The sequence below is a fragment of the Bacillus sp. PK6-16 genome (assembly GCF_056530295.1).
Genome location: NZ_CP096511.1, coordinates 4577501 through 4782500 on the forward strand (window position 1 = coordinate 4577501; position 205000 = coordinate 4782500).

174 protein-coding genes, 16 tRNA genes, 2 rRNA genes and 6 pseudogenes (2 of these 198 cut by a window edge) are annotated in these 205000 nt (G+C 35.1%); 50 read left to right on the forward strand and 148 right to left on the reverse strand.

Annotated elements, in window-relative coordinates:
- Nucleotides 1–2034, forward strand: the 3' portion of a protein-coding gene (locus M1D66_RS23610; RefSeq protein WP_242554865.1) for an efflux RND transporter permease subunit. The gene continues 1011 nt to the left of window position 1, outside the view; 2034 of the gene's 3045 nt are visible here — the last part of the coding sequence; its start codon lies beyond the left edge, outside the window; it ends in the stop codon at nt 2032–2034.
- A gap of 44 nt (nt 2035–2078) precedes the next feature.
- On the opposite strand, the pseudogene M1D66_RS23615 reads toward M1D66_RS23610, so the two are convergent.
- The 4 genes and pseudogenes from M1D66_RS23615 to M1D66_RS23630 form a co-directional block, all read right to left on the reverse strand.
- A pseudogene (locus M1D66_RS23615) lies at nt 2079–2144 on the reverse strand (AAA family ATPase); the annotation flags it as partial.
- A 121-nt stretch (nt 2145–2265) separates the two neighbouring features.
- Nucleotides 2266–3186 (reverse strand): phosphate ABC transporter permease PstA, encoded by a 921-nt coding sequence (gene pstA, locus M1D66_RS23620; protein ID WP_000994141.1) that lies wholly within the window; start codon nt 3184–3186, stop codon nt 2266–2268.
- A 2-nt stretch (nt 3187–3188) separates the two neighbouring features.
- Nucleotides 3189–4079, reverse strand: coding sequence for a phosphate ABC transporter permease subunit PstC (pstC, locus tag M1D66_RS23625; RefSeq protein ID WP_000676676.1), 891 nt, complete (start codon nt 4077–4079; stop codon nt 3189–3191).
- Between the two features lie 71 nt (nt 4080–4150).
- Entirely contained in the window at nt 4151–5053 is a 903-nt protein-coding gene (locus tag M1D66_RS23630) for a phosphate ABC transporter substrate-binding protein PstS family protein (RefSeq protein WP_000245108.1), read from the reverse strand.
- A gap of 509 nt (nt 5054–5562) precedes the next feature.
- On the opposite strand from M1D66_RS23630, the gene M1D66_RS23635 reads away from it, so the two are divergent.
- From M1D66_RS23635 to M1D66_RS23645, 3 genes are read left to right on the forward strand one after another with little or no spacing between them, the layout of a single operon-like run.
- Entirely contained in the window at nt 5563–5820 is a 258-nt protein-coding gene (locus M1D66_RS23635) for a FeoA family protein (protein ID WP_000252982.1), read from the forward strand.
- Entirely contained in the window at nt 5817–6539 is a 723-nt protein-coding gene (locus tag M1D66_RS23640; RefSeq protein WP_065223112.1) for a FeoB small GTPase domain-containing protein, read from the forward strand. Before M1D66_RS23635 ends, M1D66_RS23640 begins: the two co-directional genes overlap by 4 nt.
- The gene (locus M1D66_RS23645; protein WP_049107273.1) at nt 6517–7917 is read left to right on the forward strand and encodes a nucleoside recognition domain-containing protein; all 1401 of its coding nucleotides are present in this window, start codon (nt 6517–6519) and stop codon (nt 7915–7917) included. The genes M1D66_RS23640 and M1D66_RS23645 overlap by 23 nt, the downstream gene beginning before the upstream one ends.
- Before the next feature lie 61 nt (nt 7918–7978).
- On the opposite strand, the gene M1D66_RS23650 is transcribed toward M1D66_RS23645, so the two are convergent.
- The 9 genes from M1D66_RS23650 to M1D66_RS23690 form a co-directional block, all read right to left on the reverse strand.
- Nucleotides 7979–8116: a hypothetical protein gene (locus tag M1D66_RS23650; protein ID WP_000493997.1), complete on the reverse strand. Its 138-nt coding sequence runs from the start codon at nt 8114–8116 to the stop codon at nt 7979–7981.
- An 11-nt stretch (nt 8117–8127) separates the two neighbouring features.
- A complete protein-coding gene (gene gerLC, locus M1D66_RS23655) occupies nt 8128–9294 on the reverse strand; it encodes a spore germination protein GerLC (RefSeq protein WP_049107274.1) in 1167 nt (388 codons plus the stop codon).
- Nucleotides 9278–10402 (reverse strand): spore germination protein GerLB, encoded by a 1125-nt coding sequence (gerLB, locus tag M1D66_RS23660; RefSeq protein WP_000802009.1) that lies wholly within the window; start codon nt 10400–10402, stop codon nt 9278–9280. The genes gerLC and gerLB overlap by 17 nt, the downstream gene beginning before the upstream one ends.
- The gene (gene gerLA / locus M1D66_RS23665) at nt 10403–11881 is read right to left on the reverse strand and encodes a spore germination protein GerLA (RefSeq protein WP_002023287.1); all 1479 of its coding nucleotides are present in this window, start codon (nt 11879–11881) and stop codon (nt 10403–10405) included.
- Nucleotides 11882–12103: 222 nt separating this feature from the next.
- A complete protein-coding gene (locus tag M1D66_RS23670; protein ID WP_086384882.1) occupies nt 12104–13576 on the reverse strand; it encodes a sodium:solute symporter family protein in 1473 nt (490 codons plus the stop codon).
- Nucleotides 13573–13770 carry a DUF3311 domain-containing protein gene (locus M1D66_RS23675; protein WP_086384881.1) on the reverse strand — a complete coding sequence of 66 codons (198 nt, stop codon included), beginning with the start codon at nt 13768–13770 and terminating at the stop codon, nt 13573–13575. Before M1D66_RS23675 ends, M1D66_RS23670 begins: the two co-directional genes overlap by 4 nt.
- Before the next feature lies 1 nt (nt 13771).
- The gene (locus M1D66_RS23680; RefSeq protein ID WP_086384880.1) at nt 13772–14947 is read right to left on the reverse strand and encodes an amidohydrolase; all 1176 of its coding nucleotides are present in this window, start codon (nt 14945–14947) and stop codon (nt 13772–13774) included.
- 148 nt (nt 14948–15095) lie between these two features.
- Nucleotides 15096–16456, reverse strand: a protein-coding gene (locus M1D66_RS23685) for an IS3 family transposase (RefSeq protein WP_242554866.1) whose coding sequence is annotated in 2 segments (ribosomal slippage) — nt 15096–16000 and nt 16000–16456 — 1362 coding nt in all. Because the reading frame shifts where the segments join, the coding sequence is not laid out codon by codon here.
- A 72-nt stretch (nt 16457–16528) separates the two neighbouring features.
- Nucleotides 16529–17239: a C39 family peptidase gene (locus M1D66_RS23690; RefSeq protein ID WP_000734488.1), complete on the reverse strand. Its 711-nt coding sequence runs from the start codon at nt 17237–17239 to the stop codon at nt 16529–16531.
- 376 nt (nt 17240–17615) lie between these two features.
- Here M1D66_RS23690 and M1D66_RS23695 point away from each other — a divergent pair, with 376 nt between their 5' ends.
- The 8 genes from M1D66_RS23695 (at nt 17616) to M1D66_RS23730 (ending at nt 25919) form a co-directional block, all read left to right on the forward strand.
- Nucleotides 17616–19031 carry an amino acid permease gene (locus tag M1D66_RS23695; RefSeq protein WP_086384879.1) on the forward strand — a complete coding sequence of 472 codons (1416 nt, stop codon included), beginning with the start codon at nt 17616–17618 and terminating at the stop codon, nt 19029–19031.
- A 282-nt stretch (nt 19032–19313) separates the two neighbouring features.
- A complete protein-coding gene (locus tag M1D66_RS23700; protein ID WP_001176165.1) occupies nt 19314–20189 on the forward strand; it encodes a cytochrome aa3 quinol oxidase subunit II in 876 nt (291 codons plus the stop codon).
- A 33-nt stretch (nt 20190–20222) separates the two neighbouring features.
- A complete protein-coding gene (gene qoxB / locus M1D66_RS23705; protein ID WP_000762366.1) occupies nt 20223–22157 on the forward strand; it encodes a cytochrome aa3 quinol oxidase subunit I in 1935 nt (644 codons plus the stop codon).
- Between the two features lie 13 nt (nt 22158–22170).
- A complete protein-coding gene (gene qoxC / locus M1D66_RS23710; RefSeq protein ID WP_000729317.1) occupies nt 22171–22773 on the forward strand; it encodes a cytochrome aa3 quinol oxidase subunit III in 603 nt (200 codons plus the stop codon).
- A complete protein-coding gene (qoxD, locus tag M1D66_RS23715; RefSeq protein WP_000068425.1) occupies nt 22774–23085 on the forward strand; it encodes a cytochrome aa3 quinol oxidase subunit IV in 312 nt (103 codons plus the stop codon).
- A 241-nt stretch (nt 23086–23326) separates the two neighbouring features.
- Nucleotides 23327–25156 (forward strand): monovalent cation:proton antiporter family protein, encoded by a 1830-nt coding sequence (locus M1D66_RS23720; RefSeq protein WP_242554867.1) that lies wholly within the window; start codon nt 23327–23329, stop codon nt 25154–25156.
- 53 nt (nt 25157–25209) lie between these two features.
- The gene (locus tag M1D66_RS23725; protein ID WP_050571800.1) at nt 25210–25467 is read left to right on the forward strand and encodes a DUF4022 family protein; all 258 of its coding nucleotides are present in this window, start codon (nt 25210–25212) and stop codon (nt 25465–25467) included.
- A 14-nt stretch (nt 25468–25481) separates the two neighbouring features.
- On the forward strand, nt 25482–25919 hold the full coding sequence (locus M1D66_RS23730) for a GNAT family N-acetyltransferase (protein ID WP_000633767.1): 438 nt from the start codon (nt 25482–25484) through the stop codon (nt 25917–25919).
- Between the two features lie 39 nt (nt 25920–25958).
- On the opposite strand, the gene M1D66_RS23735 is transcribed toward M1D66_RS23730, so the two are convergent.
- From M1D66_RS23735 to M1D66_RS23755, 5 genes and pseudogenes are all read right to left on the reverse strand, one after another.
- Complete coding sequence (locus M1D66_RS23735) at nt 25959–26387, reverse strand: hypothetical protein (protein WP_000706629.1); 429 nt, start codon at nt 26385–26387, stop codon at nt 25959–25961.
- A gap of 1 nt (nt 26388) precedes the next feature.
- On the reverse strand, nt 26389–26592 hold the full coding sequence (locus tag M1D66_RS23740) for a helix-turn-helix transcriptional regulator (protein WP_000301183.1): 204 nt from the start codon (nt 26590–26592) through the stop codon (nt 26389–26391).
- A gap of 157 nt (nt 26593–26749) precedes the next feature.
- A pseudogene (locus M1D66_RS23745) lies at nt 26750–27906 on the reverse strand (RNA-guided endonuclease InsQ/TnpB family protein).
- On the reverse strand, nt 27903–28166 hold the full coding sequence (locus M1D66_RS23750; RefSeq protein ID WP_088345288.1) for a MerR family transcriptional regulator: 264 nt from the start codon (nt 28164–28166) through the stop codon (nt 27903–27905). The pseudogene M1D66_RS23745 and the gene M1D66_RS23750 overlap by 4 nt, the downstream one beginning before the upstream one ends.
- Before the next feature lie 178 nt (nt 28167–28344).
- On the reverse strand, nt 28345–29637 hold the full coding sequence (locus tag M1D66_RS23755; RefSeq protein ID WP_000487192.1) for an NCS2 family permease: 1293 nt from the start codon (nt 29635–29637) through the stop codon (nt 28345–28347).
- Between the two features lie 281 nt (nt 29638–29918).
- Between M1D66_RS23755 and M1D66_RS23760 the strand changes: the two genes are divergently transcribed.
- Nucleotides 29919–31310 (forward strand): amino acid permease, encoded by a 1392-nt coding sequence (locus M1D66_RS23760; RefSeq protein WP_242554868.1) that lies wholly within the window; start codon nt 29919–29921, stop codon nt 31308–31310.
- A 181-nt stretch (nt 31311–31491) separates the two neighbouring features.
- Nucleotides 31492–33039 carry a DUF2194 domain-containing protein gene (locus M1D66_RS23765; protein ID WP_242554869.1) on the forward strand — a complete coding sequence of 516 codons (1548 nt, stop codon included), beginning with the start codon at nt 31492–31494 and terminating at the stop codon, nt 33037–33039.
- Between the two features lie 35 nt (nt 33040–33074).
- On the opposite strand, the gene M1D66_RS23770 is transcribed toward M1D66_RS23765, so the two are convergent.
- The gene (locus tag M1D66_RS23770; protein WP_086384876.1) at nt 33075–34796 is read right to left on the reverse strand and encodes a DUF2339 domain-containing protein; all 1722 of its coding nucleotides are present in this window, start codon (nt 34794–34796) and stop codon (nt 33075–33077) included.
- 140 nt (nt 34797–34936) lie between these two features.
- Complete coding sequence (gene brnQ1, locus M1D66_RS23775) at nt 34937–36238, reverse strand: branched-chain amino acid transport system II carrier protein BrnQ1 (RefSeq protein ID WP_000771695.1); 1302 nt, start codon at nt 36236–36238, stop codon at nt 34937–34939.
- A 252-nt stretch (nt 36239–36490) separates the two neighbouring features.
- Here brnQ1 and M1D66_RS23780 point away from each other — a divergent pair, with 252 nt between their 5' ends.
- Nucleotides 36491–37876 carry a peptide MFS transporter gene (locus M1D66_RS23780; RefSeq protein ID WP_000443143.1) on the forward strand — a complete coding sequence of 462 codons (1386 nt, stop codon included), beginning with the start codon at nt 36491–36493 and terminating at the stop codon, nt 37874–37876.
- A 31-nt stretch (nt 37877–37907) separates the two neighbouring features.
- On the opposite strand, the gene M1D66_RS23785 is transcribed toward M1D66_RS23780, so the two are convergent.
- The 5 genes from M1D66_RS23785 to M1D66_RS23805 all read right to left on the reverse strand — a co-directional run bounded on the left by M1D66_RS23785 (nt 37908) and on the right by M1D66_RS23805 (nt 41946).
- The gene (locus M1D66_RS23785; protein ID WP_242554870.1) at nt 37908–38987 is read right to left on the reverse strand and encodes a YHYH domain-containing protein; all 1080 of its coding nucleotides are present in this window, start codon (nt 38985–38987) and stop codon (nt 37908–37910) included.
- A 140-nt stretch (nt 38988–39127) separates the two neighbouring features.
- The gene (locus M1D66_RS23790; RefSeq protein WP_001041724.1) at nt 39128–39760 is read right to left on the reverse strand and encodes a class A sortase; all 633 of its coding nucleotides are present in this window, start codon (nt 39758–39760) and stop codon (nt 39128–39130) included.
- Between the two features lie 117 nt (nt 39761–39877).
- Entirely contained in the window at nt 39878–40351 is a 474-nt protein-coding gene (locus M1D66_RS23795) for a DUF2178 domain-containing protein (RefSeq protein WP_001080037.1), read from the reverse strand.
- Nucleotides 40344–40562 (reverse strand): helix-turn-helix transcriptional regulator, encoded by a 219-nt coding sequence (locus M1D66_RS23800; RefSeq protein ID WP_000154019.1) that lies wholly within the window; start codon nt 40560–40562, stop codon nt 40344–40346. Before M1D66_RS23800 ends, M1D66_RS23795 begins: the two co-directional genes overlap by 8 nt.
- Before the next feature lie 112 nt (nt 40563–40674).
- Nucleotides 40675–41946 (reverse strand): 3D domain-containing protein, encoded by a 1272-nt coding sequence (locus M1D66_RS23805; protein WP_001105778.1) that lies wholly within the window; start codon nt 41944–41946, stop codon nt 40675–40677.
- Between the two features lie 484 nt (nt 41947–42430).
- Here M1D66_RS23805 and M1D66_RS23810 point away from each other — a divergent pair, with 484 nt between their 5' ends.
- The 3 genes from M1D66_RS23810 (at nt 42431) to M1D66_RS23820 (ending at nt 44524) form a co-directional block, all read left to right on the forward strand.
- On the forward strand, nt 42431–43108 hold the full coding sequence (locus tag M1D66_RS23810; RefSeq protein ID WP_000939456.1) for a methyl-accepting chemotaxis protein: 678 nt from the start codon (nt 42431–42433) through the stop codon (nt 43106–43108).
- Between the two features lie 136 nt (nt 43109–43244).
- Nucleotides 43245–44057 carry an undecaprenyl-diphosphate phosphatase gene (locus M1D66_RS23815; RefSeq protein ID WP_242554871.1) on the forward strand — a complete coding sequence of 271 codons (813 nt, stop codon included), beginning with the start codon at nt 43245–43247 and terminating at the stop codon, nt 44055–44057.
- A gap of 179 nt (nt 44058–44236) precedes the next feature.
- Nucleotides 44237–44524 carry a hypothetical protein gene (locus M1D66_RS23820; RefSeq protein WP_000471249.1) on the forward strand — a complete coding sequence of 96 codons (288 nt, stop codon included), beginning with the start codon at nt 44237–44239 and terminating at the stop codon, nt 44522–44524.
- 130 nt (nt 44525–44654) lie between these two features.
- Here the strand turns inward: M1D66_RS23820 and M1D66_RS23825 are convergent, their stop codons facing one another.
- Nucleotides 44655–44858 carry a hypothetical protein gene (locus M1D66_RS23825; RefSeq protein WP_001268332.1) on the reverse strand — a complete coding sequence of 68 codons (204 nt, stop codon included), beginning with the start codon at nt 44856–44858 and terminating at the stop codon, nt 44655–44657.
- A gap of 171 nt (nt 44859–45029) precedes the next feature.
- Between M1D66_RS23825 and M1D66_RS23830 the strand changes: the two genes are divergently transcribed.
- Nucleotides 45030–46181 carry a VanZ family protein gene (locus M1D66_RS23830; protein WP_086384873.1) on the forward strand — a complete coding sequence of 384 codons (1152 nt, stop codon included), beginning with the start codon at nt 45030–45032 and terminating at the stop codon, nt 46179–46181.
- Between the two features lie 53 nt (nt 46182–46234).
- Here M1D66_RS23830 and M1D66_RS23835 read toward each other — a convergent pair whose 3' ends face one another.
- The 6 genes from M1D66_RS23835 to bdhA all read right to left on the reverse strand — a co-directional run bounded on the left by M1D66_RS23835 (nt 46235) and on the right by bdhA (nt 52518).
- The gene (locus tag M1D66_RS23835; RefSeq protein ID WP_025710080.1) at nt 46235–47551 is read right to left on the reverse strand and encodes a D-arabinono-1,4-lactone oxidase; all 1317 of its coding nucleotides are present in this window, start codon (nt 47549–47551) and stop codon (nt 46235–46237) included.
- Nucleotides 47539–48711 (reverse strand): amino acid deaminase/aldolase, encoded by a 1173-nt coding sequence (locus M1D66_RS23840; RefSeq protein ID WP_000373736.1) that lies wholly within the window; start codon nt 48709–48711, stop codon nt 47539–47541. Before M1D66_RS23840 ends, M1D66_RS23835 begins: the two co-directional genes overlap by 13 nt.
- Before the next feature lie 107 nt (nt 48712–48818).
- A complete protein-coding gene (gene sph, locus M1D66_RS23845) occupies nt 48819–49820 on the reverse strand; it encodes a sphingomyelinase C (RefSeq protein WP_000649835.1) in 1002 nt (333 codons plus the stop codon).
- A gap of 76 nt (nt 49821–49896) precedes the next feature.
- Complete coding sequence (gene cerA / locus M1D66_RS23850; RefSeq protein WP_000730995.1) at nt 49897–50748, reverse strand: phospholipase CerA; 852 nt, start codon at nt 50746–50748, stop codon at nt 49897–49899.
- 253 nt (nt 50749–51001) lie between these two features.
- Nucleotides 51002–51346, reverse strand: a complete 345-nt coding sequence (locus tag M1D66_RS23855) for a potassium channel family protein (protein WP_000948210.1) — start codon at nt 51344–51346, stop codon at nt 51002–51004.
- Between the two features lie 119 nt (nt 51347–51465).
- Nucleotides 51466–52518, reverse strand: a complete 1053-nt coding sequence (bdhA, locus tag M1D66_RS23860; RefSeq protein WP_000645827.1) for a (R,R)-butanediol dehydrogenase — start codon at nt 52516–52518, stop codon at nt 51466–51468.
- A 225-nt stretch (nt 52519–52743) separates the two neighbouring features.
- Here bdhA and M1D66_RS23865 point away from each other — a divergent pair, with 225 nt between their 5' ends.
- Entirely contained in the window at nt 52744–53898 is a 1155-nt protein-coding gene (locus tag M1D66_RS23865; protein ID WP_000873272.1) for an MFS transporter, read from the forward strand.
- Here the strand turns inward: M1D66_RS23865 and M1D66_RS23870 are convergent.
- The 11 genes and pseudogenes from M1D66_RS23870 to M1D66_RS23920 all read right to left on the reverse strand — a co-directional run.
- A pseudogene (locus tag M1D66_RS23870) lies at nt 53819–54127 on the reverse strand (hypothetical protein); the annotation flags it as partial. The gene M1D66_RS23865 and the pseudogene M1D66_RS23870 sit on opposite strands and share 80 nt — an antisense overlap.
- Nucleotides 54128–54556: 429 nt before the next feature.
- Entirely contained in the window at nt 54557–56956 is a 2400-nt protein-coding gene (gene inhA2, locus M1D66_RS23875) for a M6 family metalloprotease immune inhibitor InhA2 (RefSeq protein ID WP_001252991.1), read from the reverse strand.
- A gap of 381 nt (nt 56957–57337) precedes the next feature.
- Nucleotides 57338–57985, reverse strand: a complete 648-nt coding sequence (fsa, locus tag M1D66_RS23880) for a fructose-6-phosphate aldolase (RefSeq protein WP_000667661.1) — start codon at nt 57983–57985, stop codon at nt 57338–57340.
- A gap of 34 nt (nt 57986–58019) precedes the next feature.
- The gene (gene rbsB, locus M1D66_RS23885; RefSeq protein WP_000758994.1) at nt 58020–58946 is read right to left on the reverse strand and encodes a ribose ABC transporter substrate-binding protein RbsB; all 927 of its coding nucleotides are present in this window, start codon (nt 58944–58946) and stop codon (nt 58020–58022) included.
- 14 nt (nt 58947–58960) lie between these two features.
- Complete coding sequence (locus tag M1D66_RS23890; RefSeq protein ID WP_001074641.1) at nt 58961–59896, reverse strand: ABC transporter permease subunit; 936 nt, start codon at nt 59894–59896, stop codon at nt 58961–58963.
- A 2-nt stretch (nt 59897–59898) separates the two neighbouring features.
- Nucleotides 59899–61383: a ribose ABC transporter ATP-binding protein RbsA gene (gene rbsA, locus M1D66_RS23895; protein WP_002163845.1), complete on the reverse strand. Its 1485-nt coding sequence runs from the start codon at nt 61381–61383 to the stop codon at nt 59899–59901.
- 18 nt (nt 61384–61401) lie between these two features.
- Nucleotides 61402–61797, reverse strand: coding sequence for a D-ribose pyranase (gene rbsD, locus M1D66_RS23900; RefSeq protein WP_000716136.1), 396 nt, complete (start codon nt 61795–61797; stop codon nt 61402–61404).
- A complete protein-coding gene (rbsK, locus tag M1D66_RS23905; RefSeq protein ID WP_001132860.1) occupies nt 61794–62690 on the reverse strand; it encodes a ribokinase in 897 nt (298 codons plus the stop codon). The genes rbsD and rbsK overlap by 4 nt, the downstream gene beginning before the upstream one ends.
- 13 nt (nt 62691–62703) lie before the next feature.
- Entirely contained in the window at nt 62704–63675 is a 972-nt protein-coding gene (gene rbsR / locus M1D66_RS23910) for a ribose operon transcriptional repressor RbsR (protein ID WP_000104020.1), read from the reverse strand.
- 137 nt (nt 63676–63812) lie between these two features.
- Nucleotides 63813–65426, reverse strand: coding sequence for an MDR family MFS transporter (locus M1D66_RS23915; RefSeq protein WP_000437639.1), 1614 nt, complete (start codon nt 65424–65426; stop codon nt 63813–63815).
- A 19-nt stretch (nt 65427–65445) separates the two neighbouring features.
- Nucleotides 65446–65904, reverse strand: a complete 459-nt coding sequence (locus M1D66_RS23920; protein WP_001132365.1) for a MarR family winged helix-turn-helix transcriptional regulator — start codon at nt 65902–65904, stop codon at nt 65446–65448.
- Between the two features lie 269 nt (nt 65905–66173).
- On the opposite strand from M1D66_RS23920, the gene glpT reads away from it, so the two are divergent.
- Entirely contained in the window at nt 66174–67523 is a 1350-nt protein-coding gene (glpT, locus tag M1D66_RS23925) for a glycerol-3-phosphate transporter (protein ID WP_000466385.1), read from the forward strand.
- Nucleotides 67524–67641: 118 nt separating this feature from the next.
- Here glpT and M1D66_RS23930 read toward each other — a convergent pair whose 3' ends face one another.
- The 4 genes from M1D66_RS23930 to M1D66_RS23945 all read right to left on the reverse strand — a co-directional run bounded on the left by M1D66_RS23930 (nt 67642) and on the right by M1D66_RS23945 (nt 71305).
- Nucleotides 67642–67758: a DUF4027 family protein gene (locus M1D66_RS23930; RefSeq protein ID WP_000834733.1), complete on the reverse strand. Its 117-nt coding sequence runs from the start codon at nt 67756–67758 to the stop codon at nt 67642–67644.
- Nucleotides 67759–67961: 203 nt separating this feature from the next.
- Nucleotides 67962–68384, reverse strand: a complete 423-nt coding sequence (locus tag M1D66_RS23935; protein WP_000277999.1) for a universal stress protein — start codon at nt 68382–68384, stop codon at nt 67962–67964.
- A 65-nt stretch (nt 68385–68449) separates the two neighbouring features.
- Complete coding sequence (locus M1D66_RS23940) at nt 68450–69901, reverse strand: SulP family inorganic anion transporter (RefSeq protein ID WP_086384871.1); 1452 nt, start codon at nt 69899–69901, stop codon at nt 68450–68452.
- 156 nt (nt 69902–70057) lie between these two features.
- The gene (locus M1D66_RS23945; RefSeq protein WP_086384870.1) at nt 70058–71305 is read right to left on the reverse strand and encodes an ArsR family transcriptional regulator; all 1248 of its coding nucleotides are present in this window, start codon (nt 71303–71305) and stop codon (nt 70058–70060) included.
- Nucleotides 71306–71480: 175 nt separating this feature from the next.
- On the opposite strand from M1D66_RS23945, the gene M1D66_RS23950 reads away from it, so the two are divergent.
- Both M1D66_RS23950 and M1D66_RS23955 read left to right on the forward strand, forming a co-directional pair.
- Nucleotides 71481–72158, forward strand: coding sequence for a response regulator transcription factor (locus M1D66_RS23950; RefSeq protein ID WP_000565485.1), 678 nt, complete (start codon nt 71481–71483; stop codon nt 72156–72158).
- A gap of 11 nt (nt 72159–72169) precedes the next feature.
- Nucleotides 72170–73561, forward strand: a complete 1392-nt coding sequence (locus tag M1D66_RS23955) for a sensor histidine kinase (protein ID WP_000822526.1) — start codon at nt 72170–72172, stop codon at nt 73559–73561.
- 13 nt (nt 73562–73574) lie between these two features.
- Here M1D66_RS23955 and M1D66_RS23960 read toward each other — a convergent pair whose 3' ends face one another.
- Nucleotides 73575–74096, reverse strand: coding sequence for a dihydrofolate reductase family protein (locus M1D66_RS23960; protein ID WP_242554872.1), 522 nt, complete (start codon nt 74094–74096; stop codon nt 73575–73577).
- A gap of 64 nt (nt 74097–74160) precedes the next feature.
- Between M1D66_RS23960 and M1D66_RS23965 the strand changes: the two genes are divergently transcribed.
- A complete protein-coding gene (locus tag M1D66_RS23965) occupies nt 74161–75156 on the forward strand; it encodes a helix-turn-helix transcriptional regulator (RefSeq protein ID WP_186327235.1) in 996 nt (331 codons plus the stop codon).
- A gap of 29 nt (nt 75157–75185) precedes the next feature.
- Here the strand turns inward: M1D66_RS23965 and M1D66_RS23970 are convergent, their stop codons facing one another.
- From M1D66_RS23970 to M1D66_RS24020, 11 genes are all read right to left on the reverse strand, one after another.
- A complete protein-coding gene (locus tag M1D66_RS23970; protein WP_000185121.1) occupies nt 75186–76604 on the reverse strand; it encodes a hypothetical protein in 1419 nt (472 codons plus the stop codon).
- Nucleotides 76570–77127, reverse strand: coding sequence for an RNA polymerase sigma factor (locus M1D66_RS23975; protein ID WP_000869271.1), 558 nt, complete (start codon nt 77125–77127; stop codon nt 76570–76572). Before M1D66_RS23975 ends, M1D66_RS23970 begins: the two co-directional genes overlap by 35 nt.
- A 159-nt stretch (nt 77128–77286) precedes the next feature.
- On the reverse strand, nt 77287–77748 hold the full coding sequence (locus M1D66_RS23980; protein ID WP_002023251.1) for an HIT family protein: 462 nt from the start codon (nt 77746–77748) through the stop codon (nt 77287–77289).
- Between the two features lie 36 nt (nt 77749–77784).
- The gene (locus M1D66_RS23985) at nt 77785–78162 is read right to left on the reverse strand and encodes an OsmC family protein (RefSeq protein WP_006918002.1); all 378 of its coding nucleotides are present in this window, start codon (nt 78160–78162) and stop codon (nt 77785–77787) included.
- Nucleotides 78137–79564 (reverse strand): amino acid permease, encoded by a 1428-nt coding sequence (locus M1D66_RS23990; protein WP_001187097.1) that lies wholly within the window; start codon nt 79562–79564, stop codon nt 78137–78139. The genes M1D66_RS23985 and M1D66_RS23990 overlap by 26 nt, the downstream gene beginning before the upstream one ends.
- A gap of 203 nt (nt 79565–79767) precedes the next feature.
- Nucleotides 79768–80412, reverse strand: coding sequence for an amino acid ABC transporter permease (locus M1D66_RS23995; RefSeq protein ID WP_000345978.1), 645 nt, complete (start codon nt 80410–80412; stop codon nt 79768–79770).
- Nucleotides 80413–81069, reverse strand: a complete 657-nt coding sequence (locus M1D66_RS24000; RefSeq protein WP_086384866.1) for an amino acid ABC transporter permease — start codon at nt 81067–81069, stop codon at nt 80413–80415. It lies immediately after the preceding gene.
- 62 nt (nt 81070–81131) lie between these two features.
- Nucleotides 81132–81962 carry a glutamine ABC transporter substrate-binding protein GlnH gene (gene glnH, locus M1D66_RS24005; protein WP_000916491.1) on the reverse strand — a complete coding sequence of 277 codons (831 nt, stop codon included), beginning with the start codon at nt 81960–81962 and terminating at the stop codon, nt 81132–81134.
- A gap of 12 nt (nt 81963–81974) precedes the next feature.
- The gene (locus tag M1D66_RS24010; protein ID WP_006917993.1) at nt 81975–82706 is read right to left on the reverse strand and encodes an amino acid ABC transporter ATP-binding protein; all 732 of its coding nucleotides are present in this window, start codon (nt 82704–82706) and stop codon (nt 81975–81977) included.
- 132 nt (nt 82707–82838) lie between these two features.
- On the reverse strand, nt 82839–84299 hold the full coding sequence (locus tag M1D66_RS24015) for an alanine/glycine:cation symporter family protein (protein ID WP_033693388.1): 1461 nt from the start codon (nt 84297–84299) through the stop codon (nt 82839–82841).
- Between the two features lie 159 nt (nt 84300–84458).
- Nucleotides 84459–85430 (reverse strand): phosphotransferase enzyme family protein, encoded by a 972-nt coding sequence (locus tag M1D66_RS24020; protein ID WP_000401644.1) that lies wholly within the window; start codon nt 85428–85430, stop codon nt 84459–84461.
- A 188-nt stretch (nt 85431–85618) separates the two neighbouring features.
- Between M1D66_RS24020 and gerKA the strand changes: the two genes are divergently transcribed.
- The 3 genes from gerKA to gerKC are packed head-to-tail and all read left to right on the forward strand — an operon-like array spanning nt 85619 to nt 89313.
- Nucleotides 85619–87121 carry a spore germination protein GerKA gene (gene gerKA, locus M1D66_RS24025; protein WP_000136667.1) on the forward strand — a complete coding sequence of 501 codons (1503 nt, stop codon included), beginning with the start codon at nt 85619–85621 and terminating at the stop codon, nt 87119–87121.
- Nucleotides 87102–88208 carry a GerAB/ArcD/ProY family transporter gene (locus tag M1D66_RS24030; RefSeq protein WP_048568066.1) on the forward strand — a complete coding sequence of 369 codons (1107 nt, stop codon included), beginning with the start codon at nt 87102–87104 and terminating at the stop codon, nt 88206–88208. Before gerKA ends, M1D66_RS24030 begins: the two co-directional genes overlap by 20 nt.
- Nucleotides 88189–89313, forward strand: coding sequence for a spore germination protein GerKC (gene gerKC, locus M1D66_RS24035; protein WP_000486849.1), 1125 nt, complete (start codon nt 88189–88191; stop codon nt 89311–89313). Before M1D66_RS24030 ends, gerKC begins: the two co-directional genes overlap by 20 nt.
- A gap of 32 nt (nt 89314–89345) precedes the next feature.
- Here the strand turns inward: gerKC and treC are convergent, their stop codons facing one another.
- The 3 genes from treC to treR all read right to left on the reverse strand — a co-directional run bounded on the left by treC (nt 89346) and on the right by treR (nt 93300).
- On the reverse strand, nt 89346–91007 hold the full coding sequence (gene treC / locus M1D66_RS24040) for an alpha,alpha-phosphotrehalase (protein ID WP_242554873.1): 1662 nt from the start codon (nt 91005–91007) through the stop codon (nt 89346–89348).
- 13 nt (nt 91008–91020) lie between these two features.
- Nucleotides 91021–92448, reverse strand: a complete 1428-nt coding sequence (treP, locus tag M1D66_RS24045) for a PTS system trehalose-specific EIIBC component (protein WP_000513942.1) — start codon at nt 92446–92448, stop codon at nt 91021–91023.
- 141 nt (nt 92449–92589) lie between these two features.
- Entirely contained in the window at nt 92590–93300 is a 711-nt protein-coding gene (treR, locus tag M1D66_RS24050; protein ID WP_000987240.1) for a trehalose operon repressor, read from the reverse strand.
- Between the two features lie 452 nt (nt 93301–93752).
- On the opposite strand from treR, the gene M1D66_RS24055 reads away from it, so the two are divergent.
- Nucleotides 93753–95150 carry an amino acid permease gene (locus M1D66_RS24055; RefSeq protein ID WP_000448447.1) on the forward strand — a complete coding sequence of 466 codons (1398 nt, stop codon included), beginning with the start codon at nt 93753–93755 and terminating at the stop codon, nt 95148–95150.
- A gap of 31 nt (nt 95151–95181) precedes the next feature.
- Here M1D66_RS24055 and M1D66_RS24060 read toward each other — a convergent pair whose 3' ends face one another.
- Nucleotides 95182–96885 carry a putative bifunctional diguanylate cyclase/phosphodiesterase gene (locus M1D66_RS24060; RefSeq protein ID WP_000893354.1) on the reverse strand — a complete coding sequence of 568 codons (1704 nt, stop codon included), beginning with the start codon at nt 96883–96885 and terminating at the stop codon, nt 95182–95184.
- 480 nt (nt 96886–97365) lie between these two features.
- Nucleotides 97366–97719, reverse strand: a complete 354-nt coding sequence (locus M1D66_RS24065; RefSeq protein WP_001106380.1) for a hypothetical protein — start codon at nt 97717–97719, stop codon at nt 97366–97368.
- Nucleotides 97720–97933: 214 nt separating this feature from the next.
- Here M1D66_RS24065 and M1D66_RS24070 point away from each other — a divergent pair, with 214 nt between their 5' ends.
- The 3 genes from M1D66_RS24070 (at nt 97934) to M1D66_RS24080 (ending at nt 102371) form a co-directional block, all read left to right on the forward strand.
- The gene (locus M1D66_RS24070; protein ID WP_000743034.1) at nt 97934–99463 is read left to right on the forward strand and encodes a cardiolipin synthase; all 1530 of its coding nucleotides are present in this window, start codon (nt 97934–97936) and stop codon (nt 99461–99463) included.
- A gap of 127 nt (nt 99464–99590) precedes the next feature.
- Nucleotides 99591–100484 (forward strand): ATP-binding protein, encoded by an 894-nt coding sequence (locus M1D66_RS24075; protein WP_000892973.1) that lies wholly within the window; start codon nt 99591–99593, stop codon nt 100482–100484.
- A gap of 3 nt (nt 100485–100487) precedes the next feature.
- A complete protein-coding gene (locus M1D66_RS24080; RefSeq protein WP_001248851.1) occupies nt 100488–102371 on the forward strand; it encodes a vWA domain-containing protein in 1884 nt (627 codons plus the stop codon).
- Between the two features lie 37 nt (nt 102372–102408).
- Here the strand turns inward: M1D66_RS24080 and M1D66_RS24085 are convergent, their stop codons facing one another.
- Genes M1D66_RS24085 through M1D66_RS24095 form a run of 3 tightly spaced genes read right to left on the reverse strand, consistent with a single transcriptional unit; the run spans nt 102409 to nt 105091 of the window.
- Entirely contained in the window at nt 102409–102831 is a 423-nt protein-coding gene (locus M1D66_RS24085; protein ID WP_001189940.1) for an NUDIX hydrolase, read from the reverse strand.
- 59 nt (nt 102832–102890) lie between these two features.
- The gene (locus M1D66_RS24090) at nt 102891–103856 is read right to left on the reverse strand and encodes an L-threonine 3-dehydrogenase (protein WP_000723125.1); all 966 of its coding nucleotides are present in this window, start codon (nt 103854–103856) and stop codon (nt 102891–102893) included.
- Nucleotides 103857–103900: 44 nt separating this feature from the next.
- On the reverse strand, nt 103901–105091 hold the full coding sequence (locus M1D66_RS24095; RefSeq protein ID WP_000095905.1) for a glycine C-acetyltransferase: 1191 nt from the start codon (nt 105089–105091) through the stop codon (nt 103901–103903).
- Between the two features lie 213 nt (nt 105092–105304).
- Here M1D66_RS24095 and M1D66_RS24100 point away from each other — a divergent pair, with 213 nt between their 5' ends.
- Entirely contained in the window at nt 105305–106036 is a 732-nt protein-coding gene (locus M1D66_RS24100; RefSeq protein WP_000885979.1) for a class I SAM-dependent DNA methyltransferase, read from the forward strand.
- 28 nt (nt 106037–106064) lie between these two features.
- On the opposite strand, the gene M1D66_RS24105 is transcribed toward M1D66_RS24100, so the two are convergent.
- Genes M1D66_RS24105 through M1D66_RS24115 form a run of 3 tightly spaced genes read right to left on the reverse strand, consistent with a single transcriptional unit; the run spans nt 106065 to nt 108958 of the window.
- The gene (locus tag M1D66_RS24105) at nt 106065–106886 is read right to left on the reverse strand and encodes an ABC transporter ATP-binding protein (RefSeq protein WP_001167963.1); all 822 of its coding nucleotides are present in this window, start codon (nt 106884–106886) and stop codon (nt 106065–106067) included.
- Between the two features lie 12 nt (nt 106887–106898).
- Nucleotides 106899–107957: a FecCD family ABC transporter permease gene (locus M1D66_RS24110; protein ID WP_000760054.1), complete on the reverse strand. Its 1059-nt coding sequence runs from the start codon at nt 107955–107957 to the stop codon at nt 106899–106901.
- On the reverse strand, nt 107954–108958 hold the full coding sequence (locus tag M1D66_RS24115) for a FecCD family ABC transporter permease (protein ID WP_000925232.1): 1005 nt from the start codon (nt 108956–108958) through the stop codon (nt 107954–107956). Before M1D66_RS24115 ends, M1D66_RS24110 begins: the two co-directional genes overlap by 4 nt.
- A 172-nt stretch (nt 108959–109130) precedes the next feature.
- Here M1D66_RS24115 and M1D66_RS24120 point away from each other — a divergent pair, with 172 nt between their 5' ends.
- Nucleotides 109131–110099, forward strand: a complete 969-nt coding sequence (locus M1D66_RS24120) for an ABC transporter substrate-binding protein (protein ID WP_001010271.1) — start codon at nt 109131–109133, stop codon at nt 110097–110099.
- Nucleotides 110100–110479: 380 nt separating this feature from the next.
- Nucleotides 110480–111865, forward strand: coding sequence for a peptide MFS transporter (locus M1D66_RS24125; RefSeq protein ID WP_000338319.1), 1386 nt, complete (start codon nt 110480–110482; stop codon nt 111863–111865).
- A gap of 41 nt (nt 111866–111906) precedes the next feature.
- On the opposite strand, the gene M1D66_RS24130 is transcribed toward M1D66_RS24125, so the two are convergent.
- On the reverse strand, nt 111907–112086 hold the full coding sequence (locus tag M1D66_RS24130) for an acid-soluble spore protein H (RefSeq protein ID WP_000382679.1): 180 nt from the start codon (nt 112084–112086) through the stop codon (nt 111907–111909).
- A gap of 191 nt (nt 112087–112277) precedes the next feature.
- Complete coding sequence (locus M1D66_RS24135; protein ID WP_000081428.1) at nt 112278–112565, reverse strand: ArsR/SmtB family transcription factor; 288 nt, start codon at nt 112563–112565, stop codon at nt 112278–112280.
- A gap of 816 nt (nt 112566–113381) precedes the next feature.
- Here M1D66_RS24135 and M1D66_RS24140 point away from each other — a divergent pair.
- Nucleotides 113382–115001, forward strand: coding sequence for an L-lactate permease (locus tag M1D66_RS24140; protein ID WP_000109101.1), 1620 nt, complete (start codon nt 113382–113384; stop codon nt 114999–115001).
- A 39-nt stretch (nt 115002–115040) separates the two neighbouring features.
- On the opposite strand, the gene aspA is transcribed toward M1D66_RS24140, so the two are convergent.
- The 3 genes from aspA to gloA2 all read right to left on the reverse strand — a co-directional run bounded on the left by aspA (nt 115041) and on the right by gloA2 (nt 118441).
- Nucleotides 115041–116474, reverse strand: coding sequence for an aspartate ammonia-lyase (aspA, locus tag M1D66_RS24145; protein ID WP_025710096.1), 1434 nt, complete (start codon nt 116472–116474; stop codon nt 115041–115043).
- A gap of 173 nt (nt 116475–116647) precedes the next feature.
- On the reverse strand, nt 116648–117946 hold the full coding sequence (locus tag M1D66_RS24150) for a hemolysin family protein (protein ID WP_086384860.1): 1299 nt from the start codon (nt 117944–117946) through the stop codon (nt 116648–116650).
- A gap of 108 nt (nt 117947–118054) precedes the next feature.
- A complete protein-coding gene (gene gloA2, locus M1D66_RS24155) occupies nt 118055–118441 on the reverse strand; it encodes an SMU1112c/YaeR family gloxylase I-like metalloprotein (RefSeq protein ID WP_001017675.1) in 387 nt (128 codons plus the stop codon).
- 91 nt (nt 118442–118532) lie between these two features.
- Here gloA2 and M1D66_RS24160 point away from each other — a divergent pair, with 91 nt between their 5' ends.
- From M1D66_RS24160 to M1D66_RS24170, 3 genes are all read left to right on the forward strand, one after another.
- The gene (locus tag M1D66_RS24160; RefSeq protein WP_006925013.1) at nt 118533–119711 is read left to right on the forward strand and encodes a NupC/NupG family nucleoside CNT transporter; all 1179 of its coding nucleotides are present in this window, start codon (nt 118533–118535) and stop codon (nt 119709–119711) included.
- Nucleotides 119712–119897: 186 nt separating this feature from the next.
- Entirely contained in the window at nt 119898–120914 is a 1017-nt protein-coding gene (locus tag M1D66_RS24165) for an LCP family protein (RefSeq protein WP_002163841.1), read from the forward strand.
- Nucleotides 120915–121148: 234 nt separating this feature from the next.
- Nucleotides 121149–122411: a VanW family protein gene (locus M1D66_RS24170; RefSeq protein ID WP_000777355.1), complete on the forward strand. Its 1263-nt coding sequence runs from the start codon at nt 121149–121151 to the stop codon at nt 122409–122411.
- Nucleotides 122412–122453: 42 nt separating this feature from the next.
- Here M1D66_RS24170 and M1D66_RS24175 read toward each other — a convergent pair whose 3' ends face one another.
- Both M1D66_RS24175 and M1D66_RS24180 read right to left on the reverse strand, forming a co-directional pair.
- Nucleotides 122454–122726, reverse strand: coding sequence for a hypothetical protein (locus tag M1D66_RS24175; protein ID WP_000288803.1), 273 nt, complete (start codon nt 122724–122726; stop codon nt 122454–122456).
- 16 nt (nt 122727–122742) lie between these two features.
- The gene (locus M1D66_RS24180; RefSeq protein WP_000822694.1) at nt 122743–123261 is read right to left on the reverse strand and encodes an RNase A-like domain-containing lipoprotein; all 519 of its coding nucleotides are present in this window, start codon (nt 123259–123261) and stop codon (nt 122743–122745) included.
- A gap of 397 nt (nt 123262–123658) precedes the next feature.
- Between M1D66_RS24180 and M1D66_RS24185 the strand changes: the two genes are divergently transcribed.
- A complete protein-coding gene (locus tag M1D66_RS24185) occupies nt 123659–124222 on the forward strand; it encodes a TVP38/TMEM64 family protein (RefSeq protein WP_000852225.1) in 564 nt (187 codons plus the stop codon).
- Between the two features lie 51 nt (nt 124223–124273).
- Here M1D66_RS24185 and M1D66_RS24190 read toward each other — a convergent pair whose 3' ends face one another.
- The 3 genes from M1D66_RS24190 to M1D66_RS24200 all read right to left on the reverse strand — a co-directional run bounded on the left by M1D66_RS24190 (nt 124274) and on the right by M1D66_RS24200 (nt 127540).
- Nucleotides 124274–125974, reverse strand: coding sequence for a M4 family metallopeptidase (locus M1D66_RS24190; protein WP_000730383.1), 1701 nt, complete (start codon nt 125972–125974; stop codon nt 124274–124276).
- Between the two features lie 167 nt (nt 125975–126141).
- Nucleotides 126142–126267, reverse strand: coding sequence for an NprX family peptide pheromone (locus M1D66_RS24195; RefSeq protein WP_000720172.1), 126 nt, complete (start codon nt 126265–126267; stop codon nt 126142–126144).
- Nucleotide 126268: 1 nt separating this feature from the next.
- Complete coding sequence (locus tag M1D66_RS24200) at nt 126269–127540, reverse strand: helix-turn-helix domain-containing protein (protein ID WP_001187937.1); 1272 nt, start codon at nt 127538–127540, stop codon at nt 126269–126271.
- A gap of 199 nt (nt 127541–127739) precedes the next feature.
- On the opposite strand from M1D66_RS24200, the gene M1D66_RS24205 reads away from it, so the two are divergent.
- Nucleotides 127740–129203, forward strand: a complete 1464-nt coding sequence (locus M1D66_RS24205) for a nicotinate phosphoribosyltransferase (RefSeq protein ID WP_000150184.1) — start codon at nt 127740–127742, stop codon at nt 129201–129203.
- 202 nt (nt 129204–129405) lie between these two features.
- On the opposite strand, the gene M1D66_RS24210 is transcribed toward M1D66_RS24205, so the two are convergent.
- From M1D66_RS24210 to fdhF, 8 genes are all read right to left on the reverse strand, one after another.
- Nucleotides 129406–131772: a heavy metal translocating P-type ATPase gene (locus M1D66_RS24210; protein WP_000796569.1), complete on the reverse strand. Its 2367-nt coding sequence runs from the start codon at nt 131770–131772 to the stop codon at nt 129406–129408.
- 22 nt (nt 131773–131794) lie between these two features.
- Nucleotides 131795–132172 carry an ArsR/SmtB family transcription factor gene (locus tag M1D66_RS24215; protein WP_000918378.1) on the reverse strand — a complete coding sequence of 126 codons (378 nt, stop codon included), beginning with the start codon at nt 132170–132172 and terminating at the stop codon, nt 131795–131797.
- 203 nt (nt 132173–132375) lie between these two features.
- Nucleotides 132376–132933 (reverse strand): class I SAM-dependent methyltransferase, encoded by a 558-nt coding sequence (locus M1D66_RS24220; protein WP_000393177.1) that lies wholly within the window; start codon nt 132931–132933, stop codon nt 132376–132378.
- A 143-nt stretch (nt 132934–133076) separates the two neighbouring features.
- Nucleotides 133077–134492, reverse strand: a complete 1416-nt coding sequence (locus M1D66_RS24225) for an amino acid permease (protein ID WP_001284893.1) — start codon at nt 134490–134492, stop codon at nt 133077–133079.
- Between the two features lie 103 nt (nt 134493–134595).
- Nucleotides 134596–135729 (reverse strand): alanine dehydrogenase, encoded by a 1134-nt coding sequence (gene ald, locus M1D66_RS24230; RefSeq protein ID WP_001219742.1) that lies wholly within the window; start codon nt 135727–135729, stop codon nt 134596–134598.
- Nucleotides 135730–136098: 369 nt separating this feature from the next.
- Entirely contained in the window at nt 136099–137970 is a 1872-nt protein-coding gene (locus tag M1D66_RS24235) for a glycerophosphodiester phosphodiesterase (RefSeq protein ID WP_086384853.1), read from the reverse strand.
- 155 nt (nt 137971–138125) lie between these two features.
- Nucleotides 138126–138608: a helical membrane plugin domain-containing protein gene (locus M1D66_RS24240; RefSeq protein WP_242554874.1), complete on the reverse strand. Its 483-nt coding sequence runs from the start codon at nt 138606–138608 to the stop codon at nt 138126–138128.
- Between the two features lie 12 nt (nt 138609–138620).
- Nucleotides 138621–141557: a formate dehydrogenase subunit alpha gene (fdhF, locus tag M1D66_RS24245; protein ID WP_000840666.1), complete on the reverse strand. Its 2937-nt coding sequence runs from the start codon at nt 141555–141557 to the stop codon at nt 138621–138623.
- A gap of 300 nt (nt 141558–141857) precedes the next feature.
- Here fdhF and fdhD point away from each other — a divergent pair, with 300 nt between their 5' ends.
- On the forward strand, nt 141858–142664 hold the full coding sequence (fdhD, locus tag M1D66_RS24250; RefSeq protein ID WP_000529241.1) for a formate dehydrogenase accessory sulfurtransferase FdhD: 807 nt from the start codon (nt 141858–141860) through the stop codon (nt 142662–142664).
- A gap of 232 nt (nt 142665–142896) precedes the next feature.
- Entirely contained in the window at nt 142897–143403 is a 507-nt protein-coding gene (locus tag M1D66_RS24255) for a GNAT family N-acetyltransferase (RefSeq protein WP_000405875.1), read from the forward strand.
- Between the two features lie 381 nt (nt 143404–143784).
- On the opposite strand, the gene M1D66_RS24260 is transcribed toward M1D66_RS24255, so the two are convergent.
- Nucleotides 143785–143907 carry a hypothetical protein gene (locus tag M1D66_RS24260; RefSeq protein WP_001085006.1) on the reverse strand — a complete coding sequence of 41 codons (123 nt, stop codon included), beginning with the start codon at nt 143905–143907 and terminating at the stop codon, nt 143785–143787.
- Between the two features lie 330 nt (nt 143908–144237).
- On the opposite strand from M1D66_RS24260, the gene M1D66_RS24265 reads away from it, so the two are divergent.
- The 3 genes from M1D66_RS24265 to M1D66_RS24275 all read left to right on the forward strand — a co-directional run bounded on the left by M1D66_RS24265 (nt 144238) and on the right by M1D66_RS24275 (nt 147087).
- A complete protein-coding gene (locus tag M1D66_RS24265; protein ID WP_000238957.1) occupies nt 144238–144909 on the forward strand; it encodes a response regulator transcription factor in 672 nt (223 codons plus the stop codon).
- Between the two features lie 65 nt (nt 144910–144974).
- The gene (locus M1D66_RS24270) at nt 144975–146429 is read left to right on the forward strand and encodes a HAMP domain-containing sensor histidine kinase (protein ID WP_000041024.1); all 1455 of its coding nucleotides are present in this window, start codon (nt 144975–144977) and stop codon (nt 146427–146429) included.
- Between the two features lie 145 nt (nt 146430–146574).
- On the forward strand, nt 146575–147087 hold the full coding sequence (locus M1D66_RS24275; protein ID WP_000351212.1) for a GNAT family N-acetyltransferase: 513 nt from the start codon (nt 146575–146577) through the stop codon (nt 147085–147087).
- 32 nt (nt 147088–147119) lie between these two features.
- On the opposite strand, the gene pdxR is transcribed toward M1D66_RS24275, so the two are convergent.
- Nucleotides 147120–148520, reverse strand: coding sequence for a MocR-like pyridoxine biosynthesis transcription factor PdxR (gene pdxR, locus M1D66_RS24280; protein WP_025710215.1), 1401 nt, complete (start codon nt 148518–148520; stop codon nt 147120–147122).
- Between the two features lie 120 nt (nt 148521–148640).
- Here pdxR and M1D66_RS24285 point away from each other — a divergent pair, with 120 nt between their 5' ends.
- Together M1D66_RS24285 and M1D66_RS24290 are read left to right on the forward strand one after the other, a co-directional pair.
- A complete protein-coding gene (locus M1D66_RS24285) occupies nt 148641–149567 on the forward strand; it encodes a DMT family transporter (RefSeq protein WP_001059054.1) in 927 nt (308 codons plus the stop codon).
- Between the two features lie 187 nt (nt 149568–149754).
- The gene (locus M1D66_RS24290; protein WP_006925045.1) at nt 149755–150279 is read left to right on the forward strand and encodes a DUF4871 domain-containing protein; all 525 of its coding nucleotides are present in this window, start codon (nt 149755–149757) and stop codon (nt 150277–150279) included.
- A gap of 292 nt (nt 150280–150571) precedes the next feature.
- Here M1D66_RS24290 and M1D66_RS24295 read toward each other — a convergent pair whose 3' ends face one another.
- From M1D66_RS24295 to M1D66_RS24390, 20 genes and pseudogenes are all read right to left on the reverse strand, one after another.
- Complete coding sequence (locus tag M1D66_RS24295) at nt 150572–151771, reverse strand: NAD(P)-dependent malic enzyme (protein ID WP_000880780.1); 1200 nt, start codon at nt 151769–151771, stop codon at nt 150572–150574.
- Nucleotides 151772–151830: 59 nt separating this feature from the next.
- Nucleotides 151831–153177 carry a 2-hydroxycarboxylate transporter family protein gene (locus M1D66_RS24300; protein WP_000512722.1) on the reverse strand — a complete coding sequence of 449 codons (1347 nt, stop codon included), beginning with the start codon at nt 153175–153177 and terminating at the stop codon, nt 151831–151833.
- Between the two features lie 122 nt (nt 153178–153299).
- Nucleotides 153300–154007: a response regulator gene (locus M1D66_RS24305; RefSeq protein ID WP_000598666.1), complete on the reverse strand. Its 708-nt coding sequence runs from the start codon at nt 154005–154007 to the stop codon at nt 153300–153302.
- Nucleotides 154004–155608 (reverse strand): sensor histidine kinase, encoded by a 1605-nt coding sequence (locus M1D66_RS24310; RefSeq protein ID WP_000747345.1) that lies wholly within the window; start codon nt 155606–155608, stop codon nt 154004–154006. Before M1D66_RS24310 ends, M1D66_RS24305 begins: the two co-directional genes overlap by 4 nt.
- Before the next feature lie 78 nt (nt 155609–155686).
- Complete coding sequence (locus M1D66_RS24315) at nt 155687–156634, reverse strand: methyl-accepting chemotaxis protein (protein ID WP_433846465.1); 948 nt, start codon at nt 156632–156634, stop codon at nt 155687–155689.
- Nucleotides 156635–156673: 39 nt separating this feature from the next.
- Nucleotides 156674–157669: pseudogene (locus M1D66_RS24320) on the reverse strand (cache domain-containing sensor histidine kinase); the annotation flags it as partial.
- A 281-nt stretch (nt 157670–157950) separates the two neighbouring features.
- Nucleotides 157951–158706, reverse strand: coding sequence for a C39 family peptidase (locus tag M1D66_RS24325; protein WP_086384851.1), 756 nt, complete (start codon nt 158704–158706; stop codon nt 157951–157953).
- 7 nt (nt 158707–158713) lie between these two features.
- Nucleotides 158714–159535: a hypothetical protein gene (locus M1D66_RS24330; RefSeq protein WP_000728587.1), complete on the reverse strand. Its 822-nt coding sequence runs from the start codon at nt 159533–159535 to the stop codon at nt 158714–158716.
- 231 nt (nt 159536–159766) lie between these two features.
- Nucleotides 159767–161017, reverse strand: coding sequence for a sensor histidine kinase (locus tag M1D66_RS24335; RefSeq protein WP_006925058.1), 1251 nt, complete (start codon nt 161015–161017; stop codon nt 159767–159769).
- Nucleotides 161014–161685, reverse strand: coding sequence for a response regulator transcription factor (locus M1D66_RS24340; RefSeq protein WP_242554875.1), 672 nt, complete (start codon nt 161683–161685; stop codon nt 161014–161016). The genes M1D66_RS24335 and M1D66_RS24340 overlap by 4 nt, the downstream gene beginning before the upstream one ends.
- Nucleotides 161686–161880: 195 nt before the next feature.
- Entirely contained in the window at nt 161881–162585 is a 705-nt protein-coding gene (locus M1D66_RS24345) for a metallophosphoesterase family protein (protein WP_000821975.1), read from the reverse strand.
- A 438-nt stretch (nt 162586–163023) separates the two neighbouring features.
- Nucleotides 163024–164400 (reverse strand): ABC transporter substrate-binding protein, encoded by a 1377-nt coding sequence (locus M1D66_RS24350; RefSeq protein ID WP_000060602.1) that lies wholly within the window; start codon nt 164398–164400, stop codon nt 163024–163026.
- A gap of 21 nt (nt 164401–164421) precedes the next feature.
- The gene (locus M1D66_RS24355; protein WP_086384849.1) at nt 164422–165243 is read right to left on the reverse strand and encodes a carbohydrate ABC transporter permease; all 822 of its coding nucleotides are present in this window, start codon (nt 165241–165243) and stop codon (nt 164422–164424) included.
- Entirely contained in the window at nt 165240–166172 is a 933-nt protein-coding gene (locus tag M1D66_RS24360; RefSeq protein WP_000573797.1) for a carbohydrate ABC transporter permease, read from the reverse strand. Before M1D66_RS24360 ends, M1D66_RS24355 begins: the two co-directional genes overlap by 4 nt.
- Entirely contained in the window at nt 166172–167269 is a 1098-nt protein-coding gene (locus M1D66_RS24365; protein WP_000571390.1) for an ABC transporter ATP-binding protein, read from the reverse strand. Before M1D66_RS24365 ends, M1D66_RS24360 begins: the two co-directional genes overlap by 1 nt.
- Nucleotides 167266–167832, reverse strand: coding sequence for a glycerol-3-phosphate responsive antiterminator (locus M1D66_RS24370; RefSeq protein ID WP_000472003.1), 567 nt, complete (start codon nt 167830–167832; stop codon nt 167266–167268). Before M1D66_RS24370 ends, M1D66_RS24365 begins: the two co-directional genes overlap by 4 nt.
- A 312-nt stretch (nt 167833–168144) precedes the next feature.
- Nucleotides 168145–168407: pseudogene (locus M1D66_RS24375) on the reverse strand (GNAT family N-acetyltransferase); the annotation flags it as partial.
- A 142-nt stretch (nt 168408–168549) separates the two neighbouring features.
- A complete protein-coding gene (locus M1D66_RS24380) occupies nt 168550–169419 on the reverse strand; it encodes an ankyrin repeat domain-containing protein (RefSeq protein ID WP_000287336.1) in 870 nt (289 codons plus the stop codon).
- A gap of 441 nt (nt 169420–169860) precedes the next feature.
- Nucleotides 169861–170364, reverse strand: a complete 504-nt coding sequence (locus tag M1D66_RS24385; protein WP_000865665.1) for a nitrous oxide reductase accessory protein NosL — start codon at nt 170362–170364, stop codon at nt 169861–169863.
- A gap of 135 nt (nt 170365–170499) precedes the next feature.
- A complete protein-coding gene (locus M1D66_RS24390; protein ID WP_086384846.1) occupies nt 170500–170754 on the reverse strand; it encodes a hypothetical protein in 255 nt (84 codons plus the stop codon).
- A 253-nt stretch (nt 170755–171007) separates the two neighbouring features.
- Between M1D66_RS24390 and M1D66_RS24395 the strand changes: the two genes are divergently transcribed.
- A complete protein-coding gene (locus tag M1D66_RS24395) occupies nt 171008–172312 on the forward strand; it encodes a CitMHS family transporter (RefSeq protein WP_242554876.1) in 1305 nt (434 codons plus the stop codon).
- 47 nt (nt 172313–172359) lie between these two features.
- On the opposite strand, the gene M1D66_RS24400 is transcribed toward M1D66_RS24395, so the two are convergent.
- The 7 genes and pseudogenes from M1D66_RS24400 to colA all read right to left on the reverse strand — a co-directional run bounded on the left by M1D66_RS24400 (nt 172360) and on the right by colA (nt 182320).
- Nucleotides 172360–173052, reverse strand: a complete 693-nt coding sequence (locus M1D66_RS24400; RefSeq protein ID WP_086384844.1) for a response regulator — start codon at nt 173050–173052, stop codon at nt 172360–172362.
- A 2-nt stretch (nt 173053–173054) separates the two neighbouring features.
- Nucleotides 173055–174662 carry an ATP-binding protein gene (locus M1D66_RS24405; protein ID WP_144596991.1) on the reverse strand — a complete coding sequence of 536 codons (1608 nt, stop codon included), beginning with the start codon at nt 174660–174662 and terminating at the stop codon, nt 173055–173057.
- Between the two features lie 151 nt (nt 174663–174813).
- A complete protein-coding gene (locus tag M1D66_RS24410; RefSeq protein WP_370445030.1) occupies nt 174814–175761 on the reverse strand; it encodes a methyl-accepting chemotaxis protein in 948 nt (315 codons plus the stop codon).
- A gap of 42 nt (nt 175762–175803) precedes the next feature.
- Nucleotides 175804–176790, reverse strand: a pseudogene (locus tag M1D66_RS24415) (cache domain-containing protein); the annotation flags it as partial.
- A 249-nt stretch (nt 176791–177039) separates the two neighbouring features.
- Nucleotides 177040–178614: a flotillin family protein gene (locus tag M1D66_RS24420; protein ID WP_000155019.1), complete on the reverse strand. Its 1575-nt coding sequence runs from the start codon at nt 178612–178614 to the stop codon at nt 177040–177042.
- Nucleotides 178615–178626: 12 nt separating this feature from the next.
- On the reverse strand, nt 178627–179175 hold the full coding sequence (locus tag M1D66_RS24425; RefSeq protein ID WP_000242441.1) for an NfeD family protein: 549 nt from the start codon (nt 179173–179175) through the stop codon (nt 178627–178629).
- A gap of 247 nt (nt 179176–179422) precedes the next feature.
- Nucleotides 179423–182320, reverse strand: coding sequence for a collagenase ColA (gene colA, locus M1D66_RS24430; RefSeq protein ID WP_242554877.1), 2898 nt, complete (start codon nt 182318–182320; stop codon nt 179423–179425).
- Nucleotides 182321–182566: 246 nt separating this feature from the next.
- Between colA and opuD the strand changes: the two genes are divergently transcribed.
- Nucleotides 182567–184117: a glycine betaine transporter OpuD gene (gene opuD, locus M1D66_RS24435; protein ID WP_000591573.1), complete on the forward strand. Its 1551-nt coding sequence runs from the start codon at nt 182567–182569 to the stop codon at nt 184115–184117.
- A 129-nt stretch (nt 184118–184246) separates the two neighbouring features.
- On the opposite strand, the gene M1D66_RS24440 is transcribed toward opuD, so the two are convergent.
- The 14 genes from M1D66_RS24440 to M1D66_RS24505 form a co-directional block, all read right to left on the reverse strand.
- Nucleotides 184247–185113: a GNAT family N-acetyltransferase gene (locus M1D66_RS24440; RefSeq protein WP_144596995.1), complete on the reverse strand. Its 867-nt coding sequence runs from the start codon at nt 185111–185113 to the stop codon at nt 184247–184249.
- A gap of 156 nt (nt 185114–185269) precedes the next feature.
- Complete coding sequence (locus tag M1D66_RS24445; protein ID WP_242554878.1) at nt 185270–188014, reverse strand: NEAT domain-containing protein; 2745 nt, start codon at nt 188012–188014, stop codon at nt 185270–185272.
- Between the two features lie 171 nt (nt 188015–188185).
- Entirely contained in the window at nt 188186–189397 is a 1212-nt protein-coding gene (locus tag M1D66_RS24450; RefSeq protein WP_242554879.1) for an IS110 family RNA-guided transposase, read from the reverse strand.
- Nucleotides 189398–189778: 381 nt separating this feature from the next.
- On the reverse strand, nt 189779–190954 hold the full coding sequence (gene yhbH / locus M1D66_RS24455) for a sporulation protein YhbH (RefSeq protein ID WP_000503519.1): 1176 nt from the start codon (nt 190952–190954) through the stop codon (nt 189779–189781).
- A 453-nt stretch (nt 190955–191407) separates the two neighbouring features.
- Nucleotides 191408–193303, reverse strand: a complete 1896-nt coding sequence (locus tag M1D66_RS24460) for a PrkA family serine protein kinase (protein WP_000353273.1) — start codon at nt 193301–193303, stop codon at nt 191408–191410.
- A 385-nt stretch (nt 193304–193688) separates the two neighbouring features.
- Entirely contained in the window at nt 193689–195758 is a 2070-nt protein-coding gene (locus tag M1D66_RS24465; RefSeq protein WP_016121804.1) for a sensor domain-containing protein, read from the reverse strand.
- Between the two features lie 127 nt (nt 195759–195885).
- Nucleotides 195886–196374, reverse strand: a complete 489-nt coding sequence (gene trmL / locus M1D66_RS24470) for a tRNA (uridine(34)/cytosine(34)/5-carboxymethylaminomethyluridine(34)-2'-O)-methyltransferase TrmL (RefSeq protein ID WP_000538147.1) — start codon at nt 196372–196374, stop codon at nt 195886–195888.
- A 58-nt stretch (nt 196375–196432) separates the two neighbouring features.
- On the reverse strand, nt 196433–197320 hold the full coding sequence (locus tag M1D66_RS24475) for an amidase domain-containing protein (RefSeq protein ID WP_000260591.1): 888 nt from the start codon (nt 197318–197320) through the stop codon (nt 196433–196435).
- A gap of 44 nt (nt 197321–197364) precedes the next feature.
- Nucleotides 197365–198507: a tRNA epoxyqueuosine(34) reductase QueG gene (gene queG / locus M1D66_RS24480; RefSeq protein WP_070179127.1), complete on the reverse strand. Its 1143-nt coding sequence runs from the start codon at nt 198505–198507 to the stop codon at nt 197365–197367.
- A gap of 199 nt (nt 198508–198706) precedes the next feature.
- A tRNA-Gly gene (locus tag M1D66_RS24485) sits at nt 198707–198780 on the reverse strand.
- Nucleotides 198781–198895: 115 nt separating this feature from the next.
- The gene (locus tag M1D66_RS24490) at nt 198896–199546 is read right to left on the reverse strand and encodes a DsbA family protein (RefSeq protein ID WP_000841309.1); all 651 of its coding nucleotides are present in this window, start codon (nt 199544–199546) and stop codon (nt 198896–198898) included.
- 187 nt (nt 199547–199733) lie between these two features.
- The gene (locus M1D66_RS24495) at nt 199734–200510 is read right to left on the reverse strand and encodes a transglycosylase domain-containing protein (RefSeq protein ID WP_006915721.1); all 777 of its coding nucleotides are present in this window, start codon (nt 200508–200510) and stop codon (nt 199734–199736) included.
- Nucleotides 200511–201003: 493 nt separating this feature from the next.
- Nucleotides 201004–201465: an NUDIX hydrolase gene (locus M1D66_RS24500; RefSeq protein ID WP_000400455.1), complete on the reverse strand. Its 462-nt coding sequence runs from the start codon at nt 201463–201465 to the stop codon at nt 201004–201006.
- Nucleotides 201466–201611: 146 nt separating this feature from the next.
- On the reverse strand, nt 201612–202331 hold the full coding sequence (locus M1D66_RS24505; protein WP_000532952.1) for a YebC/PmpR family DNA-binding transcriptional regulator: 720 nt from the start codon (nt 202329–202331) through the stop codon (nt 201612–201614).
- Between the two features lie 351 nt (nt 202332–202682).
- Between M1D66_RS24505 and M1D66_RS24510 the strand changes: the two genes are divergently transcribed.
- Nucleotides 202683–203003: a DUF3884 family protein gene (locus tag M1D66_RS24510; protein ID WP_000149746.1), complete on the forward strand. Its 321-nt coding sequence runs from the start codon at nt 202683–202685 to the stop codon at nt 203001–203003.
- 212 nt (nt 203004–203215) lie between these two features.
- Here M1D66_RS24510 and M1D66_RS24515 read toward each other — a convergent pair.
- The 17 genes from M1D66_RS24515 to M1D66_RS24595 form a co-directional block, all read right to left on the reverse strand.
- Nucleotides 203216–203297, reverse strand: a tRNA-Leu gene (locus M1D66_RS24515).
- A 10-nt stretch (nt 203298–203307) separates the two neighbouring features.
- Nucleotides 203308–203378 (reverse strand) — tRNA-Cys (locus M1D66_RS24520).
- Nucleotides 203379–203392: 14 nt separating this feature from the next.
- Nucleotides 203393–203467: transfer RNA gene (locus tag M1D66_RS24525), tRNA-Gly, on the reverse strand.
- A gap of 5 nt (nt 203468–203472) precedes the next feature.
- Nucleotides 203473–203547: transfer RNA gene (locus tag M1D66_RS24530), tRNA-Gln, on the reverse strand.
- Nucleotides 203548–203610: 63 nt separating this feature from the next.
- Nucleotides 203611–203686, reverse strand: a tRNA-His gene (locus M1D66_RS24535).
- 19 nt (nt 203687–203705) lie between these two features.
- Nucleotides 203706–203779 (reverse strand) — tRNA-Trp (locus M1D66_RS24540).
- A gap of 7 nt (nt 203780–203786) precedes the next feature.
- Nucleotides 203787–203870 (reverse strand) — tRNA-Tyr (locus tag M1D66_RS24545).
- Nucleotides 203871–203880: 10 nt separating this feature from the next.
- Nucleotides 203881–203956: transfer RNA gene (locus M1D66_RS24550), tRNA-Thr, on the reverse strand.
- 18 nt (nt 203957–203974) lie between these two features.
- A tRNA-Phe gene (locus M1D66_RS24555) sits at nt 203975–204050 on the reverse strand.
- A 9-nt stretch (nt 204051–204059) separates the two neighbouring features.
- A tRNA-Asp gene (locus M1D66_RS24560) sits at nt 204060–204135 on the reverse strand.
- A 3-nt stretch (nt 204136–204138) separates the two neighbouring features.
- Nucleotides 204139–204215 (reverse strand) — tRNA-Met (locus tag M1D66_RS24565).
- A 26-nt stretch (nt 204216–204241) separates the two neighbouring features.
- Nucleotides 204242–204317: transfer RNA gene (locus M1D66_RS24570), tRNA-Val, on the reverse strand.
- Between the two features lie 4 nt (nt 204318–204321).
- Nucleotides 204322–204396, reverse strand: a tRNA-Glu gene (locus tag M1D66_RS24575).
- Between the two features lie 17 nt (nt 204397–204413).
- A tRNA-Ser gene (locus tag M1D66_RS24580) sits at nt 204414–204505 on the reverse strand.
- A gap of 2 nt (nt 204506–204507) precedes the next feature.
- Nucleotides 204508–204582, reverse strand: a tRNA-Asn gene (locus tag M1D66_RS24585).
- 8 nt (nt 204583–204590) lie between these two features.
- A 5S ribosomal RNA gene (rrf, locus tag M1D66_RS24590) occupies nt 204591–204706 on the reverse strand.
- 100 nt (nt 204707–204806) lie between these two features.
- A 23S ribosomal RNA gene (locus M1D66_RS24595) occupies nt 204807–205000 on the reverse strand (it continues 2728 nt past the right edge of the window).

Consider the following 205000-nt stretch of genomic DNA (forward strand, 5'->3'; position numbering starts at 1 on the left):
GCAACTCTAATTATCTTAATCTTTTTACGTAACTTCCGAACAACACTCATCGCTGTTGTCAGTATTCCATTATCCATTTTATTAACACTCTTTTTACTACATCAATCTAACATTACACTTAACATTTTAACCCTCGGTGGTTTAGCTGTTGCGGTTGGACGTCTCGTCGATGATAGTATCGTTGTCATCGAGAATATTTTCCGCCGTTTACAAAAAGATTCTTTCTCTAAAGATATCATTCTCGATGCAACGAAAGAAGTCGCAGTCGCAATTACTTCTTCTACTTTAACAACGGTCGCTGTTTTTTTACCTATCGGCCTCGTATCAGGAGCAATCGGAAAATTAATGTTACCTATGGTATTAGCAGTTGTATATTCTATATTATCATCCTTAATCGTTGCACTAACAGTTGTTCCACTTATGGCTTTTTTACTACTCAAAAAAACAAAGCATCGAAAGCCAAGTTCTTCATCACGATATGTCGCTACATTAAAGTGGGCTCTTTCTCATAAATTCATTATTCTACTTACTGCATTTTTATTATTTGTAGGATCAATTGCAGCTTATATATTACTACCGAAAGCAAACATAAAATCTGAAGACGACACAATGTTATCTATTAACATGACATTTCCAGCCGATTATAATGCTGAATCTCAAAAACAAAAAGCATTTGATTTTGAAAAGAAATTACTTTCTAATTCAGATATAACAGACGTTATTTTACGAATGGGATCTAGCGCAGAAGATGCACAATGGGGGCAAACAACTAAAAATAACCTCGCTAGTATATTCGTAGTCTTTAAAAAAGGTTCTGATATTGATCAATATATTAAAGAGTTAAAAAAGGAACATAAAACTTTTGAGCCTGCTGAACTTGATTATATAAAAACAAGTTATTCAAGCTCTGGCGGCGGTAATAACTTACAATTTAACGTAACAGCTACTAACGAAGCGGATTTAAAAGAGGCGGCTACTATCGTTGAAACAAAACTAAAAAGCATGAATGATCTTTCTAAAGTAAAAACAAATTTAGAAGACTCTAAGAAAGAATGGCAAATTCATATTGATCAAACAAAGGCTGAACAACTAGGTTTAACACCAGAAATAGCTGCGCAACAAGTGGCATTCCTTATGAAGAAATCACCTATTGGCGAAATTACAATTAATAATGAAAAAGCTACTATTATGATAGAACACAAAAAAGAAAACATTAATAAACAAGAAGATATTTTAAATACAAACATACTATCACCTATTAATGGACCAATACCTTTAAAAGACATCGCAACTATTTCAGAAAAACAAACACAAACAGAAATTTTCCATAAAGACGGAAAAGAAACAATCCAAATTACAGCCGAAGCTTCAAATGAAGATTTGAGTAAAGTAAACACAGCAGTAAATAAAGCGATGACTGACTTAGATTTACCTGGTGGTGCAAAAGTAAATATCGCAGGAGCTACTGAATCTATGCAAGAGAATTTTACAGATTTATTCAAAATTATGGGGATTGCAATCGGGATTGTATATTTAATTATGGTTATCACCTTCGGGCAAGCACGTGCTCCTTTTGCAATCCTATTCTCCTTACCATTAGCTGCTGTCGGTGGTATTTTAGGATTAATCATTTCACGAACACCTGTTGATGTAAATTCCTTGATCGGCGCATTAATGTTAATTGGGATTGTTGTTACAAACGCTATTGTATTAATAGAAAGAGTCCAACAAAATCGGGAACATGGAATGGAAACTAGAGAAGCCTTACTTGAAGCAGGTTCTACTAGACTACGCCCAATTATTATGACAGCTATTACAACAATCGTTGCTATGCTCCCACTCCTATTTGGCCAATCCCAAGCAGGAAGTATGGTATCAAAAAGTTTAGCCGTCGTTGTCATCGGCGGTTTGGCAGTCTCAACTGCTCTTACATTAGTAGTCGTTCCAGTTATGTATGAACTATTAGATAAAATCGGGAGAAAAAGACGCTCCCGTAGGAAAATAAGCACTTCTACAGAAACACCTGATATTTAAAAACAAAAGGCGTTATCTTCACAAATGAAGATAACGCCTTCTCTCTATTTAGTCATATAATCCATCATTTTTTCCACATATTGCTCTATAGGTTTACTAGAATCCACAATCTAAATTACATCTGTTCTTCTTTATAATTAATCACAAATTCAACAATCATTACATCCATTCCTTCTATATTAAAATACAAAAGAACCCCCTACTTATAAATAGAGAGTTCCTCTTTATAATTTATGCCGCTTTTACCTTTTTCGTTGTTTTACTTTTTCTTTTCGTTCCTGTAAAGCGCTTGTGTAATATAGATGCTATCAAGCGTGAAATAACATTGAATAGTAATACCATAATAATTAATACAGCTGCAGATTTTGTCGCAATCAACTTCGCATCTGGAATAACTCCTTCAGAATTTAATTTCCAAATGTGAACCGCTAATGTTTCAGCTGGTCTAAACGGATTTAAAGGATGCGCAGGACTTGAGAAATCCGCTGCTGAATTTAAAATCGGGGATGTTAAACCCGCTGTGTAAATTAATGCTGCCGCTTCCCCAAATATACGACCCGCCGCTAAAATAATCCCTGTAATAATTTGTGGTAATGACGATGGGATAATAATACGAGCGATTGTTTGCCACTTCGTTGCACCTAATCCAAGACTTGCCTCTTTTACATTCTGAGGAACTTCTGAAATCGCATTTTCACAAACACGCGTTAAACCCGGTAAATTTAAAATAGTTAAAGCAAGAGCACCACCCATTACTGTGTATCCCCAACCTGTCATTGTAACGAACACTAACAAACCAAATAAACCAACAACAATAGAAGGTAAAGACGCCATCGTCTCTATACATAGACGAACAAAATTTAAAAAACGTCCTTGTTTTGCGTACTCTGCTAAATATATTCCAGCACCTAATCCAAGAGGAATAGATATAATAAGCGTTATAACAAGCATGTAGAATGAATTGAATAACTGCGGACCAATCCCACCACCAGCTCTTGTATTGCTTGGTTCTCCAAACAAGAAATTAGGATCCCAAAATCCCCATCCCTTTTGTAAAATCTCAAATACTAAGAACACTAGCAAAGCTACAACTAAAGCCGCAACCGCATAAAAGATACCTGTCCAAACTTTATTTACCGTTCTTGCATTCATTATTATCGCTCACCTCTTTGCCCAATCGCTCGAATTACTAAAATAAACAGGAATGAAATAACAAGTAAAATCATCGCTAAAGTCCATAGCGCATTGTTCCAAGCAGTTCCGTTCAATGTATTCGTCATGTCCATTGTTAAAATACCAGTTAACGTCGCTGTCGGACTATATATTCCTTCTGGTAATTTAATCGTATTCCCGATTACCATTTGAACCGCTAACGCTTCACCGAAAGCACGCGCTAAGCCTAAAACAACACCTGTTAAAATCCCTTTTTTCGCAGCAGGAACAATCACTCGGCTAATCGCTTGCCATTTCGTTGATCCTAGACCATAAGAAGCTTCTAAATAATCAAATGGAACAGAACGTATTGCATCAGAAGCGATACTAGCAATAGTAGGTAAAATCATAATACTTAATACAACAATACCTGCAATTAAACTAAAGCCTACTCCCCCAAACGAATCACGTAATAGCGGTACTAAAATCGTAACCCCTAATAATCCGTATACAACCGAAGGAATACCAACTAACAATTCTAGAACAGGCTTCAATACTTTATTTCCAAACTTTGGCGAAATTAAATTCATGAATATAGCAAGAGCTATAGCAATTGGTGCACTAATAATAACCGCACCTAACGAAACCACCGTTGAACCTACAATGAAAATTAAAGCCCCGAAGGATCCTTGATCAGCATTTGGATTCCATTTTGTCGATGTTAACATCTCAGTAAATGAGATACCACTTTGTGTAAAAGATTGAATACCTTTCCCACAAATAAACGCAATAATAGCTAATGTAATTAAAACTATAAAAATACCACAAAACGTAACAAGTGATCTTCCTATATATTCACTTTTCACGTAATTAATTTGTTTTTTCCCCTTCATCACAGGACAGACCCCACTTCACAGATTGAAATGAACAGGACTGGCCTTGCAGCCAGCCCCATAAAATTTTATTACTTATTTAATTTAGACATTGGAATGTAGCCCATATCTTCTACTTGCTTTTCAAAATCTTTACCTTTTACATAATCGATGTAAGCTTTCGTCGCTTCCTTCGCTTCACCTTTTGTTACCATATATTCGTAAGACCAGAATGGATATTTACCAGACGCGATGTTTTCAACTTTCGGTTCAGCACCATCAATTTTCACTGTTTGTAGTGCGCCTTTTTTCTCGCCCACCATGTAAGACATTGCTAAATAGCTCACCGAACCAGGAGTAGAGTTAATCGCTTGCTCTACTGCACCGTTAGAATCTTGTGTTGTACCAGTTCCATCATTAATTTTCGCGTCTTTCATAATCGTTTTTTCAAATGTAGCACGTGTACCAGATGAAGCTGGACGATTAATTACATTGATTTTTTCATCTTTTCCGCCAACTTCTTTCCAATTTGTTACTTTTCCAGTGAAGATATCTTGTACTTGTTGCATTGTTAAGTTATCAACTTTTACATCTTTATTTACGACAAGAGCGAATGCAATACCCGCTACCTTGTTATCTACTAATTCTTTCGCCTTTTCAGCATCTTTTATTTTATCTCCGGATGGAACATCTGAATTACCAATTTGTACTGCACCAGATGCTACTTGGTTAATCCCAGTTCCACTACCGCCACCTTGAACTTGAATAGAAACTTTTGAATTTTTCTCCATGAATTTCTTTCCAGCTTCCTCCGCAAGAGGTAGAAGAGCTGTAGAACCAGCCGCTGCAATCGTACCTGATAATTCTTGTTTTGTATTATCGCTTCCTTTAGCAGTGTCTTTACTAGTTGTATCTTCTGCTTTCCCACAACCAACTAATGCTCCTGCTACCACTAAAGCTGCTAAAGAAAATTTAATACCTTTTTTCATAACCATGTCTTGTACCCCCATTTGGATTATCACTTTTCGAATTCATTTTCTTTCGAACACAAATTCATTGTAGGACAACAATATTATGTGAGTGTTAAGCAATTTTTAATTTTAAGTAAATGACGATAATAATCTTTAAAAGCTAGAAATCCCAACATTTATAGTTAAATAATCCAACAAAAACCACACTAACTACGCCGCAATGTAAATATATTCTTAACAATGTAAATTCAATGTAAATGTTTTTCTCTCTTTTTCCCTTTTCGTTAAAGTTACATTTACAATTCCGCTGTATTTTGTAATTTTTATACACCTAATTTATGCACATTAAAAATAATTTCAGTAATATTTTTTAGTACAACTAAATAAATTGGAACAATTCTAAAAATAAATGAATATTTTTAAAGTACTAATTGACAACATAATCCAATGTAGTCTACTATATTACTAACAAAAAGTTTACCTTAGGAAACTTTTTAAACTCAAACTAAAAATATAGAGATGAGGTAACTTTTATGGTATCGGCTAATATAAAACCACTTTCCGAATTTAAAATAGGAGAGTTTGTACAAATTGAGAAGATACAATTAGAAGGAACTATGAAACGACGTTTATTAGATTTGGGATTTATCCCAGGGGCGACGATTAAAGTATTGCAACGCAGTCCACTTGGAGATCCGGTCGCTTATCAAGTGAGCAACACAACTATTGCACTGCGCAAAGAAGAAAGCTCCCTTATTTTCGGGGTATTAATAGGAGATGATTTCAGATGAGCAAACATCGTATCGCTTTAGCTGGTAACCCGAATACAGGGAAAAGTACATTATTTAATACTTTAACAGGCTTAAAACAACATACTGGAAACTGGACGGGAAAAACTGTTTTAAAAGCTGAAGGAGAATATGAACATAACGGAAGTAATTATACATTAATAGATTTACCGGGAACTTACTCACTATACTCAAATTCCGCAGACGAAGAAGTAGCGAGGGATTATATTATATTTGAAAAACCAGAAGTAACTGTAGTTGTTATAGACGCAACTGCTATGGAAAGAAATTTAAATTTAGCACTCCAGGTGATGGAGATGACAAATAATGTAGTCATTTGCATTAACTTAATTGATGAAGCCGAGAAAAAAGGGATTGTTATCGATGAAAAGAAATTAGCAAAATCACTTGGTGTACCTGTCGTTAAAATTTCAGCACGTAACCGAGTAGGTATTGGTCATTTGCTAAATGTTATTGCAAAAGTAGCAAATAAAAAACTAATTCCAGCACCAATTAAAATTACTTACAGCGAAAAAATCGAAAATATGATTCAGGAATTAGAACCACAAATTTATAAAGTGTTCGGTGATACGTATCCAGCACGTTGGATTGCGTTACGTATATTAGATGGAGATAAAAATTTCTTAACTACACTTCAAAAACACCATAATGAACCACTTGTAAGGGAGGTCGTAATTAATGGAATCTCACTCAGCCAGTAAAGCTCTTCCATTAGACTATATTATTCAACATGCACAAACACTTTCAAAAGAAGATATACGAGATGATATAGTCGGAGATATTTACCGAACATCTGCAAGCATATGTAAAGAATCAGTCCAATATACAAATACTGATAAATTATATCGTTCCGAAAAACTAGATAAAATTTTCACATCTCCAATCTGGGGATTCCCAATTATGCTCGGTATTTTATCTATTATTTTTTATCTTACAATTGCAGGCGCTAACGTACCATCTGATATGATTGCCGAATTCTTCGGATGGGCCGAAGGATATTTAACATCTTGGTTCCAAGCTGCGCATGCACCTGAATGGTTACATGGCATTTTAATACTTGGTTTGTTCCGTGGTATCGGTGCTGTTATTAGCGTTATGTTACCACCTATGGCAATCTTTTTCCCTATGTTCGCGCTATTAGAAAACTACGGATACTTACCACGTGTCGCGTTTAATATGGACCGCTTATTCAAACGATCCGGCGCACACGGGAAACAATCTTTAACAATGGCAATGGGATTTGGTTGTAATGCAGCAGCCATTATGTCAACACGTATCATTGAATCACCACGTGAACGTATGCTAGCAATTTTAACGAATAACTTCGTTCCTTGTAACGGTCGCTGGCCTATGTTAATTTTAATGGCTTCACTATTTATGGCTGCTGGTTATACAGGCAGTATGCAAACATTGATTACTGCTGGCGTTGTAGTCGGAATGGTTGTAATTGGTGTTATTATGACATTAACTGTTTCTTGGGTACTATCAAAAACAGCCTTAAAAGGGGTTCCAACTCACTACACACTTGAGTTACCTCCGTACCGCAAGCCAAAAGTTTGGAATACAATTGTTCGCGCAACACTCGATAAATCAATCTATGTTTTAAAACGAGCTATAGTTGTTGCTGCCCCTGCAGCTGCATTAACTTGGTTACTTGCTAACATTTTTATCGGTGACACAAGCTTACTTATGTATTTTGTAAATTTCCTAGATCCATTTGCTAAAATGTTAGGACTTGACGGGTTTATTCTAGCTGCATTCATTCTTGGACTACCTGCTAATGAAATTGTAATCCCAATTTTATTAATGTCTTACTTATCAACTGGGGCTTTAACTGAAATAGATGATTTTAATCAAATTAAAAATCTATTCCTAGAAAATGGTTGGACTTGGTTAACAGCGTTAAACACAATGTTGTTCTCACTTCTTCATTTCCCGTGCGGAACAACACTAGTTAACATATACAAAGAAACAAAAAGTGCAAAATGGACATTCTTATCGTTTGCAATCCCTACCGTTATCGCCATTGTTGTTACATTCCTCTCTACACAATTGGTACATTGGTTAGGGCTTGTATAAAGCAAAGCATACATAGAAGGTATCCCCCTTCACATATGCTTTGCACGAAAGAAACCTGAAATTATTCAGGTTTCTTTTTTTGCACATCAGTATTCCACGGCTGTGCTCCATACGTTGTGAGTTTTTTATGAATAAAATATATAGTTCCTGGAAGAACTGCCATTAATATCGTGCAACTAATTCCTAATCCAGTAAACAACTTTCATCACCTTATTTCACTCTTTTCGGTAAAGCTGAACCTGAATGTTCAATTGTTGGATGAACATGAACAGTAATTTCAGCATTACTAAAGTAATTTTCGCCTTGATCCCAATTCTTACTTATTTTTGTCCATTCTTTATAATTATGTCGCTTATACACTTCCCCTAACTCTAATACATCTACCTTATATTTTTTTTGAACAAGCTTAATCGATTTTTGAATACGCTCCTCCATTTCTTCCGATATATCCTTCTCTAAACGCTTTTCATTCAAAACCTTTTTATGATCACTAAAGTGCAACTCAGCTATTGTACCTTCCAGAAATAAATGAATATTAAATTTCGGTTTTGTAGCATTCGTTGTGGATACTTTAATTTTTCGACGTAACTTATGAATTTCATATGTAATAAGTTGATTCTTTTTACGGATGGTAAAAAAACCTCCAATTTTTTTACCTATTATATAATTCATCCCTACTGTTTCTTCCCCACTCAAATTGCCTACACACTTATTATCCTTTCCACGAAACAATGCTGCACCGTTCATTTGTACTCCTTGTTTTGTTAGTTCCAGAATAGGTAATACAAAACTTCGGTTAGAGATCATCTTTTCCTGCACCTCACCAATTCTTGCAGCCTCAATCATTTGGGCATTTTTCGGAGGGTGTTCAGCTAACATATCAATATACTGCGCCGGTAAATTTTCAGGCTTGGCACTTTGTTTTAAAATAGCTTCGGCATTTTTATTAGAAACGAACAAACGAATATTTCTTCTCATCTCATGATCGCGAATATATACATCTAACGTATTTTGTAAAATGTATGGATGTGAAAGTAATTCTTCAGAGAAAATAATCACCTGTATATGAGGGAAAAATAATGTACGACTAATTTTTTTGGCGATTATTCTTATTTGTTCAAATACACTATCTGCTTTTGCACTAACATTAATATAATTTTCGCTATCCCCACCCCCTTGTCCACCCTGTTGAGACAATTTACTGGGGAGTACCATCTGATAGGTCCCTTTCATAATTGGATTCGCTTTCTTCTCCTTCACAATATCGTAAGCCGCTCCTACTACAAATCCTCTTTCTTCTATCTCTTCTAACTCAGAACACCCACTCATAAATCCAGTTAAAGCCATAACCATTATAATTTTAAGAAGGTGTTTCATTTCCACCATTCCTTCTTTTTATTTTATATACAATCAAAACGAGCAAAGGAGCTAACAAAACAAACCCCATATCTATCCAAGCTAAATAAGTCCCATAACTTGATAAAGTATTCAAACTACTAGGTATCATATTCACCATAAAAATAATAGGGGCACTTACGAAAATAAAAATTTGTTTCTTCACTTTCGGAAACATAGCACAAAACAATAAAGATGCGACGTCATAATACATTGCTGTAGTGTTATAAATAGTAATAATCCAAGTCGTAAAAAAAATCGCATCAAACCTTTCTAAAAATCCTCCACCAATTTCAATTTCTTTCCCTAATTCAATTGTTGGATATGTCAATCCACGTGTTGTCATATAAGTAAAAACACTAATACAAGTTACATAAATTAAAATGTATGACAGCACGTTTACCATCACCGCTTTCGCGACTGCCATTGGCGCTTTTTTCGCTGTCTTATCATTCAGCAAAACCGCATAAAATAACGCTACTTCAAATCCAATAAACGTAAAAATAGAATTTTTAACTCCAACAGCATATTGACTTACTTTCGTTTGAAAAGCTGGTAGTAAATTATTTATTTCCATTAAATTTATATTCAATAAAGAAAGAAGTACTATCGCAATTAAAACAATAGGTAAGAATAAAACATTTAACCTTAATAAGGCTGCTCTTGATCCTGCTATTCCATAAATAACAACTAATAAGAAGAAGAAAGACAGTAGTTGTATTGGTGTATCACTAAATAAATACGTTTGAGAAATAACTGAAATCATTCGCGATTCATATGCTGTCAAAGCAGCAAACGTTAATACTAAAATACTACTAATTGTGTATGCAACAGGCTTCGTCAAATGCGCACTCGTATATTGAACAAAATTTTGTTTTGGAAATAAGATAGCCACTCTCGTCACAAACCAGCCTAAAACTGCGCAGATCAATCCACCCAAAAGCAAGATAATCCAACCGTCCGAAAATAAAGTTTGGTTAGCGATATCTCTTGGCATAGACAATGCCCCTATACCAATAATGGTCGATGATACCGCAAACCCAATTTCACGAGATCCAATCTCTTCATCGCCATACTCAAATGGTTTCACTTATTTTCGCTCCTTTGGACGTATTGTAGAATCTTTTGTTTGTAAGTACTCTGGTCTATCTTTCAACATCGATTTTGGCATGCGAATAAATTCTTCTTTCCAATCTTTATAAAATGCAGGAGCAATTGGAGTTGTATACGGTATACCAACACTTGTTAAATTTGTAATATGAATAGCAAGTGCGATCAGAGCTAGAATGATCCCATACAGCCCAAAAGCCGTTGCAGCTAATACAAAGACGAAAAGTAAAATTCGGAACGTAATCGTAATACTATATACAGGAAGCGAAAACGTAGCAATCGCAGTAACTGCAATAATAATAACTAAAAACGGATTTACAATCCCTGCATTTACCGCAGCTTCTCCAATTACAAGACCTCCTACAATCCCTATCGTTTGTCCCATCGGTTTCGGCAATCGGATTCCAGCTTCTCGTATTAATTCCATAGTCAAGGCCATCATTAACGTTTCAATATATGCAGGAAACGGAACACCTTCCCTCGCACCTGCAATTGAATAAGCCAGTTTAGAAGGAATAAGTCCTTGATGATAAGATACAAGTGCTACATACATAGCTGGTAACAAAACCGCAATTATGCCTGAACCCATACGTAAAAATCTTAATAACGTTCCAATCACCCAGCGCTCGTAATGATCTTCTACAGATTGAAAAATATCAACAAACACAAGTGGTGCAATAAGAGCAAACGGGGATCCGTCTACTAAAATGGCCGCCTTCCCTTTCGCTAATGAGGCTATAATATTATCAGGCCTCTCTGTATTCAAAAACTGTGGAAATGGGGATAAATTATTATCCTGAATTAATTGTTCAATCGTACCTGTTTCCAAAACGACATCTGTCACTATTGATTGAAGACGGCGATCTAACTCTTTTACAATGTGAGGATTAATAATATCTTCTATATATACTAGGGTTACTTCTTTCTGCGATCGCTTCCCCATAATATAAGATTGGAACCTCAACTTTGGATCGCGTAAACTGCGTCGGATTAACATTTTATTTACATTAATATCTTCATTTAATCCAACTCTCGGTCCGCGTATTAAATCTTCTGTCACTGGTGGTTCTAAACTTCGCTTCTCCCAGGCCCTACTATTAATAACGATAGCGGTTTGAATATTATCAATTAATATAACTGTATCTCCCGCTAATATCGCATTCATAATATCTGGAAACTTCGTCTTTACACCCACTTCTGCGATAGAAATAAAACGATCCAATAACGTTTGAACAACAGCTTCCTCATTTATAATTTCTTCGTATTGCAGTGTGCGAATGACATATTTATAAACATTATCCTTATCTGTCAATCCACATAAAAACACAACCGCACAACGTGTAAAACTCCCAGCAAGAGCAACTTCTCTAATTGTTAAATCATTAGGTGAACCTAACTCATCCCTAATTTCTTTCATAACTTCAAATAAGTTACCTTCAAGCTCTAACAATTTCCCCACCTAGCTTCCTTTTCAACAAGTTTTTAGTTAGATTCCGCTAATAGAAGGAAATATATACAAAAAAAGAGCTATCTCTTTTCAAAGATAGCTCTAATAAAGTAAAACTTTAATCAACCCTCACCAATCGGGCTTTTACGGACAGTTTAATCCCCACCTAACTTCTTTGCTTCCGCTGAATTTTGAGGTGGGGGTCTTACTGCCCGTTAATGCAGGATAAACGAATTACTTTTCTACTATTATAGTGTTTTTCTTTATAAATACACCTTTTGTAAATCCACTAACTACAAACATCACAATCATATTAATTAACAATGCGACTATGCCCACATTCAAATCTTTTATATACTGCGGAAAACTCGGAAACATCGTAGCTATAGTTGAGCCAGATAAGGTAATATATGCGACCACTAACAGCCCAACTCCCATTCCTGCAATCGCCCCTTGCTTCGTAATAATTTGACGTGGAAACAAGCTACATACAAGTGCAGGGAAAAGTTGTGTAACGATACTGTATCCCATTAATAGAAGTGCTCCTATTGTTTCTCCTCCTTTAAATGTAAATAAAACTGCCACGAGCGTTACTACAGGCACAAATAATTTTGCCATCTTAGCAACTTGTCTATCTGAAGCAGACGGGACTATCGTTCGGTAAATATTTTTTGCTAACAGTGTAGAAGCCGCCATAACAAGCATAGACCCTGGAACTAATGCCGTTAATACTCCCGCACTACCAATAATTCCAATAAACCAAGGATCAAAAGTTTGTAAAGCAAGACGGAATAACGAAAGATCTACATCCGCTCCCTTTAACCCAGGAACTTGCAATATAGCAGCAAATCCTGCAAAAAATACGAAAAGTAAAACTAAAGAATACAATGGCATAATTGCTGCATTTTTACGAAATACTTTTTCATTTTTTGCAGAAAAAGCAGAAGCAAATGTATGAGGCCACATATAAAAACCGAGGGCCGTTAATATAATAGTAGAAACAAACCAAGAAATACTCATTCCTTCTTCAGGTAAAGATAAAAATCCCGGTTTCGCTGCCTCTACAGCCTCAAACATCGGCTGAAATCCTCCATAATAATGATACGGCAAATATATACCTAAAAACATAACGATAAACAGTATCATAATATCCTTCAAAGCAGCCGTCCAAGCCGAACCATGTATACCTGAAACCATTACATATATAGTTATAACAATAGCACCAATCCATACTGCAACAACAGGTGACACCCTTCCGTAAGAAGCTTCTGAAACGATAATTCCCAGTCCTTTTAACTGTAAAACAAGATATGGGATGATGGAAACAACACCAACAATCGAAACAATAAGTCCAAGCGCTTTACTTCTATATTTCTTCGCAAAAAAATCCGACTGTGAAACAAGGTTATGCTCTTTCGCATACTTCCAAATGGGTGGCAATAAAAAATACGATAAAAGATAAGCTAAAGCACCATATCCCAAAATATAAAAGGTAGGTGCTCCTTTACTATACGCCCAGCCGCTTCCCCCTAAAAATGTAAACGTCGTATAAATTTCACCTGCCATAAGGAGAAAAACAAAAATAGTGCCAAATCCTCTTCCTCCAACTGACCATTGTTCTAAATTCATATCTTTTCCATGTTGTGCCCGAATCCCTAAAAATAGTGCGAGAAACAAAAATAAAATAATGATAAGTAATGCAGTCATTTTACATCCTCCTTATTAGCAGGATCAAACACGTACACAAGCCACATACAAAAAGATGTAATAAACACTGATAATAATACCCAAAATAATAAAAATGGCATCCCTAATACGTAAGGAGTAACTGAATCCGCAAATATTGGCCCAACTACTAAACAAAGAACTGGGATAAGCGCTAGAATGTGTATTTTCTTCATCTCATTCTCCTTTACTTATAAAGTTCATAATGGCTGATACAAAGACTTCCACTCCAATCGGTAATGCATCTTCGTCAATCGTAAAACGAGGGTGATGGTGAGGATATATAATACCTTTCTCTTTATTTCCCGCTCCGATAAAAAAGAATGTCCCCGGTGCCTTTTGTAAAAACGCTGAAAAATCTTCTCCAGCCATCGTTGGCTGTAAACGAACAACGCTATCCCTTCCATAAAGTTGTAATGCCGTTTGTTCAATAAGCTCTGTAGCTTCATAATCATTTACAACTGGTCGATATCCATATTCATATGAAAATGTATATTTCGCTCCGTAAGATTCCGTAATATGCTTCACAATCCGCTCAATCTTCTTCTCTGTTTCACCTCGTAATTCATGTCTTAAACTTCTTACTGTCCCTTCAATCTCTGCTTGCTCTGGTATTACATTATGAGTTGTCCCAGCATGAAATTGCGTAACAGATATTACGAGAGAATCTAATGGATTCGTGAGGCGAGATACAATTTGCTGAAGTTGCGAAACGACTTGTGTTCCGATTGCAATACTATCCACCGTTTCATGAGGGATTCCAGCATGTCCACCTTTTCCCTCTATCTTAATTTTAAAAACATCCGGTGCAGCCATTGCAGGACCATAAATAACACCTATTTTCCCAACCTCTAACGACGCCCAAAGGTGAGCACCAATAATATAATCCACACCTTCCATTACACCTGCAGCAACCATCTCCTCTGCACCACCAGGAAAATTCTCTTCAGCATGTTGGAATAGAAAACGAATCTCCCCTTTAATCTTCTCTCTTTCTTCTACCAACTTATGTACAACCCCAAGTAATATCGCTATATGTCCATCGTGACCACATGCATGCATTACACCTTTATATGTAGAAATAAAATCAAACTCATTTTCTTCATGAATAGGAAGAGCATCCATATCGGCTCGAATCGCAACTGTTTTGCCCGGATGTTTACCTACTAGCTTTGCCATCACACTATATTTAGTCGGCCGTGACACTTCTAAATATGGGAATTTCCGAAGTATATCGAACACAAACTGCGATGTTTTCTCTTCTTGAAAAGATAACTCTGGATACTTATGAAAATGCCTTCTCCACTCAACTAACTGATTTTTTGACAAAACAAGTTCCTTTGCAACATCCATTTCTCTTCTCCCCTTCTTCACCAAGTTAAATGTTATTATAACGTGAATCGTTAACTTTTAAAAGAATCTTCTGAATTTTCAGTGTTAATAAACCAAAAAGAAAAAGCCGTCCCAAAGTGAACTGAACCCAAAAAGTTAGACTGAAAAATTAAGCAGCTGTTTGAATATGAGTCCGGTATTGTACCGGGCTCATTCCTTTTAACTTCGCTTTAATTCTTTTGTGATTATAATAATGAATATAATTATCTAATTCTATCTTAAAATGTTCCATACTTTCGAATTCTTCAAGATACAATAATTCAGACTTTAATAAGCCAAAGAAGTTTTCTATAACTGCGTTATCTAAACAATTCCCCTTACGGGACATACTTTGAACAACCCCATGCTCTTTTAATGATTGTTGGTATCGCTTCATTTGATAGTGCCACCCTTGGTCTGAATGAAGGATAGGGGTTTCACCAGCGCTTAAACATTTAAAGGCCTTATCTATCATTCTAGAAACAAGAGAATATGCAGGCTTATCTTCTATATTGTAAGCTATAATTTCTCCGTTATATAAGTCTAAAACAGGCGATAAATACAACCTTTTACCATGCAAATGAAATTCAGTCACATCTGTTACCCATTTTTCATTAGGTTTTTCTGCGTGAAATTGACGTTTTAAAATATTAGGAGCGAATTTCCCTACATTTCCCCGGTACGAACGGTATTTCTTCATCCGTACAAGACATTTCAATCCAATTGAATTCATTAAGCGACGGACTGTTTTATGATTTAGTAAATATCCTCTATTTTGTAATTCTAACGTAATACGACGATAGCCATATCTACCGTGATGTTCATCAAAGATATCTTTTATCAGTTCTTTAATTTTCTCATATTTGTCTGGACGATTCATTTGTTTGATCCAATAATAGTATGTACTCCGAGCGATACCAGCGATTTTCACAAGATCGATGATCTTGTACTTGTGCCTTAATTCATAAATTACTTTCGCTTTGTCTTGTTCTGTAATTTCGTCTTTTTCTGAATTAAGGCATTTAACTTTTTTAAATAATCATTTTCCAGACGTAACCGTTTATTTTCTTCTTGTAATGCCTCTATAGAACCTTCGACGACCGTATGATTTAATTTTGGTCTTATATTTTTGTTAGCCATAGCTGGACGTCCCCTTTTCTTTGTAAGCAGGGAATCCACGCCATTTAAATCATATGCTTCTTTCCACCGACGAACTGTTTCATAAGATGGAATATTAAAAATAGCTGCTGTTTCTCTAATAGATGTCCCTTGTTTATCCATATAATTAAGTACATCCAGTTTATACTGAAGGGAATAGCTTGTATAGCGTTTTTCAAAAGCTTTTTCACCCACTGCTTTATATCGCTTAACCCACTGTTGAATTACACTTGGATGAACTTTTATAGATCTCGCAAGTCTTTTCACTCCATCACTGCCATCTAAATACTTTCTTACCACATTTACTTTTTCTTCCGGTGAAAATTTAACCATAAAAAAGCACACCTCCAATTGTCTTTTGTGTCTAACAATTGGGGTGCACATCAAAAGATGACTTTTTCATTATTATAAAATAGTAATTGCTTGTTTTCCCATTTGCTCCCAAGCTTTCTCAAATTCTGCTCGCGGAACAGCCAAACGTGGATTATTTTTAAGAGGATCATTTACATATACAAAGTTTTGATCATATCCAATTACTACTGCACTATGCTCATAATATGTAATTTTCACTTCGCCTGAACTCGTATTCCATGTTTCAAAACTACTTTCAGCTAGCGGCTTAAACGTCGTATTAATAATGACCCATACCGGAGAGCCAGAACTAATTACTTTATATATATCTTGCATGTCTCTACCTGTTAAATTAATTACTTTTTCAGGAACATATTTTTCTGCTAAATCAAAGATTGGTTTATTGTATACACCATACCCAGGCTCTGCCTTTGTATAAATATTTCCCACAAATCCCTCGTAAGGATTTCCACGCAAACCATTTTGTTCAAATGGAACACGATGAATTTCGCTAGCAAGTTGCATCTTATCTACTTGTACACCTTTATATTGCAGCAACATAGCTAAACTTGTCACTTCACACCCTCTGGGTAATTCTGGTAATTGTTTAATAAACGGAACATCCTCAATCATAGCTGCTTCTTTCATTTCAGATAGAAACTCTAAGCGTAGAACTTGCGCCTTTTGCATGATTTTATCTTTTCCTATAAAAAATGCAGCAGCAAGTATAATCCCAAAAACAAAAAGATATTTTAACTTTTTCATTATAAACAAAACTCCATTAATTATTATTTTACAGATACACCTCTTATCATTGTACCCTTCTTCTTACTAGTTTGCTAGAAAGATCATGTGAATTATCGATCATAGAATTAATTATAAAAATTCTAATTATTTTTAATAAAAAGAAAAATGAATATACATTTACAGAATATTTTGCTAAAATCAAAATTGTTAACATAGTGAAGATATCACCATGTTAACAAACATTCTTAGAGTATTTAGTCATAGTTCGTTTTTTTACATACTCCATTCATTTCATAGCAAATAAACCGAGTGTGTGTTGCATCCCCCACTAATGATTAAAAACTCAGAATAAAACGAAGTTCACATATTCAAGAAAATACGGGGTGAGGGGCATATGAATCAACAAATTGAACAAACAGATTTAAAACGAACAATGAAAAGTAGACACCTATTTATGATTGCACTCGGCGGTGTTATCGGAACCGGGTTATTTATGGGATCTGGTCAAATTGTCCATAATGCCGGACCTGGTGGTGCTATTCTTGCATTTTTAGTCGGTGGATTTGTTATGTATTTAACGATGTTATGTCTTGGTGAATTATCCGTCGCTATGCCAGAAGCAGGTTCATTCCAAAGTTATGCAAGCAAATTCATTTCACCTGGTTTTGGATTTGTTGTCGGTTGGATGTATTGGTTAAATTGGGCTGTTACAGTTGGCGTAGAGTTAACAACTGTAAGTATTTTAATGAAACGCTGGTTTCCAGACGTTTCTTCCTGGATTTGGTGCGTTACATTTGCAGCAGCACTCTTCCTCGTAAACGCTTTATCAGCAAAAGCATATGCAGAAGCAGAGTTTTGGTTCGCAAGTGTAAAAGTCGCAACAATTGTTATTTTCATCGTACTTGGCGGCGCTGTTATGTTCGGTCTACTAGACTTTAATGGAAAGCCAGCTCCAATGCTTCATAATTTCACTGAAAATGGCGGGCTATTTCCAAATGGTGCATTAGCTGTTCTTCTTACGATGATTACAGTAAATTACTCCTTCCAAGGAACAGAATTAATCGGAATCGCTTCAGGCGAAAGTGAAAATCCTGAAAAAACAATTCCAAAAGCAATTAAAAACACAATTTGGCGAACTCTCTTCTTCTTCGTCTTAGCGATATCAGTTGTTGTAGGTTTACTCCCATGGCAAGAGGCTAATCTAGTCGAAAGTCCCTTTGTACTTGTATTTGATGTAGCCGGTGTCCCATATGCAGCAGACATTATGAACTTTGTTATTATTACAGCTGTATTATCCGTTGCTAACTCTGGTCTCTACGCAAATTCTCGTATGCTGTGGGCGATGGCAAAACAAGGAATGGCAAGTCCAGCATTTACGAAATTAACTAAAAAAGGTGTACCGCTAAATGCATTAATTTTCAGCCTAATTTTCGCTAGCCTATCCTTACTAACAAGTGTATTTGCGGCAGATACTGTCTTTCTAGTTTTAACATCTATTGCAGCAATGGCTGCCGTTGTCGTTTGGATGTCAATCGCCGCTTCACAGTTTTTCTTCCGTAGAAATTTCGTGAAAAATGGTGGCAACATAAATGATTTAAAATATCGTACACCGCTCTATCCACTAGTTCCAATCGTAGCGTTTTCGCTGAATTTCATTACATTTGTTAGTTTGGCTTTCATTCCAGATCAAAGAATTGCTCTTTATTGTGGCATTCCATTTATGATTATTTGTTACATTTTATATCAAGTTAAATATAAAAAAATTGTCGTACTTGAACAGCCACGAACTGTCACACAAGAAATAAACTAAATATACAAAATATTCAGCTATCTTCCTTATGATAAGATAGCTTTTTTCTATTTCTTGGATATCCTGGTATAACTTTATTTATCTTAAAATTTTCACAATCACGTTTTTCTCTGGAAAATAGTTTACAATGTAATCAAGTTACAAATGATATTCACCTTAAAAAGTGTGCATTTGTGTCTATTTTTTAACAATATATCAAAAACTATTGCCTTCTATAAATTAATAGGTTTATATTGTTTTATTGGCATAGTTTCAATCCAAGGAGAAAGGAGATTTTCAATCGTGCAACTAAAGAAAGCGTTTTGGAAGTTGGCTTCGCTTCTTCCGTTATCATTACTTCTGTTCCTCGGTGGCTGTGATAAAAAACTCGCAGTATTAAATCCGCAAGGACCTGTTGCAAAAGCACAGTATGATTTAATTGTTTGGTCATTCTTGCTTATGTCATTAATTATCGCAATTGTATTCATTCTGTTTACAGTCATCTTGATTCGTTATCGTGAAAAACCAGAGAATATGGACTATGAGCCACCTGAACAACACGGTAACACATTACTAGAAATTATTTGGACGCTTGTTCCTGTTATTATCGTTATCGCATTATCGATTCCAACAGTAAAAGCAACTTATGCTTCGGAAGAGGTTCCGAAAGAGTCCAAACATATTAAACCAGTTGAAATTTATGTTACATCTGCAAACTGGAAATGGTTATTCAGTTACCCAGAGGAAAAAATTGAAACCGTTAACTATTTAAACATCCCAGCTGGTGTACCAATTCAATTCAAACTGACTTCTGTCGGCCCAATGAATGCTTTCTGGGTACCAGAACTTGGTGGTATGAAGTACACAATGGATGGCATGATTATGGATCTTTATTTACAAGCTGATAAGCCAGGTTCTTACCTAGGCCGTAGTGCGAACTTCTCTGGTGAAGGATTCACACACATGGAGTTCGAAGTTGAAGCAAAAACTAAAGAGAAATATGACAAGTGGGTTAAAGAAGTACAAGAAACTGCTCCTAAACTAACAGAAGCTAAGTACAACGAAATTGTTAAACCTGGTGTAGTTGGTCGTATGACATTCTCTAGTCACCACTTAAGTTATGTAGATCCAAAATCACTTGAATATTGTGATTACAACTACTACAAAAACAAAAAATAATAGCTATTATTCCAACAGATTGGAGTGAACACAGTGAAGCTTGATGAATTCTTTGTCACAGGTGACCCGATTATTTACGGTGCAGACGCTTCTATCGTTCTTGTGACATTAGCAATCATTTTCGTACTAACAAAGTATAAAAAATGGAAATGGCTTTGGGACGAATGGTTAACAACTGTTGACCATAAAAAAATCGGAGCTATGTATATTATTTCTGCGGTTATCATGTTATTCCGTGGTGGTATGGATGGTTTAATGATCCGTGCACAGTTAACATTCCCAGAAACAACTTATTTAAACGCTGAACACTATAACGGGATCTTTACAACACATGGTACAGTAATGATTCTTTTCATGGCAATGCCATTCGTTATGGGATTAATGAACCTTGTAGTACCATTACAAATTGGTGCTCGTGACGTTGCATATCCGTTCTTAAATGCTTTAAGTTTCTGGTTATTCTTTGTCGGAGCAATGTTATTCAACATCGCTTTCGTAATCGGTGGTTCTCCAGACGCTGGGTGGACTTCTTACTTCCCAATGGCAGGTACAGAGTTTACTTCAGGCGTAGGAAATAACTACTACGCAATTGCATTACAGATTTCAGGTCTCGGTACGCTAATGACCGGTATTAACTTCCTTGTTACTATCTTAAAAATGCGTACACCTGGTATGACTTTAATGAGAATGCCAATGTTTACTTGGTCAATCTTAATTACAACAATTATCATTATTTTCGCTTTCCCAGTATTAACAGTTGCTCTTGCATTAATGACATTTGACCGTCTATTCGATGCTCACTTCTTTACGATGGCGAGCGGCGGTATGCCGATGTTATGGGCCAACCTGTTCTGGGTATGGGGTCACCCTGAAGTATATATCGTTATTTTACCGGCATTCGGTATTTTCTCTGAAATCATTAGTACATTCTCACGTAAACGTCTATTCGGTTACAGTGCGATGGTATACTCAATGGTTGCAATTTCTTTACTAAGTTTCGTCGTATGGCTTCACCACTTCTTCACGATGGGTGCAGGTCCAGCGGTTAACTCATTCTTCTCGATTTCGACAATGGCGATTTCGATTCCAACCGGGGTTAAGATCTTTAACTGGTTGTTTACACTGTATAAAGGACGTATTCGTTTTACAGTTCCAATGCTTTGGTCATTGGCATTTATTCCAAACTTCGTAGTCGGTGGGGTTACAGGGGTTATGCTTGGAATGGCAGCAGCTGATTATCAATACCATAACAGCTACTTCCTAATCGCTCACTTCCACTACGTATTAATCGCAGGTACAGTATTCGCTATGCTTGCTGGATTCACATTCTGGTATCCAAAAATGACTGGTCATATGTTAAATGAGCGCCTAGGTAAATGGACATTCTGGATCTTTATGAGCGGATTCAACATCTGTTTCTTCCCAATGTACTTCTTAGGTTTAGACGGTATGACTCGTCGTATGTACACTTACTCTGAAAGTCTTGGATGGGGATGGCTAAACCAAATCGCATCTGTTGGTGCGGTAATGATGGGTATCGGCTTCCTACTTCTTTGCTACAACGTAATTTGGAGTGCACGTCATGGTGAACGTGACACAACTGGAGATCCATGGGATGGTCGTACACTTGAATGGGCAACTCACTCTCCTGTACAACATTACAACTTCGCGAAGCTTCCTGAAATTAAAGAAGCTGATGCTTTCTGGTACATGAAAAAACGCGGAGAAACAGTTACACCAGCAGCAGAAGATATCAAACCAATTCACATGCCAAGTAACTCTGGTGTGCCTATTATTGCGTCTGGATTCTTCGGTCTTGCAGGTTTCGCATTAGTATTTAGCTGGTTCTGGCTTGCAGCAATCGGTGGTATTGGTATTTTAGCTTGCTTAATCTATCGTTCATTCGATTATGATGAAGGTTACTATATCAGTGTTGATGAAATTAAAAAAACAGAACATATAGCATGAGAGGTGAAATGATATGGCGGCTTTAGATAAAAGCTTACCTTTGGAATATCAATCCGAACAAAGCAGATTGAATATCCTAGGATTCTGGATTTTTCTTGGGGCTGAAATTATGCTGTTCGCAACACTTTTCGCCTCTTATCTAGTCCTTGCTGGTCGTACGGCAGATGGCCCAACACCAGCGCAACTGTTTGAACTTAAAACGCTTTTAATTCAAACATTACTACTTTTAACAAGTAGTTTCACATGTGGTATCGTAATTCACGAAATGCGTAAGCACAACCAAAAAGCGATGCTTGGATGGTTCGTCCTTACATTACTTTTAGGTGCAGGTTTCCTATTCTTCGAGATTGAAGAGTTCATTATGTATATTGGTGAAGGCGCAACAATTCAAACAAGTGCTTTCTTATCTGGATTCTTCGTTCTTCTTGGAACGCATGGAGCCCACGTAACAGGCGGTATCATTTGGGCAATTTGTGTTATTATCCAAATTTTAAAACGAGGTTTAACACCAGTTACAGCTCGTAAAGTATTTATTATCAGCTTATACTGGCATTTCCTTGATCTTGTTTGGGTCTTTATTTACACACTAGTTTACTTGAACGGGATGGTGGCGTAAATGGCTCAAAACAACAATCAAGCAAACGGACATGCGCATAGCGGATTCCCTTGGTCACACGTTTTCGGATTTATTTTATCGCTTGCATTAACGTTTCTAGCGTTATACGTGGCACTTTACACAACATTGCCACTTTCAACAGTCTTAACAACTATTATCATAATGGCTGTTGCGCAAGCATTGTTACAATTAATTATGTTCATGCATTTAAAAGAAGGAGAAGGAAGAGTTCAAATTCTTACAATGATATACAGTTTCTTCGTTGCAACTGCAACAGTTGGTTTAACTGTATGGATCTTCTTCTCAATGTAATGTACATGAAAAAGACTGCTGAGGAATCAGCAGTCTTTTTTTATTCCGCATTAACGAGCAGTAAGATTCCCTCCCCTATTACATCCACATTACGGAATTAACAGCATAATCATGAAAAATATACTTATTATGACAAATGTTAAGAAAAGTCTTTCTTTATGAAATCGAATCCATATGCGTTGCTTTTCTACCTATTATATGGCTAAATAGGTACTATATTTATTTGAAGGGAGAGAACGCAATGGAACATCATACTTCTGTTCTATCACTTATGGTTGTCGTTGCAATCGCGTTTTTCGTTCCCCTTTTGTTACAACGCTTTAAATTAAAAGCACTTCCTGTGGTCGTTGCAGAAATTATTGCAGGAATCTTTGTAGGTAAAAGTGGGTTTAATATTATTGAGCCAGATATATGGCTTCAAGTTTTATCAACATTAGGATTTATCTTCCTCATGTTCTTAAGCGGTTTAGAAATTGATTTTTCTATCTTTAAACAAAAAGGGAAAAAAAATACGACAAACGAACCAAATACATTTCAGGCAGCAAGCATTATCTTCTTATTTATTTTCATCTTATCTTATGCCCTATCATTACTATTCGTATGGCTAGGATTCGTAGATAATGCAATGTTCATGACTTTAATTATTTCAACTATTTCTTTAGGTGTTGTTGTACCAACATTAAAAGAGAATAACTTAGGAAAAACAGCAATTGGGCAAATCATTTTATTAGTCGCTGTTATTGCGGATTTAGTTACAATGATTTTACTCGCTGTATTCGTCGGATTAAATTCCGAAAGCGGCCAAAGCATGTGGCTTCTTCTTCTTCTATTCGGCGCTGGTATTGTTATTTACTTCGTTGCAAAACGTTTTAAAAACATTCCATACTTAGATAGTTTAAAAGCTGGTAGTGTACAAATTGATACACGAGCTGTTTTTGCACTCATTTTAATCTTAGTTGGGTTATCGGAATCTGTTGGAGCAGAAAATATTTTAGGCGCCTTCTTAGCAGGTGTACTTGTATCGTTATTATCACCAAATGAAGATATGGTGGAAAAACTTGATTCTATCGGCTACGGTTTCTTCATCCCTATTTTCTTCGTAATGGTTGGTGTAAATCTAGAGGTGTGGTCTATTTTCAAAGAACCTTCTAGCATGCTAATGATCCCAATCTTAATTGTAGGACTCTTTATTTCAAAACTCTTACCATCACTCGTCTTAAGAAAATGGTATCCACGTAATATCGTACTTGGAAGTGCAATTTTATTAACATCGACACTTTCTTTAGTTATTGCGGCTGCACAAATTGGTGAAAAACTGGAGATCATCAGTCCAAGTTTATCTGCCTCTCTTATTTTAAGCGCAGTTATTACTTGTATTTTTGCACCTATATTGTTTAAAAAAATGTTCCCAAAAGTAGAAACACCAAAACCAAAAGTAGCTATTATTGGCGCGAGCAGAATTACCCTTCCGTTATCACTAGATTTAAAACGAGAAGATTATGACGTAACGCTATATATGATGCATCAAAACAAAATAAATGATGAAGAAGCGAAATCGCACGACTTCCCTATCGTGAAATTGGATGACATCACAATCGCATCATTAACTGAACAAACAGCATTTGATGCAGATCGCGTCGTTGTTGCAACAAGTGATGATGAACAAAACTTATTATTGGCAGAACATGCAAAAGAGCTAGGTGTTGAACATGTTATTGCAAGTGTAGAAGATCCACTTCTACAAGAAAAAGCAACGCAAGAACATATCGCTGTATTCTCAACAATTAACTCTACACGTATTCTATTACGTGCGCTTATTGATAAACCTAGTCTCGTTCGCTTAATTACAACAGCAAACGAAACAGTCCGTGAAGTTGAACTACGGAGCAATAAATATAACGGCGTTGCACTTCGTCGCCTTCCGTTTTTAGGTGATGTACTAGTCATTCAAATTTATCGTGGAAATAAAGCATTAATCCCACATGGGGATACAAGACTACAACACGGTGATACATTACTTGTAACAGGCTCAAAAGAACATATCGATACACTAAAAAACATATTAGAATAAAAAAATGCCCCTCACATAATTGAGGGGCATTTTTTTCCATTTCATATGGTAAAATGTTACTATCACATATTATGGGGATGGATTACATTATGTCTATTATAACTTTAGCTCTCTTATTATTAGCCGAAATACTCGTTGCCATTATTCTCATCGGTATTAGTATTGAGATTTGTAGTTACGGATGGAAAAAATCGAATGGAATAAAATATTCTTGCCTCCTACTTTCACTCCTTCTCGGAACTGCTAGCATACTCGGACTTCTCGCCGCACCTGCCTATTTCTTTATACAATTAACAGAAAAAGCGTTATAAGAAAGGATGTTAATATGATTACCGTGAAAAATATTGAGGGATCTGAAACTTACGTATTACGTCAAAAAATTTTACGCCCCAATCAAACATTAGCAGATTGTAAATACCCTTCCGATTATGAAACAGACACCTTCCACTTAGGCGCATTTATAAACGATGAACTAATTAGTATCGCTTCCTTCTCAAAAGAAATATATCCCGACTTACCAACGGGTATTCATTATCGTCTACGAGGAATGGCAACATTACCTGCATTTCGAAACAACCGTGCTGGAAGCTCCTTAATTCAGAAGGCGGAACAAATCTTGCAAGAACGCCAAGCAAATATATTATGGTGTAATGGCCGAATTACTGTAGCTGACTATTACAAACACTTAGGCTTTCAGGAATATGGTGAAATCTTTGAAATTGAACCGATTGGCCTTCATAAAGTACTATATAAAAGAATATGAGAAAAGCTTTCCTCAATACAGGAAAGCCTTTCTTATATTTCAATCTTCTCTTTTTATTTTTTTCATATATATGTATATAAACAAACTAGGGACTAAAAAACAAGCAAACATAATAAGTCCTGTCATACTAATTTCCTTTATCGAAATATCTGGTGTTACAACGATACAAATAGCTAAAATCCCAATAATAATACCCACTGGAATGAATAATAACTTCATAAAATAACGACGCGACACTCCGCCCGTATGCTCATACACTTCCACTGAATTTTTCAGATTTAAAAAGTTAATAATTATTATCCCGCCCATAAATACCATTAATAAATCTGAAACACTTTCATATCCTGCCCCTTGCAAGACATAGCGGTAAAAGACGATAGCTAGTATGACGATATTTTGTAAGATGAAAGCTAATCTAATATGTTTTAACCCTTCAATCATTAAACGTTCATCTTTCACGATTTTCATCCTACCACTCCTTTTCCTCCCAAAACAAATCATTCAACGTTTTATCTACTGCATAACAAATTTTTAAACATAAATCTAAAGATGGATTGTATTTCCCCTTCTCAATTAAACTAATCGTTTGCCTTGTAACGCCTACTTTTTCTGCTAATTGTTGCTGTGTTAAATCTAATTGAACACGCGCGACTTTTATTTTACTTACAGCCATTCATGTTCCTGCTACTAAAAATATAGACAAATGTATATTCTTAGAGTATTCCTGCTTCTACGTGCCCTGCCTCGCTAATCACTTGCTACTACAGTTTGCTGTGACACTTCACAGGCGTAAATTCCGATGTAGCCCACCGTACATATATACAATCTATTTACGTTAGTATTGTATATTTTTTTGCTTGTAAAAGGTTGATTGACGCATTTAAATCTCTATCTATTACATTGCCACATTCACATGTATATACTCGGTCAGACAGCTTTAAATCCGACTTTTTTTGACCGCAACATGAACACATTTTAGAAGATGGATAGAATCTGTCCACTTGCCGTAGTTCAATTCCATATTCCCTACATTTCGTTAATAACCATGTTTTAAAAGCATAAAAACATTGTTGCGCTACAGCTTTAGATAGATGTTTGTTCTTCATCATACCTTTCACATTCAAATCTTCTACTACAATAAACGTTGGCTTGGTTTTCACCACATCATTTACAATAGACTTTACATACGCTAATCGAATATTTGCTAGCCTAGCATGTAGTTGTTGCACCCTAAGAATATTTTTGTTTATATTCGCTCTTTTATTAGTAACAGGTTGTTCACCTCTCTTTCTTATATTTTCAAATTTGCGTGATAAAGAGCGTTGTTCACGTTTTAACCGTTTTTCTATCTTTTTTACTTGTACTGTTTTATTTATATTTTTGTGAGTTTTTCCATCGCTACGTACAGCGAAGTCTTTAATTCCCAAATCAATTCCTAGACCTACTGTATTGAGAGTTGCATTTGGTTTTACCTCTTTCACTTCACAGAGTATAGACACATAGTATCTTCCTGCTCTTTGATATACTGTACCACTTTTTACAGTTATATTTTTTGAAATATATCCATACTCTTTTAACCTTATCCAACCAATTGTAGGGACTTTTACTCTATGTCTTTCTACTGTCCAATCTGTTTTGTTGTTTTTCGGAAAGTAGCACTTCACATCTTGCTTCTTCTTTTTTTATATCGTGGAAACTTAGATAAACCTTTAAAAAACCGCTTAAAAGCTTTATCTCCATTCATAATCGCTTGTTTTACCGCTTTGCTCGACACTTCTTTAATCCACTGGTCACACTCTTTTGTATGAATATTGTTTAACCATTTGGAAAAGTCATAACCACTAAGAAATTTCCCCTCCGACTCATATACCTCTTTATTTTTAGAGATATACAGGTTATATACATATCGACACACCCCAATAGTTTGACGGATTTTACTAATTTGTTCAGTTGTCGGTTTGATTTCTATTAAATATGCTCTTTTCATAAGTCTTCATCCTCCGACATTTTCTTTTTGTATTTTCTCAACCCATATATTCTACAGCTAAATACATGAATGATAGATATTAAATCCTGAACAAGTTCTTCTTGAATACCCATATATTTCTTATACTGTTCTTCTGTATAATATCTTCTTCCTTTTGGGTTTCGGTAAGCAGGTAAAACACCTTGATTGTCCCACCTTTGCAATGTCTTAACAGAGACATTAAGCATTTCTGAAAATTCTTTCGCTTTATATTGTTTCATAATTACTTTTCACTATATATGCCTACTTTTGTCTATGTTTTTGTTTACTGTTTCTTTCTCCTCCACCCTTATTATAATATATATTCCAATAAGTAATTTATATTTTACATTACTAATTTAAGTTTCACTTTATTATACACAAAAAAGGAGCCCCTCATAAGAAGCCCCCTCTCCTATATTATAAGAATAAATGACATCCAAATAAAATTGTAAATAAGTATAGTAACGGATGCACTTCCATCCCTTTACCCTTCACAATTTTCAAGACTGGATATACTAAAAATCCAATTGCGATTCCATTTGCAATACTAGATGTTAACGGAATACCTATAAAAATTAAAAATGCTGGTAACGCATCTTCAAATTCATTCCAATTAATATCTCGAATGCTTTGTGCCATTAAACTACCTACTATAATTAATGAAGGAGCTGTAATAGCGGCTACACTTGATAAAGAAGCAATAACAGGACTAAAAAATGCCGTTATAATTGTTAGACCAACAACTACAATCCCTGTTAATCCAGTTTTACCACCTGCAGCAATACCTGCTGACGATTCAATCGTCGCTGCTGTTGGGCTTGTTCCAAAGATAGAACCTGTAGTCCCGCCAATTGCATCTGCAATAAACGCTTTACCAAAACGCTTCTCTGTATTGTCTGTAATTAAACCTGCTTGTTTAATTAAACCAAGTAATGCACCTGTTGTATCGAATAAAAGTACAAGTAAAAATGAAAATACAACGCCGTATAATCCGTATTCAATTACATCTGAAAAGGCATTGATTGGGTTTGAAACGATGATACCCTCTGGTAAATGAGGCATCGCCACAATTTTATCAGCAAACTTCAATTGCCCTGTAAAGAAGGCAATAATTCCTGTCACAATCATACTAATAAATAATGCACCGCTCACACGCAATGTCATTAATACCGCCGCTAATATTAAACCAATTAAAGTTAAAATAACAGCTGGAGAATGAAAATCACCAATCGTAACTAAATTAGACGGATGATCCACGATAATTCCAGAAAGGCGCAATCCAATAAAAGCAATAAATAGTCCAATTCCACCTGCAATTGCATGCTTTAAACTATCAGGAATTGCTAAAATTAACTTTTGCCTAAACGAAGTAAAAGATAATAAAAGAAAAATAATCCCCGTTACAAATACAGCTGAAAAGGCAACTACATATGTAATCCCTTCTGCCTTCTGTACAACAGAATAAGCAAAATATGCATTCATTCCCATAGCTGGAGCAATAACAATCGGGTAATTCGCGAAAATCGCCATACCTACTGTTCCAACAACGGTTGCAATAATTGTTGCTGTAAACGCTTGGTCAAATGGTACACCTGCATCAGATAATATTTTTGGATTGATGACAAGAATATACGCAAATGTAAAAAAAGTTGTGATGCCAGCTAAAAACTCTTGCTTCACAGAAGTGTTATATTTTTGTAATTGAAACATGCTTATGTACCCTTCCTACACCTGAATTATTATCACACATTCTTTTTCTTACTAGTATGTGAGAAAATATAATACTTAATCTTAACAATCAATAAAAAGAAGAGTCAATATATTCCCTAATAGTTAGAATTTTGAGTTTAAGTCTGACAAGTACAGATGTAGTACAGTTCATTATGATTATTTTTGTAGCATAACAGATAGAAATGTTTTATAATTTGAAATAGTTAAATATTTAGTAAACGCATTCAAATATCGTTCACTCTACAAGGGGGATTCTTCTTATGCAGCACACAAACAAATCTGGAACTTTAAATCGTGGTTTAAAAGAACGACATATTACTTTAATGTCACTGGGCTCAGCTATTGGCGTTGGGCTATTTTTAGGATCCGCTTCCGCCATTAAACTAGCAGGTCCTTCTATTTTGCTAGGCTATATGATTGCCGGTCTCGTTATTTTTTTCATTATGCGAGCGCTTGGGGAAATGGCAATTGAACAACCTGTTGCTGGTTCTTTTAGTAAATATGCATATGATTATATTGGACCACTCGCTGGTTATATTACTGGTTGGAATTACTGGTTCTTATGGGTTGTTACTTGTATGGCTGAGATTACAGCAGCTGGTATTTACATGCAGTACTGGTTCCCAGATATCCCGCGCTGGACTTGGGCATTACTTGCTCTATTATTAATGAGCGCTTTTAACTTCTTATCGGTAAAAGTATTTGGAGAACTTGAGTTTTGGTTTGCTCTCATTAAAATTGTCACAATTATCTGTATGATAGTAGTCGGAGCTGTTATTATTTTATTCGGATTCGGAAACGGTGGTATCGCTACTGGTATTTCAAATCTTTGGTCACATGGTGGCTGGTTCCCAAATGGATTTTCTGGGTTACTACTCTCCATGCAGATGGTACTATTCGCTTATTTAGGCGTTGAATTAATCGGTGTTACAGCTGGTGAGGCTCAAAATCCGAAGAAAACACTCGCAAAGGCAATCGATAACGTATTTTGGAGAATTCTACTCTTTTACGTTGGGGCATTATTCGTTATGATGGCAATTTATCCATGGAACGAACTTGGTGAGAAAGGCAGTCCATTCGTATTAACATTCCAACAAATTGGTATCGCAAAAGCAGCAGGTATTATTAACTTTGTCGTATTAACAGCAGCTCTTTCTTCTTGTAACGGTGGTTTATTTAGTACAGGCCGTATGCTATATACATTAGCTCAGCAGAAAAAAGCTCCTGAAAGATTTGGTCGTTTAAATAAAAATGGCATTCCAAGCCAAGGAATTGTAGCAACTGCTATCGTTTTACTAATTGGTGTTATATTAAACTATCTCGTACCTGCAAAGGTATTTACATGGCTTACTAGCATTTCAACTTTCGGTGCAATTTGGACTTGGGGAATTATATTAGTCGCTCAAATTAAATTCCGTAAAAGCTTGCCTACTCAAAATAAACAAAAGTTATCGTATAAAATGCCTTTATACCCATTAAGCTCATATTTCTCACTCGTTTTCCTTGTATTAGTATTAGGTATAATGGCGTATTCAGAAGATACACGAATTGCATTGATTGTCGGCCCAATTTGGCTTATCGGCTTAGCAATCGTATATTACATGAAAGGGTTTCATAAGATTGATGAAACACCTAACTCAAAAATTAGTTAAGCAAAACATCCCTTCCTTATTACTTGGAAGGGATGTTTTTATATCTATATAAATATTTCTCAACAAAATTCACGGTATTTTTACAATTTTTTAATATTTTTTATGTTTTCCGTCTTTATTTTTACAGAAAAATAAATTACATTATTAAAGCACATATATTTATTATTAGGGGGATTCTTCTATGAAGAATAAAAAATGGATTACATTTTCTTTAGCAACAGCAATTACACTAAGTATAGGGACCTCGTTCATACCGTCTACTTATGCCGAAAGCTCTGTAGACCCAGCTCCTGAAATTGCTGCAAAAGTTGTAAATCAAAACAATGGGAAGAAAGTATTATTCGATAATACACACGGTCAAACTGCTGGGACAGCTGACTGGGTTATTGACGGCGGCTTTTCTGACTTCGGAAACGGCATTGCAAAAAACGGATATCACGTAAAGGAACTTCGTAAATCAACACCTATTACGTACGAAGACTTAAAAGATTACAATGTATTTATCGTTCCAGAAGCTAATATTCCTTACAAAAAATCTGAGCAGGACGCTATGTTACAATATGTAAAAAATGGTGGTAGTATCTTCTTTATTGCTGATCATTACAATGCAGATCGTAATAAAAATCGCTGGGACTCTTCTGAAGTATTTAATGGATATAGACGCGGTGCTTGGGATAATCCAGCAAAAGGAATGTCTAATGAAGAAGCAAATTCACAAGCTATGCAAGGAGTAGAAAGCTCTGATTGGCTCTCTGACAACTTCGGTATTCGCTTCCGCTACAATGCACTTGGTGATGTTTCAGCGAAAACAATTGTATCGCCTGAACAATCTTTCGGAATTACAAAAGGTGTTTCGTCTGTAGCAATGCATGCTGGTTCTACTCTAGCAATTACAAACCCAAAACTAGCAAAAGGACTTGTTTACCTTCCAGAAAATCCATCAAAATGGAATAACGCTGTTGATAGTGGCGTTTATAATGGCGGTGGTATTGCAGAAGGCCCATATGCTGCTATCGCAAAAGTAGGACTTGGAAAAGCTGCCTTTATTGGTGACTCTTCTCCTGTTGAAGATGCTACGCCAAAATACGTTCGTGAAGATTCTGGTCAAACAAAGAAAACTTACGATGGTTATAAAGAAGAAAACGATGCGATTTTATTAGAAAACATCGTAAATTGGTTATCAAATAAAGAGACATTTACAAGTTTAGATCAAGTAAATGGTTTACAACTTGATTCACCTACAGCTCTACAAACATTTGAACAGCCAAACTTATCAACAGAACCACAACCTGAACCTTGGAGTGCACCAAATGCAGGTTATCAATGGTTTAATACAAATACTTTTAAACCAGGTTCATACGGTTATAACGGTGCGGTAACAACAAGCGACTACGTCGTTACACACCCTAGCATTCTACCAAACAATGAAATTTTCCAAATGAAGATTCAAGTAAATAACTTACTACCTAATACAACGTATAACAACTATTCTTTAGGTATCTTCACTACTGGTGGAACACAAGTGGCTAAAGTACAAAATGCAAACGGCACTTGGCCATCTACTTTCGGATATAGTAGTGCATTTTCTTTCACAACAAACAGCTTAGGCTCTGCTGAGAAAGTTGTAAATATACAGATTGATTCAAATACAACTGGACAAGCAACGCTTCGTCTACGCCAAAATACAACAACGAAATATAATGAAACTGTAACGATTAATAAGAAATAATAAAAAAGGCAATCCATACATGGATTGCCTTCTTCTCACTTCTCTTCCTTCGAGAAAAACATTCTTGAAATAACGATACCTATACTACCGACGATTAGGAATAACACTGCCCTAATCATCATCGATACCTCTGGTAAGTCAAGTAAGAATAACTTCCCTACCGTTACGACTAAAACGACTAAACCAGCATATAATATTTCATTCATATTTCTATTTCTTCCAAACCAAACCGCAAATAATGCATATACCATCCATAATAACGATACTGATACACTAATTACGCTTCCATCTGTAGATAAAACTTCACCGATTCTCGTAATTGTAATAAATACAATTATCATAAACCAATAGAGCACTATAGAATACATATATTTGCCGAAGCTCGCTAATACTTCTTTCGCTTCTCTCATGCAATAATAGAACGTTCCTATTAAAATAAGATGAGCAACAAAGCCTGCCGAAATAAATTGATCAAACGGGCTAAAAATAGTCTGTATCATTCCAATTGCGTAAACCGTCGCACTAACATACAATTTTATCTGTTGTTTTACTTTAATAGAAGTGACCATGCCGAGGAAACCTTGTAACAATAGTACAATCGCTGCATTCACTAAACTATACTCATATAAAATTGCTAAACTAAATGCTCCCATTGCGAAACCAAATAAGAGATTTGTAAATGTAGAATGTCTATTTTTCCTATATTCACATACGAACATAGCGGCATGTACGAATGCACTAATAATCAATCCCCATGTTGTAAAATCAGGTATTTTTGAAATAGCTAGTATAAAGAACACTGCATTCGCACTAAATATCGCCAAACGTGGCTCTAGTATAAAACTTCTCTCCGTAAACATATGCCAAAATAATAGTAAATGAATCAAACCATATACAATCGTTAACTGTATTTGCAAGTTCTCTACTAACATTGACATAACAGCAAAGAAAACGAAAAGGACAATGGCAGCAACAGCGTAAGAAATCATATATAAGTATTTATAACGATTTTTCAACGCATACCATAATAAACTAAGTGTTAATACTGTCTCATATCCAAAGAAAATATAAGGATTCGGAGTCGTACTATTTAACAAGAATGGTACGAAGAACGCACCGACCGCTACGAAAATAGTGAGATATTCCGATTGATATCTTTTCGCTAAATAAATACCTAAAATAACCCATGCAATATTACAGAGAAACGCGACGCTTGCCGGAATAAATGCATACAAATAATGTGCTGCAAACGTCGTTAGAACAATCCCGGTAATACTTCCTCCAGCTAATACTAATCCTAACGCTTGCCGCTCTCTTTTAATTTGAATATCTCCTATATAATACAACCCGATAGATAATGCGATACCAAACACAATTCGTATCGCTGGTGTTAATAAACCAGCATCTACCCCTGCTTTAAATAACCAGATCACTCCAAGCAACATAATACCGACAAATACACGAGGTAACCACGTTTGACAAAACTTAATAATATTAAATGGCTCTGGTTTAAAAGCAGATATATCTACTTGTTTTACCTCACGTTCTTGCACAGGCTCTTTTATCGTAACTATTTCTTCTTTTGGCTTTTCCTCCATTACCGTTTCAATATATTCCTTCTTTTCCTTACTAACATGTTGCTGAGCGTTTTCTACTTCTATTTCCCTTTGCTTCACCTTTAATTCAGCAAGTGCTTCTTGAATCGTTTCAATTGCCGTTTCGAGTGCTTCTATTTTCTTATCCAAATCCTTCTTCATATGCTACCCCCTTATTCGTAACTCTCATTAAACCTATATATTACCAATTATCTTTATCATACTCTTAGTCTATTCATTTTCAATAGTATTTTTCCAAAAAAAGAAAGGTGTCTTCCCAAAATAGGAAAACACCTTTTTACTCATTTATTCTTATTTAAAGCAATACTAACGATGAAACCAAGACACATGCCTATAATAGCTGGAACAATCCACCCAACACCTTCTGTATAAAACGGAATGTATTTTAATACTGACGTCCACTGATTCATCATTACATTTTTATTTAAAATATCAATTGCACTAAATATTGCTACAATCCAAACAGTTACTGCATATACGTATGCATACTTCCCAATATACTTATGGAATAACCCTAGAATAATAAGCGTTAATGCAATTGGATAAATAAATCCAAGAATTGGTACTGATACTTTTAAAATTTGCGTTAATCCTAAATTAGCTAAGATCATACTAACAACGCTTACTATAAATGCCCACACTTTATAAGATACTTTCGGAAATGCACTCGCAAAAAATTGACTACAAGACGTAACAAGTCCAATTGAAACACATAAACACGCGATAGTAAAAATAAGACCTAATAAAACGACTCCGCCCTGTCCAAATAATGTAATCATAACTTGTGCTAACACTTTCGCACCGTTATCAAATGTTCCTAATGAGCCACTAATTGCCCCCACATATCCAAGGATGACATAAATAATAGATAATAATAGTCCTGCCCCAATTCCAGCAATACTCATATATTTCGCTAAACCTTTATCATCTTCAATACCCTTTGCACGTAATGCATTTGCAATAACAATTCCAAAGATTAAAGCAGCTAACGCATCCATTGTTAAATATCCATCTAAAAACCCTTGAAACATAGGAGCTTGTCCATAGTTCCCTATTGGTTCTTTCATATCTCCTACCGTTGTAAACATACTCTTTATAAAAATGAGTGCAATCATACATAATAATAACGGCGTCAAGACTTTTCCAAACAACCCCATTAATTTAGATGGGGATAAACTTAACCAGTAAACAATACTAAAGAAAATAACTGTGTAAAACAATAATAATCCGTTTCCTGCTTCAGGGAATAACTGACCTGGCCCCATTTCAAAAGCTAAACTTCCCGCACGTGGTATACCAAGCCCAGGTCCAATAAATACATACACGATACATGGAAAAATAATTGCAAATGAAGAATGAACCCTACCCGCTAACGTTTGAAAACTTCCTGCTTTTGCAATAGAGATAACACCTAATATAGGAAGACCTGTTGCTGATATAATAAACCCTACTAATGAAATCCAAACATGTTCTCCTGCTTCATACCCAAGGAAAGGTGGAAATATAAGATTCCCTGCTCCAAAGAACATAGAGAATAACATAAGGCTAATAAGTAAAATTTCTTTTTTCTGTAACAATTTCATTTCTTTCTCCTTCTTTAATTTCATCTTTTATGAAATCAATTTCACATATAAAAAAGTACAATAACCCGCTTCCTTACAAAGAAAACATAGTCCATAGTCTATCACAAAAGAAACACCCATTCTATAGCTATTCCTCTTTTCCAATTTCTTCTGAAAAATCAACCTTTATTGACTTATAATAGTTAATAAGGTAAAATATTAAATGTACAAAATTATTAACTTTGTTTTTGTTTGTGTCAGGAGGAAAATAACATGGAATCAGCGATACAACTAGAAAGAGAACAACAAAGAAAAAAGAAACATCCTCCAGGTTTATACTTACTCTTCTTTACAGAAATGTGGGAAAGATTTAGTTACTATGGATTACGAGGATTATTAACATTATATTTAACGACAGCTTTAGTAAGCGGTGGTCTTGGGTTTAGTCCCGCATGGGCACTCTCTATTTACGGATTTTACACTGGAGCCTGTTATTTCACACCAATGATTGGTGGATACTTAACAGACCGTTTTCTAGGTAGACGAAAAGCAATCACAATTGGTGGTATAACAATGGCAATCGGTAACCTTACACTATTTGCCTTGCAAAACCAATTAGGCCTATACCTCGGATTAGCGCTTATTATTATCGGTAACGGATTCTTCAAACCGAACATCTCTACACTGGTTGGGGAATTATACGAAGAGAACGATCCAAAACGTGATAGTGCATTTACCATTTTCTATATGGGTATTAACGTCGGGTCATTTTTAGCTCCACTCGTTTGCGGATTTTTATCAGAAAATTTATTCAAAACAACAGTTGATGGCGTTGTACATTACGGATTCCGTTACGGTTTCTTAGCCGCTTCAATCGGAATGATTATTGGACAAATTTTATTTACAACACTATCAAATCGCTTCCTTGGTAATATCGGTAAAAAACCAACTCGCGATTTACAAACAGCTGCTGGACAACCATCAGTAGGAGATACACCATTAACAAAAAAAGAAAAACAACGTACCGCAGTTATCGTCATTTTAACATGCTTCGTTGTCTTCTTCTGGGCTGGCTTTGAACAAGCTGGTAGCTCATTAACATTATATACAAACAAATTTGTAGACCGCTCTGTGTTCGGATGGGAAGTTCCAACATCTTGGTTCCAATCGGTCAATCCATTATTTATTATTTTGCTTGCTCCAGTCATTTCTGCATTATGGGCAAAACTTGCAACTCGCAAGCAGGGTGATTTAAAAATCCCAACTAAAATGGGACTTGGTATGATCTTGCTCGGTATCGGTTATATCATTCTCGTTATCGCTACATTAAAAACAGGTAGTGATGAACATAACATTACAGAAAAAGCAAACTTACTATTTATCGTCTTTACGTATCTTTTCCATACGTTAGGTGAGCTATTCTTATCACCTGTCGGACTATCAATGGTTAGTGCGCTTGCTCCGGTAAAATTAGCATCTTTACTAATGGGTGTATGGCTAGCAAGTTCAGGTATCGCCAACATTTTAGGCGGACAACTTGCAAGCTTCACAACTTCACTTGGATACGCTGAAGTATTCACAGTTATTGGCGCTGTGGCAATTGTACTAGGTTGTGTTTTATTATTAATTTCTAAGAAATTAGTGAAATGGATGGATTAAAAAAAGATGAGGAATTTCTCCTCATCTTTTTTTATGCTGTTTTACCTTGTTCTATTGCTTGTTCGTACAGCTCTTTATGTTCTTTATATTCACTTGGTACGAAACTCTTATAGAAGAATGAGAACCAGCTGTCTCCCTTTTTATACCCTTCTTCTCGAATTTCCGCTGCTTTTTTATTCGATTTAAATCCTTCAGTAAACCATTTCTTTAACAATTCATTTCTTTCATACTTAGCAGGAACTTTTAAATCATAGTTTTCAAATGCATACTTATAGCCAGCTTTTTCTACTGCCTTTTTTGTAGATTTATAGCCTTTTTCATACGCTGTTTCATATGCCTTCACGTATACTTCTTTCTCTCTATTTCCAGGATTCTTTTCAGCTAATTCTTTCCCTGTCTTTTCCCCTAACTCAGCTTGCTCTTTTTCAATTTTTTCTGTTCTTTCTTTATTCCCTACTTTAAATCCGTCTGCAAAGTTTACCTTAAACTCTGAAGCAACTTGACTATCGTCCATCGTCTCTTGTGCTAAACCTTGTTCTTTTCCTTTTTCAAAATGCGTTTTCTTCTGCTCTTCTAAAGACCATGCGGCTGCATAAGTCGCTTTAAACGCTTGTTTATATGCATCAGATTTTCCAGCTACATGCACTTCTACATCATTTTTTCCTGCTTTAAAATCAGTTTCTCCATTCTTTTGACCTTCAAGTTGACCTTTTTCCATATCAGCTTGGTGCTGCGCTTCCTCTTGTTTACGTGCCTCTTCAGCTTTTCTTTGTTCCTCGGCTACACGTTGTCTCTCTTCTTCAGCTTTACGCTGTGCTTCTGCAGCACGTTGTTTTTCAGCCTCAGTATTGCGCTGTGCTTCTGCTTGTCTCTCAGCTTCTACAGCACTATTATTATTCTGGCTAGGAGCTGGGCTCGTTGCACCACTACTAGAAGCTGGTTTATTGTGATAATGATATTCCCCGTACTGTAATCCCCATTTCTCACAATTTGTACGACACGTATGTCCTCCATTAGCATCTGTACGCCCTGGATGCGCATAAGCTGAAATTGGAGCTACCAATAACGCTATACTCGTTGTGAAAAGAAGTTTCTTCACCTGTTGTCTCACTCTTGTTCCTCCCCAAAATAGAATTCTAACTTTATTATACATAAATAGAAGAATGTTTAAATACAAACCAAAATATTCTATTATTTCTCAACATTAGTAAAAAAAGAAGGTGAACTCTTTAAAGAGTTCACCTTCTTTTTTTACTTCTTCGCCTTCGTTCCTACTAAATCACCAGCAACAACATAACGCTTAGAATTATCCTTTACAGATACACATGTAATAAGCGTTATCTCATCTTTCCCATGATCCTCTACAACTTCCCACTTATCAGGAGTCACTTCAGATACACCAGTAACCGCATACTCATATTCATTTTCATTGTCATACAAATAAATTTTATCGCCTTTTTTCAAAGAAGCTATATCACTAAATAAAACACCTTTTTTAGACATGTTATGTCCTGCTAATGCGTAATTTCCTTTTCCCATAACTTGATTCTCTTTTACTGTCGCTGCACCTGATAATAAGTTTTTTTCAGTAGAAGCTTTTAAAACAGGCAGTTCTACTGAAACACTTGGAATCGAAATACGACCAATTACTTGTTTCTTATCTAATGATGCATTCGCTACTTCCGCCAAGTCTGGTTGATTAATTTTGGAAGCATCTACAAATTCCGTCTCATGCTTTTCATAATCCATCTTTTGAACAGCCTGCACATTTTCAGTCTGTTTCTTTTCGGCCTGATATCCATCATAAAATGGCTTTCCAATTAACACGCCACCTACAACAAATAGCAGAATTGCTACTATACTATAAATTCTTTGCTTATTCATACACAGTTCCTTTCCCTTACAAAATCTTACTCTATATAAAATGATAAAATAATATCGCTATATGTACAAGTATTAGCTTGAAAAGAAACCTTCTTGCCGGTGCAAGAAGGTTTCTTTTCAAGCTAATTTATTTCTGTATAGTGATACGTGAAATACTGTCATTTGAATAAAGAAAATAGAAAATAGAGTATATAATGGGTATCCAGGAAGATATTCATTAATAATAGGCGAAAAAGTTAAAAATCCAACTGCACAAGGTAACACAAACCATAACGATACAAATGTTGTTCGACAAGCTTTATCCGTAATCGCTTTTTCACGTTCATCTTCTAGCGGAAATAATAATGGATACATCCAAAAAGATAAATTCTTATATTTTTTCTTTTGAATTCTATAAAAAATTGTAACTATAATAGCTCCAATAAATAATAAAATAAATGGTACTCCATTAACCGCTACTTCAAACGGGAATTTCTCGTTTTTAAATATATCTGCTAACTCTGTAATAACACTATAAAATTCAACAAATGTCCAGCATGCTAAAGCAGTATAAAGCACGTTTATGATATAAGAAAAAACAATTCTATTCATCCTCTTCCCCCTCCTTATTTAAAACAAACACATCTTCCATCTTTAACTGAAACACATCACAAATCGTAAGTGCTAATAACAACGAAGGAACGTAATCCCCTTTTTCAATTGCAGCAATTGTTTGTCTCGTTACTCCAACCTTTTCTGCTAATACACTTTGCGTAAAGTTAAAACGAGCTCTTAATTCTTTTACTCTGTTTAAAATGGTCAAATTTACCACCTCTCACCATTATTGTATGCTATCCTTAACAAAATGTAAACTCAACTTAACATTAATTTTATAAAAAAATCCAACTCTACGTATTGTAAAGTTGGATTACTTGTTAGTTTAAAATTGTAACTTTAACTGTTCTTCTGCCCCAGCTACTTGATGAACCTTTATCTGGCATTAAAACATCAATTCTATGCCCCTTAATAGCTCCACCAGTATCGGCTGCAATTGCTACTCCATAACCTTCAACATTTACAGTCTTACCTAATGGAATAACACTTGGATCTACAGCAATTAATTTCATTCCTGGGTTTGCAGTTAAGTTATAGTGTCCCCATGCAGAAAATACTTGTTGACCTGGTGCATAACCATTTTCCGCTGGATCAGCTGTATAAGCTGTAGCTTCTACATAAATTTCTTTCCCACCAGCAGTTGGCTTAGAAGATGGTTCAGGTTGTGCAGGTTCTACCTTCGAATTATTATTAGCAACTGGTTCAGCCGGTTTACTAGCTTTTTCTTGCTTTTGCTTTTCAGCAATTTCCGCTTGCGCTTTCGCTAAAGCTTCTTGTTCTGCTTTTGCAGCCGCTTCTGCTTTTGCACGCTCTTCTGCCGCAATTCTTGCTGCTTCTTGTTCACGAGCAATTGTTTCTTGTACTGCCTTCATATTTGATTCAATTTTAGCTTTCTCTTCCGCTGCTAAATTAAGTTGGCTTGCAACTTCATTATATTTAGCTTGAACTGTTTGCAAGTTATCTTGACGTTTTTTCAAGTTATCTTGCAGTTCAGCTTGCGCTTTTGCTAATTTTTGTTTGTCTACTACTAAAGATGCTTCTTTTTCGTCAATTGTTTTCTTGTCCTCTTCAATTTGACGAAGATCTTGTTCTTGTAGACGTAAAATTTCTTTATCAGCTTCTAGAATAGTAGAAACTGCGTTCATACGTTGTAAGAAGTCTGCAAAGTTTTTTGACTCTACTACAACTTCTACTACTAAACTTGTATTTGAACTGTTTTGAACAGAAACCATACGTTTTCTCATAATATCTTTACGAGCAAGGACTTTATCCTCTAAAACGATAATTTCTTCCTTTTTTTGTTCAATCTGCTTATGTGTTTCATCAATTTTACGTTGAATAGCAGCTTGATCCTCTTTATTTTTTGCAATTGTATTATTTAAATTATGTAGTTCGTTTTCGATACCTTTAATTTCTTTACTAACAGCTTGCTTTTCTTGCTCTTTCTTTTGCATTTCTGCATCGTTTTGTTGCAATTGCTGTTGCATGTTGTTAAGTTTCTCGTCGTTTGACTCTGCTTTAACAGCGACTGTACTAGAAAGACCGATAATTCCTGCTAATACTAGACAGCTGATTCGCTTAAAATAGTTCATAATCCGACTCCCTTCTTATACAGTTATACATGATTTATTTTACAGTTTGTTTACAAAACGATTAAATACAGTTTATTTTTCGTGACGAAAAAAAGAGAATTATGAATAAAATGTAATAGATTCTTAAATATTTAACAATTCCTATATTTAAAAAATACAAAAGATGCTAAAATCCAAATATAGAGAAAATATAACTTTCGAAGGCGGTTGAAATAAATACATGTTTACTCAAAAAAAATCACTCCAACATACAATTGCTCAATTAGAAGAGCGTATACAAGAATTAGAATTAGAATTAAAACAAAAAGATATTGAAAAGCAAGAGACTATTTCTACTATCCACGATCGTGTACAAAGCGTTGTCCAAGAGCATCAACTTGTAAATAACCAACACAATACACTTCAAAATTTAGTTCAACAATTAAGTTCATGTTTCGAAAATGTTTCAACACGTACGACACATTCCAATGAGTTAAATAATGAAATGTTACAAAAGGAACAAAGCCTAATTCAGTCTATTGCAGAAATTATTGACTGCTCTAATGAAGGAAAAGAATCCGTTCACCGTTTACTTATTGTAATTAATAAATTAGGTGAACAATCTCAACGCACGTCTAATAGTATGAATCATCTAAGCGAACGCTCAAAGGAAATCGAGCAAATTGTAGAAGTCATTCAAAACATTGCAGCACAAACAAATTTACTTGCATTAAATGCGAGTATTGAAGCCGCACGTGCTGGGGAGCACGGTAAAGGATTCGCTGTCGTTGCCAATGAGGTAAGAAAGCTAGCGGAAAGTACAGCAGAAAGTACAAAAAACATCGGCAACTTAACCAAAAAAATTCAAGAAGAAATTGAAAAAGCATATGATAACACAAAAGATAATTTACATTTAGTCGATGAAGGTGTAGAAATGAGCGCCGATACAAATGCTAGAATTGAAAATATTTTAGTTATGATTCAAACGTTACAAAATGGTGCTACAAATGTTATTAAGGCTATCGAAAACCAAAAGTCTTGTAATGATGACATATTACGAGAATTTGCTAACACACAACAAATGTTCCAAAAATTAAATACTACTATTATGAATCATATTCATGATGCTGAAAAAGTCGATGTTCAATTGTCTAAAAGTCTTCAAGAAACAGTAACTTCTTAATTAAAAATAAAAATCCCTTATACTGCTATAAGGGATTTTTATTTTATTTTGAATATTTATTTCTTTTCAATATTCATCCATATCTTTGTTATAATGGAAAAGTTGTTTCTTTCAACTAATAAACAAGGAGGTTATTATGGAACAATTTTACTACGTTTTAAAATATTTAATTCTCGGTCTGTTCCAAGGACTAACAGAACCAATTCCGATTTCTTCAAGTGGTCATCTCGTTTTAGCACAACATTTGCTAGGACTAAAAATAGAAGGATTTAGCTTCGAACTACTTGTTAATTCAGCTTCATTATTAGCTGTATTACTTATTTATAAAAATGATTTAATTCGTCTAACGAAGAATGGTCTCTCTTATATATTTACAAGAGCAGAAGACGCAAAATCAGATTTCTTCTTTATTATTTATCTTGTTATTGCAACCATTCCAGCAGGTGTTATTGGTGTTTTATTTAAAGATTACATCGATCAGTACTTAAAAGGTGTGAAGATGGTTGGGATTTCCCTTCTTATTACTGCTGTCGGCCTTTGGATTATTAGAAATTTACGCGGTCGTAAAAATGATGGCGACCTTTCTATGAAAGATGCAATCATCGTCGGATTAGCACAAGCTTGCGCACTGATTCCCGGAATAAGCCGATCTGGTGCCACAATCGTAGCAGCAATGTTACTTGGTATGAAGCAAGAAACAGCTCTTCGCTTCTCATTCTTACTATACATTCCTGTTAGCTTAGGTGGCTTGTTGTTAAGCATTACAGACATTGCAAATGATCCAAATCTAGACACATTATTCGTACCATATGTCGTTGCATTCATCGCAACATTTATCATGACGTATATTTCACTAAAATGGTTTATGAACATTATGGCAAAAGGAAATTTAAAATATTTCTCTTTCTATTGTATTATCGTAGGTGTACTTACTCTTATTTTCTTATAAAGTAAAACTTACAAATTGAAAGCGAGTCATCTAGTGTAATAGAATGACTCGCTTTTTTATACCTTTATTAAGTTAAAACCTATCATTTACTTTGAATTTTCTGAATAGTATAATATTATTCAAGTTCACTATTACAGTAATTCTATCTTTCCTACTATTATCGTAAAAGAGGTGTTTATATGTTTATAGTTACTAAACTCATTCACATTAAGTACGGATATGAAAATGAGCTATTTTATGGGCTTAAACAATATTATCCTTCCCCTGGAACGAACGGTTGTATTAACATAGAGTTTTCACATGTTCATCGTACAAATGATAAGGCAGAATATATGATTCGTATGTTATGGAAAACACAACAAGATTACCATACATGGCTTTCTCAAAAAGAAGGCAATGAAACTTTGAAGCACAAAATACAAGGCTATATCCTTTCTTCCAAATCAAATGCTACCTATGTGCATTAACCCTTCTCTTTTTATTCCTTACGAGGGACAAAATGATAAAGTGAAACTTTAATCAGCCCTCATCAATTGGGCTGTTCACAAATAACGAGGTAAGGACCCTCTTACTTTTCATACTGTAAGAGGGCTTCTCTTATGCATACACTTTCTTCTCTTGACAATACAAACGAATAACATGTTTATTTTGTTGAAATACATCATGCGTCAGCCGAATAATAATAAAGTTTCGTTTTGTTTGATCATCATGAACAAAAATCTGTTCTCCCTCCTGAAAACGCCATGCACTTTCAAAAGTCGTAATATGATCCCCACTTACAGAAAAAAGTTCATATCGCATCTCTTGTACCCTCTCTCAACTTATATAATCATAATATCCTTATATTAAATTTATTATAACTTAATTCCTATAAAATTAGTAATTATTTCTATTTCGAAAGATTTTAACTTTGTATTTAAATATTTTTAGCGCTATAATGATAAACGAATTTTTATTGAAAGGAGTTTTACTTTGACTGCATATTTATTTCCAGTGAAAACAGCATTTATTTTATTTCCCTTTTTAGCAATGTTTCTTTTAATTCCTTTTTTAATATTTAATTATCGAAAATACGGTTATTTAAATAAATGGCGCTCATTTATTTTATACTCATTATTACTTTACTTATTAAATGCCTATTTTCTTGTTATTTTGCCGTTGCCACAAACGTTTGATACTTGTAGCCTACAACCGGCTAATACACAACACATGCAACTCTCACCATTTTATTTCATACAAGAGATTAGTAGTCATACATCGGCAGTTTTAACGAAACCAACTACTTATTTCTACTTATTAAAAGAGTCTGCGTTTTTACAAGTTGCCTTTAATGTTCTATTAACTGTTCCATTCGGCATTTACTTACGTTATTATTTCCGACGTAGTTTCTTACAAACAATTTGCATTTCCTTTTTCCTTTCACTATTTTTTGAGCTAACACAAGTGACTGGATTATACGGTATATACAATTGTGCATACCGATTATTTGATATCGATGATTTGTTTTTAAATACATTAGGTGGCGTAATTGGTTTTATCATTGCACCAATATTTACGTACTTCCTTCCGAAGACAAACGAGTTAGATAGTCATATTAATTTGGAAACGAAACCAGTCGGATTCATTCGTCGCCTTATCGCAATGCAAATTGATTGGATTTTCTTATCTATCGTCGTACCTGTCGTTAAAAACAAAGGAAATTCTTTCTTCGTTTCTAATATGCAATCTTACACGAATATGTATGAACTCATTTTCATTACGTGTTCAATCCTTATTTACTTTATTATTATTCCATACTTTACGAATGGAAAAACAATTGGGAAAGCATTGCTTCGCATTCACCTGAAAGGAAAATCAGATCGTATTACATTAAAAGAACTATTTATTCGCTACGGTATATTTTATTTTGCGTTAGGCGGAATCAATTACATTCTTTCTAGTAGCTCTATTTTAAATCACACAGAACCTTTAGTATTACTCGTTACATTGTTATTCCTATTTATCATTAACGGCCTATTTATTATTCATGTTTTACTGCATGTATTTAGCCGTGATAAACTACTATTTTATGAACATATTAGTCATACAAGAAATGCAATTACGCTAAAAAAAGCTGACAAATAATTATTTGTCAGCTTTTTCATATACATAATGTGAAACCTTAATCAGCGGGGGTCTTACTGCCCGGCAAATAGCGGGATAAATAATTTTTCTGCATAAGGATTAAAAAACATTCCAAGTTCATCTAGAGATTTCCTCACCTGTAAAAACGAATGAAACTCTGGATATATATCTTGTAATTGCTCATATGATAATGTATGCATTTTCCCCCAATGCGGACGCCCTTCATACTTCAGAAAAATTTTTTCCACTTCGCCAAAGTAAGCAGCATATTTCATACCTTTATACATATGAACAGCGATATACGCTGAATCTCTTCCATAGGCTGGACTAAGCCATATATCATCCCCTTTTACATAGCGGCATTCGATCGGAAAGTGCACCTTATACTTTTTCTTTTCAATAAGATTTGAGATTTCTTCTACAACCGTCCTCATATACTTTGAAGGAATGCTATACTCCATTTCATAAAATGGTACCGTACGTGATGTAGCAAATACTTCATAGCTCGGGCCAATTATTTTTGTGTTTGGTACAGCTTTAGCTGATAATCGACTCACTCCTTTACTTATAGAAGGAAACCATTTACACCCTTTAGATAGTAAAGAGAACATCCTATTTTCAAGTAACTCCACCTTTAGTTTATGCCATTTCAAATCACTGCCTTGATTCGTTGTTTCGTTCGTAAGTTTTACTTGTACTTCATCAGAATAAGGAAAAACGAAAAATTCAAAATGACGATGCTTCTTATATTCTTCTAGTTTGTTCATTACAGTGGATAATGACTGTTTTTCACTTTCATAAACGAGTGAATACGCTGGAATAACCTTCAATTTTATCTTTACAATGATACCTAACATTCCAAGTGACAACTGAAACGCTCTCCAATATTCTACGTTCTCAGCTTCCGAACAAACTATACTCTCACCATTAGATAGAACTGCCGTAATCTCTATAACTTGTGTTGATAAGCTCCCAAAGGTAATACCCGTTCCATGAGTCCCCGTACTAATCGCTCCTGCAATAGATTGCGAATCAATATCCCCTAAATTTTCTTGCGCATACCCTTTTTCCTCAAGTAACTTCCCTAAATCATATAACTTTGTTCCTGCCCATACTTCAGCAACCATCTTCTCTGCATCAATATTCACAATACCCTTCAATTCATCTAAAGAAACTAAAACTTCTTCCGTTTGCACAAGGGGTGTAAACGAATGTCCTGAACCGACAACACGAATTTTCTTCCCCTTTTTTCGCGCAAGTCCCACAACTTCTACTACATCTTGTATACTTTCTGGATACATCGTATAATGCGGCGTTCCTTCTACATTCCCTGTCCAATTTCTCCACTTTTGTCCCTTTATAGAAAGCATTGGCCATCCCCCCGATATGTTGAATACTCCCCAACAATCTCTCCTTTTTTAACACGATACAAAAAGGGAAAACGCTCACATAACTCACCAGCTTTACTATGGCGAAACAAAATGGACTCTCCTATATCCACTCGTTCCTCACCTTTATAAAAAATTGGCGTTTGTACCTCGCCAGCACCTTCTAAAGCTAATAGTTTTGCACCCTTCGGTCTCCAAACTTCAGGCTCTTTATCTTTTCCAACTGCTCCTGAAGCAATATATCCACCACCTAGGCAAGTGTAAATAAACGGGACTGGTTTACGCACAACTGGTAAGGCAAATCCGACCGCTGGATAAAATTTCACCTCTTTATAATAATCAAACAGCTTCGGAGAATAAAAAGCAGAACCTATTGTAATCTCTGAAACTGAATTATCTTTCTCGGTTGTTTTTATACTTCCTGTTCCGCCTCCATTTACAAACCTTAGCTCAATACCAAGGTTTTGTATTGCTTTTACAATATGTTCTCTTCTTTCTTTCACTTCTAGCACTGATTTCTGCTTTAAATATGAAATTATTTTACTTTTCAACCATTGATTCGGTATATGATCTCCCACCCCAGCAATTTGAGCTTCATAACCCATTACACCATCTAACATTAAATATGATGACCTTCTCACCTTTTCTACTACTTTCAACGCATCCTGCACATTTTTTACTGGGGACCTTTGTACACCAAAATGAAATTGAAAGAAACGACTACTCATATCAATATCCAAACAAACACGAAAACATCCTTTAGATTTCTCAGCAATGCTTTCTAAATACACAATATGCTCTTCACAATCCACCATACAAGTTATAATGAAACCTTTCTTTGTTAACAAACTAATTTCATACAGAGCTCTTTCATCGTAAGCAGGATATCCAAGCAATAAATCATTAAATCCTTGTTCTATTAAAAATAAAATCTCTCTAGGTGAAAAGCACATAATACCTTGAAATCGATCATTTGCAGCTAAAATCTTTTGCATAATCGGAACAGAGCGTAACGATTTACTCGCTATACGAATCTTCTTATTTCCACTTAACTCTATAATCGATTGAATATTTCTATCTAAAGCCATTTCATCCAAAAATGCACACGGTAATGGAACTTCTTTAAAAATTCCTCGATCCACATTTTTCTCTCCTCTTCTCAATATGTCTTATACATATTGGAAAGAAAGTGTGATTTTCCTGTTTGCAAATAAAAAAAGTTTCTTCTTTACGAAGAAACTTTTTGAAACTACTTCATAGAAATAGTCGCCTCTACTGGATAATGATCAGAGTAATCATTATACGTATATTTTTGGAACCACGATGTAACAGTCCATTGTGGAGATTTCGGCTGTAACACCTTATTCTCTATATATGATGGGTTCGCATGGTCTTTACTTGCAATAATATAATCTAAATACTCAGCAGGACTATCAGGGAAATTATATTTTGCAATACTGTTTGTCGTTGCGTCCCAAGTCGCTGTATGTCCAGTATAAGATGGTACAGAAGCGTTCAATGTTTTAAACATAGATGCATACTCTGAATCATTCTTGTTCTCTGCATTAATTTTATTTACGTTCATATCACCGCCAATTAACACATACTCATTATTTGGTATATTTTTATTTTTAATAAAGTCTTGAATTTCTTTTAATTGGTCTGTACGTACAGATGCAGGTGAAGTTTTTCCGCACATACTATCTTCCGCTTGCAAATGCGTACCAATCACGTGAACGAAGCGATCATTTTTCTTAATTTTCGTGTATACAAATCCTTTATTCGATAAATTATCTGGCCCGCATCCTTTTGCAAATACATATTGAATCTTTTCAGCGATTGGCCATTTGCTCACAATCGCAACGCCACCATCTTCAGGAGTTGAAGATGAATAGTTTCCTAACGTTTTATCCCATTCACTTCCACTACTACGACCTAATACTGCTGTTTGATTTGGATATTCTTTCTTCAAATTCCCTAATAAACGATCTGAAGCGCTATTATCAAACACTTCATTTAATATAACTACATCTTGATTCTTTATATAATCTGCCGCCCCGATTAAATCAGCACGCTCAGTTTGTCCCCAGTTCGGATATAAGTTTGTTGATAGCATATATACATTATGCGTCATCACTTTTAATGTATCATTTTGATTTGTAGACACTTCTGCTTGAGCTGACGTTCCGCTATATAAAGCTCCTAAACCAACACCTAAGCTAAGTACACCTTTTAGCAATTTACATTTCACGTTTCATACCCCCATGTATTGTATAGTGATAAAAAGGCCAAATACTCTATTCTGAGATTTGACCTTTTTTAAATACTTAACGATTTCCGTACGTATCAAACCAAAGCTGAATATATCCAGCAGTAACACGTTGTGCATCCATTAAACGCTTACCTGTCATTGGTGTAACTTCAGCGCGCCATTTATCTGCATATTCTTGTGATACAGCAGCTCTCACGAACCAATCTTTCGTATTATCATTTACAATGCCAGCGTAATCTTGTTTCGCAACTACTGCTGCTCCATGAATCCAATCTTCTGGATTCGTACCTTTCCAGTTCCAATATCCATTTCCATCCGTTACTTTATAATTATCTTTTATCGTATCTACAAAGTTTTCATATTTAGAATGGAATCCTTGTGGATACGATAGATTCGTAAAGTTTGCCGCATGCATCGGTTGGTTTACATCCCCTAAATAATGAAGAGATAATCCTAAATAGAAGAACGCTTGTTTCATATCTTTATTTTTATAAGACTCACCAGCTAATTTAAAATATTTAGCTCCTGTTTCCTTTGCTTGCTTTGCATACGGAATATAAGTTTTCCCATTGTCAGGGTCATAGAAATGTGAAGCAAATGTGCTATTATCATAATAAGGATTTTCATAGTCAGCAGCATAAATACCGTTCTCTAACTCCGTACGCCATTCATTTAATAGTGCAACTCGATCTTGTTTTACAAGTGTTGTATTACGAGACATAATATCAATTGCACGGTTTACAATCCATAAATGAGAATTCACGCCTTCTTTATGTTTATCTTCAGCAGACCAGCGCGGAATAACTCCAAATCTCTGTGCCCCATCATTTTCATGAGCAAATGCAACACTTTGTAATGGAGCAACTAATGTAATAGCTGCTGCTAAAGCAAGTACTTTCTTTTTCATATAAAATCCTCCATTTTATAATTGAATTATTGTAAACATTTTGTTAGGATCCTATGATGTCGTCCGGTTAACCTATGACTAGAATATCCCACCTTTCACGAAATTTCTATCACTAAATTAAAATATGCAAATGTTCATATCATTATAACTTTATACACAGTGAATATAATGAATGAATACACTTTCATTTTAATAAACTATTATTAAGGCTTGTCTAAACTAATGTAAAAAAAAAGTAAAGCATCTGAATGCTTTACTCTTTTTTTCTATTCGATAATATACTTGGCAATTGTACATTAACTGCTAACTTATGAATAAATCCAAACACTAGTCCAATCCCAATAAATATGTATAAGATTGTAAATATCTTTCCGAAATCAGTTTGCGGACTAAAATTCCCATCACCGACAGTCGTCAACGTGACCACACTAAAATATAAAGCGTCAATAGGACGTAATCCTTCAACTGTACTATAAAAAATCGTACCCGATATTAAAGTCAGAATTGTTAATACAAATAATACTTGAAATTCTTTATCTTTCCACGCTCGTAAACAGGCTCTTAACATTCGCTTTAAAGTTAACAAAAATGAAAGCATTAGATTCTCCCTTCCAAACAAAAATACATTGAGTCAAAGGAAAGTCTATCACCTTTCAGTATAGAAAAAAAGTAGCCCTCTTCTATTTCTAGAAAAGAGCTACTTTATTCGATTCTATCTTATTTAGGTGAAACAAGAATTTTCACTTGTGTTTTATCTTTTACAAGTGCTTCAAATCCTTCTTCAACAACTTGATCGACTGTAATTTTTTTCGTAATTAATTTCTCTGCTTGAATTTGACCAGAGCTAATTAATTTAATAACGGCTGGGAAGATGTGACGGTATCCTAAAATACCAATAACTTCTTTTTCTTTTAATACTAAATTATTTGGAGTAATTGTTGCGTCTTTTTCCCATACACTAACAATTACAGTTTGTCCTTCAAAGCTTGTACTTTCAATCGCTTGACGTAGTACAACTTCAACACCTGTTACTTCAAAGCTAACATTTACCCCTAAACCATTTGTTAAGTTACGAATTTCAGCTAACACATCTTGAGTTGCTGGATTTAATACATAATCCGCACCTGCTAATTTCGCTAACTCTTGACGTTCTTTAGAAAGTTCAACTGCAATAACAGGAGTTGCTCCTGCTGCTTTAGCTGCTTGGATAACAAGAAGTCCAATTGGACCGCAACCAAATACCGCTACAGCTTCCCCTTCTTTTAATTTACTTTGACGTACTGCATGAACTGCTACTGCTGCTGGTTCTACAAGCGCACCTTGTTCATACGTCATTTCATCTGGAATGTGATGAACCATATCTTCTGGTACTACTGTATATTCAGAGAAACCGCCGCCTTCTCCGCCAAGACCGTGGAAAACAAGTTGTTCACAAACATTGTAATGTCCATGTTTACAAGCTTCACATTTACCACAAGAATAAATTGGCTCTACAACAACGCGGTCTCCCACTTTATGAGATGTAACTCCTTCACCAATCTCTATTACCTCACCACTAAACTCATGACCTAAAATAACAGGTGCTTTCACATGTGTTAATGGATGTTCTTCTGTTGGAATAAAAATAGGCCCTGCTAAATATTCATGCAAGTCTGTCCCACAAATACCACACCATTTAACTTTGATTTTCACTGTTCCTGGTTTTACTGTTGGTTCTGGTACTTCTTCTACTCGTACATCACGTTGATTATGCCAAAGTAGTGCTTTCATTTTATACATCCCTCTCTATGTATATACTTAACCTGGTGAAGTTTACAATTCTATTATAATACTTCTATCCATATATTTCAAAAAAACAATCACATTCCCACTAATTTTTTACAAATAACGTTCAATATTTTGTCACTTTGTACTTTTTTCCACATCTGTTAATTCAATTTCATTGCAGGTGAAATTAGCATTGTGCCATAATAGCATAGGAGAGGTGAATATCGCTTGAAATATTTTATTTACTTTATCGTTATCGTGGCATTTTTAGATACATTTTCACAATTACCTATTATGAGTACTTTCGCTCAAAGCCTTGGAGGAACTCCTCTTATTATCGGGCTAGTTGTCGGTATGTACTCATTCGCTAATATGATCGGTAATATTATTGCTGGAGCCGCTGTCGATAAATTTGGTGCAAAAAAAATCCTTTATATAAGCATGGGAATTACGAGTTTCATAGTCTTGTTATACACCGTTGTTCAAAGTGGTGAACAACTATTAGTTGTGCGCTTTATGCATGGATTTAGTGATGGCTTTTTAATTCCTGCTGCCTTTACATTTTTATCAAAACAAACAAATGCAAAAAGACAAGGAAAAGCAATGGCTCTATCTGGTGCTGCTGTTGGAACAGCCGCAATCGTAGGACCTGCTTTCAGCGGTATTATGAAAGCAACAGCTGGCGTAGAATGGGTCTTCATTACTATTTCTATTTTAATGGCTCTTGGTACGATCGTATCTCTATTCTTCTTACCAAATAACGTATCAAGAAAAGATACATCAAGAACACAAATGATGAACAAAGAAGATATGGTTGAACTTTTAAAATCAGAACCGTTATTACAAGCATATATTGGTGCTTTCACATTAATGTTTTCACAAGGAATTGTCACTTACATGTTACCAGTAAAAGTTGAGGCATTAGCGCTTAAAGCATCCACAACAGGCATGATGTTAAGTGTATTTGGTATAACCGCTATCCTCTTCTTCTTACTTCCAACAAATCGTATTTATGATCGATTTAATCGTTCGAAACTAATGCTAATCGGAATTGCAGTTATGGCATTCGCATTATCTTTACTCGGATTATTTGCTACAAAAGGTATGCTCTTTATCGTAATGATGATTTATGGAATTGGATTCGCAATCCTCTTTCCATCTATTAACGCTTTACTCGTTGAAAATACTACAGACGATAATCGCGGAAAGGCATTCGGATTATTTTATGCCTTCTTCTCATTAGGAGTTGTTGCTGGCTCCTTTACAGTCGGCGCAATCGGAGCATCACCTAGCGTCAGCTTCATTATCGGGACAGCATTTTTATTAACATTTGCTGGGATGATTTATGTAAGAAGCAAAGTAAAAAAGACAATGATGGGATAATCCATCGTTGTCTTTTTTTTAATGCATATTGATATAACTCGTAATATAATGGAAGCGTTGGAATAATGCCAATTAATTTAAATATAAAAGGTAACCGCTCATCTCCTTCTTCATATAAACGAAAAACAAAAACTGTAGTTAAAGTCCAAATGACGCTAAACAAGAAGATACATTTCCAAACAATTGAGGTTAATATTTGTATATCAAATACAAAACCAAAGAGCCCTATCGAATAGAACTCTTTTTGCCCAATATATTACTTTTGTGTATAACCAAATAACAATGTAAATAAATTGAGCCGCAGAGGCAATAATACATCTCTTCTTTTAAACAGAAAGTTTATAAATACTGACGATACTTCGACAATTTCCTCGGAAATATTTCCTTTCCCCACATAATTTGATACAGTACACATGAATAAACACTTGTATTACATAAAGTGAAACTTTAATCAGTGGGGGTTTGGTTCCTCCCCACTGATTATTAGTTGAACCAATCGGGCTTTTACGGGCAGTTGATCTCCCAACTAACTTCTTTACTTCCACTGAATTTTGAGGTGGGGATCTTACTGACCGTTAATGCGGGATAAACTAAAATAATAACTTACTGTACAAATCAAAAAGCACACTCTTCATATGAAGAATGTGCTTTTATGTTATTAACGTTTAATCCAAACAGCGCCTGCCGATTTATCTTCTGCCTGTCCAACAACTTGGAATTTAAGTCCAAGGTTTGGAACTTTTCTTCCTGCGTCTGCAATTTGCTTGTTACTATATACTTTTGAATCATCAAAAGTTGTAACACCTTGTAATCCAGAATAGTTAAACTGACCACGTGTTAATGAATTTACACTCCATGCTGGTGTTTTATCAAATGAAAATGCAGCATCTGCAATTTGCATGCCCGTATTACCGTATGCTGGTTTTCCGTTTAAATTACCAACTAGCGCTTCTGGATGAGAATCTACAACACCCAGGAATCCTTCACCTGGATGCATCCCAACCCAGTTATCTTTGAAACTATCATCTGCATACCAAACGACAAGGCCTGTATTATACACTGGACCTTTTCCTGCTTTTAAACCATTATCTGATCCCGCATAGTTTCTCCACTCTAAGTAGTAATAATGAGCTTTCTTCTCTGTCCCATCAGAAACAACAAAACCATTTAAATTCATTTTAGACTGTCCTTCTACATCATCAGAAAATACAACTTGTCCATCAACAGTTACATTTACATTATCCATCGCAAAACCTTTATATGTTACAGCCGGATCTGTAATATAGTCGAATTGTAGTTTCACTTTTTTTCCTTTAAATTGACTTAAATCATATGATTTATCAATCCATTTCCCATCTGTTGTATCTTTATCTCCTTGGACTACTTTTTCCCCAAGTCTATCAATTAATGTTTTCGTTCCATCTTCTGTTACTGCATGTACTTCGACGAAATCGCACTCTGCTTCTAACTCATAATTTGCTTTATAATCGAATTTTGCATTTGTTCCTTTCGTTAAATCAAAGAATGGTGTCTCTAACGTTGTATGCATATCATCGCCTCTTGTACTATAATATGCATGCTTTCCAAACTCCGGTTTAATCGTTTCAACACTTTTACCTGGTAAGTTAACACGTACAACTCCTGGACGATTTGATTTCGTAACACTTTGATCAATATAGGTAGGAACTCCCACACCACTCTTAATTTTATCGTAATCTACTTCTAATATTTTTGCCCAGTTGCCACCCATATTCTTTTGTAAGAAATCTTTATTTTGTGGTGAAAAACTAGTCGGCTCTGTTCCTGCGATTTTCCCTGTCCAACTACCTCCACTCATTAATGACCAAGCTTCGACTGGTGAACCATTTCCAGTATATTTCGTGTCATATTCATCTGGTAATCCAAGATCATGTCCAAATTCATGTGCAAACACACCTACAGCTCCATCTTCTGGTTCAATTGTGTAATCATGTGCTGCTACTTTACCACCAAAGTAATCTACCTTTGATTTCGTACCTTCAATCGCTACTGGATCTACTGATAATTTTGAACGATGTGACCAGATTGCATCATCACCTAATTTACCGCCACCAGCTTCTTGACCAACACCAGCATGGATTACCATTAAATGATCAATTACACCGTCAGGTTCATTTTGATTCCCGTCCCCGTTTGTATCATATCTATCAAATTGATCAAACTGGGATAAATCTAGTCCTTTCTCAGCAGCTGCATGCAAAGCTTCTTTCACTAAATCACGTGCACCCTTTGGACCTTTATTATCGTGACCACTGCTACCATCAGCCCCATAATCAGATGCTTTTCCTGGAACAGTTAGCCACTCCGTTACATATCCATCTGTCGTATAACTACCACCAGACTGCTCTTCATAGTATTGTTTAAACGTTTTTACTTTTGAACCATCAAATAAAGTATACGGCTCATTACCGAACAACATCTTTTGATAATGTTCTCTACTAAAGTCTTTCGAATACATATAACCTGGTGTTTGATCAATATTATTATGTTTATAATCACTAAATTCAACGAGTAACACTAATACTTTATCCGATCGAACAGATCCCTTATATGGAGCTTGCTTTGCTTTTGAAGTTGGAACTTGCCCATTCAATTGCTTTTTATTTGGTTCTGGCTTTTGCTCAAGGCTAACATTTTTTTCAGCCTTTTTTACATTTTCCTTTTCTTCCATCTTTTTCTCTTTTACTTTTTTTGTGAAATCAGACGTTTCTTGTGAGTGAGCATCTGGAAGAATTTCTTTATTCGCCTGATCTCCTTGTTTCTTTTCAATATATTGCTCAACAGCTTTTTTCGTCTCTTCTTTAGAAGATGCTGGATTAATTGTTCCTCTTTCTTTCAGTGCTTCCGCTAAACGATCTTCTTGAATTAAATTGTAATCAATTGGTGTTGTAGATACATTATCTTTCTCTTTTGCTGGCGTTTCTGCGTATGTTAATGGAGCACTCATTACAGATGTGCATCCGATAATTGCCGCAATTGCTAATGACGATAACACTTTAAATGGCGCTTTTCTTCTCATTCCATTTCTCTCCTTTTATAAAACTTAAAATTCAGATAAATAAGTACATTTTTGTCGAAATCCCCGTTTACTACCCTCCCTATATAAAAAGGCATAATTCTATAAACGTTAAGCTTTCTGTTATAGAATCATGCCCTCCAGTTTTCTGGTCAGACCCTCTATCTTTTTATCCCTTGGTTCAATTAATAATCAGTGTGGGGATGAACAAAGCCCCACTGATTAAAGTTTCACTTTATATCGAAATATGAAAAATAAAGAGTTATGTGATATATATTAAATATCTTATATAATAAATTTAAAAGACAATATGCAAAATTGCATGAAAATTCTTTTAAATAAAAAAGAATCCTAGTCAATTAAACTAGGATTCTTGCTTTTCTATTATTTCTCTTGTGTTTTTTCCCAATCAGCTAAGAATTTCTCAATTCCTTGATCTGTTAATGGGTGCTTCACTAATGAAGCAATTACGTTTGCTGGGATTGTTGCAATATGTGCACCGTTTAATGCTGCGTCAGTTACGTGAACACTGTGACGTACAGATGCTGCAATGATTTCTGTTTCGATGCCATGAATCGCAAAGATTTCTGCGATTTGACGAATTAAGTCCATACCGTTATGACCGATATCGTCTAAGCGACCTAAGAATGGTGAAACGTATGTTGCACCAGCACGAGCTGCAAGTAACGCTTGAACTGCTGAGAATACTAATGTAACGTTTGTACGAATTCCTAAGTCAGAGAATGCTTTTACTGCTTTTAAACCTTCTGTTGTCATTGGAACTTTTACAACAACGTTTGGAGCAATTTTCGCTAATTCTTTTCCTTCTTCGATCATTTTATCAGCTTCTAAGCTAATTACTTCTGCACTTACAGGTCCTTCTACAACGTTGCAAATTTCACGAATGCGTTCGTGGAAATCTACGCCTTCTTTTGCTACAAGTGATGGATTTGTCGTTACTCCAGCTAATACGCCTAATGCATTTGCCTCTTTAATTTCGTTAATGTTTGCTGTATCAATAAAGAATTTCATTTGTTATTCTTCCTTCCTAATTTTCATTTTATATTTATTTATTTTTCTTAATAAGCTCTAATTCAATCGGAATAGATTTGTCCACTTTTTTACCTTGTGTTATCTCTTTTGCTGTTTGCATCGCCTTCTCTCCGATTAATTCTGGTTTTTGAGCGACTGTTGCAGCCATACGCCCATCGTTAACCGCTTTCACAGCATCTTCTGTTGCATCAAATCCAACAACTACTACATCTGTTTTTCCAGCAGACTTCAACGCTTCAAGTGCACCTAATGCCATCTCGTCGTTATGAGCAAACACGGCTTTAATATCGCTATTTGCTTGCAAAATGTTTTCCATAACAGATAATCCTTTCGCCCTATCAAAATCAGCCGCTTGTTTGGCAACTACTTTTAAAGACTTATCGGCTACGTTATGGAATCCTTTCCCACGTTCACGAGCAGCAGACGATCCAGGGATTCCTTCTAACTCAGCAACGTTTGCTCCTTCGCCGACTAATTCACGAATGTAATCACTAGCCATTTGACCACCTTCAATATTATTAGATGCAATGTGAGAAACAACCTTACCTGAATTCGCAACGCGGTCTACTGTAATAACAGGAACATTTGCTGCATTTGCCGCACTTACTGCTGAAGCAACAGCATCTGAATCGGTCGGATTAATAACAACTACATCGACACCCTTTTGAATTAAATCTTCAACATCGTTCGTTTGCTTTGCTGCATCATTTTGCGCATCAACAGCAATCAATTCGATGCCACTATCTTTCGCTTTCTTTTCTGCCCCCTTTTTCAAAGTTACAAAGAAGGGATTATTTAAAGTTGAAACAGAAAATCCAACTTTAATAGTTTTATTTCGACCTTTATCGCTAGAATCCTTTGCCCATTCTGGTGGTTCCATTGAACAACCAGCAGTAACGACCATAATACATGCAACGAGTATAAGTAACCATTTCTTCATGAACTGTCCCTCCATTACGCTTCTTTTCTGCGATCAATTAATACAGCTAGTAAGATTACAAGTCCTTTTACAACTTGTTGGAAGAAAGAAGATACACCTAATAAATTTAAACCGTTATTTAGTACACCAATAATAAGTACACCGATGAATGTACCAACAATCCATCCTCTTCCCCCAGAAAGACTTGTTCCACCTAATACAACTGCTGCAATTGCATCTAATTCGTAAGAAGTACCTGCAGTCGGCTGTGCAGAATCTAATCGTGATGTTAAGACAATACCTGCAAGCGCTGCCAAAATTCCGGAAAGACCGTAAATCATTACTTTAATTCTCGTAACATTAATACCTGATAGTGCTGCTGCTTCTTCATTTCCACCAATTGCAAATGTACGGCGACCAAATGTCGTTTTCTTCAAAATGAAGTACAGTACTGCGAAAGCGATCATCATTGTAACAGCTGGTACCGGAATACCAAGAAAATAACCGCGGCCAAACATTTGGAACATTAAATGATCACCAAGACCAGTGATCGGACGTCCGTCCATATAAACAAGCGTCAACCCACGAAAAATAGTCATTGTTGCTAAAGTTGCAATAAATGGAGCTACTTTTCCTTTCGCAATGATGATACCGTTTACAATTCCCATTACAAGACCTGCTAATAGTCCAACTGCCATTGCAAGGAACGGATCCATGCCACTTGCCATCATTCCAGCAACAAGTGCACTTGATAATGCTAAAATAGAACCTACCGATAAGTCAATACCCCCTGTTAAAATTACGAAGGTCATTCCGAATGCAATAAGCGCATTAATCGATACTTGACGCAGTATATTAAATAAATTTGGAATTTCAATAAACGCTGGATTTAAAGCTGTAATTACGACGATAATTAATACTAAACCAATTAAAGAACCAAGTTGTTGTAATACATTCCCCTTCTTAGCCATCCTTACTCTCCCCCTGTAGCTAGTGCCATAATAGACTCTTGTGATGCCTCATCTTTCCCTAAAATTCCGCCGACTTTTCCTTCATGAATAACAAGAACTCGATCACTCATCCCTAAAACTTCCGGAAGCTCAGATGATACCATAATAACGGCATCGCCTTGCTCTGTAAGCTTATTCATAATAGAGTAAATTTCTTTTTTCGCTCCAACATCAACACCCCTTGTTGGCTCATCTAAAATGAGTAATTGCGGATGAATGCCTAGCCATTTTGCGATTACAATCTTTTGCTGATTTCCACCAGAAAGAGATTTCACTGCCTGCTCTCCGCTAGATGCTTTCACATTAAGAAGCTTCATCATATCCTCTGTAAACTGTTGTTCTAGCTCGTTGCTTAGAACACTTCCCTTTGAAAGACTTTCTAAATTCGGTAAAGCTAAATTTTCTCGAATTGAAAAATCTAACACTAATCCTTCAGACTTTCTATCTTCTGTAATGAAAGCAATTCTTTGTCTAATTGCATCTATTGGACTATCAATCTTTACTTCTTGTCCATTTATAAAAATTTGTCCAGAGTCTAAAGGTTCATAACCAAATATCGCTTTCATAATATCAGTGCGACCAGCCCCCATCAAACCAGCTACACCAAGGATTTCACCTTTCCTCACTTGAAACGAAACATTTTCAAATTTCCCTTTCTTCGTTCCGTTACGCATTTCAAAAATGACATCACCAATTTGACTATTTCGCTCTGGGTAACGTTCACCAATGCTGCGCCCCACCATCATACTCACTACTTCATCAAATGATGTTTCTGGAATTAATCTCTTTCCCACGTATTCTCCATCACGCAAAATCGTAATAGCATCACATATTGAGAAAATCTCTTCCATACGATGCGAAATGTACACGAATGAAACACCTTCTTTACGTAACTTATTGATTACTGTAAAGAGCGTTTCGATTTCACGATCCGTCAGTGCCGCAGTAGGTTCATCCATAATAATAACGCTCGCGTTTGTCATTAATGCTTTCGCAATTTCGATAATTTGCTGTTGTCCAACCGATAATTCCTCTGCTAACATAGCGCCTCTTACATGCAACCCTAACTCCGCTAGTTGCTGCTGCGCAATCGCATTCATTTGTCGAGTGCGTAAAATACCTGTTTTCCCGTACATTAACTCTTTACCGAGAAACATATTTTCAGCTACTGTTAAATTCGGCAATATGTTTAGTTCTTGATGTATAAATGCGATGCCGTACTCTTCAGCTTCTTTCGCATTTTTAAAGGTGCGCTCTTGCCCATCAATCGTGATTGTCCCACCATCTTTTTTGTATACACCTGTTAAAATCTTCATGAGCGTTGATTTACCCGCTCCATTTTCCCCCATCAATGCATGGACTTCTCCTGTTTCAATCATAAACTGTGCATTCTTCAAAACAGGATTTCCATTGAACGCCTTTGAAATGTTTTTCATTTCAATATGCATTCCCATCACTTCCCTTTATTAAAAAATCACGCCTGCATGTAAAATTACATTTGCATAAGGCGTAGCCTCGCCTGTACGAATAATCGCCTTCGCTTTCTTTGTATGCGCTTTAAATTGCTCATGAGATACATACTCAAATGCTGGCTCTATTAATTTCTGCTCTATTTCTTTATTTACTTCCGCATTATTTATAATGACTTCTTCTGCTAACGTCACTTTTTCGATTGCCATATCATCAGCTACCACTTGCAATACATCTAAAAAGCTAGGTTTTCCAATCTCAACAGCTAAATCAATTCGTTTTACTCCATCCGGAATCGGTAACCCGCAATCAGCAATTACAATCGTATCTGTATGCCCAAGTGAAGCAAGGACTGCTGCGATTTCACTATTTAATACACCATGCTTTTTCATCCAACAATCACCTGCACTTCACGTACTCGATCTCTCGTTGGCATACCGCCCTGTGCTCCAAGTTTCGTTACAGAAAGACCACCGGCAATATTCGCGAAACGAATTGCTTTTTGAAGTGTCTCTCCTTCAGAAAGTGCAACTGCTAACGCACCATTAAATGTATCACCAGCTCCAGTTGTATCCACTACATCAACAGCAATGCTAGGAACATGTACAATCTCCGTGCCATTATGGAAACGAACACCGTTAGAACCTTCTGTCATCAATAATTTATTGGGATACTTCGCCAATAAATCTTCAATTGGTGATGTAAAATCATCTAATACGATGCGGCACTCATGTTCATTTGGCGTAATATAAGTTGCCTTTTCTAAAATGTCTTCTGATAAAACTTGTGCTGGCGCTGGATTTAACATAACAGGAATATTATGTTCCTCACAAATAGCCAATACATATTTTACTGTTTCAAGTGGAATTTCTAGTTGAAGAACAACCATATCCGCTTTTACAAGAAGGTCTTTGGAGCGATCTACAACTGACTTATTTACAAGAGCATTTGCCCCTTGTACGACAACAATACTGTTATCTTCTTCTGCTAAAACGATATGAGCAATTCCTGTCGTTCCATCTGTAACCGGTACCACATAATCGATAAAAATGCGTTCGTTCTCTAGATTTTTTCTAACTACTGTTCCATAATCATCATTTCCTACCGCTCCAACCATTGCTACATTTGCTCCTAATCTAGCTGCAGCAACTGCTTGGTTTGCCCCTTTCCCTCCTGGGATTGTATGAAACGCTTCACCAATTACTGTTTCTCCTGCTTTCGGGCGTTTTTTTGAAACAGCCACTAAGTCCATTGAAATGCTTCCTACTACTGCAATATTTGGCATCTGTTTCATCTCCTTACTTCGTTGTATTTCGTTCTATAATTTCAATCGGCAAACGATAATGTTTCTCTTCTAATGTATTTCCTTCCATTTGCTCTAACAACAACTCTGTTGCAATTTTCCCCATTTCATATATCGGTTGTGCAACTGTCGTAATAGAGGGATACATCATTTCCGTTAAAGAAATGCCATCAAATCCGATAATTTGTAAATCATCTGGAATGGCAATCCCCTTTTGAAGTGCCGCCTTTACAATACCGATCGCAATTAAATCATTCCCAGCAACAATACCATCAATATGCGGGTATTCTTCTAATAATTCCATCGCTACACGCTCACTATTTGCTGGATCAAACGTACTCTCTGCAATCATATACGAAAGATTATTTTGCGTAATAACGTCTACAAAACCTTCAAAGCGTTCATTTGCAGTACTCACATCACGTGGACCGCGAATATGTGCAATATGTTTACATCCTTTATCTAGTAACAACTTTGTCGCAGCCTGACTTCCTGCATAGTTATCTGCATATACAGTAGGAATACGCTCATTAAACATACGGTCAATCGCAACAACCGGAACAGATAAATTCATGTAATTAACACTATTTTGTGGATTTGTTGCTACAATAAATCCATCTACATTATTTTGTCTAAGTACATCAATATATTGTTTCTCTTTTTCTAAACTTTCATCAGAGTTACAAAGGACAACTGTGTAACCTTGTTTATGTGCTACATCTTCTACGGCACGTGCAACTTCCGGAAAGAATGGATTCACGATATTTGGAACAACTAAGCCAATTAAACGAGACTTTTTATTATACAGTGAACGCGCTACTGTACTAGGCTTATAATCTAACATCTCAATTGCACGTTCTACCTTTTTTAATGTATCTTCGTGAACATATCCATTTTTATTTAGAACCCTGGAAACGGTCGCAACAGATACTTCCGCTAATTTTGCAACGTCTTTAATCGTACTCATTCTCTTTTCTCCTCATTTCATGTAACCGTTTACAGAAAATAATATAACGTATTTCTAAAAATACGTCAATCATTTCTCACTAAAAAGCTTTTAAGGTTATACTCAAAAAAGCACCGCCATAAGACGATGCTCCTTCATTACGAGTATGATACAGTTTTTTCTTTTTCTTCTAAAGCAGGCTCTTCAGCATCTTTTTTACGATCTGATAGTTTAATTTTTTGTAGGAAAATCGTAAAGATGGCACCTACTACGATAAATACTAATCCTGTTAAGAATACAGTATGAAGCGAGTCTACTAAAGAGTTTTTCAAAATAGGTACAATGCTGTTAGCGAACGCTTCTGGCATTTGTTTTAATGCCTCTGGGCTAAATAGCATTGAATATAAACCTTGTGGATCTGTGTGAATCATATCTTTAAATTTCGTTACCATTTGTCCCGCTTCTTTCGGGAATGTATCTAATACAGGTACTAAATTTTTTGTTAATGTCGTACCTGAAGTGTTATTCATAATTGACCCTAAAATTGTAATACCAAATGTACCACCGATTTGTCGGAAGAATTGACTTGATGACGTTACGACACCAAGGTCTTTTTTCGGGAAGCTTTCTTGTAACGCTAATGTTAATGTAGGCATTACAAGACCCATTCCTAAACCGATAACCATCATATAAGAAGTAGCTGTAAGCTTCGTTGTGTGCATATCCATCGTTGTTAATAACCAGAAACCACCGGCCATAATAAGCATACCTGCGATAATTTGTGGTTTTACACCAACTTTTAATACAAGTTGCCCACCGATAATACTCATCACAATCATTGTAATCATCATTGGAGTCATAATTGTTCCTGATTCAGCAGCACTTACTCCTACAATCCCTTGCATGAAGAATGGTACGAACATAATCGCACCGAACATTCCAATACTCATAAAGAATCCAATCGCATTCAGTATTGTAAATGTGCGATTTTTAAAGAAGTGCATTGGTAAAATTGGCTCTTCAGCTTTCGTTTCAACGATAACAAAGCTAACGATACCAATTACAGCTAGTGCAAATAAACCGATAATTTGCCAAGAATCCCATGCATAATCTTTTCCGCCAAACGTTAGCGCAAGTAATAAACTTACAACACCGAGAATCATCGTAAAGATTCCAGCGATATCAATTTTAATTGGTCCTGTTTGTTTATGTGATTTTAATCCCATTGCAATAAAGATTGTTGCTAAAATACCAACCGGTAAGTTAATGTAGAATACCCATCTCCAGTTCACTGCATCTACAATCCAACCACCAACTTGTGGTCCAATTACAGAAGCAAGGCCGTATAACGCCCCAAAAATACCTTGCCATTTCGCACGTTCTTTTCCCGTGAACATATCTCCAATAATAATCATAGCCATTGGCATCATAATACCGCCACCAAGACCTTGAATACCACGGAAAATAATTAATTCTGTCATACCATTTGCCATACCACATAACGCCGAACCAATCATGAAAATAACTAGCCCTGTTATATATACGTTACGACGACCAAGTAAATCAGCTAATTTACCTGCAATTGGTACAACTGTCGTTGATGTTAACATATAAGCTGTTGTTAACCATGTCATTAAGCTTAATCCACCTAGGTCACCGACGATACGTGGCATTGCTGTACCGACAATTGTTCCATCTAATGCAGCAAATAGCATCGCGATAATTAAACCGATTAACAACAACTTTCTATTTTGATTTTCTTGTTGCTCCATGTAATCTCCTCAATTCCTCTTAGTTATTCTCTTTTTTCTCTTGTGTCCCGCAAATAATGGTTTCTAACTTCTCAAAGAGACGTAATAAATCTTCTCTTTCTTGCAACTCTAAATGTGAAAAGTATTTTGCAATATGCTCGTTACGAGCTGTCATTGCCTCTTCTACTCTAGCTTTCCCCTTTTTCGTTAACTCGATGATGACAACGCGACGGTCATCTTTGTCGTGATAGCGTTCTACAAGTTCTTGATCGATTAGACGATCAATCATCACTGTAATCGCGCTAGGCTTCACATACATCTTTTTCGCTAATGTTGTCGCTCTTGAAGCCCCATAATGATCTAGAATCTTTAAAATATAAAACTGCGGTGGTGTAAGTCCTGTCGCTTGCATTTGTTCTAATAACTCCGTTTGCATTTTCTTTCCAATCGAAAAGGCAAGAGCTTGAATTTTATCGATATGCGTCATATCATTTGGCATGTTATCCACCTCTTATTTAAACAATAAAATATTTAATGTATTTAAATATTAATCCCACGAATAAAATCCGTCAATACTTTTATTCATAAAAACGTTTACATTTTTGTCACAAAGTTGTATAATTTTCGACGAAGTTAATATTGACAGTCACGGAGAAACGGAGTACACGGCTATGAATCATAAAAAAGGAAACTTTTTTATATTTCATGGCCTTTTTATGTTCTCTGTCTTAAAACGCTTCGAATTAATTAGGGGAGGATTTTCATTTTATGTTTTTCACACAATTATTTAAACCTGCGCCCCACGCGGAACGCTTACCAGCTGATCGCGTTGATAGCGAATACCGTAAATTACGTTTACAAGTATTCTTAGGTATCTTCATCGGTTATGCAGGTTACTACTTTGTTCGAAAAAACTTTTCACTAGCAATGCCATACTTAATCGAGCAAGGCTTTAGTAAAGGGGAACTTGGGGTTATCCTTTCAGCAGTTTCTATTGCTTACGGATTAAGTAAATTTCTTATGGGTATCGTATCCGATCGTTGTAATCCTCGCTACTTTTTAGCAGCTGGGCTATTTTTATCAGGTATCATTAATATTATTTTCGGCTCATTTTCTTTCATTACAACGAGCATTATACTTATGTTTGTACTTCAGTTTTTAAATGGATGGGTACAAGGTATGGGATGGCCTCCTTGTGGTCGTACGATGGTTCACTGGTTCTCTATTAGCGAACGTGGTACAAAAATGTCCATTTGGAACGTCGCTCATAATGTTGGCGGAGCGCTTATGCCTTCCCTTGTAACATTAGGCTTATACTTCTTCGCAGATGACTGGAAAAGTATTTTTTACTTCCCAGGTATTCTTTCAATTTTAGTTGGTATTTATGTATTAATTACGATGAAAGATACGCCTCAATCTTGCGGACTACCTTCTATTGAAGAACATACTGGGGAATATCCACCAGATGAAAAAGTAAAAGATCGCGAACGCGAGCTTTCAGTAAAGGAAATTTTATTTAAATACGTATTAAACAATAAGTTTTTATGGTACATCGCTATTGCGAACGTTTTCGTATATTTCGTACGTTACGGCGTTGTAGACTGGGCTCCTACTTATTTAGTAGAAGAAAAAAGCTTTACTCATAGTAGCTCACGTACTGCTTACGCTCTATATGAATGGGCTGGTATTCCAGGTACACTTCTTTGCGGATGGATGAGTGATAAACTATTTAAAGGACGTCGTGCACCTGCTGGTATTTTATTTATGGTTGGTGTATTTATCGCAGTTCTTGTTTACTGGTTAAACCCTCCTGGTAATCCAATGGTTGATAGTATCGCACTTGTCGCAATTGGATTTTTAATTTACGGACCGGTTATGTTAATTGGTCTACACGCTCTAGATTTAGCACCAAAGAAAGCTGCTGGAACTGCAGCAGGCTTAACTGGATTCTTCGGTTACTTAGGCGGAGCAGCTTTCGCTAGTGCAGCTATGGGCTTTATCGTAGATGCATTCGGATGGGATGGCGGATTCATCTTATTACTTGCATCTTGCGTACTTGCAATGTTCTTCCTTGCTCTTACTTTAAATACAGGGTCAGTAAAATCAAAACAAGCTTAAATAACATATAACAAGCATAAAAATAGCTCTTAGCATTTACATACATGCTAAGAGCTATTTTTTATTTTCATTGCTGTTCCTACTAATGATAACAACCAATTCCTTCCCTACTATAAAATTAAAAGATTTGATGAAACACCTTTATTAAAACAGCTAACGTAACAGATGCAGCAAATCCCCCTAAACAAATAAGACTGACACCTTGGCTATATGACAAATTTTGAAATGATTTCATTGCTTCCATCCTCCCTATCTCCCCTTTGATACTTTTATTTTACCAATGGGAAAAATTTCATAACATCGATTTCTCTAACAACTAACTTACAAATTTGTAAGTTAACATCTTTTCAACTTATATATCTAGTATTTCCACAAATAAGAGTCATTTATACATAAAAAAAGACCTCAGTTATACTAAGATCTTCGTTACATTCTATTTCATTTTACAATCATCACTGGACATTTCACACGCTTTGCTATTTTATGACTTACACTTCCCAGCACCATTTCTTGCAATGTATTTAACCCTCTACTCCCAGCAATAACAAGATCTATATCTCCTGTATTTACGTATTGAACAATTGTATCTCCAGGATCACCATGTAATATCGTAATTGTATAAGAAATGTTCTCTTTCTTTAATAAACCTTCAATCTCTTTTAATTTATCTTTTCGACTAGCTGATATTGTTTCTAAATCTGTTTGACCTTGTATAATATCTGATTTTGCCGTTCTATTATCTACTACGTACACAACTTCAACATTTGTTTCTTCGCTACATTTTGCAATATATGTTGCATGTTCCGCTGCTCGAAGTGCATGTTCAGAACCGTCACATGCTAATATAATTTGTTTGTACATATGCTGAATCCCCTTTTCGTTATCCTACTCGTATTATATAATAAAGCCCCCTAAAAAGGAGGCTTTTAACTAGCAATTCTTTTATTATAAGTAGCTAAATTTGCAACAAGTTTTGAGCTACGTTCATTTAATCCTGTTATACTTACTTTCACACCACTTTGTTCATACTTCATGATAACTTTATCAATTGATGCCACTGCTGAATCATCCCATACGTGTGCGTGAGTAAAATTCAACTCAATTTCTTTTACATCTTTCTCAAATGAAAAGTGATTTATAAGGTCCGCTGTAGATGCAAAGAAAAGTTGACCATGAATTTCGTATATTTTCTTATTTTCAATATATAAATGTTTCACGTGAATCTTTGCCATATTGAATGCAAATAAAACCGCACTAATTACTGTTCCGATAATTACACCTAATGCTAAATTATGTGTAATTAGGACAATCACAACTGTTACGATCATAACAAATGAGTTTCCTTTTGGTACTTTATGAATTGTTGTTACAGAGTTCCAATCAAACGTTCCAATTGAAACCATAATCATAACTGCAACTAAAGCTGCCATCGGAATATGAACGACATAATCTCCTAAAACGAATAGTAATACGATTAAAAATCCGCCCGCTACAAATGTTGATAGGCGACCTCGTCCACCTGATTTAATATTAATAACAGATTGACCGATCATTGCACAACCTGCCATTCCTCCGAAGAAACCAGCAACAATGTTTGCGATCCCTTGTCCGCGTGCCTCTTTATGCTTATTACTTTCCGTATGCGTCATATCATCTAAAACTGAAGCTGTTAATAATGATTCTAGTAAACCGATAATTGCAAGCATAACTGCATACGGTAAAATAATCCCTAATGTCTCAAGTGTAAAAGGCACGTCAGGAATACTAAAGAACGGTAATTCTTTCGGCAAGCTTCCCATATCTCCTACTGTTTTCAACTGTAATCCGCTCATAAGTGCAATACTCGTCACAATAATAATTGAAATAAGCGTAGAAGGTACAACCGTTGTAATACGTGGAAATAAATATATAATTGCAAGTCCTAATACAACGAGTGCATACATTTGCCAAGTTGCATTTTTAAAATGTGGCAATTGCGCTGTAAAAACTAAAATTCCAAGTGAATTTAAAAAACCACTCATAACAGATTTCGGAACAAACTTCATAAATGAGCTCAGTTTGAACACGCCAAAAATAATTTGGACAATACCTGTTAATATTGTTGTAACAAATAAATATTGCAAACCATAATCTTTAACAAGCGTTACCATTAATAATGCCATTGCACCTGTTGCAGCTGAAATCATTCCAGTTCTCCCGCCAACAAATGAAATGGTAACTGCAATACAAAAGGCTGCGTATAGTCCAACTGTCGGATCCACGCCTGCAATAACAGAGAAGGCTATCGCTTCAGGGATTAATGCTAAAGCAACGACAATTCCTGATAACACGTCCCCTCTCACATTAGAAAACCAGTCATTTTTTATCGTTTGAAACAAAATACCACTCCTCTACTCCTTTATAATTTGATTTTCTCCATAAGAAAATCTAGCCGACTGCACGAAAGCTATTATATAACGAGTAGAAGATTTTTTGCTATGTAAAAGTTCCCTAAAGAAAAAGACACTACCTTAGTAGCATCTTTGCTCATTTCATTAATGTCCACCGTGTCCTTGACCACTTTCCTGAGCAATTTCTAACCTCTCATCTAGTATTCCTTGTGTTTCAAATGAAATATCACTCGTACTTCCTAATAAGAAACTGTGATTATATGGTCCAAGTGTTGGATCATCTTTGAACTTCGGCTGAATGCTTGCAAGGAAGTCATACACTGGTTGTGAAGCTTTACCTTCTTCTAATAATACAACAGGTGCATGTTTACCCATATGTGAAAAAGGTGCCCCAGCAACTGCTAAATCTGGTGTTTTACTTGAAACAAATGATAAACCGTGACCAGGTTTTGTGAATCCCCAGCCAAATTTTGTTTTTTCATCTTTAAATTTAGCGAACGCAATCGAGTTTTCTGTAGGGGTCTCTCCACTAATACGCGTTACTTTCCCGTATTTGCTTAGCTCTTTTTCTACTTCTTTTGAAACAATTTTTTCTGGCCCTAATACATATATATTTGCTTTATCTTTTCTCATTTTTAGTGCCTCTATTGTCGCTTCTGGCACTTTATTCTTTTCTGTATAGAGTAGTGGTTCCGGCATATGAGAAATCCAATTTACAGCGGGGGTTGTATATAAACGTCCTTCTTCTGCAGACGAACCGATAATAACACTATTTGGGTAGCTTCCTGTTATATCGGCATACTCCTTATCAACATCCTTCGCAAATATAGCTGGGTCCGTTTCTTTTATTTGTTTTACTTTATAACCTTTTAATTGTTCAAGCGCGCTAGTACCCACATCTCCCATCACCATAATTTGTGTTCCATCTTTCGTTCCGATTGGATTTAATCGTTTTATTTCTTTTAACGTCATTTCCGGTATCTTTTCTTTTTCTATAAATAAAATGGGCCCGTTATTCGGATGATGAATAAGATCTGCACTCGCAATACCTAATTGCCACTCGCTTGCTGGTACTAAAATAACAGCACCTGGCTGGTTCTCCTTATGAGTTGCTGGCCATATCGTTTGCGAAGTTAATACTGCCATTTGCGAAGGATCATTTGTGTTTAATCTCGTTACATTTTTTAAACTTGTCGTTAATAAATCATTAGATGCACCTTGGTTCATTTCTTTTGGCGCCGTTACCTCCTGATTCATTTTCATTTCCTTTTGCTCTGTTTTCTTCTCTTTTGTAGATTCATGGTTTTTATGGTCTGTATTCGTTTGTCCGCATGCAGCAAGACCAACTGCTGTAATTATTGTTATCCCAAAAATTCGGGTCATTTTTTTCACTATACCGCCTCCGTATTAATCATTTTTGAGCCAATATGATTACCTAAAATGTAATTTCAACTCCACAATAACAAGCAATTCTGAAGAAATTATGCAGACACATCATAATCTGCACCATTTCTTCATGATTTTGCATTACACTTTAAGTAACGATTATAAATATGGAGGGCTCTCTATGATTGATATACTGCTCGTAGACGATGAACCGAGAATGCTTGAATTATTAACGCTTTATCTTACACCAATTGGATATAACTGCGTATGTGCGACTTCAGGAGAAGAAGCTATTTTACATATAGAAAATCGAAACTTTAAATTTGTTTTACTCGATATTATGATGCCAAAGATGGACGGATGGGAAACGTGCAAAAAAATCCGATCTTTTAGTAACCTTCCTATTATTATGGTTACAGCTCGTGATCAAACAGTAGATGTCGTTCAAGGATTAAAACTTGGAGCCGATGATTACGTAACGAAACCTTTCCATGAAGAAGAACTTTTCGCAAGAATTGAAGCCGTTTTAAGACGTACAAATGAACATAAACAAATCCAATATCACGGTATTGTATGGGATGAAACAAAACACTTCGTTTCTGTCCATAATGAAGAACTCCTTCTCACACCAATTGAATTTTCTTTACTCGGATTATTTTTACGCCATGTGAACTACGTATTAAACCGTGATCAGCTCATCGAACGAATTTGGGGATTAAACACAAATACAGAAGATCGCACAGTCGATTCACATATTCGTAATTTACGTGATAAATTGCGAAAAGCAAATTTTCCTATTGATCATCATTTAAAAACCGTGTATGGAATAGGTTATCGATGGATTGATACTGAACAGTAAGGGGCAAAACGATGAAACGAATTTCAATTCAATTCGGATTTTATTTTTTAATTGTTACACTTTTAATTGAAAGTGTTCTCTTTATTTTGCTCTATTATAGTCTTGTAAACACTAGAGTAAATGAAGAAATGACAGCTTTATTAAAGCGAGGAAATAGTCATCGAGATGTACTTGAAAAATATTACGATGAGCAAACCATCTCTCACGTAGCATTAATGGAATCTGAAGCTGAAACAACTGTCGTTATTACAAATGCAAATAAAGAAATACTAGCTAAATCTAACGAAATAAACACGACTATAAACGATCATATTAGTAAAATGCAAACTCGAACAGACCATAATGGAGCGATTATAGAAAATCATTGGAAAACATCTAATTATATATGTACAGTTAGCCCCATTGTAGTAGATGGAAAACATGAAGGCTATGTGTACATGTTTCTTGGAACAGAATCAATTGAAAAGTTAGTTAATGGATTAACGAAACAATTCATTATTGCTGGTGCCATCACATTTCTACTCACAGTCATCACAATTTTCCTATTATCACGTTTATTAACAAAACCATTGTTACACATGAAACATGCAACTGAAAAAATGAGTAAAGGCGATTTGTCCGTTTCGTTAACGACTACTCGTAATGATGAAATTGGTGAACTGGCATCATCTATTCAAACGCTCGCAAATGATTTGCATTATATGAAAACAGAGCGAAGTGAATTTCTAGCAAGTGTTGCTCACGAATTACGAACACCGTTAACATACGTAAGAGGTTATGCTGACATTGCTTTAAAAGAAAGCACCCCTTCTGAACAACGTTTGCGATATTTATCAATTATAAAAGATGAGTCTGATTACATTACAAACTTAGTTCAAGATTTATTTTCACTTGCACAAATGGAACAACATAACTTTTCTATTCAAGTAAAGGAAGTGCATTTACACACCTTCCTTACGCGTATATGTGAAAAAGTAAACGCCATGTATAAAGAAAGGTACATTAAAGTTTCTTTCTCTTGTCCTCCTACACTGCTAGTAAACTTAGATGAACAACGATTCGAACAAGTTGTGGTGAATATTTTAAATAACGCTTATAGACATTCAAAAGAGCATTCTCATATAAACATTTCTGTTACAGAAGAACATAAACATATTTCCATTGCAATTGAAGATGAAGGCGAAGGTATTCCGCTTGAAGACCTCCCTCACATTTTTGACCGCTTTTATCGAGTTGATAAAGCAAGATCACGAGCTACAGGTGGAACTGGTTTAGGACTATCTATCGTGAAAGAAATTGTAGAGTTACACGGCGGGACGATTACTGTCACGAGTGAAGTTGATCATGGATCTTGTTTTATCATTTCATTACCATCTGTAAAGAAACACGACTACCATCAGTAGTCGTGTTTCTTTATCATTTTACTTTATAATATAAATTTACAAATTGCCCAAAACGTTTCGTATCCGTCAAAGTTAAATTAATTTCTGGGTTCTTGTCTTGAAATAACGGAACTCCAGAACCTAATATATGCGGTGTAATCGTAACAATATATTCATCAATTAGATTATTCTTAAAGAATTCTCTCAGTAGCTCTCCTCCACCAACCATCCATATTTTAGATCCTTCTTTTGCTTTTAACCTTTTTGTAAACTCCACTACATCTTCATTTACAAACTCTACGTTTCCGTCTGAACCTTTTTCTGAACGAGAAAAAATATAACATGATTTATCTAAGTACGGGAATGTTTCCGTATGCTCTACTACATAGTCGTACGTTTTCTTTCCCATAATTATTGTATCAATTGTTTCATACATTTCTGTATAACCGTTATCTCCCTCTCCTTCTGTTTCCATTAACCACTCTAAATCATCACTTTCTTTCGCAATATATCCATCTAAGCTCGCCGCAATAAATAAAACTATTTCACGTGACATATCTTTTCCTCCTTGCATCTCACCTTGATAACATATGATGTAAACAATATACTAACAATAAAACATGACAATTTATGTCATGTTAAAAAGAAAAAAGGTGATACATTTGTCAAAAGCTAAACGCTTATTAGATATTCTTATATTTGCTTCTGCCAAAAAGACATTTACAGCGCAAGAAATAGCTGATGAATTTAATATCTCCGTTCGTACTGTCCATAGATACATTTTAGATTTAAGTGATATGGGGTTGCCCATTTACGCAGAACAAGGTCGTAACGGCGGCTATAAAGTATTAACGAATAGAGTAATTCCGCCTATTTTATTTACGGAAGAAGAAGCAGTCTCTATCTTTTTTGCTTTTCAATCTTTAAGTTACTATCGCGACTTACCTTTTAACACAGAAATCAATTCCGTTACACATAAACTGTATAGCTCCCTACAACATGATGCAAAAACGAAAGTTGATAAAATACGTTCTTACATCGCTTTTTGGAATCCGAAGCGCACAATTGATACACCTCTTTTAAACGAAGTGTTAACCGCGGCTATTGAAAATAAAAATTTACACTTTCAATACGAATCTAAATCGGGGTTAAAAACAAAACACGTTCATCCTATCGGTGTATATGCTCATGACGGGCTATGGTATTTACCGTCCTATGACTTCAGTAGAAAAAAAGTATTACTGTATCGCGTTGATCGTATTCTTTCTATATTATCAACAGAAGAAAGTGAAAGTACGTTCATGAATTTAGAAGAATGGTTTGACTCTAGCTCTAACGTCATAAACATTCCTATCCAGTTACATGTTTTATTAACGACAGAAGGTGTGCGCCAATGTAAAAGCGTGCCTTACCTTGAAGAATTCGTTGTAGTAAATGAGGACGGGACAGGATATATACATTCAACAATTGATAAAGGTGAAATTAATTTTATTACCCCTTTATTTTATAGGCTTGGAAAAGATGTACAAGTGTTAGAACCGAAAGAATTAATAGATGGTTTACGTATACGTGCGAAAGAAATTTTACATATGTATGAAGACGAAAAAAGCTGCTAGATGTAAGCAGCTTTTTAGTCTCTTTGTTACTATTGACGAATATCAATCCACCAACGATATGATGCATTCATATTTTCAGTACTTCCATTCCCTCTGTAATGGAAAGCATCAAGGAAGATTGAATCTAGTTTATCCTCATCTACAAAATAACCTAAGTTAACTTTCACCGTTTGTCCTGGTGTGATACTGCCAATATTGTAAAAGCTTTTCCCGTCTCCATGAGGCTCTAAATAATCAACTTCGCCCGTCATAATATTTTTTTCTGCGATTCCATCTTTCCCAGCATACTGCCATGCATTTCCTTTATCTTCAAGAACTTTTATAGATGGAGTCATATAGATTTCTTCTGTCGCCTGTTTACCTATATTTTTCACTGTTGTTGTCAGGTAGACAAATTTAGGATGAATTAATTTTGATTCTACTAATTGATCAATTGAATCTTTACCATTTCCAATTTTATATTTATCCCTTCTATATGGTATCAATTTTCCAGCTTGATCCAAAGCTTGATTCCTGCTTAGTATTCCTAAGCCCATTTCATTAAAGTTCTCTTGTTTAAAATCTTTGATTGAATCAAAGGCTTCAACTTTTTCTATCACATATTCAATTTGACTGTTATCCATAGATATCGTTACTGGAACCTTTTGCCCTATATGAAATAGTCGTTTGCTATCCTTCTTCAAAGGAATTACCTTAGTTGTTTTACTTTCTTGGCTAAAATACTTTTTATCATAATCGCTTATATATGATGACTTTTCTTTTGACGTGGGCTCAAGTGAAATGCTCCCTAGCACATCTATCATTTGTTCTTCGTTTATATCATTTCCAATATAACTTTGTAACATAATTCCTTCTTCCTCAAAATAGAGAAAAATTACTCTATTAAACATTAAATCTTTATTACCATTTTCTCTATAAACAATTACTGCCTTCTTACCATTTATCTCTTTTTCTTCATAATTTTTCGAGTACAGAGTTGGAAAATCTGAATTCCCTCCTACTCTCCAAAGAACGAATGAAAATCCACCCATTGCGTAGTTATCTTTAAAGGAATATTTCATAGCAGAGTCATCAATTGCTTCCATATTTTCTGGCAATTTACCAATCTTCAACTTATACCACTGATCACTCTTTTTCGAATCCTTATTTGTTAAGGAAACATTTACTTCGTAATTTTGTTTCTGAACAATCATATTATAGACTTTTACTGCACCAAAAACGGTTGTCGGCATACCAATCAATAAGCAAGCAGCAGCGATTAACATACGATGTTTTTTACGCTTTTTCTGTGGTTGTCCATTTTTCAGCTTCATTTCCTCCATAAACAACTTCTTTTTGCGCGTATATGTATGTGAAAATTCATGTTGTTCTTTGAGTTTATCAAAATCATCTAAAGCAATTTTTTCAGCAAGTTCATATATTTCTTTGGAGTTCTTTGAATTCGTCATGTTTTATACCTCCTATCATATTTTGGACTCGTTTTCGAGCACGCTCAAACTGCTTGCGGACATTGGCCTCGTTTATCCCCATGACACTTGAAATTTCTTGATACGTTAAGTTATAGAAGACTTTGTACTTAAACACCTGTCTATTAGACTCATTTAACTCTTTTAACAATGCATCAATTTGAACCTCGGACATTACACGTTTTTCCCACTCTTCAATATTTTCATCTACTGCTTCTGTTGATTCTCTTTCGTATTCTTCTAAAAATGTTTCATGTCGTTTGTTTTTCCGGTAACTATCAATCGCCTTGTTTTTCGCGACCCTCAAAATGTAGCGTTTAAGCTCTTGAGTAGCCAAGCTATGGAGCTTTTCCAAGTTCTTATAAAGAGTAATAAACGTCTCTTGAACCGCATCTTCAGCCTGTTGAATATTATTTAAAATAGAATACGCTACATAATAAATCTTTTGTTCATACAACTCATATAGCTCTTCCATCTTTTCATAATCGTTGTTTGTAACTTTCATATAATTCCTCCTCTCACTCTATATAACGAATAAGCGCTATACTTTGTGACACTGCAAAATCTTTTTATGTATAAAATTTAATAATAGAATAAACAAAAGCCCAATTTCTCTATTTTAACTGAGAAATTGGGCTTTTTAATATTAGAATTTTCCTGACCGCTACGCCTTTTCAGTAAGCAGCATATGCTCTATCGCTTCTTTTAACAAATTCTTTGTCTCTTCCAAGTTATGATTCTGCTTTTCTGCTGGCTGTACCATATAAAACTCAGCAAACGAACGCTCTTTATATCTTGGTACGACATGCATATGATAATGTGTTAACTCGTTAAATACTCCACCATTTTGACAAACTGTAATTCCGTCAGGTTTATATAATACCTTAATCGCTTTTGCAATCAGCTTAGAAGCATCCATAATGGATTTTGCTACAACATCATCTAATTCGTCTACTTCTACAACATGTTGCTTTGGCACAATTAAAGTATGTCCTGTATAGAAAGGTTCATGATCTAAAAAACATGTTACATAGTCATCTTCATATATTTTATATATTTTTTCCTCTTCATTTGCTAATTTACAACCTAAACATTCCATCATACTTTCTCCCTTTATTAAAAACATAAAAACGTGAGAGCCGTATTCTCACGTTTTTATGTTTCATTTTATTAGTTCAATTGTTTCCGTAACCTTTATACTATCTTTTACAGATTGAACAATCGTACAATTTTTCACTGCAAGTTGCAGCGCCTTGTCCAGCTGCTCTTCTGTAATGTTTTGCGCTTTAATTTTATAGTGCAAATGAACACTTTCAACTGGCTTCGATAAAGCTTCACTTCTACCAATTTCAGTTTCGATTGTAAACGTATCATATGTAATACGTTTCTTTTCTAAAATTGTTCGAAAGACAATTGCACTACATCCTGCGATAGAAGAAATGAGTAATTGTAACGGTGAATACCCGTTTTCTTTTCCAATCGCTAATTGACCATACGATAAATCTGCTTCTATATCATCGTGTTTGATTGTTAGTTTCATTTGTTTTTTCCATCTCCACTTTCATCGGTTTCTGCCGTTTCTTACTAATATAATAATATATATAGCAGAAAATGATAAATGGAATACCACAGTATAACGCCATTCTTTGTTCAGGAATAAACGCTAAACTAATAACAACAATGCTATTTGTAATTAAGGCTAAAATCGGGACAATTGGGTATAGTGGTGTTCTATACTTTAAGTCCTCTAACTTTCCTCCGCCTTTTATATACTGACTTCTAAAGCGAAGTTGCGATAGAGCAATAATGATCCAACTTGAAACAGCCGATAAACCAGCTATCGATAATAAATACATGTATACTGTATCTTCTGCAAGGAAACTTGTGAATAGAGATAATCCAGCTACCGCAATCGTTACGACTAGCGCTGTAATTGGAATACCACGCTTATTTACTTTCTGGAAGGAAGTTGGTGCCATTCCCTCATTTGCAAGTGACCATAGTATACGCGTCGCTGCATATAATCCAGAGTTCGCTACAGATAATAACGCAGTAATAATAACGAAGTTCATAATATCAGCTGCGTATGGAATACCAATTTTATCAAATACGACTACGAATGGACTTTCAATTACGCCTGCTTCTTTCCAAGAAATTAATCCTACTAAAATCGTCATTGTTAAAATGAAGAATAACATAATGCGCCATACCGTATTACGGATCGCACGTGGAATTGTTTTTTCTGGATTTTCACTTTCTCCCGCTGCAATCCCGATTAACTCTGTTCCCTGGAACGAGAAGTTAACTGTAATCATTGTAAGTAATACGGCAGCTAGTCCATTCGGGAATAATCCACCATCGCTTACAAAGTTAGAGAAAAGAGGTGCTGCTTCTTTTCCGTCATATGATATAAACCCTAATAATGCACTACCACCAAGAACAACAAATGCAAGAATTGTAATTACTTTAATACTAGAGAACCAAAATTCTAATTCAGCATAACTTTTCGCCGAAATTGCGTTTGAAGCATATAAAATAACGCCGAATACAAGGCACCATACCCAAACATCAACATTTGGAAACCATCTTTTCATCATTAAACCGATTGACGTTAATTCTAGTCCTACTGTTACTGCCCAGCCAAGCCAATATAGCCAGCCGATCATAAAACCCGTTCCTGGTCCAATAAACTTCGTCGCATACTTTTGGAAAGATCCTGAAACTGGCATTGCTACCGTTAACTCTCCAAGACAAAGCATTGTTAAATACATAATAAATCCGCCTACTAAATATGAAAGGATGGCTCCCCCTGGTCCAGCCTGATTAATGGTGTAACCTGAACCTAAGAAAAAACCAGTCCCGATTACACCACCAAGTGCGATCATAAATAAATGTCTACTCTTCATCGTACGATGTAATTTCTCATTCGTTGGTTGCTGCATCTAAATCCTCCCCCTACCATACCCCTATATCCTGTTAAAATTTTCTGATAATAAAAATATACACGAAAGCGATTACATTTTCTATATAAAATTAAAACTTTTCTGATAAAACAATATAAAAATCGAATTATCGCAAGATTTAGATTCTATTTAGAGGAAAATAAGGAGAAACAAGGAAAAAACCCTTACATATATTGTAAGAGTCAACGGAGTTCTAATCTTCTCGATAAAATTGATAAACTATAATTTACTATAAAGTACATACAAGCTACTACTATAAACGTCGGAATCATGTAATTCACATTTTGCCCGCTAATAATTTGAGCATTATGAATAAGCTCTGGTAGTGATATAACGACTGCTAGCGCTGTATCTTTCAGCAATGAAATAAACTGACTGACAAGTGGCGGGACCATTCTTCTTAATGCTTGTGGCAAAATAATATGCCACAGCGCTTGAACATACGTTAATCCGGAAGACCTCGCTGCTTCGATTTGCCCTTTTTCGATAGATAATAGACCACTTCGAACAATTTCAGATATCATTGCAGCTTCAAATATTGTTAAAGCAACAATTGTAGCTGTTATAATTTCTAATTTCAAGCCTGCTTCTGGAAGTGCAAAATACGTGAAAAATATAATTAACAGTAGTGGTAAGTTTCGAATCACTTCAACGATAATTCCTAATATTTGTGAGACGACAGGTATTTTCGTGTAGCGCAATATTCCTATTACACTACCGATAATAAAGCTAAGTACAATTGCTACGAGCGCTACCTCTAACGTTATAAGTAATCCTTTTAATAAAAATAGAATATGATCCCCTGTAATTGCTCCCTTAAAATCCATTTACACCGCCTCCTTTGCTAAGCGTTTTTCTAAATAACGCACTAGCATACTGAGCGGAATTGTTAATATTAAATAAAACATCCCGACAAATATATAAACATCAAACGTAACAAACGTCTTCGTTGAAATTAAATCTCCTTGATACATTAAATCAGCACCAGCAATAATTCCAAGTATTGAAGAGTTTTTAACTAAATTGAGAAACTGGTTTCCTAAAGGAGGAATTACAATTTTCATTGCTTGGGGTAAGACAACATAATACATCGCCTGCACATACGTTAGCCCTGAAGAGCGAGCAGCTTCCATCTGCCCTTTCGCAACTGATAAAATACCGGCGCGAATTACTTCTGCAATAAAAGCTGCCGTATATACCGTAAGCGTAACTGTTCCTGCTACAAAACCATTTAAAGTAATTCCTATTACAGGTAAAGCAAAATAGAATATAAATGCAATTAATACAAGTGGAATATTTCTTACAAACTCCACAAAAGCTGATCCTATCCAATTTAAAATGCGAATAGGTGCAATACGCATTACTGCCAAAATTACTCCTAAAATAAAACTACCTATCAATGCAATTACACTAGACATAACTGTATATTTAAACCCTTCTAAATACATATCAATGTTATTCGTTAATATAGAAAAATCAGGCACATATTCTCCCCTCTTTCTTTACAAGAAGAGGATGAGTACTCTCATCCTCTCACTTTTACTATCTACTTTTCTGGTTTTTGTCCAATCCACTTCTCATATAATTTGTCATACTCCCCGCTTGCTTTCATGTCTTTAATTAAAGTATTAATCTCTTTCGTTAAATCATCTGCCCCTTTTTGCACTGCAATTCCATACGGTTCATCTGTGAAAATTTTTCCTACTACTTCATAATTAGAATCTTGTTTTGCCATTCCGTAAAGGATCGCATTATCTGTCGTTAACACATCACCTTTACCTGCCTTTAACGCTGTAAATGCCTCACTATAATTTTCAAACTCTAATACAGTCGCTTCTGGTGACTTTTGACGAATGTTATTTGTAGATGTTGATCCTTTTACAGCTAATACTTTAACGCCTTGTTTTATATCATCGACGCTCTTAATATTGCTTCCTTTTTTCACAAGTAACGATTGTCCTGCTTTAAAATATACATCTGAAAAATCCACTTCTTTTTTGCGTTCTTCCGTAATTGTCATTGTTGCAATAATTGCATCAATATCACCATTTTTCAGCATTGGAATACGTGTTTTAGACGTTACTTCTTTCAGCTCTAGCTTCTTTTCATCTCCAAGAATCTTTTTCGCCAGTGCCTTCGCGACATCAACATCGAATCCTTCTACCTGCCCTGTTGAAGGATTTTTTAATCCAAATAAATTCGTATCATTCTTCACCCCAACTACTAATTTCCCTCGTTTCTTAATTTGCTCAACAGCCCCGCCTTGCTTCGTATTTGTTTCCTTTGCCTCATCTTTCTTACTTCCGCATCCAGCAACAACAAGCACGAATAAACATGAAAATACGATTAAAGTAAATAACTTTTTCATTTTAAGCATGAAATTCCTCCTCTAATGATTTAGCACCCGACTTAAAAATAAACGAGCTCTTTCTTGTTCAGGGTTTGCAAAAAAGTTCGCCGGTGTTGTATCTTCAATAATTTGACCATCATCCATAAATAAGATCCTATCTGCTACCTCTCTAGCAAATCCCATTTCATGCGTGACAACGACCATTGTCATCCCTTCTTTAGCCAGTGCTTTCATAACATCAAGTACCTCTCCAATCATCTCTGGATCAAGAGCAGACGTAGGCTCATCGAATAGCATAATTTCCGGCTGCATTGCAAGTCCTCTAGCAATTGCGACCCGTTGCTGTTGTCCTCCGGATAATTGATGCGGATATACGTTAGCCTTCTCCGGGATTCCTACTTTCTCTAAATAAAACATCGCTGTTTTCTCTGCTTCTTCTTTGGAAACTTTATTTACTTTAATCGGTGCTAATGTAATATTTTGCAGAACTGTTTTATGTGGGTATAAATAAAAATGTTGAAAGACCATGCCAATATTTCGCCGCAATTCATTCATGTCCGTTTTTTTATTGTGTACCTCTGTATTTTGTACAATTAATTCTCCATCTGTAATTGCCTCTAATTGATTTATACATCGAAGCAATGTACTTTTTCCTGATCCTGAAGGCCCGACAACTACTACCACTTCGCCTTTTTTCACTTGCACATTAATATTTTTCAAAACTTGAAAGTTACCATAATATTTATTTACATTACGAAATTCTATCAACATACTCCCCCTTCCCCTAACAATGCATGTACATTCTTTTTATATTCAAAAATAGTCCCAAAAATAACTTTTAGCTTCAATTTGTCCATAAAAAAAAGCAAAGGGTTTCTCCTTTGCTTCTTCATTTTTATTCGATTAAGATACTTCTTCTTTCTTATCTTTCCCGTATTCATGCTCCCAAAAATCAGCATTTTTAATTCCTAATGGCCCTGGATCGAATACTGGATCTTTTCCTTCTTTTTTCTGTTTTTCATAATCCTTTAATGCGACTAATGCAGGTTTTTGTAACAATAAAATCGCAATGATATTTACCCATGCCATAATTCCTACCCCAATGTCGCCTAAAGCCCAAGCCGTTGCTGCTGTTTTTATACATCCATAGAATACAGCTCCTAAAAATACAAACTTTAGTACCATAGACATCCAAGGACGGTCTTTATCGCGATTTAAGTACGCAATATTCGTTTCTGCAATGTAGTAATACGCCATAATTGTTGTAAACGCGAAGAATAATAACGAGATTGCAACGAAACCATTTCCAAATCCAGGGAAAACAGATTCTACCGCCGCCTGTGTATATCCTGGTCCTGGCTGAGCGCCGTTTAGTTTATTAACGATAAAGTTTTTTCCGCTTGCATCAAATACGTTATACATGCCTGTAATAATCATCATAAATGCTGTTGCTGAACAAACAAATAATGTATCAATGTAAACGGAAAATGCTTGTACTAAACCTTGCTTAGCTGGATGTGATACTTCGGCTGCAGCTGCTGCGTGTGGTCCAGTCCCTTGTCCTGCTTCATTGGAATAAATACCACGTTTTACCCCCCAAGAGATTGCTAAACCGATAATACCACCGAAAGCAGCTTCTAATGCAAATGCACTTCTTATAATTAACATAAATGCTTCTGGCAATTTTTCAATATTCATAGCAACAATGACGCAAGCTACTAAAATATAGCCTATTGCCATAAACGGTACGACAACTTGCGCTACGTTAACAATTCGCTTTACTCCACCGAAAATGATAAGAGCTAATACGACAACTAATATAGCCCCTGATGCGGTAGTATTAATACCAAAAGCAGTTTCTAAACTTACAGCAATACTATTTGCTTGCACACCTGGTAGTAAAAGCCCCGTTGCAAGAATTGTCGCTGCAACGAATACTAAAGCATACCATTTCACACCTAAACCTTTTTCAATGTAATAAGCAGGTCCACCACGAAACTGTCCTTGATGTTTCGTCTTATATATTTGCGCGAGTGTTGATTCTACATAAGCTGATCCTGCTCCTAAAAAGGCTACTGCCCACATCCAAAATACAGCTCCTGGTCCACCGAATGCAACGGCTGTTGCTACCCCAGCGATATTTCCTGTTCCAACACGTCCTGATAACGAAAGTGCTAACGCTTGGAATGAAGAAACACCAGCTTCTGATTTTTCTCCTTGAAATGTCAGCTTCACCATTTCTCCTACATGTCTTACTTGTAAAAACTTCGTTCGAATAGAAAAATATAAACCTACTCCTAAACATAAATAAACAAGTGCTGGACTCCAAACAATATTATTTAACCAATTTACGAAAGCTTCCAACATTCCCCCTCCTCTTTTATAAAGAATATTCAGAATATATATAAAATTATAAGTGTATACCGAATCTAGGACAATATTATTTTAATAAAGTAAACATATTTTTGTATAAAAAAACAAAGTATATATTTGTTTTATATACTTTGTTTTGAACTAAATGTATTATATATTCACAATTGCTTCTCTTTTAATAATTCTTTCGTATAGCTCTTCTGATAATTTCAAGAAGTTATCAGGCATATCTTTCCCTTTAAACTTCTTTTGAAGCGTTCCATATAAACCTATATCACGTAAACGTAAAAATAGTGGTAACGATTCATACCAACTATCCGCCAGCCTGTGCTCATACTCATATCCTTTTCGTAACACTTGTAACTGTTTACGAGCAAAATCTGTCTTCTCTTCTGCTGTCCACGGTGTAAATAGAACAGAGTAGTATAAAACCATCGCTAAATCATGTATAAAGTAATTATAAGCAGCATCATCAAAATCAAAGATTGTTAGCTCTTTACCATCATAATGAAAATTACCTTGATGAATATCACCGTGCATAAGACCGAACGTTTCTCTTTCAACTGGAAGAGCCTTAATTTCATCCATTAATACCGCTGCAATCTCTTTCACTTGACCATCTTCTAATTCATTAACAATTCCACTTTCGTCTTCTTCCCACGTATCACGGTAGTCTGTTTTAGGATAATCCATTGTAAGGCGATGCAGTTGCCCAATCGCTTTTCCCCAAGCTTCAAAATAAGCATCTCCCCAATAAGGCGATTCTGCTCCTTTTACTTGCTCACCTTTTGCATATATAAATAAAGAAGCGAAAAAGAAAGTCCCATCCTCTGCTACGATTTCTTCTACAAGATTTCGAGACGTTGAATAAAGAGGTCCTGCTACCTTTGCCCCATTCTCCGCAACATATCGTAAAAAATCTAGTTCAGCCTCTACCTCTTGTTTAGAACGATGAGAAGAATGTGTTAAACGTAATACATAATCTTCATCATTATCACCCTTCGCCTTAAAAATATAATTCTCAAAATCTCCAAGTGGCTTTTCTTCTACTGTTACATGAAACAAATTCGCTGCTCTTTTTAAAATCTCTTTCGTAAAAACACGTTCTACAGCTATTTCCATATATATCCCTCCTATATATCTTCTTAATTCGACACAAATGTTAGAAGTACTGCTATGAAATTGAATAATGCACAAAAGACAATGTAACGTAACCTTCAACCCTCTTTTAAAAAAATAATTCAAGCATAAATTTCTCACAAACGACAAAAATTAACAGAAACAATTGCACTTTAAAAGAGGTGGAAATTATGACAGAGAAAAAAGAACAACAAGAGAGTAAAAAACAAAAGCATATGTTTCCATCACTTCCGGAGAACATTAGTTACATTGAAAATAAACTTTCTCATTCTGATGATATAAAAAAATTAGATCTCCCTTTTCAAAACGGAAAAGGAATAATCTTATATATCGAATCTTTAGCAGATCCAAATCTAATTCATCAGTTAGCTCTTGAGCCTTTATTGACACGGTCAGACTTAGCTATAGATAAAGCTTTTTCTACATTAAATATGAAAAAAGAAACGAATTTAAATTATGGTGTGCAGCTTTTATTACAAGGTAAATCCTTATATTTTCATGAACACGTCGACAGTTTTTGTATTTTCGAAACAGCTCTATCCTTAAAGAGAGATATAGCAGAACCTGATAATGAAGGAATTGTCCGTGGACCGCATACTGGTTTTGTAGAAGACTTAGCAACCAATTTAGCTTCCATTCGCAAACTCATAAAAAGTCCACATGTCGTCATTAAATATTTCACACTTGGTGAAGAAATGCATACGAAAGTGGCAATTGCTTATATGCAAAACATAGCGAATGACGATTTAGTTACAGAAGTAAAAAGAAGGTTAGAAACGATTAAGACAGATGCACTTATGCCTCCAGGATATATACAAGAATTTATAGAGGATACGTCTTTCTCACCATTTCCGCAGCAATTAAATACAGAGCGTCCAGATAGAGTCGCAGCAAATTTAATGGAAGGACGAGTTGCTATTTTATCTGATGGAGATCCAACAGCTCTTATCGTTCCTGTTACATTATTTGCTTTTTACCAATCACCAGATGACTATAATAACCGCTGGATTGTTGGTTCTTTCGTCCGAATGATTCGCCTAGTAAGCTTCTTGATTGCCTTTCTCTTACCAGCTATATATATCGCAACCGTAGCCTTCCATCCTGATGTATTGCCGCTCGAACTTGTGTATACAATTAAAGCTTCATTAGAGAAAGTACCACTTCCTCCTATTTTTGAAGCGCTCTTAATGGAATTAATCTTTGAATTATTACGGGAAGCTGGTATTCGCTTACCAAGCCGAGTTGGACAAACAATCGGTATTGTAGGTGGTTTAGTAATTGGTGATGCGATTGTAAAAGCCGGACTCGTTTCTTACACAATGATTATCGTTGTAGCTTTAACTGCAATCTCATCTTTTCTCGTTCCATCAAACGATATGAGTTCAGCAGTTCGAATTCTTCGTTTTCCATTAATGATTCTTGCTGCTATATTCGGATACGTCGGAATATCATTCGGTCTCATTATAACTTTCGTTCATTTATGTCAATTACATTCATTTCATACGCCATATCTTTCTCCTGTTGCCCCGATGCGGATAAAAGATATGAAAGATTCTTTTGTAAGACTTCCAATTTGGTCGTTTTGGGAACGACCACATGATCCAAAACCGAAAAAAATGCAACGACAACATGTAACGAGAGAGGATGAGGACGGTGACAAACACGCAAAGTAAAATTTCGCTCGTTCAATTTACCTTTTTCGTTATTCAATGCCAAATCGGAGTTGGTATCCTTTCTCTACCTAACCGTCTTCACCCGATAGCAAAAGGTGGCGGATGGATTTCTGCTCTCATCGCCGGGCTTGCAATTCAGCTTATTATTTTACTTATGTGGCTTTTTTTAAAACGATTTCCTGATGCAGATATGTATGAAAGTGTTTGTATGCTATTTGGTAATAAGTTTGGAAAACTATTAGGTTTTGCTTATGTTTTTTATTTTACGCTTATTGGTATGACGGTTATGTTGAATGCTTGTAATGTCATTAAAGTTTGGATATTACAAGCCACTCCTTGGTCTGCCATTCTCATCCTATTTACAATAGCTTGTTGCTATGTAGCCTATAATACATTTAAAGTAATTGTACGATTTTATGTCATGGCTTCTATTCTTATTTTCCCAATGGCACTTTTAATTGGACTTGGGCTCTCACGGGCTGATTTTTCTTATATTTTTCCAATTACAGAAGCTGGATGGTGGAATATTATTCAAGCATCCAAAGAAACAATTACAGCTATGTATGGTTTTGAAATCATTCTTATCGCTTTCCCAAAAGTAAACGGGAGTTCTGTGGCAAAACTGAAGGCAATTTCTATCGCTAACGGATTTGTAACTCTTTTTTATACTTTTACTGTTTGGATTTGCTATATCGTATTTAGCCCAAAACAAATCGAGCTTATTCCAGAACCAGTTGCTTACTTATTACGCTCCTTACATATCGGGATTATAGACCGGACTGATTTACTATTTATACCAATATGGATGATAACAGTTGTGGCTTCTATTGCTAGTTATTATTGCGCTGCTTCAATCGGAGTTGGGCATATATTCAATCTTGCTAATCATAAAAAAGCTGTTCCAATCGTCGGTATTATTGCTTTTAGTGTAGCCTTATTTATAGATACACCTGAAGAATTAAAAGTAATTTCAACTTTCACTGATAAGTTCACGTATATTTTCATCGTTGTCCTCCCTCTTTTATTTCTACTTTATTCAGTAATAAGAAATAAGAAAGGAGAACAGTATGTTCCAAAAAAGAGTTAAATTACTTTTTATATTATGTACTAGTTCCCTCCTTTCTGGCTGTTGGGATCAAGAGCCATTAAGAGAAGCCAGATTAGCTTATAGCATTGGTTATGATATTACGGAAGAGAATAAACTTCAGCAAACGCTTGAACTCGTAAAAAGTTCAAGCGGCGAGCAATCTTCATTCGAAAATGAAATACATTCAGCAAACGGGCATAACATAAGGGATACAAGCGATGCCCTAAAAAAAAATGTGACTGGGAATATTCGCTATTTTAAATATGGCGTTCAATTACTCGGAACCAAAATCCTAAAAAAAGGTATATTACCTTATTTAGATGTCAGCTTTCGGGACCCAACAAACCCAACTGCTTTAGTAAAACTTATTGCAGTAGATGGTGAAACATCCGAGATACTAGAAAAAAAGAAAGTAGGAAATTTACTAATTGGAGATTTTCTAAAGAAAAAAGTGAAAAGTTTAGAAGATATGAGTGTGTTTCCAAAAGAAACTTTAGAAACAGCTTCTACAAAAATGTTAGATCCCGGTAAAGACTTTACCCTCCCTTCTATAAAAATAAAAGGAAAAGAAGTGATTACAAACGGTCTAGCTTTATTTAATAATGATAAATTAACTGGGCATTTACCTTTGAAACAATCTGTTTTATTCGTATTATTAACTGGAAAAATGGGAACAAGTGCCCGTATAACCCAAAAGCTTACTAGCGATGAATCAGAGAAAACATCTGATTATTTAACAATGGAAATTAGCAATCGAAAGTTAAAACGCGACTTAAAAATAACAACAGATAAAAAAGGAAATGTTTATGCTCACATTAAGCTCCAACTAAAAGTTATAGCGCTTGAAGCTCCGAGAGATAATCTTTACAAAATGGATGAAAGAAAAAAACTAAATAAAGAATTGTCTACACAACTTACGAAAGAAGCTAAAAAGATAACGAAAAAGTTACAAAAAGCAAACTGTGATGCTTTCGGTATCGGCAGACACCTTATCGCCTATCACCCTGACTTATGGAAGAAGAAAAATTGGAATAAAGATTATGCAAAAGTAAAATTCAAACCTGAGGTAGAGGTAAACATTTTGTACAGTGGTGTCCTAAAATAAAAGGTTGTATGCCGCATGGGCATACAACCTTTTTATTTCGTATATCGATACACAATTGATTCATATGGTCTTAAGTTAAGTTTTGCAATATCCTTGCTGGCATCTTTATAATTCGACAGTAGTACTTCTTGTTTCATTCCATCTAATTGAACGTGCGCTGGTACAGAGTACGTTATTTCTTCTCCATAGAAGTTATTTATAACAAGTAGTACTTCACTTTCTGTAGTACGAGTATATGCCCAAATTTTAGGGTCATTTTTATCCAAAATAGCATATTCTCCTTCTGTAATTACATCATATGTTTTTCTAAGTTCTATTAACTTTTTATAATGATAAAATACGGACTCTTTATCTTCTAATGCCTTCTCTACGTTTATTTCTTTAAAGTTTTCAGCCGCTGAAATCCAAGGTGTACTTGTTGTAAAACCACTGTTCATCTCTTCATTCCACTGCATCGGAGTGCGAGAGTTGTCACGAGATTTTTGCTTTAAAATCCCGATAATCTCTTCTTTTGATAGCCCTTCTTTTAGCTTTATATCGTATATATTTAACGATTCCACATCACGATATTGCTCGATGGACTCAAATTTAGGATTCGTCATACCGATTTCTTCCCCTTGATAAATATAAGGCGTTCCTTGCAGCATGTGCATGGCTGTCGCTAACATTTTTGCAGATTCGTTTCGGTACTTTCCATCATCACCAAAGCGTGACACGATGCGAGGCTGATCATGATTACACCAAAATAACGCATTCCATCCTCCGCCCTTTTGCATTTCAATTTGCCAGCTAGACATAATCTCTTTTAATTTAATAAAATCAAACTCTGCTTTCGTCCACTTATCACCATTTGGATAGTCTACTTTTAAATGATGGAAACTAAACGTCATGCTTAATTCATTACGCTCAGGATTAGAATATTTAATACAATTATCAATTGTCGTAGATGACATTTCTCCAACTGTAATGACATCTTTTCCTGCAAAAACATTTCGGTTCATCTCTTGTAAATATTCATGAACACGCGGACCATCTGTATAATACTTGCGTCCATCACTTGTCGCAGTACTACCTTCATCGTTTAAGAAACATTGGTCTTTTGAAATTAAGTTAATGACATCTAGTCGGAATCCTGTTACTCCTTTATCCAGCCAAAAACGCATCATATCATATACTTCTTCACGAAGTTTTTCATTTTCCCAATTTAAATCAGCTTGTGTTTCATCAAATAAATGTAAATAATATTGCTCCGTCTTCTCATCATATTTCCAAGCAGATCCACCAAACTTAGACTGCCAATTATTTTTTTCATCACGCCAAATATAGTAATTACGATATGGACTATTTTTATCTTCCTTCGCTTCTTTAAACCACTTATGTTCAGTCGAACTATGATTTACAACAATATCAAGCATAATCTCAATGTTACGTACTTTCGCTTCTGCTAAAAGTTCTTCAAACTCTTCCATCGTTCCGTAAGATGGATCAATGATGTAGTAATCACTTACATCATATCCATTATCATTTTGTGGTGATTGGTATATCGGTGTTAACCATATATAATCCACTCCGAGTTCTTTTAAATAATCTAGTTTCTCTGTAACACCTTTTATATCCCCGGTTTCTCTATTGTAATAACTATTAAAGCTCTTCGGATAAATTTGATAGACTACACTTTTATGCCAATCCTTCATGTTTAACTTCCTCCTACTTCTGTTTGACTCTTTTTGCAAATAACCATGTTAAAGTAAACGGGATTACAACTGCAATAATCATTCCTACAATAAACATTGGAATCGATTTCGGAATGATAGAAATAAATGCTGGCAATCCGCCAATTCCGATAGCAGGCGCTAATACACCATTTAATGTAATGAATATCGCTGCCACAGCAGACCCTATAATCGCTGCATAGAACGGGAACTTATTTCGTAAATTCACCCCAAACATCGCTGGTTCTGTAATACCGAAGTATGCTGAAATGGCTGATGTTGATGCCATACTTTTATCATTTTGATTTTTAGAAATCCAGAACATCGCAAGTGCCGCACTACCTTGCGCAATGTTAGAAAGAGCGATCATCGGCCAAATAAATGTCCCGCCATGTTGTGCAATCAATTGTAAATCAATTGCAATAAACATATGATGCATACCTGTAATTACAAGCGGTGCATATAACGCTCCAAATAATACTGCTCCAACTACTGGTACTGTTTCATATACACCTACTAATCCTACTGTTAATAAATCTCCAATATGACGTGTAACCGGACCGATAATTCCTAGTGCTAACACACCTGTCACAACGATTGTTGTAATTGGTACAACTAATAATTGAATTGCATTTGGTACATGTTTCTTTAAGAAAATTTCCACTTTACTTAATACAAATGCTGCTACTAAAACAGGTAAAATTTGTCCTTGATATCCTACCTTCTCAATTTGGAATAGTCCTAAAATATTGAAGTACTCAATCTTTTGACCCTCTAAACCAGTCGCTGCTTTTCCATAGTCCCAAGCGTTTAATAAGGCCGGGTGCACAAGCATTAATCCCATAACAATCCCTAGTATTGGACTACCACCAAAACGCTTCGTTGCTGACCAACCGACAAGTGCTGGTAAGAATACGAATGCTGTATTGGCCATCATATTAATTAAATCCCAAAGCCCGCCTAAGTTCGGATAAACATCTAATAAATTTTTCCCATCAAAAAATAAGTCCTTTGCGCCTAATAGATTGTTAATACCCATTAGTAAACCAGCTGTTACGATCGCTGGTAATATCGGCATAAATACATCCGAAAATATTTTCACAAACTTTTGAGCTGGATTTAACTTCTGATTTCCAGAGTCTTTTACGTCCGCTACAGTCGATTCTTTCATACCTGCAAGCGTTATCAATTCAGCGTAAACACGATCTACATCCCCTGGACCAATTACAACTTGAAATATACCAGCGTTATGAAACGCTCCTTTCACTAATGAAACAGACTGTAATTTATCATTATCTATTTTACTTTCATCTTTTAAAGCGATACGGAGCCTCGTCACACAATGTGCAGCTTGTTCAATATTGTCTTTCCCACCAATATACTGCAACACTTCCTCTGCTGTTTTACGATAGTCTTTCCCCATATTCCCGTCCCTCTTTTCTTTTTTTGATACCGTTTACAATTACATATTAACTCGTATATATAAGTTAGTCAACACTCGTATATACGAGTTTGTGTTTTTTTTATAAAAAAAAGAGATGAAACAATATTTTGTTCCACCTCTTTACTTCCTGCGTGCCACATCCGAAAAGTGAAAAATATCTAAACGGTGGCGTGATTCTGTATATTCAAACTGACTTCCATCATACAAATGTGTAAAGTTTTTCACAACGACAACATAGTCTGTTCCATTTAAATCTAAATACTTTCTGTCATCCTCTGTACATGGCTGTACTTCTATTACCCTCTGCGAATAACTAATATGTAGCCCAAGCTCTTTCTCGATGTATTTATAAATCGATGCAGTTGCAATTTCTTTCGTTAATCCTGGAATAAACTCAGATACAAAATGATTTATATCTAAAATTACTTTTTCTCCATCAATATTTCGTACACGTTTAATATGGTCAATCTCTGTTTTTTCTTTTACATTTAATAATTTCGCAATGTCTTTTGTGGCTTTTTCTTTGTCCATTTCCACAACTTCCGTAATACAATGACGTCCTAAACGTTCATTTTCTTCTTGGAAACTTACAATACCGCCAAAATTAAATTCAATATTTTTTCGCTTTAAAACAAAAACACCTTTCCCATGAATTTTTTGCACATATCCACGCTCTTGCAGTAAATCTACAGCTTTTCTTACCGTGCCTCGGCTTGCCTCATACTGCTTCATTAATTCTGTTTCTGATGGGATTTTGCATCCCTCTTTTAATTGTTTATTATCAATAGATTTACTGATTTCTGTATAAATTTGTTCATACTTACTCATCATCTACAATAGCCCCTTGTCACCTTCTAATTCTATATGTATTATAACATGCTTCACTCTTCTGCCAATCTCTCACTTATTTTCCAGTACAAGAAAAATATAGGTAAATATTTAATCTTTAAAACGTATTTTTATAAAAATTTTTATATTTTTCTTTTCATTCAAAAAAACATGTAGTATACTAACTTCAAAATCAGAGGAGAAAGGGAGCAAAGAACTATGCTTACTTATACAACAACTGTAGTTACATTTGCACAAAAACATCATCATCATACGTAACCCTTGAAACCTAGCGGAAAAATTACGCGTAGGTACAAGGGTTATTCCCGTTGTACCTACGCTTTGGCGAAAGAGCCATGTAGGTATTTTTTTATCTACATGGCTCTTTTTTTATTGTCAAAAAGCTAGTAAAAAATGATGTTTAAGCAAAACTTACTACAAAGGAGTTAACAAAAATGGAAACGAAAAAATGGGGATTATGGGTTTTAACAGCATTTGTTATCGGGAATATGGTTGGCGGTGGCGTATTTATGCTTCCAGCAAATTTAGCACAAGTATCAGGGCCAATGGGTTCTACACTCGCATGGAGTATTACAGGCCTTGGCGTATTTATGATTGCACTTGTATTTGGAAATTTAGCGATTCGGAAACCAGAATTAAAAGCTGGACCACAAAGCTATGCTCAAGCGATGTTTCCTTCAAAAAAAGCTGGTAAAGTTGCAGGATATAGTATGGCATGGGGATATTGGGCTGCTAACTGGGCTGCAACAGCATCTGTTATTATTTCCTTTGCTGGATATTTATCAACATTCTTTCCAGTTTTACAAAGTAAGCAAATTCTTTTTTCAATAAATGGATTTTCACTGGAACTCGGAAAAGGATTAACTTTCCTCGTATGTAGCCTTATGCTGTGGGGAATTCAATATATTCTTTCTCAAAATATTGATCGAGCTGGAAACATGAATCTACTTGCTACCATTGCAAAAATTATCGGATTTACAATGTTTATTGTAATTACATTATTCATTTTCAACGCCTCTAATTTCGGAGACGGTCAAACCTTTATGAATGAAGCAGGACAATCAATCTCATTAGGTGGACAAATCAATTCAGCTGCTATTGCAACACTCTGGGCATTTATCGGTATTGAATCAGCAGTTATGCTTTCTAATCGTGCAAAATCACAGCGCGATGTAAAAAAAGCTACGATTTTCGGATTAATTATCGCTCTTCTTATTTACATGTCAATTACTTTACTTACAATGGGAGCTCTTCCGCAAGATGCTTTAAAAGAGTCTCAAAAACCATTAGTAGACGCATTAAATTTAGCAATTGGAAATAAAGGTGCATATATAATGGCTTTACTCGCTCTTATATCTTTATTTGGATCTACAGTTGGCTGGATTGTTGTTAGTTCAGAAGTACCTTACCAGGCAGCAAAAAATGGACTTTTCCCTAAGTTTTTCGGGAAAACAAATAAAAAAGGTAGTCCTTCAAAATCACTATTGATTACAAATGTAATGACGCAAATTTTCTTATTTTCAACGATTTCTGGTACTGTTTCAGAAGCGTATAGTTTCGCTATCGTCGTAGCAACATTAGCCTATTTAATTCCATACCTTGTTTCTACCTTGTACCAATTAAAATTAGTTATTACAGGAGAAACGTATGATATACTGCCAGGATCTCGAGTAAAAGATGGAATCATTACGACATTAGCGTTGATATACTCCATTTGGGTTATCAAAACGGGAACTGCTGATTTAAAAACATTCTTCTTAGGAATTGGATTGTTCGTATTAGGTCTTATTCTTTATCCAGTACTAATGAAAGACTCACAAAAAACGGATTAAATAAAGAGAAGCTGCTGGCTTCTCTTTTTTATTAAAAATCTGTAATTAACTTTTCTTTTAGCTCTCCTACAGATAAAGGTTTCGCATAATAAAATCCCTGTACATAATCACAGCTCATTGATTGTAACAAACTCTCTTGCTCTACTGTTTCTACTCCTTCAGCAACTACTGCTAAATTTAAACTATGAGCAATTTCAATAACGGATTTTACAATCGTTCGTTCTGGTTGTGCGTGATCATAATGAAATTCACGAATAAAATTACGATCAATTTTTACAATATCCAGTGGTAGTTGTTTTAAATAATATAAGGAAGAATAGCCAGTCCCGAAATCATCCAAAGCAATTAAAACACCCATATTTCTTAATTCTTGTAATGTAGCAATAATATAATCAAAATGACGGACTGCAATGCTTTCCGTTATTTCTAATATTAAACGGTTCGGAGGAAAGCCAGTTCTCTTTAAAATGCTACGTACTGATAAAATAAAACGTTTCTGCATTAATTGTTGTATAGATAAATTCACAGATAACTTTAGTCCTTCTTGATAATTCGGCAATGTTTTAAACAAGCGACATGATTTTTCTAATACCCAGTCTCCTAGTTTTATAATAAGTCCAGACTCTTCAGCTACAGGGATAAATTCGCTTGGTGAAATAGGTCCGTCTTCTGTCATACAACGTACTAGAGCTTCTATACCAGAATATCTCTTCGTTTTCAAATCAATAATAGGCTGCAATGCTACATCTAACTCTTCATCACGAATTGCCTTTTGCAAAGCAAACTCAACTTTCATTCTACGATTTATTTTCGCACGTAGCTCATCTGTAAAGAAACACGCAGCGTTTCTCCCCTGTTCTTTTGCACTATACATAGCTAAGTCAGAGTTTTTCAATAAAGTTTCCACATCTTGTCCGTCTTGTGGATAAGAACAAAGTCCTAGACTAGCTGAAATGTATACTTCATGGCCTTCCAGCATAAATGGTGCCTGAAAACATGACAACACAGATGTCGCTAACTGACTCATATCATCTTGTCTATGATTTTTTGTTAACAGCACAAATTCGTCGCCACCTAGCCTAGCCAGAACATCTTTCTCTCCTAGTACATAATGCAACCTTGAAGCAACTTCGCTTAAAAGTAAATCCCCTATCATATGACCTAATGTATCATTTACTAATTTAAAACGGTCCAAATCAAAGTAAATCATACCAAATTCTTTTTTATCTGCAATCAATTCGTTAACGGTCGTTATTAATTGTAAACGGTTAGGCAAACTCGTTAAAGCATCATGATAGGCAAGTTCCCTATAACGACTTTCACTTAGCCGTAATCTATGTTCCGCTTCTTTTCTACTACTAATATCATTTCGAATTGCGATAAACTGGTATGGCTCTCCTTTTTCATTTAAAAATGGAACAATTGTTGTTTTGACCCAATAATATGTACCATCTTTTGCTCGATTCCGAATCTCACCTGTCCATACTTTCCCATTCAAAATACGTTTCCATAAGTCTTGAAAAAAGGTTTTTGGATGATGTCCTGAATTTAAAATACGGTGATCTTTTCCAATTAATTCTTTTCTTTTGTATTTAGAGATTTCACAAAATTTATCATTTACATATGTAATAAGACCTTTTCGATCTGTAATTGCAACAATTGAAGACTCATCTAATGCTAACTTTAAATCTCGCAATGAAGAGTCATATAATGCATGACCTCTCTGTTCTAGCATGCGCATCTCTCCTTGCTTCTATCTGACTAAAACACAACCTGTTTCTCTTCATAGAAATAGAGATATTTCATTTTCTAATACTAGCCCATTACATAAATTATCTTTTTGAATAGACCGATTAAAATAACATAATATTATTTGTAATAAAAAGCAATATTATACCGTTCTAATTATAAATAGTAGCTTCTCATCTCCCTAATTATTTCGCGCCTTATTATACTGCAATCCCTTTAAGTGTCTCTATGCAAGCCTTGTTTCCAACTAATACCACTCATATCTGATCTCTTTGTTTTTAATAACGAAATAGAAATTAGAGCATACTACATAACTATTCACGAATAATAATATAAAACTCTACATCAATGTATATGTTTTTGAATTACAATAACAAAATATTAACATATTTTCACCTTAATTTTGGAAGTATTTTATAAATAAATACCGTATTAAACTAAAAAAGAGGATAGCCTCTTTTTTAGTTTAATACGAATATGGTATTTGCTGATAACTTGGGTATGGCATTGGATACGTTACAGGGTATGGTGATGGATAAGCTACTGGATATGGAGCGGGATAATACCCTCCACTTGTTGCACCTGTTAATGCACCAGCTGTCAGTCCGCCTAACACTCCTCCTGCAAAGCTTCCAGGGAAAAATCCGCCTCCCCATGAACTACCACCACCCCAGCCCCATCCGCCTCCGTGATGATGATGGTGATCATAGTGATTGTGTCCTCCATGGTGATGATGTCCACCGTTATGATTGTGCCCACCATGATTGTGTCCTCCATGATGATTTCGATAATACAATCCATTATTTTCTATATAATTCATGTTTCTCCGCTCCTTTTCGATTTTTTCATTTTCATATGCGTTAAGAGTGGGATAAAAAATGGGATAGTACACTGTATGTAGGACAAATGCGGAAAGTATAGGTGAAATGTCTATATTTTGTAAAAAAAGCAAAACACCTTATAATAAAGATGTCATATTACATCTTCTATTTAAGAAGTCTATATTGAAAAAAGATTAGGGGAATTATATAGAAATGAAGAAGCCTATCGTTCAATTACTATTAATATTTACAATTGTATCTATCGTTCTGTTCCTATTAAATACATCTTATATCTCGTTATATACATTTGTCGGTGCTCTATGGTCCATCACAATCGTAGGAATTTCATTCGTTATTTTTATAGAAAATAGATCTCCACAAAGTACATTAGCATGGTTTTTAGTATTAGCACTTCTTCCTATTATAGGTGTGCTTTTATACGCTATTTTCGGACGCAGCCGCTGGAGAAGAAAAAAACATCTCCATCGTTCAGAAGAACAAAGAAAATTATTCCGTGAAATATTAGAAGGAAGAAGACTAGAGTTATTACTCACAGTCCCACTAAATGAACGTTCCATACATTTAACAGAAGTCATACAAAAATTTGGAGGCGGTCCTGCCGCAGATAGAACAACTACAAAACTTTTAACAAACGGAGATCAAACATTTTCAGAAATTTTGCGAGCTATAGAGCAAGCAAAACATCATATACATATTCAATACTACATTTATAAATCTGATGAAATTGGTACAAAAGTTCGAGATGCTTTAATACAAAAAGCAAAAGATGGTGTTATTGTACGATTCCTTTATGATGGCCTTGGAAGTAATACGTTAAGAAGACGATTTTTACAACCTATGAAAGAAGCTGGGATTGAAATTGTAGAATTTGACCCTATTTTTTCAGCTTGGTTACTTGAAACTGTCAATTATCGTAACCATCGAAAAATTGTTATTGTAGATGGCGAAATTGGTTTTACCGGAGGACTCAATGTCGGTGATGAATATCTTGGCCGTTCAAAGAAATTTCCTGTTTGGCGTGATAGTCATTTAAAAATAGAAGGAAAAGCATTATATAAATTACAAGCAATCTTTCTAGAAGACTGGCTCTATGCCTCTAGTGGTTTAAATACTTATTCCTGGGATCAATTCATGAATAGACAATACTTCCCAGGTAAAGAGATTTCAAATGCAGAAGGTGCTGTTCAAATCGTAGCAAGCGGACCAAGCTCCGATGATAAAAGTATTCGTAATACATTATTAGCTGTTATGGGCTCTGCAAAAAAATCCATTTGGATTGCTACACCCTACTTTATTCCAGATCAAGAAACTTTAACATTATTACGCTTAAGTGCAATTGCCGGAATAGATGTACGGATTTTATATCCAGGTAAAAGTGATAGCATCATTAGTGATCAAGCATCTCAATCCTATTTCACTCCGCTTTTAAAAGCTGGTGCTTCTATTTACAGTTATAAAGATGGTTTTATGCATGCAAAAATTGTACTCGTTGATGATACAATTGCAACTATTGGAACAGCGAACATGGATGTACGTAGCTTTGAATTGAATTACGAAATTATTAGCGTACTTTATGAATCAAAAACAGTTCACGATATTAAACGTGATTTTGAAGAAGATTTTAAACATTCGACTGAAATTAAATGGAACTCTTTCCAAAAAAGAAGTATAAAAAAACGCATATTGGAGTCTTTCATGAGGCTCATTTCTCCTTTACTGTAGGCAATCAACTTCATCTTGATTGCTTTTTCTTTTCCCTTTATCCTCCTTCCTTTTCTTTGCATACCATATTAAAACAAGTTATCATAAGATGTATTACTTTATGAAAATAATGTTAGGTGGGAAATACATGTTAGAACAATTTCATATACATGCTGATTTAAAACAACAGCTTTCTACGATTCATGAAAAGAATAAGCAAGAAGCTGGTGAAAATGCACATTTAATCGGAACGAAAATATATAAAGCGTCTGATAATAGCATTATTGAAGATGCAATTACAGCACTTCTTCTTGGCAAGAACATTCTATTAAAAGGACCGACTGGTAGTGGTAAAACAGTACTAGCGGAAACTCTTTCTTCTTTATTCCAAAAACCAATGCATAGCATTAACTGCTCTGTCGACTTAGATGTAGAGGGTATTTTAGGATACAACACACTACAAACGAAAGATGGTGCATCTGAAGTTTCATTCGTTAACGGTCCTCTTATGAAAGCAATGAAGAACGGTCACTTCCTATATATTGACGAAATCAATATGGCAAAACCTGAAACTTTACCGCTACTTCACGGCGCATTAGATTACCGTAAAATGATCACAAACCCATTTACACAAGAGGTCGTATACGGTGATGACGAATACCGTGTAATTGCTGCGATTAACGAAGGTTACGTTGGAACAAGTGAACTAAATGAAGCGTTAAAAAACCGTTTCGTTATTATTGAAGTTCCTTACATTCAAGGTGACACATTAAAAGAACTATTATTAGCAGAATCAAAATTAAATGATGTTGCAACAATTGAAAAGTTTGTTGCCTTTGCAAGCGACCTTATGCCTTTAGCTCGCGATGGACGTGTAAGTGAAGAAGCAGCAAGTATTCGTGGCATTATCGACGCATGTGATTTAGGTGTATATATTCCTGTTATGCGAGCGATTGAACGAAGCATAATTGCAAAACTTAATGATGAAACAGAACAAATGACTGTCCGTGAATTAGCAGAAAGTTATTTCTTTGAGGGATAATTTATGAGACAAATTTTTAGTGACAAAAAAATTGATGCGTCGCTGTTTCTACAAATGGAAAACTTAATGTATGCCCTTCTAAAAGAAGACGATGCCTATCTTGAATATGGCTATAAAGCATACTACGACGAAATTGAAAAGAAAGTTGTCATTAGTCACTTTTGGGATGATCGAAAAGAAGAAGATACAGTAATCGGATTAAAAAGCGAAGTGTTCTTAAAAGCACTTGGTAATAAACATTACTCGGACATGACTTTAATTCGTTCTTATGCGATTGAATTGCAAGAATCGCCCCTAAAAAAGTTTTTAACACAATTATTTGTTCTATTAGAAGATTTACGCGTTGAGGAAATCGTAAAGAACTTACGTCCTGGCACGAAGCATGTTTTTAAACGTCGAAAAGAAATGTACCGCAACTATTTCGGCTCTCAAAATGAAATAAACCGCGTTCGTAATTATCACGGCGATCGTCTATTTTGCCTATGCTATCTTTCATTAACGAGTGATAAATATGAAATGTTTAATAATGAATATTTTGAGCAAATTGAAGCGATTTTACATGAAACATTCCAAGCACGTAATACAGAAGATATTATGTATATCGTTGAGAAAATTCGCTATCGCTTAGAGGCACTTCTTGAAAGTGATATGCTTAACAACTATTTCGGACATGCTCCACTTTACTTATCTGTCCTTGCAGACGAAAAGAACTGTCGCGTCGAAGATTTAGCAAATGATGATACGCAGCTTATAGATGACGATGAAAATAAAAACAAAATGGATGAAAGTTTCTCCACATGGCATCGTGAAAATAAAAATAACGAAAACGAGAACTTTTTACGCTTTGAATTAGAAAGCGGAACAAAAACTAATATGATGGGTGATACTGCCCGTGAATCAGAAGATGGCGACCAAGCACTTGGTTCTGTACAAGGTACTTCACAAAAAAGTACACAATCCAACTTTGATGGCGCTGATACAGAAGAAGCAAGGGCTTCACACGCTTCTAGCCAGCACGACGGTGCATACGGTAAGTATAATGTAGGTGCTTCTCATACATTTAAAGAAGCTCGCAAACCAAACTCAGATGAGAAAAAAGATTACCAAGCTATCAAATCAGTCGTCAATAAAGATGTAAAAGAATTAAAGAAAATTATCGAAAAAACAATTGAAAATAAAACGAATGCGAATAGTGATAAATATTACGGAAGACTTCGTAAGAAATTCCTTCGTATTTATACCGAAAAACAACCGCGTATGTTTTATAAAAAAGGACAAGAGTCACAAGAACTCGATGTTGCATTCCAACTATTAGTTGACTGTTCTGGTTCTATGTATAACAAAATGGAAGAAACGAAGAAGAGTGTTGTACTATTCCATGAAGCTTTAAAGTCTTTAAAAATCCCGCACGCTATTAGCGGATTTTGGGAAGATGCCTCTAGCGCTAAACCTGAAGATAAGCCGAACGTTATCCATGAAGTTGTAAATTATAAAAACTCAACGTTACCAAACGTTGGTCCAGAAATTATGCAACTTCGTGAAGAAGAAGATAATCGCGACGGATATATTATTCGTATCGTTTCTGAAAAACTTGCCAAAAGACCTGAGAAACATAAATTCTTACTAGTCTTCACAGACGGTGAGCCTTCTGCGCTAGACTATCAACAAGACGGAATTTTAGATACGCATGAAGCTGTTAAACTCGCGCGTAAAAGTGGTATGGAAGTAATCGGTATCTTCATCGAAGAAGGCGAAGCGAAAGAAGCAACTTATCAATTGATGAAAAACATTTATAACCATCACTTCTTAGTTGCAAATCATGCTGAAGATTTACGATTGAAGATTAAACCATTGCTGAAAAAACTATTACTGAAGACGATTGAATAGAAAATAGGAGCCTTGTGGCTCCTGTTTTTTCGTTCAATTACTTTGTTTCTGGTTGAAACTTGTATGGAATGGCTACTTCTAATAAAGATTCAAATCCTCCGTCATAGTATGGGAAACGCTCATTCGCAATTGTTCGATCTACCCACTCTATTGCAGAAATTTCACCTTCATCTTCCGCAATAAGTTCCCCTTTTACTACATTCGCTCGGAATGTAAAAAATAGTGCATGATTCCCTGATTCTTCAAAGAATTTTTCATTGATCGCAACAAGCCCCCCAGCCAAGGCGGTTAAACCTGTCTCTTCTTTCACTTCTCTTATTAGTGCTTCCTCTAATATTTCACCTTTTTCCACAGCCCCACCTGGCAATGACCAAACGTTTTGTTCTACATTATGTACCATTAATATTTTATCTGTTTCTTCGTCATGTATTAGTGCGTATACGACATCAACTCTTTGCATAAGACTTCTCTCCTCCCAAAAATAATGAAGAGCCGATTCCTAAGAATCGACTCTTCCTATTAATTCATCACTAACTCAGCTGTGAGCTTTTTTTTTAACTTAGCCAGCATGTCAGTTGTCATTTTGTCTAAATCGTATTCTGCTTTAAAGCCCCACTCTTTCATTGCTGCTGTTGCGTCAATAGAGTTCGGCCAGCTATCAGCAATTGTTTGACGAGCTGGATCTACTGCATAATCCATTGTAAACGTCGGAATGTGTTTACGAATTGACGCTGCAATTTGCTCTGGCTCGAAGCTCATTGCTGTAATGTTAAATGCATTTCTATGCACTAGCTTACTTGGATCAGCTTCCATTAATGAAATGATCGCTTGTAAAGCATCAGGCATATACATCATGTCCATATATGTTCCTTCAGCAATGTATGAGGTGTATGCACCTTTTTTAATCGCCTCATAATAAATTTCAACTGCATAATCAGTCGTTCCGCCTCCTGGAGGCGCTACGTAAGAAATTAAACCTGGGAAACGGACACCGCGCGTATCTACGCCAAATTTTTGATGATAATAATCACACAGTAATTCTCCTGCCACTTTGTTTACCCCATACATCGTAGTAGGACGCTGAATTGTATCTTGCGGTGTATTATCTTTTGGCGTTGATGGACCAAATGCACCGATAGAACTTGGCGTGAAGAACTTACAGTTTAATTCACGAGCTGCTTCTAGAGCATTTACAAGTCCACCCATATTTAAATTCCATGCAAATAACGGATTTTTTTCTGCTGTTGCTGAAAGTAAAGCTGCTAAATGAATAATTGTATCTACTTCATTACGCTTTGCGATATCATGTAGTTTTTGTCCATCTGTTACATCTAACGTTTCAAATGGACCAGACGTTACTACTTCACTATCTGTTTCACGAATATCTGTTGCAATAACATTTGATGCGCCGTATACATCACGAAGTTTCATTACTAGTTCAGAACCAATTTGCCCTAAAGAACCGGTTACTAGAATTTTTTTCATTTTCCCCACTCCTCATTTGCAAGCTATTCAAAAGATGTCGTTACTTAAATGATGCCCATTTCTTTTCCTACTTTTTCATACTTAAGAATTGCTTCATCTAACATTTCTTTCGTATGAGCTGCTGTAGGCATATTACGAACGCGCCCTGTTCCTTTTGCTACAGTTGGGAACACGATAGATTTTGCGTATACCCCTTCTTCATTTAGACGTTTACTAAATTCTTGTGTTAATACTTCGTCCCCAATGATACAAGGTGTAATTGGCGTTTCACTTTCTCCAATGTTAAAGCCAAGTTCTTTTAATCCTTGTTTCAAGTAGCGGCCATTTTCCCATAAGCGATCGTGTAACTCTGTGCTTTCCATTAAGATTTCAATTGATCTCATGCAAGCTGCTGCATCAGCTGGTGTTAATGCTGTAGAGAATAAGAATGGACGTGAACGAACTTTTAACCAGTCAATTAAGTTTTGTTTCCCTGCTACATATCCACCAATTACCCCAATTGCTTTTGATAATGTACCAATTTGGAAATCAACTTTATCAGAAAGACCGAAGTGCTTTACAGTTCCTGCACCTTTTCCAAGTACACCTGAACCGTGTGCATCATCTACGTATGTCATTAAATCTAACTCTTCTGCAATCTCAACAATTTCTGGTAGTTTTGCAACATCTCCATCCATTGAAAAGACACCGTCTGTAATTACCATTAATTTATTGTAAAGACCTGATTCTTTCGCCGCAATTGCTTTTTGGCGTAAATCTTCCATATCCGAATGTTTATAAACAATAATTTTTGCTTTTGATAGACGACTACCATCAATAATAGAAGCATGGTTTAATTCGTCTGAAAGAATTGCATCATTTTTATCCATAACAGCTGAAATCGCTGCCATATTACAGTTAAATCCTGATTGATAAGCAATTGCTGCTTCTGTATGTTTAAACTTTGCAATTGTTTCTTCTAACTTAATATGCAAATCTAAAGTACCGTTAATTGTACGAACAGCCCCTGCTCCAACACCGTACTTATGAATAGCACCAATTGCTGCTTCTTGCAAACGGCTATCTGTTGCTAATCCAAGATAGTTGTTTGAAGATAAGTTAATATATTCTTTTCCGCCAATTGTAATGATTGGTCCATTTGAACTCTCAAGCGGATCAATTACGTTATAAAGCCCCTTTGATTTTAAATCCTCTAAATTTTCTTCTAAAAATTTCGCAAGTGTTTTACTAGACATCGTGAAGCCTCCCATCGTTCATGTAAGCGGATTATTGTCTTAATAGTTCTAATAATCCCTCTACTAGCTTAACACGTTTTCAGAATTTATTATAGAAAAATAGCTTAAAGTAACCGCTTACAATTTTAGATTATATATGATTCATTACAATAAATCTATCATTTACTTTTCATATTTGATAGAATTAAAAAAATATTTCGGGAGGTTTCAAACATGGCATTTACAGAATCTGATGTATACAATAACACAGCCTTTTTCGAACAATATATGAAACGAAGATACCGAGAAAATAGCCCAAATGAATCCATTGAAAAACCAGTATTCTTTCAGCTCATTGGTCATGTACGAGGAAAACAAATTCTCGATTTAGGCTGTGGTGATGCTAGGTTTGGCGCGGAATTATTAGAAAAGGGTTGCTACTCTTACACCGGCATTGAAGGCTCCGAACTTATGTATGAAAAAGCTAAAAAACAACTAGAAAATAAAAATGGATCTGTTCATTTTTTAAACCTCAAAGATTATACCTACCCCTCTTCCACTTTTGATTTAGTAACATCTAGACTCGCCTTACATTATATTGAACATCTTGATGCCATTTTTCAAAATGTGTTTCAAACTTTAAAAACAAATGGCACCTTTACCTTTAGCGTTCAACATCCCGTTATTACTTCTTCGTTTGAAAGCTTACAAACAAGTGGTAAAAGAACGAGTTGGCTCGTCGATGATTACTTTAAACTAGGCAAACGGGTTGAACCATGGATTGACCAAGAAGTTATTAAATATCATCGTACAACGGAAGATTATTTCACATTATTACAGCAAGCCGGATTTACCATTACATCATTAAAAGAAGCTACACCAAATCCAACCTATTTTCAAAATGAAGAAGAGTATAAACGTCGCTTACGTATTCCTCTCTTCCTCTTATTTTCTTGTACCAAATAAAAAAAACGATGAATCACTCATCGTTTTTTTATCTCATTACCTGAGCAACTTCTTTAACTACACGTCTTCCTCTTCCGTGAGGTATACAAAGCGGTGTTCCAAACAACGGATCCGTACTAATTTGACACTCCATTCGGAATACATCACGTACTAGTTTCTCATCTACCACTTCTTCAGGTTTACCTTGTGCATATATTTGTTTATCTTGAATGGCTACAATGTTATCTGCATAGCGACATGCTAAATTTAAATCGTGTAATACCATAACAATTGTTCTTTGTTCTGTTTCATTTAATTCGAATAATAAATCTAGCACTTCAATTTGGTGAGTCATATCTAAATATGTAGTAGGCTCATCCAGTAAAATAATATCTGTATCTTGTGCAAGCGTCATTGCAATCCAAGCACGTTGTCGTTGTCCACCTGAAAGAGCATGCACATCACGCTCAGCAAATTCTGTCATACCTGTTGCTGCAAGTGCCTTCTGTACCATTTCCTCATCTTTTTCTGACCACTGTTTCAGCCATGTTTGATATGGATAGCGTCCTTGTTTTACAAGTTGCAATACTGTAAGCCCTTCAGGTGCTTGCGGTCCTTGCGGTAAAATTGCCATTTGACGAGCAATTTGCTTCGTTTGCATACTTTGAATAGCTTGATTATCTAACAAAATGTCACCAGTTGTTGGCTTTAATAATCTAGCTAGTGAACGTAATAAAGTTGATTTCCCGCAACCGTTGGAACCGATAAAGATTGTAATTTCACCTTTTGGAATTTCTAAATTCAACTCATCGATAATAATTGTTTCACCATAAGACAACGTCAAACGTTTCGTCTCCAATGCTTTTTGCATATTCATCTCCCTTTATGAATTCCGACTTTTATAAAGTAAATAAATAAAATAAGGTGCACCAATTGCTGATGTAAATACCCCTGCTGGAATTTCAAGTGGTGTGAAAACTGTACGCCCAATTAAATCTGCAGCAAGTACTAGAATTGCACCAACAATAGCTGCAACTGGGAGTAATGCACCGTATAAAGAACCAACTAGCCTTCGTGAAATATGAGGTGCCATTAAACCGACAAATCCAATTCCTCCGGCGAAGGCAACTGCTCCCCCAATTAAAGCCGTACTAAGTAATAACATGAATACGCGTGACTTCGTTAAAGGAACACCAAGTCCTACCGCAATATCATCCCCTAGCTCTTGCGCATTTAAATGTCTAGCAGCTATAAATGATATTACCGTTAAAATGAGAACCCACGGTGCAAGCACCATAACGTTTTGCCATGAAGAACCATAAACAGTACCTGTAATCCATACATTCGCTTGACTCGCTTGATAAATTGGTGCTAACAACATAAACAAAGTCGTTGCCGCTTTCGTTAATGCCCAAAACCCCACACCAATTAAAACAAGACTAATAGGCGATAACCCGTCATTTCTCCATGCAAATAAATATACAAAAAGCGCCACAATCGTTGCCCCAACAAAGGCTGCTAACGGCATATAATGAATACTTACAGTTAGCGCATTATTTTTATCACTAAATATAGCTAAAAACAATACAACTGCAACACTTGCCCCGCCCGTAATCCCGATGATATCCGGAGAAGCAAGTGGATTTCGAACGAGACCTTGTAAAATACATCCTGCTACAGCAAGCGCAATTCCTACGAGGATAGCAATTAAAATACGTGGCATACGAAACTTATTCACAACCATATTTGACATCGCATCGCCATTTCCAGTAATTGCTTGCCATACGTCATAAGGAGCAATTTTCATGTCTCCCATACCTGCGCTCGCAAAGAATAATCCTATTAAAACAACTAGTAAACTTAACAAGACGAGACAAGCTCGTTTATACATTAAAAACGAGAGCTCACCTTTTCCTATACGAAACGGAATATATTTCTTCATTTGCTAAGCCCTCTCTTACGTGCAATATAAATAAAGAATGGAGCTCCAATAAATGCTGTCATAACTCCTACTGGTACTTCTTGTGGCATAATGACATATCTTGCTGCTATATCAGCCAATATTAGTAGTATTGCACCTAACAATCCGCTATAAGGCACTCTCCATCTGTGGTCAACTCCAACAAGAAATCTCGCAAAATGCGGAGTAATAATTCCAATAAATCCAATTGGGCCAGCAACCGCAACCGAACCACCAGACAACAGTACAATAATAAGTAACACGAATGATTTCATTAAAATTGTTCGTTGTCCAAGTCCTTTCGCGACGTCTTCTCCCATCATCAATGTATTTACTTTCCCTGCCATCATAAGAGATGCAATCCATCCTATTAATAAATATGGGAATACAGATTGTAAAATTTCTAACTTTCTCCCTTGCACAGATCCAGCAAGCCAAAATAATACCTCTTCAAGTGCTTTTTCATTTAACACAAGTAATCCTTGTGTTAATGATGAAAATAACGCACTAATTGCGACCCCTGCTAACGTTAACTTAAGAGGAGTAGTTCCTTCTTTTCCTAAAGAACTAGAAGCAAATACAAGTACAGCTGCAACCGCCGCTCCTAAAAAGGCAATCCATGTGAAAGCTGATAATGATGTTACTGAAAAGATTACAATTGCTACAACTATGAAGAACGCAGCACCTGAATTTAATCCAATAAAATCTGGAGAAGCAAGTGGATTCTTAGTTAAAGTTTGCATAAGACAACCAGCAATGGCTAAACTAGCACCAACACTAGCTGCAATTAACGCCCTAGGCAGACGTACATTTTGAATAATAATATGTTCATTGGAACCGTTAAAATGGAAAAAAGCATCCAATGCTAGTTTCCAACTCGTATTTGTATACCCGAAAATAATACTTCCCCAAATACAAATAACGACTGCAATGATTCCAACAAATAATCCAATCCATTTTGCTCGATTTGTTTTTAATAACATGCAGCGTTTCCCCTTCAATGTATAATGATACGTTGTTAGTGTATTTCAACTTAATTCTCATTGTCAACGGAAATGAGAATTATTTTCACCCATATGTATTGACAATCAAAAGATAAAGGCTTAATATCATGCTTGCTATTGAAAAATATTCTCAACATGTAGGGGGTACATAATGAATTTCATGCGGAAGAAATCGTTTACAGTATTTGTATTTTTACTAGCATTTTCAATGCTTTTAAGCGCTTGTGGAAAATCAAATAACAAAGAAGAATCTACAAAAGAAGATAATAAAAAAGAAGTGGTTACTGTAGAACATGCAATGGGTAAAACAGAAGTTCCTGCTAATCCAAAACGTGTAGTTATCTTAACAAATGAAGGAACTGAAGCTTTACTTGAGTTAGGTGTGAAACCAGTTGGTGCTGTAAAGTCTTGGACTGGTGACCCATGGTATCCACATATTAAGGATAAAATGAAAGATGTAAAAGTTGTTGGTGATGAAGGACAAGTTAACGTTGAAACAATTGCTTCTTTAAAACCAGACTTAATTATCGGTAATAAAATGCGCCACGAAAAAGTGTACGAACAACTAAAAGCAATTGCACCTACTGTGTTCTCAGATACATTACGTGGTGAATGGAAAGATAACTTCAAATTTTATGCAAAAGCATTAAATAAAGAAAAAGAAGGTCAAAAAGTTGTAGCTGATTACGAATCACGTATAAAAGATTTAAAAGGCAAACTTGGCGATAAAGTAAACCAAGAAATCTCTATGGTTCGTTTCATGCCTGGTGATGTTCGTATTTATCATGGCGATACATTCTCTGGTGTTATTTTAAAAGAACTTGGATTTAAACGTCCTGGAGATCAAAATAAAGATGATTTTGCAGAGCGTAACGTATCTAAAGAGCGTATTTCTGCTATGGATGGTGACGTATTATTCTACTTCACATTCGATAAAGGAAATGAGAAAAAAGGATCTGAACTAGAAAAAGAGTATATAAACGATCCTCTATTTAAAAATTTAAATGCAGTAAAAAATGGTAAAGCATACAAAGTTGATGACGTTATTTGGAATACAGCTGGTGGCGTAATGGCCGCTAACCTACTATTAGATGACATCGAAAAACGCTTTGTTAAATAATATTTCCTTAACCAGCTCCCTTCTGTGGAGCTGGTTATTTTTCAATTCACTTAAATGTCACATTATTTCGTTTTGTATTTTTATTCCCAATATGTTATATTGAGAAAGTAAATAGAATATATTTTCTTTATATCAGAATAAATGTTTTAATCTAAATTTTCTGATTAATCACTATTTTATTTTCTTTTAGAATTCAATTATTACATTTGAAAACGCTTATCATCTCGTTTTCAGGGCAAAATACAGTAACGGTCGAAGAAAAATAGAACTTTTTTAGAAATTTTCTTTCTATTTCCATATAATTCTATTGACTTCTAAATATTTTGTAAATTAAAATGATTACATAAATATCCGTTATACAGGATTAGGGGGAAACAAAAATGGATGCAGCTTTAAAATTAGACAAAGCTGGAGAGCAACAATCACCAAAAAAACATCCACCAGGGTTGTACTTGTTGTTCTTAACAGAAATGTGGGAAAGATTTAGTTATTATGGAATGCGCGGCCTTTTAGTTCTTTATTTAACGACTGCTGCGGTTAGTGGCGGGTTAGGATTTGATAAGGCGTTTGCAGTGCAATTATATGGTACTTTTACAGCGGCAGTATATTTCATGCCAATTATAGGTGGATGGCTAACAGATCATTATATTACAAGACGTCATGCCATTACTCTCGGCGGAATTATTATGGCAATCGGCAACTTTGTACTATTCTCAATGAATACAAAAACAGGACTATTTCTAGGATTAATACTATTAGTTATTGGTAATGGGTTCTTTAAACCAAATATTTCTACACTGTTAGGTGAATTGTATGGTGAAAATGATTCGCGTCGTGACAGTGCATTTACTATCTTCTATATGGGTATTAACGTAGGTGCTTTCTTCGCTCCACTTATTTGTGGATTTTTAGCAGAAGATTTCTTTAAAACAAGCGTTGATGGCGTTATGGTTATGGGATATAAATACGGATTCTTAGCAGCTTGTATCGGTATGATTATTGGACAAATTGTTTTCAACTTATTAGCTCCTCGCTACCTTGGTACAGCAGGAACAACAATTGTTGGTAAAAAAACAAAAAATCAACCTGCAATCGAAAAGAAACCTTTAACAAAACAAGAAAAAAATCGCACTTGGGCAATTGTAATTTTAACTTGTTTCGTAGTATTCTTCTGGGCAGGCTTTGAACAAGCTGGTAGTTCTTTAACACTTTATACAGATAAATTTGTTGATCGTACAATTTTTGGATGGGAAGTTCCAACATCTTGGTTCCAATCCGTTAATCCAGCGTTCATCGTACTCCTTGCACCATTCGTATCTATGCTATGGTTAAAACTTTCTAAATCAAAGCGTGGCGATTTAAAAATACCAACAAAAATGGCATTTGGTATGATTTTACTAGGTATAGGTTACCTGGTTTTAACATTAGCGGTTCTAAAAACCGGAAGTAGTGAAGCTGATATAACTGTTAAAGCAAACTTATTATTCATCGTTATCACTTATATGTTCCATACAATTGGAGAACTATTCTTATCACCAATCGGTCTATCAATGGTAAGTGCAATTGCACCTGTTAAATTAGCATCATTATTAATGGGTGTATGGTTAGCTGGTTCAGGTATGGCTAACTGGTTAGCTGGTAAACTTGCTTCCTTTACACAATCATTAGGATACCTTGAAGTATTTGCAAGTATTGGCATTATCGTTATCGTCTTAGGACTTGTACTCCTTCTCTTCTCTAAAAAAGTTGCGAGTATGATGGAATAATACAAAAACAGACGCTTCTAAAATCAGAAGCGTCTTTTCTATTACTTCTCCTCTAAAGCTGTCACGTCCACATGAACGCTCTCACCAGGATTAGATACATCATACACTTGAGCACTCCCCTTCTGCTCATCACAGCTCTCAATCCATACTGGTACGCCCTCATATGTAACGTCAATTCTACTTGAAGAAGATAAAATTTGTTTCACACGTTTCACATCCATACTACTATCCCTCCTTTTGCTTACTACACTCCTTTCTATTTTTTCTTTTCCTTTTAGAATATATTCCGTAAGGCAGCATGTTGATTGATAGTCATTTCTTCCTCACATGCTAATATTTACTCTCTCGCTACCTTTCTGACAAATAAAAAAAGACGTATATTCCATACGTCTTTTTCCATAATATTCAAATTTTAAGAAAATAATGTTTTTACTACCGCACTTACTTTATCATTATGGATTTGATAATACACTTCTAATCCTCGTCTTTCAAAGCGCACTACTTTATTTTGCTTTAACTTTGTTAAATGTTGTGAAACCGTTGATTGCGGAATTTCTAATACTTCCTGTAGTTGTGTTACATTACATGTTCCTCTTTGCATAAGTTCCATTACTAGACGTAGACGAAGTGGGTGAGCTAACGCTCTTAACATTTGTACATCTTCTTCTGAAATACGACATTCGAATTGATTTTGGCTCATAAAGTTCCCCTCATTTTCGTTTTTATTTGCGTTTTTATGTTCTTTTTATTTATTTATATATCTGTTCTTATATTTCCTGTTACGACATAACTTTATCAACCTATAAAGCCGAAAAAATTTTCCATCTTTATCAGCAAAAATTCAGGAAAAAATCCTTGCTGATTTTGAATATTATACTATATGATATAACGAAAAAGCAAAATAATGGCCTACGAATACTTTGCTTGCAAACGTTGTTTTATCAGGCTTTTTGTTATATTTTCACCTCATTGAAATGCACAGTAACGGTATTGTAAAATACCGTCTATAATTGATAACCTATCGTAATGTAGTTGAACTATAATTAACCTCTTTGTTACGCTAAAAGGAATTTTCAGTAAAAAGAGATGATGTGATATTAAAAATTTGTTTCTTATTTTTTATTCGTATTGCAAGCGGTTGGATTGTTGTGCAAAACTTCCTATTAAATCCACTCACCGTTCCCCCACTAGATCAAACAGGACAGATAATTGCATATATCAAACTTTATATTTAATATAAAAGACTTCATCTAATATACGCCTATAAGGAACATGCCATCTGAATAAGCAAAATAATATGCACATAGTTTATACAGCACACTTAAATTCATTTGAGTGTGTTTTTTGTCTACTTTATGAACAAAGCTTTTCTTTTAACACTATTATGGAATAATTATACTTTTTTACGTTGACAATAGTGTTGAAGGAGAATATACTAAGCATGTAAGTTGATTGTGAATAGTTTCACAAATAATGTGAATTTCTTCACATATAATAGATAGGAGTTGTCATTATTATGAGTACTTGGACACAAATTTATGACCCATTAAACAATATTTGGTTATCTGCACTAATCGCAGCACTTCCAATCTTTTGTTTCATCATTTGTTTAATGGGATTCAAAATGAAAAGTTACATGGCTGGTCTTTATAGTGTGATTGTCGCTATTATCCTTGCAATATTTGTTTATAAAATGCCAGCAACAGTAGCTGTAGCATCTGCCGGATTCGGTGTTTTATCTGGATTTTATCCAATTTGTACTATCGTTATCGCCGCAATTTTCCTTTACAAATTAACTGTTAAAACAGAGCAATTCAATATTATTCGCGATAGTATTTCAAGCATTACAAATGATCAACGTTTACAAGTATTATTAATCGCTTATTCTTTCGGTGCTTTCTTAGAAGGCGCAGCTGGTCTAGGAGTTCCAGTTGCTATTACAGCTGCACTACTTGTAGGTATGGGCTTTAATCCATTAAAAGCAGCAGGTATTTGTTTAGTAGCTAATATTGCTGGTGGTGCTATGGGTGCTATGGGTATTCCAGTTACAGTACCAGCACAATTAACTCAACTTGACGCATTAACTATTGGTCGTCAAACTGTTCTTATTTTACCTTTCATTAGTGTTATCTTACCTTTCTTACTTGTTTCAATGGTCGATGGAATTAAAGGTATTAAAGAAACTTGGCAAGGTATTCTTGTAAGTGGTGTTTCTTTCGCTATTACTCAATTCGCTGTAACTTACTTCTTAGGCGCAGAACTTACTAATATTTTCGCAGCCGTTGTAAGTATGATTGCTCTTGCATTATTCTTACGTGTTTGGCAACCAAAATCTTCTACTAAAGAAGAAAAACAAGAAACTAAAGTATCACATACATTCAATCAAATTTTATATGCTTGGTCTCCATTCGTATTCTTAACTGCATTTGTAACAATCTTTAACTTAAAACCGATTAAAGCTTTATTTGCTCCAGATGGTGCGTTAGCAAACTTAGTATTTAACATTCAGTTCCCTGGTCTTCATAATGCTGTTATGAAAACTACACCAATTACAAAAGCTGATACACCTTTCGCAGCTGTTTTCAAATTTGATGTATTCTCTTCTACAACTACTGCGATTGTACTAGCAATTATCGTTTCACTTATCGTTTACCGCGTAAAAGGTAAAATGGTTAAAGAATTAATGATTGAAACAATGAAAGAATTAAAAGCTCCAGTATATACAATTTGTAGCGTTATCGCTTTAGCTTACGTAGAAAACTACTCTGGTATGTCATCTACACTTGGACTTGCATTCTCTTCTACTGGTAATGCATTCCCAGTTCTTTCTCCAATCTTAGGATGGATTGGCGTATTCATTACAGGTTCAGTAGTTTCAAGTGGTTCTTTATTCGCACCACTTCAAGCAGTAACAGCAGACCAGTTAAACATCGTTCCTTCTACACTCGTTGCCTTAAACGTAGTAGGTGGTACAATGGCAAAAATGGTTTCACCACAATCTGTAGCAGTTGCTTGTGCCGCAGTTGGACTAGTTGGTAAAGAATCTGCCCTATTTAAAACAGCAATGAAATATAGTTTAATCTTCTTAGCTGTTATTAGCTTACTTCAATTAAACGCTGTATTTAATATCTTTTAAAAATAAAACACCGATCCAAGTGGATCGGTGTTTTTCACATTACATTTTTTTATTTTTTAATAAAGAAGCTCCAGCAATTTCAGGGTGAGTCATTTCGAATGGATCTAAAATAATATCCAATTCCTCTTCTGTCAGTACACCATGTTCTAAACATAACTCCCTAACAGATTTCCCTGTTTCAATTGCTTCACGTGCAATACGAGATGCTACTTCATAACCAATATGAGGATTAACTGCTGTAATAATTCCAACACTTTTCTCAACATATTGCTTCAGCAATTCTTCATTTGCCGTAATTCCTTCAATACAATATTCACGGAATACACGGAATCCATTATTCATAATACTAATAGATTGAATTAAATTAAATACAAGCACAGGCTCCATTACGTTTAACTCTAATTGTCCTGCTTCTGATGCTAAGCAAATTGTATGATCGTTTCCGATTACTTGGAATGCGACTTGGTTAATCACTTCTGCCATAACTGGATTTACTTTTCCTGGCATAATCGATGAACCTGGCTGACGTGCTGGCAATTGAATTTCAGCTAACCCAACACGTGGACCAGACGCCATAATACGAAGATCGTTTGCAATTTTAGACATGTTCATCATACATACTTTAAGTGCTGCAGATACCTCTGTGTATGCATCTGTATTTTGCGTTGCATCAACTAAATGCTCTGCACCAACAAGTGGGAATCCACTAAACGTTCTTAAATGTTTTACCACTTGTTCAATATACGTAGGATTTGCATTTAATCCTGTACCAACAGCTGTCGCGCCCATATTCACTTCATATAAATGTTGACGAGACTGTTTAATTCTTTTTATATCACGCGCAAGCACTCGGCTATACGCTTCAAATTCTTGTCCAAGGCGAATTGGAACTGCATCTTGTAAATGTGTGCGTCCCATTTTAATAACATGATCAAACTCTTTTGCTTTTTTACGAAAAGCAGAATGAAGTTCTTCCATTGTAATAAGAAGCTTTTCTAACATCATAAGAGTTGCAATATGAATCCCTGTTGGAAACGCATCGTTCGTTGATTGGGCCATGTTCACATGAGTGTTTGGGCTAATTTTCCCATACGCCCCTTTTTCATATCCCATACGTTCTAACGCTCTATTCGCAATTACTTCATTTGTATTCATATTAATAGAAGTTCCGGCTCCACCTTGAATAGGATCCACGATAAATTGATCATGAAACTTTCCATCAACAATTTCTTGCGCTGCTTCTGCAATTTCATGTCCAATGTCTTTAGCTAAGTAACCAGTATCTATATTCGCAAGCGCCGCCGCTTTTTTCACAATTGCCATTGCTGTAATGAGTGATGGATGAATGCGATATCCTGTAATTGGGAAGTTTTCTACGGCACGTAATGTTTGTACACCATAATAAGCTGCACTTGGTACTTCTTTTTCACCTAAAAAATCTTTTTCTATACGTATATCCTTCGTTGCTATCATTTTTATCACCTATACTTTTTCATTCTAAATCCTTATCCAAAAAATCCGCCCTCTAAAAACACGAGTATCATTCAGAAGAATTTTTCAGTATCCACCTTCACTATATAGCACCTTTTTTGAAAGCGCAAACATTTATTTTTCTGTATATCCTTTTTATTAAAGTTTATAGAAAATCATTCTTCTATTTTCCTTATTTCCACTCGTTTAATTTGATGCATATCCTTTTCAAGGACTTTAAAATAAAAACCGTGTTTCTCAATAATATCTCCTTCAGCAACGATTTGTTTTTGTACCATAATCCAGCCACCAATTGTATCTACATCATCAGCAATTAAATGTATGCCAAGCAAATCATTTACTTCACTAATAAGCACTTTTCCCTCTACGATTTTATAACCTTCACTTACATGCTCTATAGGAGGATTCTCATCTTCATCGTATTCATCTCGAATTTCTCCAACAATTTCTTCTAAAATATCTTCTAGTGTAACAATCCCAGCTGTACCACCATATTCATCATACAATACAGCTAATGGAATGTGTTTTCTTTGCATTTGTAATAGTAAATCATGAATTGGAATATTTTCTAGCACTTCAATAACTGGCCTTGTATATGGCATAATCGAGCACTCCTCATCCCGATTACCATCCATATAACGAATAAATAAATCTTTTACATTAACCATCCCAATAATTTCATCTTTATCTTCACCAAATACAGGATATCTCGTGTACTTTTCTTGCGCGATTACTTTAATATGTGTTTCAAATGGTTCGTCCTCATATAAGCCTACAACTTCCGTACGAGGTACCATAATTTCTTTTGCTACTCTATTATCAAATTCAAAAATATTATTTACATATTTAAATTCCCTTTGGTTAATCTCTCCACTCTCATAGCTCTCAGATAAGATTAACCTTAATTCTTCTTCTGAATGAGCTACTTCATGTTCAGAAGCTGGATGTAATCCGAATAAACCAGTTACAACCCTCGCTGAACCATTCAAAGCCCAAATAAACGGATACATAACTCGGTAAAAGTAAATAAGTGGTTTCGATAACAATAAGCTAACTTGTTCTGCTTTTTGTATAGCAAATGTCTTTGGAGCAAGTTCCCCAATGACAACATGTAAAAATGTAATTACTGCAAAGGCAATAATAAATGAAACTGTACTGGAAATTGCAGGTGAGAATTTTAATTTTAAAAACAACGGCTCGAGTAAGTGTTTAATGGTTGGTTCCCCTAACCACCCAAGCCCTAAAGCAGTAATTGTAATACCTAGCTGACAGGCCGATAAATATTCATCTAAATTTGAAGTTACCTTTTTAGCTGCCAGTGCACCTCGTCTTTTTTCGCTAACGAGTTGATCAATACGACTGCTACGTACCTTAATAATTGCAAATTCAACAGCCACAAAAAATGCTGTTAACCCAATAAGAATGACTACCATCAATAATTTTAAAATATCCACATATGCTCTTTAGCTTTCTTAGCTAAAGTTACACCTCCTTTTAAAAAGAAGTTTCACTTTAGTTTCTTCAATTATCGGAAAGCAACTCTATATAAAATCCACCAATTTTCAAACCTCATACAATTCTAAAGGTAAACCATCAGGATCTTGGAAAAAGACGAATTTCTTCCCCGTTATTTCATCAATACGGATTGGTTCCGTCTCAACACCACATTGGTTTAAATGCTTCACAGCTTCTTCTATATTTGTAACAGCAAATGCTAAATGTCTAAGACCGGCTGCTTCTGGAAAACTTTTGCGCTCAGGCGGATTCGGAAATGAAAATAATTCGATTTGATACTCTTCTCCTACACATAAATCTAATTTATAAGAATCTCGTTCCTTTCTATATACTTCATTTATCTCTTTAAACCCTAATATCCTAGTATAAAAATCCTTTGACGTCTCATAATTCGAACAAATAATTGCAACGTGATGCACTCTACATATATTCATGCTCTCTCTATTCCTTTCTTTACCAAAGATGCATATTCTCCCTTGAAATGAAAAACATATATAGCAGAATATCTCTTTTAGGGGGCTTACCATGAAATTCATTACTTTTTTCGTCGGACTAATTGTTGTTTTCTTGCTCGCTTATATTGCTAGCAATAATAAGAAGCATATTAAATTTAAACCAATTTTTATCATGCTTATTATACAGTTAATTTTAACCTATTTACTATTAAATACAGAAATCGGCCTCATACTTATTAGAATCATTTCCAGTTTGTTTACCAAGCTACTCGAGTATGCTGCTGATGGAATAAATTTCGTATTTGGTGGTCTTGCAAATAAAGGTGAAATGCCATTTTTCCTTACTGTATTATTACCAATCGTCTTTATTTCTGTTTTAATTGGTATATTACAACATTTCAAAATACTACCATTTTTTATTCGTTGGATCGGGTACTTTCTTAGTAAAATAAATGGTCTTGGTAAATTAGAATCTTACAACGCTATCGCCTCTGCCATTGTCGGCCAATCAGAAGTTTTTATTACAGTGAAAAAACAATTAGCTCAAATTCCAAAACACCGTCTTTATACACTTTGTGCCTCTGCTATGTCAACCGTATCTATGTCTATCGTAGGTGCCTATATGACAATGATTGAACCTAAATATGTAGTAACTGCACTCGTTCTCAATTTATTTAGCGGTTTTATTATCGTACTCATCATTAACCCTTACGACGTTAAAGATGACGAAGATATTTTAGAAATCAAAGGTGAAAAACAAAGCTTTTTTGAAATGCTTGGAGAATACATTCTTGATGGTTTTCGTGTAGCCATTGTTGTCGGCGCTATGCTCATCGGATTCGTCGCATTAATTAGTTGTATTAATGACCTGTTCCTCATTATATTCGGTATTACGTTCCAACAATTAATCGGCTATGTATTTGCACCTATCGCATTCCTTATCGGTGTACCCAGTTCTGAAATTGTCGCGGCTGGCAGCATTATGGCAACGAAGCTTGTAACGAATGAATTTGTCGCAATGATGGACCTTAGTAAAATTTCTAATAGCCTTTCTCCCCGTACAGTTGGTATTATTTCTGTTTTCCTTGTATCTTTTGCCAATTTTTCTTCCATTGGTATTATTTCAGGTGCGGTAAAAGGACTAAACGAAGAACAAGGAAACGTTGTTGCGAGGTTTGGCCTTAAATTACTATATGGAGCTACTCTCGTTAGTATTTTATCTGCAATTATCGTAAGCATTATGTTGTAATTAGGTAAAATTTTATCATTTTCTTATCCCTATCTTTTGTATACAATAACGAATAGGTGTCTTATAAATAATCAAGACATCTATTTTTTATACATGTACAATCGCTTTTATTTAGCGTAAAATATTTTTTATGTGTTTGAATACACTTCTAAATGTATACACTTTGATAGTTTTAAAGGAGAAAAAATGATGAAATCCGACACGAACAACAATACGCGAGCCAAAAAAGGACGCTCAAAGAAAAAACGCCTACTTTGGTTCCTTCTTATTCCATTACTAATTGTAGCACTTGGAGCAGGAGGCTACTCCTTCCATATATACAGTAAAGCAAAGTCCGTCTTAAATAATGCTTATGCTGAACTAGGTCGAGGAGATAAGTCCAGTAAACGTGAAAAAGCTGTTAAACCTATGACCGACAATATTTCCGTACTAATTATGGGTGTTGATGAAAGTGATATTAGGGAAAAAGGTTATGGAAAAGCAACTCGAACAGATGCGTTATTACTTGCAACAATTAATAAAAACGATAAATCCGTTAAACTTGTAAGCATTCCACGTGACTCACGCGTCTACATTAAATCACGTGATAAATACGATAAAATCACACATGCGCACGTATTCGGTGGTGTAGACAGCACAATTGATACGGTAGAGAACTTTTTAGATGTTCCAGTTGACTACTATGTAAAATTCAATTTTAAATCCTTTATTAAAATTGTTGATTCTCTTGGTGGTATTACTGTAGACGTTCCAGTTGAGTTCACAGAGCAAAATAGTAAAGATGAAGCAGATGCCATTCATCTAAAAAAAGGACGTCAACATTTAAATGGAGAAGAGGCACTGGCACTAGCTAGAACTCGTCATATCGATAGTGATTATATGCGTGGTCAACGTCAACAGCTTGTATTAGAGGCCATTGCTGAAAAGGCACTATCTCTTAATTCCATTAATAAAATCGGTGGCCTACTAGACGCTGTCGATAAAGATTTAAAAACCAATTTAACTTTTGATGATATGATGACAATTACAAAAAATTCAATGGATTCAAATTTAAAAATGGAAAAAATGCAAGTAGAGGGTACAGATAAATATATAGGTGGTATTTATTATTACGTTCCAAATGAAAAAAGCGTCGATACTATTTCAACTACCCTTCAAAAACATCTCGGTGTTACGAATAAAAATGAACATAAAAAATTATAATAAAAAGGCTGCTAGATCTTTCTAGACAGCCTTTTTATTATATTTTTCAACATATTTTTCATACACATTGTGACAAGAAGTGACAATTATTACAGCGGTGTAACATTTTTTATGAAAACATTACACACACAGTGAAAATAATAGTATACTAGTACGTACATAATGTTATTTTCATCATTTTTATACAAAAAATGTAATACATATATTTATACATAAATTTCTGGGGGGAAATAAATGAAGCTAAGTAAAATACTGATTGGTTCTGCAATTGCTGGGGGCATATTACTTTGTGTAGGCGGTGTTGGGGGATATCAATATGTATCCAAATTAAATAATCAATTAGATACTACTGCATTACCAAATACTACATTTGAAGGTATTTCTCTCGATGGAAAAAATAAGAAGGATATTCAAGCAATTATTAATCAAAAGGTAACTGAGTTAGATCAAAAATCCCTTACCTACATATTCCAAAACGATAAACAAACTTACACATGGAAAGATTTAGGGATAAATTATAAAGAGAAAGATATTATTGACAAAATCTTCAAAGAACAAGAAGGAAACGTAATGAATCGTTATAAAATGCGTAAGCAAGCTGAAAACGGTGAATTAAAACGTGACTATAAATTAACACCACAATTAAATGCAACAGCTTATGAAACCTTTATAAAAGATAAATATAATGAAACATTAAAAAATCCTGTTAACGCAGAATTAAGTATTGAAGGCTCAACAGTAAATATTAGTCAAAGCCAAAACGGAGAAAAAATTGATAAAGGGAAACTAAGCGGTTTAACAAATGAAGCTATTACTACTGGTAAATCAGATGTTACATTACCAGTTACATTCATAAAACCAGAACGTTCTACAGAAGACATACAGAAAATGGGTATTAAAGAAGTCATTGCTGAATATTCTACTCCAATGGCTGGCCGTAACGGAAATCAATCATTTAACGTAAATAAGTCAGCTAATACTTTAAGTGGGGTTATTGTCGCACCTGATGAAACATTTAGTTTTAACGGTCGCGTTGGCGTAACTGATGCTGCACATGGTTATAAATCTGCAGCAGTATATTCACAAGGTAAAGTAATACAAAGTGCAGGCGGAGGAGTTTGCCAAGTCAGTAGTACATTATACAGTGCAGCTTTAAGGGCAGATTTAGGCATTGTTTCTCGAAGCAATCATTCTATGCCAGTAAATTATTTACCACTTGGGCAAGATGCAGCAGTAGCAGATTATGGTCCAGATTTAAAATTTAAAAATAATACAGGCAATCATATTTATATTCAAGCATTTTCAAATGGAGGTAGTATTACTACACGCATTTTCGGTACAAATACTGGTAAAAATGTTGAAGTTTCTTCTCAAGTAATTAGTAGAACTAGTGATAAAATCACCGCGGTTACGTATAAAAAAGTAACACAAAACGGGGAAGTAATATCAAATGGACAAATTTCAAAAAGCGTATATAAAAGCGCTCCAAAAGAATAGATAATATCAACCGAATAGCATAAAGAAAAAGGCGTGATTAAATCACGCCTTTTTCTTTTGCAGTAATAGTAAAAAAGTTTCAAGATGGTCTTTCGTTTCTTCTAAAGACCACATACGATTTCCTTGCTTCGCAGCTAATACACACGCCTCTTCCCACGCGTTCTTTTTCTTCATATTTATTAATTCATCACGTAATTTCAAAACAATTTCTTCGTCTTCTTGTTCAATAAACTCTTCCATCACGCTTACTATTTCATCCTCATGAATACTTAACGTACAGTACGATTTAAGAAAGTATTGTAATGTCGTATACATAATGTACTCTCCCTTCTTATTTATCAGATGGATAAGAAGTAATAATCTTAAACCCTAATTCTCCTGACTTATCTCTTGCTAAAACAGTAACAGTTTTTACTAACTTATCTTTTACACTCATATTTTTCTTTATTACCGTTTTTCCAACAGGAAATGAATGAGTTGTATTTAATACGAGACGAGCCTCTTTAGAATTTTTTAACCAATCTTGAATTTCCTTGTCATGTTGCTTCAAGCTATCTTTTACAGCTTTCGTCGCTGTTTCTTTATCATAGTATGTACTTGCGGCTGACACTTTATCTGTCTTCAAGCGATTCTTCAAATCCTCTTCTGACTTGCCTACATGTCTTTCAATCGTATGACCATTTTTAGGTGGTCCTTCCATTTCATCTAAAATATTATCACTAATTTTTTCTACCGATGTAGCTTGATTCCCTGTCTGTTTCTCTGTTTTTTGTTCTTTTCCTGCACATCCGCTTAAGATCAGCATTAATGCCAATAAACTACTGAAGAAAAGACTACTTATTCGTTTCATCATATCACCTCTTCCATGATTATTATCGCAACTTCACTAAAAGTCAATTTCACAACGAAAAAATCTATCAGTTTTCATTTTTTTCATCTATTTTTCCATATTTACCCCAGCAATTTCATCAACCCTCTATTTTTCGCCTTTTATAATATATACCCCCTATATTTTTCGATTATTTCCCAGATAAAATCACCGATAACATAACTATAAAACTCTTTTATACAAAGGTTTTTATAGTATTTTTAAAAACATTTTAAAATACCCCTATTTTTATATACCTAATACCCATATAAGGTATAAAATACCCTTCTTATCAACGTTTTCTACATTATGTAAATTTCCCCTTGCCTATACAAACGAAATGTGGTGTAATGCAAAAAAAGATAAAGGATTTTAAACAATGGCTGAAACGATTCAAAATTTCTTAACAGAATACTATTCAATCGCAATTCCACTTAGTATCTTAATTAACATCATCATTAGTCTTTTAGGTTTTATCCCTAGTATTTTTTTAACCGCCATTAATATACAGCTCTTTGGCGTAACAAATGGTACTGTTATTTCGATCGTAGGCGAAGCATTAGGGGCTATTATCTCGTTTTATATTTACCGCATGGGCCTTCAAAAGTTCACTCACGATAAAGTAAATAAATACCCAAAGGTAGAGCGTCTTCTTTATGTAGAAGGTAGAGAGGCCTTTCTACTCGTTCTATCGTTTCGCTTGATACCTTTCATCCCATCAAGTATCGTGACTTTATTTGCGGCTCTAGGTAAGATGTCATTACTCTCCTTCAGTATTGCCAGCACAATAGGGAAAATACCGGCATTGTTAATCGAAGTATATTCTGCCTATCATGTCATGAACGGAACAAATGAAGCAAAGTGGATTGTAACAATCGCAGGCGCTATTGGATTGTTTTATTTGTGGAAAAAATGGAGAAAAAAAAATAAAGAAGGAGCATAGGCTCCTTCTTTATTTTTGAGGTATTTTATTAATAGCTATCCTTTTTAATCCTTAGTTAATACCAACAGCACTAAATGATTGCTTAACTGCTGCTACTTCCGCAGAAGTCGCACCATATAAATCAGCTGCAGCTTGTACTGCACCAGCACGAGCTTGGCTAAATGTAGTAGATTGCGTGAAATATTGTGTGTTTGCACGGTAATAAATTGCACCTAACTTATCTTTACCAATGCCCGTTACAGTTACACCCGAATGCGTACCACCATTTGCTAATAAATAAGCTTGTTTGTTAATGATACCACTGTTTGTATGAACCCCACCGTTATCACTAGTACCAGTGTAACGCTTAGAATAATGGTCTGGATCACCGTATTTCGCTGGATCACTCATAGAGCGAAGCGCATCTCCTGCTTTACCAGGCGTATAAATATCTTCACCAATCTCCCAATCCGGGTTACGGTTATCATAGAATTCTACTAAAGTACCAAAAATATCAGAAATTGCTTCATTTAGCGCTCCTGATTCATTTTGATAAATTAAGTCCGAGCTATTTTCAGTAACAGCATGCGTTAATTCGTGACCAATTACATCAATTCCACCAGATAATGAAGTGAATGTTACACCATCACCATCTCCGTATACCATTTGTGAGCCATTCCAGAATGCATTATTATACTTACTTCCGTAATGAACTGTCGATTTTAACGGAGCTCCTGCATCATTAATAGAGTTTCTGTTAAATGTAGCTTTATAATAATCATATGTTCTACCTGCATAGTAATGAGCATCTACTGCTGCTGCATCATACGCTGCATTGAAAACATTATCTGCATCTACCCATAAAGTTCCTGGCAATGTAGTACGATTTTTCGCATCATATGTGAAAATTGTTGCCCCGCGCGTATTATCTTGTAAGTAGTAAGATGAACCAGATAACGTTGTATTAAGTGATTTTGTATCTCCTAATACACCTTTACCAGTTCCTACTTTATTTGTTCCTGTTACAGGTTTTACTACTGCTTTCGCATCCTGTTTAGGAGCCTCTTGCTTAACTGGTGATTTATCTTCATTTGTTACATGATCCAATTTATTATATTTATTTAATACTTTACCGCTGTCTGCTTCAATGAAATAGTAGTAGTTTCCTGGACTTGGATCTAAGAAGTTTAGATTTACAACGTATGCATATGTTGTTTCTTCACCATTTTGATATACATATAAGTCCGCTTTTGGTTCTACCTCATATTTCGGTGTTACCCCTAAATCTTGCTGCGCGATTTCAATTGCTTTTGCGCCTTCAATCTTATTTTTATTTTTCAACTTTTCCTTTTTGTCTAAATCAGGTGCAACTGTTCCAGACAATACTTTTAAAGAACCGTCTTTACTTACGTGAGCCACTTGAGTAGAACCCCATACAGGCACTCCTTCGTAAACTTGTTGCATACGTACTACTGTTGAATCAGTTACAGCATCTTTCTTCACTTGTTTCACTTTGAAAGAATCTTGCGCACTCTTTTCCCCTAGCTTGTAATCACCTTTTGCTGCATTTAAGTAATCAAACACAACAGATTCCGCTTTCTTACCAGTCGCTCCAGTTAGATCACCAGAAATAAACTCAGGTGACTGTACTGTCTCATTGTACTTCTTCGTAGAGAGTACATTTTTAGAATCCGCAAATGCAGAGCCTGTCCCTCCAAATGTTGTAACTGCCATTCCTGTCGCTAACACTAACGCTAAACTTTTCTTTTTCATGAACCTTCCCCCTAATAAAAAATTTTTTTGAAAAAGAGTAGTTTTATATTAGCATTATGTTTCCACTATTAATATACTAAAAATTCAAATAATTATTTTCTCAAGTTTTGTAGAATTTTGAGGAACAAATATTGAAAAACCCCTTTCCGGTTGGAAAGGGGTTTCTGTTAAGAATTTATTAATTCTACTACTTTTTCGCCTTGACCATAAATATCCGATGTCCAAGCATATTGCGGTTCCAATACCACTAATACAGCTACCAAAGCCAAAGCACCAATAATTATTTTTTTCATATTATTTTCCTCCCTTTTCTTCTAATAAATTAATTGCTAATTTATAGTAGTTATTACTTTCCTTAAATTCTAGTAATTCCTCGTGATATCCTGCTAGTTCTAAATACACCATTTTTAATTCCTTTTTATTTTCTTCACCTCTAAAAAATGGGATTGCCTCAACTTCTAAAAATCTTTTATAAACATCTTTCGTTTCAAAGTATTTATTCTTAAGCATTGAAAGTATATATAGCATACTTTTATACTTTTCATCCCTCTTGGCAACATCTATTCCTTTATTAATCCAATCTTTCGCTTCTTCAAATTCTTTTAATTCAATACACTGCAAAGCGATCTCATACACTGCATCAATATAATTTAAATCCTCTTCCTTTTTGTACTTTAGGCATTGTAAATAATAATCTTTTGCTTTTGCATAATCTTTTAAATTATAGTACAAGAAGCCTAAATTATTTAAAGCAATAGCTGTTATACTTTCTTTATCAGCAAAAGAATTTGCTTCCCTCAAAATATTATTATAAATAGATAGTGCCTCATTATATTGCTTTTTTTGTATATAACTCAACGCAATAAGTAACTGGCAATTTATCACATAACGGAATTTATATTCATTCTTAAATCCTTCCATTGCTACATTAGCAAAATGTAAAGTCATATGTTCAACTTCTAATTCATTATAAACAAGAGCCAAATTGAAATATATTCCATTCTCATGATAACCTTGTTCCTTTGCCATTACTTCTGTTCGAGTCAAATACTCCAATGCCTTCTTATATCTATGTTGTAAAAAATAATATAACCCTTTGCTATACGTATATAATAATTTTTGGAATGGTGAATACTTTTTGTACATCTTCTTTAAGCTCTCTAACTCTTTTTCGACAGCAGGAAAATCCCTTTTCATAATTAAATAACGTGTATACAGCAGTTTATAATAATTTATAATTTCAAAATCCAACACATGCTTCATTTCACCTTGCAACTCTTCATATATACGTTCTACTTGTTGCTTGTCTAAATGAACTAGTGCATTTAACCATTCATCCAGCTTCCCCTTCACATCTTCTTCTACATCCCTCAAATCCGTCACGGCAATTTCTAATCTTGCGCAGAGCAATTGTAGAATTTCTTCTGATGCTTCAATCTTTCCATTTTCAATCTTACTTAAGTATGAGACAGAACAAATGCCCTGACATAATTCTTCTTGTGTCATTTTTTGCTGTAGCCGTTTATAAAAGACTTGTTTGCCTATTTTTTCTAATGTTTGTTGCATTGTCCTCCTCCATTCTCATTACCCCCATTACTCTAATAATACATAAAATCTGGAGAAATATAAATTGATAAATATAAATTTTCTAAAAAATATGCATAATTTCATTTTTTTCTCTCTTGACTTCACATCAATATCTCTTCTTTGCTACAGATGGTGAAAAATTGGTATACTATAACCAAATTATGGAGGTGTTCTCGCGATGACTCATTATAAAGATGATAGTTATGCCTTACATACAGACCTATATCAAATCAACATGGCTTATACATATTGGAAAGATGGTATTCATAATCGCCGTTCTGTTTTTGATTTATATTTTCGAAAGCTTCCATTTGAGAACGGCTACGCTGTTTTTGCTGGCCTTGAGAAAATTGTAGAGTACATAGAAAATTTCAGTTTTACTGAAAGCGATATCGCTTATTTAGCAGAATTACAATTTGAAGAAGAATTCCTTCATTATTTACAAAATATGAAATTCACTGGGACGATTCGCAGTATGCAAGAAGGTGAAGTTGTATTTAATAACGAGCCTTTATTACGTGTTGATGCACCACTTGGTGAAGCACAAATTATTGAGACTGCCCTCTTAAATATTGTGAATTACCAAACATTAATTGCCACAAAAGCAGCACGTATGAAACATGCTGCAAGTAATGATGAGCTTTTAGAGTTCGGCACAAGACGTGCCCATGAGTTCGATGCTGCCCTTTGGGGGACGCGTGCTGCCTTTATTGGTGGTTTCTCCTCTACAAGCAACGTTCGTGCTGGGAAACGCTTTGGGATTCCTGTAGCTGGCACACACGCTCACTCTTTCGTTCAAGCATATCGCGATGAATACGTCGCGTTTAAAAAATACGCTGAAACTCATAAAAAGTGCGTCTTTCTCGTTGATACATATGACACATTGAAATCTGGTGTTCCAAATGCGATTCGTGTCGCAAAAGAATTTGGGGATCGTATTGATTTCTATGGCATACGTCTTGATAGTGGTGATATGGCTTATTTATCGAAAAAGGCACGAAAACTATTAGATGAAGCAGGGTTTACAAATACAAAAATTATCGCTTCTAGCGATTTAGATGAATACACAATTATGCACCTTAAATCTCAAGGAGCAAAAATTGACGTATGGGGCGTTGGGACAAAATTAATTACGTCCTTTGAGCAACCTGCATTGGGGGCTGTTTACAAACTAGTTGCGATTGAAGATACTGACGGAAAATTAAATGATACGATTAAAATTTCATCTAACCCTGAAAAAATTACCACTCCAGGACTGAAACGAATTTATCGTATTATCAATCGGGTAAACGATCATGCAGAAGGCGATTATATTGCGTTAGATTCTGAAGAACCTGGAAAAGAAGAGCGCTTAAAAATGTTCCATCCAGTTCACACATATATAAGTAAATTCGTAACAAACTTTGAAGCCCGTGAACTGCATAAAGATATTTTCGTTAACGGTGAAAGAACATATGAACTACCAAGTATATTAGATATTCAAAAATATAATGAACAGAGCCTCTCTCTATTTTGGGAAGAATATATGCGAACTTTAAATCCTGAAGAATACCCTGTCGATTTAAGCCAAGAGTGCTGGGATCATAAAATGAATTACATTCAAACAGTTCGAGAACAAGTTGAAAAAAACATACAAAAGTAAACAGAGAAGTTTCCCTTCTCTGTTTTTTCAATACTATATGGATATTTGTAAAAAATATATTAAAATAATAAGACGAATGTATTTTATTTGTAAATTTTAATATGAAGCTATTCAAAAGTAAAATAATATTTGGTATTATTTTATTGAGTCAATTTCAACAAAATCACCAATAAAAAAGAGGACGCGGGTCGCGTCCTCTTTTTTATAAATCTTTCACTCTTAATACACGCATTGCATTTAACACTGCAAGTAGTGTCACACCAACATCTGAGAAAACAGCTTCCCACATTGTTGCAATACCAAAAGCACCAAGTAATAAAACGATCCCTTTTACACCTAGAGCAAAGATGATATTTTGCCACACTATACTTCTTGTGCGTTTTGCAATTTTTACAGCTGTCGCAATTTTTGAAGGCTCATCAGTCATAATAACGATGTCTGCCGCTTCAATTGCTGCATCTGACCCTAAACCACCCATCGCAATACCAACGTCTGCACGGGCTAATACTGGTGTATCGTTAATACCGTCACCAACGAAGGCAATTTTTTCTTTTCCGTGCTTCGCTGCATCAATTTTTTCAATCTCTTCTACTTTTTGTTGCGGTAGTAATTCCGCATGAACTTCATCTAAGCCTAATTCTTTACCGACAGCTTCACCAACTGGTTTTGCATCACCAGTTAACATTACTGTCTTTTTAATACCTAGTTCTTTTAATTTTTGAATCGCTTGTTTCGAATCCTCTTTTACCTCATCAGAGATAACAATATAACCTGCATATCTTCCATCTACAGCAACATGAACTAATGTACCTACTGTTTCTGGTTGCTTAAATTCAATATTTTCTTTTCTCATTAATTTTGCATTACCTGCAAAAATTTCTTTTCCTTGTACTTTTACAACTGTACCGTGACCAGAAATTTCGTTATAATCATCGATTATTTTTTCATCAATTGATTTTCCATATGCCTTTCGAATAGATTGGGCAATTGGATGGTTAGAATATACTTCAGCAAATGCCGCATACTCTAATAACTCTTCACTTGTAGTACCTTCGCTCGGTTCCATTTTTGTAACTTTGAAAACACCTTTGGTTAATGTTCCTGTTTTGTCAAAAACAATATATTTCACATCATTTAAAGCTTCTAAATAGTTACTACCTTTTACTAACACACCACTTTTAGATGCACCACCAATACCTCCAAAGAATCCAAGAGGAATGGATACAACTAACGCACATGGACAAGAGATTACTAAGAACACTAAAGCTCTATAAATCCACTCAGAGAATGTAGCTCCTTCTAAAATAAGTGGTGGAATAAACGCCATGATCGCCGCTGTAATAACTACAACTGGAGTGTAGTAACGTGCAAACTTCGTAATAAAGTTTTCCGTTGGTGCTTTTTTACTGCTTGCATTTTGAACTAAATCTAAAATTTTCGATACAGTGGATTCACCGAATTCTTTTGTAACTTCAATTGTCAACACACCGTTTTGGTTCACAAAGCCACTTAATACATCATTTCCAACTTCAACTTCACGTGGTACAGATTCACCTGTTAATGCTGAAGTATCTACCATTGAGGTTCCTTCAATTACTTTTCCGTCTAACGGCACTTTCTCACCTGGCTTAACGATAATATAATCGCCAATTTGTACATCTTCTGGTGATACTTGTTTCGTTTCATTTCCAACCTTTACATTCGCATAATCAGGACGAATATCCATTAATGAAGTAATTGATTTTCGAGAGCGGTTTACCGCAATGCTTTGGAATAGTTCTCCTACTTGATAAAATAGCATTACTGCTACAGCTTCTGAGTATTGTTGAATTGCAAAAGCTCCTACAGTTGCAATTGCCATTAAGAAGTTTTCATCAAATACTTGGCCACGAGTTATGTTTCTTACCGCTCTCCAAACGATATCTCCACCTATTAATAAATAAGCAAGGACGAATAACGGAATTGTTACCATTTGTGGTAAGCCCGCTAATGCAGCAATTGCTGTCAAAATTCCGCCGACCACTAATCTCCCTACCATCTTTTTCACATTTGCTTCACCATGATCATGACTATGCCCGTGGTCATGACCGTTTTTCTCTTCACGAACAACTTTCACGTCTGGCTCTAACTTTTGAACGACATTTGTTATATTTGCTACAGTCGCTTCTAGTTCTCTTTTATTCGCAACTTCTACTCGTAATTTCTTCGATACGAAATCAACAGTTGCTTCTGAGACAGCTGGCATTTCCTTCACTTTATTTTCAATTTTCATTGCACAGTTCGCGCAATCTAAACCTTCTAATATAAATACTTCTTTAGCAATTTTATTTTTTTGTTCTTCTTGAACTTTAATATGCGGTTCTAATTTTGTAACGAGTTGTTTTGCTTCCGTAACAACTTCGTTTTCTTTATTTTGTGCTGTTTCTAAGATCATTGTCTTTGTTGCGAAGTTTACAGAACAAGAATTTACTCCTTCTATATTCCCAACACCTTTTTCAATTTTCATTGCACAGTTCGCACAATCTAAACCTTCTAACATCAGTTTCTTTTTCACCAATGCTTCAGCCATCGTTCTCCCTCCTCGCGTTCTTTTATTCTTCTTCGTTTACGTGTTCAAACGCTTGCTCGAAGATATGAATTACGTGCTGGTCAGCTAACGAATAATAAACAACCTTTCCTTCTTTACGATTCTTCACAAGTTTCGCTTGCTTTAACACACGAAGCTGATGCGAAATAGATGATTGTGTCATTCCTAATAAATAAGCTAAATCACAAACGCACATTTCAGCTTCAAATAGCGCATGTAATATTCTCGTACGTGTACGGTCACCTAATACTTTAAATAGTTCTGCTACTTTACTTAAACTTTCATCAGTTGGAATTGTTTGTTTTACTTGCTCTACAACTTCTTCATGAATTATCGTTTGAGAACATGTCTCTTGTGGTGTTTCTACTTTATTTCCAGCCATTATAGCTCACCTCTTTAATTGAACATATGAACAATCATTCATATATCTTATACTCTTATTATATGAGCGCCTACTCATATGTGTCAATGAAATCTGATTTTTTTTTATGAACATTCCGTTCACATTTTAATAAGTCGTATACATATTTTCCGCACCCTCTATATTCTCATACAAAAAAGGATGCACAATTCGCACACCCCTTTTTACTTACTTTTCATTTTCACCGCATCCACAATTAAAGAAACAAATCCTAACTGATTATCCCGATTTCTATGGTCAAAGCGCTTCGATCGATAAATAAATCCATCTTTCTCATTCCAATCATTATAGTGAAACTTACCATTCTCATCACAGTATTCTAAGAGCCTCACTTGAAAACCTGCTGATTCAAACATGGACGTGATTGTTTTATAGTTATGAACAATTTTATGGCTTGCTGCAGGATGATCTAATGGACCAGGTCCACCTACTTGTACCCCTTGCTGATATTCTTCATCTGGAAAAAATGCATCTGGTACTGCACAACGAATATATCCATTCTCCATTAAAAACTCATAACAAATTTTTGCAGCTTCAATTCCTTCTTCATATGATAAATGCTCCCATACATGTTCTGCCAAAATTACTGATAAAGAATTAGGTTGAAATTTATCAAGCCAAGTTTCTCTCCGTAATAAATTTAATTCTTCTTCATTCGTATGTAACCAACCAGGGTTATTATTATAACCCTCTGCTCCAACTACAACTTTTGTTTCTTCCATTTTGCTCCCACCCTTTTTTCATATTCCGACATAAAAATTCAACAAAGTAATATACATTCCCTTTATTTCAACAAAAGAAAAAGCCTTGCGCGCTCCCTAGACGCACAAGGCTTACTATACTTATATCCCTTTTAATTAAGCTTTTAATTAGCTTGTTCTAAATTATCCTGCGAACTTCCATCGTCTTTTAAATGACTATGTTTTTTCGAATAAACAAAGTATACAACTACTCCGATCGCTAACCAAGCACCGAAGTACATCCATGTTTTTAATGGTAGATTTACCATTAAGAATAGACAACATGCAATCGAAATAATCGGCAAGATCGGTACAAGTGGTACCATAAATCCACGTTGTAATTTTGGATGTGTTTTACGAAGAATAATAACTGACACACCAACCATCGCAAATGTTAACAACGCTCCAATATTCGCTAAATTCGACAATTCTTTTAAATCGATAAATCCAGCAATTAAAGCACTACCAATTCCTGTTAACCAAACTGTAAATGTTGGCGCTTCTGTCTTTTTATTAATTTTCGCGAAAGATTCTGGCAATAAACCGTCACGGCTCATCGCAAAGAATACACGTGTCGTTGCATAAATGTAAGCAAAAATTACTGCCATAATACCAATTACAGCTCCAATTGCGATTACACCTGCTACTTTATCTTGTCCTACAACTTCTAACACATATGCCATAGCTTCTGGTACATCTAATTCTTTATAAGAAACCATACCCGTCATAACGAGACAAACTACAACATAAATGATTGTACAAATGACTAACGAAGCGATAATACCAATCGGTAGATCACGTTGCGGATTTTTTACCTCTTCAGCAGAAGTTGCTAATGCATCAAATCCTAAGAAAGCAAAGAATACTGCTGCTCCCCCCGCGAAAACTCCACTTAAACCGTACGGTGCAAATGGTATCCAGTTTTCTGGTTTCACGTAGAATACACCAACTGCAATGAATAAAACAACGATACCAATTTTAATTAATACCATTATGTTATTCACTCGTTTACTTTCTTTCGTACCTCTTGATAATAACCAAGTTATAACTAATGTAACGATAACTGCTGGTAAATTCACCATACCACCTTGAGACGGAATCGTTAGCAGTGCTTTTGGAATTTCAAGCCCTAATCCACTCACTAAGTTATGGAAGTAACCAGTCCATCCGCCAGCTACTGCGGCAGTCGTTACAACATATACGGATAGTAATGTCCATCCCATTAAATGAGCTACAAACTCACCAATTGTTGCATATGAGTATGTGTACACACTACCTGAAACAGGAAGTGTAGAAGCAACCTCTGCGTAACATAATGCTGCAAATCCACAAACGATGGCTGCAATCATGAATGAAAAAATAACTGCTGGACCAGCATCTCTTGCTGCTACTAATCCAGTTAATACTAGAACTCCTGTACCAATTATCGCACCAATCCCTAGCATTGTTAGGTCAAATGCCCCTAGCGTTTTCGTCAAAGTTTTACTTTTACTTTCCCCTAACAATTGCGTAACGGATTTCTTTTTAAATAGGTTGGCCACGATGTATGCCCCCTTTTGCCAAGAAGAGCTAAGAGATCTTCACTCTTAGCTCTTATCATGTTGTTTTATATATTGTTCGATTTTGTTTTGTATAATGCTTCTATTAGCAAGATACTGTTTCTGCTTCTAATAATTCTTTAGCACCTTTGTACTCTACACCGTGAGCTTCTGCAACTGCTTCGAATGTTACATAGCCATCTAATGTGTTAATACCTTTTAGTAATGCAGAGTTGCCTAGGCAAGCTTCTTTGTAGCCTTTGTTAGCAATTTGTACTGCATATGGTACTGTTACGTTTGTTAATGCAAGAGTTGATGTACGTGGAACCGCACCTGGCATGTTTGCAACTGCATAATGAACAACGCCGTGTTTTTCGTAAGTTGGGTTATCATGAGTTGTAATACGGTCAGTTGTTTCGAAAATACCACCTTGGTCAATCGCGATATCTACAACAACAGAACCTGGTTCCATTGATTTAATCATTTCTTCTGTTACAAGTTTTGGAGCTTTTGCACCTGGGATTAATACTGCACCGATTACAAGATCAGACTCTTTAACAGCTTCTGCAATATTGTAAGGATTAGACATTAAAGTTTTTACTTGGTTTCCGAAAATGTCATCTAATTGACGAAGACGTTCTGCACTTAAGTCGATGATTGTTACATCCGCACCTAGTCCAACTGCAATTTTAGCAGCATTTGTACCAGCTTGTCCACCACCGATGATTGTTACTTTACCACGTTTAACCCCTGGAACACCTGCAAGTAAGATACCTTTACCGCCTTTGTTTTTCTCAAGGAATTGTGCACCAATTTGTGCAGCCATACGACCAGCTACTTCACTCATAGGCGCAAGTAATGGTAATGAACGGTTTTCTAATTGTACTGTTTCATATGCGATAGAAACAACTTTTTTCTCGATTAAAGCTTTTGTTAATTCTGGCTCTGGAGCTAAGTGTAAGTATGTGAACAAGATTAAGCCTTCACTGAAGTGTTTGTATTCGCTTTCAATTGGTTCCTTAACTTTCATAACCATTTCCATATTCCAAGCTTCTTCAGCTGTATCAACAATTTTTGCTCCCGCTTCAACATACTGAGCATCTGTGAAACCAGACCCTAAACCTGCACCCTTTTGAATGAATACTTCGTGATTGTTACGAATTAAATGTACAACACCTGCTGGTGTCATTGCCACACGGTTTTCGTTGTTTTTAATTTCTGCTGGTACCCCAATACGCATAATGAAATGCCCCCTTATAATTAACAGAAAAAAGAGATTCTTTTTTCTTTTTGTAATAATTAATAACTTATGTCCTTATTCTAGCATAACTTAAAAGTTATGAAAACGCTAACATATCATTTTCCTAAAGTTTTTATATTTAGAATAGTGTAAATATATAAAACATTGATTCTATTAGGGGTTTCGTGTCATTCCATTATCTTTCACTCTATTTTTATTATACTGCTTCAAAATAAACAGCAATCATTTATTATTCGACAATAATGTAACAATGTAAGAAACCTAAGCGATAACGTATACATATACAGTTATTACTTTACTCAATACTTTAGAGATATATTCTTTTCACAAAAAAACAGCTGCTAGCATTTAGCTAGCAGCTGGGTAACTTATAAATAACTTAGAAAATAAATCATCTGTCGTTTCAGTAATTTTATCAAACAGATCACTTTCTTCCGCTTCTTGCTCTTTTAACATCTTAATTGTTTCACGTGCATCTTCAGGGTAATCGGTTATAATACCATCTACGTTTAACTTATAATATGCCTTTAAATTTTCCATATCATTTACTGTCCATACGTAAATTGGTTTGTTTAACTTCCTTGCTTCTTTTACTAATTTCTTATTTAACATATATTCTTCTGCTACGTAAAAGTCAGCCTTCACATTCTTTAAGTTAGCTCTACTTGCATACAGTATATACCCTACTTTTATATCTGGATTTGCACGCTTAAACTCTTTAATAAGTGGATAGTGTAACGTTTGAATTACACATTGCTTCTCAAATTCATTATCTTTAATCGTTTTTAAGACTTTGTTTACAAAATCTTTTTCGCCCCCATGAAGCTTCACTTCTATATTAAGTTTGATTTTGCCATTTGCTAGCTTAATGATTTCATCAAGTGTACTTATTTGTCCTGAAAGTCCATCTTGACTAAGGGTAAGCTGCCTTAACTCCGCCATCGTTAAATCTGACACATGCACATTGGCATTTGCGAGACGTTTCAGCTTCAAATCATGTATAACCGCTAGTTCACCGTCTTTCGTTTGTAATACATCTATTTCAGCGTAGTCTGCTTTTGCATCAATAGCACCTTGCACAGCTTCTTTCGTATTTTCTACGCCTTTTGATATATACCCGCGGTGCGCCATAATAATCGGTTCTTTATACGAATTTGAAATAAACGTTACAATGAAGGCAACGACCATTCCCGCAGTAATAATTCCTACAATGTATACGCCAATGAATTTCCAACGATGTTTTTGGAAGAAACATTTATCTGCTTTCGTTTTCGAATAATCTAATCCTTCTTCTAATAAAACATCCTCAACTGGAACCTTTTGTAAGTATAATCGCGTAATCGCCATAATATAAAATGGCGTCACGATAAAGCTGAATAAATACAATGTACTCGTTAAAAATACAGAAATCGTTGATTCAGCTAATAATGCAAATGTTCCTTTCGGGTTTGTAAATTCATAAACACCCCATAGGCACAATAAATACATTCCCAAAAACACGACATATACAATTCCAATTGAGATAAAAAATCCTACTAAAAAGAATAGTACTTTAAAAAAGCTTTCCTTTACTAAAGTTGCACTTTTACGTGCTGCCACGCGAAATGGTTTTTGCTCTAAAACAACAATAGGTAGAACGAAAATCCATCGAAGATTCAAATACGCGACTACAGCAAAGAACGTGTAATAACCAACTTGTCCCATCGTTGTCTTAAACAGTTCTCCTGTAATAAAGTTAGGAATTTGAATTTGCGGGATTAATGCCGTTTCATATCCCATATTTAAAAGAGGCAACAATACGACAGCATATAAAATAAATCCTGGTAAGCAATATGTGAAAAGAGTAGGTAAATACGTTACCGTTTTATATAAAATCGGACGTAATTTCACCTTCTGTCTTTTATGAGCGAAATACGAAATAATAATAAGCACCGCAAATTCTGTAAAGATAAGAAACAGTGCTAACAATGATAAAATTACGATTGCTAAGATGCCATAAGGCGTCTTTAAAAACGCTAATAATTCATCATTTGTCGCATTTGCATAACCACCAAAATACAATAACTTATTAAAAATAATTCCAAATAGTGGAACAAACACAATCGCTGCTAATAATTTATAAGCAAGTTGAAAAGTTAATACATTCCAAAAAGCAAATTTAACTGTTTGAAAGGAATGTCTCAGTACTCCTGGTATAGATAGTTTTTTACGGTGTTGCATATATTCCTCCAAATTCTAAAACGGTATTTGAGATGGATTCCATATTTCTAGTCCTAATCCATCTTTTTAATAATAATATATTCCGCTTAACATGAACACTCTTATACATATAATGAAAAAAGTGATGGCTACTTCCCATCACTTTTTCATTTATTCTATTTTTTCTCTAGCCCTTGTCCAAATGCTTTCAAGAAGCTAAAACCGAATGTAATAGCTCTATTGATATCTGGATCTTTTAATACTTTAAAGAAATCCATCACTTTTGTTTTTTTACCACTATTTAATTCATCTGTTGCAAATTGCAATCCTGTAACTAAACTTGACGTAATTTGCTTCGTTATTTCTGGGTCAACTGAAGATAACGCTTCTCCTGCCCCCATCATATTGTTGAGTGCCTTTTTAACTGGTTCACGATTTAGTTGCTCCACAGCGATTTTTGAAACATCTTCCTTCGCAGCAAGTAAACTAATTGCCGCATCTAATATACCAGCCTTCTGCAACTGTGCTAAAAGCTGCATTGTTTCTTCTACTGCTTCACGATTATTAGATAGCTCATTTAGAAGTTCATCTGCTACTTGCTGTTTCTGTTCTTCCTCTGTTACAACTTTCTTTTTAATTACAGTAATTTCTTTCGCCACTATCTCCGCCCCCTAGTCCACAAGTGATACGTATTGTTTTCTTTGCCATTTTCGCTCGATTTCAACACCGTTTTGCGGATTACGCTTTTTATCTCTCGGGTTTGAAGATGGTAACGGACGATTCCCTTTTTCACGTAATACACGCATCTTTACCATTGTTTGTTTGTACGCTGGTGTACACGTATAAAGATCTGTCGCCGTTCCAGTTAAAATATTGATTGCCTCTTCATTTACCGTTGCATGCATCGGTAAATATAGCTCTTTCCCCGTTACACGATCTGTAACAAGTGCCTGTACTTTAATTTTCCCAAATGGTGATGCTAATTCTACAAGGCCACCATCTTTCACATTGCGCTCTAGGGCAAGTTCAGGCGAGATTTCAACGAACACTTCAGATACTTTAGATAAAATACCAGCCGATTTATTCGTCATATTCCCTTCGTGGAAATGTTCTAACATACGACCATTATTTAAAAGTAAATCATACTCATCTGGCGCTACAACTGGTGGTACCCATTCATCTAATGATAGACGAGCTAGTTTATCCGGGAAGTTAAATCCGTCCACATATAATAGTGGTGTATCGCTACCATCATGGCTACCCCAACATAAACTATTCCATCCTTCTAAACGATCGTATGTTGCCTGAGAATATAAAGGTGCAAGCGATGCAATTTCATCCATGATTTCACTTGGACTTGCATAATTCCAGTCCCCGCCAAGCGCACGAGCTACTTTTTGTAAAATCCACCAGTCTGGCTTTGAATCACCAAGCGGCTTCAATACTTCATATAATCTTTGAATACGGCGCTCTGTATTCGTAAATGTTCCCTCTTTTTCTAAGCTTGGTGCTGCCGGTAAAATAACATCAGCAAAACGAGCTGTTTTCGATAAGAACATATCTTGAACAACAAGGAAATCTAAATTCGCTAAAATATGTTGTACATGGTTGGCATTCGAATCTACTAAAGCCATTTCTTCACCCATAACATACATACCACGCAGTTTTCCTTCATCTGCTGCCAGTAACATTGCAATATTATTTAAGCCCGGTGCTTTCGGAATTGTAGTACCGTATGCTTTTTCAAATTTCGCACGAAGCACATCATCTGAAACCGCTTGGTAACCTGGAAGCCAGTTTGGTAATGTTGCCATATCACAAGCGCCTTGTACGTTATTATGTCCGCGTAATGGGTATGCTCCTGCACCAGGACGACGATAGTTACCCGTAACAAGCAATAGATTTGAAATTGCTGCTGAAGTTGTACTTCCTCCAGTATTTTGAGTTACACCCATTCCCCAAAGTACACAAGTACCATCTGCTTCATATACCATACGTGCCATTTCTTTCAGATTTTCTTTCGAAATCCCCGTAATTTCTTCTGTATAATCAAGCGTATACTTTTCTACCATTTTGCTATATTCATCAAAATTCTTCACATTTTCAGCTATGAACTTTTTATCGTGCCAATCTTGATCAATAATATATTTCGTAATACCAGCGAGCCATACGTAATCAGTTCCTTGGCGCGGATGAATGAATAAATCCGCACGCTCTGCCATTTCATGTTTACGAAGATCCGCCACAATTAATTTTTGGTCATGTAATTTATGAGCACGTTTTACACGCGTTGCAAGTACAGGATGTCCTTCTGTCGGATTTGCTCCAACGATAATGACAAGGCCTGCTTCCGCAATATCTTTCACTGTTCCAGCGTCCCCGCCCATACCGACAGTTTTAAATAAACCGTCTGTTGCTGGAGATTGACAATAACGGGAACAGTTGTCTACATTATTCGTTCCATATATTTGACGGGCTAGTTTTTGCATAAGATAATTTTCTTCATTCGTTACTTTCGAAGAAGAAATAAACCCAAATGCATCACTTCCATATTCTGACTTAATATGCTGCATATTGGATGCAACAACTTCAAGAGCCTCTTCCCATGAAGCTTCAACAAACATATCTCCTTGGCGAATTAATGGCTTTGTAATACGATCTTCACTGTTTACAAAATCCCATCCAAATTTGCCTTTTACACATGTTGAAATACCGTTAACCGGCGCATCTGAAACAGGCTGCACTTTCAAAATGTGGCGGTCTTTCGTCCATACTTCAAATGAACAACCTACACCACAAAATGTACAAACTGTTTTTGTTTTATTCACTTTCGTCTTACGCATCGCAGCCTCTACTTCTGAAACTGCTAAAATACTACTATATCCCGGCTCTACATCCTTTACAAAATCAATCATCGGATCTAACACATCCGGTTTCAATCCTGTCATGAATCCAGCTTCACCTAACATTGATTTCTCCATCAACGCATTACATGGACATACTGTTACACATTGCCCGCAACTTACACAAGATGAGTCATTTATACTTACACCATTGTCCCATATAACACGTGGACGGTCTAAGCTCCAATCAATCGATATAGTTTCATTCACTTGTAAGTTTTGACATACTTCTACACACTGTCCACAAGCAATACATTGATTTGGATCATATCGATAAAACGGATGTGACATATCCACTTCACACGCACTTACTTTTGGCTCATACGGATATTTCTGTTCCTCAATTCCCATCATATGTACTGTATTGTGGACTTTACAGTTACCATTATTGTTATCACAAACAGTACAATACAGTAGATGATTCTCTAATATTCGATCCATTGCCTCAGTCTGTGCCTCTTTTGCACGCTGAGACTGTCTTTCGATATGCATACCGTTCTCTAATTTCGTTGAACAAGCACGCAATAACTTTCCATTTACTTCTACAATACACGTATCACAAGTTTGAATTGGATCTACTTCTGGTACATGACAAATTTGAGGATGTTCCAAATTACTCTCGTTAAATAATTGTAGTATCGTCTTTTCACCTGATGCAGAAAATTCTTTACCATCGACGGTTACACGGACTGTCTGTTCTGCCATAGTTTCCCCTCTCCTTACAACCAACTGTACAACACAATCATGAATCCGTTTTCAAAATCGCATTACTGTACATATTTTTGAAACGCTCTACCCAAATACTTTCTTATGAAGTCGATTCTAGATGTTATAAGGTATAACTACGAAAGCTTGAAAATATCACTATTCTACAGTTCTATTATATCGTACATATACAATAATAACCAAAATAATCTGTGATCTTCTTGTTAATAGGTGTTTTTATTTTTCCCATTGTTTTATGATAAATGTGGGAGAGAAATACATATAAAAGGGGAATTAAATATGGGGCCTACGCAAGAGACTTATACAATTGTACGTTATCAATCTGGTACATTTTCAAAACAACTGGATGAGATTGTTACAGAATCTCCTATTACTATTAAATTGAATGGTGAAGAATATGTAACAGTCGTATGCACACCAAATTATATTGAAGATATGGTAATTGGTTTTTTAATTTCTGAGGGGATTATTTCTTCCTATAACGATGTTGAAGAACTATGGGTTCAAAAAGATAACGGAATTGTCCATGTAAAATCATCAAAAGTGAATCCGCTCTATCAAACTTTATATAATAAACGATACGTCACTTCTTGCTGCGGAAAAGGTAGACAAGGTTTTATTTTCGTAAACGACGCAGCAAAAGCAAAAGACTTACATGATATACACGTAAAAATTACTCCTGAAGAATGTTTTTACTTAATGAATACTTTACAACAATCTTCCACTACCTTTCGCCAAACTGGTGGTGTTCACAATACCGCGCTATGTGATCGAAATAATATCCTTCTATCAAGAATGGATATCGGAAGACATAATGCATTAGACAAAATATACGGTCATTGTTTACGCAATGATATATCTGTTAAAGGAAAAATTATCGCATTTAGCGGACGTATTTCATCTGAAATTTTACTCAAAGTTTCAAAAATCGGATGTGAAATTGTTCTATCTAAATCTGCCCCAACAAAACTAGCATTGCAACTTGCCCATGATTTAGGCATTACAGTCGTAGGGTTTATTAGAAATGACTCTTGTAATATTTACACACATCCAAAACGAATTGATGGCTATCAATCCAATGTTTAAAAAATAACTCCTCAATCGAGGAGTTATTTTAGTTATAAAAATGTAACATATTAAACACTTGAATAGTTAATAAAGTTAATATATAATTTCATTACATAATTAAAACAAAACATTGTAGCATATATCTTTTCATTCTTTTACAAATTAAAAGAGACTTCTAACAAAACGCATACACATTCTTATAAAAGCAATGGATTTATTTTATTTAAAATCGACCAAGGAGGTTACAACGATGGAAATTCGCTTATTAACGACAGAGGACGCAGAAATATATTTAAAAGTTTGTATGGAAGGTTTAACGAAGAACCCGGAAGCTTTTAGCTCTTCTTATGAAGATGTTCTTAAACATGAGGATCCTGTAGCTGCTATGGCAAAACGATTAAGCAATCCGGATAAGTATACTCTAGGGGTCTTCAAAGATAACGATTTAATTGGTATCGCTACTTTAGAAACAAAGCCTTTCATTAAACAAGAACATAAAGCAAAAATTGGCTCCGTTTTTGTTTCCCCAAAAGCGCGTGGCCTTGGAGCAGGACGAGCTCTAATTAAAGCAATTATTGAAAATGCCGATAAATTACATGTAGAACAACTTATGCTCGATGTTGTAGTTGGTAACGATGCAGCAAAAAAATTATATGAGTCATTAGGTTTCCAAACTTACGGCGTACAAGAGCGTTCATTAAAACATAACGGTCAATATTGGGACGAGGAACATATGGTTCTGTTCTTAAATGATTAATACTTCAATATAAGGTGAAACTTTACTCAGTGGGGGAGTTTTCCAAAAACATCTTTCTTAATAAGAAAGATGTTTTTTTCATTACAACAATGTAATCTTCATGTCACCTTTATCGATCGTACCAAACCTTTCCATTCATTATACTAAAAATATAAAGTGAAACTTTACTCAGTGGGGAACTACATCCCACGCTGATCGCATGTACTTGATATGTAGAGGAGAATGTGACATGAAACAAAACAAACGAGCTATGCTTTTAATATTTACTACAGCAATTGTAACTTCTGGATTAGCAATTTTACCTTGGTTTATTATATGAACACTCCCCCTAACAATGAAAAAAGCTGATTGCTCCTTAAGAAGCAATCAGCTTTTTTTATATTATAAAATCCCCAAAATTTTATTTACGCAACTTATAATAATAACCATAGATACGGCAACGCACATGACAACCGTATTACGATCTTGCTTTTCTTTTTTTGAAATTTCTTCTTTTGAATTCATGTGTATGATCTCCTTTTAAAAAAAGTGTGAGATAGGAAATTTTTCTTATCCGATGCGAGGTGAATACGAAAACCCTCTCTATCTCACATACACAATAGAATGGAATTGTCATTTTATAAATAAAATGACATGACGTTATGTCGCAACATAGGGTATTTTGTGTCGCTACGTTTTCTATTATAAAAAATAGTTGTGCAAAACTAGTGCATTTTTTATGTCAATTACTCTGAGCGAAAAAATCAGCCCTCCATTCAATCACATAAAAAGAGTTTTTTATTATTTTCATGTAAACTATACAAGTAGAATGAACAGTTTGGGGTGCACAAGATTATGGTAAAAATTTTATTAGTAGACGATGAAGAACGTATGTTACGATTATTAGATCTGTTCTTAAGCCCTCGCGGCTATTTTTGTATGAAAGCTACCTCTGGCCTTGAAGCACTAAAATTAATCGAACAAAAAGAATTCGATATTATTTTATTAGATGTTATGATGCCAAGTATGGATGGATGGGATACTTGCTATCAAATTCGTCAAATTTCCAACGTTCCTATCATTATGTTAACAGCTCGCAACCAAAACTACGATATGGTGAAAGGCCTCACGATGGGCGCAGATGATTATATTACAAAACCATTTGATGAGCATGTATTAGTCGCACGAATCGAGGCTATATTACGCCGTACAAAAAAAGATGGCTTTGTTAGTTTCAATGGTATTGAGTGGGATAAAACGAAACATACTGTCACAGTTTATGATGAAAAAATCTCATTAACTCCTATCGAATTTTCGTTACTCGGACTATTTTTACAAAATACAAACCGTGCTTATAGCCGAGATGATTTAATCGAAAAAATTTGGGGCTATGAAACAGATATCGAATATAGAACAATTGACTCACACATTCGTAATATCCGTGATAAACTACGCAAAAAAGGATTTCCGATTGAAGATTACCTAGAAACGGTCTATAAAGTCGGATATAAATGGAAAAGTGAATAATTACTTCGGTCAGTGGGAAATCGTATACCACTGACTCTTTATTATGAATAAGGTATGGTGAAAAAATGAGTAAACTTTCCCTTAAAATTGGGACATACTTTTTAATATTAGCTTTATGTATTGAAACAATTGCTTTCGTATCTTTTTATAAAAGCCTTTCAAAAATGCGTATTGTAGAGGAAACAGATGCTCTTTTAGAGAAAGGTAATCGCTATAGTAAAAAAATTAAAAGCCGCGAGAGACGGGATGAATATTATAAAGAAATGAAACACGCTGAACATAATAAAAATCCTAAACGTCCTGTGTACCCTGAGTTCGATATTACGAATGAGGCTGCACACTTAGTTGAATCGGAATCAATTTCTAACTCCGATATAGCTATCATTATTACTGACCATAACGGCAAAATTATTTCCACCTCAGAACCCGTAACAAAAGATATGCAAAAACAACTTACTTGTAAAACAGAAACTGTCCCAGACGGCGGATTGGTCGTTGAAAGGAACTGGAAAAAATCAAAGTTCATCACAACAGTAAGCCCACTTAACACAACAAAGTTTCAAGGAAAGCTATATATGTTATTAAAAACATCTTTCCTAGAAAATATGTTACTTAAACTCATGAACCAATTTCTTATCATTAGCGTTTTAACAATTATTTTAACAACAATTTCTGTCTTTGTTTTTTCACGCGTTATTACAGAACCACTTGTAAAAATGAAGAGAGCGACAGAAAAAATGTCAAAATTAAACAAGCCAATTCAATTAGGTATTAAACGAAATGATGAACTCGGAAGTTTAGCAAAAACAATTGAAGATTTATCGAGTGAACTTACGTATATGAAAAAAGAGCGCAATGAATTTCTCGCTAGTGTCGCTCATGAACTATTAACTCCATTGACCTATATGAAAGGTTATGCGAAGGTAGCAAAGAGAGACTCTTTAACAAAAGAAGAGCGAGAAGAATACTTACAAATTATTGAGGATGAAACGGATAGTGTAACCGATCTCGTCCAAGATTTATTTATGCTTGTACAATTAGAACAACACCAATTTGTTATAAAAAAACAAAAAGTGCTTCTTCAGCCATTTTTAGAACGAATGGTTGAAAAAACAAAAACAACATTAACGAATAAGCAAATGCAACTTCATGTATATTGCAAAGATGATTTAGAAGTCTGCATAGACGAAAGACGTATGGAACAAGTTATGTTAAATTTATTACACAACGCTTATCAACATTCGCCAGAAAACACATCCATTACGATACGTGTACTCATGGAAACAGATTCTTTTACAATAAGTGTACAAGATGAAGGTGAAGGTATTCCTGAAGAAGATATCCCGCATATTTTTGACCGTTTCTATCGTGTTGATAAATCCAGAACACGAGCTACAGGCGGAAAAGGCATCGGGCTAGCTGTTGCAAAAGAAATTGTAGAATTGCATAACGGTTCTATTCTAGTAACAAGCCAATTAGGAGCGGGAACAAACTTTATAATCGAGCTACCTTTTGAATAATATGCGTGTGAAAACACCAGTAGTAGTAAACACTACTGGTGTTATTTTGTTCATAACAACAGCTCATATAAGCTAAGCTTTTGAAATTATTCTTATTTCAATATAAAATAAAGGTACATTTGCAAAGATTTGGAGGGTGATATAATTGGATATCCATGTATTAACAAAAGACGAAGCAGAAATTTACTTAGAACTTCGCGTAGAAGGATTAAAGCAAAACCCTGAAGCATTCAGCTCTTCTTATGAAGATATTATTAATAAAGAGTGTGCGATTGAATATAAAGCACAAAAATTAGCACAAGACGAAAACTATACGCTAGGTGCATTTAAAGATGGAAAATTAATCGGGGTTGCAACACTGGAAACGAAACCATATGTAAAACAAGAACATAAAGCTAAAATCGGTTCTGTATATGTATCTCCAAAAGCACGCGGACTTGGAGCAGGAAAAGCACTTATTAAAGAATGTCTTGAGCTTGCTAAATCTTTAGAAGTAGAACAAGTTATGCTTGATGTTGTTGTTGGCAACGATGGAGCGAAAAAACTTTATGAATCATTAGGTTTTAAAACATTCGGTGTACAAGAACGTTCATTAAAATATAACGGACAATATTGGGATGAAGAGCATATGGTCTTATTCTTAGATGAAAATAAATAATAAAAAACATCCTCATGTTTGGAGGATGTTTTTTACTTTCTTGTAAACCATGCCGTGTGTAATAATTGAATCGCTTTCGCAATCTCACCCTCTGATAATATCGCAAACCCAAGTAAAACTACATTCTCAGGCGCCGTACCGTCTTTATAGTACGTAGACACAGGATATATTTTGATACTATGTTTCGCAGCTTCTTGAATTAATTCTTCTTCCCGCATTCCATTATGCACTTTTAATAAAATGTGTAATCCCGAATCTTCTCCTATCACTTCAACACGATTAGAGAAATACTTCTCTATTTCAAAAACAAGTCGATCTCTCTTCTTTCGGTAGACGACACGCATTTTATGAATATGTTTTTCCCAATAGCCTTCATTTAAAAATCTTCTAATCACTTCTTGGTCCATTCTTGAAACACTTTGTGTATAAAATAAATATTGCTGTTGATACTTTTTAATTAATTTCTTCGGCAACACCATATAGCTCATCCGTAGCGATGGCAATAATGCTTTAGATAGCGTCCCCATATAAATAACTTTCCCCTCTGTATCTAACCCTTGCAGCGCCGGTATAGGCTTTCCAGAATAGCGAAATTCACTATCGTAATCATCTTCAATAATATACCTGCTCTCTTCTTTCTTTGCCCATTGTAAAAGCTGCATCCTTCTCGTAATAGGCATAATCATTCCATATGGAAACTGATGGGAAGGTGTAACAAATACAACATTCGCATTGCTATTTTCTAAATCTGCAATACAAATTCCATCTCTATCTAAAGATAACATTTGGACTCTTGCTTCTCCCTGTTCAAAAACAACCATCTTTCTATGATACCCTGGGTTTTCAACTGCATAATTGCTTCCCTTTAACAATTGAAACAATAGTTTCACTAATATTTGTGTTCCCGCTCCTAATACAATTTGACTAGCTGAACAACGTACACCTCTAGATTCATACAAATAATTCGTAATCTCTTCTCTTAAGCTCGCTTCTCCTTGAGGGTGTCCTAGAAAGAGCAGTTCGTTATTATGCGGCTGCCATATTTCATTTACAATTTTCCGATACATATTGAATGGAAAAGCATTTGTATCAATTCCTGTTTGTGTAAAATCAAATTTATAACTCTTCTCCTGAAACGGTACTTCTTCTATTCTATCTCCACTATCCTCTACATGAGCCATTTGCTCAATTTTGCATACAAAATAGCCTTTTCTCGATATCGACTCAATATAACCTTCTGCAAGTAATTGTTCGTACGCTGCCTCTACTGTATTTTTACTTACTTGTAAATGTATCGCTAACTTTCGCTTAGCCGGTAATTTCGTAAAAGGGACAATCGATCCATCTTTAATCTCTTTTTTTATATACTCATACAATTGCACATACAATGCCTTTTTACTATTCATATTTAAATTAGGCGTTAATTCTAACATAATATCTGACCCCTTAATAAAACTAAAATCTGATACTTTTTACAGTACCAGATTTTATATATAATTCCTTTTATCATGTCACACATAAAAAATCAAATACCGGAGAGGAGAAACATGATAATGAACAATGGTAGACGTATCGGACTTATTATGATTATTACAGGGGCTACATTATGGGGATTATCTGGTCCAATGATTCAGTGGCTATTTCAGCATACTAATGTATCCTCAATTGATTTTTTAACAATTCGATTGTTGCTTGCAGGAATATTTATTTTGTCTTTCTTACTTATAAAGAAACAAAACATATTTCAAATTTGGAAACACCCTAGATATTCTATACAACTTATTATTTTTTCTATTCTCGGCATGCTCGGTGCGCAATACGCCTTTATCGAAACGGTTCATATTAGTAATGCAGTCACAGCAACGCTATTTCAATTTCTAGGTCCTGTTCTTATTACCATGTATGTTGCATTTGAACAAAGAAAATTCCCTGCTTCCATGCAACTATTCGCAATTATAGCCGCGCTAATAGGAACATACTTTATTATTACAAATGGCTCAATTGAAAATATTGTTTTATCCAAAGAAGCTATTATTTTTGGACTATTAACAGCAATCGGATTTGCATTTTATACCCTTCATCCGGCTTCTCTCATTAAAGAATGCGGGACAACTGTAGTAATTGGTTGGGGGATGTTAATCGGAGGAATTGCACTACTTATTTATAATCGTTCATTCGGGTGGAATCAATTTTCACAAACCCTTACACTAAAAACTTTTTCTATGCTTATTCTTATCATTATTAGTGGTACCCTTTCTTTCCTTCTATATATCGGTAGTCTTAAATATTTAGCAGCAACAGAAACAAGCATTTTATCTAGCATTGAACCCCTTGTAGCTGCCATCGTTTCAATCACTTGGCTAAATGAATCTTTTGGAACATATCAATTATTAGGCGGCGTATGTATCGTTCTGTCCGTTATTTTTTTGACGATGCCTCAAAAAGAAACCGAACCAACCTATACAACGGAACAAATATAAAATGAAACTTTAATTAGTGGGGACTATCTCCCACTAATTATTAACCTACACCAATCGGGCTTTTACGGGATAAAAATGTCAAAAGAGGTCGTACAAAACTTACGACCTCTTTTTATACTTTAAAGGAATTGTCCCGCCTTCTAGCAAATACAATTACACTAACAATAAAAACTAGGAGTGTGGCACCATGAAAAAAATCGGAACTATGCTACTTCTCTCCTTCCTCATCACTGGATGCACACAAACGCAACCGGATTCAAAAGAACAAAAAAAAGACGTAATAGCAACGTCATCCACTCAAGTGAACGCACCTTCCTTCTTTCACCTTAGTGTTTTAAAAGATGTAAATTGGGAAGAAGCACCCTCATTCATAGACGGAAAAATACCTTTAAAAGGCATCGAAGGTAAAGTCGCAATGGCTGATAGTCCTATTATCGCAAATGAACAAAATGAAATAATGTGGTACTTTCTAGATTCTGAAATACCAACTGGAAAATTGTCTATTATTGCGCTAAAACAAGGATCTGTAACTCCAACACCAGTACTCTTTCAAAAAGAAACCTCCAAACAAACTTGGACTACTTCAAATACAATCGATTCTACTACAAGCGAACTCCCTCTCGCTATGTCACTACCTTCATCTGGATTATGGTTATTAAATATATATGTGAATGAAAAATATTATAATCAGTTTGTAATCACCGCTGAGTAAAGTGACAAAAATAAGCCACTTTCTTACAACAATGTAATTTCTACGTCATGTACTTCGATAGTTGAATTATCTCTCTTCTCTTATACTTAAAGTAAGAAATGAAACGAGGAGAGATGAGAGATGAAAAAAATGATAGAAGTGATCGTAGCAGTAACTGAGGTTTTAGTGAATGGTAAACAAGTTGCAATGGAATTAAATAAATAGTGAAGAAACATAAATAATTCTACACTTCTTCATTATTTTGATTTCTTATCTCAAAAAAGCAGTGCCTTTTAGGCACTGCTTTTCGCTATTAATAACGTGGTATTTTCGTAATTTGTGCCACGCCTGAATCAATAGCTGCTTTCGCTACTGCTTCTGCAACACTTGGAACAACTCTTTTATCTAATGGATTGGGGATTACATAATTCGCATTACGTTCTTCATCAGTAATGATGTTAGCGATCCCATATGCTGCCGCTAATTTCATCTCTTCTGTAATATCAGTTGCGCGCACATCTAACGCACCGCGGAATATTCCGGGAAACGCCAATACATTATTTACTTGATTCGCATAATCCGAGCGTCCAGTTCCTACTACAGCTGCCCCAGCCTCTAATGCATCCTCAGGGAAGATTTCTGGAATTGGATTCGCCATTGCAAACACAATTGCTTTCTCATTCATCGTCTGTACAAGTTCTTTCGTTAATACGTTAGGAGCAGATACGCCAATAAAAATATCAGCTTGGTGAATTGCTTCTTTTAACGTTCCACGCACATGTTCACGATTTGTCTTTTTTGAAACTTCAATTTGTGCTTCGTTCATCCATGTTTCACCTTCACAAACAATACCTTCTAGGCTAACTAGCGTAATGTGCTTTGCACCAGCCTTTAATAATAATTTTCCAATTGCAATTCCTGCCGAACCCGCACCGTTAATAACGATTTTCACATTATCCATTTGTTTGCTAACAACTTTTAATGCATTAATAACAGCTGCTAAAACGACAATAGCTGTTCCATGTTGATCATCATGGAATACAGGAATATTCGTTTCTTCTTTTAATCGTTTTTCAATTTCAAAACAACGCGGTGCTGCAATATCTTCTAAATTAATCCCTGCAAATGTAGGCTCTAAATTTTTTACAAGGGTAACGATTTCATCTACATCCGTTGTGCCTAAACATAATGGGAAAGCATCTACATTCGCAAACTTCTTAAACAAAATACTTTTTCCTTCCATAACAGGCATAGCGGCTTTCGGTCCAATGTTTCCTAAACCGAGTACCGCTGTTCCATCTGAAACAACTGCCACCATATTGCCACGTGCTGTATAGTCATACACTGTTTCTTCATCTGCCGCAATCGCTTTACACGACTCCGCTACACCTGGTGTATACGTCAGGCTTAAATCATCCGCTGAATTCACCTCCACTTTACTTGTAATTTCAATTTTCCCTACTAATTCTTTATGCAATAACAATGATCTTTCATTAATTTGATTTGCTAACATACTTATAATCTCCCCTTAATTTGACAAGCTAGCTATACGAATATAGCTAGCTTGTTTGATCATGAAAACATTTTTAATAATATTGTCGCCGTTACAACCATTGCCGCCCCGCCTAAACGAGTTGAAATTTGCGCGAACGGCATTAATTCCATACGATTTGAAGCCGATAAAATAGCAACATCTCCAGTTCCGCCTAAACCGCTATGACATCCAGTTACAATCGCCGATTCAACTGGATACATCTTCATCACTTTCCCTACAAGAAAACCTGATGCTACCATTGTAAGAACAACCGATGCGCACACAACAACATATCCTACTGAAAGAACTGCTGCTACGTCTTTTAACGGAATATATAGCAACCCTAATCCAACCATTAAAGGCCAAGTTAAATTCTTCGAAATAAATTTATATAAATGGAATGCTCCTTGCTCCATTTTTGCTGGCATTAATTTAAAGTATTTCACAAGTGCTGCTGAAAAAATCATAATGATTGCCCCAGGAATACCGATGAACTTAGAAGCAAATCCTCCGAAGATGAAGAACGTACACGCAATTAATAAACCTGCTCCCATTAATGAGAAGTCAATTGGCTTCTCTGTATTTTGTTCTTTTAATAATTCTGCTTGATTGTCTGTTTTCACTAATACACCGTTACCACTAAGCTCCGGTTTCTTCTCACCTAAACGCTTCATATACCCTGCACTTACAATTGCGAACATATTTCCAATAATAGCTGCTGGAATAAGCTGTGATACAAACGTCGCTGATGATTCATTTAAAATATCACTATAAGCTAGCGACAATGGTAAAATCCCTTCCCCGATACCACCACTCACAATTGGTACGATGATAAAGAAGAATGTGTGCTTCATTTCAAATCCAAATAATGAACCGACCAATAACCCTACTGCTACAGAAGCTAACGTCCCTACTACTAAAGGAATAAACATGCGAACGAAACCTTGTACTAACACTTTACGGTTCATTCCTAAAATACTTCCGACTACTAAACAAGAAATATATAAATATAAAAAGTTCGATTTTTTCATTAACATAGTCGCAGCTTCCATTGAAGCTGGATTCATCCAGTTAAAAAATACAAGTAATGATGGAATAAATAACGAAAGTATTGCTGGACCGCCGATATTTTTTAAAATTGGAATTCTCATCCCAATATCGCCTAAGAAAATCCCCATGATCATAATAACTGCAAATCCACCAATCATATCTGCTGGCAATTTATTATATACAGATGCCCCATAAATAATAGCAGCCAATACTACATATAACGGTAAAGGTATAACACCGATTTTTACATTCATAATTTTAGAAGCGAAAGATTCTCTTTGTACTTCATTTCCTTCAGAAAATGATACCGCTTCCACATTCTTTTGAATTCCCATATGGCACCCCCTCGTTTTCTTAATAACAATATTAAAACGCTTTCAATAGTAAAAATAGTTTTTGTAAGTTTTGTAATTGATTTTGTAATTAAAAAAAGTATAAGCGACTTATATTAAGTCGCTTATACGTAAAACTCTATTTTCTTTTGATCAACACATCTTAATTTACTTACAGGTCTGCCCACATGTTGGTACATCATTTCGTTTTCTAACACCCCAATGTCAGTCAAAAACATTACATATTTTCGAATAGAAACTCTTGAAATTCCAACTAATTGTGCCATTTCATCTGTTGTAAACACTCTTCCATTCAACGACTCGATCTTCTGCCAAATTAATTGCAACGTTTGCTTCGTTAACCCTTTCGGAAGCTCTTTCGTGACAGTAGGCTCCCTTTTTTCTTTTTGTAAAATTAACGAATCTAATTCCGATTGACTAATTTTTTGTTGTTCTTTCATGAAAGTAAGTTTTTCTCGATATATAGTTAATGCCTCTTTAAATCGTTCAAATGTAAATGGTTTAATTAAATAATCTACTACACCATATTGTAATGCTTTTTTAATACTTCCCATATCATGTACAGCTGAAATCATTATAATATCGATTTCTTTTTCTTGGTTCCGGATATACATTAAAAGCTCAAAACCAGTCTCTTCAGGCATAAAAATATCAAGTAATACTAAATCTACTCGTGATTTCTCTAATATTTCGATCGCCGACTTTACTGAGTTAACTGCTTGAACAAGTTCAAATCCTCCTACTTGCTCTAAATAATGCGTATTTAGCATTGCTACCATCGGGTCATCTTCTACAATTAAAACTTTAATCATATTTGCCTCTCATCCCTACCTTTAGGTATTTCAATTGTTATCGTTGTTCCCTTACCTACTAATGAATGCATATGAATTTCCCCATTTATTCGCTGTATACTTTCTTTTACAAGATACAAACCATAACCGCGGTTATCTCCCTTTGTGGAATAACCTTTCGTAAATAATTCCTCTATTTCTTTTTCTTGTATACCTTTTCCCGTATCTTGTACTGTAATAGTTAGTATATCCCCATGTTGTATCTTAACTTCAACTCGCTTCTTTTCACAATTCGTAACTGCCTCTAATGCATTATCAATTAAATTTCCGACAATCGTAATAAGTTCATGAGTAATACTTTCATCATCTATTTCCGGCATATAAGAATCTTCACTTATAATTAATTTTATATTTTTCTCTCTAGCATAGCTGAGCTTACCTAGTAAAAAACCAGCAAATACTGGACTTTTTATTCTTTTCATAACTCCACCAATTTCATATTGATGCTCTGATACCATGCCGCTTATATACTTCTGTAATTCTTCATACTGCTTCATATGTGTAAGCCCTAATACGACATGCATCTTATTCATAAACTCATGAGATTGTGCCCGTAATGCTTCTGCATATAGTCTAATACCAGTTAGTTCCTCTGCTAGTTTTCTAATCTCTGTTTTATCACGAAATGTTGCAATTGCACCAACTATTTCTCCTTTTACATATAAAGGAACTCGATTCGTCACAATCGTAATTCCATAAATATTTTGTTCTTCGTTTAATTGTACTTCTCCCGTTTGCAATACTTCTTTTATACGTGAATTTGGCATATACAACTCAACATCTTTACCGATAAAATCTTCTTCAAGTCCGCTTTTTTTAAATAGACGTTTCGCTTCATTATTAATTAATGTTACTCTAGCCTCTTTATCTACAGCAATAATACCTTCCTTTACAGATTGTAGCATCGTATTTCTTTCTTCAAGAATTTTTGCTATCCTGTGCGGCTCAAGACCGAATAAACTTTTCTTTATATGTCTAGCTAGCAATATTGCTCCTATAATTCCGACTAATACACCAACTCCGACACCAATATAAATGATATGTCTACTTTCCTTAACTCTCTCTTTTACATTATCTGCTGAAATACCAACAGCCACAGCTCCAAGTTGTTCACCTGTTTCAGAAAATATTGGTACAAACACTCGCATGGAAATACCTAAAGTTCCTTCTGCTAACGATACATGTTCTTTTCCTTTCAATGCAGGCCCTTCATCTCCTCCAATAAAATGATGCCCTATTTTTTGAGGATTTGGATGTGACTTTCTTATTCCATTCATGTCCATAACTACAATAAACTGAACACCTGTGTTTTGTAATATTCTATTTGTATACGTTTGGATTGCAGAGGTATCTGCTTTCCCAACCAAACCATCGATTACAATCGAATCATTCGCCACAATGTGTGCAATTGTTTTTGCCTTCTCTGCTTGGCTATCCTCCGTCGTCCGTTCTACATTATGACTAATTAATATATCTGTCACAAGTAAAGAAAAAATTACAACTGTACAAACTAACAATGTAATCGTTTTCCATAAATTCCATAGTCTTCTTCTTTTTTTCATCCCGTTAATGACTCCCCTAATTGCTGAATAGAAAAATAAGTAAGGTGATATTATTTTCACCTTACTTATCTGCTGTTATTATACTTTAAATTTACTAGTCATCGCTTGTAGTTCTTCTGCCATCTCAGCTAAGTTTTGCGAAGCTGAACTAATTTCCTCCATGGAATTAACCTGTTCTTCTGTTGAAGCTGCAACACTTTGCATACTAGCTGTATTTTCTTCTGCAGCAGCTGCAATTTCATCAATAGCATTTGTCACTTCATTTGCATCTCCAGCAATTCTCTTCGTTGTTTCCACCATTTGATTAACTTGAGAAACAATATGTGTAGTAGAACTTAAAATTTCCGTAAAACTTACTTTCGTTTTTGTTACAACATCAAGGCCCTGTTGAACTTCTCCATTCACATTATCCATCGCCTTAACAGTATGTTCAATATCCGCCTTAATTTCTGCAATTAAATTTGCAATCTCTCCAGATGACTCTCCTGATTGCTCTGCTAATTTTCTAACCTCATCTGCTACAATAGCAAATCCTCGTCCCTGTTCACCTGCTCTTGCTGCTTCAATAGCCGCATTTAAAGCTAATAAGTTTGTTTGAGTTGCGATGTTTTGAATTGCTTCAGAAATAGCTCCTACTTGCTTTGATTTCTCATCAAGAAGTTTAATAATAGCATCTGACTCGGATACCGACCTAGAAATAGACTGCATTTGTTTTGCAGTTTGTTCAACTAAATCTTCTCCCTCTTCAGCTCTTTCTCGCGCATGTAATGAGGAAATAGAAATTGACTCTGCGCTTCCAGTTACATCTTGAATTGCTGTATTTACTTGTTGCAATGTAGCCGCACCTTCTTCAACACCTTGACTTTGTGATTCAGCCCCACCTGATACTTGTTCCATTGCAATTGTAATTTGATCTGTCGCATCATTTGCTTGCTGTACGCTCGCTGTTAACTCTTCTGCCGATGCTGCAACATGTTCTGCTGAAAAGCTAATTTGGGTAATAACATCTTGTAAAGACGTAGACATTTCATTAAATGAATTCCCTAATTTCCCTATGTCATCCTTGGAATGGATTGTAATTTTCTCTGTTAAATCTCCCTTACTAATTTTATATGCCGATTCAGCTATTTTTCGTAATGGCCTTGTAATAGACTTTGTAATGAAATAAATTAATATACTACCAAATGCAATAGCGATAGCAATGACAATCAAAGTCTTATAAAACACTGGACTGGCAGCTTGGGTAATTTCTTCATCGAACATAACGCCAACTACTTTCCAGCCCGTTTTCTCATTTGTTGCAAAGATTAAATTCTTTTTATCATCTTGTTCTGTATAAGACACATTTCCTTGTTTATCTTCATAGATTGGTTTAATCCAAGGATCAGTAACTTTTGCACCTGGTTTTCTAGATGGATGACTAACAATTTGCTTATTTTGATCTAAAATAACTGCATAACCTTTTTCACCAATGTTAATCATTTTGGAAATTTTTAAGATGTTATCTAAATTTAAATTAATTCCTATAACACCTTTACCATCTTTTACTTCTTTCGCAATTGTCACTACCATATTTTTTGTAGATGCTGACTGATATGGTGCAGTAACAATTACTTTCCCTTTATTTTCATGAGCTTCTTTATACCAAGATCTATCTGTTGGATTATACCCATCAGCCATCTGGATAAATGGTTCTCTTATAAACTTTCCTGTCTCTGTTCCAATATAAATACCTTCTACTTCTGGATGAAGCTTTATATATTGTGCTAACTTCGTTCTTACTATTTCTTCCTGTCCATTTGGATATGTATCCTCTGTTAAGATGTCTGCAAAGTACGTCGCATCAACAAATTTCTCTTCTATATTTTGAGAAATAACAGTATTTAAAATCGAAATATTCTCCTTTGCTTTAGCTGTCATTTGATGTTCAAAATTTGTTTTGGCAGTTTGATATGAAACACCACCGATAATAATTCCTGGTATAGTTAAAATAATAAAAAATGAAATGATTAATTTTTTATTGATACTCATACATTTAACCCAGTTAAATATTTTTTGCATAATAAGCCTCCTTTATGTAATGTGGATACTTGTGTCATTTTATACAATTAACATATATAAAACAATATATAATGATAACATGTAATTTTTTCGTCAATTATGCATTTTTGCATATTCACTCCTTATACGTATTTTAATCATAAAAATAAGAGAACTTTAGCATTATATATGCTAAAGTTCTCTTATTTCTTAACAGCTTATACTCTATAAAACTTCTCTTATAATCCTCAAATCTTTATCCTTCGCCTTATAGTCATATTACTAAAACTCTTCGTCCTAATTTATTTGACGCTCTTTACATAACTAATTGCCTGACTTCCCATTTGCGCCCATGCCTGTTCAAAGGTTTCTCTCGGTACTTTTACATCTAAGCTACCCTCAAGTGGATCTCGAATATATACAGATTCCTGATCATACCCGATAAGTACAATACAATGTTCATTATACGTAATAGAAACATCTCCACTATTTGTTTCCCATGTAGTAAATTCATCTGCATCTAATGGTGCAAATGTTGCATTTGTGATCATGACTACAGGTTGCCCTGCTTTTATACTCTTATAAATTTCTTCTATATTCTTCCCTGTTAAATCTACAGCTTTATTAGGTAAATATTTTTCCGCTAACTGAAAAAGTGGCCCATGATATACACCATATCCCGATTCAGAAAATGTATAAATATTACCTACAAATCCTTCATTTGGATTCCCGCGCACACCATCGTCTATAAAATCAACTTTTTTTATTTCATTTGCTAATGTCATCTTATCCACTGAAACACCAGCGTATTGTAACATCATCGCTAAACTCGTCACTTCACAGCCTCTATCCAATTCTGGTAACTGCTGAATTAAGGGAACATTTGATAAGATGACTTTTTCATCGTTATTACTAAACTCCGTTTCTTTTCCTTTTTGTATATTTGAGAATGTTAACTTCTCTACATACTTTGGAATTCCATTTGTATATACACTCCATATTGCTGCACCTAGTAAAGCTGTACATATATACCACTTCAATTTTCTTATCGCTTTCACACCCTTATTAATTCGTTAAATAAGAATAAAATGCGTCAGCATCCGTTCGTACCATCGGTACAAAATTTAGTTCTTTTCCTTTTTCAGGCTGATCTTTTTTTATCTTTTCCGCTAACTCTTGAATATTCATATTCATTTTATCCATATTAAGCTCATCTGCCATTTGTAGCACCTTTTGTTCATTAATTTCTCTTAATATTTGATATATATCTTTACCATACAAATCAATATGATGTTTTTTTGCTTCTTCTTGTACTTTTTGTTCGTACACTTCTTGTGCTAACTCTTCAATTTCTTTTCCTTTTTGAGAAATGTCTAGCTTTTCTGCTTCTTCTCTTACTTTCTTTCCGTAGATTTCTTCCGCGATGTCTTCGATTTCTTTTCCATCTGTCGAAATACCTAATTTATCTGCTTCATCTTTAATTTTAATCGCATTAATTTGAGTAATTAAATCTACAATTGATGTATTCTCTATAGATATACCTAGCTTTAACGCTTCTTGCTTTACTTTTGTTTCATAGATTTCTTCTGACAGCGTCCCAACATCTTTTCCTTCAATCGATATGCCTAACTGCTCTGCTTCCCTTCCTACTTCTGTTTCATGAATTTCTTTTTCTAGTGTAATTTGTTCTTTTCCTTCCGTTTCAATACCTAGTTTCTCTGCTTTTTCTTCTGTATGCACTGCATGTATCTTACCATTGTTCAATTGTTCTTTACTGCGCTGCGTGTAATCTGTCTTTCCTTTTTGTGTTTCAGAAGGAGAGGCACCCCCTAATATACTTAAACTCATTACTCCAATAGTGAATACCGTCATCATTTTCTTTTTCAAAATTAATTCCTCCCTCTTATACTTTCTTTCCCATCATTCCCCTAGTTTTTTTAATACTATACATACATCTCATCGCTGCTTGAGATAACATTATGATTGATAAACCCCACTCACATACACCTAGTCTCTTCTTCATGTAACGAACTTTCTTGATGCCATACATAATATAAATAGTTTCTTAACTTTACCTTAAAAAAAGACGCCCCTGTAAAAACAAGGTCGTCTTCTTACTTATATTTTTTGGTTTTTAGGGAAAATCACTTCAAAACAAGTGCCATCTCCCCATTTGCTCTCTACTGATATTTTTCCGTAATGCTTTTCTACAATCCAATTTGCGATTGAAAGACCTAATCCAGCTCCTTCTGACGTACTTCTTGCTTTATCCCCTTGATAAAAACGATCAAATAATTTCGGAATATCTTCTTCTTTCACTCCTATCCCGTCATCTTTCACCTGTATGCGAATTGAACTACTCGTTTGCGTGCAATCAATTTGAATATGCCCACCTTCGTTTGTATACTTCATCGCATTATCTAACAGTATGACCATCATTTGATGAATCCGCTCTCTATCAGCCATAAAAGATACACCACGTTCTACTTTTAGCATCATTTCTTTTTCTTGATAAGAAGCAATCTCTTTATATGGAGCTACTATTTCTTCTAACAATTTATCAAGTTCAAATGTTTTCTTATCCATTTCAATTTGATTAGAATCAGAACGTGCTAGCAATAATAAATTACTAACGAGTTTCGATAACCGCCTACATTCTTTTGAAATTGTAGAAATATCCATCGCTTTTTCTTCTATCGTAGCGGATGGTGACTGGAATAAAACATCCGTTTTTGATTGAATAACTGCAAGTGGTGTCCTGAGTTCATGTGATGCATCAGAAACGAATTGCTGCTGTTTCTCCCATGAACTTTGAATAGGTACAAGTGCTCTACCAGCTAGGAAAAAGCCAATACCTATCGCACAGAGGCTTCCTATGCTACAACCTATAACGAGAATTAAAAATAAAGTATTTAACATTCCTTCTTCCGCTGTTATATCTCGCACGATTTGAACTATTTCTCCATCTTTTTGAAGCGAAAATGCTCTAAAATATCGTCCTTGTACTTCAATATCTTGTAACTCCTCTAATTTTTCGGGAGAAAAACTTTCCAAATTCTCTTCAAAAATAGAACGGAATTTACGGTTATCGCCCTCTATTTTCACTATTTTCCCATTCCAAGTTATTCTAGTTACTCGCGGATCTCCAATTTGGATATTCTCCATGCGTTTTCTTGGTGGTATTTTAACATCTAATTTTTCTCTATACTGAGCCATCATTTTTATAGATTGATCCACTTCATTATAAATACGCTTATATGTGTATGAATAAATAATACTACCTAATATACCTATTAATAGAATAAATACTAATGAGTTCACTATAGTCAAACGAATGCGTGTTTTTTGAAACATACTTCCTTTTTTCATTGTTCTTTTAATATATATCCAATACCTCGAACGGTTTGAATATCTTTCTGATAACCGAATGGTTCTAATTTTTTACGCAAATGATGCACATATACTTCTACAATCGCTACTGTAGTATCTGAATCAAATCCCCAAACACGATCAAAAATTTGTTCACGCATTAAAATCTTCCCGCTATTTTGAATGAGATACTCTAGTAGCTCATATTGTTTCAATGTCAACTTAATACTTTGTCCATGTACTTGAACGTCTTTATCTTTTCCGAACAATTCAATCCCTTTATAACGAATTGTTTGCTGCGTTGTTAAACTACCACTTCTGCGTAGTAAAGCACGAATTCTCGCTTTTAACTCAGGGGCCTGAAATGGCTTAACAATATAGTCATCTCCACCAAAGTCCAATCCCTTCACCCGATCTTCTAAAGAATCTCTCGCTGTCAAAAACAGGACTGGTGTTTCAATCTTTTCATCTCGTATTTTTTGAATCACTTCAAATCCGTCCATCCCTGGCATCATCACATCCAGCAAAATTGCATCATATATATTTTGAAGAGCTAAAAACAATCCATCTTCTCCATTTATTGCCGTATCTACTTCAAATTCATCACGTAAAATTTGTACGATAGACTCTAATAACGAAGCATTATCTTCTACTACAAGTAAACGCATGCTCTCACCTTCCATCAAATAGTTCAATTCTATTTATTATTACATTTCTTCTCTTCATAACAAAAGAATGTAGTTACATTACGTAATTTCATTTTTAACTATTTCCTTCTAAAATTTTGAAGTTTTATTATAAAAACTTTGTCTTAAATTTAGCTTAATAAAAAATTGAAAGAAATAAGATTCCTCTTATCTCTTTCAATTTTTTATTACATATACCTTTTTACTCGGCAACTCTAAACAATTTAGCTGACCGCCATACACAGCCCCGCCATCAATCCCAATAATACGATTACTACCAAAATACACTCCGCAATCCTCACTACCATGAAGCGTTTTTGTTTCCGTATGCCCAAATACAACAACCTTTTCACCGCTATATCCATTATGAAATTCATTACGGATCCACATTAATGTATATGGTTCAGATTCAGAAACTCGTTTCATCGGTTCAACCCCAGCATGTACAAATATATACTCTTCTGTTTCAATGTAATGATCTAATTCTTGAATAAACTTTATATGTTCCTCTAATACACGAGAGTGTAAAATCGGTTTTTGGAAGTCTTTCTCATTAACCGCAATATCTTCTTCTACAAATCCATAGCTATATAATGTCTTATCTCCACCATTTCTTTTTACCCAATGGTTCCATGAACGTTCCTCATTTGTCGTTAACGCCTTAATCATCATATCTTCATGATTTCCTTTTAAAATGAGTGCTCCCTCTTTTTTCAATTCTCTTACCTTTTCAATTACAGCACGCGCATTTGGACCACGATCTACATAATCTCCCAGTAAGATTAATTGATCCTGTTTCGCATCATATTGAGCTTCTTCCAATAACTGTTCGAACTTTTCTATCTCTCCATGAATATCACTAATAACAAGAATTCTTTTCATATTATCCCCCCTCTTTCTAATTATAGTTCAAAACAACAGAAAGTTCAGAATTGAAATCCCGCATTAACGGGCAGTAAGCCCCCCCACTGATTACAGTTTCACTTTATTACAAACTAAACTATTATCCTTACAACAATGTAAGTCTCTTGTCATCCAATTCGATAGTTGTAATTACTGTATTTCCTTATACTGAGAGTAAGAAATGAAACAAAAAATAAGGAGAGATGAGAGATGAAAAAAGTAATGGAAGTTGTAGTAGCGGTAGTAGAGGTTTTCGTAAATGGTAAACAAGTCGCAATGGAGTTAAATAAATAATGAAAAGGACAACATTCACTCTAGACCCTTTACTCATATAAAAGAGATAAGACTTCATCATTTCTTTGATCCCTTATCTCCCTATAAAGAAAGCCGTATCCCTTTTAAGGATACGGCTTTCTCTTATTTTTGACTCGTACGAGCTGAAATGCTAATTGCTCTATCTGTTGCTTTGGCAGCTTCATCTAACGCTTCTTTACTATTCTTCCCGTCATACATCGCTTCTAATGCTTTTACAACTGCATCTCGTGATTCTGGGAATACACTAATTAAAGCCCCTTGTGTTGCTGGAGATTGCTTCGTCGCTTGCAATTGATCTACTGTTACTTTCAACTGTGGATATTTTTCATATTGCTCTTTTACTAATGGCTCATTATATGCATCTGGATTAATTGAGAAATAACCTGTTGCAGTATGCCATTTTGCTTGTACGTCTGGCTTCGTTAAATATTTCATAAAGTCCCAAGCACCTTGTTGCGTTTCTTCTGAAACCATATTCGTCATCCATAATGATGCTCCACCAATAACAACACCATTTTGTTTCGAATCCTCTGGATACGGAATATATGAAACACCTACATTAAACTTAGATGCATCGATTAAATCACGAACACCTGCTGAAGAATCTAAATACATAGCAACTTGTCCAGATTGGAACGCGGCACGAATATCATCCCAACTTGCTCCATACTTTCCAAGGGCGCCAGCTTTATTTAAATCATCTAACATTCCAAATACTTTCTGTCCTTCTTTACCGTTGAATACCGCCTTCTTTGCAGCATCCTTACGACCGTTTTCGTTATCTACATATAAAGCACCTTGTGTCGCTAACAATTCTTCAAAGAACCAACCGTAGTTAAGCATGGAGAATCCATATTGTTTTACATTTCCGCCTTCTTTAATCGTTAACTTTTTCGCTGCTTCTTGTAATTCCGCATATGTTTTTGGAGCTTTCTCTGGATCTAAGCCCGCCTTTGCGAAAGCATCTTTATTATAAATTAATACTGGTGTAGATGAATTAAATGGCATAGAATACATTTTTCCATCAACTGAATAATAATTTGTAATTGCTTTTTCTAATTTTGACGTATCGTACTTATCTTTTTTTATCCAGCTATCAATTGGTGTGATTTTTTTACTATCAATCATATATTTCGTTGTAATTTCACTCGATTGAACAAGAGCTGGCGCTTCTTTCGTTGCAGACATCGTTCTAAATTTCGTTAAAGACTCTTCATATGTCCCTTGGAACTCTGCCTTTATCTCATATTTATTTTGCGACTTATTATAGTCTGCAACAAGACCATCTAATACTCCTTGTGTTTTTCCACCCATCGCATGCCAGAAGCGAATTACAGTTTTATCACCATTTTTTTCAACTGGTGCTACTTTTGCCTGTGCTTCAGGTTTTCCCTCTGTTTTACTATTTGAACAAGCTGCACTAGATAATGCCATTGTTGCTACCATTAATAGAGCAGCACCTTTTTTAACTAGACTCATTTAAATCTCACCTTCTCTTAGTTATTTAATTGCACCTTTTGTTAATCCTTGTTGTAATTGCTTTTGCCCTAAAAATAGTAAAATCAATGTTGGAATAACGATAACCGTAACACCGGCCATTACGCTTCCCCAATCAGTTGCAACTTCTTGAGACTGAAGCTGCTTTACACCGATTTGCACTGTTCTTACTTTTTCATCAGTGGTCACTAAAAGTGGCCATAAATACATATTCCATGTTGTTAAAAAGCTATATACTCCAAGCGTAATAAAACTCGTTTTACAATACGGTATTACAACGCTGAATAAAAATCTTATATTTCCAATCCCTTCAATAAAAGCAGCTTCTTTCAGTTCATTCGGGAGTGTCATAAAATGTTGACGTAACAAGAAAATACCGAAAGCTGTTGCAAAAAACGGCACTGTCATCCCGGCGAAACTATTGATCCAGCCAAAGTTTTGAATCGTTAAAAAGTTAGGCACCATCGTTGCTTCCCACGGAATAAGCATCGTTGAAATAAACAGGAAGAAAATTAAGTTTCTCCCTTTAAACTGAAGAAAAACAAAAGCATAAGCTGCTAAACTTGATACGATAAGTTGTCCAATCATAACGACTGTCGATACAATTAAACTGTTATATAAGTATGTAAAAAGCGGTACTTTTTGAAAAATATTAATGAAATTATCAAAAGTAAACTGGGTCGGAAATAACCTTCTCATTTGAATATCGTCTGGTGTCATAAAGCTTATTAAAAATGCATACAGTACAGGAAAAAATACCATCACTGTACTAATAATGAGTAGCATGTATAATAGGAAATTTTGTTTCCACTGTTTAACAATCATTTATAATGCACCTTTCTCTCAGCAAACTTAAATTGAAGTAATGTAGCAACGAAAATGAAAACAAATAATACCATCGCTTGTGCACTTGCTGTTCCAAATTGATGATTCACAAACGCCTCTTTGTAAATCGAGTACACAATTAAATTCGTTGCATCATTTGGTCCACCGTGCGTTAAAATATCAATTTGTCCAAAGCTTTGGAACGCACTAATTAATGTTACTGTTACAATAAAGAATAAAGTTGGTGATAGCATCGGTAATGTAACACGGCGAAGCTTATATAAATAACTAGCGCCATCTATAGATGCACTCTCATATAAAGACGTATCAATATTTTGTAAACCACCTAATATAACTAAAAATGCAAAACCTGTATTCACCCAAACTGTTGTAACTGATACAGAGAATAGTGCCCAGTCCGGACTCGTTAACCATGCGATTGCAGGAAGGTTCATAGAGGCTAATATATTATTAAATAATCCTACACTTGGATGAAATAAAAATAGCCAAATCACTGCACTAGCAGCTACTGATATTCCCATCGTCGAAGAAAACAGAACTCGGAATAACCCAATACCTCTTACCTTTCCATTTGCAATCAATGCAAGAAACAAAGCAAATATAATACTCGTAGGAACTGTATATAAAACAAATAATAAAGTTGATTTTATACTTTTGTAGAAGGCTGGATCAGAGAATAAATATTGATAATTTTCTAAGCCAACGAAAAGATTAGCTTCTCCATGTATATCGGTTAAATAAAAACTATAATAAATCGTCCTAAACAATGGATAGAACAGAAAAATCGAAAATAGCAAAATAGATGGCGCCAAAAACAATAATCCTATTCTTAAATCTTTCGTTCTCTCCCATAATTTTTTCTTTTTTGACACCTTTGTTTGAACTGGTAACTTACTTACTTCGATCATTATTTCGCCACCACTTTCAACTCTTCTTCAGCTACCACTTTTAAGCGTTCATTCGTGTTTTCGTTAAAGAAGCATAACTTTTCTTGCGAGAATAATAATTTTACTTTGTCACCTTTGTTCAGGAGTAACTGTCCTATAACTTTCGCACTCCAAGTTGTTCCATTTACCGCAAAGTTCAATATAGATTCATTCCCTAATACTTCTACAGATTGCAACGTCACTTCTTGTCCCTCCTCAGACAGTGCAATATGCTCAGGGCGCATGCCTATGCGAATTGTTCCTTCTGGTAATTGCTTTAACTGTCTAATAGATAATGGAATTTGCAATTGTCCTATATGTAATACACCTTTTTCTTTATTTACTTCCCCATCATTTATATTCATAGAAGGAGAACCTATAAAGCTTGCAACAAATTCGTTTGCTGGTTCGTTATATATGTTAAGTGGTGTTCCAACTTGCTGTATACTTCCTTTATTTAAAACCATGATACGATCACCCATAGTCATCGCTTCTATTTGATCGTGGGTAACGTAAATCATCGTAATTCCTAATCGCTGCTGAATTTCTCTAATTTCAATTCTCATTTGCGCACGTAATTTCGCATCCAAATTCGAAAGTGGTTCATCCATTAAACAGATTGGCGCTTGACTCACAATTGCCCTGGCAAGTGCAACACGCTGTCTTTGTCCGCCTGATAATTGGCCTGGTTTCATTTTCACATACTCTTTCAGTCCTACCATTTCAATAGCTTCCATTAATCGTTTTTGTCGCTCTTCTTTTTGTACTTTTCTTACCTTAAGTCCAAATAAAATATTTTCTTCTACAGATAAGTGTGGATATAATGCATAATTTTGAAATACCATTGATAGATTACGGTCTTTCGGCTCTAGATCATTTGCAACACGTTCATTAATAATTAAATCTCCTGAAGAAATCTCTTCTAAGCCAGCGATCATTCGTAATAATGTGCTTTTCCCGCATCCCGAAGGTCCAACTAAAACAAAAAATTCACCCTTCTTAATATGAACCGATACGCCTTTAACCGCTGTCTCTTCTGCATTTTTATATACCTTTGAAACATTTTTCAATTCAATCACAAGGTTGCACTCCTTTTTTCTTCTTGTATCCATACTTCATAATGACTTGTTGAAATCGCACTTGCCCCTGCACGAATTGCAATTTCCGCATCTTCTCGCGTTTGAATCAGCCCTCCTGCAATAATAGGAAACTCTATTTCCTCTACTAGCTGCTTAATAATAGAAGGCATAATCCCCGGCATAATCTCTACTGCATTTGGTTTAGTCGTTTTACAATTTTCAATTGATTTAGTAAGAGATAAAGTATCTACAATAAAAATACGTTGAATTGTTTTCAATCCAATTTTATTAGCATTTCGAATTGTTGAACCCTTTGTTGAAATAATACCTTGTGCCCCGATAACATCTTGAATATACAAAAGCGCTTCCTCTGTATTCGTATTTAAGCCTTGTATAAAATCACAATGAAGAAATACATCATGTCCATGTTTCTGCAATTCATATACACGCTCTGGTAATTCCAGCATTGAACCAGTCATAAGAAAAACTGTTTTCGGCAATTTTTTGTATGCTTTGTATCCTTTCCAATCCTTTATCATCGCAATATAAGGTTCTTTAAACATTTATTCCACCTAACTGTTCTATTTTTATCCAAACTAAAAACACCTACTTACATAGAACGCCTTTCTCCTTATTTGAACTCTAGGGAATAGAGCACACCTAAGAAAGTGGCACATTATATGTAAGTGGGTGTTCTCAAATGTTCTCTACCCTAGTTATTTTGTTACCTTTACTATATTACGCATTTATTAAGTCAGTTTTGATAGATTGTTAATTAGGTGTTAATCGAATGTTAATATTCACCATATCATTATTTACATTAATATATATATTAAAATATTAAATAAATAAAACGAAACAATACTTAAAATCCAATCAATATGTAAATTCATTCCATAGTTAATGATTTTTAGTTTGTTTGCAAACTAAAGTTATCCCAAGCAGTACTATAAAGTGGAATGCGCCTTTTCTCTTGTATTGATATGGCCCAGGCTGTAACAACATCAGTACCATATCCGTTCCCTTGAAACTCAGCTAAAGTTTCCACACTTGCCTCAGCAGCTACGGGCGTACTTCTGGCACTGCAACAAATAGAAACTACTTTTTCATTTTTTACAATTGCCAAATAAGGTTGCCTCCTTATTTACTCCATTTACCATCCATTCATAATCTATTTTTCATGTTCAAAATAAAAATCCCATTCAAATACACATTACTGAATCCATCATACTAACTGATTTCTTCATTCTGTCTATCTAAATGGGATTATTTTTCGTTTTTTACTCTACTGGTTGTTGTGGCTGTACTACTTCATTCGCTCCAGCTACCCTCAACATATTTACAATATCTTTAAAACCTCTTTTTTCAGCGTATTGCAGTGGTGTCAAATGTTCCTTGTTAGCCATGTTTACATCTGCACCGTGATCAATAAGTAATTGAATTACTTTCTTATGGTTTTCACTACCATTTCCTAATACAATTGCTTCTAATAACGCTGTTCCACCACGTTCATTTTTATAATTCACATCAATATCTGTATGCTCTAATAATTCTTTAACAACCTCTACATGGCCACGCTCAGATGCAGAAATAAGTGCTGTCCCACCTGACCTAGTCGTTTCTTTCGTATTAACTCCTGCATTAATTAATACTTTTACAATATCCGTATATCCTTCTCTACTTGCATAAAGAAGTGGATTACTTTTTTTCTCATCTTTAATTTCAATATTAGCACCTGCACCAATTAATGCTTTAACTGTCTCTACATGATTTTGGTACGTCGCTGCAAGGACAGGCGTTTCTCCGTTGTCACCTTCTACGTTTATATTCGCTCCATCCTGAATCAACTTCATAGCTGTCTCTGTGTCTCCAAGAGTAGCTGAAAGTAACAACTGTTTGTCCATTAAATTTATACTTTTCTCTTCTTTAGATTCTTCCTGTTCTTTATGCTTCTCTTTTTTCTTCTCATTTTTCACATGAACCGGTTTCGATTCTGGTTCTTCTTGCTTATCGCAAGCCACTACCGTCATTAAAAGTCCTAATAAAATACATAATAAAATTTTTTGTTTTCTCACAACTACAGCTCCTATGAAAGATAATGTTTTCTTAACCATTCCTCCATCACATACAATAACTCTTCTTGAGTACATTTATCCATAAGCCCTTTAGATTCCTTCTTTAATCGGATTATCTTAAGCTTATACTATGTTTCTCAACCTATTGAAATGATACGCCTGATGGCCCCATCATTAACATTATGAAGCAATTAGTTTAGCACGTTTTTACCGCATTTGTATACATTTCTAAAAAGTACATAAAGTGAAACTTTAATTAGTGGGGGTTTTGTTCATCCACCACTAATTATTAGCCCACACCAGTTGGGCTTTTACGGGCAGCCCGACTCCACCTAACTTCTTTGCTTTCACTAAATTTTGAGGTGGGGATCTTACCGCCCGTTAATGCGGGATAAATGATTGCTTTAGGTTACTATATTCCATTGTAACCGTTCTTCTAAAAATTTTACACCTTTTCTATATTTGCACCTGAGTAATAATAGAAAAAGACAACTATATAGTTGTCTTTTTCTATTATTAATGATGTCCACCATGATTTCCTGCCTTCGGTTTCCCCATCATCTCTTTATTCATTTCCCATTTATGCTCTGCTAGCTCTTTATACGAAAGAACTTTCCCCTTATAGTTAGATACAAAGCTCTCTGCATCTTTTTTATTTTTAAATGAGATGACATTATAAGCCATCGGTGTCGTTATTGTTTTATCATATACGTAAGTAGCGTCTTCTAACGAAATCCAATCTTTCGAATCATAATCTCGGACAAATTTCTCTTTCGTCTTTTCATCTGAGTTGATCTCCATCCATTTATACATACAACCGATATCATCAAACTTTAACGCTTTTCCATTTTCTAAAATAATTTCTGTTGCAAATTGATTATCTGTTACCCCAATTTGGCAAATATCACATTTATCATGTTTCTCATCAATGGCAACAGCTGCTGTTTCCTTTTTCCCACACCCGACTACCGTAAATACGAAACATAAACATATAGCAAGTACGACATATTTTACTTTCATCAATATTCCTCCCTAGAAACCGTATACTCCACGAAAAGAATACCAAAAGGTTGTGTGAGATTTGTGAAAAAACAATGTGCTTTTTGTAATATAGGAAACAAAAAAAGATGTGTAGTTATTTCTACACATCTCTCATCACTCGCAACCTGTAATTAACAAATCATCTTCTAATTTAACTAATAATGTATCCGCACTAATTTCCTGTCCAACTTCTACATTTACCAATCTTATATTTCCACTAATCCCGACTGCAACCTTTTCAAGCTCACCGTTACTTTTTCGGATCATCATTAATTTTTCCCACTCATATACGTAAGAAGATTCATTAACAAAAATCTCCTCTACTTTTCCTTCATAAGAACTACAAATCTCTTCCATTCTTGTTTTCATATAAAATCTACTCCCTATTTCACACTTCACTATTTTCATCTTATTCTACCATTCTTATGAGAAGCAGCTTACTTTTTAAAAATTCAAATTAACTACCGTGAACAAAATGACCAAAATAAAAATTATGCTTCTAATGATGTTATTTTTCAAATTATTTACCTTTCAAATAGATGCTTTTATGATAAACAAAAAAACTTTTTTCTGAATTTTTATTTTATTTTGAAAGCGTAATCATTTTTGAGGGGGAGATTACATGTTAGCACTACTTGGATTTGCGATGGTATTTGTCTTTATGTTTTTAATTATGACGAAACGTATGTCAGCACTAGTAGCATTAATATTAATTCCAATTACTTTCGCATTAATTGGAGGATTTTATGCAAATATGGGGCCTATGATGTTAGAGGGAATTCAAAAATTAGCACCTACTGGTATTATGCTTATGTTCGCTATTTTATATTTTGGGATTATGATTGATAGCGGTTTATTCGATCCTGTCATTAGTAAGATTTTAAAATTTGTAAAAGGAGATCCTTTAAAAATCGTTGTCGGAACGGCTATATTGACTATTATCGTTTCTCTAGATGGTGATGGTACAACAACATACATGATTACAGTTTCCGCAATGTATCCACTATATAAGCGCCTTGGAATGAACCCTCTCATATTAGCTGGAGTTGTTATGTTAGGGGCAGGGGTAACAAATCTTACACCTTGGGGTGGACCGACAGCTCGTGTTATGAGCGCACTTGGACTTGAGGCTTCCGAATTATTTACACCTCTTATTCCAGGAATGATTGCTGGTGCAATTTGGGTTGTTTTCGTTGCCTACTATCTTGGAAAAAAAGAAAGAAAACGTTTAGGAATTATGGATGTACAGTATTTAAAACAAATGCAAACAATGGATGAGCAAGCTGCAACTGTCGAAGCAGCAGTGCATAAACGCCCTAAACTTCTATGGATTAACTTTTTATTAACCGCCACATTACTTGTCTGTCTCATACTAGAAGTTATGCCGTTACCTGTTTTATTTACAGTCGCTTTTGCTATCGCTGTTATGATTAACTACCCAAACTTAGAGCAACAGAAAGAACGTATTGCTTCTCATGCTGGGAATGTATTAGCAGTTGTTTCTCTCGTATTTGCTGCCGGTATTTTCACTGGTATTTTATCTGGAACAAAAATGGTAGATGCAATGGCTAACAGTGTAGTAACTCTTATACCAGATGCACTTGGACCACAATTGCCAGTTATTACAGCACTTCTCAGTATGCCATTCACATTTTTCATGTCTAATGATGCATTTTACTTTGGGGTATTACCTATTTTGACGAAAGCTGCTGCTACTTACGGAATTAGTGCAGCTGAAATGGGACGCGCTTCCTTACTCGGGCAACCCGTTCACTTATTAAGTCCTCTTGTCGCTTCCACTTATTTATTGGTCGGAATGGCCAAAGTTGATTTCGGTGAACATCAACGCTTCACTTTATTGTGGGCCGTTGGAACGACAATGGTTATGTTAATTACCGGAATTGTAATTGGGATTATTCCAATATAAGATGCAAAAAAAACAGTAGAAGGAATAAAATCCTCTACTGTTTTTTATTATGAAGAAACAAGAAAATAACGTCTCTCCGGTCTCCCAACACTTCCATATATTAGCTCTGCGTGGACTTTCTTCCCAGATATCAAATACTCTAAATAACGCCTTGCAGTTGATCGGCTTACGCCTACCATTGAACTTAGCACCTCTGCTGTAATCCCTTCTTCATTAACTGTTAACATATGCTTTTTTATTTTCGCTAAAGTTAAAGGATCTATCCCTTTCGGGGCATATTCTATTTGATCTCCCTTCACCCCTCTTTGAGACCATAAATATTCAATTTGCTCCGTAGATAATTGATTATTTTTCTTTAACTGTATAATCTTTTTTTGATAGCCTTCCAGACTTGCTTTAAATCGGTCAAACATTAGTGGCTTTACGATATAATCTGTTACTCCGCCCCGCAGGGCGTGCCTCACTACATCTGTTTCCGATGCCGCTGTAATCATAATAATATCTGTATCGTGCAAATGCTGCCTAATATATGTGACAAGTTCCGTTCCTTGCATATCAGGTAAGTACACATCTAATAAAACAAGCTGTGGCTTCACAAGCTCTAGCCATTCTTTCGCTTGTTCTCCAGTCGTTGCCGTTCCAATTACTTTAAATCCCTCAATTTTTTCAGTAAAACGACGATGAATGTCAGCAATCCGAATATCATCTTCTACAATTAATACTTCAATCTCCTCACCCATTACTATTCGCCTCTCTCTTTCGGTAGTGCAATAATAAATAACGCACCACCTAAATCCCCTTTTTCAATTGCAATACTTCCATTTAAATCTTCTACTAACTCTTTCACTTTTGCTAATCCATATCCTCGCTCTCCTCCTTCTTTCGTCGAAAAGCCTTTATAGAATATGCTAGTAATTATTTCATCATGAATCCCTTGTCCTGAATCTTCCACTTCAATTAATATTTCTTCTCCAATATCAGTTACAAACATCCTTACTTTCTTATCATTCTCTTCATTTTTTTCAATTGCTTCAAATGCATTCGTAATTAAATTTCCTAAAATAGAAACGACATAATTACTCTCAATATGTGGACTTAATTTTTCTAAACCACTTTCTCTATCTAACATAAAATCAATCTTCAACTCTCGTGCTCTATTATAAAATCCAATTAAAATTCCACCTAGCCATGGATTTTGAATCCGCTTCATAATAAATTGAACAAAATCTTGATATACCGCTGTTTCCTTATGAATAAGCTCTAAAGCATCTTCGTATGATTCTAATTGAATAAGACCTGAAAGCGTATACAATAAATTGTTATATTCGTGCGCTTGCGCTCGTAATGCCTCTGTATATTGCTTCGTCTGAGATAATTCTGCTGTTAACTGATCCATTTCAGATTTCAAACGTAAGCTCGATACAACGCCAGTTACTTTATTCTTTACTTTAATAGGTAGACGGTTCGCAATAACAGCCTGTCCTTTTATATTTAATTGGCGATCAAACTGTTCTTCACCAGTTTGAAGTACATCTAGTATCGTTGAATTAGGAATTACATTTAAAATAAATTCCCCAATAATATTTTGTTGTTTATCTAGCGAAAGAATATCATAAGCTGCTTGATTGACTAAACTAATCATGCCATTTTTATCGATTACAATAATCCCTTCACGTACAGATTGAATCACTGTACTATGCTCTTCATATAAAGATGAAATTTCTTCTGGTTCCATCCCGAACATCATTCTTTTTATGCTTGCCGCTAAATATATAGAGCCAATTATCCCAATTAAAAGACCTATTATTGTAATCCAAAATACCCGCTTTCCATACACTTCTACTGCTCCATGAATATCAGCCATTGAAAACCCAACAGACACCACACCAATAATTTCATTCTCCTGGTTACGGACTGGGACTTTCCCACGCAATGAAGGGCCTAATGATCCATTAGCTTTAGAAACATAAGATTTCCCTTCTAATAAAACGCCTTTATTATCTCCGCCAACCATTTTTTCTCCTATTTTATCTCGCTCAGGATGCGCATAACGAATCCCCTCTTTGTTTCCAACTACAATAAAGTCAGCCTCTGTATCAATTCGAATTTTTTCTGCGATTGGCTGAATAATAGAAGCTGGATTTTCTTTTTGAAAAGCTTCCTGAATTTCTGGTATCGCGGCAACTGTTTTCGCAACATGCAAAGCTCGTTTCCCAATTTGCTCTTCTACCGTTTCAGATAATATGTAATAAAATAAATAACTCGTTAGCAGAAGTACCACTAAAATAAGTGTACTAATAGTTAATGTAATTCTCGGTTGGAGTTTTAATTTTTTTAATTTCAAAACCATTCCCCTAACATGATTAAAGATAGAATTTAAAGAATATACAGTCTCTTTAATTATACTTAATCATAACACGGTTACTCTATATTTCTTTCTTTTTCTCTTCATAAAAAAAGAAACGAAGTAAAATTATTACCTCGTTTCTTAATATTCGTTATTACACTTTAAACTTACTAATCATCTCTTGTAATTCTTCTGCCATTTGTGATAAATGGACTGCTGCTGCATTTATTTCATCTACTGAAGCTAATTGTTCTTCTGAAGAACCAGCAATATTTTGAACGCTTGCTGCATTTTCTTCAATTGTGGCTGCAATTTCATTAATAGATGCACTTACTTGTTTTGCATCTACCGTCATTTGTTTTGCTACATCTACCATGCTATCAATTTGTACAACTGTATCATTTGTAGACTTCAATATTTCGGCAAAGCTTTGCTTCGTTTCATTTGCAACTACAAGTCCTGATTGTACTTCTGCTCCAACTTGATTCATAGAGCTTACTGTTTCTTTTATATCAAATTGAATCTCTTTCACTAGTTTCCCAATTTCCGTAGAAGACTGTCCTGATTGTTCTGCTAGCTTTCGCACTTCATCTGCTACAATTGCAAATCCTCTTCCTTGCTCTCCAGCTCTCGCAGCCTCAATTGCCGCATTTAACGCTAATAAATTTGTCTGTTCTGCAATATGTTGAATCACTTCAAGGATTGCTCCAATTTGTTTCGACTTATCGTCTAACAAACCAATGATTTTGTCTGACTGTGAAACAGACTCATGAATTAATTGCATTTGATTCACAGTTTGTTCAACTAACTTCCCACCATTTTCAGCTTTTTTCTTCGTATACATAGAGGCTGTAGATACTAATGAAGAACTATCTGCAACACGCTGAATTCCTTCTGTAACTTCTTCTAACAATGTTGCTCCTTCTTCAACTTCTTTCGTTTGTATTTCTGCACCACTTGATACTTGCTCTATCGCCTGTGTAATTTGTTCCGTCGCTTCGCTTGTCTGCTTCATACTAGCTGTTAATTCTTCTGAAGATGCCGCTACATGACTTGCTGAAGTGTTTATATTGGAAATGACACTTTGTAACGATGCAGCCATCTCGTTAAAACTTTCTCCTAGCTGTCCAATTTCATCTTTAGAATGAACTGTAATTGATTCTGTTAAATCACCTTCACTAATCTTCTTCGATGATATGACAAGTTGTTTTAACGGTTTAATAATAGACGCAATTATGAAGTAAATTACAATCCCACCGATTATTAGTGAAATTCCAAGAACAGTTACTGTTTTATAGAAAATAGGTTCAGCCGCTTCAATAATTTCTTTGGAAGGCATAATTCCTGCTATTTTCCACCCAGTTTTCTTATTCGTTTTAAAAGTGATATTGCGATCTTCACCATCTAATGAATAATGAAAATCCCCAGCTTCCTGTTTATACAATTCTTTACTAAGTTTCTCTTCTAATTTCTCTCCTGGCTTCATTTTCGGGTGCGCTACTACATTTTTATCTTGATCAAATATCGCTACATATCCTTCCTTACCGATATTAACCATCTTGGAAGTAGTAACAATATTATTAATGATTAAGTCAATCCCAAGAACTCCACTTTTATCCTCGTTTTGTTTTGCTAGTGTAATAACAATATTCCCTGTCGTTTTTGACTTATATGGAGCAGTTACAATTACCTCTCCACTTTTCTTCACGGCCTCTTTATACCAATCTCTTTCTGTAGGATTATATCCATCTGGCATCTGAATAGCTGGTGATTGAATGAACTGTCCATTACTAGATCCTGTATAGATTGCTTCCATTTCTGGATGCAGTTTATTGTATTCTTCTAGTTTATTTTGTATGTTTTGAATTTGATCTGCTTGGTAACTTGATTGTGTGAATAATTTCGTAAAATAAGTTGCATCTACTTTTTTACTATCCAATTCTTTATTAATTACATTATCCAAAATTTTTATATTATCTTTCGCCGAGTTTAAAATCGTTTCATTAAAATTCGTCTTCGCCTGTTGATAAGACGTCCAACCAATTACAATACTTGGAAGAACTAAAATAATAATAAATGATACAAGTAACTTTGTTTTTAAACTACTACTCCTTAATTTCCCTTGAAACATACTTCTACCCCTCCATACCGTTTTAAATGTAATTAATTAACATTTAATCTTTCTATAAAAATAATACGATTTAAATGTATCGATGAGACTCTCTATCTTTTTCTACATCATAAAGAATTGATACATATCTTTTTCATTCTATATAAATTAAATAATTAAAACAATATATAAAAATGTATATTATTCGAAATATTATAATTCACAGAAGAACCTCTAGTATTTCACTTACTAGAGGTTCTTTCCACCTTATTATTCTTTATCTTTTTCTACTTCTTTTTTCTCATCTTCTACTACAGATACAACAGGTTTATCACTTGATAATTGTTGTACTGCTCCTTTTCCTGCAAATCCTTCTAATAGCTCTTTTAAGTCAATTCCAGAAGAAGCCTTTAACGTTTCTTGCATCGTTGCCATTAAGTCAGTCGCATAGCCCGCAACTTTTCCGGCCCCGCTATTTTTACCACCGCCGCCTGTATCGACAACTGTGATTTTATCAATATTACTAAGCGGACTTGCAACTTCCTTCGCATAACTTGGAAGCATTTTAAGTACCATATCCATAATTGCCGCTTGGCCATATAACTCAAATGCCTCTGCAATTTTTTGTTTCGCTTCTGCTTCTGCTAAACCTTTTAACCTAATAACATCGGCTTCTGCCGTACCTTGTGCTTTTTGTACTTCCGCTTTTGCTTGACCTTGCGCTTTTTCGATTTCCGCCTTCGCTAAACCTTCCACACGTACTTCTTCCGCACGCGCTCTCGCTTCAGCCTCAATCTTATATTGATCCGCATCTGCCTTTTTAATTTGTTTTACTTTTTCTGCTTCCGCTGATTGCTCAACAGCATAGCGATCTGCATCTGCTTTTTTCTTTACTTCTGCATCGTATTGCTTTTCACGACGCGCAATCTCTTTTTCTTCTAATTCAATTTGTTTCTCACGCTCAATGATTTTAACGCGCATTTGCTCTTCTGTAACACCTTGTTGCGCTTTCGCTTGTTGTAATTCGTAAGAAAGATCCGCATCTGCACGAGCTTGTTCTTGCTCTCTCTTATAAGATTGTACTTTTAATTCTTTATGTTTTTCAGCTTCAGCGATTTGGGCATCACGTTGGTATTCAGCTTCTTTCGCTTCTTTCTCAGCACGAGCTTTTTCAATACGAGCTTCCTTTTCACGCTCTGCATTTGCAATTGTTGCATCACGCTTAACCGTCGCAATTTGTGGCTGACCAAGTGCATCTAAGTAACCGTTCTTATCCATGATTTCTTTAATTGTAAAGGAAACGATGCGAAGACCCATTTTCTTTAAATCTGTAGAAGCTACTTCATGCACTTTTTGCGCAAATTGCTCTCTATTACTATACGCATCTTCTACTGTCATAGAGGATAAAATCGCACGTAAATGACCTTCTAAAACCTCTTTTGCTTCTACCTTTAACTCTTCTGTTTCTTTTCCTAAATATTGCTCAGCTGCTGTAGATACTTCTTCAATTGTAGAACCTACTTTAATAATAGAAACACCATTTACTGTAACTGGAACACCTTGCTTCGTATACGTATCACGTGTACCCACTTCTAACTTGTAATTTAGTAGGCTTAAAGGTTCTGCTCTTTGCATGATTGGCACTACGAATGTACCGCCACCGCGAATAATCTTAATCTTCTTTCCATCATCAGTGGTAACTACATTTTTCCCACCACCAAGCCAATTCCCTGTAACAATTAACGCTTCATCTGGTCCAACTGTTCGATACTTCGTAATGAATACTAAAATGAGTAGAATTAAAATTGCGAGTAAAACTCCACCAATAATTAATGGAATCGTCATGTAAATTCCCCCTTATAATTTTGGTTTTTTTAAAGAATAAGCGATGTTTTGTACAAGCAAAACACCATCTTGGACTCCCTCGATAATAACTTCAGTTCCTTGTGAAATATCTTTTTTCCCAATTGTTTTAGCTGGAATTGCATTACTTCCAAATTGGGAGGAGATTAATACTTCACCAAATCCTTCTGTAGGAATTGTCGTAATGACTTCTCCCTTGCAACCAATGAATTCATCCATACGTTGCACAGTATTTTGTTCAGCCTCTGCAATCGGCTTTAAAATTAATATTTTCATTATGAATACACCAATAAAGGATATAGCAAATGCAGCCACGAAAATAAGAATACTATTAAAGGAAAATAAATATTCTCCTATATAACTAAGTCCACATAACATAGCGAAAAAACTAAGTAATAAAGTAACAACGGATACCGATCCGCCTCCAAAACTAAATATGGATTCAAATATATCCCCAAAAAAGATATAAATCACAGTGAGTATAGTAGCAATAATAAATCCATATAAATAAATTGTCTCAAGTGGATAACCAAACAAAACCATTTCTTATCCCCCTCTCTTAAACAATCCCTTTTTTGTTATGTGTATGCCCCACCTCTTTCAAAGATTATTGTTCTTAATTTTCAGTTATTTATTCTTTAAAGAAAAGCCTGTAAGACAGGCCACCTAAAAAAGAACAGGAGAAGCCTATTGTGACAGGCTCCTCCTAGTAAATAACCGATATATTATATATCTATATAATATACTATTTTCCACAAAAAGTAAAGTTAAACATACATTGGAAAAGCACTTATTTTACTGATAATTCGTATGTTCCATCACCATTATCATATTTATATACATACAAGTAATACTTACCTGGTTTTGCATTAAAATTTGCCTCTATATGATTTCCATTTGCTTGACCGTAAGCAGCATAATTTTGCATATCTGATTCATGGTGAAGTACCCACGTCATCCCAATTCCATACTCATTTAAAACGGAAATATCGATATCTTTCGCTGATGCTACATTAAATGTATAAACATCAGTGTGATCCCCGCCGATAAGGCTACCTTTTATCGTATTGTTTAGCCCAATACGATTCGCTTCCTCTGGACGATTATTTGGTTCTAATTCTGTTAAACTTCCATCTTTAACCGTAACCGTTGTGTCGCTTCTGCTCTCTCTCCCTTTATCATCTTTTACTATTAACGCTACTTTATATGAACCTTCTCTTTCATATACATGCACTGGATTTACTTCTGCACTTGTGCTTCCATCTCCAAAGTCCCATAAATAAGAAACGATTTTTCCATCTTCATCTTTTGAGCCATCACTTTTAAATTGAATACCTTCTTTTACAAGTCCATTATAAGGGCCGTTTATATTAATCGTTGGAGCTTTATTTTCTCCTTCATCTTTTGCGATACCATGGAAGACTATATCATATTCAAATTGATTTGAGCTATTTACACGGTAATTGACGAAGTATGCTGTAACAGTTTTGTAGCCACTCCATTCTTTTTGCGCCAATTGTTCTAAAGATTCATTTACTCTTTTACTCATTGCTTTCCAATCTTCTGATTCACCTTTTGTGACACTACCTGTATACGTACCTTCTAATGTAAATGTATTAAAGAATTGAGAATTATGTTTTGTCATTTTTGTATCTTTCATAGGCAACGTATCACTAATTTCTTTTTTCACTTCAGTTAACGATTTCGGTGCATGTTCAGCTAAATAATCATCTGCTACTTCCGGTACATTATATTTATCTTGATTATCAATTAACTGCTGCATATACTCTTGATACTCTTTATTTAACTTAGGATCTTTACTTAGATTTTCACGATATGCATCATAATTTTTCACGTCATTCGCACGAATCAAATCTTGAATTTTATCAAATGTTTCAAACTGATGCGTATATAAGTAAGACTGCAATGCGAACGAGTAATTATAGAAATCCCAAGAACCGTATTTAGCAAATAGTGTACGCTCTGCTGTATAACGGCTTGCAGGATCAGATGATAATCCGCTAATTATACTCTTTCTTGGTACAACGTTATTCGTACGAGTAGATCCTGCGAAAAACTCTGCATTTCCTTCTTGGAACCAAGTTAGCCTTTCATTTTGATACATATCTCCTCTTCCAAATAAACCAGGAACTTCATATCTCCCTTGCAGATAATGAGTAAATTCATGACGGAATAACTCTTCTAAACTATAAATACTTTGCTCTGGTGTACGCTCATATGTAAAGAATGTACCTGTCTCTTCAATATAAATTCCACCGTTGTTTGTTTCATATCCATACAATTGTCTATTTAACTGATATTCATCTGGACTATTATAAATTACGATCGTTAATACATCATCCGCATTTCCTGGCTCTAACGCTTTGTCATTTCCAATTACACGGTGATACTGTGCCTTTACTTCCTTCGCAGCCCAATATAGTCTCTTAATTTTTTCTTCTGATACTTTATCTCCTGTTTTGAACACAATTGATCCATCGTCGAATGTATACGTTTTTGGTAGGTATTGCTCTTTTCCTTCTTTACGTATTTTCTCTAAATCTACTGTATTCCCGCTATAATTTTTACCATTATAATTTGTTGTAATTTGTTCTACCGCAACAAAATACGGTTCACTTAAGCGCGGGTACATATGCATTGCTTGTGTAACAACCTCTAATCCTTTATTTGGATTGCTATGAAACTTCCCTAAACGGCTAGCAAAATAAATGCCATTATTAACGAGCCATTTATTTTCTGGCGTTACTTCATTTAGAAGAGCAATACGATTTATTTCATTAATAAACCCATCTACTTTTCCATACCACATCGTTTCATTCGCTTCTTTACGAGCCTCAGTTAAGTACGACTGCATATCATAGTCAATACCTTGCATAATATCGTATATTGCTTGTCCCTTCATTCGATCATTTACATAAGTAGTATAATTATCATTGTATTGCTTTAAAATATTCGATGCATATTGAACCGTTTCAACATCGCTTGAAGCATTACTAATTAATTTACCGTACGCAGATACGACTGTATCTTGTTCAACTGTACCAAGCTTAAAGTTTGGATTTTTTGCGATTGCTTTTAAAGCAGGTAAACATTTATCCTGGAAGCTTCTTTCATTTAAGTCGCTTAATTCACTATTATAAAATGCAAGATAAAAAGCTGAACGCAGCACTTCAGTAAACGTTTGAATTCCTTTTGAATCATCTTTCGTAAATGTACTACCTCTATGAGCTAATTCATCTATAATGACTTGCATTTTTCCTTTATCTTTATAAAAAGCCTTTGCATCTTCATTAAACTGGAATAAGTCTGTAATTTGGTGCCATTTAATACTGCCTAACGTTTCAACTAATTCTTGGTCATTCATTTTGTTTAAATCAGCCATTGAATAGCTTTCTTTAACCTGCTTTACTGCAGTTTTCTTCGTAATAGATGCTGGTCGCTGTGAAAAATCTCCTACTTTTAAACGTTCTTGAAATGATAAAGTTTCATCAACTTTTGAAATATGTCCAACTTCATCTACCGACTTTTCAATTCCAACCGGTTTCGTTTTTAACACGTTATACGGTACTTTTTCTTCCGCTGCTGCATGAGTTTGAAGTGCGCCTAGCGATAAAGCCATTGTACTAATGCTAAGCATCACTTTATTGATCTTTGATTTCTTGTTCATATCCTTGCCCCCTATTTTAATATTCCATTCAAGAATTTAACATAAAATCTGGATGTAACAATATAAAATGCAATATTTCATATTATTTCTTCCTATAATTTGTACATATCGTGAACGCATTGCTCTTTACCTCTCTAAAACAAATTGCATCCTTTCACATTATAAAAAGGGAATTTTTTGACAATTAAAAACTTAATTGTTATGATTATTATAATTGTTAACTTTATTAAATAAGGGTGGGATTCTATGATAAAAAAAGAAAACAGTGTATTTTATATCTCCTTCTTGCTAACAACATTATTCATTATATGGGGAATTACCCCAGCAAGTTGGATACAAGGCTACGATTTACAAAGTGTTACATCTTCTTTAAACTCATTTATCCTCAATAAATTTGGATGGTTTTACTCTCTACTTATGACTACAATGATTATTTTGGCTGCTTATTTAGCATTTTCCAAGTACGGTTCTATTCGTCTTGGTAAAGATGGAGAAAAGCCAAAATATAATTATCCATCTTGGCTATCCATGTTGTTTGGGGCAGGAATGGGAATTGGACTCCTCTTTTATGGAATCGCTGAACCGATTTCACATTTTACAGATCCGTTAACAGGAAAAGCAGGTACAGAAGAAAGCGCCAAACTCGCTATGCAATATTCATTTTTCCACTGGGGACTCTTTCCGTGGTCACTATACGCAATGGTCGCTTTAACAATTGCATATTTCACATTCCGCAAACAAAAAGGTAGCACTATCGGGGCTACAGTTACTCCATTATTTAATCGATCGAAAAATTCTCGTATTGGAAAAACAGTTGATATTCTAGCTGTTTTAGCCACAGTATTTGGCATTGTACCATCTGTTGGGATTGGTGCTCAACAAATTGCTGGAGGATTAAGCTATTTATTCCCTTCCATTCATAACACTTTACTTACTCAGCTCGTACTTATAGCTATATTCGCTGTTTTATATTTAACAAGTGCACAAACTGGCTTAGATCGTGGGATTAAATATTTGAGCAACTTGAATTTCTCTCTTGCAGGCATTTTACTCATCTCTTTTTTACTTTTAGGACCAACTGTATTTATTATGAAATATTTCACATCTACACTCGGTTCTTATATCGGCGCTTTACCTAGTATGGGATTAAATTTAGGAGCATTTAGTGAAAAATCTTCTTCTTGGATTGAAAACTGGACTATTTTCTATTGGGGGTGGTGGATCTCTTGGTCTCCATTCGTCGGCACATTTATCGCACGTATTTCTAAAGGACGCACAATAAAAGAATTTATTTTTGGAGTTGTATTAGTCCCAACTCTTATCTGTACATTTTGGTTTGCAGTATTTGGTGGTACCGCAATTCATATGGAAATGTTCCAATCGCTTGGAATAGCTGATGAAATTGCAAAAAATGGTACAGAGATTGGATTATTTGCTGTTATTTCACATCTACCATTCTCTACATTTTTAACGATTATCGGGTTAATTTTAGTAGCCACATTTTTCGTTACTTCTGCCGATTCAGCAACATTTGTTGTTTCAATGCAAACGAGTAACGGAAGCTTATCACCGAAAAATAGTTTAAAACTTATATGGGGATTAACAATCGCGATAATTGCCGCTATTTTATTACAAGCTGGAGGATTAAATGCACTACAAATCGCAGCTATAATTGCTGCGCTACCATTTTCTATTGTAGTCGTTCTTATGGTCACTTCTCTTTTTAAAGAGCTAAAAAAAGAAGATGTTAATTCGCAAACGAAAGAAATCCCGAAAAAAATAAAAAAGGTTATGTAACGATTATCACCTCTTATACAAGAAGAATTCGGCCCTCAAATTAGTCCTGAATCTGTTATTACCGAGGGCGGCAAAGTAAATGAAATAAAACCCATTCGTATGAAATATAATCTTCATACGAATGGGTTTTTACTCTATTATATAGTGTTGTAAACATGCCTTCTCCTCAAACCCTACTTTCTTGTACAACTCCATCGCACGATCATTATTCGTATTCAAACATAGTTCTATCTCTTTCATCTCTTGGAAGGAGAAAATATACTGAATTGCCCCTTGTAATAAATGCTCTCCGACACCTTTTCTTCTACTATTTTCAGCGGTTGCAATAAATTCGATATTCGCTTCTTGAAACTCCGGATTTACTTCAACATATACGTAACCCTCTAATTTACCATTCTTCATACTTACAAATAATTTATTCGTATCACTTAAATGTTCGATAATTTCATTTCCTTGATAATATGCATTAGGAAAAGTATGATTGTGTAAAGAGATAAACTGCTCGAATACTTTTGGTAAAGCCTCTTCTACATTGCATATACTACGTTCTTCCACAATATTATGACTTAAACTGAAAATACTATGTTGATCTTGTTCTTTTGCATATAAATTCTTCATTAAACGGGCACAATTATTATTTTCTACATGATAAAAACCATAAAATTTTTCAATATGAAAAGGCCCCTTTTCTATAAGTTCCTTCCACATATGTAAAGCAACTTCTTCCCAATTCTCTGCTTTAATAAACGGCCCCAAAATTTCTGCACATCTCTTTACTTCATCCACATCAAACCCTAATACGCCAATTATTTTATTGTCCTCATAAGTAACAACGAAAGATTTCTCCCAGCCTATATCAGAAAAATCATGAAGAATCGTATGTAACACCTCCTTTTTCTCATCTCCGCAATAACCAACATGATGAATAGCATCTTTATTCATATTCGCAATAAATGATGCTACGTCTTCAACTTTTGAAATTGAACTAACATACATAATCTCTCCTCCTTCTCTAATATATTCACACCTTTTCCATTTATCTCCTTCTAAAAAAGACATCACCATAAGCATATTTCAAAATGAAATCGCCATGATAATGTCTTCTCAAAAACTCATATAATCATCTTACGTTATAATAAGATGAAACGTTTTTTATTTCTTAAATAATCTCTTTCTAAATACAAGCATACTCATCGCTGAAAGAACTAACGCTATGCCTGAAAGTAATATTGATGTATTCTCTTGTCCACCTGTTGCTCCTAATGCTTTCTTATTTTCTTCTTGCTTATTAACAGCTGGTTTATTTTCTTTCACAACTTGATTATTCACGTTTTGTTCTTGGACTACTGCTGATTGATTTACCGCGTCTTTTGAACCTTCAATTTCTTTTCCTGTTTCTTTTACCTTCGCTTTCGATCCTTCAACTCCTGTTGTTGGCTCTTTTACTTCTTCTTTCTCTTCTTCAACTTCTTTTGTTGGCTCTTTTACTTCTTCTTTCTCTTCTTCAACTTCTTTTGTTGGCTCTTTTACTTCTTCTTTCTCTTCTTCAACTTCTTTTGTTGGCTCTTTTACTTCTTCTTTCGGTATTAATTTTTCTACTATATTCTGCATGACAATGCCACTATATAATATGCCAGTCTCATAATGATCTGCATCTAAATCAAATTCATATATTTTTTCCCCTAGAGTACTCCAAATAATTCCCTCATCAGTAAGTGTTCCACCTTCACTCTTTAGTGTAATCTTTTCAATTGGCTCTCCTTCTAAATCATATACAGGAATTATCACTTCTTTATTTATTTCTGCATCATCCAAAATGACTTTTTGCCTTCTAACATCAATTGTTCCCCACTGACCTAATTGTATTAACGGCCTTACATCACGAATCTCATTCCCAGCTAGATTTAAGCTAAATAAGTTTAGCATGGAACCAATAACCGTTACACCTTTAATATGATTGTCCGCAAGATTTAACCACTGTAAATTTTCCAATGAAGATAGTGGTGTTATATCTTCAATTTGATTATGAGATACATTCACATTATTCAATTGTTTCAAGTTTGAGATGAACTCAATATTTTTCAGGCCTACTCCTTCTAAAGTGAGGTTTTCTAAGTTCGTCATGTACTCTAAACCTGTTATATTTTTTATCTCATTTCCTTTTTCTTTAAGTATCTCTAGTTTTTTAATCTGTAATAAATCTTCTTTTGTGATAGGAGCATTTACATTCTCTCTACCTAAATTCTCTTTATTAATATGTTGTTGTAAAGTTTTATCGAGAATTACATTTTCCTTTTGTTCATTATCCTCTTTTATTGTTTCCTTGATTTCGTCTAATCTTTCAACAACATTTTGAATTACTGTTCCATTAAACTTAATACGATTCTCTTCTGGCTTTATATCCAACGTAAATTCGTATGTTTTTTCACCAGTAGTCCCCCATTTAACAGAACCATTATTAACTATCCCATCTTCACTCTTCAATTGAATAGTATCAAGTGGCTCTCCTTGTAAATTATAGATAGGTATTTTAACTTCCTTATCTTTTTCTACATTATCTAAAAAGATTTTTTGTCTTTGAATATCGATATATATTCTTTTTCCTAGCTCTTGAACAGGTCTAACATCACAAATTTCATTTGAACCTAGCTTTAAATCATATAAGTCTGTTAAGTGACTAAGTGGCGTTATATCTGAAATATAGTTTTCTTCTAAATTAAGTGATTGTACAGTAGATAATCTTGATAAAGGTTCGATGTTTTCTAATTCATTTTTAGCAAGATCTAACTCTACTAATTTTTTCATTGATGTAATATGTTCAATATTCGTAAGTCCATTGTTACTTAAAGATAAGTTTTTTACATTTTTCAATTGCTCAATTCCAGCAAGGTTATCATTACTAATTTGATTATTTGCTACAGTCAAAGTCCTTAAAGATTTCACTGTAAATAATGGTTTAATATCTTTTATATAATTACTATTTAAATCTAGCATTTTAATCTTCTTCATTTGGCTTAATGGGCTTAAATCTGAGATTTTATTGTTTCTCAAAGTTAAAAACTCAATATGCTCTAACTTAGCCAAAGGCCCAATATCTTCAAGTTCACCATAGGTTATACTTAATGATTTCAATTGTCTCAAGTCCGAGATAAATTTTATATTTTTTAACTTAACTTCTTCCAACGTTAAGTTTTCTAAGTTCGTCATATATTCTAGACCACTTACGTCTTTTATTCCTTTACTTTTAGCTTCAACGACTATTAAGGATTTAACTTTTAATAAATCTTCCTTAGTTATTGGAGTATCTAGATTCTCTCTATTCAAGTTATATTTATTAATATGCCTTTGTAATTGCTTATCTACTATTACATTCGCATCTTGTTGATCCACTTTATCCTCTTTATTTTCCTTTTGTGCTTCTGGAACATCTTTATCTAAATTCAATGTATTTACTTCAAACTGTACTTGGTACTTATTGTCATAGGCCATTGTTGGAATATAAATATGCATTCGCATATTATACCTTTTTCCTAATTCCCCTACTTCAAACTGAATCACTTTCGTTCCATTTTTCTTTTTGTCTTCTGATATTACTTTCACATCATGAAACACACCTGGAGTATGAATATCCTCTGTTTTCAAGTATTGAAAGAAATCACTATCACTTAATGTTGCTGTTACAATTTTCTTTCCATTCTCAATTGTTAATTTCGGATCCTTTATATAAACAGCTGCCATAGACTCTTCATTCGTTTTATCTTTATACGCTTTAATAACAGCGTCATATGTACCATCTTCTAAACCTTGTCCAGTTTTATTCGCCTCAATTGCTACTGCCGCTAAAGCAGGTGTTGAATACACAGCAAACGGAAGTGATAACGCCGCCGCTATAATCATTGCATTTATACGTTTTCTTTTCTTACGATTAGTCAATCTGTATTTTTAAATTTTTAATACATTGGTTATTACAAAATATAAGTATTCATTTGCGGGCATACTAAATATCCCCACTATGAATTCGTTTTTTTAGTAGGGGTAGGATGTGGTAGAATGAATGAAACTATGATGTTAGGCCGTTAACCGATAATCATAGTGTATATTGTGTGTAATAAGGTGAAGGAGAAGCTTCAATAACTTATTTACACATGCAATGGACGCAACTTTATGACACTTGTTATAGGGTTGCGTTTTTAATTTATCGTAATACTCTACAAGGTGATTGCGACCGTACCGCCGTATTTTAATCATGTTTTGAATAATAAGGTACAGTAATTTACGTAAATGCTTATTTCCGCGTTTATTAATTTTATCTTTATAAAAGGTTTTGCCTGATTGAAAGCGACGTATATCGATACCGGCATATGCATTTAATTGTTTATTGTTTTCGAAACGTGTCATATCGCCTATTTCAGCCATTAAACGTACCGCTGTATTGGGGCCAATTCCAGGGATACTTAGAATGATACGATATTCTGGGCGTTGTTCGGCCATATCTACCATTTTGTTAATACAGCACTGCTTTTGGTGAAGAAGTTCTTGATAGCGTTTTGCATATGCTTTGAGCTGATCACATAGTACATCTTCTTGAGAAACAGCTGGGTAAGAATGTTTGGCTAATTCAAGAATTTGAAGAGCTTTTTTCTCGGCTAGCGTAGTTGATATTTTCTTATTGGTGTTAGCACGAATACGATTTTTTATAACCGTTTTAGAGAGAGGTACTACGTAATCTGGATGAGGAAATAGTTGAACAAAGTTTAAAAATAAATCAGATTTACTCGTAAACATTTTTTCTAATTCTGGAAATGTTAGTTGGATTACTTTATGCATACGGCCACGAAGAATAGATAACTCTCCATCCAGTTCGCTGTAAAATCTCGAAAGAGATCGTAATTGAAGGTACACATTATCGGTTTTATGGGATACCCTTCGGGTAACTGTAAAGTGGGTAAGAGCTAACCGATGTGCATCACTTCGGTCCGTTTTATGGATTCGTAAGGAATCGCATTGTAGTTTTGCTTCTAAGGGATTTAATAAACAATAGCTGTACTGATTATTTTGCATGAAGCGTTCTAGCTGTCTAGAATAAATACCTGTGGCTTCAAATACGATGGCAGGTGGTTCACCTGTTTCGTTTGTAAGCTTAAGAATCTTTTCCTGTAGTTCTTCAAATGCAGGTTTAGAATGTTTCAATTCCTGTTCAAAAATGCATTGTTTGTGCGCATTATAAATAACCATATAACTTTTACCCATACTGATGTCAAACGCGATTACATGTTTCATAAAGTTCCTCCTTATATGGAATGGAAGTCTTCGGCTTACACTTATCGATTCCCATTTCTTATACACGATCTCAAGGATCTACACACTAAAAATTGATTCAAATAAGGTAAGCGAAGAAAGCCAGTTTATTTTACGGATTCTAAATCCTAAAGAAACCTCGGCCCTTTCTTCACTTCTACTATATAAAAAAATAGTAGTGCGAACCAATGCCTTGGTCTGCACTACTAATCTTAGTATGTTTATTTTGTTTCAACTTTACATCTCCTCCGAAATATATAATTCGAAATGTAATCATTTCTCGAATAAATGATAATGATTTTCATTATCATTGTCAACTGAAAAAATAAAAAGTTTACAAAAAAAGAACCTCTTTAAAAGAGGTTATGCCATTTTCTCACCTGATTCTTCTCTAAAAAAGCTTTTCATCGCATGAAATACGTCTGCTTTTTGCTTTAAAATATAATATCTGAAATTATCATCTTTAATATTTTTATAGGCTGACATGAGTGTACTATGGCGGTTATACTGGTTCACTTCCCCATACCCAAACATATTACACTTCTTCATTAGCTCTTCAACAAGCTTTACACATCTAGCATTATCTGATGTTAAATTATCACCATCTGAAAAATGGAATGGATAAATATTATAGCGGTCTGGTGAATATTTATTATCGATAAGTTCTAATGCTTTTTTATATACGGAGGAACATATTGTTCCGCCACTTTCTCCTTTTGAGAAAAATTCTTCTTCTGTAACGACTTTCGCTTCTGTATGATGAGCAATAAATTCAATATCAACTGTTTCATACTTTGTGCGTAAAAATCTTGTCATCCAGAAAAAGAAGCTACGTGCCATATATTTCTCCCATATTCCCATCGATCCACTCGTATCCATCATCGCTAATACAACAGCTTTTGAATCTGGCTTTAATACTTCATTCCAAGTGCGGAACTTTAAGTCTTCTTGATGAATTGGATGAAAAGATGCTTTACCACTCATTGCATTTCGTTTATATGCGGATATCATTGTTCGTTTCTTATCGATATTTCCCCATAATCCTGTTTTTCTAATGTCATTAAATTCAACATGTTCAATCCGGTTTTCATCCATTTCTTTTCTCTTTAAATTAGGCAGTTCTAACTCTCTGAAAAACGCTTGCTCTAATTCTAAAATAGAGACTTCAGCTTCATAGTAATCTTCCCCAGCTGCATCTCCTGCTCCTTGCCCTTTTCCTGGCCCTTTTTGTTTTTGACCACCTGATCCATCTCTCGCAACGACATCACCAACTTTGCTGTCACCGTTTCCTTGCCCAACATGTTTATTTTTATCATAATTGTATCTAATCTTATATTCATCTAGAGAACGAATTGGTATTTTTACAACATCCTTGCCATTAGACATAACTATACTTTCTTCTGTTACAAGATCGGGTAAATTATTCTTAATTGCCTCTTGTACTTTTTCTTGATGGCGCTGTTGGTCGTCATATCCTTTGCGATGGAGGGACCAGTTTTCCTGTGAAATCGTATAATTTGGTTGATTTTCTTCGCCCATTCCTTTCCCTCCTTACTGTAATTGTCTTCCTGTATGAACAGCAATCTATAAATTTTGTTCTGTAATATGCAAGCTAGAATATTTGAAAGGTAACTGCCCACAGAAAATCATCCCATAAACATTTATAACGTTTTTCATACAATACCCCGAGCATCCTAAACAAAATTTTGCCACTCACATAAATAGAAAGAAATATTCAGCCACTGATAAGAAAGAAACACAATGCATTGTTGCACACATTTTTACTTTGCAACATATTGTATTGTGTTGGCTTTTTTCGTATGAATGGTTGGTTACTCTATCATATGCATATTGTAAAAATAATTGACAATAAATTCATAAAATTGCATCTTAATTTATTACATTTGGACAAGGTATGACACTTTATACACATATGAACGGATAATAAAACGCTGTCCCGCAAAATACAAGAGACAGCGTTTTGTTATCAAACTATCTGTTTAACAAGCTACCTACATAGCGTAGTAATTCATTTGCTGAAGAAGAATTATAACCATGCTCATCAATTAAACGCGCAACAACATCATTGATTTTCTTAAGCTGATTTTCGTCCGGCGTTTTCGTTGATGTTGTAATTTTCACTATATCTTTTAAATCAGCAAATAGTTTTTTCTGAATCGCTTCACGAAGACGTTCATGTGAATTATAATCAAAGCGTTTTCCTTTACGGGCATAAGCAGAAATGCGAATTAAAATCTCTTCACGGAACGCTTTCTTAGCATTTTCTGAAATTCCAATTTGCTCTTCAATTGAGCGCATTAATTTTTCATCTGGACTCATTTCTTCTCCTGTTAACGGATCACGTAATTTCGATTTATTGCAGTACGCCTCAACGTTATCTAAGTAATTATCCATAAGCGTCTTAGCTGATTCTTCATATGAATAAACAAACGCTTTTTGTACTTCTTTCTTCGCGATTTCATCGTATTCTTTTCTCGCTAATGAGATGAAGTTCATGTAACGTTCACGGTCTTCATTACTAATGGATGGATGCTGATCTAGCCCATCTTTTAAAGATCTAAGTACATCTAACGCGTTAATAGATGGTACCTCTTTTCGAATGATTGTAGACGAAATTCGGTTAATGACATAACGAGGATCAATACCCTTCATACCTTCATCTTGATATTCGCGTTGTAATTCTTCTACATCAATCGCATTATAACCTTCTACCGTTTCTCCATCATACAAACGCATCTTTTTAATTAAATCAATATCCGGACGCTTCGGATCTTTTAAACGAGTTAAAATAGTGAACATTGCTGCAACGCGAAGTGTATGTGGTGCAATGTGAACATTCGATACATCACTTTCACGAATCATTTTTTCATAAATATGTTCTTCTTCACTTACTCGTAAATTATAAGGAACTGGCATTACAATAATTCTTGAGTGCAATGCTTCATTTTTCTTATTTGCTATAAATGAGCGATACTCTGTTTCATTCGTATGCGCTACAATTAATTCATCTGCTGAAATAAGCGCAAATCTTCCCGCTTTGAAATTCCCTTCTTGTGTAAGCGATAATAAGTGCCATAAAAACTTCTCATCGCATTTTAACATCTCTTGGAACTCCATCATTCCTCGGTTTGCCTTATTTAATTCTCCATCAAATCGATACGCACGCGGATCTGATTCTGAACCATATTCTGCAATCGTAGAAAAGTCCAGACTACCTGTTAAATCTGCAATATCCTGTGATTTTGGATCAGACGGGCTAAATGTACCAATCCCTGTACGGCGATCTTCAGAGAAGAAAATACGCTCTACAACTACATCCTCAATTCTTGATCCGTATTCTTGCTCTAAACGCATGACATTTAGTGGTGATAAATTCCCTTCAATTCTAACCCCATACTCATCAAAGAAATCATCTCGTAAATGATGTGGAATTAAATGCAGTGGATCCTCGTGCATTGGGCATCCTTTAATTGCAAAAATTGCTCCGCGATCTGTTCTTGAATATGTTTCTAATCCTCGTTTCAACATTGTAACTAACGTTGATTTCCCTCCACTAACAGGACCCATTAATAATAAAATTCTTTTTCTAACATCTAATCGTTTTGCAGATGGATGAAAATATTCCTCTACAAGACGTTCTAGAGCATCCTCTAATCCAAAGAGCTGATTACTAAAGAAGTTATACTTTCTTCTACCATCAACTTCTTCAATTCCAGCGTCTTTTATCATATTGTAAATGCGAGAGTGTGCTGTTTGAGCCACCCATGGTCTTTCTTTCACAAGCTCCAAATACTCCGCAAACGTACCTTCCCATTGTAAACGTTCTTCTGCTGCTCGATGCTGTTCAATCTTTTTTAGAATATCCATTATAGCTCCTCCCCCATCTCCTTGTTCAATCGGATTATTATAAAAGGTATGCTAGGATGTCCTTAAACATTCTTTAAATCAAAACGAAATATATAATAGCACGCTAAAATTCTCTCCAAAATTCAAAGAAAATTCTGTATAATATAGGTATTAACGTTTTTACACTGCTATTCATTATAAATAAATTCTTTTCTTCTAAGAACCTTACATACATTTTGGATAATAAATAAAACTCATGAACCGAAAAAAGTAAGGAGGATATTAGTATGAAATTATTATTAATTTTAGGTGTATCACTCACATTTCTTACAGCTATTTTTACATCCGGTTACAATGACAAACCAGGTACACATAAAAAATGATGTGCTTTTAGCACATCATTTTTTTATTTATAATACATATTTTCCATATCATATTTGGATAGTGGTCGGCTATAATAATAACCTTGTACAAGCTTCACATTCTTTTCTTTCAAAAACTGTATTTGCTCCTTTTTTTCTACTCCTTCTGCAATTATATTCAATTCTAAAGTATGAGCTAAATGAATAATTGCAGCTGTAATATTCGTATCACGTTCATCTATATGTATACCTTCCATAAAAGAACGATCAATTTTTAAAGTATCAATTGGATATGTTTTTAAATAACTTAAAGATGAATAGCCTGTTCCAAAATCATCTAAATGAATCTTTAAATTTTGTTCTTTTAATTGTAGTAACACTCTCTTTGATATATCTTTATGTATAAGAGCTCCTTCTGTAACCTCTATCGCTAATAAATGAGCTGATACATTGTACTTATTTAAAGCCCGTGTAATCATCTCTATTAATGTAATAGAACGAAAGTGTCTAGCTGAAATATTAACCGCAATTGGGACCACTTCATATCCTTTATTTAACCATTCGCGCAGTTGCTGACACACTTGATTTACTACCCATTCATCGAGCTTAATAATAAATCCTGTTCTTTCCGCCAATGGAATAAATTGGTTCGGAGAAACAAATCCTAATTCCTTATTCTCCCACCTTATTAAAGCTTCCATACTAGCTATTTTTTTCGTTTCAATATTAATTTGTGGCTGATAATATAAGAAAAATTCATTTTTTTCTATAGCACGATGTAACTGGTTTTCTATTATAAACCTTTGTTCACGCTCACAGTCTAATCCACTACAATAAAAATGATAATGTCCTTTTCCTTTTTCTTTTGCTTTTTCTAAAGCAGCATCGACCCTCTGAAATAGTATTTTTTCATCTTCTCCATCTGCTGGAGCCATTACAATTCCAATTGATGCACTTAAATATACATCTTCTTCTTCGATTACAAAATATTCACTAATATTTTTCAGTATGCTTTTTGCAACTTCCTCTACATATTCTTTCGTTATATTTTCTATCAACATAACAAATTGATCATCGTGTTCTCTAAATAAGTGCATATCTTCTATTTTTAGATTGCTTAAACATTCTGTAACTTTTTGTAATACTTTATCTCCCTCTTTATGACCAAATGTATCATTAATACGATGAAACTCATCTAAATCTATAAATACAAGTGCAAAATTTACACTCTCATTTAAAAAAGTATTTAACTTATTTGTACATGAAATTCTATTCATTAATCCCGTTAACTGGTCATAGTAAGCTAAATATTCTGTTCGCATTTCGTTTAATACTTGCCTTGTAACATCTCTCGTAACAATATAAATCCCAACAATTTCACCGTTCACAATAATCGGGATAGTTCTCAAAGAAATATATAGCTCGTACCCTTCTTTATGAACATATTTCTTTGAAACAATTTGTTTTGCTTTTCCTTGCATCGATCCCTTAAATATAATTTGAAAATCTTTTTCATATTCTTTATTAATGAATTCAAAAATAAATTTATTATTTAATTCCTCATACCGGTATCCAAATATTTCATACGTTGCCGGATTTGCATATGTAACTCTCCCTATAGAATCTATAGATATAATTGAGTCATTATTATATTCCAGTAACGACTTAAATAACATTTGTTTTTCCTCTATCTTTGTCTTCTCCTCAATTTGAGCTGTAATATCTCTTGTAATACAAATAACAAATTGACATATTCCTTCTTCATCGCATACAGGATTAAGTGAAGATTCATAATGTATCTCACCTTTTGGTAAATTGACTACATCACAAAAGGTGTGTGCTTTCGCTTCTCTCACTACTTTTGCATATTGCCTTTGCAATATCCCCGCTATATCTTTTGGTAATACTTCTGCAAAAGTTTTTCCATAGCACTCTTCGCTTAACCTAGCATAATCCATTCCTATCTTATTCACATACATATATTGAAACGTTTCATTATCAATAACTTTCAATATGAATACTAAATCTTGAATAGCATGTAATAATCCTTGTCTAATTAAATCCATATCTATCATACTTAAAAAGGTATTTTGATTACTATATTCTTCCTTCATATTTATCTCAACCCGTCTTATCTATTTTTAATCATATATCCCATTCTATATGATTATGTCCTCTCTTTTAAATGTATGATTATATATTATTTTTATTTTATAAAAAAAAGTCGCCATATGGCGACTTTTAATAAACGATTTCTAAATCTAATCCAGGGTAATTTTGTTGACGGAACGCTTCATAAATTAAAATTGCTGCTGTATTAGATAAATTTAATGAACGTACTTTATCTGTCATTGGAATACGTAAACAATGATCAAAGTTTTCTTCGATTACATTAGCTGGTAAGCCGTTTGTTTCTCTTCCAAATACAAAATAGTAATCCTTCTCACGCTTGCTATAGTCAAACGCTGTATGAGCTTTCTCGCCATACTTTGTTAAATAGAAGAATTCACCGTCTTTATTTTTTTCATAAAATTCTTCAATTGAATCATAATACGTAATTTTTACGTGCTGCCAATAATCTAATCCTGCACGCTTTAACATTTTATCATCCGTTGAAAATCCAAGCGGTCTAATCAAATGTAATTCTGTTCCAGTTGCTGCACAAGTACGAGCAATATTCCCTGTATTTGCTGGAATTTCTGGCTGATATAAAACAACATGTACTCCCACGCGATATTCACCTCTGTTTTTTGTCTACTACGTATTATACCACTTGAGCGAAAAATCTCTACCCATTAATAATATGAAAGAATTTATATTTCATTTGTGGTGTATATTTACTAGAGTCTTCATAGTTCCAATAACGTCGACGGCTATTCGCTGAATGTGCATTTACAAGCGGCATACCATCTGCATCTTTTGCTACTACAATCGTCGTATGATTCCATCTTCCGTCATCCTCGAAATCATAAGCAATGACATCTCCAAGAATAAGTTCTTCTGGCCTCTCTACCGCCTCTGCTCGAAGTCCTGTTGTAGCACCTGACAAATACCAATAAAAAGAATGTGCAACAGCCCAGCTCCAACTCCACTGATTCTCCCTTTGCCACCATCCTTTACGAATATTAGGATACCCGTTCATAGGTACTTCTCCAGTATGAAGACATTGAGAAATGAAATTCGTACAATTATCAGGGAAATTACGATACATAGGATTCCGGTCATCCCACCAACGCTCTGCATATTTCACTGCCTCTAAACGATTATACTGATAAGAACCGTACTTCTCTTTCGTAATATCCCTTTCTAATGTCTCACCCATTCTAATTTCTTCTGACACTTCAATAGCAGAATCGCCTATAATTCGACTATTATTTAAACAAACTCTTCGTTTTAATTGTTCCTCTTCAATATAAAATAATTCTTTATGCTTAATTAAATATTTAAAATGTATTTGATAATCAATTTCTTGATGGTCATTACTATTTAATTGTCTAATGAAAGAAACATCCGCAGTTGCTTTCACTATATGTGCACTACGCCTTTGAAACAATTGTTTCTTTCTCAGTGCCATTTGTAGTAAATCCTCAGCAATACCATCCACATTCGTTCTTTTCTCCGTTATATATGCTAAAAATTGTTGTACTTGGTTTTCAATCTTCGTTTTTACAACCATTCTGTCTCCCTCCCATATTACAATATGAAAAAGGGAAATATTATCTACTCTTTTTTCTGTGCTAACAATTCAAGCCCGCGATTCATTTCATGAAGCACTTCTTCGTCTTTCTCACGTTGCATCGCTTTTTCAATAGCTTCGCCGACGCCGTCTCCACCAATTTTCCCAAGTGCCCATGCTGCCGTTCCGCGTAGTACCGGTCTTGGGTCATCTTTCATAACACCAATTAAATCAGGAATTGCCGATGCTTCTTTAAAATGTGCTAATGCTAAAATCGCATTTCTTTGCAGTGGCTTTTTCCCTCTCCATGACCCTGACATAATCCCATATTTCTCTTTAAAATCACGATTACTAATTGTTAAAAGTGGCGTTAATAATGGTTTAACTAGCTCAGGATCCGGCTCCATCTCAGGATGATTATGAAAATCCATTCCTTTATTTTTCGGACAAACAGTCTGACACGTATCACATCCATATATGCGATTTCCTATTTTATCGCGATATTCTTCAGGTAGGAATCCTTTCGTTTGTGTTAAAAACGCAATGCACTTCTTCGAATCTAACTGTCCCCCCTGTATTAAAGCACCGGTAGGACAAATATCGATACATTTCGTACAGCCCCCGCATTGATCTTCTATCGGCTTATCTGGCGGGAATGGAACATTTGTAATCATTTCCCCTAAGTATACGTACGAACCAAATTCAGGTGTAATAATAGAGCAGTTTTTACCGCTCCATCCAATACCAGCACGCTCTGATACAGCTCGATCACTTAATTCACCTGTATCAACCATGGACTTCACTTCTATATCAGGAAGTTTTTCAATTAAATATGCCTCTAATTTTTGCAAACGATCTCGTAAAACAAGATGATAATCTTGTCCCCAAGAAGCACGACAAAAAATCCCACGGCGTTCTCCACGCTTACTTAATGGTGCATTTTTTAATTTTGAAGGATATGCTAAAGCAATCGCAATAATTGATTTAGCACCCGGTAATAACAGTTGCGGATTCGTTCTCTTCTCTATATCAGGCTCTTCAAATCCAGATTGATAATTTAATTGTTGTTGCTGGATTAAGCGCTGCTTTAATTCCTCAAAAGGAGAAGCGCTCGCAAAGCCTATTTTATCTATGCCAATTGTTTTACTATACGCAATTACATCTTGCTTTAATTGTTCAAAATCCACTCTTAATCGCCTCCTCAGATGAATCCACCCCTTATGTAACCACTCTATTGGTTAGTAATTCACGTTTGGAATACTATTATTTACTTCTATTTTCGCATGTAATTATATTTTTCAAACATTAAAAAACGCAATGCCTCGTTTATCTCGGAAACGAAACACTGCGTTGATCACAATTTATAGAAAAACATTTAATAAAATTTGGAGCGGGTGAAGAGAATCGAACTCTCGACCAGAGCTTGGAAGGCTCTTGTTTTACCACTAAACTACACCCGCAAATATGAATTACATATAAGATATTAGAATAACTTATGTAAAGTAGTATAGCATGTAAAAAAAGTAGAGGCAAGAATTTTATCGAAAAAAGTCGAAAAAGTGATGAGAGACCTCATCACTTTTTCAATTCTTTATCAATTGCCTTCTTCATACTATCAAAATCAGGATTTGCAAGATTTCCGTTTACATATACAGAAGGAGCACCTTGAACTTTTAATTTTTGAGCACGATCTGAATCTTTACTTACTTTTTCTTTAATGTCTTTACTGTGTAAATCTTTCTTAAATTGCTCTACATTAACTTTCGGCAGTTTCTCTTTCACAATGCTAAGAAGCAAATCTTCTGTAATCCATTCTTCTGTATCTTTCTTTTGATTTTGATAGATCTCATCATAGAAGATCCAGAATGAATCTTTATCTTGTTTATAAATTGCTTCACCAGCTGCTGCACCTAAATCTGAGTCTTTTCCAATAAATGGGAAGTTAATAAAGTATAACTGCACTTTGCCTTTATCAATATACTCTTCTTTTAATCGAGGTAATACTGTTACATCCCAAGTACGACAAGCAGGACATTTAAAGTCTCCAAATTCAACTACCTTAACTGGAGCATCATCTTTCCCTAAAGATTGTTGCGTAGAATAAGCAAACATCTCATTCCCTTTATCTTTTTTGTCATTTATGATGCTATACGCAATTGTTCCAATTACAATTAATACTGCGATAGAAAAAACTATACCAAGAGCCATGAGTTTATTTGATTTCATATACATTCCTCTTTAAATTCATATTCTGTATACAGCATTGTACACAATACACATAATATCAACACTTATATACGTCACGCAATGAACACGCTCACATAAATTACAAAAACACAATAATTGTGACGATATTGTGTCACAATTTGTCACAATTTATTCAAAAAAAGAAGCTCCTCTGTAGGAACTTCTCTTAACTTACTGCTTTTTTACGTGCGCTATTTAACATCGACTGCTCTATTTTTATATCATGACGAATTACCAATTTCTCACTAACTGCTTGAACATACTCATCATGGCTTATATAGCCTTCTTTCTCCATTAGTCTCAAAACGACATTACGTCTCTCTACTGCTTTATCATAATTTTGTGCAGGTGAGTAATAAGCAGGTGCTTTTACTACAGCAGCCATCATTGCACTTTCAGCCAATGTTAATTGGTTCACCTTTTTACCGAAGTAAAGGTTTGCTGCTTTTTCAATTCCCCATGCTCCTTCTCCATAATAAATATTACTTACATATAATTTTAAAATTTCATCCTTCGTAAATGTGCGTTCAATTTTTTTCGTATAAAAAATCTCTTTCCACTTCCGAGAAAATGTACGTTCATTCGTTAAAAAGGCATTTTTAGATAGCTGCTGTGTAATTGTACTTCCTCCTTGCACGACACCACCAGCCTTTATATTCTCAACAGATGCCCTAATAATTGCTATATAATCTAAACCGTTATGATGATAAAATCTTTTATCTTCTGTCGCAATAAATGCATATGTTAATGATTCTGGCACCTCTAACTTAGCCGGTACATGTAATTTACTAATATCACTTTTCTCAATCATTACATTTCCAATGAATAATAACGTACAACTTAACAATAATAATAATATGATGGCTTTATAAAAAAGTTTAGTCATTGGATTTAATGCAACTTTTTGATGATAGTTCACCCTAGATAATACTCGTTCTTTCATCTTGAACACCTCTTTTCCACACAGCATATAACTCTTACTTTAAGAATACATTGTTGTAAAAAAATATCCCATCGATTTCTCTTACACGTACCTTACATCATTGTAAGGTATAAAGTGAAACTTTAATGAGCCCTCATCAATCAGGCTTACTGCCCAGCAAATAGTGGGATAAAAAAGTATTGTATCACAGTATTTTTTTATCTACTATTCATCTGAAATATTGAATATAGGTTATGTTAAAGTACGAATAACCAATAATAGAGAAACCCTTAAGACTATTATATTTTCACTTTACACTTTAATTATATCATCTACAAATATATATACTTTTGACTATCTAGTAATCTAAATGTATATAACATATAGATTTATTATACAGAACAAATGTTCCTCAAATCAATACTAGTGCTATTATTATTTTGACCTTTTTCTTAAACAGTATACAAAAAAAGAGTAGTGATTCGAATGTATCTCAAATCGGCTACTCTTTTCTTTACAATCTTCCTATTAAATTATACGGCTGTACTTCCCACGTTTCATACGGAATAAAATGTGTTGCTCTCATTGCATCAAGCGTTCTGGATTTCATATGAGGACGCGTTATATACTCATCTATGTTCTCTTCATTTAAATCAACAAATTTAGCCTCTTGTATTTCTTCAGGTTGAATTTTTATTTCACCACTTATATATGCTACTTTAAAAACAACAGCTAGAATATGCATAGAAGTATTATAATAAACGCCTGTAATTCCGATAGGCTTCACCGTTAACCCTGTTTCCTCTTTTATTTCCCTACAGACAGCTTGATCGAGCGCTTCGCCTTCTTCTACCTGTCCTCCTGGCAACTCCCACGTATCAGCTCGCCAGTGCACTTTTGTTAATAACACTTCATTTTTTTCATTTGTTAAATAACCGGCTACAGCAACGATATGCTTTGGTGTCTTATGTTCCATATTAAGCCTCCTAGAGATAATGAATATTTTATATATCCCTATAATCATATTCCCTACCTACAACAAAATACCTTTAATACTTCATCACCTTAATTAACTTCATAAAAAAGACCCTATCCGCTAAGCGAAAAGGGTCATCTATCGTATTACTCTCCTAAGTCTACGTTGTGATAAACTTGTTGAACATCTTCTAAATCTTCTAATGCATCAACCATTTTCTCAAATTGTGCTTGAGCATCTTCAGGAAGTGTTACATCACTTTGTGCAAGCATTGTTAATTCTGCAACTGTAAACTCCTCAACGCCAGCACCTTTAAGTGCAGATTGTACTGCATGAAATTGATCTGGTTCAGCATACACGATAACAGAATCTTCTTCTTCTAGAATGTCACGTGCATCTACATCTGCTTCCATTAAAATTTCAAGAACTTCATCTGATGTTTTACCTTCAAGGCCGATAACAGCTGTCGCATCAAACATGTAAGCTACAGAACCGTTCACACCCATATTACCACTGTTTTTGCTAAATGCAGCTCGTACATCTGCTGCAGTACGGTTTACGTTATTTGTAAGTGTATCTACAATAACCATAGCTCCATTTGGTCCGAATCCTTCATAACGAAGCTCGTCATAATTTTCTTCTGAACCGCCTTTTGCTTTTTCAACTGCACGATCAATAATTGTTCTTGGAACATTGTATGTTTTCGCACGCTCTAATACAACTCTTAGTGCTTGGTTTGATTCTGGATCTGGCTCGCCTTGTTTTGCTGCCACATAAATTTCACGCCCAAATTTCGCGTATATACGGCTTGTATTTGCATCTTTTGATGCTTTTTTGTCTTTAATATTGTTCCATTTACGGCCCATACTTTCCACTCTCTTTCCCGTTTTAAATCTACATAAAAATATTAATATGAAATATATTGTGTGTTCAACACATTTTTAAAAGAAATATAAAAAGTTCATTTTTGATTCATATTACAGACATAATATAAATCACTATCATTTTGTTCTTTCGACAAGTTATATTATACATGAATTCCTACGTTTATTACGAATTTTAGAAGCACATAGTATAATTTAACAAAAAGACTCTAACATTTCTGTTAGAGTCTTTTTATATTGCCAATACCGATTTCCATATTATTCCCATAATTGTTTTCTATTGTTGTATAATAAAAACAGGAAAAAATTTAAAGAAAAGATGGAGGGTGAATTATGACACATTCAAAAGACAAAAAATCACATGCTTTTAAAGGAATAAGAGAAAAATTAAACCCAACTATCTATCAAGTGAGATTCATGAAATTAGATGAACCAATTCGATTTGAGTCGTTTTCTGAATTAAAGGAATTAGGAGACTGGTTGAGTACTTCAACGCACATGTGGTCATGCCACTCAACTATGTACAAATACAACAGAGAAGAGTTTGAAAAGAAGTTCTTAGAAATTACGAAATTAACAGCTGATCATGTACTAATATCTACTGGTGGCGTCGGATTTAACTTCATGTCACCGGGGTGGAGAAATTCTCTCTAGAGTGCTCGAAGGAAATATTATATATACAATATTCTGCTGGAATTTTATAGAATACCGCAATTAAAAGGATAAAAATGAATGTTTGTTTTTAGCCTTTTAATATTTCGCCGTTTACTCACCGTACACTTTTTGTGCTTATTTTGTCATGTAATGAAAAGAAAACACAAAAAAACTCTATACAATTAGTATAGAGTTTTTTTCGCCGTTCTTGATACCGATGGTCGGGGTCGAACCGACACTCCCGAAGGAACACGATTTTGAGTCGTGCGCGTCTGCCAATTCCGCCACATCGGCACAAAAGAAAAGGCGGCAACCGGATTTGAACCGGTGATAAAGGTTTTGCAGACCTCTGCCTTACCACTTGGCTATGCCGCCATATTAAATTTTATTGGAGCGGAAGACGGGATTCGAACCCGCGACCCCAACCTTGGCAAGGTTGTATTCTACCACTGAACTACTTCCGCAAAAATGGCTGGGCTAGCTGGATTCGAACCAGCGCATGACGGAGTCAAAGTCCGTTGCCTTACCGCTTGGCTATAGCCCATCGAATTCTTACTTAATTATATGTAAGTATCCATTAGATTATTTGTAATTTTTAAAATAAAAATGGGGCGACTGATGGGAATCGAACCCACGAATGCCGGAGCCACAATCCGGTGCGTTAACCACTTCGCCACAACCGCCATGTTGTGTAAATATATTTGGCAGGGGCAGTAGGAATCGAACCCACACTGGAGGTTTTGGAGACCTCAGTTCTACCTTTAAACTATGCCCCTATGTAAATGGTGGAGGGGGGCAGATTCGAACTGCCGAACCCGAAGGAGCGGATTTACAGTCCGCCGCGTTTAGCCACTTCGCTACCCCTCCGAAACTTACATGGTGCCGGCTAGAGGACTTGAACCCCCAACCTACTGATTACAAGTCAGTTGCTCTACCAATTGAGCTAAGCCGGCGTATTTTATTAAAATAAATGGTGGCTCGGGACGGAATCGAACCGCCGACACGAGGATTTTCAGTCCTCTGCTCTACCGACTGAGCTACCGAGCCTTATTAAAATGGCGGTCCCGACCGGGGTCGAACCGGCGATCTCCTGCGTGACAGGCAGGCATGTTAACCACTACACCACGGGACCATTTGGTTGCGGGGACAGGATTTGAACCTGCGACCTTCGGGTTATGAGCCCGACGAGCTACCGTGCTGCTCCACCCCGCGATAATACTATTTATATAAAATTTATATGGTGGAGGATGACGGGATCGAACCGCCGACCCCCTGCTTGTAAGGCAGGTGCTCTCCCAGCTGAGCTAATCCTCCAAAGTGGTGACCCGTACGGGATTCGAACCCGTGTTACCGCCGTGAAAGGGCGGTGTCTTAACCACTTGACCAACGGGCCAAATATTATAAATCCTATGGCGGAGAGCAAGGGATTCGAACCCTTGATACGCTTGTGACGTATACACGATTTCCAATCGTGCTCCTTCGGCCAACTCGGACAGCTCTCCAATGGCTCCGCAGGTAGGAATCGAACCTACGACCGATCGGTTAACAGCCGATAGCTCTACCGCTGAGCTACTGCGGAATAATATTGCCTGGCAACGTCCTACTCTCACAGGGACAAGGTCCCAACTACCATCGGCGCTAGAGAGCTTAACTTCCGTGTTCGGTATGGGAACGGGTGTGACCTCTCTGCCATCATTACCAGACATTATTCTTTTGAGACAATCATTATTATAACTTATTTACTTTAAAAGTCAACAAGTTTTTTATGTTCTCTCAAAACTAGATAACATTGCTACATATTATATGGTTAAGTCCTCGATCTATTAGTATTCGTCAGCTCCACATGTCACCATGCTTCCACCTCGAACCTATCAACCTGATCATCTTTCAGGGATCTTACTAGCTTACGCTATGGGAAATCTCATCTTGAGGGGGGCTTCATGCTTAGATGCTTTCAGCACTTATCCCTTCCGCACATAGCTACCCAGCTATGCCCT

Excerpts from the sequence above, each read along its gene's own strand:
- M1D66_RS24335 (WP_006925058.1), bottom strand. The coding sequence starts at position 161,017 with ATGAAAAAAGGAAGTATGTTTCAAAAAACACGCATTCGTTTGACTATA.
- M1D66_RS23690 (WP_000734488.1), bottom strand. The coding sequence starts at position 17,239 with ATGAAAAAGTTAAAATATCTTTTTGTTTTTGGGATTATACTTGCTGCT.
- fsa (WP_000667661.1), bottom strand. The coding sequence starts at position 57,985 with ATGAAATTCTTTATTGATACAGCAAACATTAACGAAATTAAAGAGGCA.
- M1D66_RS23935 (WP_000277999.1), bottom strand. The coding sequence starts at position 68,384 with ATGTACAAACAAATTATATTAGCATGTGACGGTTCTGAACATGCACTT.
- M1D66_RS24215 (WP_000918378.1), bottom strand. The coding sequence starts at position 132,172 with ATGGCTGGAAATAAAGTAGAAACACCACAAGAGACATGTTCTCAAACG.
- M1D66_RS24125 (WP_000338319.1), top strand. The coding sequence starts at position 110,480 with ATGGATGCAGCTTTAAAATTAGACAAAGCTGGAGAGCAACAATCACCA.
- M1D66_RS24260 (WP_001085006.1), bottom strand. The coding sequence starts at position 143,907 with ATGAATTCAAAAGAAGAAATTTCAAAAAAAGAAAAGCAAGATCGTAAT.
- aspA (WP_025710096.1), bottom strand. The coding sequence starts at position 116,474 with ATGATAGCAACGAAGGATATACGTATAGAAAAAGATTTTTTAGGTGAA.
- M1D66_RS23755 (WP_000487192.1), bottom strand. The coding sequence starts at position 29,637 with ATGTTTCAATTACAAAAATATAACACTTCTGTGAAGCAAGAGTTTTTA.
- M1D66_RS24080 (WP_001248851.1), top strand. The coding sequence starts at position 100,488 with ATGAGACAAATTTTTAGTGACAAAAAAATTGATGCGTCGCTGTTTCTA.
- M1D66_RS23975 (WP_000869271.1), bottom strand. The coding sequence starts at position 77,127 with ATGAAAGTTACAAACAACGATTATGAAAAGATGGAAGAGCTATATGAG.
- inhA2 (WP_001252991.1), bottom strand. The coding sequence starts at position 56,956 with ATGAGAAGAAAAGCGCCATTTAAAGTGTTATCGTCATTAGCAATTGCG.
- M1D66_RS23795 (WP_001080037.1), bottom strand. The coding sequence starts at position 40,351 with ATGAATAGAATTGTTTTTTCTTATATCATAAACGTGCTTTATACTGCT.
- M1D66_RS23930 (WP_000834733.1), bottom strand. The coding sequence starts at position 67,758 with ATGAAATCATTTCAAAATTTGTCATATAGCCAAGGTGTCAGTCTTATT.
- M1D66_RS23640 (WP_065223112.1), top strand. The coding sequence starts at position 5,817 with ATGAGCAAACATCGTATCGCTTTAGCTGGTAACCCGAATACAGGGAAA.
- M1D66_RS24070 (WP_000743034.1), top strand. The coding sequence starts at position 97,934 with ATGAAGAAGCCTATCGTTCAATTACTATTAATATTTACAATTGTATCT.
- M1D66_RS23675 (WP_086384881.1), bottom strand. The coding sequence starts at position 13,770 with ATGAAGAAAATACACATTCTAGCGCTTATCCCAGTTCTTTGTTTAGTA.
- M1D66_RS24135 (WP_000081428.1), bottom strand. The coding sequence starts at position 112,565 with ATGAGCCAAAATCAATTCGAATGTCGTATTTCAGAAGAAGATGTACAA.
- M1D66_RS24180 (WP_000822694.1), bottom strand. The coding sequence starts at position 123,261 with ATGAAACGAATAAGTAGTCTTTTCTTCAGTAGTTTATTGGCATTAATG.
- M1D66_RS24265 (WP_000238957.1), top strand. The coding sequence starts at position 144,238 with ATGGTAAAAATTTTATTAGTAGACGATGAAGAACGTATGTTACGATTA.
- glpT (WP_000466385.1), top strand. The coding sequence starts at position 66,174 with ATGTTTTTCACACAATTATTTAAACCTGCGCCCCACGCGGAACGCTTA.
- M1D66_RS24090 (WP_000723125.1), bottom strand. The coding sequence starts at position 103,856 with ATGAAAAAAATTCTAGTAACCGGTTCTTTAGGGCAAATTGGTTCTGAA.
- M1D66_RS24490 (WP_000841309.1), bottom strand. The coding sequence starts at position 199,546 with ATGAAATCAAATAAACTCATGGCTCTTGGTATAGTTTTTTCTATCGCA.
- M1D66_RS24060 (WP_000893354.1), bottom strand. The coding sequence starts at position 96,885 with ATGCTAGAACAGAGAGGTCATGCATTATATGACTCTTCATTGCGAGAT.
- qoxD (WP_000068425.1), top strand. The coding sequence starts at position 22,774 with ATGGCTCAAAACAACAATCAAGCAAACGGACATGCGCATAGCGGATTC.
- M1D66_RS23645 (WP_049107273.1), top strand. The coding sequence starts at position 6,517 with ATGGAATCTCACTCAGCCAGTAAAGCTCTTCCATTAGACTATATTATT.
- M1D66_RS24400 (WP_086384844.1), bottom strand. The coding sequence starts at position 173,052 with ATGGGTGAGGAGATTGAAGTATTAATTGTAGAAGATGATATTCGGATT.
- pstA (WP_000994141.1), bottom strand. The coding sequence starts at position 3,186 with ATGAATGCAAGAACGGTAAATAAAGTTTGGACAGGTATCTTTTATGCG.
- M1D66_RS23725 (WP_050571800.1), top strand. The coding sequence starts at position 25,210 with ATGTTACTATCACATATTATGGGGATGGATTACATTATGTCTATTATA.
- M1D66_RS24210 (WP_000796569.1), bottom strand. The coding sequence starts at position 131,772 with ATGGCTGAAGCATTGGTGAAAAAGAAACTGATGTTAGAAGGTTTAGAT.
- brnQ1 (WP_000771695.1), bottom strand. The coding sequence starts at position 36,238 with ATGAAATTGTTACAGAAAAAAGAAATTTTACTTATTAGCCTTATGTTA.
- yhbH (WP_000503519.1), bottom strand. The coding sequence starts at position 190,954 with ATGGGCGAAGAAAATCAACCAAATTATACGATTTCACAGGAAAACTGG.
- rbsA (WP_002163845.1), bottom strand. The coding sequence starts at position 61,383 with ATGCATATTGAAATGAAAAACATTTCAAAGGCGTTCAATGGAAATCCT.
- M1D66_RS24110 (WP_000760054.1), bottom strand. The coding sequence starts at position 107,957 with ATGAAGAAATATATTCCGTTTCGTATAGGAAAAGGTGAGCTCTCGTTT.
- rbsD (WP_000716136.1), bottom strand. The coding sequence starts at position 61,797 with ATGAAAAAGCATGGTGTATTAAATAGTGAAATCGCAGCAGTCCTTGCT.
- M1D66_RS24500 (WP_000400455.1), bottom strand. The coding sequence starts at position 201,465 with ATGGAACATAAGACACCAAAGCATATCGTTGCTGTAGCCGGTTATTTA.
- M1D66_RS24310 (WP_000747345.1), bottom strand. The coding sequence starts at position 155,608 with ATGAAAAAAAGAAGAAGACTATGGAATTTATGGAAAACGATTACATTG.
- M1D66_RS24300 (WP_000512722.1), bottom strand. The coding sequence starts at position 153,177 with ATGGGAATTCAAAAGAATGTGGAAGCGGTATCATTTTCTGAAGGAAAT.
- M1D66_RS23750 (WP_088345288.1), bottom strand. The coding sequence starts at position 28,166 with ATGAAACAATATAAAGCGAAAGAATTTTCAGAAATGCTTAATGTCTCT.
- gloA2 (WP_001017675.1), bottom strand. The coding sequence starts at position 118,441 with ATGAATATATGTAGAGTGCATCACGTTGCAATTATTTGTTCGAATTAT.
- M1D66_RS24410 (WP_370445030.1), bottom strand. The coding sequence starts at position 175,761 with ATGGCTGCATCGTTACAAAGTGTCATTTCCAATATAAACACTTCAGCA.
- M1D66_RS24475 (WP_000260591.1), bottom strand. The coding sequence starts at position 197,320 with ATGGTTGTAAAAACGAAGATTGAAAACCAAGTACAACAATTTTTAGCA.
- M1D66_RS23825 (WP_001268332.1), bottom strand. The coding sequence starts at position 44,858 with ATGCGATATGAACTTTTTTCTGTAAGTGGGGATCATATTACGACTTTT.
- M1D66_RS23760 (WP_242554868.1), top strand. The coding sequence starts at position 29,919 with ATGCAGCACACAAACAAATCTGGAACTTTAAATCGTGGTTTAAAAGAA.
- M1D66_RS24115 (WP_000925232.1), bottom strand. The coding sequence starts at position 108,958 with ATGTTATTAAAAACAAATCGAGCAAAATGGATTGGATTATTTGTTGGA.
- M1D66_RS23815 (WP_242554871.1), top strand. The coding sequence starts at position 43,245 with ATGGAACAATTTTACTACGTTTTAAAATATTTAATTCTCGGTCTGTTC.
- M1D66_RS23835 (WP_025710080.1), bottom strand. The coding sequence starts at position 47,551 with ATGCTTTCTATAAAGGGACAAAAGTGGAGAAATTGGACAGGGAATGTA.
- gerKC (WP_000486849.1), top strand. The coding sequence starts at position 88,189 with ATGTTCCAAAAAAGAGTTAAATTACTTTTTATATTATGTACTAGTTCC.
- glnH (WP_000916491.1), bottom strand. The coding sequence starts at position 81,962 with ATGCTTAAAATGAAAAAGTTATTTACTTTAATCGTATTTTCATGTTTA.
- M1D66_RS23740 (WP_000301183.1), bottom strand. The coding sequence starts at position 26,592 with ATGGCTGTAAGTAAAATAAAAGTCGCGCGTGTTCAATTAGATTTAACA.
- M1D66_RS24065 (WP_001106380.1), bottom strand. The coding sequence starts at position 97,719 with ATGAATTATATAGAAAATAATGGATTGTATTATCGAAATCATCATGGA.
- treC (WP_242554873.1), bottom strand. The coding sequence starts at position 91,007 with ATGAAGGATTGGCATAAAAGTGTAGTCTATCAAATTTATCCGAAGAGC.
- M1D66_RS23820 (WP_000471249.1), top strand. The coding sequence starts at position 44,237 with ATGTTTATAGTTACTAAACTCATTCACATTAAGTACGGATATGAAAAT.
- M1D66_RS24270 (WP_000041024.1), top strand. The coding sequence starts at position 144,975 with ATGAGTAAACTTTCCCTTAAAATTGGGACATACTTTTTAATATTAGCT.
- M1D66_RS24285 (WP_001059054.1), top strand. The coding sequence starts at position 148,641 with ATGAACAATGGTAGACGTATCGGACTTATTATGATTATTACAGGGGCT.
- M1D66_RS24200 (WP_001187937.1), bottom strand. The coding sequence starts at position 127,540 with ATGCAACAAACATTAGAAAAAATAGGCAAACAAGTCTTTTATAAACGG.
- M1D66_RS23695 (WP_086384879.1), top strand. The coding sequence starts at position 17,616 with ATGAATCAACAAATTGAACAAACAGATTTAAAACGAACAATGAAAAGT.
- M1D66_RS24055 (WP_000448447.1), top strand. The coding sequence starts at position 93,753 with ATGGAAACGAAAAAATGGGGATTATGGGTTTTAACAGCATTTGTTATC.
- M1D66_RS24195 (WP_000720172.1), bottom strand. The coding sequence starts at position 126,267 with ATGAAAAAAATAATTATTGGTGCTTTGGCTTTGGTAGCTGTATTAGTG.
- M1D66_RS24340 (WP_242554875.1), bottom strand. The coding sequence starts at position 161,685 with ATGCGTTTACTTGTAGTAGAAGATAATGCTTCGTTATTAGAGTCTATC.
- colA (WP_242554877.1), bottom strand. The coding sequence starts at position 182,320 with ATGAACAAGAAATCAAAGATCAATAAAGTGATGCTTAGCATTAGTACA.
- M1D66_RS24505 (WP_000532952.1), bottom strand. The coding sequence starts at position 202,331 with ATGGGCCGTAAATGGAACAATATTAAAGACAAAAAAGCATCAAAAGAT.
- pstC (WP_000676676.1), bottom strand. The coding sequence starts at position 4,079 with ATGAAGGGGAAAAAACAAATTAATTACGTGAAAAGTGAATATATAGGA.
- M1D66_RS23790 (WP_001041724.1), bottom strand. The coding sequence starts at position 39,760 with ATGAATAAGCAAAGAATTTATAGTATAGTAGCAATTCTGCTATTTGTT.
- M1D66_RS24450 (WP_242554879.1), bottom strand. The coding sequence starts at position 189,397 with ATGAAACATGTAATCGCGTTTGACATCAGTATGGGTAAAAGTTATATG.
- M1D66_RS23730 (WP_000633767.1), top strand. The coding sequence starts at position 25,482 with ATGATTACCGTGAAAAATATTGAGGGATCTGAAACTTACGTATTACGT.
- M1D66_RS24100 (WP_000885979.1), top strand. The coding sequence starts at position 105,305 with ATGGCATTTACAGAATCTGATGTATACAATAACACAGCCTTTTTCGAA.
- M1D66_RS24085 (WP_001189940.1), bottom strand. The coding sequence starts at position 102,831 with ATGCAAAGAGTTGATGTCGTATACGCACTAATACATGACGAAGAAACA.
- M1D66_RS24445 (WP_242554878.1), bottom strand. The coding sequence starts at position 188,014 with ATGATTATAGCGGCGGCGTTATCACTTCCGTTTGCTGTGTATTCAACA.
- M1D66_RS24095 (WP_000095905.1), bottom strand. The coding sequence starts at position 105,091 with ATGTCTAGTAAAACACTTGCGAAATTTTTAGAAGAAAATTTAGAGGAT.
- M1D66_RS23670 (WP_086384882.1), bottom strand. The coding sequence starts at position 13,576 with ATGACTGCATTACTTATCATTATTTTATTTTTGTTTCTCGCACTATTT.
- M1D66_RS24345 (WP_000821975.1), bottom strand. The coding sequence starts at position 162,585 with ATGAAAAGAATTCTTGTTATTAGTGATATTCATGGAGAGATAGAAAAG.
- M1D66_RS24185 (WP_000852225.1), top strand. The coding sequence starts at position 123,659 with ATGGCTGAAACGATTCAAAATTTCTTAACAGAATACTATTCAATCGCA.
- M1D66_RS24220 (WP_000393177.1), bottom strand. The coding sequence starts at position 132,933 with ATGGAAGAAACAAAAGTTGTAGTTGGAGCAGAGGGTTATAATAATAAC.
- M1D66_RS23765 (WP_242554869.1), top strand. The coding sequence starts at position 31,492 with ATGAAGAATAAAAAATGGATTACATTTTCTTTAGCAACAGCAATTACA.
- gerKA (WP_000136667.1), top strand. The coding sequence starts at position 85,619 with ATGACAGAGAAAAAAGAACAACAAGAGAGTAAAAAACAAAAGCATATG.
- M1D66_RS23970 (WP_000185121.1), bottom strand. The coding sequence starts at position 76,604 with ATGACGAATTCAAAGAACTCCAAAGAAATATATGAACTTGCTGAAAAA.
- M1D66_RS24425 (WP_000242441.1), bottom strand. The coding sequence starts at position 179,175 with ATGGTTTTGTTTGGTTATCCACTTGAGACAATTTATTTATATGGATTT.
- M1D66_RS23995 (WP_000345978.1), bottom strand. The coding sequence starts at position 80,412 with ATGGATTTTAAGGGAGCAATTACAGGGGATCATATTCTATTTTTATTA.
- bdhA (WP_000645827.1), bottom strand. The coding sequence starts at position 52,518 with ATGAAAGCACTACTTTGGCATAATCAACGTGATGTACGAGTAGAAGAA.
- fdhF (WP_000840666.1), bottom strand. The coding sequence starts at position 141,557 with ATGGCAGAACAGACAGTCCGTGTAACCGTCGATGGTAAAGAATTTTCT.
- qoxC (WP_000729317.1), top strand. The coding sequence starts at position 22,171 with ATGGCGGCTTTAGATAAAAGCTTACCTTTGGAATATCAATCCGAACAA.
- M1D66_RS24380 (WP_000287336.1), bottom strand. The coding sequence starts at position 169,419 with ATGTACTCAAGAAGAGTTATTGTATGTGATGGAGGAATGGTTAAGAAA.
- M1D66_RS24315 (WP_433846465.1), bottom strand. The coding sequence starts at position 156,634 with ATGTCTACGTCTTTACAAGATGTTATTACCCAAATTAGCTTTTCAGCA.
- M1D66_RS24305 (WP_000598666.1), bottom strand. The coding sequence starts at position 154,007 with ATGATTAAAGTTTTAATTGTAGAAGATGACCCGATGGTAGCAATGCTA.
- M1D66_RS23805 (WP_001105778.1), bottom strand. The coding sequence starts at position 41,946 with ATGAACTATTTTAAGCGAATCAGCTGTCTAGTATTAGCAGGAATTATC.
- M1D66_RS24290 (WP_006925045.1), top strand. The coding sequence starts at position 149,755 with ATGAAAAAAATCGGAACTATGCTACTTCTCTCCTTCCTCATCACTGGA.
- M1D66_RS24255 (WP_000405875.1), top strand. The coding sequence starts at position 142,897 with ATGGAAATTCGCTTATTAACGACAGAGGACGCAGAAATATATTTAAAA.
- M1D66_RS24360 (WP_000573797.1), bottom strand. The coding sequence starts at position 166,172 with ATGATCGAAGTAAGTAAGTTACCAGTTCAAACAAAGGTGTCAAAAAAG.
- M1D66_RS24460 (WP_000353273.1), bottom strand. The coding sequence starts at position 193,303 with ATGGATATTCTAAAAAAGATTGAACAGCATCGAGCAGCAGAAGAACGT.
- M1D66_RS24075 (WP_000892973.1), top strand. The coding sequence starts at position 99,591 with ATGTTAGAACAATTTCATATACATGCTGATTTAAAACAACAGCTTTCT.
- M1D66_RS24405 (WP_144596991.1), bottom strand. The coding sequence starts at position 174,662 with ATGGTTTTGAAATTAAAAAAATTAAAACTCCAACCGAGAATTACATTA.
- treP (WP_000513942.1), bottom strand. The coding sequence starts at position 92,448 with ATGGGGAAAGACTATCGTAAAACAGCAGAGGAAGTGTTGCAGTATATT.
- M1D66_RS24175 (WP_000288803.1), bottom strand. The coding sequence starts at position 122,726 with ATGTATACGACATTACAATACTTTCTTAAATCGTACTGTACGTTAAGT.
- M1D66_RS23735 (WP_000706629.1), bottom strand. The coding sequence starts at position 26,387 with ATGAAAATCGTGAAAGATGAACGTTTAATGATTGAAGGGTTAAAACAT.
- fdhD (WP_000529241.1), top strand. The coding sequence starts at position 141,858 with ATGGGGCCTACGCAAGAGACTTATACAATTGTACGTTATCAATCTGGT.
- opuD (WP_000591573.1), top strand. The coding sequence starts at position 182,567 with ATGATAAAAAAAGAAAACAGTGTATTTTATATCTCCTTCTTGCTAACA.
- gerLC (WP_049107274.1), bottom strand. The coding sequence starts at position 9,294 with ATGAAACACCTTCTTAAAATTATAATGGTTATGGCTTTAACTGGATTT.
- M1D66_RS24140 (WP_000109101.1), top strand. The coding sequence starts at position 113,382 with ATGAGTACTTGGACACAAATTTATGACCCATTAAACAATATTTGGTTA.
- M1D66_RS23955 (WP_000822526.1), top strand. The coding sequence starts at position 72,170 with ATGAAACGAATTTCAATTCAATTCGGATTTTATTTTTTAATTGTTACA.
- M1D66_RS24350 (WP_000060602.1), bottom strand. The coding sequence starts at position 164,400 with ATGAGTCTAGTTAAAAAAGGTGCTGCTCTATTAATGGTAGCAACAATG.
- M1D66_RS23855 (WP_000948210.1), bottom strand. The coding sequence starts at position 51,346 with ATGCTTTCATTTTTGTTAACTTTAAAGCGAATGTTAAGAGCCTGTTTA.
- pdxR (WP_025710215.1), bottom strand. The coding sequence starts at position 148,520 with ATGTTAGAATTAACGCCTAATTTAAATATGAATAGTAAAAAGGCATTG.
- M1D66_RS24120 (WP_001010271.1), top strand. The coding sequence starts at position 109,131 with ATGAATTTCATGCGGAAGAAATCGTTTACAGTATTTGTATTTTTACTA.
- rbsB (WP_000758994.1), bottom strand. The coding sequence starts at position 58,946 with ATGAAGAAATGGTTACTTATACTCGTTGCATGTATTATGGTCGTTACT.
- M1D66_RS24105 (WP_001167963.1), bottom strand. The coding sequence starts at position 106,886 with ATGCAAAAAGCATTGGAGACGAAACGTTTGACGTTGTCTTATGGTGAA.
- M1D66_RS24420 (WP_000155019.1), bottom strand. The coding sequence starts at position 178,614 with ATGACGATTCCATTAATTATTGGTGGAGTTTTACTCGCAATTTTAATT.
- rbsR (WP_000104020.1), bottom strand. The coding sequence starts at position 63,675 with ATGAGTACGATTAAAGACGTTGCAAAATTAGCGGAAGTATCTGTTGCG.
- M1D66_RS24390 (WP_086384846.1), bottom strand. The coding sequence starts at position 170,754 with ATGAAAACAAGAATGGAAGAGATTTGTAGTTCTTATGAAGGAAAAGTA.
- M1D66_RS24205 (WP_000150184.1), top strand. The coding sequence starts at position 127,740 with ATGACTCATTATAAAGATGATAGTTATGCCTTACATACAGACCTATAT.
- M1D66_RS24190 (WP_000730383.1), bottom strand. The coding sequence starts at position 125,974 with ATGAAAAAGAAAAGTTTAGCGTTAGTGTTAGCGACAGGAATGGCAGTT.
- M1D66_RS23965 (WP_186327235.1), top strand. The coding sequence starts at position 74,161 with ATGACAATTTATGTCATGTTAAAAAGAAAAAAGGTGATACATTTGTCA.
- M1D66_RS24510 (WP_000149746.1), top strand. The coding sequence starts at position 202,683 with ATGACACATTCAAAAGACAAAAAATCACATGCTTTTAAAGGAATAAGA.
- M1D66_RS23890 (WP_001074641.1), bottom strand. The coding sequence starts at position 59,896 with ATGGCTAAGAAGGGGAATGTATTACAACAACTTGGTTCTTTAATTGGT.
- M1D66_RS24130 (WP_000382679.1), bottom strand. The coding sequence starts at position 112,086 with ATGGATGTGAAACGTGTGAAACAAATTTTATCTTCTTCAAGTAGAATT.
- M1D66_RS24170 (WP_000777355.1), top strand. The coding sequence starts at position 121,149 with ATGAAGCTAAGTAAAATACTGATTGGTTCTGCAATTGCTGGGGGCATA.
- M1D66_RS23770 (WP_086384876.1), bottom strand. The coding sequence starts at position 34,796 with ATGAAGAAGGATTTGGATAAGAAAATAGAAGCACTCGAAACGGCAATT.
- treR (WP_000987240.1), bottom strand. The coding sequence starts at position 93,300 with ATGATGAGTAAGTATGAACAAATTTATACAGAAATCAGTAAATCTATT.
- M1D66_RS23990 (WP_001187097.1), bottom strand. The coding sequence starts at position 79,564 with ATGCAGCAACCAACGAATGAGAAATTACATCGTACGATGAAGAGTAGA.
- M1D66_RS23680 (WP_086384880.1), bottom strand. The coding sequence starts at position 14,947 with ATGGATGTTGCAAAGGAACTTGTTTTGTCAAAAAATCAGTTAGTTGAG.
- M1D66_RS24165 (WP_002163841.1), top strand. The coding sequence starts at position 119,898 with ATGATGAAATCCGACACGAACAACAATACGCGAGCCAAAAAAGGACGC.
- M1D66_RS24020 (WP_000401644.1), bottom strand. The coding sequence starts at position 85,430 with ATGGAAATAGCTGTAGAACGTGTTTTTACGAAAGAGATTTTAAAAAGA.
- M1D66_RS23635 (WP_000252982.1), top strand. The coding sequence starts at position 5,563 with ATGGTATCGGCTAATATAAAACCACTTTCCGAATTTAAAATAGGAGAG.
- M1D66_RS24235 (WP_086384853.1), bottom strand. The coding sequence starts at position 137,970 with ATGCAACACCGTAAAAAACTATCTATACCAGGAGTACTGAGACATTCC.
- M1D66_RS24160 (WP_006925013.1), top strand. The coding sequence starts at position 118,533 with ATGAAATTCATTACTTTTTTCGTCGGACTAATTGTTGTTTTCTTGCTC.
- M1D66_RS23810 (WP_000939456.1), top strand. The coding sequence starts at position 42,431 with ATGTTACAAAAGGAACAAAGCCTAATTCAGTCTATTGCAGAAATTATT.
- M1D66_RS23915 (WP_000437639.1), bottom strand. The coding sequence starts at position 65,426 with ATGGAGCAACAAGAAAATCAAAATAGAAAGTTGTTGTTAATCGGTTTA.
- M1D66_RS23780 (WP_000443143.1), top strand. The coding sequence starts at position 36,491 with ATGGAATCAGCGATACAACTAGAAAGAGAACAACAAAGAAAAAAGAAA.
- M1D66_RS23630 (WP_000245108.1), bottom strand. The coding sequence starts at position 5,053 with ATGGTTATGAAAAAAGGTATTAAATTTTCTTTAGCAGCTTTAGTGGTA.
- M1D66_RS24495 (WP_006915721.1), bottom strand. The coding sequence starts at position 200,510 with ATGAAAGAACGAGTATTATCTAGGGTGAACTATCATCAAAAAGTTGCA.
- M1D66_RS23960 (WP_242554872.1), bottom strand. The coding sequence starts at position 74,096 with ATGTCACGTGAAATAGTTTTATTTATTGCGGCGAGCTTAGATGGATAT.
- M1D66_RS24010 (WP_006917993.1), bottom strand. The coding sequence starts at position 82,706 with ATGTTGATAGAATTTCGTAATGTAAATAAATATTATGGTAACTTTCAA.
- M1D66_RS23950 (WP_000565485.1), top strand. The coding sequence starts at position 71,481 with ATGATTGATATACTGCTCGTAGACGATGAACCGAGAATGCTTGAATTA.
- ald (WP_001219742.1), bottom strand. The coding sequence starts at position 135,729 with ATGCGTATTGGGGTACCAGCAGAAATTAAAAACAACGAAAACCGTGTG.
- M1D66_RS24465 (WP_016121804.1), bottom strand. The coding sequence starts at position 195,758 with ATGAAGGAAGAATATAGTAATCAAAATACCTTTTTAAGTATGATAGAT.
- M1D66_RS24395 (WP_242554876.1), top strand. The coding sequence starts at position 171,008 with ATGTTAGCACTACTTGGATTTGCGATGGTATTTGTCTTTATGTTTTTA.
- M1D66_RS23920 (WP_001132365.1), bottom strand. The coding sequence starts at position 65,904 with ATGCCAAATGATATGACGCATATCGATAAAATTCAAGCTCTTGCCTTT.
- M1D66_RS24370 (WP_000472003.1), bottom strand. The coding sequence starts at position 167,832 with ATGTTTAAAGAACCTTATATTGCGATGATAAAGGATTGGAAAGGATAC.
- rbsK (WP_001132860.1), bottom strand. The coding sequence starts at position 62,690 with ATGCCAAATATTGCAGTAGTAGGAAGCATTTCAATGGACTTAGTGGCT.
- M1D66_RS23985 (WP_006918002.1), bottom strand. The coding sequence starts at position 78,162 with ATGAAACTAACAATCAAACACGATGATATAGAAGCAGATTTATCGTAT.
- M1D66_RS24385 (WP_000865665.1), bottom strand. The coding sequence starts at position 170,364 with ATGAAAGTAAAATATGTCGTACTTGCTATATGTTTATGTTTCGTATTT.
- M1D66_RS24295 (WP_000880780.1), bottom strand. The coding sequence starts at position 151,771 with ATGTTAGCAAATCAAATTAATGAAAGATCATTGTTATTGCATAAAGAA.
- M1D66_RS24355 (WP_086384849.1), bottom strand. The coding sequence starts at position 165,243 with ATGATTGTTAAACAGTGGAAACAAAATTTCCTATTATACATGCTACTC.
- M1D66_RS23980 (WP_002023251.1), bottom strand. The coding sequence starts at position 77,748 with ATGTTTTTAATAAAGGGAGAAAGTATGATGGAATGTTTAGGTTGTAAA.
- cerA (WP_000730995.1), bottom strand. The coding sequence starts at position 50,748 with ATGAAAAAGAAAGTACTTGCTTTAGCAGCAGCTATTACATTAGTTGCT.
- M1D66_RS23720 (WP_242554867.1), top strand. The coding sequence starts at position 23,327 with ATGGAACATCATACTTCTGTTCTATCACTTATGGTTGTCGTTGCAATC.
- M1D66_RS24440 (WP_144596995.1), bottom strand. The coding sequence starts at position 185,113 with ATGTATGTTAGTTCAATTTCAAAAGTTGAAGACGTAGCATCATTTATT.